Below are 230,686 nucleotides of genomic sequence, written 5' to 3' on the forward strand. Positions count from 1 at the left end.
CACCGCCCAGCCGCACCTGGGTAACAAGTTCTTCGCGATCAAGGGCACCCAGTACATCAAGAAGTTCATGATCATCGCGGCGATCGTCGGGATGGCGATGCCGCTGATGTTCCTCGGGGGCGTGCTGGGCGCGGCCGAGGGGATCGACATCGCCGACCCCGACGCGATCATCCCCGTGCTGTTCATCGAGACGATGCCCGCGATCGTCGCCGCGTTCCTCGGCGTCGCGATCCTGAGCGCGATCATCTCGACGGCCGACGGGATCATCATCTCGGTCGCTCAGATCTTCGCCAATGACCTCTATCGCAAGACGTACGTCCCCTGGAAGGGCGGCGACCCCGACAGCCCAGAGGTCGGCCAACGCGCGCTGTGGATCTCGCGGGTCGCGACGGTCGTCGTCACGATCGCCGCGGTCGCGGCGGTGACGGTGCCGCCACAGTACCTCTCGGTGTTCATGTGGATCGGCATCGGGGGGATCATCTCCGCCTACAGCGGCCCGTACTTCATCGGCAGCATCGAGGAGTCCACCTCCGCGAAGGCCGCGCTGGTCGGCTTCGTCGCCGGCTTCTCGGTCTACGCCATCATCCATCTCGGCCCGCAGGCAGGGCTGTACGACTCGCTGCTGGGCTTCAGCCTCTACCCCTACAGCGAGAACCCCTACGCCTCGACCGGGATCGGCTTCATCGTGAGCTGTCTGGGGACGTTCGGCGCCAACCGCTTCACCGAGCCGCTGCCGGCCGCGCAGGTCCAGGAGGTCTTCGGGCGCCAGGAAGCGAGCACCGACGGGGGTCGCGAGGAGACCGAATAAGGGATACGGCCCGCCGCGCATCTACCCGCAAATGGAGATCAGGTCGTTCGAACCACGCCTCGACGAGGCCGCCGCCGTCGGTCGCACCGAGCGCCTGACCGTCCCGACCTACCTGCGCTCGAAGCTCCGCGGGCTGCTCGGGCGCTCGCCCGAGCCCGAGTCGATCACGCGGCTGTATTACCCCGACTACATCGCGTATACGACCGTCGAGTTCGACCGGCTCGCACGGGGCGAGAAGACGGTGAAGTTCCTCGCGGCCGTCGACGCGGTCACCGGCCGGGTCGGCGAGGTCGATCTGGAGCTTCCCGAGCGCGAGACGCTCGAGGTTCCCGACGGGCGCGTCCTCCCGATCGAGGTCCCGGAGGAGGGAGCGACCGAGGCGTGGCGTGAGTGGCTCTTTCCCTACCTCGACCGGTCCTACCGTCCGGTCAGGCGTCCCGAGTCCACCCTCGACCGCCTTGAACTCGTTTATACCCCCTTCCTGATCGTCGACTACGGCGAGGAGGGCGAGCGTTATGCCGTCAGCACCCTCACCAAACAGGTCGAGCTGCTCGAGGACGTCGAGGCCCTCGAGGCCGGCTACGACCCCGCCTAGTACCAGGCGGTGCCGCCGTCGACGTTCAGGTCCTGGGCGGTGATGTGGCGGGCGTTCGGGCTCAGCAGGAACGACACCAGCCCCGCGACGTCCTCCGGTTCGACCAGCTCGCCCAGAGCAGCGTCGTCGGTGAACACCTGTCGCTTGGCTTCCTCGTAGCCCACGCCCCGCTCCTCGGCCTGGCGTTCGATCACACGCTCGATCCTCGGGCCCTTCGTCGCGCCCGGGCAGACGGCGTTGACCGTCACGTCGTCCTCGCCGAGTTCGAAGGCGAGCGTCCGGGTGAGCCCGATCACCGCCGTCTTCGAGGCCGTATACGGGGTCCGCCCCTCGAGGGGGCGCTTGCCGCTGATCGAGGAGACGTTCACGACGCTCGCCCGGTCGCTCTCCCGGAGATGGGGCGCGGCGTGTTTCGCCATGAGGAACTGGCCGGTGGCGTTCACCGACATGGTCCGGTCCCACTCCTCGCGCTCGACCTCCTCGATCGGCGCGGTCGGCCCGGCGATCCCGGCGTTGTTCACCAGCGCGTCGATCCCCTCGAACGCCTCGACCGCCTCGTCGATCGTTCCCTCGACCGACGCCTCGTCCGTCACGTCGGTCTCGACCGGCAGTGCGCGCTCGCCCGCGTCCGATTCCTCGGCCGTTTCGTGGATCCCGTCGCTCCGAGCCGCGAGGACGACGTTCGCGCCCTCATCGAGGAGTCGAAGCGATATCTCCCGCCCGATCCCGCCGCTCGCGCCCGTCACGACTACGGTTCGATCCGTGTGCATGCTCCTTTCTACTGGGGCCGGGAGCTAACCGTTATCGGCCTGCCGGGCGCTACCGTACCCACAGCTTTAAGCGGAACCCTCACGATTTTCCGCCCGACAGCATGTGCGCTAACGTCGAGTATCTCAAGGAGGCGGGGAGTGCGTCGATCGAGATCGATCAAGAGGTCGTCGAGTCGGTCCAGGACATCCTGGGGGAGGTCCGCGAGCGCGGCGACGAGGCCGTCCACGAGTTCACCGAGAAGTTCGACGGCGTCGAGCGCGAGCAGTTCCGCGTGAGCGACGAGGAGATCGAGGCCGCCGGCGAGGAGCTCTCGGAGGAAGACCGCGAGGCCATCGACAACACGATCGCGAACGTCCGCGAGTTCCACGAGGAGCAGCGCGAACACGTCGAGGGCTTCGAGCGCGAGTTCGAGGAGGGGGTTACGCTCGGCCAGCGGGTCGTCCCCGTCGAATCCGCGGGCACGTACGTCCCCGGCGGGCGCCATCCCCTGGTGGCCGCGCCCGCGATGTCGATCGTCCCCGCGAAGGTCGCGGGCGTCGAACGTGTGATCACCTGCGCGCCACCCCAGGAGAACGGCACGATCCAGCCCGCCCAGCTCTACGCGATGGATCGAGCGGGCGCCGACGAGATCTACTGCATCGGCGGCGCCCAAGCAGTCGGCGCGATGGCCTACGGCACCGACTCCGTACCGGGGGTCTCGAAGGTCACCGGTCCGGGTAACGTCTTCGTCACCGAGGCCCAGCGCCAGGTCTTCGGTCACGTCGGCGTCGACTTCCTCGCCGGTCCCTCGGAGGTCCTGTTGTTCGTCGACGAGACCGCCGACCCCGAGCTCGTCGCGACCGACCTGCTCGCACAGGCGGAACACGACCCCAACTCCCGGCCGATCCTCGTCTCGACCGACCAGGAGACCGCCGAAGCCTCCGTCGAGGCGTTCCACGACGGGCTCTCGGAGATCCGCACCGCCGACGTCGCCGAGGAGTGCTGGGAGAACAACGGCGAGGTCGTCATCGCCGAGACGATGGACGACGCGCTCGAGGTCGTCAACGACTACGCGATCGAGCACCTCCAGGTGATGATCGACGAACCCCGCTCGGTCATGGACGACCTCCACAACTACGGCTCGCTGTTCCTGGGCGATCACTCGCCGGTCGTCTTCGGCGACAAAGCAGTAGGAACGAACCACTCGCTTCCGACCCTGGAGGTCGCGAAGTACAGCGGCGGCATCACGGTCAACACCTACCTCAAGGTGCTCACCCACCAGGAGGCGACCGAGGAGGGTGCCGCCCGGATCGCGCCGTGGGCCGCGAAGATCTGCGAGCTCGAGGGCACCCACGCCCACCAGCTCTCCGCGGAGGCCCGCCTGCGCGACGACATCAGCCCCGACTACGGCCCCGGGAACTGAGACGGCAGGCAGCTCCGCTCGATACGTTTATGTGACCGCGAGGAAAATCAGCTGTTATACTGGCTAGACTATTCTCAGAGTCGTGTTCGGGATCGGCACGCTGATTACGCGTTCCCGGCGAGAACGGACGTGTATCTGCTGGAGCTCGCCGGCGAGGACGATGCGTTCGCGCGCCGCGAGGCCCGAAGCGCCGCCACCGACGTCTCCCACCTCGCGACCGGGCTGGCGACCGCCCGCGGGATCGACGCCGAGGGGGTTCGGGGGCTCGCTTACACCCACCGTGCGAGCGAGCTGCTCGGGACCTGTGGGGCCGAGATCGACTCCGCACGCCTCCTGGTCGAGCTCGCGGGGATCGATCGCGAGGGCTCCGTGCGCGTGCGCGCCCGCCGAGTACGCGAGACGGACGTCGACACCCAGCGGGCCGAACGCGAACTGGGGTCGGTCCTCGTCGAACGCGGGTTCTCGGTGGATCTCGAGGAGCCGGATCACGAGCTGCGGGCGGTCTTCTCCGAGGACACCTGCGCGCTCGGCTGGCTCGCGGCCGCGAGCCGGCGCGACTTCGCCGAACGCGCGCCGACCGAGAAGCCGTTCTTCCAGCCCGGCAGCATGGACCCGCTGCTCGCGCGCGCGATCGCGAACGTCGCGGGCGCCGCTCCCGGGAAGTCGATCCTCGACCCGATGTGCGGGACGGGCGGCGGGCTCGTCGAGGCCGGGCTGGTCGGCGCGCGCGTCGTCGGCGCGGACGCCCAGTGGAAGATGGTCCGGGGCGCCGAGGAGAACCTCGCCCACTACGGCGTCGAGTTCGACGTGTTCCGCGGCGATGCCACCCGGATCCCGCTTCGCGACGGGACGGTCGACGGCGTCGTCTTCGACGCGCCCTACGGGCGCCAGTCGAAGATCGAAGGGGAGCTACGGGAGATCGTCGAGGGGGCGCTCGCCGAGGCCCGCCGGCTCGCTCCTCGTGCCGTGGTCGTCGCGGACCGACCCTGGGAGGCGGTCATCGAATCGGCCGGCTGGGAGGTCGAGGATCGGTTCGAGCGCCGCGTCCACGGGTCGCTGACGCGGTACGTCTCGGTGCTCGTCTAGCCCGTCAGTCCTCGGCCTCGCGGGCCGCCTCGCGTAGTCGCCGTTCCTCGTCACTTTCTGCCGTCAGATCGGGCACCGGCGTGGGCGAGCCGTCCTCGCCGATCGCGACGAACGTGAACGCCGCCTCGGTGGTGCGGTCGGACTCGCCCGACCGGGGGTCCTCGCGCCACGCGCGGATCCGGACGCGGACGCTCGTGCGCCCGGCGTCGTAGACGTACGCCTCAATGCGCGCGACCTCGCCGATCGGGACGGGCTGTTGGAAGTCGAGCTCGGTCACGGCGGCCGTGACGCAGGACTCGCCCGCGAGGCGCATCGCGCTCATCGCGCCGACCTCGTCCATCCACTTCATCAGGTTGCCGCCGTGGAGCGACTCGTAGTTGTTCGCGTGGTTGGGCTGTACTCGATACCGGTTCTCGATGTGCGTCTCGCTGAGCGTCACCATGGGCTCCTTCGAGTTCGTGCCCGAGGGTAAAGAGCGGCGAGTTCAGTTCGCGCCGAGCTCCGCGAGCAGCTGGCCGAGCTGGATCCGGTCGCTGGTCCCCTCGGTCAGGTCCAGGTCGATCTCGCCGGCCCGTTCGTGGATCGCCGCCAGCTCCTCGCCGCCGTAGCGCGAGCGCGAAACGGTCAGGACGTCCGCGAGCACCTCGCCGCCGTCGTAGCCCTCGTCGATCAGCAGCTCGTCGAGGAGCTTCCGGGCGTCGGTGAACTCGCCGTTCTCGGCGTTGACGAGCATGTCCTCGATCCGGTCGTCGATCCCCACGTCGCCGAGCGCCTCGTAGGCGGCGTCCATCGTGATCCCGCCCTCGGCCTCGGCGGTCGTCTGTGCGCCGAGCACGGCCTTCCTGAGGTCGCCGTCGGCGTAGCTCGCGACGTACTCGATCCCCTCGGAGTCGTACTCCACGCCCTCCTTCTCGACGATCCCCTCGAGCACCGAGACGGTCTCGGCGGTCGTCGGCGCGCGCACGGGCACGGGAAAACACCGCGAGACGATCGGCGCGATCAGCGCCGAGGGCTGGCGGGTCGTGATGACGAACTGGGCGGCCTCGTGATGGCGTTCCATCACCCTCCGAAGGGCTTGCTGGAAGTCCTCGCGGATCGCCTCGGCGTTGTCGAGCAGGATCGTCTTGTAGTCGCCCGAGACGGGCGGATAGCTCGCCGACTCCTTGAGAACGTGGTTGATCAGTCCGGCCTTCGAGGTCTCGCGGCGGCGTTTGGGCGTGATGAACGAGGCAAATCGGGGGTCCTCCGAGAGCTCCTTTTTCGTCATGCCGAAGAAGTCGGCGACGTTGATCTCGACGAGGTCGTTCTCGGAGTCGTGGGCCTCGCGCGCGAGCGCCCGGACGGCGGCGGTCTTGCCCGCGCCCTTCGGGCCGTAGAGCGCGAGATTGATCGGCTCGTCGGCCGCCCGCGCGAGGTACTCCCGGACCCCGTCCTGTGGGAGCTGCGCGATCGTCGGGGCGTGGCTCTCGGTCCACAGCGGCGCGTCCATTAGCGACCCTTCTCGCGGAGCGGATACAAAGGCGTCGCTACGCGCTCGCCTCAGAACGAGAGGGGCTCGGCGTCCTCCCAGCGGGGGGCGAACTCCTCGTGGATCTCGGCGGCGAACGCGGGGTCCTTCAGGTCGATCACGGCGAAGACCTCCCCGGAGCGAAGCGGGTTCGACACCTGCAGGACGACTTCGACGCCGTCGACGAGGTTGAACGTCCCGTCGAGCTCCTCAATCGTCCGGACCGAAAAGGAGGGGTGATCCGAGAGGCGGGTGCGATAGCGCTCGCCGACGCTCTCGGGGAGGCTCGCGACGACCTCGGGGGTCATCAGCACCGAGACCTCGACGCCCCGCTCGACCGCCGCCTCGAGGCGCTCGGTCACGACGTCGCCGATCCGGTCGAAGTCGAACTGGGGCGAGCGGTTCGCGACGACCATGACGATGCTGTCGTCGGCCGCCGCGAGCCGTTCGAGCAGGAGATCGACCGTCTCCTCGTCGCCGACGGCGGCCGTCCAGAACTGCTCCTCGACGGGCTCGGCGGATTCGAGCTCCTCGCCCAGATCGTCGACGATCTCCTCGTACCGGTTGACCGTCTCCTCGGCCTCGCGGCGCTTGTCCTCGAGCAAGCGTTCGAGCGCCGTCTCGGGCTCGACGGCGACGTACTTCTTGGGCCGGCTCGCGGTCTGGCTGCGCACGAGGTTGTGACCCTCGATGCTGTTGAGGACGTCGTAGATCCGTCCCATCGGCACCTCGCTTGCGCGGGACAACTCCTTGGCGGTTGTCGGTCCCGTGTGCAACAGGGACCGATAGACCCGGCTCTCGTACTCCGAAAGACCCAGATCCCTCAGACTGGCCATGTTCCGTTCTACGAACGGAGCCGTATAAACACACCGACCGTTGTCACTCGGCCGCGCCCGCTCCGACGAGCGCGCTCACCGCCCGCTCGAGATCGACCGGACTCGGGGCCGGCTCGGCCGTCCGCTTGCCGGCGCTCGCGACCGCACCCTCGCAGTCCGCGCCGGGGACGATCACGGCCTCGTGGTCCGCGATCCGCAGCGCGGCCCGGTGGAGGTCCGAGCCGGCCGGCTCGCCCACCCGGATCACCAGCGGCTCGCCGACCAGCCGCGAGACCGCGGTGCCGTAGCCCGCGAGCTGGGGCCCCATCCGGTCGCCCGCGCCCGCGAACGCCGAGAGCGCCCCGCGGGCGGCCTCGCGGTACTCCTCGTCGTCGGCCAGAACGGCCAGATCGAGCAGGCCGTCGGCGAGCTCGGCGGCCGTGTCGATCGGGTACAGCGGGTAGGAGAGCAGCCCCTCGCCCGCCGCGGGTCCGTCGCGGAACGCGCCGTTGTCGTCCTGAAGGGTTTCGATCGTGTAGTCGGCGACCTCTTGGGCGGTTTCGAGGGCCGCCTCGCTTCCCAGCACCTCGCGGGCCGTCGTCAGCGCGCGGAGCGTCCGGGCCTGGTCGGCGAGGGCGTCCCGGTCGCCGCCGGAGTGGTGGGCGACGCTTCCACCGTCGATCAGCTCCTCGAGGGCTCCGAGGGCGCGCTCGGCGAACCGCTTCGCCTCCGCGTCGTCGGTGTAGGCGTGGTAGGTCAGAAGCGCCTCGATCGCCAGCGCGTTCCGGCCCGCATACACCGTTTCGTCGACCGGCGGGCCGGTCCGGTCCTCGGGCGCGCCGTAGGAGTCGTCGGGGCCGGGTGCCTGGCTCCCGGCGAACGCCTCGCCCGTCCAGAGCGTCGTCGTCAGGTATTTCGCCGTGCGCCCGGCGGTCTCCCGGTAGGCCTCCTCGCCGGTCGCGAGATAGGCGTTCGCGAACGCCCTGCACAGCGCCGCGTTCTCGTCGGTCAGCTTCTCGTGGGAGATCTCGCTCCAGTCGCGATTCTCGGCGTACCGGAAGAAGCCACCCTCGTAGTCGTCGTGGAGGTGCGTACGGACCGCCTCCAGGGTCCGGCGGGCCGCCGCGCGGTCGCGCTTGAGCGCGAACTCGATGGTCCGGGGCATTGGGAACTTCGGCGCGTCGCCCCAGCCGCCGTACTCGTCGTCGAAGGCGGCCTCGAGGCGACCGAGCAGACTCCCCTCGATCCCCGCTTCGAGCGTGCCCGCCGGCGGCTCGCTGTCGCGAAGCGCCCGGGGGATCCGCCCGGCCTCGCTCCCGCGGTCGCTCCATACCCCCCGGACGCGCTCGAGGACGCTCCGCAGCCCCTCGATCCCCAGTTGGGTCGCGCCGGTGAGGATCTCCCCGTCGGGCGTACAGAAGACGACCGAGGGGAATCCGCCCATGTTGTAGCGGTCGCGCACGCGCGGGCGGCGGTCCGCGTCGACCTTGACCGGGACGAACTCCTCGAGGTTGGCGCGGATCTGGGGGTTCCCGAACGTCTTCTCCTCCATCTCCGCGCAGTCCGCACACCAGGTCGCCGAGAGGAAGAGCACGACCGGGACGTCCCGTTCGCGGGCCGCCGCGAACCCCTCCTCCCACGAGTGCCACTCGATCGCGCTCCGCGCATCGTCCATGGCGCCGGTACGGCCGGGACGTGTTAAGGCCCTCCGGTCCGGACACCGTCCCGTCGCCCGGGTCTGTTATCAGACCCCATATTGTCCTTTACTGACCGATCGGCATGTTAATAATCATGGATGCACATGCACCTGCAAGGCATACATGTACGTCTACAGCGTCACGCGACGGGGCGATTCGCTCTCGTCGATCACCATCGCCGACCCCGACGGCCGGACCGCCTCCTTCGCCGTCGAGCGGGGCAAGCCGGGCCCCGTGCTCGCACACACGCCGGAGCTGCCCGAATCGTGGCGCCGGGAGGCCGAAGCGTACGCGAACATCATGCTAGCGACCGAGATCGCTGCCTCCCCACGGACGGCGACCGCCTAAGTCGGGGGGTTCGTGCAATGTAAAGCGTTTTGGGCCCGCACCCGGTACTGCGGGGTATGTGGAAGCGCCTGCTGGCCGTGCTGATGATCGTTCCCCTCGTCGACGCGATCTTCCTGATCGTCGTCGCTGACTGGCTGTCCTGGCCAGTGACGGTGGCGCTGGTCGTCCTGACGGCGCTGCTGGGGACGCTGTTCGTCCGCGCGGAGGGCCGCCACACGATCCAGCGCTTCCAGCGCGCGCTCACCGAGGGACGGGCCCCGACCGACGAGCTGCTCGACGGCGGCTTTCTGATCGCCGCGGGCGCGCTGTTGCTCACCCCCGGGCTGGTCACCGACGCGATCGGCTTCCTGTTCGTCCTGCCGCCGAGCCGCTACGCCCTGCGAGGGCTGTTGAAGCGGTTCGTCGTCCGGCCGTACGTCGAGAAGAAGACCGGCGGCTTCGTCAGCGGGGACGTCTACACCTACGGCTTCCCGAACGCCAATGAGGGCGGAACCGGAAACGGGGGGACTGGCGGCGGGGAGACCGTCGACCTCGGCTCCGAGAACTACGACGTCGACGACGGCGAGGGGTCGTAACGAAGAGAAACCCTTAAACGGCGGACCGAAATAGGAATAGGTGCGCTCGCCTGGGCCGATAGCTCAGTTAGGTTGAGCGCTCGGCTGATAACCGGGAGGTCCGCGGTTCAAATCCGTGTCGGCCCACTCCAAGCGCGGGTCGGAACTCCCCAGCCAACCAATCCTCGCGGCGCTACTCCCTCCGAGACCCGTCTCTATGGAGTTCCTCCGGATACGATACTGTCGAAGTTCTCGGCGACACGTACCGACGGAACGTATCGAAAGGGATGGTCACCCGCCGGCAGGTGCGCCCCCATTGAGGTGCCTCTGACAGTTGCCGGCATTCTCTGTACCCCGCCCGGTATTATAGCCTTTTTTCTGACGTTCGGCTGACTAGTTGGTTGAGATTGAAATACTTCAAGCTAACATTAACCCGACCGACGATAGGCTCGGAAACGGGGTACGGCCCTCACGACCCGTCAGGAGGACCGTCATACTCCGGGGTCGACTCGGCCGAGGATACGGCTTGCTATCGACCGGGAGTAAACGGGGGCCGTCGGAGCGGCCGCTGGAAGGACGCGATCAGAGCAGTAACGAGACGATCGCGAGGATGACGAAGACGATGATGAAGATGCGGGCGATCTCCATGGAGATCCCCGCGACGCCGCGTGCGCCGACCGCGGCAGCGATGATCGCGAGGACGAAGAAGACGATCGCGTACTGGAGGAACTCGCCGGAGAACTGCAGCGGTACGAGCGCGTCCATCACGGTGCTGAGTTGAACCATGTCCTCCCGTTTCTCGGCCCCCTTCATATAGGTGGTGTGGGTTCGATCCGAGGGACACCGATCACGTACTTCAAGGCGCCCTCAGCGCAAGGGTCGGTATGGAGCTCGCAGCCCAGACGTGGCCGGACCTCGGCTCGTACTTCGAGACGGAGTCGCTCGCGCTGGTCCCCGTCGGCTCGACCGAACAGCACGGCCCCCACCTCCCCGAGGGAACCGATCACATCATCGCCGAGTCGCTCGCGCGCGCCGCGGCCACCCAATCGGGATTCCTCTGTACGCCCACCGTCAACGTCGGCGTCAGCCCGCACCACCGCCAGTTCCACGGGACGATGTGGGTCGACGCGCCCGTCTTTCGCGACTACATGGAGAGCCTCGTCTCGAACCTCACCTACCACGGGATCGACCGGGTCGTCTTCGTCAACGCCCACGGCGGCAACGTCCCCCACCTCCGGGAGGTGGGCCGTCGCCTGCACGACAGCGGGGAGGCATACGCGATCGAGTGGATGTGGGACGAGAGCATCCCGACCCTCGTCTCCGAACTGTTCGAGCAGAACGGCCCCCACGGCGGCCCCAAGGAGACGGCGATGATCCAGCACCTCGCGGGCGAGCTCGTCCGTGAGGACCGCTTCGAGGAGGCCTACGAGGGCGGCACCCGGTTCCCGAGCGACGACACCCACCAGAACGGCGCGCGGACCTTCTACGACTGCGTCGACAACTCCGAGAACGGCGTCTTCGGCGACCAGCGCGACGCGACCGCCGAGAAGGGCGAGCAGCTGTTCGAGGCGGCTTCCGAGCAGCTCTGTGAGCTCTGCCGATGGCTCAACGAGCAGCGGTTCGAGGACCTCGTCGCCAAACCCCACGTCTAAGGCGCCGAAACCGATACTTCTCCCATGGCGCCCGCCGACCTACGTCGGCACGGAGGTGTTCCTGCCGACGCACACGTTATAGTAACAAAACTTATATATTTGAAATTATAACATTGTTCGTACATGAGTGCGGAAGAGAACATCGCCGACTGCTACACCCATTCCCGGGAGTTCACCCACGAGGGCCACGCGTTTCGGGTCCGGATCAACGACGACCTGATGTCCTACACGGCGACCGTCTCGCGCGACGGCGAGGTCGTCACTGCCGTGACGGACCTCGGCCCGGAGGCGGCCGAGTGGTCACATTCGACGCTCGCCGACCTGGTCCTCGAGTGATCCACGAACCGTTCGGATCCATCTGAAAAACCGGTGAGGGCCGAGTCGCCGTCGCTTTAGGCGTCGGCCCCCTCGGGAGAGAGGTGAACCCGGACGAGATCCACCAGGAGTGGGCCGAGCGGTCGGGCGAGTACTCCCCGACCTACTACGCCTACCGCGGCCCCGACGAGGCGAGCGAACTGATCCGCGACGCGCTCGACTCACGTGCAGGGCCGGAGCCCTCGGTCCTCGAGCTCGGCTGTAGCTCGGGCCGCCACCTCTCCTTTCTGTACGAGCACGGCTATACGGATCTCGCCGGGATCGAGGTCAACGGGGAGGCGCTCTCGGTGATGGGGGAGAACTACCCCGAACTGGCCGCCGCGGGGACGTTCCACCTCGATACGATCGAGAACGCGATCCGGGAGTTCGAGGACGACGCGTTCGACGCGGTCTTCTCGGTCGAGACCCTCCAGCACATCCACCCGGACAACGAGTGGGTGTTCGACGAGATCGCCCGGATCACTTCGGGGCCCCTCGTCACCGTCGAGAACGAGGGTGAGGACGGCGACGACGTGAACTACGTCAACGACGAGTTCCCCCTCTACTACCGCGACTGGCGGCGGGTGTTCGCCGAGCGAGGATTCCGAGAGGCCGACTCGAAACGACTGAAACGCGATACGTTCCGCCTGTTTCGCCCCGAGTAGCCGTCGCGAACACCCCTCCTCGCTTTACCCTTCCTTCCGCCCCGAAGACGTCAACGTACAATTATTATCAACTAAATACATAGTAATTATTAAGTTCGTCAGACGTATAGCAGACGGTGGTGCGACACTAATGGCAACACACCCCGAAGGTCACTGTCGAAGCTGCGGCGAGCCCCTCCGGTTCCGACCGTGTCTCAACTGTCAGTGCGAGCCCATCCCCGTGATCGGCTCCGCTGTTCCTCCCTCCTGAGTCGCGCTTTACTCGAACGTCCAGTTCGTCTCCATTCGTGGCGAGTTCGCGAGCGTCTGATACACTACGCAGTACTTCTCGGTCGCGCGCTGGAGCGACGCCGCGGTCTCGGCGTCGACGTCGCCGTCGACCGTGACGTCCATCCGGATCTCCTCGAACCCGACCGGGACCTCCTCGTCGATCCCCAGCGTCCCCCGCAGGTCGAGGTCGCCGCTGACGTCGGTCTCGATCGAGGCGTCGAGGCCGAAGGCGTCGGCGACCGCCTGGGCGGTGAGCTGTGAACACGCCGCCAGCGCGCCCAGAAGGAGATCGCCCGAGCACGCGCCGGTCCCCGGCCCCGCCGCGCCCTCGTGGAGTTCGGCCTCGTAGACCGCCCGCCCGATGTCGACGTCACAGGAGCGTACGTCCGCCTGTTCGCTCCCCGTCGCCGACAGCGTGACCCTCGCCTCCTCGGGGTCCTCCGCGTATCGTTCCTTCAGCGGCGCCTGCTCCTCCTGTAAGCTGTTCTCTGCCATGTCTTCGGTATATAATCGTGATACTACTTAGGTGCTGGCGGTCGGGCGGAACCGGTGGGCGTCACCCCCTTCCCAACGCTTACGACCGCGAGGGAGGTCCTACCGAGCGTGAACGCCCTCTCGGATCCGACGAAGCGACGGTGGCTCGCCTGGGGCGCGCTGGCCACGGTCTTCCTCCTGGTCAACATCCACCGGCTCTCGACGGCGGTCCTCTCGGAGCGCCTGAGTGCGGGCTTCGGCATGACGGCCGCCCAGCTCGGCACGCTCCACGCCTCCTTTTTCCTGGTGTATGCCGCCATCCAGGTCCCGACGGGCGTGCTCGCGGATCGGGTCGGTCCCCGTCACGTCGGCTCGGCGGGCGCCGTCGTCCTCAGCCTCGGCGCGGTCGGGTTCGCGCTGGGCGACGGCTATCTCGTCGCCTTCCTCTCGCGGGGGCTCGTCGGCCTCGGCAGCGGCGTTATCTTCGTCTCGATCCTGCGGTTCTGTGCGAACTGGTACCGGGCCGACGAGTTCGGCACGATGACCGGGCTGACCGCCGGCATCGCCGGTCTCGGCGCGATCCTCGCGACGACGCCGCTTGCGGTCGGCGCCGAGGCGTTCGGCTGGCGGCGAACCATGTTGGGACTGGCCGCCGCCGGCCTCCTCGCGGGCGCCGCCGTCTACGTCCTCGCGCGGAGCTCCCCGGCCGATGCCGGGCTCGAACCCATCGAGGGCGTCCCCGAGCAGCCGAGCGTCTCGCTTTCGGAGACGGGCGCCCACCTCAGGACCCTCGGCGCCGACCGCGACCAGTGGCTCCTCTCGGCGGTGTTCTTCGCCGGCATGGGGACGGTGCTGACGCTCATCGGCCTCTGGGGCGTGCCGTATCTCGTCGCCATCTACGGGCTCGACGTGACGACCGCCTCCTACTACACCCTGCTGGGCTCGGTCGGCATGCTGGTCGGCCCGCCGACGATCGGCTGGTTCTCCGATCGGATCGGGCGCCGGCTCCCCCCGATGGTCGTCGGGCTCGGTTTCTTCGCCCTCGTCCTCGGAATCATCCCCGCCCTCGGCCGGCCGCCGCTTCCCGCCATCGCGGCGATCTACTTCCTCTGTGGCTTCCTCGTCGGCGCGGCGGTGCTCGCGCTCTCGGTCGTCAAGGACCGCTACCCGCCGGAGGCGAGCGGCGTCGCCACCGCGACCGTCAACACCGCCGGCTTCGTCGGCGCGACCGTCTTCCCGACGATCATGGGGGTGGCGCTCGACGCCTACCGGACGGGCGACGTCGTCGGCGGCACGGTCGTCTACACGGAGTTCGGCTACCGGGTGGCGTTCGCCGTCCTCGCCGGCGCGGTCGCGCTCGCCTTCCTGTGTTCGCTGTGGCTGCTGGTCCGCGAGCGCTGACCCCATCGACCCGCGCACCCGCCGCTGCAACCCCTACATATATGTTAGCAACACCCATGACATCGGACGGTGGAGGGTGCCATGGAGCCGACCGAGTTCGTCCGCCGGACGCGAAGCGGGGAGGCCGTCGACGAGTTCGACCGTCGGGTCGAGGTTCAGGCGGAGGCGGTCCGCGAGGCGTTCGAGGAGGGTGCGTTCGACCCCGACTTCCGCCTCGGGCTCGAGCTCGAGGGCTATGCCGTCGACGGCGACGGCCGGCTCACACACGTCCCCGAGTCCGCCTTCGGGACGGTCTGTGAGCGCGAGCTCGGCTGGCACAACGCGGAGCTGAACACCCCGCCGACGGCCTTCGACGCCGACGGGATCGACGCCCAGCGGACCGAGCTCGGCGGGCGACTCCGTGGACTCCGCCTGCTGCTCGCCGAGTCGGGTATCGGGTTCGTCACCGACGGGATGTGGGTGGTCGAGCCGCCCGGTGGGGCGTTCGCGTACCTGACCGACCGCCGCGAGGAGGACGGGCTCGCGCTCTCGACGAACATGTCGCCCGCGGCGCGCTACTACGCGCTCGACGCCGACATCACCGCGGGGGGAGCGGTCGAACTGGACGTCCCCGGCTGCAGTCGGCGCTTCCCGACGATCCTCGTCGAGTCGCTCACGGCCTCGATGCAGGTCCACCTGCAGGTCCCGTCCTCGGAGCTCGCTCGTTACCACAACGCGGCGCTTCGGACCGCCGGGCCGGTGCTGGCGCTGGCGGCGAACGCCCCGTTCCTGCCGGCCGGCCTCTACGACGACCCCGATCCCGCGATCGTCCTCGACGGCCCCGCCGAGCTTCGGGTTCCCGTCTTCGAGGCGATGAACGTCCGCGAGCCGGGGAAGGTCAGGTTCCCCCGCGACGTCGACTCGCCGACCGACGTGCTCGATCGCCTGCTCGCCGATCGGCGCTGTGTCCCCTGTCTCTCCGAGTGGTTCGACGGGGACGAGGGCGAGAATGAAGGCGGAGACAGGGATGGGGACGGCGGGTTCGGCGCCGAGTACTGGGAGCTGCTGCACAGACAGGGCACCTACTGGCGGTGGATCCGGCCGGTTCTGGGCCCGGAGGGGTTCCGGATCGAGTACCGGCTGCTGGCCGCCCAACCGACGGTCGCGGACACGATCGGGTTCCAGGCGCTCGTTGTCGGTCTCCTCCACGGGATCGTCACGAGTGATCATCCGCTGGCGGCGCTCCCCTGGTCCGACGCGCGCGAGTCGTTCTACGCGGCCGTCGACGATGGGCTCGACGCCCGGCTCTCCTGGATCGACCGGACCGGCGAGCGGACGACCGACCCCGAACGGATCTACGACGACCTGTTCACGACTGCCCGCGAGGGGCTCCGCGATCGCGGCTTCCCACCCGACCGGATCGACGGGTTGCTGGCCCCGATCGAGGGGCGCTGGACCGAGCGGACGTCGCCGAGCGACTGGAAGCGCGCCCGCGTCCGCGCCCGCCTTGAGGACGGGATGGGTCTCGAGCGGGCGATCGAGGACACGGGACGCGAGTACGTGCGCCGGGCGACGACGGGTGAGCCGTTCGTCGAATGGCTCCGGTAGCCCGGGCGTGAGGGAGGTATTATGTGGCCGCCTCCGGATGGCCCTGCATGGAAGACGCGATGGGATCGCTGCTCGCGCCCAACTCGATCGCCGTCGTCGGCGCGAGCCCCGACTCGTGGTACGCCTCGAACCTGATCGACAACCTCCTCGAGTACGGCTTCGAGGGCGAGGTCCACTACGTCAACCCGAGCCGCGAGGAGGTCTGGGGCGAGCCGTGTCATGACTCGATCGGCGAGGTCCCGACCGTCGTCGACCTCGCGGTCGTGAGCGTCCCCCGCGAGTACGTCCTCGGGGTCGTCGAGAGCGCCGGCGAGATGGGGGTGCCGAGCGCGATCGTCATCACCGCCGGCTTCGGCGAGGCCGACGAGGAAGGCCGGGAGCTTGAGGACCGGCTGGGCGAGCTCGGCGAGAAGTACGGGATGGCGATCTGCGGGCCCAACACGATCGGGCTCGCGAACACCCACGACGAGACGGTCGTCACCTCGACCTGCTCGCGAAAGCCCGGCAAGGGCTCGATCGGGCTGGTGAGCCAGTCGGGCGCGCTCGCGTTCACCACCTTCTACGAGCGCGCGGCCGACGAGGAGATCGACTTCGCCTACGTCGTCGCGACGGGCAACGAGGCGGCCCTCTCGATCACGGAGTACGTCGAGTTCATGGCCGGATCGGATCGCGTCGACGCGATCTGTGCCTACATCGAGGGGATCGACGACCCTCGCCGGTTCGTCGAGAGCGCGGACGAGGCGGTCCGGGAGGGAACCCCGGTCCTCGCGACGAAGGTCGGCCGTTCGGACGTGGCCGAGCAGGCGTCGCTCTCGCATACGGGCTCGGTGACCGGCGACGCCGCCGCCTGGGACGCAGCCTTCGAACGCGCGGGGGTCGAACGGGTCCCCGACATCCCCGACCTGCTGGGTCGCTCGCGCGCCCACACGGCGTTCGACCCGCCCGAGAGCCCGAACGTCTGTCTGGCCTCGACCAGCGGCGGGCTCGCGAGCCTGCTCGCCGACCTGGCCGCCGAACGCGGCCTCTCCTTACCTCCACTCGAAGGCGAAACCGAGCAAGCATTACTGGAGATGGAGGACCTCCTCACCTTCGGCGCGATGCACAACCCCGCCGACATCCGGGGGTACGGCGCGGACGTCCTCCCCGAGATCGCCGAAGCCCTGTTCGCCGACGACGCGTTCGACGCCTACGTCTTCGCCGTCGGGCTGCCGGCGGTCGGCGAGCGCGCCGAGGACATCGCCGACGCGATGCTCGAAGTGCGCGCGATGGCCGACGGCCCCGTGCTCTTCCTCTGGACCGGACGCAAGGGAAGCGACGGGAGCGAGCCGCCGCTGCCCTACGAGCGGGTGCGCCGGGAAACGCCGCTGTACTACGACCCCGGTCGGTGTCTCGACGCGCTCTCCTCGCTGGTCGGCTTCGGCGAGCGAACGGAACGGAAGCCGGCGCGGTCGCTGGCCGATCTCCCGCGAACCGAGACGCCGTCGTTTCCGGTCGAGAGCGTGCTGACCTGGGAGGAGGGCTCGCGGCTGCTCGAGGCGGGCGGCGTCGACCCCGCCGAGACCCGCCTCGCGACGAGCCCCGAGGAGGCGGCCGAACACGTCGAGGGGATCGACCGGCCGGCCGTCCTGAAGGTCGATTCACGGGAGCTTCCCCACCGCAGCGACGCGGGCGCGGTCGCCGTCGGCGTGACGGCAGGGGAGGCGTCCGAGCGCTACGAGGAGGTTGTGGAGAACGCCCGCGAGTACCTGGACGATGAGTCGGCGATCGAGGGCGTCCTCGTCCAGGAGCAGGCCGACCTCGCCTCGGCCACCGAGGTCCTGGTCGGCGTCTCGACCGACGAGAGCTTCGGGCCCGTCATCACCGTTGCCCCGGGCGGCGAGCTCGTCGAGCTGTTCGGCCCCGATGCCGGCGTGACGCTGCTACCGCCGGTCGGCGAGGAGGACGTCCGCGAGGCCATCGCCGACACCCGGCTTGACGAGCTCCTCTCGGGCTATCGCGGCCGACCGCCGGGCGACGTCGACGCGCTCGCGGAGCTGGTCGCCCGGGTCGGTGACCTCGCCGTCGGCGCGAGCGATCCCGCGATCGACGAGCTCGATCTCAACCCCGTGCTCGTCGGTCCCGATGGGGAGGGCGTCTCGATCGTCGATATCCTCGTCCGAACGGGTCGGTAACATCCCATTCCGCCCCCCACGATCGGTAGTTCTACTACCGTTCCGGGCCACGCAGCATCATGATCGAGGAAGGCGATCCAGCGCCCGATTTCACCGTCCCGGTCGCCGGCGGGGAGGCGTACAACGACGTCGGCGAGTTCACACTTTCGGAACACGTAGGAAACGGCCCCGTCGTTCTGGCCTTCTTCCCCGCCGCGTTCACGAGCGGCTGTACCGAGGAGCTCTGTACGTTTCGCGACTCGCTGGGTGCCTTCGAGGCGGTCGACGCGAGCGTCTACGGGATCAGCACCGACCTGCCCTTTGCCCAGAACGAGTTCATCCGCCAGGAGGGGCTGACGTTCCCGCTGCTGAGCGACTACGATCACGAGGCCATCGAGGCCTACGACGTCGTCCTCGAGGGGTTCTACGACGTCATGTCGGTCGCCGAGCGGGCCGTGTTCGTGATCGACGACGACGGGACGGTCGCCTATCGATGGGTTCGGGACGGCGAGAACCCCGACTTCGAGCAGCTCGTAAGCGAGGTCCGGGACGCGGTCGAGTCGGCGGCTCGACCGTCGTGATCGGGGTGGGTGAACTTCACACAGGTAGAGGGGGATATTGCCGCTATATGCGCTCTCAGGCCCGACCGTTCTCGCGCCCTCCACCCGTGAAGGAGCGCCTGGGGTCGGCAACACCACCGTAGTGGAGCGGTCGGGGTAGCTACCGCCCGTCGGGTTTCGAGACCACGATGGCTCGCGGCGAACGGGATGAGGATAATATTGCCGATTTTCGGCGGAACCACCAAATGTTGTGTACGGCGCGCTTCTCGTATAGCCACATCACCTACGGGGAGTCTAGTGGCATTTCGCTCACCCAGTAGCTGCTCGCGTCGGTCCGCGCTTCGAGCCGTCGGCCTCGCCTCCGCGGTGGGGCTCGCCGGCTGTTCGGCGTTCGCGGACTCGAACGACGGGCCGTCGATCCGCGTCTCGGGCGGGGTCGGCCCGCTGCCGATGATGCAGGTCTGGGCCGACGAGTACGAGGAGGCGAACGTGCAGGTTGCCGGTGGCGGGACGGGGAGGGGCGTCTCGGACGTGCTCAACGACCAGGTCGACATCGCGATGATGGGCCGCGAGCCCGACGAGGAGGAGGTCGAACAGGGGCTGTTCGCCGTCGCGATGCTCATGGACACCGTCGTCGGGACGATCAACGAGGAGAATCCGGTCCTCGACGCGATCAACGAGCAGGGGCTCTCACAGGAGGACCTCGCGGCGATCTTCACGCGCGAGGTCACCCATTGGAGCGAGGTCGTCGACGCCGACGCGGAGGACGACGAGATCGTCGTCTTCGGGCGGTCCGATTCCTCGGCGGCCTACCAGAAGTGGGGCGAGTTCCTCGGCGGGCTCTCGGAGAACGAACTCGAGAGCCACGCCGACGCGAACGTCAACGGTGACCAGGACATCGCCAGACAGGTACGCGCGGGCGTCAACGCGATCGGCTTCAACAACGTCAACTACATCTGGGACGCAAACACCGGCGAGATCGAGGGTGAGGTCCGGCCGATCCCGCTGGACCTCGACGGCGACGGCACGCTCAGCGACGAGGAGGCGTTCTACGAGACCCGCGAGGAGTTCCTCATCGCCGTCGAGGAGGGTATCTACCCCGAGCCGCCGGCCCGCCAGATGTTCCTGGCGGCAAACGACGAGTTCACCGAGGAGGCCGAGGCGTTCGTCGAGTGGATCCTCTCGGAGGGCCAGCAGTACGTCCGTGACAACGGTTACGTCCCGCTCACCGATGACGTCCTCGAAGAACAGCGCCGAACGCTGGCGGAGGGGCGCTGAATGGCGTCCGAAACGGGCACCGAATCGGCCGGGCGTTCCTCGACCGTCCGGCGTCGGCTGCTCGCGGAGCGTCTGAGCAGCGCCGGGCTCGCCTTGGCGGCGCTCTTCGCCATCGGCCTGTTCGCGCTGGTCGTCGCCATCCTCGTCTGGGAGTCGGCCCCGATCCTCGCCGAACAGCCCCTTTCGGAGCTCCTGCTCTCCTCGAACTGGAACCCCGCACAGGGCGAGTTCGGCTTCCTGCCCGCGATCGTCGGCACGCTCTACGTGACCGGCATCTCGATGGCGATCGGGATTCCTCTAGCCCTCCTCTCGGCGATCTACCTCGCCGAGTACGCCGACGGGCGAACCCAGACGCTTCTGGCCTCATTCATCGACGTGCTCGCGGCGGTCCCGGGGGTCGTCTTCGGGCTGATCGGCCTGATCGTCGTCGTTCCCTTCGTCGGGGACTACCTCGCGCCGGCGCTGGGCGTCCAGAGCACTGGATTGGGAATCCTGACGGCGAGCCTGGTCCTCTCGATCATCGTCGTCCCCTACATGGTCTCGCTCACCGTCGAGTCCCTCGAAGCCCTGCCCGACGAGCTGCGCGAATCGGCGCTCGCGCTCGGGATGACCAAATGGGGGATGATCAGGGGCGTCCTGCTCCGTGCGGCGGGACCGGGGATCCTCTCGGCGATCCTGCTCGGCTTCGGCCGGGCGTTCGGCGCGACGATGGCGGTCGTGATGGTGATCGGCGGGATGACCGCGCTGCCCGACTCGGTGTTCGAGCCGGGCCAGACCCTCTCGACGCTCATCGTCAACGACTTCGGCGAGCTGATGTCCGTGCCGACCACCCAGTCGGCGCTGATCTTCGTCGGGCTGATGCTGCTGGTGATCGTCTGGACGTTCAACCTCGGTGCGATGCTGCTTCGCCGCCGGCTCGAACGGAGGTGGCAGTACTGATGGATCGATACACCGAACAGAAGCTCTTCGGCGTCCTGATGCGTGCGAGCGTTGCAGTCGTCATCGGGGCGCTGGCGATCATCGTCGGCGTGACGCTGGTCCGTGGCGGGGCGGTCCTCGCCTCGGACCCGACGCTCGCGATCACGCCGCCGGGCCCGACCTACCTGATCGACGGCGGCGGGGGCTTCCTGCACGCGATGGTCGGCAGCCTCTTCATCGTCGTCCCGGCGACGGTCGCCTCGACGGCGGTCGCGCTCTCGACGGCGATCTACCTCCAGAGCGACTACTCGAGCGAGCGCTTCGCCGAGTGGGTGAACCTCTTTCTGAACGTGCTCTGGGGGACCCCGCCGATCGTCTACGGCGTCTTCGTGCTCACCCTGCTGATCTTCGCGGGGGCGCGTGCCAGCCTCGTCGCCGGGATCGTTTCGATCGCGATCTTCCAGTACCCGATCATCACACGGTACGCGGACGAGGCGCTTCGCTCCGTCTCCACCGAGCTCAAGGAGACGACCTACGCGCTCGGCTCGACCCGCTTCGAAACCGCCCGGATCACGCTTCGGGCGGCGTTTCCGGGCATCGTCGCCGGCGTCATCATGGGCTTCGCCCGCGGCATCGGCGACGCCGCGACGGTGCTCTTCACCGCCGGCGGCGCGACCGACATGCCCACCGGCCCCTTCGAGCCGGCGACGACGCTCCCGATCCTCATCTTCGAGCAGGCGACCTCGTTCAACGCCGAGGTGCGCTCGCACGCCTACGCCGCGGCGTTCGTCCTCATGGTCGTCGTGCTCGTTTTGATCCTCGTCTCGAAGCTGCTCGCGGGCCGCTTTGCCCGATTCGTCCCCGGAAGTGATACCCAATGAGTCACCACCCAGCGATCCGTACGGAAGGCCTCTCGCCCACCTACACTGGCGAGCGCGAGGTCGAGGCACTGAAAGACGTCACCATCGACTTCGACCGCAACCGCCTGACGGCCATCATCGGCCCCTCGGGCTGTGGCAAGTCCACGCTGTTGAAGTCGCTGAACCGGCTGCACGAGATCCAGTCGAACGTCGAGATCGAGGGCGAGGTCTACGTCGGCGACGAACCGCTCTACAGCACCGACCGACCGCTGCCCGAGATCCGAAAGCACATCGGCTACGTTCCACAGAAGCCGACGCCGCTTCCCCTCTCGGTCTACGAGAACGTCGCCTACGGCCCGAAGATCCACGGCGACCACACCGACGAGGAGCTCGACGCGATCGTCGAGAACTGCCTGCGGAAGGTGAACCTCTGGGAGGAGGTCGAGGACAGGTTGGACGCCTCGGGCGCACAGCTCTCGATGGGGCAGATCCAGCGGCTCTGTCTCGCCCGCGCGCTCGCGGTCGATCCGGACGTGCTGCTCTGTGACGAGGTGACCTCGGCGCTCGACCCCGTCTCCGCGGAGACGGTCGAGGAGACGCTCGCCTCGCTCAAGGAGGAGTACACGATCGTCATGGTGACTCACAGCATGGAACAGGCCAAACGCCTTGCCGACGAGGTAGTGTTCCTCTATCTCGGCGAGCTCGTCGAGGCCAACGACACGCGCTCGTTCTTCGAGGACCCCTCGGACGAGCGCACCAGGGAGTTCGTCTCGGGCCACGACACCGTCGAGTTCGACGCCGGGGAACGGCGCCGGGACGAGGCCGAGCCCACGACGAGCGACGACTGAGCGCGAAGCGGTCCCCTCTACCCGCCCTCGAGCAGCGCCCCGTCACCGTGTTCCTCGCGGAGCCGATCGAGATACTCCCGTTGTTCTTCGAGCCGTGGCGTCGGCTCCTTGAAGGCGTGCTCGAACATCCCGGCCGGATCGGCCTCGTACCCCTCGGCCCGGTCGACGAGCTCCGTGATCGACTCCTCGATCCCCTCGTCGATTTCCTCGATCCCCTCGTCGTCGAGCACTCCCTCGTTTCGGAGGTACACCTCGAAGCGGTCGATGGGATCCTTCTCCCGCCACTCCTCGACCTCCTCGTCCTCGCGGTAGTTCGATGGGTCGTCGGCGGTGGTATGGGCGCCGTAGTGGTACTGGATCGCCTCGATCAGGGTCGGGCGGGCCTCGCTCTCGTCGGGATCGAGCGCCTTCTCGCGTGCGGCGTGTGTCACGACGTAGGTCGCGAGCGGGTCCATGCCGTCGACCTGAACGCCCTCGAAGCCGTAGGCGGTCGCCTTTTGTGCGAGCGTCTCGCTTGCGGTCTGGCGTTCTCTGGGCACCGAGATCGCCCACTGGTTGTTGTTGCAAAAGAAGACGTTGGGGGTGTCGAACACGCCGGCGAAGTTCAGCGCTTCATGGAAGTCGCCCTCGCTGGTGGCGCCGTCCCCGAAGTGTGCGACGCTCACCCGCTCGTCGCCCGCCAGTTTCGCGGCCCACGCCCAGCCGACGGCATGGGGAAGGTGGTCGGCGATGGTGATGTTCAGGGGAAACACCTCGAGGTCGGCGAGGGCAGCGTTGCCCGCCTCGTGGCCCATCCAGTAGAGTAGGTACTCCCAGGGCATTCCGCGTGCGACGAGCGCGCCGTGCTCGCGGTACTGATAGGAGAGCATGTCGTCGTCGGCCAGCGCGTAGGTGCTGCCGATCTGCGAGCCCTCCTGGCCCGCGAGCGAGGAGTACGTCCCCATCCGGCCCTGGCGCTGGAGGCTGATCATGCGCTCGTCGAAGCGCCGACAGAACCGCATGTCCCGGTACATCGCCGCCAGCCGTTCGGGCCCGAGATCCGGAACGAGCTCGGGCGCGACGACGCTCCCGTCGGGGGCGAGCACCTCCACCCGGTCGTCCGGCGCCCGATCCAGTACGGCTCGTGTCATACTCCCGATAGCGTCGACGAGACTCATAAAGCCGTACGCTCCTCCGCCGGCCCGATAGCGCGATCGCTCGTCGCCCGAGCGGACATCTCGCTCACCTGGCAGAAAGCTTTATTATGATGCGTGCTATCTTGTCACATACGCCCGTCACCCAGTCGGCATCCGGCGGGCATCACGAACGACCGCATCGCACGACGAACACCCTGCACGAAATCAACACATCGAGAACGAACGACACTGCGACACCACGACACGACGCATCCGCACCGTACGACGATCAGGTCTCGCCCGTCAACCACCGTATCGCCCGCTAACCAGGCATCGCGCGGAAATCACGCATCGCCCGCTAACCAGGTATCGCACGGAGACCACGCATCGCCCGCTAACTAGGTATCGCGCGGAAACCACGTATCGCTCGTCCACCCGGCATCGTCCGCCGACCAGTGCAAGAGGCGGTCCGACGTCCGGCCCCCATCGGCCCGTCGGTCCCGCCGACCCCGTGTTACTTCCTGGTGTCGCCCGTTCCGTACCCCATTGAAACGCCCGTAGGCGCGTCGTCATCCCCCGAGAGCGACTGCATCGCGTTTCGATCCATTCGGACTCGGCCCCGGTACGGGCGAAGCGAAACGTGCCCGGATGGGGGCGTCGGCTATCGCCGGCCGTCGCGGCCCTCGGTTCGGTAGGCCATGTCGGTCCCGTAGCTGAACCCCTCCGACGAGGGCGCCCCGGTCTCGGCGCTGGTCTCCGCCATCGAGTCCGAGGGCGATTCGACGCCGGCGAGGCTCGCGATCACGTAGCCCAGCGCGAGCGCGCCCAGCACCGAACCGGGCCCGAACTGGAAGAGCGTGTAGCCCTCGAACAGCTGGTGGACCGCGAAGCCGGTGGCGAGTGCCACCATCCCGCTGTCGACGCGTTCGAACTGGACGAGGCTTTGGACGAGCGGTCCGAGGACGAGCACTGCGTACGCGAGCCCGCCGAGGATCCCGGCGCGGATGAACACCGAGAGGTAGGAGTTGTGCGACGTGAACGCCCCGATGTCCTCCGTGATATACGGCTCGATCGCCTCGCGCGTGCTGATGATCCCGTCGCCGAGCAGCGAGCCCTCGGCGCGGACGGCCTCGACGCTCGCCCGCCAGAGTTCGAACCGGTTCGCCGGGTCGATCGGGAGTATCGACAGGTAGACCAGCGTGAGGCCGATCGGAACGCCGAGCGCGACCCCGGCCAGCGCGACCGGCAGCAGGCGTCTGTCGGCCGCCGCGAGCGTGTAGACGGCGATCGCGACCGCCGCCCCGAGCATGCTCGCGCGGCTGTTCGAGAAGTAGAGCGCGAGCGCGAGCACCAGGAAGGCGAGGACCGGAACCGCCGCGAACACGTGGCGCGAGCGGATCGTCCGGTGGGAGAGGACGTAGGCGGCCACCGTTCCGGGGAACAGGAGGACCCCGAAGGTGTTGGGGTTCCCGAAGATCGAGCGGATGACCGGGAACTCCCGGTCGGAGAGGGGCAGCGACGTGCTGGCGGTCCAGGTCCGAACCTCGAACAGCCAGAAGCTGTACTCGCCGATCCACAGCGCGGCCAGCCCCAGAAGGGCCGTGGCGCTCGCCAGTAGCGTGGTCGACCAGTAGACGGCATCCACGGAGACGTATCGCGGGATGGCGAACAGGTTCAGCGCGAGGACGATCCCCGCGAGCACGGGGAACAGCCCCGTTCCGGAGCCGGCTCCGAACTCGCGGGAGTGATGGAGGAAGACGAGGAAGACGACGGCGAAGGCGGCGAGATAGGGCGCCATCGTGGGGAGGACACGGGGGAGGTCGTCGCGTGCGAGGACGAACGCGAGGAGGATGACGAAGACCGCGACGACCTCGAGCGTTCGGAAGCCGAGCCCGCCGACCACGAGGACGATCAGGATGGTGCCGAGGGCGAAGGTCAGCCCGACCTGCAGCGAGAGCATCGGCGATATCCCCGTGTTCCTGCGGTAGTCGTACTGGTTGAACGCGATGGCGATGAGAAAGAGGAAGGCGAGGGTGAGATGGACGGACGTAAACGGGTCGGTGGCGACGGTGAGGATGACGAGGAGAAGGGCGAATCCGAAGAGGAGATCGATGAGCTTGTCCATGGCTGAGATGCGGGTACGTTCAGTTAGTCCTCCCTTGGGTATGAGGGATCAAATAACTATATATGAGGACAGTTTCCCTCAGCGGGGACCATTGCCGGAGCGGTAGGGGTCACAGACCCGCTCGATCCCCTCCTCGAGGTCGACCCGCGGCCGCCAGCCGGTCGCTTCCGTGATCCGCGAGTGGTCGGCGCAGGTGTCGTGGACGTACGCCGATTCCGGGATCGGGTTGGGGACGTGTTCGGGCTCGATCTCCGTCCCGAGTTCCTCGTTGAGCAGCGCCACGACCGTCTCGAAGTCGTGGGACTCGCCGGTCCCGACGTTGTAGACTCCCGAGAGCTCGTGCTCGGCGGCGAGCTCGAACCCGCGAACGGCGTCCTCGACGTGGAGGAAGTCCCGGGTCTGCGTGCCGTCGCCGTAGATTTTGGGCGCGTCGCCGTTCGCGAGGTCGTCGGCGAACTGGGCGATCACGTTCGCGTAGCCGCCCTTGTGGGCCTCGGCCCCGCCGTAGCCCTGGTAGATCGAGAACAGCCGCAGGCCCGCGAGCGCCGTCCCGTTTCCGGCGTCGAAACACTCGGCGTAGCGCTCGCGGGCGAGCTTCGAGGCCTCGTAGGCCGTCCGCGCCTCGACGGACGCGTCCTCGGGAGTCGGGCTGGTCCGGTCGCCGTAGATCGAGGAGGTCGAGGCATAGACGACTGCCCCACAGCCGTCCGCGCGGGCCTGCTCGACGACGTTGACGAATCCCTCGACGTTGACGCGAGCCCCCTGTTGGGGGTCGTCCTCGTGCATCCCGTACGAGGAGAGGGCCGCGAGGTGGAACACCGCGTCGACGTCGGTGGGGAGCCCGTCCTCGAGGACGCTCCGGTCCCTGAACTCGACGCCGGGTTCGAGGTTCGCCGGCGTTCCTAGGGAGCCGTCGTCGATGGCGATGACCTCGTTGCGCTCGGCGAGACGGTTCGCCAGGTTCGCCCCGATGAACCCCGCACCCCCTGTCACCAGCACCCGCTGCTCCTCCATACGTCCGTTTCGGCGCGCTACCCTGTAAGTCCGACCCGTCACCCGTGAGGTAGTCGCCGTCAGTCGTCCTGTTCCATCGCGCCGACCGGCGAGCCCGGGGCCGGTGGCTCCGTAGCACGCTCCCGTTCGTCGGGTCGGCGGGCGTCGGCGGGCGTTCCGACGGCGCGGACGTCGTCGGCGAGGCTCGTGATCACGTATCCGAGAGCCAGCGCGCCGATGATCGAGCCGTGGCCCAGCTGGAAGAGCGTGTAGCCCTCGAACAGCTGGTGGACCGCGAAGCCGATGGCGAGCGCGAGCATACCGACGCTCACGGTATCGATCCGCCTCGCGGCGTGGGCCAGCGGGCCGAGTACCAACAAGCCGTATGCGACCCCGCCGACGACCCCCGTCCTGATCGCGATCGAGAGATAGGAGTTGTGGACGGTCTCCCCGCGCGTCGAGTACGGCTCGAGCGCCTCCCGGGTACCGACGATCCCCTGGCCGAGCAGCCCCGAGTCGTGGCGTACCGCCTGGAGGCCCGCCTCCCAGAGGGCAAAGCGGTTCGCGGGGTCGATCGGGAGCACCGAGAGGTACATCGCCAGCAGGAGCCCGGGGATCGCGACGGCGGTCGCCACGATCGCACCCGGGAGGACCTGCCGTCCTTTGAGGACGAACGACCCGTAGATCGCCAGCGCAACGCCGGCCGCGAACACGCTCGCGCGGCTGTTCGAGAGGACCAGCCCGAGCGCGGACGTCCCGAAGGCGATCGTGGCGAGCCCTGCCCGCCCGAGCGCCCCCGATCCCAGCGAACGGTGGACGAGCAGCGCACTGGCGACGACGCCGGGGAACGCCAGCAGCCCGAAGGTGTTCGGGTTCGCGAACACCGACCGGACCACCGGCAGCTCGCGGCCCAGGTACGTGACCTCACCCCAGGTCCGCGCCTCGAAACGCCAGACCGAGAACTCGCCCGAGACGACCGTCGCGAGCGCGAGCGCCGAGGCGATCCCCGAGAGCAGGGCGACGGACCAGTAGACGGCGTCCTCCGAGAGGTATCGCGGGAGGACGAAGCAGTTGAACGCGAGGACGATCCCCGCGAGCACGGGGAACAGCCCCATTCCGGAGCCCGCGCCGAAGCTGCCGCCGTGATAGAGGAAGAGCCCGAACAGGACGAGGAAGGCCCCGATATACGGGACCGTGGTCGGCAGCGTCCGGCCGATCTCGCCGTCCGCGAGGACGAACAGGGCGACCAGCAGGAGCACCGCGGTGAGTTCGAGGCCCCGAAGGCCGAACCCGCCGACCACGAGGGTGATCAGCACGACCCCGATCGCGAACACGAGCGCGATCTGCAGCGAGAACAGCGGCGATATCCCCCCACCCCTCGCCCTGTCGTGGCCGTCGAGCGCGAGAACGGCGAAGAAGAGGTAGGCGAGGACGAGATGGATCGCCCCGAAGTAGCCGGTCGCGACCGCTACCACCGCTATCACGAGGAGGGCTGCGAAGGCCGGGGCGAGCAGCCGATGCATTGCCCGGCCTTCTCTCCATTCGCCATTAGTTATCTAGTTACAAATATATCGACGGTCCGGAAGGGAGTACGCGGAACGGCGCAGTTAGCACGGCTCTATTACCGGTGGTCCGCTTCCAGCGGGCTTCACCGCCGGTGGACGGTCATGGGGATCTCGTGTTTCGGGCGGGCGGTCACCGTCGCCATCAGGTCGAGCTCCGGGCCCTGCGTGAGCTCGAGGTGGTATCGCTGGTAGATGGTCGCGAGCAGGAGCCGCGCCTCGAGGGTGGCGAAGCGATCGCCGATACACCGCCGCGGCCCGGCGGCGAAGGGGAAGTACGCGAGCTTCGGCAGCGACTGCTTCATCCCGTCGGTCCAACGTTCGGGTCGGAACGCGAGCGGGTCGTCGTACCAGCGCGGATCGCGGTGGACGACCCACTGGTGCATGCGGATCGTCGCCCCCGGCGGGATCTCGTAGCCGCCGATGATGTCGGGTTTGACCGGCTCTCGGACGATCCCCGGGACCGGCGGGTACAGCCGCATCGATTCCTCGACGATCTGCTCGGTGTAGGAGAGCTCCGGGAGGTCGGCCATCGTCGGCGTCTCCCCGCCGAGGATCTCCTCGAGCTCCGCGACGAGCCGCTCCTCGACCGCCGGATGGCGCGCGAGCGCGTGGGCGGTGAAGGTCAGCGCCAGCGCGGTTGTCTCGTGGCCGGCCAGGAGCAGCGTCACCGCCTCGTCGCGTACCTGTTCGGTCGAGAGGCGGTTGCCCTCGTCGTCGGTGGCCTCGAGCAGCATCGAGATGACGTCGTCCTCCCCGGGGTTCTCGCGGCGCCGTTCGATCAGCTCGTAGACGACGCTGTCGAGGCGCTCGCGGGCCCGCTCGATCCGTCTCCGCGAGGGGGTAGGGATCGACTGGGGCAGGAGGTAGTTCGACAGGTTCTCCGAGGCCGTCATGAACTCCTCGAGGGCCGTCCCGATCTCCTCGACGTGCTCGTCGATGTCGACGCCGAACAGCGCCCGGGCGACGATCCGTAACGTCACCGTCATCATGTCGCCGTGGATCGGCCGCACCTCGCCGTCCTCCCAGGTCGCGAGCAGCTCCTCGGTGGCGTCGGTCATCAGCCGTGCGTACTCCTGGATGCGCTCGGGATGGAACGCCGGCTGGATGAGGTGGCGGTTGCGACGCCAGACGGCGCCCTCGCTGTTCAGGATGCCGTTGCCCGTGATCGGCCGAAGGGTCCGCTGGAAGCTCTCGCCCTTGACGTAGTTCTCGTTGTTCCCGACGAGGACGTGTTCGATGTGGTCGGGGTGGTTCAGCTGGTAGACCGGGCCGTCGATCTCCTCCCAGGCGGCGATGTCGCCGTACTCCCGCGCGGTGGTCGTCATGAACTCGAAGGGGTCACGGAGGAACGCCAGATAGTTGCCCACGACCGGAAGCCCGTCGGGCCCGGGTGGCATCTCCTCGGTCAACGGTGGCGTCTCGCTGCTCATCACCCCTCTCTTCGATGTCGATCCAGTTACGCCGTTCGCTTCCTCGACTCCTCGTCCGTTCGCTTAGTGTGTCTATAACTAACATACAATGGCGCGTCGGTCGAACTACCCCGTCGTGATGCCCGTCACGAGGGGTCGATCGGTTGGTACAGTCCCATGGTCCCGGCCGGTCCGGTCGGCTCCCGCCCCCGGATCGGCCTTCGCTCCGTCGGTAGTACAGTTCAGTTACCATCAGTGGTTGTCGGCGGCATGGTGTGCCGTCATTCCTTTCCCGGTCGACCGAGTCACGGCCGGACATGTGGCACGGCGAGGGTTACTGGCTCGTTCGATTCCTCTTCCAGCGAGCGCTCGCGCTGATCTACCTGCTCGCCTTCCTCGTCGCGGCCACCCAGTTCCGCCCGCTCGCCGGCGAGGACGGCCTGCTGCCGATCGACCGATACGTCGAACACGCCACCTTCCGCGAGCGCCCGAGCCTCTTCTATCTCGTTCCGAGCGACCGCGCGATCGGCCTCGCGGCCTGGAGCGGGGTCGCCCTCTCCCTGCTGGCGCTGGTCGGCGCGCCCTACTGGCTCCCCGACCCCTACGCGACTCCCGCCTCGATGGCGCTGTGGGCGAGCATGTGGCTGCTCTATCTCTCCTTCGTCAACGCCGGTCAGGTCTTCTACGGCTACGGCTGGGAGTCGATGCTGCTCGAGACGGGATTTCTCGCGGTCTTCCTCGGTGCCGGCGGCGTTTCCCCGCCGTTCGTCGTCCTCCTATTGCTGCAGTGGGTGCTCTTTCGCAACATGTTCGGCGCGGGGCTGATCAAGCTGCGCGGCGACGAGTGCTGGCGTGACCTGAGCTGTATGGAGTATCACTACGAGACCCAGCCCATCCCCAACCCAGTGAGCTGGTTCGCCCACCACCGCTCGAAGGCCTTTCACCGCCTCGAGACCCTCGGCAACCACGTCGTCGAGCTCGCGGTCCCGTTCCTCTACTTCGCGCCCCAACCTGCCGCGGCGCTCGCGGGTGCCGCGACGATCGGCTTCCAGGGCTGGCTGATGGTCACCGGCAACTTCGCGTGGCTGAACGCGCTGACGATCGTGCTCGCGATCGCCACCTTCAGCGACGGCGTTCTGACCGCGTTCCTCCCGATCACGGCCCCGGCGGCCGCCCCGACGCCGCTGTACCTCGAGGTCCTCGCGATCGCCGTTGCCCTCCTCGTCGTCGGGCTGAGCGTCTACCCGGTCAAGAACATGCTCTCGGAACGCCAGGCGATGAACTCGGCGTTCGACCCGCTCCACCTCGTCAACACCTACGGCGCGTTCGGCTCGATCACTCGGGACCGCTACGAGCTCGTCATCGAGGGCACCACGGAGGAGGAACTCACCGACGACACCGAGTGGCGAGCCTACGAGTTCAAGGGCAAGCCGACGGATCCCGAACAACGGCCGCGCCAGGTCGCGCCGTATCACCTCCGGCTCGACTGGCAGCTGTGGTTCGCGGCGATGTCGCCGTCGCCCTATCGCAGCCCGTGGTTCCCGCGACTGTTAGCAAAGCTGCTCGAGGGCGACGATGGGGTCCTGGGACTGCTCGCGGAGAACCCCTTCGACGAGCCGCCGGAACACGTCCGCGCGACCCGCTATCGCTACCGGTACACGACCCCCGAGGAGCGCGCCGAGACGGGCCGGTGGTGGGAGCGAGAACGGGTCGGCAGCTACGTGCAGCCGATGTCGCTCGATGAGTTCGAGGATCGGGGTCCCCAGCGCCGTCGGCTGCGGTGATCCGACCCGGCCCGCGTCCGATCCTCAGCGCTCCTCGTCCGGCTCCCGTCGAACGGGCGGCGTCTTCGAGAGCAGCCGGCCCCAGAGGCTCCGGTTGTCCGCGACGCGCCGGTAGGAGCGCTCGCGCAGGCGCTCGTAGTCCTCGAAGTTCCGGAGGAACTCCGCGAGCGGACGGGCGCCCTCGCCGATCCCGGTGCGGACGAACGCCTCCTCGATCGACGCGCCACACGAATAGACGCCGTCCTCGGTGACGAAATGCGAGCAGTTCTCGTACTCCTCGGGGAGGCGCTCGCGGAGCTCGGGAGTCAGCTCCGCGAACCCGACCACCCTGACGTCGGACCGGTCGGCGAAGAAATCGGCCCACCACGTACAGAAGCCACAGTCGTCGTCGTAGACGAGCGTCGCGTCGGTCATGGGTCGACGTACGGGTTCGACCCCACTAACGCTTTCCTCGACGGGCCGAGCCAAGCCGCTTTCCGTCGCCATCCGCAAGGGGGCCGTATGGAACGGTTCGTCGGGCTGATCGTCGCCGGCGGCCTCGCCCTCGTCGGCGGCCTCTGGGCCGTCGCGTTCGCCGCCGCCTGGACGGGCGTCTGGCTCGCGGGGGTCGTACTCGCCGGGCTCGGTATCGTCGGCCTCTCGGCCGGCATCGCGAGCGAGGTCGAGTTCTGAGGGTGGAGACGTCGGTCGTCCTTCGCTATCGGGCGTCACTCGTCGTCGAACCTGCCCGGTCGGGGTCCGTGTTCCCGGTGTCCCGACCCAGGCTGACGATGAGGTAGCCGGCCGCGAGCGCCCCGAGGACCGCCCCGAAGTCGTACTGGTAGATCGTATACCCCTCGAAGAACTGGTGGATGACGAACGCACCCGCGAGCGCCAGCGCGCCGGGGCTGACCGTCCGCCGGCGGATCGCCCCGTGGATCGTCGGGGCGACGACGACCAGCAGGTAGCCGACGATCCCGACGAGCCCGGTCCGCAACAGCACCGAGAGATAGGAGTTGTGGACGGTCGAGCCGGGATTCTCCAGATACGGCGCGATCAGATCGCCCGTCCCGACGAGCCCCTCGCCGAGGGCCGTCGGCGACGCGAGGTACGCCTCGAGGCCGGCGCTCCACAGTGCGCCCCGCTGGCCGTCGGTGCCCGGGAGCAGGACGAACACCGCTGTCAGCGCCGCCAGCGCGCCGCCGTACCCGAGCGCGACGCCGGCCGGAACGGCCCGTCGTCCGGCGAGGGCGTAGACGCCGTAGATCGCGATCCCCGTCGCCGCCGCGAGCATGCTCCCCCGGCTGTTGGTCAAATAAAGCGCTACCCCCAGAAGCACAACCAGAGGGACGAACACGACTCCCCAGTCGGACCGGCGCTCGACGGCCACCCGGTGGAACTCGACGACGGCCGCGACCAGCCCGGGGAACACCGCGAGCCCGAGCGTGTTGGGGTTCCCGAACACCGACTGGATGATCGGCACCTCCCGATCGACGAACGGCAGCGACCGTTCGCCCCAGAGCGCGACCTCGAACCCGCCGACCGTGTACTCGCCGAGGAACGCGGCGCTCAGGCCGACGACCGCGAAGACCGTGGCGATGGCGACGAGCGACCGGTGGAAGACCGGCTCGGCGGCGTAGCGCGGGATCACGAACAGACAGAGGCCGAGGGTAACGGCGGCGAAGACGGGAAAGAGCGCGAGCCCCGACGTCGGCGCGACGTCGAGGACGTGTTGGAGGAACACGCCGGCGAGGAGGACGTAGCCGAGGAGGTAGGGAACGATCGACCGCAGGGCTCCCCGTTCGCCGGCGTGGGCGAGCGCGAGCCCGATCATCGCCAGGTAGACCACGGCCAGTCCTTCGAACCCGAGCCCCTCGACCCGGGCGTGCCAGACGACTGCGGCACCGGCGAGGACCGCCAGCGCGATCTGGAGCCCGGCGACCGCCACGGCGCGCCGGTCGTCGGCGCGTACGCCGTTCGTGATCGACGCGACGACCGCGATCAGGAGGCCGAACGACACCAGATGGAGCGCGACCAACAGCCCCGAGTCGACCCCTACCCCCACTTCCCGCAGTACGACCACGAGCAAGAAGACGACGAACAGCCCCCCTATCGATCGGTCCATTGGTTACTTGCTTGAGACGTGTTGTCCGACACTACTGACGGTTTCGATGGGCGATCCGTGACTCGTCGGACCACCGCCGGCCGCGGCCCGCCGGGAGCGGACGGTTCATCGAGCGGATGTAGGATTCGGGGTGGCCGCCTCCGGGTCGAACCGATCGCAGACGGCTTCACAGCGACGGGCGGTCGCCGGCTGGAGGAACCGCTCGCGGACGGCCGCTCGCTCGTCTGCGAACTCGTCGTCGTCGAGCACGCCGTCGAGCACGTCCAGCAGCCCCTCGAAGTCGGTCGCGACCGGGCCGGGGGTGACCTCGTCGTACTCGAGGTAGAACCCCCTCGTCGAGCGGTACGCCTCGAGGTCGAACGGGTAGAAGGCGACCGGCCTATCGAGCAGGAGGTAATCGAAGTACAGCGACGAGTAATCGGTGAGCAACACGTCGGCGTGTTCGAGCAGCGGGTAGACGTCGAGCCCCCCTGGGACCTCGACGATCCGGGAAAACCCTCCGCCGAGATCGATCGGCTCGGCCGGATGGGGCTTCAACAGGAGGTGGGCCTCGTGCTCGGCCAGCCACTCGTCGAGCTCGGCCAATCGGAGGTGGTCGGCCGCCCGGCGGCCGGTCTCGGGGTGTTTCGTCGGGGCGTAGAGGATCGTCGTCTCCTCCTCGCGGAGCTCGCGGAACTCCCCGTACTCGTCGTCCGAATCCGCCTCCGATCCGACCTCGGCCGGCAGCGCCCCGGTCAGGGCGTCGTTTCGCGGGTAGCCGAGCGAGAGGATCCGCTCGGGGGGCATGTGAAAGGCCGAGGAAAAGGGCTCGACCATCGCCTCGCTCGGGACGATCAGCCAGTCGTACCGGTCGAACAGTTTCTCCTTGAGCAACCCCTTGAGCTTCTCGTCGAGGCGCCGTCGCTTGTAGCCGTCCCAGCCGATCCGCTTGAGGGCGACCCCGTGCCAGAGGACGACCGTCCTCGCGCCCCCCGAACACCAGCGGTTCACGTCGGGCATCCCGTGGCTCACGAACGCCGTGCCCGCCCGGAGGCTGATCCATCTGCCGCGAAACGACTCCGTACGGTGTGCCTCGTAGCCCGCCTCCCCCAGCTCCGCGACGACCACCTCGGAGCGTGAGAGCCACACCGCCCGGACGTGCTCGCGTTCGGCGGCCGTGTACTGGAAGAGGTACTTCGAGTTGTCCGAGAACGCCTCGCCGCCGTTCGAGCCGAAGACCCAGAGGGACTCATCGCGCGGCGTCAGAAACGAGAGGGCGAACAGACAGAGCCGGGCGAGCGCCCCGAGGGCGGCCCGGACGAGGGACTGCACCCGCTTCTGCCCGGCGCTCAGTCCCATTCCTCGCGGGCGCCCTCCAGGTCGTCGGGGGTGTCGATCTCGGCCCAGGGCTCGTCGACCCGGACGTAGCCGATCTCCCGCTCCTCGAACAGCTCGTCGAACGCCGCCTCGTACCACTCGCCGACCTCGTCGCGCTCGATGAACTCCTCGATGTGCTCGAACAGCCGCTCGGCGTCGTCGGCCGTGAACTTCGAGACGCCGATGTACTCGCCGTCGCCGTCGTCGAGGTAGACGCCGGTGTCGCCCCCGTCGAGGGCCTTGCCGATCGTCTCGATGTGCTCGGAGCCGAAGGCCACCTGCATCTCCTCGTCGTCGAGCCTTTCGTCGGTCTCGACGAGCAGCCGGCTCCCGTCTGCGTCCTGCAGCTCGCCGAGGCTCGTGGCCGAGAAGAGGGTATCCGAGTTGACGAGCGTGAAGCCGTCGGTGGCGTACTCGCGTGCCAGCCACAGCGAGTAGATGTTGTTCGTCGTGTCGTAGTCCTCGTTGTGGACGTACTCGATCTCCAGGCCCTCCCGGGACGCACAGTGGTCCTCGATCTGTTCGTGCTCGAACCCGGTAACGACGGCGACCTGCTCGTAGCCGTTGGCTTCGAGGGCGTCGAGGATGTGATCGAGAACGGGCTGGCTGCCGACCTCCAGCAGCGTCTTCGGCGTGTCGTCGGTGAGCGGCTCCAGTCGCTTCCCCTGACCGGCGGCGAGGACGATCGCTCGTCGTTCTGCGTTCATTGTCTGTATCTATCGAGCGCTACGGATACATATATCGCAGTATCTCGCTGGCCGTTGCGACTGGCTGACAGCCGCCGTGCCAGGGCCCGACACTCCCCTTCGGACCGGGCTGCACGCGCTACGAGAGTCGATCGACCAGCGCGCGCTTCCGACGCCGCAGGGTGGGGTAGACCCGCTTGCCGCCCAGCGCCCCGAGCAGGTACGGGTAGACCTTCGGCCTGAGCGGGTAGCGCGCCACCGATCGGAGGAGGTAGCGCCGGGCGTCGGCGTACTCGCCGTTCGCGAGCGCGGCGTAGCCGAGCTGCTGGTCGAGCGCGGCCAGCGCCTTTCGCCTCACGAGCCGTCCCTTCGGGGCCGCGATCCGCTCGATCGTCCCCCGGAGGTGTGGATAGGCCGTCTCGCGCTTCTCGACGAACGACCGGCTGATCTGGCCCGTCGACGCGTTGTGGCGGATCACGAGCGGCTCCGGAATCGCGACGAACTCGTGGTCCTCGGAGAGCCGGAGGTAGTACTCCCAGTCCTGCCAGCAGGGGAGACGTTCGTCCGGGAACCCGATCCGCCGGATGGCGTCGGCGCTCACCATCACACAGGAGAACGTCCCGACGAAGTTGCCGTACAGCAGCCGTTCGGAGACGTCCCCTTCGACCCGACGGGTCCGCAGGCTGAGGGTCCGCCTCTCGCTATCGACGTTCCGAACCCCGGTGTAGGCGACCGCGGCGGCCGAGGAACGCAGGGCTTGAACCTGCCGTTCGACCTTCTCCGGTGCCCACTCGTCGTCGTCGTCGAGAAAGGCGACGTACTCGCCGGTCGCGGCCTCGATCCCGGTGACGCGCGCGGCGTTCCCGCCGCGGTTTTCCTCGTGGCGGATGCACTCGAAGCGTTCGACGCCGTCGCGGCGTCCGAGGCGGTCGGCGGCCGGCGTCTGGGAGCAGTCGTCCACGACGATCAGCTCGATCGGCTCGTACGTCTGACGGCGAACGCTGTCGACCGCGCGGACCACCTCCGTGCGGTCGTACGTCGGGATTACGACGCTCACAAGCGGGTTCGAGCCGCTCATCGCCCTCCTCCGTTCGTGCTCGAAGCGACCTCGCTATCGGTTCCCCGTCGTTCCATCGTCTCACCATTCCCGTACCGGCGGCTTGACTGTTCGGCCCGCTACCGTCGCCGGTCGATTCGCTCGGCGATCGCCCCGGCGGTCCGCGCGAGCTTGCTCAGGTAGTCGACGCCGTAGAGCGCCATGGCCCGTCGAGGGGTCGGATCCGTCGCCTCGGCGAGCCGGCGGTAGAATTGGCCCGGCCGGGGCGGGAGGAGCCGTCGGATCGTGAACGGCGAGTCGTCATCGGAGAGTTCGGGATGGAATCTCCGGTGCTGGGCCGCCCCGCGGCCGATCCGGACCTGCTTTTTCAGCCAGGCGCGCAGGTCCGCCCGCGTCGGGTGGTACGCCGTGATTCCTGGCTCGAAGCGCTGGTCGAAGCCCGCCTCGCGGACGCGTTTCCCGAACTCGCCGTCGCCCTGCGAGACGTACCGCTCGTCGAACGGCCCGACCGCCTCGAGGAGCTCCCGCGTGACGACGAGCGACGCGGTGACGGTGAATCCCTTCTCACGCATGTAGCGCTCGACCGGGAATCCCCCGAGGAGACGGTCGTAAACCGCCCCGAGCGTCTCCCGTCCCTTGATATACGACTCGATCGGATAGCCCATGTAGTCCCAGCCGTGTTCGTCGTAGGAGGCGACGATCGACTCGGCCCAGTCGTCCTCGACGGTCATGTCCGCGTCGACGAAGGAGACGAGCTCGCCGCGGGCCTGCCGGATCCCCTCGTTGCGGGCGGCATAGGACCCCTGGACGTCGTCCTCGACGAGCAGGTGGACGTTCCCGTAGAAGGAGGCGAAGGCCCGGATCACCTCGCGGGTCCCGTCCGTCGAACCGTTGTCGACGGCAAGGACCTCGTACTCCCCTGTGGGATACGTCTGCTCGGCGACCGATTCGAGGGTCTCCCTGATCCCCCGGGGGTCGTTGTACACCGGGATCACGACCGACAGCCTCGGCTCGGCCCCCGACTCTTCTGCGTGATTCACGTCTCCCCGGAACGGTGCCGATGTTCTAAAGCCGTCGATCGACCGTGTACGGACGCATGCGGGGACCTATCGCTCTTCCATACATTGATGGTCGCTCGTGCGAATCCTGGCATATGAGCAGCCTGTTGAACTCCATTAGGCGCGGCGACGCGGGCGACGAGCCCGAGTTCCCCTCGACCTCGATCGTCATCGAGTGGGAGAACGTCATCCACGCCAAGGAGAGCCGTTCGGAGGCGATGCTTCGGGGGCTGAACGCCCAACTGAACGAGCTCGAGGATCGCTTTCCCGAGACGCCCGAGATCATCTTCGTCTACAACCCCGACGACGTCGAGGAGAGCCAGATCAGACATTTCGCCTCGCTCGCGCTCGATGACCGATACGACCCGCAGTTCGTCGCCTCGCCGGGCTCGCACTTCTACGAGCTGAAGAACGTCGGCGCCCAGCGGGCCACCGGCGACGTGCTCGTCTACGTCGACAGCGACGTCATCCCCCAGGAGGGCTGGCTCGACGCGATCGTCTCGCCGTTCCTCGAGGAAGGCACCGACATGGTGCTCGGTCACCCGTTCGTCGAGACCGACACCCGGTACAAGTCGGCCGTCGCGATGTTCTGGTTCTTCCCGGCCGAACACGAGGAGTACGAGGGCTACATGGCCTGTAACGTCGCGTTCGACCGCGAGTCGTTCCTCGAGCACGAGTTCCCCGAGGAGGACTCCTACCGGGGCCAGTGCGTCGAGCTGAAGGACCGTCTGGAAGACTCCGAGAAGGGGCTGCAGAACGCACCGAACGCGAAGGTCTCCCATCCCGCGATGAACGGGTTCGACCACTTCCTCAACCGCGCGGTCTGTAGCGGCTACGACTCCGACTACTGGTACCGTTACGGCGAGGACCCGAGCCGGAAGGAGCGCGCGAAGGCGGCCGTCTCCAAGCTCGAACACCGTGCCCGCCAGGTGGGATACAACGTCCTCTCGCGGCGCGACTCGATCTCGGACGACCCGGCGACGATCGCCCTGGCGCTCCTGCTCGGGGCCTCCTACTACTCCCTCGAGTTCCTCGCCCGACTCGTCACCATCGTCAGGCCCGAGCTGATCGAGCGGAACTTCCAGATCTGATGGCGCCGGAGCGTCGAGCGGCGTCGCCCGAGTACCAGCGACCCCCTCGGGCGTCCGGGGCGTCCCGAAGCCGGTCCCGATGAGCTCGCCGACGGAGCTGCCCGGTCGGGTCGCGGAGATCTATCGGGAACACGGCCCGGAGGTGCTGGCCCGGAAGGCGCTCGGGTTCCCCAAGTCGGTCGTGTTGCATCGTGGCTTGGAGTTCGTCACCCGCGACGAGCTGAAGCGCCATGTCGCCGACCAGGGACTCCTCTGGCAGGAGATCACCGAATCGCCGTGTACGATCCCTGCCGGCGACGTTCCCGAAGAGCTCGGACAGTTCGCCGGGGAGTACCGACCCGACCCCCGCTTCCTCTGCGAGCTACCCGACTGTCGGCTGATCGGTCCCGGCGCGGTCGGCCTGCTCGACGGCCGGCGGATCCTCCTCGACACGGCGGGCTCGCACCGCGAGAACTTCTTCGCGGACTACGAGGAGTTCCTGGGCTCGAAGACGCCCGAACTGCTGCTCAGGCGATTCACCGATCCCGACCCCGTCCCGACGATGGATCGCTCGCCAGTCCTCCCGTTGGTTCCGTTCTACAATAACTACTACTACCCCTGGTTCGTCGAATACCTCCCCAAGCTCCGGGCCCTGGAGCGCTACGAGGCCGAGACGGGCCGCGAGCCGGCGATCCTGATCGAGCGGGACGCCCCCTCGTTCGTCGGCGAGTCCCTGGAGCTACTCGGCTACGGGGACCGGGTCGTCGAGTCGGACGGATCCGAACGACGGGTCGAGGAGCTGCTGGTCACGAACCACCGGCTGACCACGTCGTGGGCGGGGCCGAGATACGGCTTCGACCTCTCGATCGAGGACTCTCGATGGGTCCGTGAGTCGATCCGGTCGGCCGTCGGCGTGTCGTCTGCGGAGCCGACCGAGGGCAAGCGGCTGTACGTCTCCCGACAGGCGACCGATCGAGGGCGGCGCGTCGCGAACTACGACGAGCTGGAGCCGGTGCTCGACTCCTTCGGGTTCGAGCCGTACGTCTTCGAGGAGCTGCCCTTCCCCGAGCAGGTCCGGCTGGTCTCGGACGCCGAGGCGATCCTCGCTCCCCACGGCGCCGGCCTCGCGAACGCCCTCTTCGCCGACGACCCGACGGTCGTCGAGCTGTTCCCCGAGACCCACGTCCGGCCCTCCTACTACCTCCTCTCCCGGCTGCTCGGCTTCGAGTACGAACCCGTGGTCGTCGAGGCCAGCGAACACGACCCGCACGACGACCTGCTCGTCGATCCTGAGGGACTCTCGTCCCGGTTGGATGCGATCCTCGACTCCCCCGAGTAGACCTCCCTGCCGGCGCTACGACCCCCACAATAGCTTATATGTATGCCTCAGTAGGTCTCGGTAATGACTGTCGTGGGAACCCTCCGAAAGGCGGTCGCGCGGTGGCGGGACGAGGGCCTCGTGACCCTGATCCGCGCCGCTCTATCACGCTCCCGTGATCGGGTGAAGCGACGGCGGCTCCGGCGGAAATACCGGTACGTATCGGACGACGGGATGATCTCGGTGGATCCCGAACGCATAACCCACTTCCTGGTCGAGGGTCGCCATCCGGCGACACGGTACCGGGTGGAGAAGGGGCTGGTGACGAAGCACGAGCTGATAAAGGCGTACTTCCCGGTCGGGTTCTTCAGGGGGGCGGTCCTCCCGGGCGAGTGGGACCGACACGGGAAGGCCTATCACTTCGACAGGGTCTACAGGGGGATCAGGAACCACTACGTGGAGGGGGTGGAGTGGGAACGGACAGAGTACGGCCACCAGATGCTGCTGCTGGACGACCTTTATGACTACTCCTACTTCGATCGGCGGATCAGCCAGTGTGAGTCCCTGTACCGATCGCTGAACCGGGATGGCTACGAACCCGCACCACGACCGGAACGAAACGTCGGGGTGAACGTCGGCCGGGACGGAACGCTGATCTTCAACAACAAGGACGGTCACAACCGGCTGGCGCTCGCCAGAGTCCTCGGAATCGATCGGATACCGGTGGTCGTCGTCGTTCGCCACGCCCGGTGGCAGGCGCTGCGCGAGGAGATCGCGGCGGCCGAGACGATCGACGAACTCGGCGACCGGGCCCGCCGCCATCTCGACCATCCCGACGTGAGATCGCTCCACGAGTTCAACCGGGCGGATCGGTCGGCCGACTCGGCTCTCGACCGTCTCGAACGTTTCGTCGACCGATCGATTGCTCGGTAGCGGTCAGTTCGGGCGGAACCGGCCGTTGTCCACCATGGCCGTCAGCGGGTTGTCCTCGATCTCAAGCGAGAGCTCGACGCGCTCCTGCTGGCGCGCGGACTCCCAGCACCCGAAGATGAGCTCGGTCGATTCGAGGGCATTCCCCGCCGCCAATGGCGACTCGCGGTCCTCGATCGTCGCGTCGACGACTTCTTGGAGCGCCCGCCGGACGTAGGGCTTGAGGAAGGGGTCCTCGTCGGCCATGAACACGCGATCCGCCAGCGGCCTGAAGACTTGCGGGCCGGGGGTCGCGTCGTCGAGCTTCCGGAGGACCTTCACCGGGAGGCCGGGATCGACCGCGACGTGCGAGACCCGCTCGCCGCCGGTATCGATCCGCGTCCACTCGGATTCGTCGGCGGCTTTCGTCCTGAGCGACGCGCCGTTCGAGTGCCCGATCTCGATCGTACCCTCATCGCCTTCGAGGCGCATCAGGCAGTCCCGGTCGGCGCTCCCGGTCTCGGCGAACCCCTCGACGCCGTTCTCGTACTCCCACTCGGCCATCGCCCGGTTCTCGTTGTGGACGCCGTAGCGGACGTTCTCCTCGTCGTAGACCAGCAGCGACCGGACCCACTCGGGGCTCGCCCCGTCGGTGACGTAGTGGCACATGTCGAACATGTGAGTGCCGAAGTCGTAGAGGTTCTTCCCGCCGATCTTGACCCGTTCGAGCTCGCCGATGGCGCCGTCGTCGAGCAGGAGTTTCGCCTGCCGGAACGGGCCGGCGAACCGCCGCTGGTGGTTGATCGTCAGCCTGACGCCCGCTTCCTCACAGGTCTCGACCATCCGCTTGCAGTCCGCCCAGGTGTGGGCCATCGGCTTCTCGCAGTGGATCGCCTCGACGCCGGCGGCGGCACAGTCGGCGACGATGTCGGCGTGGGTCGTCACCGGCGTACAGACGCTGACCAGGTCCGGCTCGGCCCCCGCGAGCATCGACTCGTGGTCCTCGTAGACCCGCCGGTCGTCGATGTCGTAGTGCTCGGCGAACGCCTCGGCGTTGGCCCGCTCGATGTCGACACAGGCGACCAGTTCACAGCCGTCGATCGCCCGATAGGCCGAGGCGTGGCGATACCCCATCGCGTAGCCGACCCCACCCGCCCGTTCGGGCTCTGGCCCCGTCCCGATGACCGCGACGTCGAGTGTCATTCTACCCGACGGTTCTCGATTCAGGTATATACGACCTCGCTTCTCCCGTTCGATCCGCAGGCTCTCATTCCTTGTAGCCCAACGCCTCCAACTGTTCGGTCACGAGGTCCTCGTCCACCTCGTCCTCCCCGATCGGCTCCTCCGCAGTCGTCTCCGGGCGGTCCTCCGCGTCGATCACCAGCCACGGTACCCGGCGAAGCCCCTCGTTGTAGGCGTTCTCGCCGTGTCCGTACTGCATCGGCGAGAACAGCTCCTCCGCCTCGCCGAGCAGCTCCCCGTGATCCGACGTGATCACGGTCTTCCCGTCCAGATGCTCGAGCAACGCCTCCACGTACTCCATCACCGCCTCGAAGTTGCCCACGTAGGCCCGCCGGAGCTGCTCGTCCGAGATGTGTCCCTCGACGGCCGCGTTCCCCAGCGCGTCGAACATCGTCTCGGCGTCCCCGTAGTCCTCGGCATGCGTCCACTCGCGAAACCCGATCCGCCGCTCCTCGTACAGCGTCCTCCGGAGCGCCTTCGCGTACGTCCCGTAGTAGGGGGTGTGTGGCTGCATGAAGTGCACGATGGTCCGTTTGTCGTCGTAGTTCCCGTACTCGTCGACGGCGTACTCGTAGACGTGCTCCGGGCTGCGTTTCTCGTAGCGGCTGTTGTCGGACGGATACGTCTCGCCGTACGTCTTCGCGACCCGGTAGAACACGCCCTCATCGAGCGTACTGTCGGCGTGGGGGTTCGCGGTTATGTACACCGTGTCGTGGAGCTCGCGTCCGTTGAAGTTCCGCTTGATGAACTCCGAGCTCGTGCTTCCCCGCGAGATCACCTCCTCCAGGTCCCCTTCGATCCGGTTGTGGCTCTCGAAGACGTCGTACCGGCAGGCGTCGAGGACGATCAGGTTGTCCCAGTCCTCCGCCATCACGTCGATGCCGTCCTCGTATCGCCGGGCGTACAGTTTCTCGTGGGGAACCCTCCGTAGCTCGTCGGTAAACATCGAGGGCTCCCGTATCGCTTCCTTTAGCTTGCTCAGGTTGTATCTCTCCGCAAGCACGATCGCCATCCGTACCGGTGGTGCTTGAAGCATGCGAAAGCCTCCCGTTTCAGGACTGACGTCGATCGGGGGAGAGGGCCGAGCCCAGCACCGAAACTCGATACGGGCCAGTGTGATCCGAGGGATCGGTTGTGAGCCGCTCCTCTCGGGGATGGGTCGTCACTGCAGATCCCGGAGGTCGGGATGGTTCGGGACCGTGCCGTTCTCGTAGAGCCGGTCACGGTACTCCATCCAGCCGGCGTGCCGGACGAGAAACGCCACCGGGACCTCGTCGAGGTCGAGGAGCTTCGCCATTGAGAGACGGTGGTCGCCCGCGACGTGCAGCAGCTCGCCCGTCCGGCCGACGTCGACGAGCACCTCCTGGCCCATGCGATCGAGGAATCCCTCGTAGCGCTGTCGATCCCGTTCGTGGAGCTCCCGTTGACTGCTGAACCCGTCGGTCCGGAACTCCTCGTAGAGCTCGTCGAGGAACCGACACTGCTCGCGGATCTCCTCGGGCGAGGAACAGCCCTGCCAGGACTCGATCCCCTCGCTGGCCTCCTCCAGCCGTTGCTGAATGAGGTCGATCTCCTCCCAGTCGGCGCCGTGGACGAACCGCTGTTCGAACATCCGATAGGTCCCCTTGTTCTCGAACAGCATGTCCTCCCCCCAGGAAGGGTTCGGGGCCGCTTCGATCCCCCGATGGTCGGGCCGGGGTCGATCCCAGTCGCCGTCCTCGACCGCGCCGAACAGCCGTACCTTTCCCTCCCAGGCGTGGTACTCGCGAACCGACGACCGCGTGATCCGGGCGGGATCGACCCGCTCGATCTTGAAGGGGTCGGGCGACGCGTCGTACGCGTCGACGTCCCTCGTGTAGACGTGTCGGTGGAACGCCGGCGCGATCCGCCAGTAGAGCTCGGGGTTCGCGTCCCGGAGCCGCTGTAAGGCCCCCTTCTCGATCGCTCGCTTCGCCGTCCGCTCGATACCCTCCTCGCGGTAGGCGCGGGCGAGCCGTTCCACCGTCGTCTCGGACCCGTCCCCCTCCCATTTCGCCCCCTCCGCCTCGTCGCTGCGCCCGACGAGGCGTTCCAACGCGCTCATGTCCGTACTACTATAGAGGGGTATTAATTTCCGTCCGTTTCCCGATACCGTGCCCACCTGAACCAGTACTAGTAGTATACTGAACAGTCGTATCGACGGTACTGGTCCAGGTTCCGCACCATTTTATCTACGAATAGTAAACTTTAGAGCAGTATCGGCCCTGTATTGGACACTGTGGTTTCGACGAGTCCCCAGATCACGGTCCGAGACGTCTCCGTCGTGGACGGTAATGAGGTCCGCTATGACCTCTCGTACTCCCGCTCTCTCCGCCGGTTTTTGACCGATGTCGACCCGTACGTTCGCTACTCCCAGGACGTCTCGGAGGTCCCCGAGGGCGTCCTCGCCGTCCCGTTGCTCTCGACGCTCTGTCCCGTCGCGTGGATCACCGGCTCCGACCTCTACATCGAGGAGGTCGACGCGACGTTTCTTCGAGCGTTGCCGGGGCTCCAGCGGGCGTTCGCGGAGCTGTACCCCGACGCGCCGTTCGCCGGCTCCCCGACGATCCATTACAAGGACGGAGTGGACAACGAGTCCCGGGACGACGTCCCCGGCGACGGGGAGGCCGGCGTGTTGTTCACCGGCGGGGTCGACTCGACGACGACCTATCTCCAGCACCGCGAGAAACGCCCCCATCTCATCTCGGTCCGAAAGGAGAGCGAGACGCGGGCGAACACCTGGAAACTGCGCCGGCCGATGATCGAGGCGTTCGCCGAGGAGAACGACCTTCGGAGCCACTTCGTCGAGACGAACCTCAAGCTGCTGTTCGATAAGTTCATGCTGAACCTCTACTACCGCCACCTCCTCAACGACTCCTGGGATCGGACCATGTACTTCGGGCTCGGCTACCCCGGTTTCACCGCCCCGATCACCTATCTCGAGGGGATCACGGAACTCCACCAGTCCGTCGACTACCTGCCCCACGATCGCTTTCCCAACTCCGCCCGCCCGCGACTGGTGGAGAACCTCCGCTGGGCGGACACCGTCGTCGAGTCCGGCAGCGTCGGGCTGACGCGCCAGGACAAGATCGAACGCATCGGCGACTATTTCGCCGGCAAGGACACCGCCTGGCGGATCAGCAGCTGCGACGAGGGCGGCGAGTCCTCGCTGTGCTGCAACGAGTGTGGCACCTGCCTCCATACGATCATCGGGTTCATCGTCGCCGGCTACGACCCGGCGGACTACGGCTTCGACGTCGACGAGGGGACGTTCGACCGGGTCAAAGCCCACCTGAACGAGCAGGAGTTCCACGCCGACAGCGTCAAGGCCCGGTTCTGGCTCGAGCTCCAGGACCGTGCCGACCCCGATCGGGTCGACCACTCGCCGGCGGCGGTCGAGTTCGTCGAGTGGTTCGCGGACGCCCCGATCGCCCCGTCGATCGACCGGCCGCTCCCGCCCCACGAACCGAACTACGAGGCCAGCCTGAAGCGCCGTCTCTGCATCACGCTTCCCTACCCGCTCGACGCGGCCATCATCGACCGCTACTTCGAGGACCCGTCGTACTGAGGCCGCGTGGTGGGGACGGCCCTACCTGTCATGGCGCTCATTGTCACGGAGAGCCGTTCTTTCCATCGATTGGTTGAAGTGCGCCACGACGAAACGATAGGACTAGAATGGATGGGGACCGAACGGCGGAAGATCTCTCTTGGCGCGAGAAGGCGCACGCGTTCTGGCGGGTCGCGTTGTTTAAACCGGTGCTTACGGCGGGAATCATCGTCTTCAGCGTCTTCGTCGCACTGATGGAGGGGGTCGGCCTGAGCTTCCTCGTCCCGATCATCGACGTCGTCCAGGGCACCGACCCGACGGAGGCCGACGGCGTCACCCAGGCGTTCTTCACCGCCTACAGCTTCGTCGGGATCCCCTTCTCGCTTGGCACGATCATCCTCGGCGTCTCAACCGTCATGACCGTGCGATATCTCTCGAGCTTCGTGGTCGACTGGTTCCGGGTCGCCCTCGAGAAGCAGTACGTCCGCGAGCTCCAGCGCGAGTCGTTCGACCACGCCCTCGACGCCCGCGTCGCGTACTTCGACGAGCACGGCTCGGACGACATCCTCAACGCGATCGTCACGCAGGCCGAGTACGCCGGCAAGGTGATCCGCGACTTCATCTTCGTCTTCAATCACGTCCTCCTCGCGTTGATGTATCTCGGCATCGCCTTCTTCATCTCGCCGCTGCTCACGATCGCCGCCGTCGTCATCCTCGGCGGGCTCACGTTCCTGATCCGTCGGGTCCTCGAGCCGGGCTACACGGTCGGGGATCGCGTCGCCGAGGCCAACGAGCAGATCCAGCAGTCCGCCCAGGCCGGCACCCAGGGGATCCGTGACATCAAGCTCTACACCAAGACCGAGGACGTCTTCGACCGGTTCGCGGGCGCCGTCGAGCGCTTCACCGACTCGAGCATCACGCTCGCGCGCAACGAGGCCGCGATCGAGAACTTCTACAACCTCACCGCGGCGGTCACGGTGTTCGTGCTGATCTACGTCGCGCTGACGTTCACCGAGCTCTCGCTCGGCGCACTCGGTGTGTTCCTCTTCGCGCTCTTCCAGCTCGCCCCGGAGGTCAGCCGGGCGAACAACCGCTTCTACAAGATGGAGGGCCGCCTGCCCCACCTGATCCGGACCCAGGAGTTCGTCCGGAACCTCGAGGAGAGCAGCGAGATCGACTCGGGCGAGGAGCCCGTCCCCGAGCCCCCGACGCCCGTGCGCTTCGAGGACGTCTCGTTCGCGTACAACCCCGAGGAGGAGCAGGTCCTGAAGGACATCTCCTTCAGCGTCGACAAGGGCGAGTTCATCGCGTTCGTCGGCCAGTCGGGCGCCGGTAAGTCGACGATCATCTCGCTGCTCGCCCGGATGTACGAGCACGACGAGGGCGAGATCAGCGCCAACGGCGTCCCCGTCGAACGGATCGACCTCACCGAGTGGCGCGAGCGCGTCGCGGTCGTGCGCCAGGACCCGTTCATCTTCAACGACACGGTGCGGGCGAACGTCACGATCGGCAACGAGGACGCCACCGAGGCGGAGATCGAACGGGCCTGCGAGATCGCCCACGTCACCGAGTACCTCGACGACCTTCCGGGCGGCTACGACACGATCCTCGGGGACAACGGGGTCCGGCTCTCGGGCGGCCAGCGCCAGCGCATCTCGCTTGCGCGGGCGCTGTTGAAGGACGCGGACATCCTGGTGCTCGACGAGGCGACGTCGGACCTGGACACGAACATCGAGGAGAGCGTCCAGACGGAAATCGAGTCGATGGATCGGGACTACGCGATCATCGCGATCGCCCACCGACTCTCGACGGTGATCAACGCCGATCAGATCTACACGCTGCAGGACGGGGAGATCGTTGAGCAGGGCGAGCACGAGGAGCTGGTCGGCGGCGAGGGCAAGTACGCCCAGCTCTACTCGACGCAATAGTCGGTGCCGATACGACTGTACCGGGATTTATGCCCGTCCGGCGTCGACTCCGGACGATGCGAATAGCCGTTCTCTTGACGCATATCGGCCACACGACGATCTCCTACGAGCTCGCCGAGCGGACGGGTCGGGACACCGACGCCGACGTCACCGTGATCTGCTACGAGATCGGGTCGCTCGAGGAGGTCGAGGTGTCGGTCGATACCGACGCGGTCGATATCGTGACCCTCGGCGCCGAGGGCCGGTTCGACCCGGGGGCGATCCGCCGGCTGCGTAGCCTGCTCGCGAGCGGCGAGTTCGACCTGCTTCACACCCACCACAACTTCGTCGGGTCGCTCGGGCGCGCGCTCGCGCCCCGCGACCTCCCGATCGTCGACACCGAGCACGCCGACCACCGGCTGCACTACTCCCCCCTCCAGAACGCGGTGAACGACGCGACCCTCCGGCGGGCCGACCGCGTCGTCGCGAACTCGCAGGCGACGCTCGATTCCTTCTACCCCCACGAACGGCTGCTGGTGCCCGCCTGGAAGCGCCGCGTGATCTACAACGGCGTCGATCTCGAGGCGATCGACGACGCACGCGCAGGTGAGAAGAACGGGGATGAGAGCGGGGACGGGTTCGAAGGTGGGACCGACTGGGAGACCGACAGGCCGCGGGTCGTCACCGTCGGCCGGCTGATCGGGGCGAAGAACCATTCCACCCTCATCGAGGCCTTCGACGACGTGCGCGACTCGGTTCCCGACGCCGAGCTGCTGATCGTCGGCGACGGGCCTCAGCGCGAATCGCTCGAACGGCTCGTCGCCGCTCGCCGGCTGGGCGAGCACGTCCGGTTTACGGGAACGGTCTCCCGCAAGGAGGTCTATCGGATCCTCGATTCGAGCGACGCCTTCGCGCTTCCTTCCCGGTCGGAGGGGTTCTGCGTCGCGCTCGTCGAGGCGATGGCCTGCGGGCTCGCGCCGGTCGTAAGCGACATCCCCGTGCTCCACGAGGTCGCCGGCGAGGCAGCGGCCTTCGCCGACCCCGAACGGCCGGTGGGGTTCGCGATGCAGCTCCGCCGGCTGCTCTCCGATTCGAAGGCTCGGGAAACGCTCGGCGAGGCCGCGGAGGAGCGCGCCCGAACCGAATTCCCGCTTGACCGGGCCGTCGAGCGCTACGCCGAGCTCTACGAAACGCTCGTCCAGGCCCGGGCCTGAACGCCGCTACGGATAGAAGTCGAGACCGCGTCGTCCGATGCATATGGAATTGACGTTCGTCCACCATTTCGTTTTAACAAATCCTCACTGGAAATCCGACATAGAGAAAGTGCGGACCTACCGTTGTTATTGCCATCTGACGCTTTCTCTCGGAACATACGATGGTTAGCAACTAACGACTTGCTGCCCACATCCGAATCAGGTTTGGAGTTATGGCCACCCTCGCCGGAAACTTCACACCTATTCTTGGCAACTGAGAACGTTCCTACGAACCCTCAGCCAAATCGAGCTCGAGTGAGTCTCGTGGTGAGTATCCGATGACACGTCACAATAGTCAATCCGACAAGAACCGATTCGCAACCATCGCAGTCGGCGCAGCTGAAACCGAAACGCATCCTCACAGAGATGGGACGAACGATGTCGTCCCGCCGATCCACCTTTCGACGACGTTCGAGTGGGCCAGCGGGGAGGACGCCACTGAACACGAGTATTCGCGCGAAAGCAATCCGACGCGGGCAGCCCTTGAAGAGCGGTTAACCCGCCTCGAAGGCGGCGAGCATGGGTTGGCGTTCGCCTCCGGAATGGCCGCCACATCGACGACGATGCTATCGCTGGTCCCCCCAGGAGGTCACGTCGTCTCCTCGGACACCATCTATAGCGGAACCGAAAAACTGCTCACGGGACACATGGCCGGACATCTCGGCGTTGACATCGACTTCGTCGACGTCCGTGACCCCGACAACGTCGCCGACGCAGTCAACGCTGACACTGACCTGATCTGGGCAGAGACACCGTCGAACCCCTTGATCAGGTTGTGCGATATCCAAGCGATAGCCGACGTCGCCGACGACCACGATACCCTGTTCGGCGTGGACAGTACCTTTGCGAGTCCGTACTACCAATCCCCACTCGAACTGGGTGCCGACGTCGTCGTTCACAGCACTACCAAGTATCTCAACGGGCACTCCGACTCGATCGGCGGTGCCGTTATCACCGACAGCGGTGGGGTTTTCGAGCAATTAGCGTTCGCGCAGCGGGTCGGGCTTGGGAACATGCTTTCGCCGTTCGACTGCTACCTCGTTGCGCGAGGCATCAAGACGCTGCCCGCACGGATGGAACATCACGAGCGGAACGCGATGGCGGTTGCCCGATTCCTCGAAAGCCACGACCGGGTCGCTCGTGTCTACTATCCAGGTCTTGAAAGCCACCCACAACACGACCTTGCGAGCGAGCAGATGTCGGGGTACAGCGGAATGCTGTCCTTCGAGTTTGACGGCACACTCATCGAGCTTGAGGCGTTCATCGAGGGACTCGAGGTCTTCACGCCGGGAGCCAGTCTCGGTGGGGCCGAGAGCCTCGTCGAGGTACCGTCACTGATGATCCCCGACGAGTTCAGTCGTAGTGAGGATTCAGCGGAGGTTCCCGAGACGTTGGTCCGGGTATCCGTCGGCCTCGAAGACGCCGGTGATCTCTGCGAGGACCTCCGGACGGCGCTACCGTAGGCACACGTTCCCCTTTCGTCCCGACCGTCCCGATCCGCAAGCGGGTCGATTTTCACCAGATGTGACAGCCGCAAGCGGGAATACGAACTGTTTCTAAACGAGAGAGTGCAGATTATTCGAGCGGTTCGATTACATCTCCGGAGCGAATCATCCCATCTTCGAGAATGTCCACTCGGAGCCCGCCTCGGTGAGTGAGTGCCTGCAATACGCCGTCCTGAGTGACGCGCTGAAGATGATTACACGGTTCACACAGTCGATCCCCTCGACAGATGGCGTTACCGACTCGGAATCGTTGTCCAACGAGGTGATTGAGTGCGACATCACGGGTTTCGATGTTTCGTCGGTGTTCTCCCGGTGCGAGTTCGATTCCCGCTTCACGTTCGATTGCTGTTACAGCCTCTTGCTCGATCAACGTGAGATCATATCCATCGCGGCGTTCCTCATCTGGTTCCCACTCGACGAAGGTTCCCGCCTCGATCTCGCTAAAGTAGCGATCACCTCGGAGTCCCTTTCCGGCAACTGCTTCAACGTCGGTCCGTTTTTCCATCTCCGCTTCGGCTTCAGGTGCGATGAAAACCCGTTCGACAGTGCCACTTCCGGTCATGTGTGCTATGCGAGTTTAGCACAGTATACAATCACTCTACCGCACGAAAGAGCTGTTTCTGAGTGGCAACACTGGAGGGGATGTCGGAAAATCGCCGAGCCTACTCCTTGAGTAACAGGAAGTAGCGGCTGAGGGGATCTAAAAGATCGCCGATAGTCTGATTTGACCGAATTCACCCACAACAAGCTGCTAAACGGCCTGTAGTCTCATCTTCTGCTACGGACCAACGCGGGCCCACAGCCGCAGTGAGAAACACCTATTCGCGCCCGGACACGTTCTCTACACGAATGACCGACCCGAACGTCCTCGTCCTGGTGATGGACACCGCCAGGTTCGGGGACATCCGCGAGACCCCGACGGAGGCGATCGACTCCGTCGCCGAGGAGGGAACCGACTTCACGAACGCCTCGGCGAACGCCCCCTGGTCGCTGCCCTCCCACGCCTCGATGTTCACCGGCCAGTATTCCTCGAGACACGGTGCCCACGCGACCCACAAGCAGCTCGACGAAAGCAAGGCGACGCTGGCGGAGCTGTTTTCCGAGAACGGCTACGAGACGGTCGGCGTCTCGAACAACACCTGGATCAGCGGGGAGTTCGGCTTCGCACGCGGCTTCGAGACGTTCTACAAGACCTGGCAGTACGTCCAGTCTGACACCGACCTCGGGGGGATCGCCCGAACCACTGAAGGAATCGACCAGCTCCGATCGCTCGCGGGCCGGCTCACCGACGGCAACCCCGTCACGAACCTGATCAACACCGTGTATGGAAAGTTTCTGCGGCGCCACAGCGACGACGGCGCGCGCCAGACCACCGAGTGGCTCGCCGACTGGCTCGACGAGCGCGAGGACTCGCGGTCCTTCTTCTGTTTCGTGAACTACCTCGAACCGCACCTCGAGTACCGCCCGCCCGAGGAGTTCGCCGAGCGCTTCCTCCCCGAGGGCGTCTCCTACGAGGAGGCGATGGAGGTCCCCCAGGACGCCTGGGGCTACATCGCTGGCGAGGTCGAGATGGGCGAGCGCGACTTCGAGGTCCTCCGGGCGCTGTACCGGGCCGAGATCGCCTACCTCGACGAGCGGATCGGCGAGCTCCGGGAGGCCCTGGAGGAGAGCGGCGAGTGGGAGGACACGGTGGTCGTCATCACGGGCGACCACGGCGAGAACATCGGCGACCACGGGCTGATGGACCACCAGTACTGCCTCTACGAGACCCTGTTGCACGTCCCGATGGTCGTCTCGGGGGGCGCGTTCGACGGGGGCGGCGAGGACGACCGGCTGGTCCAGCTGACCGACCTCGCGCCGACGCTGCTCGACGCGGCGGGCATCGAGGCCCCGGAGGCTCGCGAGCGGTTCCAGGGGGTTTCGTTCCATCCCGACAGTGACGAGACCCGCGAGCACGCCATCGCGGAGTATATGGGCCCCCAGCCTTCGATGGAGGCCCTCGAGAAACGGGTCGGGACGGTCCCCGACTCCGTCCGGGAGTTCGACCGGTCGCTGCGATCGATCCGGGACTCGGAGCACAAGCTCGTCCGGGGTTCCGACGGCCTGCGCGAGCTCTATCACCTCGGGGACGACCCCGACGAGGAGCGCGATCTCGCCGACGAACGGCCCGACGTCGCCTCCGAGCTGGGTGCCGAGCTCGACGACTGGCTCGACTCCTTCGAACGCCACGACGCGTCGGGTTCGGTCTCGATGTCGCAGTCGACCCAGGACCGCCTCGAGGACCTCGGCTATCTCCAGTGACCCGAACGTGTCTGTCGTGCGATGGTTGGACAGCTACATGTAGCTGGCCGACCGATATACGGGTCGATGATAGACAGCCGGAGTCGTGCTTGCGCGTCCGAATCTCCCAGTTCGACCGGCAACAACCCCGGGCGTAGATAGCTCCCCGATGTCGTACGTCAGATCACAGCTCCCCGATAGGATCCCGTGGGTCGACGCGTGGCTCCCGTTTCTCTGCATCGTCGCCGCGCTCGCGACCAACACGTGGCTCGTCTCGCCGACGGTCGGCTACGTCGTCTCCGTGTCCGTACTGGCGGCTACCGGCGCCTACGTCGTCTTCGTCTCGGACGTCGAGATTCGCATCGATGTACTGTTCGCGGTGCTGTTCGGTGGGTACTGGCTCCTTCTGGCCGCCGGCTGGCTGGTCGACGGATCATCCGCCCGCCTGCTGTACGTCGCAATCACGCCCCTCAGCGTGGTCGTGGCCGTCTTCCTCCTCCCCGCGGTCGTCGATCGATACCGTGGCGAGTTCATCGCGGGGCTGACCGCCCTGGGCGTCGCCATCGCCACCATCGGGTTCGGGATGCTGCTCGCCGAGCGGATCCTGGAGATGTCGATCCACTGGTGGACGGGCGGGTTCGTCTACGGCGTGCCCGGCTATCGGACGAACTCGGTGTTCGCGAACCCGAACACCTACGGCTTCCTGATGATGGTCTGTACGATCTCGGCCGTCGCCCACGTCGCGAACCGCGGGCCCGGCCTTGCGGGAATCGGGGCGATCGCCCTCTGTGGCGCGGCGGTGGTCACGAGCGACTCGACGGCGGCGCTCATGGGGACCGGGTTCGGACTGGCGGTGTTCGTGGCAGCGATCCGGCGACGGCTCGCGATCGCGCTGTTCGTCGTGGGTGCGCTCGCCGTCGTCGGGCTGATCGCCGGCGTCTATACGGGCCTGCTGTCCGACCTCCCGTTTCTGGGCCGCATCGAGGCGCTTGTGGGCTCGTTGCTCGCGGTCCGGGTCGTCCTCTGGCAGGCGTCGATCGAGCGCCTGCTCGTGAATCCGCTCGTTGGCATCGGCTTCGCCGACACCGCGGCCGAGATCCGGCCGTACGTCCCCGATGACGGGCCCGTCGGCTTCGGGACGCACAACTCCTACATCCACATCCTCCTTCAGACCGGCCTGGTGGCCGGCTCGCTCTATCTGCTCGCCGTGTTCTACGCGGGCGCGAAGGCGACCTACAGCGCCCTCCTGGCCGACTATCGCCCCGCCCCAGCCACGGGCGGTATCGGCCGGTGGTGGCCGATCTACGTCCTGGCCACGCTCGCCGCGATCCTCGTGGCGCTGGTCTTCGAGTCGATGACGATCGGCGGGCTCTCGCTCGATTCGGTCCTCGTCGGGCTCTATCTCGGGTTGGCGCTCTCGCTCAGCGGCTCGTGGCTCGTCAGGCTCCGGGCGGACCACGCCGCTCGCTCGATCCGGTGACGGGAATCGAGGACAACAGGGTAGGACTGTGGCTACTCGCTCTCGACGAGGCGTTCCAGCGCGCTCGTCGTCTCATCGACCGTCCGTGTCCAGGAGTGTCGGCGTTGGATCCCGTCGTCGGCTGCGGGCCCGCCCGACTCGAGGGTCGCCCTGATCCCCTCGGCGAACCCCTCGACGTCGCCCGGGTCCGCGGTGTGGCCGTAGCCCTCGACCAGCGGCGCGACCTGTTCGAGGTCGGAGGTGACGACGCCGGACCCGGCGGCCATCGCCTCGAGTACCGTCCGCGGGACCCCCTCGGCCCGACTGGGGAGGACGAGCACGTCCGCGCTCCTGTAGACCGGCGGCATCTCGTCGTACTCGAGGTGGCCGAGGAACTCGACGGAGTTGCCCGTTCGCTCGGCGAGCTCCTCCTGAAGCGGCCCCTCGCCACAGACGTACAGCTTCAGCTCCGGGTGGGTCTCGCGGACCCGCTCGACGGCCGCGATCGCGTCCGAGGGCCGTTTGCCCTCGACCAGCCGGCCGACGAACAGCGCTGTCGGCCCGTCGTGGTCGATCAGGTCGCTTCCCGGCCCGTCGGGGGTGAACCGTTCGAGGTCGACCCCGTTGGGGACGATCTCGATCTCGCTGTCGACGCCGAGCGCCCGGATGCGGCGCTCGTCCTCCTCCGTATAGCAGAACACGACGTCGGCCCGATCGAACGTCCAGCGCCCGACGCTCCCGAGATACAGGTCGAACACCCATTCGGGCGCGGTCTGTGAGTAGAGGCCGTGGTTCGTGATCGCCAGCGGGATCTCCCCACAGGCCCGTTTGAGCGCCGCGAGGTTCGTCGAGAAGTAGAGATGCGAGTGTGCGTGAACGACGTCGAAGGACTCGGCGGCCGCGAGATACCGGGCGACGCCGGTCGAGATATCGTTGCCGAGCAGGCTTCCCTCCGAGCCGTACCGGATCACGGTGTAGCCGTCGCGCTCTTCGAGATGGGGCTTGTCACCCCCGCCGACCGTCAGCACCGTCACGTCGTGGCCCATCGCGGCCTGATCGCGGCTCATCGCGTGAACGTGGTACGGCCCCCCGCCCTTCACGTCCGGGTACGTCTTCTGTGCGACGCGTAAAATCCGCATATAGGTGGTGCCCGCTCGCCCGGAATCAATCTACCTACTTCCGAACACGGGCCAGAACGGCCTCACTGCTCCGGCGACTCGTCGTCGGGGTTCGGGTCGCCGCCCCGAAGCAGGACTAGAACGTCCGTGAACGCGTTCCAGATCTGTCGGATCACGATCTTCAGGTCGAACCAGAACGACTGACGCCGGATGTACTCGAGGTCGTACTGGAGCTTCGTCTCGGGGTCCGTACTCGAGACGTCGTTGACCTGTGCGAGCCCGGTCAGCCCCGGCTTGACGAACCAGCGCTTTCGCCACCCGCCCGCCTGGGCCTCGAGCAGGGACTCCTCGTCGGTCCAGACCGCCCGCGGACCGACGACGCTCATATCGCCGATCAGGATCGACCAGAGCTGGGGTAGCTCGTCGAGATGCGACTCCCGGAGCAGCCGGCCGACCGGCGTGATGCGGTCGTTCTGTTCGTCGTCGACGGGCTCGGCCGACTCGCTGTCGACGTACATCGTCCGGAACTTCAGCACCGTGAACGTGCTACCGAGGTCAGCCGTGCGGTCCTGCCCGTAGAACACCGGTCCCGAGCTGTCGAGCTTGATCGCGACGGCGATGAGCGCGAGGAACGGGGCGAACACCACGAGCCCGACGGTCGCGAAGACGATGTCGAACCCGCGCTTGACCAGCCGTTCCTGCCAGTCCCACGGCTCGAGGTCGATCGTCAGCAGCTCGCCGACACCCCCGTCGGTGATCGACAGCAGCACGCTGTCGGCGTGCTCGCGAAGCACCTTCGCCCCGATCCCGTGGGTGTGACACGTCTCGAGGACGCCGAAGAACTCCCCCCGATCGGGGTTCTCGAACGCGAGCAACACGGTATCGACGTCGCGGTTCACGAGCACCTGTTCGAGGCGCGAGAGCCCGCCGAGCGAGGTGAGTCCCTCCGCCTGGAGATCGATCGCCCCGCCGTCGGCCCGCGCAGCGGGCGCTTCCCGCTCGCGCGTCCCGGTGATGATCGGCGGCGAGAGATAGCCGAGCACGGTCCCCTCGACGGCGTCCGCGGCCCGTCGGATCTGGTCGGGGTCGTCGCCGACGATGACGATCCGCTCGTGGCCCTCCGCCGGCCGGCGCCGGATCAGCACGAACCACGCCGGGAGCGCGACGAGCAGTATCGCCGCCGTCACGCCGAGGGTCGCCCGCGGGAGGCGATAGGTCCAGTTGAAGTAGCCGACCGTCGCGATCGCGAACACCGCCGTCAGGACACGTTTCTGCGCCAAAAAGATCGTATCGAGGATCCGCTGTGGCCGCGGTTTGTACAGCGGGAAGAGCGAGCCGACGACGATCGCCGTACTCAGTACGATCGCTACGACGAGCTCCTGTCCCCCAAGTACGGTCCCCGGAAGCCGATTGACCAGCGGAACGTACGTCGTTGCGAACCCCTGGACGAGGCTGGTGTTGGCGATCACCACTGCGGCTGCAGTGACGACCACCACCCCCAGAACAGCCCCGATACGATACTCCCACTTCGATCTCATCTACGTCTCTTTTGGGATGGAATTCATATATATTGTCCGCCTTCTGCTGTGATTTGGGGCGGAACCGACCACATCGTTCAGTACGCTGAACGTTGGTCGTCTCGGAGCACCGATGGTGTTTTTATCCGTTCGTATCCCATGGGCGATCAATGGATGTCCTCGTCACCGGCGGCGCCGGCTTCATCGGCGGACATATCGCCGAACGGATGACGCGACTCGGACACGACGTCACCGCCCTCGACAACTTCGAGCCGTTCTACAACGTCGGGATCAAGGAACACACCGTCGAGCAGTGTCGCGAACTCGCCGCCGAAGGCAACGGAAGCTACGAGCTCGTCAACGACGATCTGCGGGACGCGGAGCTGGTCAATGAGCTCGTTGCCGACGCCGACTACGTCTACCATCAGGCGGCCCAGGCCGGCGTCCGCGCGAGCGTGAAGAACCCCCGGAAGGTCAACGAGATCAACATCGACGGGACGATCAACCTGCTGGAGGCCGCGCGAAACTCCGACACCGAGCGGGTGGTCGTCGCGAGCTCCTCCTCCGTTTACGGGAAGCCACAGTACCTCCCCTACGACGAGGACCACCCCACGACGCCGGTCAGTCCCTACGGCGTCTCGAAGCTCGCGACCGAGCAGTACGCCCGCGTCTACAGCGAGGTCTACGGTCTTCCCACAGTCTCGCTCCGTTACTTCACCGTCTACGGCCCGCGGATGCGCCCGAACATGGCGATCTCGAACTTCGTCTCGCGCTGTCTTCACGGCGAGCCGCCGGTGATCTACGGCGACGGCTCCCAGACGCGCGACTTCACCTTCGTCGACGACATCCTCTGGGTGAACGAGAAGCTTCTCGAAAGCGACGCCGCCGACGGCGAGATCATGAACGTCGGCAGCACGGACAACATCGCGATCAAGACCCTCGCCAAGGAGGTCCGCGACCAGCTCGCCCCCGAGCTCGAGCTCGAGTACGGCGAGCGAAACGACGCCGACGCCGAGCACACCCACGCCGACATCTCGAAGGTCAACGAGCTGCTGGGCTACGAGCCGGCGACCGACATTCGCGAGGGCGTCGGCGAGTTCATCGACTGGTACCGGGCCAACGAGGAGTGGTACGACCCGCTGGTCCGGGACTCATAGGCGTAGACCGCTTCTTACTCCTTTACGCTGCAACCGGCCCGTTGAAACCCTCATTACAAGAATAGAGTAAAACAGAGATGTATCTCATAGATAGTTATATTCGACGGCATATAACGTTTCATGCTCGGGAATACCCGATAATCTCCATAGTGAATTACAGATGTACCTTTGTAATTACATGGTATATTTGAGATTGAGTTCGATCTCATTGGTCGCCCCCAGGAGAAGGTCCGGGATCTCCTCTCCGAGCTTTTCGCCCTTGAACCGCTGTGCGGGACCGGAGATACTGATCGCGCCGAGGACGTGTCCGTCGGGACAGTGGACGGCCGTCCCGGCTGCGTTCAGCCCTATCACCGACTCCTGTTCGTTGAACGCTACGCCCCTGGTCGAGATCGCCTCGAGCTCCTCGAAGAGGGTCTCGCGGTCGGTGATCGTGTTTGGCGTCACCTGCGGGAGGCCCCGTTCGTCGATGATCGCCTCGACGCGTGATTTCGGTAGCGCTGCCAGGATGGCCTTGCCGGCCGCGCTACAGTGTAGCGGGCCGCGCTTTCCGATGTGGGCGTCGGTCTGCACCGCGTCCTCGCCCACCGATGCGTGAATGTACACCCGCTGTCCGTGTTCCTCCGTGATGAACTGAACCCGCTCTCCGGTCGTCAGCGCGAGCTGTTGGACCTTGTCCTTCGCGAGCTGGTAGCCCCGTTCGTTGTGCTGGATGTAGCCGCCGATCGTGAGGAACTGGAGGCCGAGCCGGTAGACATCGCCCTCCTTCGTGACGTAATCGTGGGCCCGTAGCGTCGTGAGATGGCGGTGAACCGTGCTCGGTGCAGCGCCGAGATGGTCCGCGATCTCGTCGATCCGGCCACCGCCGAGCTCGTAGAGCGCGTCAACCACTTCGAGGGAGGTCTCGGTCGTTTTGAGTCGTGATGGTCCCGGTTCGCTTGTCATGATCGCCCGTTAGGGACCCCCATATATAAAATCCCGCGCAGCGGGATAGAGATTGTTTGATACGATAATTCCATCTATATTTCGTGAACGTTACTTCCAAATGGCGAGGCCATTCCGGAGAGTGGAATGGAGAATAATAACAACCCATGCGGTATAATCATAGCAATCGCTTTCCGTTCGAACCAGCAGCGAAACGAGCTCACCGCTTTTCGGCCGATTACTCCAACAGATCCCGTCGGAGAGTCCCGTCGTCGACAACCGTCGTTCCGTCGAGCTCCACGGTCGGGGATCGAATCACGCCGTCTAGATGGATGTCGCTCTTCAGCGTGCCGCCGAGCGATTCGTTGTCCCCGACGGCGAAGTGGATCGTCCCCTCGCGTTTCTTGTCTTCGGCAGTGTTCCCGATCAACTTCGCCTTCGGGTTCGTCCCGATCGCGAACTCTGCGAGGTTTCGGGCGTTCTCGTCGGCGTCGTCAAAGATCGCCTCGAGCTCCTCGGCCTGGTTACCACCGTTGACGTCGGTGACGAACCCGTCCTCGAGCGTCAGCTCGATCGGCTCCTCGAGCTGACCGAGGTTGTCCATCGCGACGTCGATGGCGATCGTCCCGTTGGCCGTCCCTTCCGCAGGATGGGTCGGCGCTTCGCCCGGCGGAAGCGTCGCGAAGCCGTACTCCTCGTGGAAGTAGCCGTCGAGCGAGAACGACTGACAGCCCTCTATGCTGAACTCCACGTCGGTCCCTCGATCGCTGGTGACGACGGCGGTCTCGGCGTCGGTGATGATCTCGGCCATCGCCTCGGTTCGGCGACGGAGCGCCTCGAAGTCGACGGTCATCGCGCCGTCGACCATCATGTCCTCGGTAACCCCCCGAAGCACCCCGATCCGCGTCCCCTCCTCGGCCGCCCGGAGCCGGGCGCGTGTATGGGTGATCGCGTGGGTCGTACAGGTGAACGCGACGTCGGCGGTCGCCATCGCGTCCGCGACGGTATCGAGCGGCTCGTTGCCGTGACTATCGAGCAGCGGCATGACCGACGTAACCACCTCAGCGCCGATGCCGTTCGCTGCCGTTGCGATGCTCTTTCCGACGCCGAACGTCCTCGGGTCGGTGAGAACCAGCACTTCTTCGTTGGGCTGGACATCGAGACACTCTTCGACGATCGAACACGAGGCTGACGCCATCTCCAGGTCGAGCATGTTCTGTGCCATTATGCCACAATACCGCCGATATGCTATATATCTTCGTTTATCGGTTAGAACCCGCCCGACGCACCGCCTATTCGGCGAAAAGTATCGAGTGGCGGTTACTCGCCGTAGAAGCCGGTTCCTTCCATCAGACGTCGCTGGGTCCGATACACTGTGACGCTCTCGACTCGCTCGGCGTTCGTATCCACTTCGGCGGTCGCCGACATCGTCCCCTTCGGATGGCCGAGCGTCACTGTCTCGCCGTCGAGCTCCGCTACCTCGTTCGGGATCGTCCCCGGGAGGAGCGCCGCCGCGGCGGTGCAGGAGACGCCGGTGACGGCGTAGACGGGGTGGAGCTTCTGCATGCTCATGTAGCGCGCGACGAGGTTCACCTCGTCGGCCTGCACGGAACCGCCCTCGGGGGTATCGTAGTCCGTCGGTTCGGCCACGAACACGAGCTTCGGGTACCCCGGCGATTCCACCGAGGCGTGCTCGGGGTCGTCGACGAGTTCGAGTTCTGCACAGATCGTCCCTCGAATCCGTTCGAGACGCTCGAGCAGCTCGGGGTTGCTGTCGATCTCCTCGCGGCCCTCGGTCGCCGTGAGTCCGACGTCGGCCGCGCGCACGAACGCGATCGGGGTCGTCACGTCGACGACGCTGAGCTCGAGCGACTCGCCGTCGATCTCCCGCTCGATCGTTGGCCCGCCGAGCGGGAACAGCCCGTCGGTGACGGCACCGGCCGGTTCGAGGAAGGACGTATCGATCCGAGCCCCGGTCCCCGGGACGCCGTGGATCTTGAACTCGCCGCGCGAGGCCGCCCGCCCATCGTCGGTTAGTGGGACGTGCTGGTCGATGTACGAGTCGGTGTTGGTGTTATAGAGGCGCAGGTCCGCCTCGTCGGCCTCGGGGTCGACGTCGACGAGCCCCTCGTCGATCGCGAACGAACCGATGGCACAGGTGAGGTTCCCACAGTTGCCGCCGTAGTCGATCACCGGCTCGTCGACGGCCACCTGCCCGAACGTATATGAGACGTCCGCACCCTCGTCGTCGGATGCCTCGACGAGCATCAGTTTCGAGGTCGTCGACGTCGCCCCGCCCAACCCGTCGATCTGTCGGTCGTCAGGACTGCCGAACAGCGAGAGGATAGCCTCGTCACGGTTCTCCTCGGGCACCTCGTCGCCTCGGATGAAGACGCCCTTGCTCGTCCCGCCGCGGACGATCGCACAGTCGAGTGTCTGCTGATCTCCGATCATCGTCCTTCCTCCACGTACTCCGCGCTCTCCTCGGCGGCGATCCGCCCGAACACGGCGCCGTTCGCGAGCCCCGTCCCGCCAGGGTAGTTGTCGAAGAAGAGCCCGCCGGTCGTATTGCCCGCGACGTAGAGCCCGGGGATGGGGCGGCCGATCGTATCGAGCGCGCGTGCCCGCTCGTCGGTCGCCGCACCGCCGAAGCCGAAGGTGATGCCGCCGGTGACGCGATAGCCGTGATACGGCGGCTCCTCGAGGGGAAGCGCCCAGTTGGTCTTCTCGAGCTCGAGTCCCTCGGTCCGGTTGCCGTCGAGCGAGTCGGGATCGAACTCGCCGGGGTCGGTCGCCGCGTTGAACTCCTCGACAGTCTCGGCGCCCTCGGCAGGCGACTCACAGCCGAGCTCCTCGAGTACGCCCTCGACGGTGTCGCCGGTGACCCAGTCGCCGGGGCCCGTCGCGCGCATGTGCTCGGTGAGCGAGTCGTCGATGAGGATGTACGCTTCGTGGCCGGGCTCCTCGAAGATGAGCCGGCCGAGCTTGGCGTAGGTGTGCGCACGGGCGTCCTCGCCCTCGTCGAAGAACCGCTCGCCGTCGTTGTTGATCAGCAGGCCGTACTGGTAGCCGTCGACGCGGTTCGCGCCGCCCTCGTAGTCGGGCGCCTCGCTGTCGATCAGCGCCATGTGCGCGCCGCCCCACTGCCCGGTCGCGCGGCCGCCCGCGTCGAGCACCATCTCGATCCCCTCCCCGGTGTTGTACCGGCTGCCGCGGACCTTCATCGCGTCGTAGTCGGAGCCGTAGTAGCGGGTGCGCTTCTCCTCGCTCGACTCGTAACCGCCGGCGGCGACGATGACGGCGTCGGCCTTGAACTCGACCTCGCCGTCGTCGTTTCGGGCGCGGACCCCCGCGACCTCGCCGTCCTCGAAGACGAGTTCGCGCGCTTCGGTCCGGTATTCGAAGGTCGCGCCCTCCTCTTCGGCTGCCTCGACGAGCGCGCTGACGAGCTGCTCGCCGTCGAAGAACGTCCGCGCGACCGTGTAACCGGAGTTGAGCGGCTCCATGTCCCACTCGACGCCGCGTTCGGTGAGCCACTCGACGGTCGGTCCGATCTCGTCGACGATCGTCCGGGCCAGGTCGTCGTCGGCCCGTCCGTTCGTCTGCTTCATGATGTCGGCGTAGAAGTCGTCCGGCGAGTAGTCGTTGATGTCGAACTCGTAGCCGTACTGTTCGAGGTCGGCCTCGGTCGACGCGACGCGGAACGACTCGCTGTGCCACGTGTGCCCACCGCGTTTCTCCTTGGGGGATTTCTCGAGAACGGTGACGTCCATCCCGAGTTCGGCCGCCCGATTGGCCGCGCTCAGTCCCGCGATACCACACCCTACGACTACGAGTCGCTGATCGTTGACTGCGTCCATCCCTACCAAGAACGTAAAAGGGAACCACCATAGACGTTTCGTCACACGGCCCATCCACTCCGGCCGTCCGAGGATATTTCTACCAGCCGGTGGACGGGGCGGTATGGACGCGATCGTCGTCGGGGAGTTCGGATCGTCGAGCGTCGTGGACGTAGAGCGCCCCGAACCGGGGAACGGCGAGGCGCTGATCGACGTCTCGCGAGTACAGCTGAGCGTAACCGAGTGTCTCCTCTATCGGGGTCGGGAGGTCGCCCACTACGACGCCGTCGAGCAGGCAATCCACGGAGGGGAGGTTGGAGCCCGGCTGTTCGGCCACGAGTTCTGTGGCGAGGTCGTCGAGTGCGGCCCGGACGTCGAGGCGTTCGCCGTCGGCGATCGCGTGTACGCGCCGGGAAAGATCCACTGTGGCTCGTGTCCGTACTGCCGTTCGGGGTATGCCAACTACTGCCTTGACACGACTGCCATCGGCTACGACAGACCGGGGGCGCTCGCCGAGTACGTCCGACTCCCGACCGGTCCGCTCCGGGCGCTTCCCGACGGCGTCTCCGATGCGGCAGGCGCGGCCCTCCAGCCGCTCGCGAGTTCGGTCCTCTGTACGATCGATGCGGGAATCGAGCCTGGCGACGACGTCCTCGTCGTCGGGGCGGGTGTGATGGGCTTCCACTGTGCGATGCTCGCACGGCGGTTCGGCGCGGGTGAGGTCTACGCCGTCGACGTCAGGGAACGCCCCCTCTCGATCGCGGCCGACTGCGGCATCACGCCGATCGACGCGACGGAGACCGATCCCGTCGCGGAGATCCGGGCCGCGACGGGCGGGCTGGGCGCCGACGTCGCGTTCGCCGCGGTCGGCGGCGAGCAGTCACACGCCACCGACGGCGACGCCCCTCTCGCACAGGCATTCCGCGCGCTCCGTCGGGGCGGGACGCTCCTCCAGGTCGGCCACATCGAGGGGGAGATCGAAATGACGCCTCGTGTCGCCAGATCGAAGGCGGTCCGTTGGGAGAACCCGCGAAAGGGCGTCGCGAACGTCAGCCCGGGAACGGACACCGGCGAGCTCGCTGCCGAGTTGGTCGCGTCCGATACGATCTCCGTCGAGGAGTACGTCACTCACGAACTCGATGGCCTCGAATCCTTCGAGGAGGCGGTTGAGATCACGCTCGACAAGCAGACACACGATGCACTCGGGCCGGCACAAATCGTGCTTGACAACTAGTTCGGCATCCCCCTGGTAACGAGACGGACGCCCTGATGCCGAACGAAGCTGCCGATCGCGAACGCCTAATATCCCCGGCCGTGAGGCCCGACATATGTCGGACCCAGAGTCGACGCTACAACGGGGCATCGACGGCCACCTCATTCGGGGCGGAACCAGCAAGGGGTTCTTCGCGGATCCAGCGGCGTTCCCGGCCGATCCGGCCGAACGCAACGAGCTCGTTCTCGAGCTGTTCGGGTCGCCGGACCCGTTGCAGGTCGACGGCCTCGGCGGCTCGCACACGCACACGAGCAAGCTGATGCTGGTCGGCGAGAGCGATCGCGAGGACGCCGACCTCGCCTACCGGTACGCGCAGGTCGGCATCGACGAGGCGACGGTCGACTGGGACGGCAACTGCGGCAATCTCGCGAGCGCCGTCGGCGTCTACGGGGTTCTCGAGGGACTCGTCGCGTCCTCCGAGCCGACGACGACGGTCCAGATCCACAGCGAGAACACCGACTCCCTGCTCGAACAGAAAGTCCCGGTCACGAACGGGAAGCCCGACCCCTATGGGGACGCCCGGATCGACGGCGTCCCCGGCTCCGGCGCGCGCGTCCCGACCCGGTATCTCGATCCCTGTGGCGGGATGCTCGGTGCAGCGCTTCCCACCGGAAACGCGACCGACGAGCTCGTGGTCGACGGCGAGTCCCACACGGTTTCGATCGTCGACGCGACCAACGTCACGGTCTTCCTCCGCGCGGGCGCACTGGGACTCGAGGGAACCGAGTCGCCATCGGAGATCGAGGAAGACGACGGGCTTCTCGAGCGGCTCGAACGGATCCGGGCGGCGGCCTGCGTCGAACTCGGGCTCATCGACGACCCCGATCGCGCCCCGATCGAGCGCCCGACCATGCCGTTCGTCGCCGTCGTCGCCCCGCCGCGGGACTACGCGACGACCGTCGGCTGCGACGTCGCTGCCGATAACGTCGACGTCACCGCCCGAATGGTCTCGACGGGCCGACCGCATCACGCCTACGCGACGACCGGGGCGATGTGTCTCGCGGCGGCGACGCGGCTCCCGGGGACGATCCCGAACGAGGTCGCCCGTGGGGTCGGCGAGGCGGTGCGGATTGGCCACCCGAAGGGGGTGATACGGATCGGCGTCGACGCGGACGCCGCGGCGGGGTCAATCCGGAGCGTCTCCATCGACCGGACGGCCCGACTCCTGATGAGCGGGACGGCGTTCGCCCGCGATCTCGACCGGGCGTAAGTGGGAGCTGAGACGTGGTCCGACGACCCGTGTCGGGCGCATCAGGAACGTATTAGTAGCCGCCTGTGTGATGACGAGTCATGGACTCAGTCCAGGAGATGAAAGGTGCGAGCATCGTCGTTGAGACCTGCGCCGCGATCGAACCCGATGAGGACGTCCTCGTGGTCTCGGACTGGCAGGTCGCAGACGTCGCCGAGCGGGTCGCTGCTGCGGCCAACGAACGCGACGCCAACGTCACGATGACGCTCATGGAACCGCGCGAGTACGACGGCAACGAACCCGAGGAGGTCGTCGCCGCGGCGATGATGGAGGCGGACGTGATCATCACGCCCGTCCACCGCTCGATCACCCATTCGTCGGCGGCGGCCGAGGCCAAGGAGAACGGCGCCCGCATCATCAGCATGGTCAAGTTCACCGACGAGCAGCTCGTCCGCGGCGGCCTCTACGCCGACTACGAGGGAATGCGTCCCCACTGCGAGGAGATGGCCCGCCGGTTCTCCGAGGCCAGCGAGGCGCGCGTCACCTCGCCCCAGGGGACCGACGTCACCGTCGACCTTGAGGGACGCGAGGGCAACGCCCACCCCGGTATCGCCGACGAGCCCGGCGAGTTCACCGCGCTGGTCCACATCGAGTCGAACATCGCTCCGGTCGAGGGCGGCACCGACGGCACCGTCGTCTTCGACGGTGCGATCCCGAACCTCGACATCGGCGTCCTCGAGGATCCGGTCACGATGGAGATCGAGGACGGTGCCGTCACCTCGGTCGAGGGCGGCAAGGAGGCCGAGAAGATCCAACGCGTCTGGGAAGAACACGACGATCCGGCCGTCTACAACATCGCACAGCTCGCCGTCGGAATGAACCCGGAGTGTCCGGAGTTCAACGGCTGGTTCTCGAACGACCACGGTCGCTACGGCAACGTCCACTTCGGAATCGGCACTAGCAGCAACCTCGGCGGGACGACGCGTGCCCCGGTCCACTTCGACGCGATGATGGCCGAGCCGACCCTCGAGTTCGACGGCGAGACCGTCGTCGAGAACGGCGAGTTCACGTTCTTCGACCGATAGAAAGAATCGTGACCGGTGACCGGCGATTCTGCCGGCTGCCGGCTACCGACTATCGAGATAGCTTTTGATCTTCGGCGAGATGAACGGCCCCAGCAGGATCACCAGGGTCATGATGACCAGGAGGACCGAGATCGGCCTTGTCACGAAGATCGCATACGACCCCTCGGAGAGCTGGAGCGACCGCAAGAGGTTCTCCTCGGCAATCTCGCCGAGGATCACCCCGAGCAACAGCGCAATGATCGAATAGTCGTGTTGGACCATGAAGTACCCGATCACCCCCAGCAACAGCACGACCCAGACGTCGAACCAGTTAGTTTCCAAGGCGTATCCACCCATGATCGAGAGCACCACGACGACCGGGATGATGACGTGGGTGTTGATCTGCGTGAGGACTCCCAACCGCGTCACCAGGAAGATTCCGCCAAGCAGGATCAACACGTTACCGATCAGCAGTGCAAGCAGGAACGTGTAGGTGGTGGCGAGCTCGGCGTCGAACAGGTCGGGACCGGGGTTGATCCCGTGCATCAACAGCGCGCCAAGCAGTACGGCGGAAGCGCCGCTACCGGGGATCCCAAACGAGAGTGTCGGAATGAGCGATCCACCGATCGTCCCGTTGTTCGACGCCTCGGTCGCGAGGACACCAAGTGGGTTTCCGGCGCCGAACGACTCTTGGTCCTTTGAGGATCGGACTGCCTCCCCGTAGGCGAAGAAGTTCGCTACTGTGGCCCCTGCCCCGGGAATCGATCCAATGAACATTCCCATATACCCGTATTTGACCGTAGCAACTGGATGATTGAGGACTGTTTTTACCCCGGAGAGGAGATCTCCAGTCATGTCGATCGATTTGTCGGCTATTCCGCCTTCCTGAGCGGCCAGCTTGATCATCTCGGCGATAGCGAAGACGCCGATGAGCGCCGCGATGAAGTCGATCCCGTCGTAGAGCGCCAGACTCCCGAATGTGTATCTCTCCTCGGGGCTGTTTGGGGCAATACCGATCGCGGTGATCATCAGCCCGAAGGCGCCGGCCGTGAGTCCCTTAATCAAGGATCCCCGGACGACGACGGTGATCATCGCGATCCCGAGGATCGCCATGAGGAAGTACTCGGGCGAGCCGAACGCGAGCACGACCTCAATGATGATCGGCGACAGCAACAGCAGGGTCGCGACCGAAAAGAATCCGGCGATGGCCGACGCCGTCGCGGCCAACGAGAGGGCCTCTACCGCTTCGCCCTTCTGTGACATCGGATAGCCGTCGAGCGTCGTCGCCGCAGATCCGCCTGTTCCGGGCACGTTCACGAGGATCGCGGGAATGGACCCACCGTACATCGACCCGCTGTACATCCCGACCAAGAGAACGAGGGCGTTCGTCGGCGAGAGCGGGAGCGTGAGGGGGAGAACGATCGCCATTCCCAGTGCGGACCCGATGCCGGGAAGCGCCCCCGCGACGATCCCGAGCAGGAGCCCGAGGATGACCCAGCCCATCGTCGGCCAGCTGAACAGTACCGACGCTGCCTCGGAAACCGATTCGACGACCATCTCAGAGCCCACCTCTGTTGACGATCTCCCCACTGTCCACGGGGATGTTCACGAACTCCATGAAGCCAAACCCGATCATGAATGAGAGGGGGACGATGACGGCGAGGACACGCCATGACAGCTTAAACCAGAGCCCGTAGATGAGGACGAACACTGGGGTTACCCACATCAGCCCGGCGACGTATCCGGCTAGTGCGTAGCCGATCGCTGCGGCGGCGGCAAACACCGAGTCGGGGATCGGCCGCCCGACCGAGGAGAAGGTGCTTTCTACCTCGCCATCGAGCTCGTCGTCTATCTCCTTGTCCTCCTCCACGTCGATCAACTGTGACTCGTTGGTGACGATCGAATAGATCGGTTCGGGAAGCACCGGACGCAGGAGGAGTAGCACCGATCCGAATATCACGAATCCTGCCATGATCCGGGGGAAGATCGTGGCGGAGGTCGCTTGGAAGTCATAGGACTGAATAAACATGTATACCGCCGGAATGAGCATCGTAAACAGAATTACGTACTCCGTGTTTATCCTCTCCGTCGCTTTGCGGAAAACCGATTCAAGAGTCATAATCAACTGATGTGCGTTTTCGATTAATGGGTGTCTGGGACATTGTGTCGTTCGATAGTGGGATACCGACCGCTGTGATTTCCGCGCTTCTCCTCCCGTTGTGACCTATCGATCAGCCCTCCTGTTCGGCTTCGCGCACCTCTTCGAGGTCGATGGCATCCGGGATCTCATCGTAGGCCTCCTGGACGACCTCTTCGGCTTCCTCGCCGGTTCCGAAGAGGACCTCGTTTCCGGTTTCCTCGGACCACTCCTCCATCTCGTCGGACGTCATGACCGTCTCGAGGGCGTCCTCCCATGCCTCGACGACCTCGTCGGGTGTGTCCGGCGGGGCGTACATGCCGCGCGAGAGCTCGACGATGTAGTCGATCTCCTCGTATCCCTGGTCGGTGATCGACTCCTCGTCCGGAAACACCGAGGATCCGTCCTCGGCGAGCACGGTGACGAGGTCGACACCCCCGTCCTCGACCGCCGAAAGGGCGGCCGAGTCCGTACTGACCGCCGCGGGGACCTCGCCCGAGAGCGTGGCCTCCACTGCGGGGCCAGAGCCGTCGTACCCGACATACTGATCCCAGTTGAGACCGTGGGAGTTGCGCATGATCGTCGCCATGACGTGGTCGACGCCACCGCGCTCTTTCCCGCTGAAGTTCGTCAGCTCCCCGTCGTCGTACCGATCAATCAGGTCGCCGTAGTCCTCGATCTCGTGTTCGGGGTTGGCGACGACGACGAACGGGGTCGAGGCGAACAGACCGAGGCCGGTCGCGTTCTCAAGTTCGTAGTCCTGTGGGGTGACCATTTCGGAGACCGGCGTGGACGGTGGGTTGTACGCGGCCACTGTGTAGCCGTCCGGCTCCGACTGCATCATCTCCCCGGTTCCCCGAAGCGATGCAGCGCCGGAGATGTTCTCGATCGCGATGTTTACACCCAGCTCCTCGCTGAGGTGTGGTGACATCTCGCGGGCGTAAACGTCTGTCCCGCCACCCTGACTGAAGGGAATGATCCAGGTGATGTCCTGCTCCGGGTAATCTCCACCGTCCCCCTCGTCCTCGCCAAGACAGCCCGCTAGACCGGTCAATGAAACCGCCGAAACGACTCCCGCTCGCTTCGCGAACGAACGCCTGCTCATGTCGCATTTACTGATATCTCTTGCCATTGCATACCACACTCTCTTAGACGCAGTCATATAGTTAACGGTTCACAATTATATAAGGGCCACACGTTATATCGAAAATATGCCTGGGCTACTAGGTGTCCCAACCCTCGATTCGTAACAGGCGTTCATCGGATCAGGGGCCAGTAGAGGACCCACGAGAGGATGATGATCAGGGTCGAGTATAGCATCGTCACGAGACTAAACGCGAACACATCACGCGACGTCAGCGGCCCTCGGTCGAACGATAGCAACACTGCCGTCGTGTTGAAGGGGAGGAAGGTGGTCGAGCCGATGATCATGAGGACAGAAAAAGCCAGGAAAAGCTGATCGAGACCGAGCACCTCACCGAATTCGAGGATGATCGGTAGAACAACGACGATCGCGGCGGAGGCCGTTGAAAAGAAGACACGTAAAACTACGGCCAGAGCGAGGAGGGCCCCGACCGATTGCCACGTGTTGAAAGCGCTGAATGGGATGAGGCCGAGCAGCGAATTGACGACGACGTCGAGGGCGCCGGTCGACTGCATCACCTCGAGGATGGAGAACATAGCCCCGATCAGGAACAGTATTCCCCAGCTCACTTCGGCGATATCGTCCTTCGTGATGACTCCTATTCCGGGCAACGAGAGAACGGTCACGGCCGCGATCGCGGGAAGGATCGTCGGTATTCCAGTAAACGATCCAACGATCCAGGCGAGGACCGCCCCGAGCATGACCCAGCCGACGATCCGCTCGTCGCGCGTGAGCGGGTCCGTCTGCTCATCGCCGTTCATCACCGCCTCCACGAGTTCCTCGTCCTCACCGTTCGAGTCCGGTGAGATGGTCTGTGAGTCATCGACGGAGTAGATCTTTTCGGCGGTAACCGCCGAGAGGGCGTAGAGCGCGACCGTCGGTGGGATCATGAATATCCCCCACTCAACCCAGGTGATTGGCCGCACGGACGACTGGATCAGTTCGGAGGTGATGATCGCCATCCCTCCACCCGTCATGAGCGCCATCGAGGCGATCGGGTTAATGTGGCCCAGGATGAAAAAAGAGGTCCGCTCGAAGTTACTGTTGGAGCCGAGCTGATAGACATCCGTTATCTGCCGGACGACGGGGATGAACGTCACCGTCCGGGCGACGGCGGAGGGCATGAGAAAGGACAGCCCGAGCAGGTTGATTGATAGCGACCGAACGGACTCGCGTGGTGTGCTCGTTGCCGAGAGCATCCGTTGTGCGACCCGCTCGTCCAGACCGACTTTTGAGATGGAGTGGCCGAGCAGTAACAGCAACAGGAGGAAGAAGACGAGCGTTTCGGCGTAGCCGGTGACGGCCTCCTCGAAGGAGTCGGTGACACCGAAAGCGAACAGGAGGGTGACGCTAAGTACGCTCGAAACGACGTACGGAACCGGCTTCGCGATCCATAGAACGATCGTCGCGGCGAAGACCGCCAGTGTTCGCTGGATCTCGATCGTTATGCCCTCAGGTGGAGGAACGACGAGGCCGACGAGGAGGATTCCAACAGTGCAGACCACTCCGGCCAGCTGAGGGACTGATAAGGAGCTAGGGGGATCACTATCCGCTGAACCTGCCATATAACAGCTCATCCAACTGCTCACTAAAACACGATCAATGAGGCAAGAAATGTGACGACGCCGATTAAGTATATATATCTGAACTAGTAATGCAGATCTAGTATGCCAGTTATTGCCGCCGTCGACCGAGGCGAGCCGACGGACCGCATCGTGACCGAAGGACGAGCGCTCGCAGACGCGTTCGATACCGATCTCCACGTTGTCCACGTCCTCAGCCGTTCGGAATTCGTCGAGCTTGAGCGGACGAGCGTCGAGAAGTCCGGCGAGACTGTCGATATGGACCGTATCCGTGATTACGCCACGAAAGTCGCCAAAGAGGCCGCTCAAGACGGGGACACCTGCGTCGGATTGGTGGGTGATGCGGCCGATCAGCTCGCCGAGTACGCCGAGGACCACGACGCGTCGTACCTCGTCGTCGGCGGTCGACGGCGGTCGCCGGTGGGGAAAGCCCTCTTCGGCAGCGTCACCCAGGAGGTCCTCCTCAGCGCACCGGTCCCAGTCGTCACCGTCCTCGACGAGGAGGACTGAGATGGTCTGGTGTGCCGTCGACGACGACATCCAACCGGCGTCGTATCTCGAATCCTGTGTTGACGACGACGTCGAGCTCTCGTTCGGTATCGGTGACGGCGAAGACGCTGCGATCGAGGCCCTTTCCGGGGCGGATGGACTGTTCACGACATCGCGAGTCCCGGTTACAGAGACCGTCCTCGAAGACGTTCCCGACCTCGACTTGGTCGCGAAGATCGGGACGGGCCTCGACAGCATCGACCTCGATGCTGCGCACCAGGAGGGCGTTACCGTCGTCTATACGCCCGGTCTCAACGCCCGATCGGTCGCCGAACACGCCGTGTCGCTCCTGCTCGCCGTCAACCGGAACGTACTGCTTGGCCATCGTCGCCTCGAGGAGGGAGGCTGGCGCGACACGATGCCGACCAGCAAATCCGTTACGGACACTACGATCGGGATCGTCGGCTTCGGTAACGTCGGCCAGCGCATTGCGGGCCTGTTATCGGGCTTTCAGGCCGACGTCCTTGCGCACGATCCGTACGTTCATCCGATCGATACGGATCTCACGGGAGCGACGCTGGTCGGACTCTCCGAGCTGCTCGAGTCCGCGGACGCCGTGATCATCTCCGCCGAGCGCACTCCCGAAACCGAGAAGCTCATCGATGCTCAGGCACTCGAGACGATGAAAGACGATGCCACCCTCGTCAACAGCGCACGCGGACCTATCGTCGATCAGGACGCGCTCATTGATGCGCTCGAACGTGACGCGATCGGTGGGGCCGGCCTCGACGTGTTCGAGACCGAGCCACTCCCGCCCGATTCGCCGCTCCATGAGTTCGACAACGTCGTCCTCACTCCACATATGGGTGCCTCCTCGCTCCGTGCTCGCAAAGCTGCGATCAAGACCCTGGCGGAAACCGCGTGTGACTTCTTCGCTGGAGAGGAACTCAACGACCGATTCGTCGCCGTTCGTGGCGACGGACTTCGGTAGATTTCCTAGCCGACTTCGGATGTCGACCGGTGAACCACACGATTTTTGTAATACTGACGAATCTGTGAAACCGCTATGAGCTACGAGAAAGTCGAGGTGCCCGAGAAGGGCGAAGCCATCGAGTTCGACGGCGAGGAGATCTCGGTCCCCGAAAACCCCGTCATTCCCATCATCTACGGCGACGGCATCGGCGTTGACGTCGCACCCGCCGCACAGACGGTATTGGAGGCCGCCGCCAACGCCACCGGACGCGACATCGCCTGGATGCGCGTCTACGCCGGCGAACACGCAAACGAACAGTACGGTGAGGGCGAGCACCTCCCCGACGAGACCGTTCAAGCCTTCGAGCAGTTTCACGTCGGCATCAAAGGACCGCTGACCACGCCCGTCGGCGCCGGCTTCCGATCGCTGAACGTCGCCCTGCGCAAGAAGCTCGACCTGTACGCGAACGTCCGCCCGACCTACCACCTCGACGGCGTCCCGTCCCCGGTCAAGGACCCCGATGCGATGGACATGGTGTTCTTCCGGGAGAACACCGAGGACGTGTATGCCGGTATCGAGTGGGAGGCCGGCACCGACGAAGTCCAGCAGGTCCGGGAGTTCGTCGAGGACGAAATGGGCTTCGAGGACGTGATGCACGAGAACCCGCTGGGCATCGGCATCAAACCCATCTCGGAGTTCGGGACCAAACGCCTCGTTCGACGTGCAATTGACTACGCGCTGGAGAACGACCGCGACTCGGTGACGCTGGTCCACAAGGGCAACATCATGAAGTTCACCGAGGGTGCGTTCCGCGACTGGGGCTATGAGGTCGCAAAGGAGGAGTACGGTGAGGACGTCATCACCGAGGACACCCTCTGGGACCAGTACGAGGGCGAACAGCCCGCGGGGAGCCTCGTGGTGAAGGATCGCATCGCGGACAACATGCTCCAGCAGATCCTCACCCGGACGAGCGACTACGACGTCATCGCGACGATGAACCTCAACGGCGACTACATCTCCGACGCCGCAGGTGCCCAGATCGGTGGCCTCGGCATCGCCCCCGGCGCCAATTTCGGTGACGGTCGTTGTCTCGCCGAACCGGTTCACGGGAGCGCACCGAAGTATGCAGGCCAGGACAAGGTAAACCCGACGGCGATGATCCTCTCGGGCCGTCTGATGTTCGAGTACATGGGCTGGGACGACGCGGGCCAGCTCATCGGCGACGCCGTCGAGGAGGCCATCTCCTCGAAACAGGTCACCTACGACCTCGAACGCCAGATCGAGGGCGGCGAGAAGCTGGCAACCAGCGAGTTCACTGACGTCGTTGTCGAGAATATCGAAGAGTTGTCGTAGACAACTGATCGGACTTTTGCGGCGTCACTATGGGAATATCGAGACTCTGTCATAGCTGCCTTCCGATACTCGTGTATTTTCGGAATATAAAACATCGAAAAATGAGGCCGATTTGCCTACCACTGTTTGAAACAGGAATAAGCGCCTATCAGAAGGCGTGTCTGTGCCATCCCCCGTCGACGGGGAGTACTGCCCCAGTCACGTAATCCGCAGCGGGTGATGCGAGAAAAGCAACGGTACGAGCGAACGATTCGGGTGTCCCGAGGTCCGGTACCGGAAGTTCCTCGACGCGCTGTTCGCGTGCCTCTGCTTCGGTGATGCCCTGCTGTTCGGCACGCTGGGAGAGCTTCTGATCTATCCGGTCGGACATGATCCCGCGTGGCGAGACGCAGTTGACTCTGACGTTGGACTCCCCGAACTCCTCGGAAAGGACCTTCGAGAGGCCGTAGATCCCGGGCCGAAAGACGTTTCCGAGCGCCCCGCTCGCCGACGGCTCCAGCGCGGAGGCAGCGACGAGGTTTGTGACCGAACCACCACCATTGGAGAGCGCCGGAAGGCACTCCTGACAGACCTGGAGTGTGCTTCGGAGGATTCCCTGATAGCCAGTATCGAACTCCCCGAGGGAGAGCTCCGAGAAAGGTTCGGTCGACGGGCCACCGTGGTTCGTCACGAGTGCGTCCAACCCACCTAGGTCGTCGATCGCACCCTTCGTTGCGTCGTGAATGCTATCGGGCTCCATCAAGTCACAGACCTTGTAATCAATTGCTTCCGTCCGACCGGTCTCCTCCGCGATAGAATCCGTGGCTGCTCGTAGGTTGTCCTCGTTGCAAGATGAGATGATGACGTCCGCCCCTTCGCGTACCAGTTCGGTCGCGACCGCTTTCCCCAAGCCGCCACTGGCTGCTGTGAGATACGCTCTCTTTCCGACCAGGTTGAGATCCATACACTGCTGTGACGTCCATGGTTAATATAGATACTGTCATGAACGTTCTCGCTCACGAGGACTGGATTCCGTTCGCTTGAGTGGCTATACCGCCGAGTGAGGTCCGTGAAGCTACATTTATTAGCTCCGTTTTCCTTAGTGGGGAGCACTAGCATGGTCTCGGATCAGAAGACGGTTATTGCGGACCTGCCGCCGAGCTCGAAGTTAGTATACTACGTACTGAAAAACGAGGGCGAGATGACGAAACGGCAGATAATTGCCGAATCCCGCCTTTCCGAGCAGACGACTCGCCTCGGGTTGGAACGACTGGAGAGTTCGAACATAGTTGTGCGCGAGACGGCAAACACGTCCGAGAAGCCACGAGGGGTGTATTCTCTCGTTTAACCTGATGCGCCGACGTTTCAGGAGCTGCGGTGAGGAGTCCGTCCCAGCAGGCCTGACAGTATGCCACGTCACTCCGGCGGGATCACGTTCGGCGTCGGGTAGCTGCCGCCGTTCGCGTGAATCACCTGTCCCGTGATGAACGACGCCCGATCGGATGCCAAGAAGCAACAGACGTCCGCAATTTCCCGTTTTGTACCCATCCGTTGGAGTGGCGTGGCCTGAATAACCTGTTCGTGACCGGCGAACGTTTCCTCCCGGTCCGTATCGATAAGCCCCGGGGAGAGGCCGTTCACACGGATTCCTTTCGGCCCGAACTCGGACGCGAGCTGTCGAACGTAGCCCACGATCCCCATTTTGCTTCCATAGGAATGTGCCTTTCCGGTCCTGCCGAGAAACACCATGGCGCCGATCAGGTTGACGATCGACCCGTGGTCGACTTCCAGCATGTCCTCGATAACGTGCTGAGTGAGGAGGAACTGCCCCTTCAAGTTCACGTCCAGCACCTGGTCGAGCTCCGCGGGCTCTACCTCGAAAAACGGCGTCATCGGCCGGACGGTCGCGTTGTTGACGAGGATATCGATCGGTCCCAACTCGTCCCTAATTCCCTCTACGATCACTTCGACGTCGTCGGGTTTCCCCAAATCACCGAGCACGACGGCAGCCTCGCTCCCTGCGGCCTCGACTTCGCGTGCCGTCTCTTCACATCCGTCCTCGTTGCTGTGTGACGTGACCCCGACATCGGCCCCCGCTTCGGCCATCGTCGTCGCGATCGTCTGCCCGATGTTACGGCTCGATCCGGTGACTAATGCCGTCCGTCCTTCGAGATCCATCTCTACTCCCCCGTCTCTCCTCGCTGTAATGGATCTTACGACATCTGTTAGCATCAATCACACAGATCTTGTCTCCCGCGGGTATCCGCCCTTGGTCAAATGTCGACACATCATAGACCGGCCCAATAGAGCCGGTACCCAATCCTATTTGAGCGTACATGACCGTCTGAAGAGTATCATGGCCGGTCGGCTTCAGCGCGTTATGGCGGTCTCTCGGCCCCGAGTCGTCGGACCGGTTACCGTCGGGCACGGAATAAACGAGTTCTTCGCGATTGTCATCCCACCGATCATCCCGCTTCTGGTCTCCGATCTCGGTATAACCTACGGCCAGGCTGGGTTCCTGCTGACGATCTTCTTCATCATGTACTCTATCTTCCAGCTGCCTGCCGGAATCCTCGCCGATCGGATTGGGAAGATTCGACTGATGATCGTCGGTCTCGTCGGAATGTCCGGTGCGATCTTCTTCGCCAGCGTTGCTGATAGGTACGGGATGTTGCTGGTCGCACAGACCCTTGCCGGCATCGGCGGCAGTACGTTCCACCCGACCGGGATGTTGATCATCAGCGACGTCGAGACACACGAAACCGAGGGCAAGGCGATGGGGGTCTTCGGCTTCGGCGGTGCGCTCGGAACGATGTCCTCACCGCTCGTCGTCGGCGGGTTGGCGGCGATCGCGGGGTGGCGTATCGCCCTCCTCGGCGCAGCGCTTCTCGGTATCACGGTCACCGCGGTGAGTATCCTGTTCCTGATCGCTGCCACATCCGACGGTGAGGGAACGCTCCGCGCTGATGGCGGACGATCGATCCGAGTCCGCGATCTGTTCCGCCCCCGTCGGCGATCGATCGATATCCCGATCACCCGTGAGATCGTCTTGCTCTTTCTCATAACGCTGGTCCTTTTCCTGCAGCATCGGGCAATTCAGACGTTCACGACGTCGTATATCGCCGCCGAGACCGGCGCGTCGACCTTGGTCGGGAATCTCGCCTTCTTCACCCTCCTCGTCGGCGGGAGCTTCGCCTCATTATGGGCAGGGGACCTCGCCGATCGGTTCGACTGGGAACTTCTCGGCGCCGGTACAGCCGTCACTACGGCGATTTTCGTCAGTGCGACGCTGCTCGTTACCCGAGTGCTCGGTGGGATCCGGTTCGAGGTCCTGATCGCGATTCTGGCGCTCTGGTTCGCCATCATCGGCGTCATGATGTACGTGAGCTATCCGGTCAAGAACGCCCTGGTCTCGGAGCAGGCCAACACTGCTTCGAGTGGTACCTCTTCGGCGTCATCCAGACGGCGTCCGTGGCGGGTAGTGCGAGTGGTCCAGCTATCTTCGGCGCGCTCGCGACGGAATGGGGCGTCGTGGCCGCGTTTCCGGCGATCGCCTTTGTGAGCATTGTGCTGGCGGGGCTGTTCATGATACTACGACGGCTCGAAAAATAGCTATAGCTGACATTATTGTCTTCTGCTTCAACTAAAAAAGATATAGACACAGCTACTAGCTTATAGTATCTCAATTATAATAGCCTTTTCTCTATGTAACCGGTAATATTTTGAAGACCCCACAGGCTTATTACTAACTAATGGTGTAGGTACATTATCAGAAAGAAGTATACTATATTCGACCTATGGAAGATATCATACAAACCACACCAGCAGAAGTAATTTCAATCGATAACAGAAGCAGCTCTCAGACAGTTCCATTCCGGATTAGATCTGGGACAAAGGCAATCGTCTCTGCTTCAGATAAGGTCCTTCTCCTTAAGGAACAACATGCAAGCGGATCTACTTTCTGGACGTTGCCTGGTGGTGGCATAGAACCTAGTGAATCGTTACTTGAGGGCCTTACTCGAGAGTTATTTGAGGAATTGCGGTGTCAGTCTCTTATTAGAGAACCGGTCGGAACGGTCTGGTATGCCCATCTGAGTCGTCGAAATACATTCTCCACCTACGCGGTTTTCGAATGCTCCCTTCTATCAACTCCTCTTCCCAGCAAGCAAGAAGGTATCCTCGACCATCAATGGGTGTCTCCGGCAAATCTTCCTTCTTCTACCCTTCCACAGGTACGGTACTTACTTCGAAGCGAAGTGAATCACTGAAATTATGTTATTTCTTTCTCTTCACCACAGATTCCACAGACCCACCTTTCTGTTCTATCAATCCTTTCTCCGGTAGTATTTGCTCGACACCATTCACAAAAATGGTCTTCTATACTCGACATATTTATTATTTCTCCCAGTTTAGTCTTCGGTCGTTGTATTAGACTCGCAAACCGGTCTGATATCTTCGGATGCAAGTCTCCATTCTATGGTTCCATTATCAATCCCCTTACTAACGGACTCAACAGCCTCATCTAGAAATTCGTATGCCTCTGCTTGTTCATCGAGTTCGTCTCGTATATGGGCTATTTCCTCCTGATGGACCCGTAGTTGGTCAACCATATATTCATCTAACTGGGTCCTATTCGTATCATTATTCATTTATATATGCTTTTCCAAGACGATTATTTGACGCTCATTTTCGGGTTCTGGTGGGTAGTACGGGAACAATGTGCTCCGTGCCCGATCTCTGTCAAAGTGCTTCATTCGTTGTATTCAGATTTATCTGAAGACTATTAATATATTTGGTTGCAATAGAAAATTAAAATTACTACAGAACATTAAGAAGAAAGACAGCAGACATGACTAGCGAAGTTGCACTATAGATTTCTATTTCCTATTGCTATTGACGCCTGACTCGTACTAGTATGTTCCAGTCTAGTAGTATTCTTGGCTATTCTGTGCCTCATATAACGACTCTCTGTTTGCGATTCATAAGAGAAAATCGCCCAACAACCGTTAATGTCGATTGGTACAATACCGTACTGTTCCGATCTATTATGTTGTGTATATTGATAGTTGATGGGGTAATATCATACCAAAGAGATGGTGTCAACTGGCAAGCTCCGACTGATGGCTGAACTAGGAACGGATTCAATCGAGTGCTTTGCTCCAACTGTCAATGATAAAGGTCGTGTCAATTATCCAGAGGTTGCAAAGTTGCTCACAGAACGAGACAGTTCGAGTATTGAAGCCTTGAATTCGTTAGCTGAAAGAGGATTACTTAATAAAGAATACAAAACTAAAGTATATATATGTCCTTCATGTCAGATTGAAGGTCTCCAGTATATTACGGGATGCCCATCCTGTAAGAGTACACATACTATCCGCACTAGGTTTTTCGAACACAAACCATGTAGCTACTCAGCTCCATCTGATGCGTTTGAGACAGAGGACAATGGAGACCTGTATTATTGCCCGAATTGTGAAGACAAGGTAGAATTCTCAGAGTTCCATATACTACAAAAACACCTCTGTAATGAATGTGATGAGTCATTTGACAACCCAAACCACCAACTCTGGTGTTTAGAGTGTCTTCATATCTGTCCACCAGCGAACGCAACCGAACAAACTCTTTATGAATATCATCTAACTGAAAATGGTGATCGTTGGTATCGAACACAAACTGAGGCCAGAGAGCTACTAGCGGATGAGTTCGATACTCGCGGATTTGATGTATCCGTCGATACCGAACTACAAAACGACGAAGGCATCTTATATGACGTGCATATTCACGCCAGAGATGAGCTTCTCAACCAACGGATCATAGCAGATATCCACTCGACAGTTACTCCCGAGAATATCCAGTATCTCGGTAGAGTTGCAGAAGAACTGCAGGCTCAACCATACCTTCTTATCACAGAGGATTCTGCGCCTGAGACTACACTGCAGGCCGCATATCAGCATGGTGTGACACTGCTCTGGATTGACCAGAATGGTTCAATACAAAGATATGAATCATTAGAGGATGAACACCGCTCCCCTGGAACTATCATTGATCGATTGTCCTCGGCAGTCGGGTTTAAGTCTGCTGAGGAAAGCTAATATACTATCGTGTGCGCACAGATGGACCAGAACTTACGATTCTCTCGAAGGCATTTTGATGAATAGTAACGAAGCTAATATAGTCTGTTATGTAGTCAGGTATATCTATATGAAGAAGAGTGCTCGTCACTGGCAGTTGGCTGCAGTACAAGTTCAGGTGGATCGTGGTTGACATTCGATCAGACAGCGGGCGTCCCTGTGATGAGAGCCAGATCAATGATCGTGATCGGCTTGTTAAATATATTTGGGGCAAGCATGCTTCGGAAACACCGTCTGTACCACTTCATTATCCACTGCTTGCAGTCCTCGTGATCGCAGCGAGTATCGCACCAACGACATGGTTCCTTTCGAGAGATCTAGGATATCTAATCGTAGCTGGAGTGCTTTGTCTCATCATTGCCTATGGAGTTCTCTTTACGAGCGTTCGTCTGACAATCGATCCGGCGTTTCTTGTGCTTCTTGGTGGCTACTGGCTTGGGCTTGTTGCTCATTACTACTACTTCCCTCATTCAGAGCTTCTACAATACATTCTTGTTACACCGATTGCCGTCTTTGGGACCGTCGTTATTCTTCCCCAATTTGTCGAAGGGCGACGCCAGACGTTCACAATGGGACTAACTGTTCTCTCGGTCATTGTTGCACTTATTGGTGTATGGATACTTTGGCAGCCAGGAACAATCGACTCGGAGCTTCCGAACTCGATTGGAGGCGAAGTAATGGGTCTTTATGCAATTCGGAGCACTTCAGTTTTTCATAATCCCAACACTTATGGGTTTTTCATGATGGTTGGCTGTCTTGCAGCGCTCTATACTGTCGTAGTCCGAGGTGGGCTGGTTTGGATTGCTGCACTCGGAATATGCTTGCTTGGACTGTTTATGAGTGAAGGAGACGCTGCACTGATTGGTCTTGGTGTTGGTTCGATCGTCGTGTTAGCGGGTCGTAGTCAATGGCTCTCATTCTTCGGGATCGGCGCGGGAGTCGTTGGTCTTTATGGCCTGATTCAGGTCGGACACGTACCTGAGGTCATGGAAACCACATTGATGAGCCGTGTCGACCGTTGGGTACTCTCTCTCGAACGCCTCGCACTCGATCCACTGTGGGGAATCGGCTTTGTCGACCCTGGTCCAGAGATCAATGGTGCCCGCGGTCCCCATAACTCGTATATACATGTGCTACTTAATACAGGTGTGATCGCTGGCTCACTTTATCTCGGTGCACTCGCCTACGCGGTCGGTTCCGGCATCCGGCGGCGCTGGACTCCGTGGAGTGGATTCATTCTCGGAACTGGTGCAGGAACCTTCGCGTATATGGGCTTCGAATCGCTCTTCCTCGGTGGACTGACAACCTCGTCAATTGTACTGGGTTTGTTTATTGGGCTCATGCTTCTCACCGATCCATCCTCAGAGGAACGCGATTCGGAACCAGCTACGGCAAAGTATGCACTCGTGACCAGCCGTGCCGGTCGCGCCTTCGATAGTTTCCGATCAAGTTCGGACAACCGACAGGCTCCACCACAACCAAAAACGGAGGACTAATCAATGTCAACCCACCGCCGACAACGCTTTATCCATGCTCAAACGGCTTGGATGCTTGTGACGATCATCCTGCTTGCAGTACTGAACACACTCTCGATTGAGTTGTTCTTCGTCCTTTCCTTGATCGGATTCTTGGTCGTTACCGAACTCACTGCACCATTTAACGTCACGCCGGAGTGGCGGAGTCGATTGCGCTGGATTATTATTGCCGGTCTCGCTATCTTCGGGTACATCGTCGTTCACCGCCTCTTGGCGATCCTTCCTGAGGGGCTGATCTGATATGAGATGGTCACTCTCCAATCGATCCATGCCGGAGCTCATTGCGGGAGCGTACATCGCTGTCGTCATTATCGCGATCATCGTCGCCGCAAGTACTTCCGGTGCAGCGTTTGGCGCCTTCACATTCTCTTGGGAGGGTACCTCGGACCTCAGAGGAGAAGCTGAGTCGGCTGACGCCGATCTCCGCGTCATAACCGATACTGAACAGTATGACGAGCAGCCGGCAAACGAATCTGTCGCATTCGTTTTTTCCCCTGACGAACGTTATGATGGTGAGGATCGCGAACGGTTACAGGCATTCGTTGAGAACGGCGGCACACTTGTCGTCGCTGACGCGTTTGGGCCGCATGGCAATCCATTACTTGAGGATGTCGGTGCGAGTGCCCAATTCAATGGCGATCCACTGCGCGACGAATGGTATTACTACCGCTCACCCTCCCTTCCAGTTGCGAATAATATCGGCGACCATCCCTATGTTGCCCAGAGTGATGAGATAACGCTCAACCAGGGTACAGCAGTTGAACCCGGTAATGCAACAGTTCTCGCAGCAAGCTCGGAATACGGATATCTCGACCATAACCGTAATCAAGAGCTCGATGACGACGAAACGCTCAGTACCTATCCTGTCGTTACGGCTGAGAACGTTGGTGAGGGTGAAGTCGTTGCAGTAAGCGATCCAAGTATCTTTATCAACGTCATGCTTGAACGTCCCGGTAACCAGGCGTTCGCTCAGGGACTGTTTGCCCTCCATGATAACGTGCTGTTCGATACATCGCACAGTACGGACGTGCCTCCAACCGCCATGGCAGTCTTCTCACTGCGTGAGTCGGCTGCTCTGCAGATCCTCCTCGGTGGCGGACTACTACTGTCAATCGCTTTCATCCATCGGTGGCCCTCGCTGGGGCCACTTCGCCGGAGTCGATCAACGTCGGATGATGGCGATCAGATTGGGATGAGCGACGCCGAGTTACGTCGTGTACTCGACGATCACTACCCCGATCTGAGCGAGGAGCAGCGCGATAGTGCCATAACAACCATTACCTCTCGGAAAAAAGAGGTGAACGATGACTAATCCCGCAGAAACATACGAAGCGATTCAAGACGAGGTACAGACCGTGCTCATCGGCAACGAAGAGATCGTTGAGCGTCTCACGATCTCCCTGCTCACAGGCGGTCACGTTCTCCTTGAAGGCGTTCCAGGGATTGCAAAGACAACCGCCGCGACGCTGTTTGCTCGCGCGAGCGGGCTTGATGATGCTCGTATTCAGATGACGCCTGACCTATTGCCTGCCGACATTACTGGGACACACGTTTACCACGAATCAACAGGGGAGTTTGCACTTCAACGCGGTCCCGTATTCACGAACCTCGTCTTGGCTGACGAGATCAACCGATCAACGCCGAAGACCCAAAGCGCGCTGCTCGAAGCAATGCAAGAACGCCAGGTGACCATCGAAGGTGATACGCTCTCGCTTCCGTCGCCATTCATGGTAATTGCGACTCAGAACCCTATTGAGATGGAGGGGACCTTCGAGCTTCCTGAGGCCCAGCGTGATCGCTTCCAGATGAAGCTGCAGGTCGGACTGCCTAACAGAGAAAATGAACGTGAACTTCTCGACCGATTCAACGAAACGCCCGATCTCGGTGCAGACGCGATTGAACAAGTTGTTGATCCGTCGGATCTACTTGCAGCTCGTGAGGAGGTCGTTGATATCTATGTTGATGACGATATCAAGAACTATATCCTCGATCTAGTTGCTGCGACTCGTGACCATTCCGACACAACTAACGGCGCCTCCCCGCGTGCATCATTGGCATTCCTGCATACTTCTAAGGCCCGAGCAGCTATTCAAAGCCGTGAATACGTCATTCCTGACGACGTCAAGGCTCTCGCCAAGCCAATCCTTGTCCACCGACTACTCCTTTCAGCAGAGGCTGAACTCAGCGATATTACTGGTGCTGACATCGTTGAAGACGTCGTCTCCTCGGTCGAGCCCCCAGGCAGTCTCGTTCCTGAAGATGAACCTGCTTCCAGTGGCCCTGTTCCCTACAACAAATAGATTTTTGCGGTAGTAGTTTTGGTAGAGGCGATTCAGATCCTCACTCACCCTCTCTGGTTGCTACGTACTATACGATTTCAATCACCCTTCTGTGTATTGGACGAATATTTATTACATAATCCTATCTAGAAATGCATAGAAATAATATCCTATATGGAGTAATTAAGCCAAACCATATGAAGAGAAGACAGTTGCTACAGAGTCTTGTTCCGATTTCTGCCTGTTCTGCAGGGTGTGCCAATATTGCTATTGAATCAGACTCAGAGAATGAACCTGATGAGAGGGAGGAACTTATGTCAGTCGAATCAACTGCGGTCTCAATCGAATCTGCAATTGTCGAGCAAGCCGACTATGAACTCGAACGTGATACCACGTTCAAACTCACACAAACGATTACAGTAGGCGATGAATCTTACCTTATTCAAGCTGTGAACGATCTTACTGAATACAAGCGAACTGCTGAATTGCCACAGACTGGCTCCCAAGAGATAGTACGACTTACCGCTGTTTCAACACCTGAGGTTGAGGCCTTCTCCCAGGAGATCGACTTCATTGATCAGGTGACGGCTGAAGCACTGGGGAACGGTCTACAATCGACATATAAAGATGTCGAGGTTGACGATGAACCATCTGATACCCACCTAATTACCACATTTGGTCATGAAACGATGGTTGCGAAGCACGAAGGAACCGCTAAGGTTGAGGGTCATTCGATAGAGATTTATGTTCATATTGCGGAAACATTCACTGAATCGGATTATATCACTCTATTTGGGATTTATCCGCAGATACTCGTTGACAAGGAGCAAGGACGAGTTCTTGAGATGATGCAGGGAATCCAGATGGAGGAACCGCCATGAGCCATGTGTGTGATGATGTTTTATAATTGAACTGCTTTATCCTATTGTGGAATTACTCTTCTTCTATACTTTCAACATGACTACTACACCTATCTAGCTTAGGCGCTGTTGGCGCTATCTCAATAGATGTCTGAACAGTACTCTTATATCCTCTATTAGATCTTCTACTAGTGCTTGGTGCCGGTATGTACAATGTATATACATTCAAATACACTGATACATATTATTATGAAGTCTTTGTAATATATTCAATTCTGATACCTAGGCGGCTAAATATTGAGGTAGACCTAAGCCGGCGCTATCCATTATATACTACAATGGCTCAAAAACAGATCGGCTATTGTCCCAGATGCGATGCTGATCGGGAGATCAGAGTCACCGTCGCATGGCAGTCAGATTTCTGTACTGAATGTGGTGCAGAAATTGACGACTAAATTGGTTGGCAGGTAATAATATAGCTGCCTTCTTCTGTCTCAGTGACCTCCAGTTCGACTGTTGAGTCTTGTTCTGCGGCGACAGCAGCAGCGATCGTTGACGCGACAGGATGGTCAAACCGATCGACAGGTCCATAGGCGCTTCCGGTTACTTCAATTGAGAGCCGACCGGTTTCGGGATCGGTATTGGCCGTTGCGTTATCAACGAGTTCAAAGACTTCAACAAGTCCGTCTATAAGTTGATCGGCGAGGACGTTGAGATCGCTTCCAAGGTCAGCGCTCGTAGTAGACCGTAGTTCCTTAACGAGCGCGCCACCAGTTGGCTCGAACGCCACACCTCGACCACGGTTATCGGATGGTAAGACGAGGACTGAGTTGAGCTCCTCGTCCTCGGGTACAGTATATTCTACTTGTTGTGGAACAAACAATCGAACTGAGGGCTCGGTATCCGTTTCAATTGGGGTGTAGAGGCGTTTGTCACCGAGACCAAGTTCGTTGGTGAGCGTTTCATGGTCGGTTGCGAGTGCCTCATAGATCTGCCGACCGACTGTTGCAGAGACGAACCGTTCTGGTGTGAGATATCGGATCAGAACTGCAGTAAACAGTCCTGTTCCACCCAGTGCAAACAAGACGGTACTTGCGGCGGGAAATAGCAGAGCTCCAATGATTGCAATGACACCGATTCCAGCGGTACCAGTCGCAGCACGGCGGTAACGTGCTTGGCGTGCCTGAGTTAACTCACGACGGAGTCGATCGTTTTCGGCTTCTAGTAGCTCAACCTGAGCCGCAGCTACAGTGGGATCCTGGTTTTCGTTGTCAGAGTCAACAGCCTGACCGAGGCTCATACGGATCCCTCCACGAGACCAAGCGAGACAAGTTCATAGCGGTGCATTCCATACGAAGCAAGCGCTCCGACAATCAGCAAGGCAAGCGCACCGAGCCAGAGTGAGCTACTTGTCACATAAACGATTCCAAACGTAAATACGAATAGACCAAGCATAAACACTATCATAGAAACCACTGTTCTGCGTCCATAAAGGGCTGGTGTTGCCAGTAGTATCATCCCTCCCAACCCGAGTTCGACGGTAACAATAGCCCATGTAGTGAACCCGTCGACCGTGAGTGCCGCAACTAAAACGTGACCCAATGCGACTGTATATACCATTGGCAACGCGAACCAAGCCCCAACAATAAGGGTCGCACTTACTGTACCAAGTAGTCCAGGATCACTGAGAAATACAAATCCGACGGCTGCAAGGAGGACCGGAAGAAATTCTACCCAAGAATACTCGTCAAGCGAGCGGTCTTTTTCCCACATCATGTGGCAGCCCTCCGTTCTTGCCGACCGCTAGATTGAACGACTGAGAGCCGGTCGCTGGGCGCAACTTCAACTGCTGAAACACGCTCCAGACGATCGAGTGACCGCCGGAACGACTCAAATTCGCTGTATGCATCATAGGCTGCCGAGAGATCAGTGAACCCACCAGACTCAAACAGCACAGTTGGAGTCAGCATCACGAGAACGCGATCTCCTCGGTGACGTGCCAGCAATACTGCTTCGCGTACCTCTGCTCGGTGGGTGTCGTCAGTCATTAGTACAGTCCAAGTCCCGCTCCCGAGTCGTTGAATGTGCGTTCTGATTGTCGCCGTCAGTGGTTTATCTTCCACAGACTGGGTATCTGTTATCATCGAGTCAGCATATGGACAGAGCCGTGTAGCAAATGGTGATTCGTCGTCATCAAGTGTCGCTAAATCCCGTGTCCGAGCGGTTGACCACCGATCACGGTCCATTGACGTTGGCATGTCACCAGGCGTAACGGAGAGTTCGTGCAGTCGGGAACGAACGGCTGCATAATGCTGGTTTGAATTTCGTGGCGGAAGACGATCAGTCACTCCGCTTTCATCAACTGCATAGAGTCCAAGCGGGTCGGCACTCTCCTGGACCTGCTCAACGAGTGAGAGTGCTACATGGCGGGCATAATCGAACTTTGATTCTCCTTCGGGACCATCGTTCATTGTACTTCGTTGATCCATGAGTAGCACCGTCTTTCGATCAGTTTCCGATTCGAATTCTCGGACGTGGGGATAGCCCATTCTAGCTGTCGACTTCCAGTCAATAATGCGGGCGGCGTCACCAGGAACATATTTCCGGATCTCTTCGGGATCCATTCCAGATTCAAGTGGATCAGCTTGGTGTTCACCGAACGATCGACGGATTCGCTCGCCTCCCTTTCCAACGTGGACGTTTCGCGGCCCACGAGGCTCGACTGTCACTGATGGTGTCGTTCCATTTGAGAGAGTCTGTTCAAACAGTCCTATTGGATCTCGAGCATGGATTGATGCTGGATCGAACTCGAACGTTCCTGAGATTGGCCAGCTAACGTCGATAATACCCTGTACTTTGCGATTTGGGCCGAGTGAGAGATCGACGTCTCTTTCGGTTTGCGCGCCGATCGGAATTCCTGGTTCTACCGATAGATTCAATTGAGTCGGTCTTTCCAGGGTAGCACCAACCGACAGCGGAGTTGATCGGTCCGTGACGATCCGGTCTTGTGCGAGTTCCTGATTGATTGAGAGTGCTTTTGTTGTGTCGTTGAGCGCTAATGCGAAGACATACTGCTGAGCGACCAGCCACGCTCCAATCATTGCTGCGCCGACCACGAGCACTGGTCGAGCGAGGACAACACCTCCTACGAGAAGTGTCATCGCTATCGCAACGACCGCCCAGAACTGCCGGGTGGCATGCATACTTCCTTAAACTTTGGAGAGGTAATTGAAGCTATCGACGAGAGGTTTTTATCCCTTGGTGTCGGATATGTGAATACGTGCCCCGTAATCGACGTGTATTGACATTGGTCGTACTCGCCGTTTGCCTTTCTCTTCTTGCAGTCAGTGGCTTCGCTCCTATCGGCGAGGTTACAGCACAGGACGAAGAAGACAACGAGACAGACGCACCTCATACTAACCCTGATGAAGCAAGTGAGGAGGGGGACGGTGACCGCGTCTCAGACTGGCTCCAAGACCGTCTCTCTGACTCGCTTGGCGATAGCAACGAACAGGTTAGTGAAGGCCAGTATGATCAGGCACGTGAGATACTTGGGGATGATTACGACGATTATCTTGAACAGTACGGCGAAGTTTCCGATGAAGGTGGTGCTGATGAATACGAAGAATCTCGTGACAACCAGACAGAACTGATCGACGCTGCTGAGGAGTATGACGCAACCTACGAAGAGTACGAAGAAGCCCGCGAAGCAGGTAATGATCAGCGTGCTCGCGAACTTGCCCGCGAGTTAGATTCTCTCGCGGATGAGATAGATGAGGAAGGCCAAGCAGTCAATGAAAGTCAGGAGACCATAGAAGAAGAAACTGGAACTGATACTTCTGAAACACGCGAAGCCGTCGATGATATCCGCTCAGATACCCAAAGTACCCAACAAGAGATACGTGATGTAGAGTTTATTCCGACTGAGATAACGGTTGAGACGGATTCCGAAACGGCTTCATTCGATGATCCAATGACGATTGATGGCACGATTACGACAACTGATGGTGCCCCAGTCACAAACGAGCAGATCACTCTTGAGATCGGTGATCAGACGGTGCAGACGACGACTGATTTGACTGGTTCGTTCACAGTCGAATACCGCCCGACGATTGAGTCGCTCGAACAGACTGAGCTTGAGATAGACTACACTCCTGAAGCCCAATCCGAATATGGTGGGGACGGGACGACTATTCCCGTAACCATTGAGCAGTCTGAAGCCGATGTCGAGATAACCGAAACGACCGAGAGCGTAGCTTTCGGCGAAGAGCTGTCGATCAGTGGGACTGTTGGAGCTAACGGCGTTGGTGCCCAGAACGTTCCTGTCGCGATATTTGCCGATGGCGATCGACTAGGACAAGTCATAACCGATGAGGATGGAACCTTCGAGGGTACGACAGAGTTGCCCGCCAACATACGTGCAGGTGATATCGAACTACGGGCACTCGCTTCGCTCAACGAGCAGGCACTCACAGGATCCGAGACTACAACTTCTATTGAGGTCACTGAGACACCAAGCACGAGCGACGTAGCAGCCGAGCACACTGACGAATCGATCTACGTAGAAGGGTTGCTAGCAACTGAAGATGGCACGCCTATCGCCGGCGAACTCGTTACGCTTGAGTTTGGCGGAGAAAGTGTGACTGTAGAAACTGAGGAGGATGGGAGTTACGAAACACTCGTTGCTGTTCCTGATGGAGCAGGTCCGTTCGTCACCGTTGATGCGATCTATGCCGATGATGGAAGTAATATTGGCGATAGCTCAGCCTCAACAGAAGTTCAAGTAGGTGAGGAGACGCTCCTTATTCAAATCAGTGAATTCCTTGGAATTAGCTGGCTTGCTACAGCTCTTTCACCAATTAATGCGAACTACTGGCTTGCGCTTGCCGGTCTTCTCTTGCTCAGTGCCACAGGAGCGTACTTCCTCATTGGGCAGCGTGGAAACTCGACGGACAGTTCGGCGGCAGGACCGAGCGGTTCAAACAGTGGAGCTAGCAGTACATCCTCACAGGAATCGGTTGCCCTCCGCATGACACTACTCGAATCCGCTCGCGAGCTAGCACGGACTGGTGATACTGATCAGGCAGTCGAACGAGCATATATCGCCGTCCGTCAAGACGAATCCGGTGAGGGACGAGCTGACACACATTGGGAGTTCTATCGCAACCGCCAGGAGGGCGGTTTCGCGTCTGAACAGATCAACGCCCTCAGAGAACTCACCCAACGCTTTGAGCGCGCAGCGTTCTCTACATTCAATGTCTCCCAGAATGATGCGGAGGACGCAATTGAAGACGCTGAGACGCTTATTGATGACTCATAATAGGCTGGCATCTCCTACTGTTGGTAGGCAGCTACAAGATAGCTGGAACGATATATCACATATATAACATAATAACGACATCATATTTTGCGCACAGTTTCCCGATATCCATACGGCCACCCCATAAATACAAACTACTGTGCTAGTATCCCTACTCCATTCTTTTAGAACATTTCCCCATATACTGGCCAGAAAGCTAATATGAATAGACATGATATATACTGTAGATGAAAGATCCAGCTGCGTTCAACGAAGGGTATGAGAGAGACAGCGAACAGAGAACTACTATGAGTCGTCGTACGTATCTGCAGGGGCTTGGGGTCACCTCCATAATAGCGGGCCTCGCAGTTTCCGGAACTAGTCCAGCCGCAGCCTCAACGACCAGTCAGCTGGGATACGGTGAAGGGAGATACGGGGAGTTTGGATATGGTAGTATCAATAGCGATCAAGCAGGCCATGCAAAGCTGGTGATTTGCGTTGAGAATGCTGAAGGAGAACCCGTTGAAGATGCCGAACTAACGATCCATAGCGAGCCGATAAAAACAGCCCAGACGGATTCAGATGGGGAAGTACTTGTTGGACTTGAAAAAGGAAATCACAACGTAGAAGTATCAAAAGATGACTGTTATAGAAAGGCCGTCATAGATGTTGAAGCGGCTGGGGGTGGTCGAGTATACTCCCTCATTATTCTAGAAGTGTAATATGCGGTAGTACCGAGTGAGGTAGAAATTGTCACGCCCCTATCAATAACTGAAGGTGTAGCGACCACATGGCAGCGAGAATCTGATCTACAGGTGAATGCTTGCGATCGGACTGCCTGGCATTATGATTATCCAAATCATATTTATCATAGATAGTTACCAGCTGGGAGATGGCATGAAACCGATTCAACGATTACAGTAGACGTCTCGGTGAGAGTAAGCTTCAGACCACGCTTCAACGCAACTCTCTCGATAGGATGTCAGAAAAAATTCAGACTATTGGCTACAAATACGTAGTATGTCTCATAATACATGTATACATGTATAGCGTATTAGGACAGAAAAATATCAACTGAAACTGGCATGCAGTAATTATATATGCTGCCCTAGCGTCATAGAAGACGAGAAACGGGGGGATTAGATGATTTCAGGGCCTACTATACCTATAAAAATAGAAGCATCAGCGATACCGTACGCCTTCGTGGCCGAGACGATGGATTTCACCCGCAGTGGTGGGAGCGATCGGTAGTCCGTGTATCGGGACCAGACTGTCGGTGTCGTTATTCCTGCATACAACGAGGAAGGATTCATTGGGGGTGTACTCAGAGACATCCCCGAATACGTTGATCGGATCTACGTTATCGACGATTGTTCGACTGATAAAACATGGGATGAGATCATATCCACTGCTCAGGAGGTATTAGGTAGCAAAACTGCTTATGTAGAAGAGCAGATCAACACCGCGAACAAGCAGATTGCTACTGATGGTGGGACACTAGCTGGTCGCGCGTTTGTCCATGAACCAATCGGATGTGTCCTACCGATTGAACACCTCTCAAATTTCGGTGCAGGAGGCGCAATCAAAACAGGATACCTTGCGGCATTACAGGATAAGACTGATGTCGTAGTGACTATCGACGGCGATGGTCAGATGGATTTGGACTATCTTCCTCGACTACTTGACCCGATCGTCAATGGCAAGGCTGACTATGCTAAAGCCAACCGTCTTCTCTATCAAGAGTACCGGCAGGGTATGTCTGGGTGGCGATTTTTCGGGAATTCAATACTGACCTTCCTTACGAAGATCGCAAGTGGTTACTGGAAGATGATGGACCCTCAGAATGGGTACACAGCGGCTTCCCACCATGCATTGGACAATATCGGTGTCGAAGGGATGTATGAGTACTATGGCTACTGCAACGATATTTTGGTAAAGTTAAATGCCAAAGGGCTTCGCCTTGCCGACGTTGCTATCCCGGGCCAGTACGGGGATGAAGAAAGTAGCATCCGTTATCCTGAGTATATTCGGAAAGTCTCCTCAATGCTTCTTCGAAACTTCCTGTGGCGACTAAAGATCCGATATTTCGTGCTTGACTTTCATCCACTTGGACTGTTCTACCTGTTTGGCGCGATTACCGCAGTCTCCGGGTTCACCGGGATGAGTTGGTCGACACTAGGATACCTGCTCTTTGATCAAGACCTGTTCATCCGTATGGCGCTTAGTACTTTGTTGTTTTTGATGGGCAGTATGTTCCTCATGTTTGCGATGTTGTTCGACATGCAAGCTAACGAAAATCGAGAACTACAGGTCTATGAATAAGCACACCACTGGGGAGAAATTCCTCTGCCTGACGCTTGACCTTGAGAATGACTGGTACTTCGACGAACCGGGGTATGATCATCTCACGTTCGAATACATCGATACGTTCATCGACCTCATTAATGATCTAGATGTCCCTCTCAGCGTGTTCGTCGTTGGACAAACACTAGAACAATACCCTGAAGAGATCGATCGTCTCTCGAATCAACTTGAGTGTGAGTTTCACCTTCACTCATACCAACATGATACGAGTAAAAATTATGACTTCCGGGAAGAAGTCATCAACGGAAAAGAGGCCTACCGAAATCATTTCGGGAGGAACCCAACTGGGTATCGGGCACCACAGGGCAACATCGCAGAACACGAGCTGAGTCTCCTTGAGGAGCTGGGATTTGAGTTCGACTCCAGCATTTTCCCCTCATATCGGCCAGGTGTCTACAATAACCTATCTGCACCATTGACGCCGTACACTCCAGCAGGGGCAACCTCACTGCTAGAGATTCCTCCTGGAGCATTCTCAGGTATCCGGATCCCTACTTCCCATAGCTACTTCAAGCTCATTGGCCGGTCGCTGTCATCATACCTTTCGGTCTCGCCGCTTCCGGAGGTCCTCGTCTACAGTATCCATCTTCAGGACCTCTTTAAAACGGCGTCTCACGATCACTTGCCAGTCCCGAAACGGTGGATCATGAAGCGTAACCTCAATAACGCAGAGCGGATGCTTCGAAAGAACATTTCAACTCTCCTATCGCGGGGCTACCAGCCGAGAACGATGACTGATATATACAGTGCACATACTAGGGATGATAGCTACGAGTCCCAAACAAATGCCCCGAAAGATCATCTCGATCCGTCTCCTGTTTGGGCCTCGGCCGAGAACGACGACTGACCGTTACTATTTTCCTGGGCGACGACAGTTGCTGATTCAGCAGGGTTAAGTCTCTGACGCGCCATTCCACTATATGACCGATGTCGCTGTATTTTTAATCGAGAGCGACGGGTTAAAGGGTCGAACTGTCGTCGAACGGTTCATTTCCTCAGTTAATTACCCTGACATTGACATTCGTGTCGTCGTTGACGGTCCGGATGGGAAGGCGATCCAAACGTTAGATCGGCTTGAGATTCCTTACACAGTAGCCGCTGATCCAGCAGCACCGTCTGACGCGATTGAGCGTGTGACCTCTAATGATGATGGAATCCGATATCTGATCACCTGCGGCTGGGTCCACAAAATCCCAAATACGTCGATATCGATGGCGGATAACGCTATCAACTGTCATAGCTCATATCTCCCCGGTTACAAAGGCCGATGTACATATCGACCACAGTGGGCGCATGCCGAATCTAAAGGCGGTGCAACGATTCATTTCTTGACAGAGAAATTCGACGAAGGCGCGATAATCTGCCGAGAGGAATTTGTGATTTCCTCCTGGGACTCTCCTCTTGATATTGCCTACAAATATTCTGATATTACAACACCACTGCTTCGTGAAGCAATGCTTCTGTTAGATGAGGGATTCTCGGGAAAATCTCATGATGGCGGGCGATATTACCCTACTATCCCTTGGACGACTACTATTGCCCATGGTATCATTAACCACATCTCGCGAGGATTCGGATCAGATTGGCGCTGGGAGATTGAGCCTTCATAAAACAAATACGCTTAACCAGATCGACAACAGTTATCGGATGATGACTCAACATAGGATTGCACACGTAGTCCGGACAAGACCAGAACCGATTTTTCATCTCTAATATATGGGTGATGTACTCGTTACCGATGGACGGACACTCTCAGCACTTGCTGTCATTCGGTCGCTGGGAGAGAGTGGATTGGAAGTTCATACCGGCGACGCCTTCTCATCAACAATCACGTCCTATTCTAAATATACTGACTCAAATATCGTCTATCCATCAGCGGACAATTCTCCACACGGGTTTATTGACGAGATCGTCGCAAAGGCAAATGAGGAAGCATACGATCTCATCGTCCCGGTTCGAGACGAAACAACGTTATTACTCTCACAGTACCGATCAGAGCTACCCGCAAGTACAGATGTTTTCGTAGCGGATCATTCGATTATCGAACAGTTATTGGATAAAGGAGAGACGATGAAATTAGCCAGCCAGTATGGGGTTTCGATTCCTGTGACCTACTATCCCTCTGAGTCGGGTCTTAAAACCGTTCGAGATTCGGTTGAATATCCCGTTTTGATAAAACCTCGCCGTAGTTCGGGCTCTAGAGGCATTCAGTATGCTCATTCAGAGACCGAGTTACTGCAGCGATATGAGGCAGTAAGCAAGGAGTACGACAACCCAATCGTGCAGGAGTACGTTAGCCACGACGGTGGTCACTACAGCATTGGTACCTTATTCGATCAAGACTCGAAGCCTGTTGCACTACACGTCTATAAGGAAACAAAGCAGTATCCTCCATCAGGTGGGCCGGCGGCGACGGCTACGAGCGTCGCTCCAGATGAGTGGGTATGGGACATAATCGAGTTACTGAAGCAGGTTGATTGGATCGGCCCTGCCCATATGGACATACTGTTTGATCCCGAGACCTCGGAATACAAACTGCTTGAAATCAACCCTCGACTCTGGATGTCACTGAATTTGACGGTACAATCCGGTGTCGATGTTCCATACCTACTTTATAAACTATCAACAGAGGGTTCAGCTGATCCAGTTCGTAGCTATACGGCCGGAATCGATTACCGGTGGATCCTTCCGAACGAACTCCTCTGGGGGCTCGCACAGGACCAAAAGGTGAGTGCTGCTCGGGAACTTCTCCGGTATTCTGGTCGGCAAACCTGTTATGGAGTGTTATCACGAACGGATCCACTCCCTGTCATCGGCGTAGCTGCACAGAGTCTTCAGTTCCTCAAGGATCCTGAGAAACGGGCTTCTATTTTTGATCGCGGTTGGTAGTTTCAGAGTATGAATGTCAATTCTAGAAAGGTCCGAGTTTACATCTAGTATCAGCCCTATTGGGGCATCTCCGCATAAACTAGTCCGTACAAATACTCAAGTCTACTCGCATATCCTTTCGACGTAGTCCTCCCTCGGCCTCCCCTCGATTTGGCTGTCGGTCACTATGGGGTGTTATCCCAATCAGAGTTCACACTCGGTGCTGCTCGAGGCCATGGGCGACTACGCTGTCACTATAGTAGCCTCATTGAGTATTAGGTGCGGTACGATCGAACGCTTATTGATCCCTGACGGAGAAAACAACGCACCTGCTGACATGAACCCAACTCAGGACTTTGGTAGCCTCACTTGGCATACGGTGTCACTGCAAAATCAGCGAGATACTGTTGATCTCACTACACTGGGACCACGGTCCCTGCGTAATCCGGCACAAGGCACAGAACGGTCTGATAGGAAATAGACATCATGAGAATACTCGTCCAGGCCTCACATCCCGCCCACGTCCATTTCTTCAAACACTTCATCTGGGAGGCTAATAAAGATGGACACGACCTAAAAGTTATTTCGAATAAACGACCAATGGTCCGAGAACTGCTCGAGAGATACGACATCGACTACAAAGTCGTATCAGAACCAGCTGACTTCATTGTACTGAGTCAGTTGCGATTCACCCTAGGTACGTATCAGGTTGCAAAGGAGTTCGATCCAGATGTACTTCTCTCTGTTGGTGGTACATCAGTCGCGCACGCTTCTAAATTCATTCGTGGCCGATCGATCGTTTTCTATGATACGGAACATGCAACGGTCCAGAACTCGATAACGTACCCGTTCGCCGACCGTATCTATACACCTGACTGTTACCAAGGAGACATCGGAACAAACCAGATCCAGTATCCTGGTTATCAGGAACTCGCGTACTTGCACCCGAATCGATTTACACCGGATCCCACCATCAGGGATCTCGCAGGTCTTGGTGAGGACGAGCGGTTCGTTATCTTGCGCTTAGTGTCATGGGAGGCTATACACGACAGAGGAGATAGCGGATTCGATAATGTCAAAGACGTTGTCCGTGCGTTAGAGGAACGTGGGGTACGCGTTCTGATCACCTCGGAAGCAGAACTTCCCCCTGAACTCCAAGATCACCGTGTAGGTGTTCCTCCTGACCGAATTCATGATCTGATGTACTATGCCGATTTGTTCATCGGAGAAAGTGCTACGATGGCAACCGAAAGCGCAGTGCTCGGCACCCCTGCAGTGTTTGTCTCATCAAGCCGACGGGGGTATACGGACGAACTAGAAGAGAAGTACAGGCTGGTATTCAACTTCTCTGACGATGATCGGCAACATCACTCCCTTGATAAGGCGCTCTCCATCCTCGAAGGATACGATCCAGAAGTGTGGGACAGTCGCCAGGAACGCATGTTGAATGACAAACTCGATACGACGGAGATGATGCTCCAAGAGATTCTCGAAGCTAAGTAAGCTTGGACTCGTAAATCGTACACGAGCCGAATTCTTGTGTTTCTTTATTTTAAATACTGGAAACAATAGGTGTATTAGTAGACTCTCCGACCGATCTCGCTGTAAGCGTCGATAGTTGCCGTGTCTGGCATATAGGCCTCTTCTCAGTAGAACTGAAGTATATTTCTACCAAAAAGCCTATTACAATAAAGGTTAAAATAGAGAATGTATGAGATCAAACAACTCTGCTGCTGGAAGAGAGCATTACAACAATGAGTAGCGATAATAGGGGCTATAACCTCCCTGATCAGGGTGAAACAGACTGGGACGAGCTACTCAACGAAAACTTCGAGGATATCGACACGGATGTTCAAGAACTATTCGACATGAGTACTGGTGGCGAGATCAATGAAAACGTCACTACCTACGATCATGTTGGTCCACTTCATCAGGGCTCGTATCATACTACCTCAAGTCCTGATGGGGGCCTGGGTGTTGTCTTTACGGCAACTGACCTGTATATCGATAGTGTCGTTGTCGATTCCGATCTCTCGGACATCAGTGAAACGGATCTCACGATTGAGCTACGTGAGTACAACGGAGGTGCGGCTGATTCGCCAGTCGTCGATTCAACCACTGTAACCCTCTCGGGCGGCCCTGAGAGGATTGACCTTGGATTCCAGATACCGGAATCCGGTGATGGTGACTCTGATGATGAATATGTTCTCGGCCGTGGGCCGGTACCCGATGACGAGGAAGCGATCCCTCTACGCCGTATTAATCAGGATGATTGGGGCCAAGACGCCTATGCTACTCACACTTACGACGATATTGATTTTTTACGAGGAACGCATACGGGTGAATCTGATGACTGGGGTGCTGAAGACTACTGGTACTATACGTTTGATTGGCGGATCAGTGACGAAGGGGCGCGTCTGACTGCACCCTGGTCGACTGACATCGACGAGATCTATATGCGCCCTCGTGATCCTAAGGAAGAATTCGATGACGTGAGTCCTCGTTCAATCTGGTTCGACACGTCGTGATATCATGAATTGGAAATATCGCAGTAGCAGCGACTGGTCGACGCCGACGGTGAAGATAAAACGGGATGGACAGTGGATCGCGCTTAGTTCTGCTCAACCCGGAAACCCGACAGACGAGTTTGGCTGGAGTGACCCACCAACCCGGTCATCGACTGTGCTTCATTCGGACATTGGTGGGTCTATTCAGGATGCATTTGACTCTCTTTCTTCGGATACGGAGCTTGTCCTCGATGATGGGCCATACGAAGAGACCGCGACTCTTCCTACCACAAACCAAATCACTATCATGGGGGAATCCTCGGGGACAATATGGAATGCGCCAGGCCCAGTGCATCGGGTGCTTGATGCACCAGAATGGTCGCTAGAAACGACTAGTTGTGACGCTATCGACGAGGGTGAATCAACACTTTCAGTTGGGAACACCTCGGAGTTCGAATCTGGTGATGATCTCGAAATTCTCGATTCTTCAGATCTGTATTATGGTCTTGGAAGTGATGACCTCAATGATAACCATACTCAGTACAAAGGCGAGTTCGCGGTTGTTGAGTCAGTAGACACCGATAATGATACGATCACGATTGAAGACGAGGTACATCAGGAGTATGCTAATCCGAATGGCGACCTCCAGGTTTCATCGATCGATTGGGGGCTGACAGACATTCATATCACGAATCTTGACTTCTATGGTGGCGTCAGTCGTGACGAACTTGATCCATATGGTCCTCAACCTGCGAAGCCGATGCATCTCTCGCAACTGAAAGATGTCTGGATTACCGACTGCACGGCTGATGGCTGGCATCAAGATCTCGTTACTGTTGCACAGGGACGGAACTCCTATATTGCGGATTGTTACGTCCATGATATCGGCCGGTATGGGATTAGCCACACTGACGGATGGACACATAGTCGCGTGCAAGACTGCGCAGGCGGGTATATCGATCCCGATGAATCAGGCTACTTAGTCCAGGCCGGTGGTGGTTCGACGGATGAACCCGATCGGCCAGCACCGACCTATGACGTCCAGGCCCGCGATTGCACATGTGAGACGTCAGACTTCCTGTATGAAGCTCACTTCGCCGCTGAGAACGTTCGCTACTATGACGGCGACATTGACTCCGGGAACAGTCGCGTCTGTAAGATGCGTGGAATCGACCAACACCTCATTGGTGGAACGTATAGCCCTGCAACTGGATGGGCGTTCCAGAGTTCACAGGTCGCCCGTGAGTGTTCAATCGAAGACGCCTATATTAGCGATGCGAATCACGGCTGGGTGCTCTGGCCCAGAGAAGACCAGTGGTTCGGTAACTTACTCATGCGAGATGTTCAGTGGGAAGATATGGACGGCTCTCCTGTCTACTTCCGCGAGACCGACGACGGTCAAGCGCCGGATATTCGTGGTATTGAAATCATCAATTCCTCGTGGAACGGCGAATGGATCGATGATGCGGCAATCGAGTCATCTAATGGATTCGAGTCGAGCCGGGTTGACTATTCAACCGAATATCCGGACGACCAGACGCCTGCTGAATATTTCGACTGATATCTCCTCTCTTCTTAACGGTGCTACTTGATATAGACACGTCCTTCAGCGGGATCAAATATCTCTATATCTCAATCTACCAGTGAGGATAAGAAGGACAAATACATGTTGGGTTAACAAGTAGGCTACATCATGCCTCCCAATATACTTCTACTAGTCATTGATACAAGTCGAGCTGACATTTTCTATGAGTTAATGGACTCTGGCGAACTGACCGCCATACAGCGTATCGCTAGCGAGGGACGAGTCTACGAAAATGCGATAAGCAATAGCTGCTGGACATTACCTTCTCATGCTAGCATCTTTACTGGTCAGCGAGTGCATGATCATGAAACACATGCAGGGAACAAACGATTCGACGCAGCTCATCCCCTTCCAGATATGTTATCCAAGTCGGGCTATCGAACGCTCGGGATCTCAGGTAATGTCTGGATCAGTTCCGAGTTCGGTTTTGATACTGGATTTGATAATCTGACTCGAGATTTCGATCTATTCTGGTCTGGTGGAGATCTCTCAAAAGTATACAATGCTAATGGGCTCTTCGAGAGCGTATCCGCTTTCTTTGACCTTGTCGATTTCAAAACAGCATTACCAACACTTGGAAACGGAATTTACGCCAAACTCGGAAGGAGTGATAAAGGAGCCCATAATACCACCCGCCGAACGGTACGATGGTTACAGAACGACGCCGAACAGCAACAGCCATTCTTCTACTTTATCAATTATTTAGAGCCTCATCTACCGTACAAACCCCAGAAAGAATACGCCCAGCGATTCCTTCCGGATGATGTATCATACGAAGACGCAATCGGAATTGAACAAAACCCGTGGGAATACGTTACAGGCTATCAGGAGTATAATGAGAAGACGTTCGATATTTTCCGATCTCTGTACAAGGCAGAATTATCGTACGTAGACGATAATATCTCCAAGATAGTAACCGCTCTGAAAAACGAGGACCTCTATGAAGATACATCGATCCTCATCGTCGGTGATCACGGAGAAAACATCGGTGATCATGATCTGATGGATCACCAGTATTCGCTCTATCAATCACTAGTCAACGTCCCACTTATTATGAAAAGCGAAGAAATTGATCCTGGTTGGACTAAGGAACCCGTCGAAATCAGGGATCTCTATCCATCGGTGATGGATCTGGCTGGTATTCCCATTCGTCAAGACTCGTCAGTTTCACAGCGTAGCTTGATCAATGAGAATACAAGAACTTTCGCCGTTTCAGAGTATAAGGCTCCACAGCCTTCCATGGAATCACTCCATGACAAAGTAGGCGACGACATTCCGACACAGGAGAAACTTGATAGAACCTATAGAGCTATCCAAGGTAATGGATGGAAATTGATCGAAGGATCGGACGAGGTTACTGAACTCTACAACTTAAATTCTGACCCTCTAGAAACAAGTGACGTCTCGACTAGGAATCCAGAGAAGGTTGATGAGTTGAAAGCCGAACTCGATGATAGAGAAGTTCCAGTAGAATACCGTAACACGGATACCCATAACGCATCGAGCGTCACTGAACAACGACTTAAGGATCTTGGATATATATGAAAACATATATTGTCTTATCACCCGTGGCACAGATTAGATAACGGCTCGTCCAATCAGTCGAACCAGCATGCAACGAAACGTAGTATGGTAACTCAATGATCGTCATACAGGGGATGGGGAGGGATCCGCAGTTAGCTATATTTGAGTGCTTGCTAACAAAACGGATCCAGCAGCTATACCGGCGCCTTGTCGATGAGGTTACATTGTGAGTTCTATACGCGCTCCCAGAGGAACAAGTACTGTGGCTCAGGATCGGTTAGGAAAGGCTGCTGCAATATTTCTATTCGTCTCACTATCTCTTGCCACTATTATCGCCCATCAATCACCAGCCACCGGCTATGAGTTAACGATCTATACCGGAACGCCGGTTGGTTACTGGGTGTTCTTTGGTGCGGTTCTCCTAGTGGGAACCATCCTTGCGGTGTGGGATATTCAGCGCCGACTTGCACTTAGCGCTCTTGGAATTGCCATAACGACGTTTGTTCTTCTCCCCGTCATTCGTGGCTACTATATGCTCGGTCAGCGTGACTCGCTTACTCATTTAGGACGGGTTCGCGACACCCTTGCTGGTAGCCCGATCTCCGAAGGATTTCTCTATCCAAACTATCCGATCTTCAGCGCGGTATTTGTACGAGTAACGGGACTTCCCGAAAACCAGGTACTGTTACTCGCTACGGCCGCATTGATTCTTCCTAGTCTTGCGTTCATCCCACTACTTGTTCGTGAAATAGATCCCAGTCGAATGACGGTCGTTGCCAGTGCCGTCATTGCTGTCGGATTACTCCCGCTCAATCCGTTCAACGTATTCCTATGGCCACACCCTTCAGCGCAGATTGTCTTTTTTGCGGCGATTCCCCTCTATGCGTTTCTTCGTATCTTCCGAGGACAGGGTCGCCTGACGTATTCGGTCTTATTTGGTGTTTCCCTTCTATCAGTACTCTATTTCCACCCTCAGCAGGCACTTAACGTCTTCTTCGTAACGGGTGCTATGACTGTCGGGATATTTGCTGCTAAACGCCACAGTGTACTACCTGAGCTGTACAGAGCTCCTGTCTCCGTATTCGCTGCAGTCGGGGCATTCGTCTGGCTGCGGGTTACTTCGATTCCTCGTTTCGAAGATGTCTTTGCCAGCACGATCGTAACTATTCTGATCGCTGGCTCCAGTGACGGTCACCGCGAGTCCGGATCAATATTTGAGAGCCTTGAGGCACTCGGCGTTTCATTTGAATTGTTTGCGCTATCAATCGTTGGCAAGTATCTACCTCTTGTCGTCCCTGCAGCCGTTGCGATTTATATTGGATTTCGGACTCGGCGGCGTCCTGAACTAGCTCTACTCGCGGTTGGTGGGCTATTTGTCGTTCCGTTCGTAGCCTACTTTATGGTTGCTGGGAATGTCAATCAGTGGGGCCGTTATGTTGCCTTTCTGGCGCTGCTCTTCTGTGTATTCGCTGCTGTCGGTCTGGGAGCGATGTACCGTCATCTGGCCGCACGAAAAGGTATCCCTGTTGCAAATATTGCTATTGCTGTACTGCTATGTCTATCGCTTGCTGCGTCGGTTCCTGTCATGCAACCTTCGCCATTGACCCAACAAGGGAATACACAGGTCTCCAATGGGATGTACTCCGGGTATGAGTCCATGATCAATCATACTGATCGGGCAACGCCGATTTACGACACACGGTCGCCGCCTGATCGATATGTCCAAGCCATCGATGAAGTAAGCCAAGACCGCGTACGGTATGAGACTCCGGATCGATTTAATAATCATAACTTGCCAGGGTTCGTCGAGCGTGATTCGTATTTAGCGATAAATGAGGGAGACATTCGCCAAGACGTCGAACTCTACGATGGATTCAGGTACTCTGAGGCGGACTTCGAATACCTCTCACAAGACCCTGACATCCACAAGGTACAGGACGGTGATGTTGAGCTTTACCAGGTTGACTCTCGAGACGATTCGACTCCCACAGACGAACCATAGAGTAGTTCTCAAGACTGTTTAGACTCGGATCGGCTGGTCCAACCATCCACCGCATTTCCTGGCATAGGCCACTTCTTCTGGGGTCTATGTAACCGCACGAACGATCCTTTGGACATCTAGTAGACCAGCAAGTATGGAGAGCACTGCCCAGACAATTACACCAACCGCGACTACAAGCAGAAGGGTCACCCACCCCTGAACATATCCCAGTAGAAGGAAGACTACCGTGCTCATTACCCCTGTTATCACCACGATCGTGGCAGTGTTTTTCAGCAAATACGGAACTCGGAGATCAAACTCTTGATGGATGATATAGACACTTGCAATTGTATACAATGAGAAGGTGGTTATTGTTGCTATCGCTGCTCCGACTACGCCAATCGTCGGTATGAGCACTATGTTGAGACCAACGTTCAGGACCGCTGTTATGCCCCTTACGATAGCGCGAGCACGCGCCCGTCCAAGGAAGTCCAAGCCGTGACTTGTGATGTCCATTACGGCAATCAAAACTGCGTAGAGGCTAAGCACTTGGAGAACAGGAACTGCGTCGATATACTCGATGCCGAAGACCAATTCAATGAGTGGGTCCGCGACAAGGACGAGCCCGGCAGCTGCAGGCGTATACAGCAGCAACGAGTGAACAAGCGACGTTTCATAGAGCCGTGCCGCTCCATCAACGTTTCCGGCGGCTTTTTCGGCCCCGAACGTTGGGCTGATCGTGAATCCAAGTGCTGCTGCCGGCGTCTGTAGGAAATCAATGATCTGGTTTGAGACGGCATAGAAGCTCACGGCAGCGGGGTTGAGAAAGAATCCTACCAGAAGTGTGTCTACCCTACTATCCAATTGCTTCGCCGCCTGTGTTAGCATCAATGGTACCGAGTACTCCGCCATCCGACGTTTGAGACCGTGCTCCATCTCAGCGGCCGCTTCGAATGTCCGGTAGTACAATAGATAAATAACCACCAGACCGAACAGTGCGGCGAGAAATGATCTAAGGGCATAGCCGCCGAGTGCCCCTATTGCTCCAAACCCCGCGAGGACTAATCCGATTGCGAAGACGACCTTCCCGACACCTTGGATGATCTTGACAACAGATGCAAGCTGTATAGCCTCGAATGCTTGTAGTATGGAACGAGCGTAGCCAGTCAATACGTTGAAAATCAAGTAGACCACGCCCACCAGAAGGAAGGGTGCCAGCTCGGGTTCATCCAGTCGATTTGCTATCAGTTCATGTCCAACCGTCATGACGGTCGCCACGCTCGCAACGAGAACAAGAAGTAAAATAGACGATGTTCGCAGAATATGTGGTAGCTGTGTCGGGTTGTCTTCTTTATATTCGGCAATGTATCGAGCGGCTGACTCCGGGACGCCGAGCTTAGCAAACATTTTCGAGATCTCGACGACAGCTATCGCGAGGAAAAGCAACCCATATCCGTTCGGATCAAGGAGACGAGCGAGTATGACAACAGTCAATGCACTACAGACTGCATGGATTATTTGCGCCAGAAACTCCGCTCGGAATCGGTTTCCGATACTGGAGACCAAACTCACTTTTTAAAGACATCGTGACAGGAATACTTTTAGTTGCCGATTCGACTTCTCTCCGTCAGTCGATTGTCGATAGCAGGTAATGAGTGACCGCAGGTAATAATCTAATCATAAGCTATTTTACGACGAGTTGGTACAACGCTATGATCGCCTTCGCTATGTTCTCCCAGGAAACCTCCCGTACCTCCTCTCGACCATTGGTCCGCTCTCCAGACAGCAGCACTTGTTTTAGACCGGAGACTAACTCCGCCTCATTTCTACCAACATAGGAGTTTGTTACGTTCTTCAACCGAAGCTGTACGTCTCCAACATCGGTCGTCACAACGGGAACATTGCATGCCATCGCCTCCTTTACCGTGTTTGGCGATCCTTCTCGAGATGACGTTAGCAATATCGCATCTGAAGCGTTCATATACACTGGTACCTTCTCATGCTCGATATCGGAGATCGTCTGTAACTCAATATCCATTCCGAGCTCGTCGCTTACTTCATTCACTACGGCTTCAGCCAGCGGATAGTTCTTCCGCGTATACCCTGGAGAATACGGGAATAGCACTTGGAATGGCTCTTCTGCCCACCCTACTTCACGCCGTGCGTCTACTGTTGACATCGGCTGAAACAGATCCAAATCGACTCCACTCGGTACGATCTCCGCATTACAGGGTAACATCTCCGCCATCTCCTCGCTGCGAACCATGACGCCGTCACAGCGCTTAGCACATAGCTTCGTCACAGGACCGTATTTCCCCATGAGGTCCGTTCCCCAGAGAGTCATCACTACCGGTGTGCGGAACTGTGAAAGTGCTATTGGCGCTGTTAGACCGAAGTTCGAATGAATAACGTCATAATCAGAATGTGTGTAATCCTTATGAAATTCGATGAGAGTTTTTATATAATGGCTATAACTTCTCGTTTCCTCTGGCCCACCATCGACTACCTCTTTTCCAGATACCGTGAGCGTATCAATTTCGACTCCCTGTTTTCTCAGATGTTCCTCTTGTTGCCTATAAAATGATGTTTCCGAGGTGACGAGTGAAAGAACGGATAGCCTCGGATCGGAATTGCTCATATAGCGCACTGCTAGTTAAGAGATTGTAAGTTATGCTATTTCGATGGGGATTGTCTATCTGCGAATTCTGCTGCTATCCCCTCAAACCGGTTCAGGCCGGGAAACTCGTGTAAGCTTGATTCGTCCGTGATGGCTCAACGATGACCCCGTAGAATTGTTGTTTGATTTCGTCGGCTAGCGTTACCAGCTTACGGCTGAGTTATGGGGCGGGCACCCTTTCACCGTTGGTCATTATTGGTATCCAAACGCGAAACACGCTCACGAACACCATGATATCCTTCCTTGACGACTGGCATGCCGTCATATAGCCAGAGCAGGAAGGCAAAGCTGCCGAGTCCGAGTACAAACAAGAGATACCGGCTCGGCTCACCGGTGAGTAGTTGTCCTCCGATGGAACGAACATACGGTACGAAGTTGATAACGACTCCTTCAGAGATGCTGTCTTGCTGGGACCCATTCCCTCCAATCGGCCAAAGAATCCGCTCAAGTTGAAGCTCACCGCTTCCGATGTAAGTCGGAAGGACATCAAAAAGAGGATGAAGCAGATAACCGATTCCGAATGCCCAGCTGAATCGTGATTGCCCACGGTTGTAGGCTAGAATGGCCACAGCAGCGGAGAGCGGAACTGCAAAGAAAATCGAATGACCGAGTGCATATCCGCCTTCAAAGACACCGAATTGCCACGCGAGAGGCTTGTCTATGAGGTCGGGCAGTAGCGATGCGAATACAACGATAATCGTTTCGTGGCTTGTCGGAGAATCTTGATACACCGTGTGTACAAACAGTGAATACGCGACATAACCGATGATCGCATGCTCCCATGGCATCATGCTACTACTGCCTCATCTGGTGGAACTCGCGTTCTTTGATGTTCTCTCTCTGTTTCTCACGAACTGCTAACCCATCTACTATCATAGAGACAATATAATCGGATAAACATCTGCCGATTAGTGTTTCAGAGACGGCCGGGAGATATCTCCTACTCTCTCGATCAGGAACACTCTGCCTATCGATCCTTATCGGGTGGGACGTTTTTTCATGTCGTATCAGTTCACTACGCTCTGGCGATCTGGCCGTTCACTGTAGTGATCTCTGCTATGAGGGATGTGTATGCAGCTAGAAGTGGGTATTGCGTAGAGCAATCACGATACAAATACTCATGAAATGCATAGTTCTCACTACGTGGATGTTTTCGAGAAGTGGTCTGTATATGATGTTGGTGCTCCTCGATCCAACTGTTAGTACGTGTTTCGTACTCATGGAGTGTTTCGTATACTGGGTGCAGCTCATCAAACGACGGATCACGGTGCAGCAGCTGTTGAATTTCTCTTAGCCCCTGGCGGATTTCACGGATACTGACGGCTGCTTCTGTAAGTTGATCATGTTCTGTATTGAGGTCCTGAAGAAGTTGTTTGCGTGCATCCCATTCGCGCTTGCCTGCTTGGAGCACCGCTTGTTTCAGTTGTGGTGTGAGAGATTGACTGGTTGTAAGCGCTGTTCGTATCTCTTCACCTAACTCAGCACCCAGATGAATATCCAGTGGCTCGTCGTAGACTGCTTCATAACGGGGCACATTTACCACTGTCTCATCATAAATAGTGATTATCTTCTGGCAGGAATTATTCGCCGACTGACTCGAATTTACCGCAGAGGATTTTGGCTGGAAATAAATTTGTCCATTCTGGCCCGTATCTATCTCTATGATTTGATCGATGAACCGCTTGAAGGCTTTTTGCTCAACAGTGACTTGCTTCTGCTCTTCGCTCACAACCGCCACTGCATCCGAGAGTTGTTTAGTTCTCATTTTGGCCATTGATCGTCGATAGGGCTGTAGGTCAAGTCAGCACCTCAGTGAGACTACTTGTCGCCATCGGGGGTGGGAGTTCGGAGCAGTAGTGGACAGAGGGTGAATGAGCACAGCTTTGCTCACGAGCCCTCTACGGTCCATTCACATTCGGTGTTCAGAGATCCTCCTGGCTGTCCAGTAAGTCCGAGGGAGTGACAACTTGAACATCGCTCTCCTCGATGTAGTCAAGCAGCTCCTCAAGTTCTTCAGTGGTCATATCTGCCAGTGGGTCGTCTTCGATTTCGTTTTCCGGGACGATTCCATGTGCGAGTCCGATTGCAAGTTGGTTGTGCTCCTCAGCGATATCGATCATGGAGGTAAAGCCCTCAAGGTCATGCATGTCAACTCTCGAAAGATGCATTGGATCCGTGAACGGCACAGCGTTAGGTGTACCACCAAAATACGAACTCAGATCGTGATACTCACGGGTGATCTCGACGACCTCTTCGTTCGTATTATGATACGGGACGAACATCGACCGTGCCCCATCAGGGAAGCCACGTTCATCGAGATATTCATAGTCTGATTCGATAACTTGACGGATCGATTCGGGATCATTGAGCTCCATGAACGCCTCCCCTTCAGGATGCGAAGAGATGTCCCAGCCCGCATCGCGCATTTCGCGGAGATGATCGATCGTCATACGATCTTCGCGGTTGAGCGAATCAGGGACGACAGATGCAGTAGCTGACATACCGCGCTCTTCAAGAAGAGGGAGTGCGTTTTCGTACTGACTTTCGACCCCGTCGTCAAACGTCAGCATTACATAACCTTGATCGGCGGCGGGAGTCATCCGGAGATCATCGACCCAGAAGCGAATTTCCTCTTCATCTTGACTTTCGATAAGAATCTGGATCTCTTGAACATCATCGAGAAATGGTTCGCCTACTTGATTGGTATAGCCGACGTCCATTCGAAGCCAGCCTTCATATGTACCGACAATTGTTCGGGTACTTTCGAGCTGATCAGCTTCGCCGGGCGCAAGTATTCGGACAGTAATGCCAACAGGACGGGGGTTTTCAACTCGAACGGCAAGTGAAAGGTGGTGTCCTTCCATGTCCAGACCATCGGGATACGCGCGAAACATGCCTGCAACGTTGCCTGCATTTTCGATACGTGGCACTTGCGAGCCTGTAAGCGCTTCATCCTCATCAGGTGTGATATCACCTTCAAGAGCAGCCCACTCATCGAGATCTTCGAAGTCATCAACGACTTCACCGTGATCGATCGCGGGTGGTGTTGCGTCTTGCTCTTCATTGTCATCGACAGGTGCCGTGTCATCGCTGTCTTCTCCGTTATCGTCGCCTCCTGGTGTGGCGTCCGAAAACTGGTCAGTACATCCAGCTGTCAGAGCGAGTGAGCCGGCACCGAGCGCGGTTATGAACTGCCGTCGATCAGTTTGATCGTCCATCACCTCCTCCTTATTCTCAAATAGACTTCGTTCATTGCAGCCTAATTTTTACATTCATCTGAATTATGAATAAAGCAACTGTTTCGCGGAGACAAACAGTCTCTGCTAAAAAGTGTTAGAGTGGCACTCAAGTGGCCAGCAACGAATATTTGAGCCGTGAACGGAGTAATCTGGCTCAATTAGCTATATTATAAGGTTTGGTACTAGGCACTATACATCCCATTTCTTCCTACTGACGTCGTTCACTCCTTGAGGGTTAGCTTCCTGTTTTAACAGATATGCGCACGTATCCACTAGGAGCCCAGTCTCTGTAGGGTGGATTGGTGTGTTCCACCCCTCTCTGCTTGAAGTCCCGAGAACAAATGTTCCATGCTACATTGGCGCTGTTATCGGCCGTTAGACTGCAGGCGAGACTGAGTGTTTGCAGATCTACGGATCATTGACCAAAACGCCACCGCTGCGCATTTTTCTCCTACTGTTCTATCGGTTCAATAGTGATCCTGCATAGAAGTTGAGACATAGGATATAGTAGCTCCTACCAACGATCTCTCCTATTGGTTGTTATAGTCGTGCTACAAACTATCCTTCTGGATAAGATTTATCGATTAGAAACGATGTCCAAACATCACAGAGATCATCCGCACACTCCTGGCAAAGTCGAGCATGTTCAACGCTCTTCGCCCATTGTGTTAGGAGTCCATTCGAAATACCACCAACCCAAACTCCTTGCTCATTCAAGGAAAACCGATGAAGACGGCTTCCGTCCAAAAATTGTGTATGGCATCGATCACACTCTATGACCTTCTGAGTGGTTATTGCTAGGTTATTATGATTTTCAGACATTTGCTTATTGTTCCTATCTCTAATACTATGAATTTATCTATTACAAATATATAAATATTATTAATATAACATCTCTATACTTATACATCAACAGAATAACACGATAGAATTCCTGACTATATCACTAAATTTACTACTAATATTCATATACTTCATATCGAGAGTTACCATTTACTTCGAGATCATCAACTGTCACTGGACCTGCTCCCTGTGTCACTGCAATACCATCTCTGACCTGGTCGCTCAATTCCATCGTAACATCGGCGATTACTGCTGATTCGACATTCGGGAGTATCCGAAGTGCTTCTGTTACGGGTGCATCCATATCAATATCGCAATTACGTACTTCCATACCTACACCATTATCGAGGCGAATCGGACGTTGAGCACCGAACCCCTCAAATGGCTCGTCCACAATGAACTGGGCACCCTCAATAGTGCTGCCATCACCCTTTAATCGAACACCAGCAACATTCGCGTTTTCAAAAACACCGCCCTCAACATGAACACTACCATTTGCACCAGAGACGTATAATCCGTTATCAGGAAATGGTCCAACGTGTACGTCTCGAATTGTTATATTTCCTTGATGATAATCGCTCACTAGGAGGCCCGTCCCGCCGTTACCATTGTTTGTATCGACATCCCCATCTGAGATATCGATATTCTCAACAATACCCGTTCCACTATTAGTCTGTAGTCCTACAAGGAGGGATCCTTTGCTTGCTGTGTCATGCGTACCAACTATATTGATACCACGTGCTATAAGATTGTTACTTGCTTGAAGCTCCAAAGCTCGCCCTCCTTATTCTCTCTGGAAATATCAAACGTAAGACCGTCGATTTGAAGATCATTAATAGGGCTCTGATAGGTACCGAGTTTGAATACATATCCATTGGTCGGAGCAACACTAATCGTCGCATTTTCTCCGGTTATCCCGAACTTATCATAATTGGCAATACGGAACTGGCCATCCGTAAAATAAATACCTTCAGGAAAGTGAACAAGAGTACCGTCCTCGGCAACTTTATTGAGAATCGGAATAACTGAACTATCTCCACTATTATCGGCACCGGCCTCGACAATATCGACAACGTTTGAATAGCCCGAGGAATCTTCCGGTATTCCACCATTATTATTTTCTATGTTGCTGTTATCGGGTGGGCCCTCATCCGCATTTGCGGATGTAACAAGCGATGTTGTCAGGGCAAATCCAGCAACCGCTTTACAGTATAATCGTCGGCTTCTGTGTCTATGGTTATGCTCTTGCATGCGTAACTCCAGAAAAGTTGATAATACCAATAATTAAATAACTATCGATAAACATTTCAGAGCTCAATTCGAAACTGTATATGATGATTCGTTACTAATTATTAACTAGAAATACGATTATATGAACGAATAATATCCATAATTTCTATAACAGCCATAACAAACAATTACCTGATAACTCTACTGAAAATATATAATATATTCTACAAATACCGGTGGTTTAATGCAGTACTACCAATATACAATAAACGTGAGAAGTACTGAATTCGAGCTGTGTGAGCTCTGTGATAAACCAATCTTTACCGAAGTAACAGAGTGCCCGCATTGCGGCTTTGATCCTAAGGCAAACGTACTAAAATTGGGGATTGGAATTGCAATTTTCTTTGGTTTAGTTGGGGTCATAGTCCCGTTCCTATGGACGGTCGCCGCTAGTGGCGTCGTAATAGCTATTATCTCAATGCTGGTAACTATTACACCAACAAATCCCACTACATGATAGCAGTAGGCACTCATCTTAGTAAAGGACGCTTTGTTGAGTTCGCTGTTAGTAGTGATATATTCCTAGTTGTGCGGAATCAATAACGTACTTTTATCCTCGGAGTTATCCGACCCTCGATAGTTTAGTGTAATAATTAAAGTTAACTACATAAATAAAAATACTTAGCAGATACTGAAACATGTGTATTATACTAATATTTATATATCTGCGCGGAGTTGTGATAGCTATGAAGGAGTTGACTGCCTTCCAACGAGACTTGCTGTGTGTCATTAGCGGATTAGATAAACCCCATGGCGTGGCAGTAAAAGACGAGATCGAAGAATACTATGGGAGAGAAATCCCGCCTGGAAGACTATATCCAAATCTTGATGAATTAGTGAAGGCTGATTTAGTAAGCAAAGGGCAGCATGATCTTCGAACAAATGCTTATATCTTAACAGAGCAAGGGAAACAGAGGATAGCGACTCATGAAGAGTGGATCTCTAACTATCGAGTTGCTAACTCATAACTGAATTCACTTTGTTGACGTAGTTATGATCTTACCTCTGTAGAACACTCAAATATGTCTTATAGACTTCTCTCTACAATAACCGGGCAGTAACTATCTCTAAGAGGATAGGAGGGGCTTATCAGGATGTGACACAACGATAGTTCTCTGGTCTAAAATCTCCCATGCCCTGGGAGGTTGCTCGACATCCATCCTGTGTCGAACGATTCTTGACGAGGAGTAGACACCTCGTCAGTATACTCTATATGATCAGACAGGATATGCTTTATGGCTGTTTTGATAGCGGCTTCCTCGCTCAGCTACGATTCGGAGATACTGTGGCACTCTACTCTTCTCTTGAGGCTGCAAATCTTGATTAGTTAGTGGTTCTGGACCAGAGAGATGGAGACTACCGGGATCGAACTTACCAGTAGGTAGTACCGTTTCGCACTTTTAATTTTTATAAATAGTAAAATCTGTGTTCTCTCCATCTATTTTTATTCTCTATACTAGTTATGAATAAATGCGAAATATTGACACCGATTCCACTCTCATAGAGAATATGAACGATCTGACTGGGTTCCAGCGTGACCTGTTATGGGCAGTTAGTGGACTCGACGAGCCGCATGGCCTTGCAATAAAAACGGAACTCGAGAATTATTACGATACCGAGATTCATCATGGTCGCCTATACCCTAACCTTGATACGCTTGTTGACAAAGGGCTAATCAAAAAGGGACAGATAGATAAGCGAACAAATAAGTACGAACCCACTGACCGGGGTCATCGAGAGCTGGAAGCACGTCGTGAGTGGGAAAATAAGTACATTAGCGATCTAAGTAGTATTGAGACTAACACTGATTAAGAGCAACTGTTGTACTCTGTTTGAAGCAGACACCTTCTACGATGGATTTTGAGATTTCTGAGATCTATGGGGTGTGTTTTCTCGTGAGGAGAGTAGTAGTACACAATCCCGATCGGTCGACTCCCTCTATCTACTCTGTGCGGTTGTAACCACACTATATCACAGCTCCTCATATTCTATTTAGCTATCCTCATATATCTGTTAGAGGATTGTATGAACTGTCTTAGCAGCTGTTTTTCCAACTTCTGCGGCTAAATCCCATGCTACTCGTTGAATTTGTTCAGTAGTACTACGGGACCACCGTCCGGGATGGACAAGAAGATAAAGTCGATTACAGCAATCCGCCTCGAGTGCTGTGATCAAATCATCAGTAGTTGAGAGCTGTCCGATTCCAGGAAGAGACGTATTCCAGTTGCGACCCGTATCGGAGAGATACGAGGGCTTTGCTGAATCATTGTGACTCGTCTCCATTGATAGATATGCCTCGCCAGTTAGGTCATAGTCTTCAATACTGTTTTCGTTGGTCCACATGTCTAAGTTGTGATGAGGCGACAGGGGGCTACCATGAGGGCAGATCGTTGTGACTTCAGCATGCTCACGAAAACGCGCAAGATTGCGTGCAAACCGCTTGTGACTCTCTTTGATGTTGCCTCGAGACTTAACGAAATCCTCATAATGATAGCCAACTTCGTGGCCGAGGTCTGCAACCTCAGCAACTATCTTTGGACTAAAGGTCGAAGTTCGGAAATAGTACGTCGTGGGGATATCGCGTTCGGCTTCTGTCTTAGCCATTGAACGGGCTGTACTGACCTTTCTATCAACGTCGTGACGGATAGCGATATAGGGATTATCGTGATCAGATCGGCGGATGTGTTCGTCCACACTATAGAAGGTGTACCCATTATCAAGTGCGGCATCGAGCAGTTTCTCATAATGATCAAACGTAAAGTCGCGAATGTTCATTGTGGTTTCTGTACTATAATGTATTCTCCGATGTCATATATGTCTCGGTACTAACGATAGTAGCAATTGCACAGTGATGCCCCTGACCAGACGGAAATACGCTGGCCTTCACTCCGTCCTACATTAGATATCTAGTACAAATACTGTAATACTCTGAATAGACGGCCCTTGAAATAGAAATACAACGACATACAAAAGTAGAGATCGCAATTGATGGCGCAGGGAGGTAGAACCATGATAAAAGGTCGGAGAATGGTCCAATTAGGTACGGCAATGTTGCGGTCGATGAAACGGTGATTTGTACTTCAGAGGCTCTCCTCTATCCAGGTAACGTATCTTCTTAGTGCCTGTCGAAGGGATAAGGACTTTCCCTCATCCCTTTGAGGCCATAGTTACACTGTCAATAGACAGTGCAGTCAGATAATTGACTGCTATAGCTTATTAATCTTTTTAATTCTGTAGTTATCCATAATGGATTTAAATATATTATATATCGAAAAGTACAATACCATATAATAATATAAATAGAGTATAGGATACTCAACAAAGAGACCAGTAACAACAGGAACTAACTGTGTTTCAGTACATTATTCTCATTGCCTTTAGTGGAGAGACAGAAAACGAACTCAGAGCCAGAGTGGTATCATGATTTATCATTTTGAGGTTTTTTGACTATTTTACGAACTTTTCTATCATCACGCTGCGGGTCATGGCATAGGCTCGAGGCTCATTGAACTTAGTTCGATATTTTCAGAAATACGTTTAACGAGAATTCGTTCCTTTTTTGCATGAAGCACCTTGATCCATTCCTACAACCTCGTTAGTCAGTGTAGATCGCTGGGTGTTGAGCAGTGTCAGTATAACGACCAGCTCGTTGACGGTGACCTCGGTATATATGCTTATTAGCGACCCCACCTTAGTGGCTTCCTGACAACATCCAAATTAATCGGAAGCAATTACAGGCAGATGAGATAGACGGTTATCGACAATGAATTTTCGCACGTTATCAGCTAAACCCTTGATAGATCCCAAATACTCAAAGTGGTATTCTAGTTAAATGAGGATTATTAGAATTATCGGAGTCATTATACCTTGACTATGTCACCCTCTATTATTTACTACAAAAGAGTTATTGCAATCAACTACATAACTAGATTTGGGAGGAGTGTATGTGCCTCTGACCACTATAGCTCCTCCCAATATCGAAATACTCCATAGTTGACACCGCATCAATATTATTATATTATAGGAGATGTACTGCTTTGATCAAAACAGGCGGTATGCTAGTCGTGACCACAAAACCGAGTACGGCTCGACGGAACGCCGCTACAATGGAAGGGCTTGCCATGGTCATTTTATTGTCTGCACTTATTATTCAATTTCCGATTGGGATCATAATCGCGTGGGGCGTGAGACGAGTAGGGATGGATCCGGAGTGCGAGGAATGGGAGTGCTCATTCCTCTTGGTGGATTGGCCGTTCTACTTGCCTATTTCTAGGAGCGAGTGAGTGCTGTCGAAGACAAGATATATGAGAACCAATACTCAACAGGTGACGGTAACTATCCTCACTTGCCGCCACGTGTTCTACATCAAGATGAATAGAAGACTTGTGCTCCCCATTCAGTAGTGAATCAACTATTCGTCCATATCCAGACTTTTAGCGATCGGACGTCAATGACCGATCGGGCACTGGCCGTTCAGACATTAAGGCTTGTGCCCTATTCGTAGCGCACTGAATTCTCTGCCAGTCTCGTCTATTTCCTTACTCTGAAGCCCAAAACACGTGTCTCAGTGTAATGCCGTGCTACAGCATATAGCTGGTAATCATATCTCTTGTATCAAGTGCATGTCTTTGTGAATATCTCAAGTATAAATACAATCTAGATAGTAATTTAATTATATACTTATCTAACTATTACACTAGGAAAAATTACATGATATTATTGTGTCTGTTTAGCTAGGTAGATATCGACACTGAGTCACGTGGTGATATCAGACGTTGACAATTTTACCCGCATCGCTCAATATCGACCACTCACTGGAGAGTAACCCGTGTAATCGCGATTAGAGCAAGAAACTCCAGGAATGAAACGAGTAAAAACAGTTGCTGCATTGAAGTAGCAGTTACGTACATCATTTCCATCATATACCACAGATAAAGCACACTCAGATTCTCCAAAAGTAATGCGATGCCAAAACAGAGAAAGCCGACTGTAAGACTGGTTTGATACTGGCGATAGTTACGAACCCACACTACCAGCAGAACACACAGCAACCCAATTGAGAGAATGGAAAGAACCGCACCACTAAGAGTCCAATAGATCATGTAGGCTTCTCCTTGTTCTCTGGACTACTGCTATCAATATCTGACGAAATTCGCTCAAACACCTCTCGATGCTCGGAAAATGCATCAGTTGTGAAATACATTTCAGCGTACTGACTACCGGTTGACGTAACGATCCCATGGTCCGTAAGGAGCCCGAGATGGTGACGGACGGTTTTGTAATTCAAATTCAGATCAGTAGCGAGCTGATTAGCATTTTTGGGCTGCTCAAGAAGCGAGCGGAGAATCCGAACTCTATTTGTTCCTCCTCGCATTCCGGTGAGAAGGTAGAATAAAGTCTTCTCTACAACCATAAATGAAGAATCTTTTATGTGGGATTATAGATTTGTTGATTGATAGCTATTGTTGCCAGTCGTAAGCAGGCTGATTTGGAGATTAATCCAAAATACGAGAACCCATATTAGATTATGAATTCTGGCTACAGAGCGAAGGTGATAGTTACTACCTCAACGTCGTTAGGCAGCTATCCGCTCGATTTATCACATAGACAATGGGAACGACCGTCGCTTCGTTGCACTCATAACAGAAATCGCATTTTGATTTGTTCGGGGTCCCACAGTGCTGACAGGCATATCTCCAGGACCGCTCATCGACGTTTTGTGCATTGTATATCATATCTTTCTCCTTTTTCTACAATACGTGCGTCTATTATTAGCACATTCCTCTTGCAGTTGCTGAACGAGTTCCTCGGGACGTCACCGAAAGATATCTCAGAATCTGTGGCACTACTATTACGGGAGCGATAGGGGGTTCAGTATCGTCGCTCTTCGAAGAGATCTACTGTCCGCTCTGCGGGGTCATCCGTGAGAGTTCTTCGGCCTGTGCAGAATCTAGACGCACGGGTTCTTGCTCCCTGTCCTCGAGGAGCCCGACCAGATCTGTACCTCACGGACCAGTGTCCGATTTTCATCAAGACACCCCTTCTCAGCACGATCAAGCGTAATGGTGGTCTGGTTGCCTATGCAATTGCTTCCAATTATACGGGTATAACGTTGTTTGTTCGAAACGGAGATACAGAACTGAGGAGTTGCTCTCTGGACTATCTTTATTGGGGGGTGTAGTCCCTCCGGCAAGTCCTGACTACTGCTATCGCACTTTCACAGGTGTACTCGCTGTGATCATACCACTCAAGCACATGCTTGTGTGGGAGGTAGAGTTGACCTTTAGTGGAGAATGACTCATCCTTGCTGCGAATAAGGTCAAAGGCAGTACGTACTCAAGTACCAGCTAACTCTGGTCCAATCAACTCACCCAGAATTTTCGAACTTCTGATCACGTTGTCTCCTCAGTCGAGATCGCCAGAACGGGTCTTTGAAACTCCTTCTTCGCGGCTTCTGGTACCAATAGACGGTGGCCTTTGCTTCTCGGAGGGTAGCCTTAAGTTGCATTACCAGCGTTCTGCAATCCATTTACTAGGACTACACCACATGAGATCAGCGCTCGCTTCTCTGTGAATGGAGATTATAGAGCGAAACTATAGAGGAACTCTTACCAGAACCATCGTTAGCAAGTAAGTTACGTTTCCCTCCAGAGGAATATACTGGGTATGTAGTGTGTATTATCAATCATATAACTAACTTTTGATAGGAAGTTTCTACAACGGTGAAAGAAGATCCGATATTGTCCTTTGGGGATATTGCACATTCTCACCAGGACAGAGAGACCGCAAAAAGAGGGACTAACAAAGAAGGGCGATTTCTGACTAGTGCGAGGGTTCTCGTGACAGTCCTGATGTTTCCCGCAACTATACTTCATGAGCTGACACACTATCTGGTAGCCAAACTGTTAGGTTTTGAAGTGAGTGGTGTTATCTTATTTCAGTACTCTCCAAGACAACAAGGAATGGTTCTCATTCCGGCCGAGGAAACCAAGAAGACCATTAGATACAACATCGTATTAGCATCGCCAATGCTAACGTGTGGATGCGTTTGGGGATACTACGTTTTGCATGGGTATACCTATACTTCAACCCTCTCTGAGTATCTGATCGCCTCTATTGTTATGACCGGGTTTTTCGTTAGTGCAATTCCTGATCAGATCCGGGAACAGATCCCACTATGAGCGTTACTGTATGTGTTTATAAAACAGGATAGTATCCTACGCAGGAACCAGACGAACAAGAGGAGCGCTCTCCTCGTCTATTACTATGTAAAGATGACCTGTATCAGGGGCAACCTCAACATCGCGGATTCGCCACTCTTGGTCCTCTAGTAGTGGAGTCGTTTCCGCAACATCTCTATCATCGACGGTGAATCGGCCGATGTATTCTCCGGGCAGGTTTCCGACAAACAGATCTCCTTGCCAATCGGGGAATGCCTCTCCATCGTAGAACGTCATACCACCAGGTGGGAAGCCACCGGACCCACATTCCCAATAGTACACAGGGTTCACTGTATCATCACGCTCATCCGGCAGATCGCCGACTGGAATATCTGTATCATATTCACAGCCATAGTGTGCGATTGGCCATCCGTAATTGCCTCCCGCTTCAATAATATTGATCTCGTCACCGGCTTCCTCACCGTGCTCTGATTGCCATATTTCACCACTCTCTGGATGAATAGTCATCCCCTGGCTGTTCCGATGTCCATAACTGAAAATCGCGTCGTGGACATCCGGCTCATCGACAAACGGGTTATCATCGGGAATAGTACCATCAGGCATGAATCGCAACGTCGCACCGACTCCGTTGCTTGTATCCTGAGATACATGGTCCTCGCCGAAATCCTTCAGCTGTCGGTCACCAGTCGTCATATAGAGCGTCTGGTCGTCGTCAAAAATAATCCGAGAGCCAAAGTGGCCGTCACCTTCGATATAGGGTTCGGCGACATAGAGCTCCTCAAAGTCCTGGAGAGTTTGCTCCTCCGTATCGAGGCGTCCTCGACCAAGTTCTGTAGCTGACTCACCATCGTCGTTCGTCACTGAGTAAGTGAGATAAACCCAACATTCATCCGGGAAGTTTGGATGCAACGCTACGTCGAGCAGTCCACCTTGGCCCTCTGCATAGACCTCTGGTGTCTCATCGATAAGTTCGAGCGTTCCATCGTCCCGATCAAGGAGGCTTAGATTCCCTTCCCGTTCTGTAATGAGTATTTCAGACTCATTCGGAAGGAACGCGATTGCCCATGGATTGCTGAGGTCATCAGCAACTTCTTCGATCTCAAAATCCGTTCTATCCTGCTCTTCGTCAGCTTCATCGGATTCGTCGTCCTCGTCTTCAGCGCCTTCAGCGCAACCGGCAACAGTGAACACTCCGATTGCTGCACTCGTACTGAGGAATGAACGCCGGTTGATCTTGTTCTTGTTTGGCATCATCGATTCTCACCGATATTCGCACAACGAATCGAAATATATTATATCTATTGGTATATGATAAAATATAGAAAAGACTCTATAGAAAGGCGGCTTTTTTATGAAGACTAACTGTCGACATATGGTTCATCTATGTAATTAAATTGATAGTATCTGGGCCAATAGTGACTTCCTAGCCGGACGCTAACACGGAATACTACAAACTGATCATCGGCTCATCAAGAAGATCTATCTTTTAGTTGCCGAGTGTATCCCTTCACAGGGATGTCCCAGCCGGTTACTGGTTCAGTGTCATCGGGTGGGTGCCCTCTCACATCGTTTCGGCGAATCGAGGACCCACCTCGATTCTGCCCAACTTATCTCTTCTACAACTGGTTTTCTCTACTAATGACTATAATACAACATCTATATGCGTGTCCAAACTGTTATTTGAGATATGGATCGTAGACGGTTTATTGCCCACACAACTGCAATGACATGTCCCTGTATTGCGCTTGCAGGGTGTACAGATGAGCGAAACGGCAGTACAGCAGATTCTACTGAAGATGACGATGAGGAACCGCCTGACTCTGACGAGGAAGTGAACGAAGAGCAGAATGATGTGGAGCACGATGGGGAGCCAATCACTGATTACGATCTGGAGGTTCATGATGAACGCTCAAACGGTCACGTTTTCTGGGTTGATCACAACGAGCGGATGTACGGTGGCCGCTCCAATCGCGTGCTTATCAGTGACGATTGGTGGGAGACAACTGAAACACTATATACAGTTACCGAACACGAGGACACGAACGACTATATCCAGTCGGTGATCGTTCCTGAGAGTGGGCGTGTTGTCGTCGGTGTTGGCGGTCGTGCCGATAAAACAACTGGACGCGTGATTCTCTTAGACGAAGATGTTGAGGATCATGAGACCGTCTACGAATTCGACTGGGGACGCGTCTCGAACAGCCTCGCTCACGTGGTTTACGAGGATATCATCGTTATTGGTTCGTACGGACAGTCAGATTTTGAGGACGGGAATCATCCCAACGAGGTTATTCTCTCAACTGATGGCGGGGAGAGTTTCAACCGCATTCTCGAAGCCGAACTCCGTACAGAGGATGCACCAAATCTTCACATACACGATGTCGAGTACGATCCGCACGCTGAGCGGATCTGGGTCGCCGTTGGTGACAACGCTAACACCCAGCTTCATTGGAGCGACGACTTAGGTGATTCCTGGGAGCAGATCGGTGAAACTGGTGAGGCACCAATGGTCACTCAGATCAGTGCATTTGAAGATTGCATCGTACTCGGCACTGACGGTACTCCAGAGGGTATCATTCGCTGGGAACGCGATACCCCGGATGAGGAACCTGACGGCGTTGAGGAGTTCGAACACCATAGCACACTGCAGTTCGAGACAGACAACGACCGCATGCAGACGTTTGCCAGACGACGTTGGCATATCCGCGAGGATGATGGGCGCGAGCTTTGTCTCATGCCATTTGGATACTCTCCGATGAACCCCGATGCGACCGATTCAGTTCTGTTGGCAAGTACTGATGGGGATGCCTGGTATGAACTCTATCGAACTGAAACACAGGATATTCTGCTCTCTAATGTCATGGGACCGCTATCGATGGACGGTGATCTGCGAACGCTTGTATCAGACAGCTTTCAATCAGGTGGTCATCAGATCGATGCGACAGTGCCAGAATTCTGGGAGTAGTCCCGACTGCTGTGCCAAAGTGGTACTGTGGTTGCTCTCGATGAGCTTCTATACTGTAAAATGGACATATCTCTTCCGTCGAATAAGAGAGATCGCTCACCGGAGCCCGCTTTTCCACGGCTCTACTTATTTTGCTAGGTATCATTGAATTCCGATCTATTGGACTTGAATAGCTCCCGGTAGATCATCAGAGCACTACGCCGATTCAGTATTATCATGTGCCGCTTTCCCATTGATGACTTCGCCTCTCTCCTGACAGTCTAGACATCCGAAAACCTCGCCATCGTTTGATCCGAAAACCTGCCGGAAGCGATCAGTAACATGTCCACCACATGAGCCACAGGTAGCCATTAATTTTAGATATATCTATAGAGATATAAATGTTTGCAGTCTATGCTACGGACTCGCCCGATGAGATAGTGATTGTGGTTGCGATTGGATACTCTCTACTGGCTATCAGTTATACTACTAGTGCTATGATCCCCAGCAGTAATGGTACTCCGCTGAGGACAGGAGCTCAGAAATGGCGCACAGCGATAAGGTGGAGGCGGAGGATGAGCCTTAAGCACGGGCCGATGCCGACCAAGCAACCACTTGCGAATGGCAAACCCGTGTCGCTGTGCGCTACCAAATATTGGATACTGTAAATACTTAAATTTAATTACTGAAAAGGATATTAGAGGGAGCGGGGTTTACGAGCCACTCAACCACTTACAGTGATTGTAGGGATCTGTTGTTGACTATGTGAGAGGCCACCGATAGCTACTCGTACAAGATGGGTGTGTGTCTATTTCCCTTGTCCTATAGTATACCATCCTGCATTTCTAGGGCGAGCTATATGGATAGTATAGAATCCATCGGCCAACAGATGTAATAATATTCGGTGCATAGGGGAATGTGGGGTGAAAGCCCCGACGCGTTGGTTGCGCGTGCATGTCATCCGTCTTAGACGGACGCGGCAGGTGTCCATTCACCCGCCGCTATTCGTACCACAACTATCATACAGTACTCACTTTTGAACTGAGCCGAAATGATTGATCAAACTCTGATTGCTACCGTCTCTATAGTGTATTTACAACATCTTCTGAGTAGAAAGATTATTTACCAGACAATCAATGAATTTTATATGCCATCCGTACTGATTGCCGATATTCTCGATCAATTCGAGCCCAGCTCAGACGAGACTCCTACTGCCCCACCGAAAAACAGCCGTGGAAAATTGATTTGCGCACGTGAGTGTGCAGATGGAATACCGTGCAAACAGAGAGTACGAATTCCATTCATTGCGTGCCTGTACCACGAGAATCACGATCCCGTGATCGGGTAAAACGGAGTTACAGGGAACTCCTTGGAACGAAGTCCTGACAATCTAAACACCCAGCAGACCGTTTCTCTTTGAATGAGACTTCTGTCGACGTTCACGACTGAGTTCTCTACTGGGAGCCTCGTTTGTTGAGGGTCTGTGAGGGATTTGGAGTTTGTGCGCTCCTCGTGACCAATTGCATGGTACGGATCACTATGGTCGTTCCAGTTGACGTACGAGCCGTGCCCTCAGACGCTCTATGATGCTGTACCGTCGTAGGACCGTTTAAACCCCTCTGAAATCCGGGCTATAGACGTTAGCTGTTGAACCCGAATATATCCGAACTTCTGAAGCGCCCGTTAAACACTTCAGAGCGCTATTTTGCCGAGAAAAAGCTCTGGTTCTATCACTCCTCCTTGATATCTACAATATGATTTGTAGAATTAATATGTATTTTTCTAGCTAAGATACTAATATATATTCCGAACTTGAGAGGGAATATAACATGAAACGAAGAAAATTCATTGCTATGAGTGGTACAGCAACAGCTGTTCCTCTCGTTGGTTGTATGGGGAGTGACAACGAGGACAGAAATGAGAGTGAGGAGGATGGGGAGCCGGAAGAAGCCACTGAAAAGGGAGGACGAACTGAAGTAGATGAACTGCTTGAAGGAGGAGTATCAGATATTGAGGGGCTTGAGATCCTCGAGTATGAATTCATCGAGGAAGACTTCAGTACACGAATCGAGGGTATCGTCGTAAACAATACTGGGAGCGATCTCGATTACGTCGAAGTTGGTATCATCCTCTACAATGAAGACAGTCAGGGCACTGAAGACAGCTTTACTAATATAACAAATCTACCGACTGGAGAAGACTGGGTTTTTGAGATCCGACTACCCGAAGGCGTCACAGATATCGATGATTATAGAATCGTGGTCGTTGATCGCCCGTTGCTTTCCCTCTCTCGTTTCAACTGAATATGCAACTGCGTGCTTCAGTGCCGTCTGTCGATCTACAGCGGAACCATCCTGCTAAATACATTTGAGAGACGGCTCGAGACGCTCTATTATGGCCGTCTGGATTTTCGAATAGCCTCTCGGACCCCATAGACAATCGGTAAGGGATCGTCGAGATAGACGGTATCGAAGTGAGGCTCGGCCACGATCGATAAAAGAACGTCACTGATCGAAGACATGAATGAGGGAGGTTCAACAAGGGTCGAATCTGTTTGTACGAGACTTGCTAGATACTTCAACTCACCGTACAGATAGTGGCTACCGACACCGACTTTGTAGCCCGGTTCGATCAGATCTCCTTGTTCGGTCGCCAGAAGCCAGAAATCATGCGGAAAATCCGCGCCTGCCCGAACCGCACATGGAAGCGATTGCCACATGCGTGGGTTGATCTCCGTGAGTTTGAACTCACCAGTTTCAGCATCCCGCATATACTCGATACAGGCAAGGCCATGCCAGTCGAGTGCATCGAGTAGTGTTCGACCCACCTCTTCGAGTTCCGGGATATGCACTGACTTCCGATACACACCGCCACCACCAGTGTATGAATCGGCTCGGATCTGACGGTGCTGGAACGTTGTTTTTGCTTCCCCGTGGTCGTACAACGCGCCGAAGACGTATTCATCGCTGCTGTGGACATACTCCTGTACAATCGGTGTGTGCTCCATCTTTTCACACAGTACCGCCACATCCGGCTCTTCGCCCGGCTGGAGGTGTTCGATCGTCTTCACGATCCCCATGTCGTGTGGGGTATAGGAGTCGGCGTACTCCTCGGCTAGTAGGTTGTACCGAGACTTGACGATGAGCTCGGGACTCCAATCGTCGACCTCATCGAGCAGCCGTGTCTCGGGGACAGGTACGCCGGCTTCTTCGGCAATTTCGCTCAGACGCAACCGGTCATGAACGTTTTTGAGTGACTCGAATGAGGGGGTGACGACTGAGACGTACTCTTCGAACTCCTCTTCATATTTCGAGAGCAGATAGGTGTCTTGGGGCTGTGCCGGGATGATGGTCCGAATATCTGGTCGAGCCGCAATTCCGACTAATGCGTCCTTGTACGCAATGAGGTCGTCCTCGGCGGCCGGAATGATGATCGTCTCGTTACTGTAGCGTCCTGCATAGACGGGAAGATCAGCCCGATCCGATGCGAGGACCGTATGAATTCCGTGCCGAGAAAGCGAACGCGCTGTAATGTAACTGTGGGAGTTCAACCCTGTTGGTAATAGAACGGCATCTCGTTCACTACCTGTATTCGACATATTACTTCCCATATTGTATACCATCTTATATGTATGTTGGTATTCGGGCTCCTACTCCGGTGTTGATTGCGAATAGCTGTAGTGTGATCTTCGGTAGCAAACACCCTTATTCTGATAGATCGTCTTCTTGGTAGCGATTTTCGACCAAAGAACTCGTGTAGCTCTCTGTGTGGAGTAGAGAGATCGGTCTGCGGTCTCCGCGTGATTGATTGTTCTTTACCAATCTATACCGACTGATTTTTTAGGTCCCATATGTAATGGGATATATGGCATCCGATCGCGGCTGGTGGTTGCTATTGCCGGAGCCGCTTCGCCGCTTTCCGGCCGACCTTGTAGCCGTGATTATACTGACACTTCTGACGATGCTTGCGGTAGCATCGCCTATTGTTCGTGAGACACCGCTTCGCATTCTGCTTGGGCTGCCGTTCGTACTGTTTCTCCCTGGCTATGCTTTTATTGCTGCTCTCTTCCCCGAGCGGGGACGGCCACCTGTAGAGGATGAGGAAGAAACGAGTGGAGACCGGGGCATCGATCCGATCGAGCGAGTTGCACTCGCGATAGGGATGAGCATCGCGATCGTCCCTCTTCTGGGGCTTTTGCTGAACTTCACACCATGGGGGATCCGGCTTGCGCCCATCGTATTGAGCGTCAGTGGCTTCACGATCGCGTGTGCAGTTATTGGGGCCGTTCGACGAAGAGAGCTTGAGCCTGAACAGCGCTTTTCAGTACCGTACCGTGAGTGGATTGCTACGGGACGAGCGGAGCTGTTTGAGCCCGATGATCGGTTAGACGGGGCGCTGAACGTCGCACTCGCACTGGCGATTCTTCTCGCGGTTGGGAGCGTCGGATTCGCTGTTGCAGTCCCGCAAGACGGCGAGCAGTTCACCGAGTTCTACCTGCTGACCGAGGACGACGATGGCGACCTCGTAGCGGATGATTACCCCGAGGAGTTCCTTCAGGGTGAGCCCCAGTCGCTGATTATCGGCATCGAGAACAACGAGCACGAGACGGTCGACTATTCAGTAGTGGTCCAACTCGAGCGGGTTGAAGGAGAGACTGTCGGTGAGGGTGATGAAGTAGAGACAGAAACGGAAGTAGTCGAACGTGACGAGCTCGATCGGTTCACGACGACCGTTGATCACAATGAGACGGTTCACGAAGAGCAGACGATCACACCGACGATGCTTGGTGAGGATCTCCGGCTAACCTTCCTGCTCTACAACGATGAGGTGCCTGCGGAACCAACTCGTGAGAACGCCGACCGCGATCTTCACCTCTGGATCGATACCGCATAGCGAATTACATCTTATTCCGCCTCGAGCAGTATGAGGTCTACGACTGTCACCACTCTCCGGATTATCGGTCGTTTATCGAATGGGCTGTTTTTTCGAGGACTCGTTTTCCAGCCCACGCTACTGATCCTACTGCCGGCAGTGGATCGTCGAGTTGGAGTACGTCATCGGTCGTGTCGAAGAACGACCGAATAAACGTCGGGACGGCACCGATCTCTCCTGCAGAGAGCTTTGCGAGCATCCATTTGATATCGGTATAGAACAATCGCCGTTGTCGCACACCGATCCGATAGGAATAGTCCTTCTCGAAGTCGTCACCTCGTAGTTGCTGGTAATGATACCAGGGGAAGTCAATACCGCTGTTGACAGCCAAGCCAAGTGATCCCCAGTATCGACCGTTGACTTCGATCAGATAAAACTCTCTATCTGGAGTCTGCATGAACTCGACGTAGACAGGACCCGTCCAGTCGAGCGCTGCAACGATATCCTGTGCGTATGCGAACATTTCTGGCTCATGTATCCCAGTTCGTACCGCACCAACACCGCCCTCGATTGGATACGTTCGGAGCCGCTTTTCCTGGAATGCTGCACGGATCTCCCCATTCTTGGCGAGAGCCCCTGTTGCTACCGTTTCCCCTGGAATTATTTCCTGAATGAATGGTGGGTCGTGCTGATAATACTCGCCTTCTTCGAGGAACGAATTGAACGTCGCGACTAACTCGGACGGTGACTCCACGTAGTTATCTTCCCCGATGCGTGCTTCTCGATATCTTCCGTTTGCGTCCTGTACGGTTGTGACTCGCGGCTTGAGCAAGACCGGGTACGAGATCTCGTCTTTCAGCTGTCGGATATCTTCGATCGAGTCCGGTGTATGGGTGTTGGGAACCGGTACCGAACACGTCTGGGCGATCTCAACGAGTGCTATCTTATTGTTTCCAATTGCGAATTTCTCCCAGTCTTCGACGCCGACGAGCGTATTCGTTTCGGCGATCCGGTCTTTGTGTTTCGAGAGAATCGTATGCGTTCGATCCGCCATCGGAATGACGGCGGTATGGGGCCTCTGTTGGAGAAACTGAATGAGGTGTTCGACAAACTGCTCCGCGTTTTCGTTCGGATCAGGATAGAGATATTTCTCGTCCGTGTGCTTTGTGAGCAGTCCTGGTGCTAGTCGTGATCGACAGCCTGCGGTCACTCCGATGCCCCGTTTGTTCAGTGATCGGGCGAAGTACAATGATTGGTTCCGGTGTGCATCGAGCAGAAGCACCCGCTCATTAAAGTCCCCCATGTTCTAATATTCGCTCCTTCGTGTTTTTAAGTTACTGTATTTTCGTTCAATGTCTCAGTTGGATACTGGTGGCAGTGTTCTGGCTCCTCGCATGGCTACAGAGTGAGCTATCCGCGCCGAGGTTCGTTAAGGGGCCGTGAGTTGAGTTGTGGCAGTGAAAGCCGTTGAATCACCTATAAAACCCTGTCTCGGGATTAATTTCTGGATTCTAACAGATAGAAGATAATAAGATAAGAATTAAATTTCTATATAGCCAGATTTAATACAGAGCAAGATAAGAAGTAAATAGCACACAGCGACGGAGGGTCTTCCCCCCCACCAGCGTCTACCGACTATAACCCATATCGGTAGACGCAAACCCTTCGTCGTTGTGTGCACCTATTATCATAGCAGCTAGTGGTCACTATGCAATTCTGCCTTGATTAGTCTACAACAGGAAATGCGGGCGGCCAGTGTGTAGACGATCTTCTATAGTGGCTCATAGAGTGTGATTTCTGTGAACTGTTACTCCTCCTCTGATTTCATTTCAGATGGGACAATGACATCCGTTCATAGATGGCTGCAATCTTTATCTACAATAGATGACACTCGTTTCATATTCTGGCTATTGTAATAGATAGTAGATTAAAATTTGGACGGAATAGGAGGAATTAAGTACTACGGGACTGCATTGTCAGTTGGCGACCTGGGTTATATCAGTCGCCTGCTTAGTCGTGGTTGGTCACCGCTGTCGCTTAGCCTATCCATCCGGATAGGTTTTGAACGAACAGAGTGTTGTAGCCGTCTCTGCTGTCTCTGAGTAGGGCAAACTGGCATAGAGTAGCTCTGGTTTTGACCCGGTCCTTCTTTGACTCTCTATCTAGAGAACTATGACTGATATTATGTAACGCGCGTTACGCCAGAAAGCATATGCCCTAAGACTAGATATCAGTACCTGGCGAGTGCTTCAGGTCTCGCCCAACCGCGGATAGGTGTCTCATGTTGCCCGGGCCTTTTTCGGTCCGGGTTAGCATTCTCATGCTATAGCAAACTGATAGTTGCGTAGTGATCCCCTGGACAACCGATCAGGATCATTTGGAACAATGGTCATAGGTAGGACTGTCACCAACAAGGACTGGAGTTCGACCACTCACAGAGGCTCATTAACGACAGATACCATTATCTTTTACTTGCTTGAGATTGTATTATACATGGGCGCCCGGTTGATCCACCAGCGTCGTCGCACGGGTGCCCGTTGCATCAGTTCCACTGAGGATGGGAACCGCCAGTCCGGTTCCATCCCCGTGGTTCAGATTAGAAACGGAGTTCGAATACACCCACCACTGTTCATCTAGCAGTGCTGATCTCGATCAAGACGATTACTGGACCCGTATATTGCAGCGTTTTCGAGCTTGTGTACATGATCGCCTGTGTTTCAGCAGCTCTCTGATCCCATGGTTGTTCTCGGAGTCTCCTTGCTTCGTCTGCTGGTGCTCCTCTATAGCGGTGCCTCAAGGGCTATGACAACTCTCAGGGGATGGAGGATTACTGGAGCGAACGCTGGTGTAGTTGCGTTGAAACTAGCTCGGTAAAAGTCACGCACAGCGATGAGAGGACTATGACATCCCTCGTGTGTTCCCTTGGCTCCGTCCCGTGAGTTAGCCCTTCTCGCTGTGCGTATCTTAACTAATAATTCTACCTTATTAAATTTAACTATTCTTCACTGTCAGTGCCTGCTATCAGTGGACTGTCGTAGTGGTACGTATGCCGCAGGACGGTGTCCGGTACCTTTCCGGTAGGGCAGCCGACTTTCTGTACGATGTCTCTCCCAGTAGCCTTTCACTGCTTGTACTACTGCCCAGTCAGAGGTCTCTAGTTCGCCATCCAAAAAAGGCTAGAATTGGGCCGGGGGAAGCCGATTTCGCCGTCTAAGGCGTGTCTTCGTCGTCGGCTGCCGGGTCGTCCTCTTCCTCGTCACCCAGGCCGTCTTCCTCGTCGTCCGCGGCCGGGTCGTCCTCGTCGTCACCGAGGCCGTCTTCCTCGTCATCGGCGGCCGGGTCTTCTTCGTCGTCCGCGGCCGGGTCGTCCTCGGCCGGGTCTTCGTCATCGGCGGCCGGATCTTCTTCATCGTCCGCGGCCGGGTCTTCTTCGTCGTCCGCGGCCGGATCTTCTTCATCGTCCGCGGCCGGATCTTCTTCGTCGTCCGCGGCCGGGTCGTCCTCGGCCGGATCGTCTTCCATGTCGTCCTCGGCCGGATCGTCTGCAGCCGGGTCGTCCTCGGCGGGATCCTCCTCGTCGCCTGCGGGATCCTCTTCTTCTTCGCCCTCGTCAGTACATCCTGCGAGCGCGAAGACGCTTGCTGCACCTGCCGCTTCGACGAACCGTCGTCGGCTGAGTTTCTTTTGCATGGTCTCTTACCTCATTACCCCCATGAACACCGAGGGGTTTTACTACTGGTGGTCTAATTGATTTCACTCATATTCGTGCATGAATTTCACTTGAAATGCGCCGAAAACGTCTGAATATGTCATACAAGTGTATATTGGGTGTCATACCACACCACCCTCTCAGAAAGAGCTACTCCAGGAGATAACCGGTGCCCTCTCCGATGAGTGGCTAACCGGTTGGGGAAAATCCCAACCGATAACTCAGCGACGGTTAAGGGAGGCAGGCGACTCCCGAGCCGATGCCCGATCGCCGTCGAATATCGGTGTGATCAGGCATCTACTGTATCACGTGCTACGAATGTAAACCTGTTGGTAGATAATATGATAGCTGCGAACGTCGGTTCACCAGTCACTGTGGAAGACGACTGTAGTTCGACCCGAGGCTGTAACTAGTGACTACACGTGAATGGGGAGAGTGGGCTGTCAGAGGCACATTCTCCCCACCGTAGTTATCCCTCTAATTATCAATAAGACTTTGGGCTATAACGGGGACGATGGGTGCCTCTGACAGCCTCTGACCGCATTGTCCATTCGAAGGGGGTTTATTTGATTCTTTTGTACGAAAAACAAATGATTGTCTGACGCAGAATCCGCTATTATTTGTAACTGTCAACTAAATCAAAAATGGCTGCAGAGTACTTCCAAAGATATTCTACGATTTTCTGAGCCGTTGTCATAAAAGAAAGGAGTTCACCAAGGAGCGGAGAGAAGCTACGAAGACTACTTGCGTCACATTAAGCGTTGAAGTAGTCCCTGAGATGCGGTCGGGACGATTCTCGATGTCGACTGTGCTGCTTCGTTGGCGAGATCTACCTAGTAGTGCATAGCTTCATCGTCTGTGATGACAGTACCGTTACATTCCGTGGGTTGCAGAGACTGTTTAGGAGTCGGTGACTAGGGTTTTACGGTGCTCGTGTCTGGCTTCGATACATCGATCGGCAACAGATCAAACCCGTTCAGCGACCGCCTCTCGAATGCAGCGATTCAGCATGCCGTCAAAGAAATTCGAGACGTCATTGACCTTGTGTTCGACGAGCACGGGGACTATCATCCTAAGATAATGGTAATGTGCTTCGCGCAGGCTTGCGTAGACGGCTTAGGCAGCTTTGAAGACATCGTTCCCTGGTAAATGCATGTGTTTGATGCAGACCCGCGCGCTTGATCGAGGTTCGACAGGCGAAAAATCGATTCGGGCCAACGAGCTTTGGGATTGTTGCTAGAGATTGATGTTGCTATTCCACGCTCGATACGCACAGATAGTGGGAATTGAAACCAATTGGTAGCTATACGGATAAACAGCAGAGCCCGATCATTCTGTATAGCGTCCGTAGTCCGGTCAGGATAACGTTTTACATGGGATTCAGTCAGTTATCTCGGATCTTGATGTCTTGGAAGAGCACGCGCTTGAAGCACTGATCCTCAGGGCCGAACTAGATAGGGATATGGTCAAACAGTACGCAACACAGGAGGAATCGATGCTGATAGCAGAGCCACCCTATATATTAGAAATTCATCAAGTAGTACTTTCGCCACGTGGGTCAGTCACCAACTGTACTTCGTATGCATCTGGATGGACTCGTTCTAAATGTCCATGCTCTAATAGTCGCCCAACTCTGCTACTTATCCATTGTCGGCTTACGTCTTTAATTTCCTCACTATAGAGATGACGTAATAGATTTGGAGTGGCCCATTCGTGTTTAGAGAGGAACTCTAGGATCCAGCGGTCCATCTCGTTGAGATCATCGTCTGTTAACGCCATACTCGATTGGTTGTGGATTACTATACACCCCCGTAAGACTATCGTCATCCCAGCCTTAATTTACTTCTGACTATCTACTTCCGAGATAGACATCCGTAAACTATATCTTTCTGGTCTTCATAACACGTGGACAAGAAGCGCGTGATGCCATAGCAAAATTATGGCCGCGTGGTAGGACACGCGACCGCGCTTCTGGCTACCAGAAGCAATGAAGATTAATCACTCAACCCCAGAAAACAGTATCGCCTTAACAACTAGTCTGCAGTACATCACCGGCCCCCATTGGGAACCGCCAACAATCCCCAACGCCACTACGTACTGGCGCTGCAGTTCTTGCGGTCGCGAATCCATCCGTGAACGGGATCTCCATCGAACCACGTTCCATGCCCCGAGCTGCGAGGTCCAGGAATGCTGATCACTGCGCCTGCCGAGCAGTTCCTCGCTGGCTACCAGCTTCGAGAAGAGCGCTGTAGCTACTGCAAAACCGCCCTCCAGGAGGGCCATTCAGTCAGTGCCTATGCGGTTCAGTATGCAGGCGACGATGTTTGGTCGATCCCACGGGTCTACTGTCGCGACTGCCAATCGACCATTACTGAGCCCACACTCGGCGCAACCGAACTACTGGCCACGGGATACCTTGGCTGTACGATGGATGTCGCAACCCAACAGAGTACACTGACGCTTCTCGGCATCGAACAGATCATGAAGAGTCCAGCGGAGGAGGGCCATGCAACACTTTAAGGACCGTGAGGCGACTGAGGCCCGCCTTGATCGAATCGAGCGCGAGATGCTTCGATCCGACTCCCTCGAGATGGCAGCCGTCCGTCGCTTACTCCATGGCCTGAGTGAAACGAATGGCGAGGCTGACCCTGTTGCAAAGGTCGACGCGATCGTCGAGCGCATCGAGACTCTCGAGACCGAAGTCAGTTCCTTGCGCGCCCAACTGCGTGCCCAGCGTACCTCTCAAAAGGCCACCAAGAAGGAGCGTGCGAAACGACTGGCACGCAACGAAGTGCTTCGTCAGATCGATCGTGGGACGAATCCGATCGGTGAGGGTGGGGCCGTCGACGTCCCGACAATGATCACGATGGGATACGGGCTAGGTGCCGAGTTCACTCACAAGACCGTCGGCGATGCGTTCGAAGCCCTAGCGACTGAGTGGGACGCATTCGAGCTCCAGGCTGGCAGCGGCACGAAGGAAGGGGCGAACAAACGGCTGGTCGCAACGAACAACGCGATCCCTGAGGTGCTCTGGCAGGCCTACGACAGCGAGACCAATATGGAAGCGACTCGGGAGGACACTGTCGCTGAAAGTAGCGACCGAAATAACGGGGGCGACTGAGATGGCAGCATTCGAGCCAGTCGTCCCACCGCCTCCCTCCTAGTCCACTGCCACCGACGCACTACGTATTGTAATTAATATGGCAGTAGCGGTGGGTCTACCGCCTCGCACCGCATCGCATGTCGTGTGCGAGGCGAGAGCCACCCTGCTCCTCGCTACTTTCACTGAAAGTGAGTCCGGATCCTTTTCTTGGCTTATGCGATATCGACATTCCGTGGCAAGCCTCCTGATACGTACTCGGGCTCTTGAACCCGCTAACTGTCTTTCCTCTATCGGTGTGCTGAGTAAGTCAGGTTGTACTGGGGACGTTTGATACGATTATTGGAGCGAACGTTACGATCCGCTACTCTGGAAGAGTGCCAGTATCCTCATACACCCCTGGATAACTCTGCTTCCCCATCCATCGGAGATATAAAAGAACAAATGATATTAGCAAAAGGCAGGAACTCTTCGCCGTCGTATAAATACGATCCACTGGGAAATATTTTTTAGTATCTGTATCAGAAGATATATATGTGCAGACGATATAGTTGTGGAAGAGTTACCAATTTAAGGTGATGAGAAATGATTACGAATGGACAAGTATATACGGCCCCATGATAATAGCTTGGATAGAATTCGCTGATACACATGTCAAACTATAGCTTGGTGATTGGACTCATACGCTGGATCTCGTCCGTTAGCGGGTCAGCGTTGGGCCAATGCCTGAAATACCACGGAGGTCGATTCGATGTACCGTGATCATTCGATCGGTGTGATCGTCCCTGCTTACAACGAGGAGGGGTTCGTCGGAGATGTCATTCATTCGATGCCCGGATTCGTCGACCGCATCTATGCGATCGACGATTGCTCGACCGACGGGACATGGGATGAAATCGAAGAGGCTGCCCAGGAAGATGCCGAAAGAGGGTCCGACGTCTCGGCTGAGATCGGCGAGGTCGGCACAGTCGCGACTGACGGCGGGTCAGTAGGAGCTCTGAGTCAGCGTGCAACAGTTCATAGTTCGGTCGGGCGTGTCGTTCCGATTCAACACCACGAGAATCGTGGTGCAGGTGGAGCGATCAAAACGGGATATCTCGCAGCGCTTCAAGACAAAACTGACATCACGGTGACCGTCGACGGCGACGGGCAGATGGATATGAGCCAGATGTCGAAGCTGCTCGACCCGATCGTCGAGGGTGACGCTGACTACGCGAAGGGCAACCGTCTCCTGTATAAGGAGTATCGGAGTAATATGCCCAAATGGCGTTTCTTCGGGAACTCGATCCTGACGTTCCTGACGAAGATCGCGAGTGGCTACTGGAAGACGATGGACCCACAGAACGGATACACCGCCATTTCCCATCGCGCGCTCGACAACGCTGGAGTCGAGAAGATGTACGAGTACTACGGCTACTGTAATGATCTCCTGGTGAAGCTGAACGCCAAAGGGATGCGCGTGGCTGACGTCGCGATGCCGGCCGTCTACGGGGAAGAAGAGAGTTCGATCGCCTATCCGGAGTATATTCGGAAGGTCTCGGGGATGCTCTTGAAGAACTTCCTCTGGAGACTGAAAACCAGATATCTCGTGTTGGACTTCCATCCGCTGGCGTTGTTCTACTACTTCGGCGCAGCGACAGTCCTATTTGGACTCGTCGGCGGTGGCTGGTCGGTCTATGCAGGTCTATTCGGCTCCGAGTCGTTCTTCGTTCGAGCGTCGCTAAGCATGATGATCTTCATGATGGGCAGTATGTTCCTCATGTTTGCGATGATGTTCGATATGCAGGCGAACGAGAGTCGAGAGATACAGGTCCATGAGTAAGGGAACTTCTCCGGAGACGCTCGACATCCTCCGTCTCACGAACAGCCTTTATCCCGATAAGATGGGTGGGATTCCCCTCCATACTCACCAGATGTCGAAATATCAGGCCAATCTTGGTCACAACGTTACGGTAGCGACCAGCGACAACGGAGATCGGGAACTACCAGCCAAAGAAGAGCGAGCAGGGTACACCATCAGACGGTATCGAGAGCTAGTGAGACCCTTAGATAACAGTATCCCACCGAAAATAGTGCCTGATCTCTGGAACGAGATCGAGAACTACGATATCGTTCATGCTCACTCCCATCTATATTTCTCTACCAATATCAGCTCCTTCATCTCTACTATCAAAGACACTCCACTCGTCATAACCAATCACGGTTTGTTCTCCCAAACTGCTCCCGACTGGATACAATCCGTGTTTCTGCCGCTGGTTGCACGCCCCACTCTCAACTCGTCCGATCTCATATTCAGCTATACGGAGAAGTCACGTGAGATGTTACGAGAGCGTGACATACAAACTCCAGTTGAGATCATTCATAACGGAATCGACTGTGACTACTTCAACCCTGACGTGAAGGAGCAGAACGAGAACCAGATCCTGTTCGTTGGACGGTTCAAGAAGGGAAAGGGGGTCGATTATCTCTGCGATGCCCTTCCAGCTATTGTTGCTGAGTACCCGGATGCAACCGTGAAATTAGCAGGCGGTGGATCACTTCGCGACGAATTCCGTCAACAGTGCCGAAAGGCAGGAATCGCGGACAACGTGGAATTCCTCGGAAAAGTGCCTAACGACGAGATGCCCGCTCTATATAACGAGAGTTCCCTGTTGGTGTCTCCGACTCTTACTGAAGCAGCCATCCCTCGAGTCGTCATGGAAGCATGGGCATGCAAGACCCCTGTCGTTATGACAGACATTCCAGAAGCCGATTCAGACGTGGTGCGCAAAGCGGGACTGGAGGTTCCCATGGAATCCTCCGATGCTATCGCAGAAAACGTGATTCGCCTTCTGGATGATGATAGCCTGAGAAAAAAGCTCGGAGAACAGGGCCGCGACCTCGTAACGGAGAAATACTCCTGGCAGGAGACCGTCGAACGGACTACAGAATCGTACCACGACGTTCTCGAAACCTGCAACTGAATCGGCGGATTACCGGCTAGAGATAGCCGAGGTCTTCTAACCGTTGTTCGGTTCGTGAGCCGACGTTACGGTCTTCGCTCTCAGATTTTTCTTCCACGTTTTTGATCGGCTCTGGCATCTGGTCACGCAGTTCAGTAACGACATCCTCGTGGTCTTCTCTCACATCGTGTCGTTCGTCAGGATCGGTTTGAAGATCGTAAAGGAGCTCCGAACCATCCGACCCGATGATCAGCTTCCAGTCTTGAGTCCGTATCGATGCCAGGGATCGGTCGTGTGCCCGGACTCTCTCCGAAAGATTGCCGAACCGGTCCTCCAACGTTTCCATGGCTGGCTGTGGCGTCAGATACTCCCCTAGTGTATACCCCGATCCTTCTTCTGTAGCGATGTTTCGATCAGACTGAGTCGCATCCAGAGAGGTTTCAATATTACATAGATCAAGCAGGGTGGGATAGAGATCGCGTAGCTCGACCGACTGCTCGTATTCGCTCCCGGGGTCAAACGCCTCAGGGTATCGGATTATCAGTGGAACATGTAGAAGCGTATCGTGAAGGCTATACTGGTGATCCATCAGATCATGATCTCCGATATTTTCTCCGTGGTCTCCAGTGATCACGAGAATCGTATCATCGAGAATCCCGACTTCATCGAGTTTTTCATAGACGCTTTCGATCCGACTATCAAGATACCTGAGCTCGGCAGCATAGAGCGTCTTGAGATCATCGAAATCCCGGTCTGTTAACTCAAGATCACCTGCGAAGTGATCCCATGCGTCCTGCGGAACGGACCGCATTCTCTCGGTATCTGCCTCGCTCCCGTTGATCTGTTTGATCGCGTTCTCCGGTGGGTCATAGGGGAGATGCGGCTCGAGATAGTTCAGAAACGCAAAGAACGATTGAGAGTTATCACGCGATTGTAACCAGCGAAAGAGGCGCTTGTTGGTAAGCCACGCACCGCTGTCGTAGCGCTTCCGAACGAAGAGCGCGAATAGGGAGTTTATGATCGTTTTTGGTGCATCGATTCGAAGCAACTCGTCTGCGATCGCACGCACTTGATCAGCCCTCGTATCCTGCTCTTTCGAGATTTGTCCGATATCAGCACCACCATCGACGAGCTGCCAACCCTTCTGGAAGGATTGGAACCCTCGATCGAATCCGAACTCTGGGCTGATCCAGATGTTATTCGATATCGCGCGGGTTTCGTAGTTCTCTTGTGCGAATACCTCTGCTAACGGCGATACATCCGGGTTGAACTGAGTCGAGCCAGCGTGAGTGTTGTGATGGGACGAGTACTGACCTGTGAAGATCGATGCGTGCGACGGTAGTGACCATGGGGCCGTGGTAAAGGCATTCTCAAAGGTCGCTCCCTCGTCCGCGATAGATGCGACCGTTGGCATTACTTCCTCGTTGAGGGCTATATTTGCCCGAGAGGTATCCATTACAATGAATAGTACGTTGGGACCGTCCATATCTTGAATTTATTATCAAATACTATAAATCTTGTCTGTTGCGATATTTCCTATAACCATTAGGAGGGGCTGTGGTACGTGGATACTGCTCCGTTATCGTATACAGTGTGGTACTCCTGGGGGAGTTCATTACTTGGCTCCCATGTCAAGCGCCATCTATCTTCTAAACCGAGGTACACATCTACGTTATGGCGATAAACAACAACCCCATGTTCTGTAGGCTCTATTTCGGCATTATATAATGGATCTTCAGTCGTTCGTGATGTCCTTTCAAAATTGCCACAACTAGTGAATGCTGCATATTCTTGATCAACATAGACTTCCTCCTCATTGTACGTACACATCGTCTCGGCACTTTGGACCTCCGGCTCATCTAAGTAGTAACGGGGTGTATTGGGATAGTCAGCAGCTGCTGATGCTACAAAGACCTGAGAGACAACTAATAGAACTAACAAGGCGAAAATTATGTGTGAATACGAGTGAGCAGTATCTACCTCATAACGTGAGTATACTACGTGGAGTAATCCAACAATTAACGCTATAAATATCGGTTCACCCAAGAGCAGAGGCCGTGTTGGGTTCATTGCTCCAACGGCAACCTGTCCAAAAGCAATCAAAATAACGCATATTGAGGCAGAAGATAATATTATATGTATTTTACTTCGATGCTTAGTGTCTCTCTCAAATAAGTAGATTGCTGCCCATCCTGCTCCACTAGCTAATAAGAGTATTATGGCATGAATTCGCTCAAAATAGAGCGCATATTCAATGGGATACTGATAGAGTTCTGCCAGCAAGCCAGGCCGAGCAGGTACCGCAGCTGTTGGTTCTACTGTTGTAGTTGTGCCAGATGGTTCTGTAAGACCGATCACAAATTCGTTGACTCTCAGGACTATTTGATCAAGCAACAATCTAGCGTATAACCATTGTGCAACCGTTATTGCTGAAATAAGTATCAATATTCCAAACACTTGATTCACTGGATTTACCTGGTCAACTTGATTCCAAGCAAGTCGATCCGTATAATGTAGTATTAGAAGAATACCGCCAACTGCTACTATGATAGGCAACGGAAGTTTATGCGTAAATGCAATAGAAATGACCAGTAATATGAGGAGTGCATAAAATCGCTTTGTGGCCGATCGAATATGCCACCCAAGAACTAATAGAAACAGCCACCAAAAGATGGACGCGTGTGTTTGTGCGATAGGCCAATATGTACGCCTCACTGCTTCAGTCGTTACAACTCCGAGAATTCCGGCTAGTGCCAGCAAACGTATGTTTTCTACACCGATGAGTCTAGTCATCAAAACAGCGACTAGTGGTGCTATAATTCCTATAATAATAGCGTATATCTTGAGACTTTCTGATGGCTCAATACCCAAAAGAATAGAAGCTATTGCCCCAAGAAGATAATGTAACGGAGCATCGGCATAAAATCCAGAACTGATCGCCTCAGTAGTTCCTGCCTCAATTAGATCTTCTATCCAAATGATATTCGAATTAGGATCATCACCAATAGCAGATGCTGGTATCTCCATAGAGACGAGTCTAAACCCAACTGAAAGGAGAATCGCACTACCAAGAATTGAGTAGAGGTCCTTTATATAATTCGTAGCAATTATCAGAGTAACAGCACCTAAAAAGAAAAATATGAGTAAACCAGGATAGATTTGTCCTGTTTGATGGCTTGAAAGGACCATACCAGTAATACCTAGCAATGCAACTGAGACCAGAAATCGGGGATCAGATAGAACTTTTTCTGAATTCATTTTATCTCATTATTTAACAGACCAGATAGCTGTTCGGTAGCGCTTTGCCGAGTATATTGCTGACGCATTTTTTGGGTGCCTAATGTTTTTGGGCCGTTGTTTACGAAGAATTTGAGTATAGATTCTATCTCATCTATATTCTCATGACTGGTCCGAAATGCAAACTCAAATGGCTTGAGGATTTGATCGAGTTCACCGCCTTTGGGTCCCAACGCAAGTATGGGTGTATCACACGCAATATAGTCAAATGTTTTCTGTGGAACATGTGTCGGATCGTCTTTTCTAGTTACCACTAATCCTACATCGGAGTTATATATCTCTTTGACAATCTCCTCAAAATCTGCATACCCTCTCATGGTGATTGTATCTGATAAATCCAACTCTCTTGATCTATTATAAAACTTTCTAGTAAGTTCATTTTCTTCATTACCATAATGAATTAATCTTATATCAACATCATTATTAAGTCGATGATATGCCTGTAAGAATCCTTCCATGTTATCTCTGAACTTGCCTGGATAAATGAGGTTTATATCAGCCTCTTTTTCTGATTTACTATAATCAATGTCGTAGTCATCTGGATCATACCCATTTGGTATAGATACAAACTTATCAGAATATTCAGGATATTCCTTTTGATATTGATCCTTCATCTCTCTTGTTGCTGTAGTTATTTTACTAGATTTTCTAATAGATATGTATTCCATCGCACGATTAAAATATGACCAGGGCGGATTTGATACAGATTTGCTACTATTAAATATACTTTTGCTTATATACCATGGATCTCTGAGATCAAAAATATATGGGATTTCAAGACGGTCTGAAAGTAAAGATACAGCAGGCAAGGTATAGAATGGTGGGGCTGTATGAAAAATAATATCTATGTCATTCTCTCTTACAATCTGGGGTAGGCATTTTAAAAGAGGAGGAATCCGGCGGAGGTCCCCTAGTGATTTATTTAGAGATGGCGCTAATACGTCAACATAGAATCTCTTCTTAGGAATATTTGCGATAGATGAGTACTGTGTCTCATCAATATCTGATGGTAGTAGCTGATTTTGCCTTTTTTGAGGGAGAGAAATGACATAAGGATCCCATCCATAGTTTGGAAGATATTTAACAAATTTTGCTGCTCGAAATGCACCTATTCCTCCCCCTGGCGGGAAATAACGGGTGATAATAAGTACGTTCTTTCTCATTGAATCAACAGAGATACTCGATTCACATCAATATTTCTATAGTAGGATAGTATAGGGGAAAACTGAATTTGATCGGCAGTTATATTATACACACTACCTCTATACCTCATTAAGAGCTATGGTAAGTGTCTCAGTTATTGTCCCTTGTTATAATTCAGAAGGAACACTATCTGAATGCTTAGAATCTCTTGTTAATCAATCATATGATGATATCAATCAGATAATCGTCGTTGATAACGGATCTACTGATAATTCGAAGACCATAGCAAATAGTTACCCAGTCAATACCTTCGATTATACTGCAATTCAGGGGTCATATGCCGCTAGAAATTTCGGGATAAAGCAAACAAACTCAGAATTGATTGCTTTTACCGATGCGGATTGTACTCCTCATCATGACTGGATCGCCCAGCTCGTTTCGTGTTATCAGTCTTCATCTGCTGATTTGGTCGGAGGAAGCGTTGATTTTAACTTTTCAACTAATTCTACCTTTGAGATTCATGACGCAACAACTAGTATGAATAACAAGAGACTCGTTAAAGAACGTGGTTCTAGTGTAACTGCTAATCTCTTAGTGCGTGCGTCGATATTCGAAGATATTGGGCTGTTTCCAGCAGATTTGAGATCCGGTGGAGATGTAAAATGGACCCGATCTGCCGTAAGAAGTGGATACGAGATCACTTATTGTGAAACTGCTACTATAAAACATCCTACAAGAAACAGCATCGAACTCTTTAAAAAATACTATCGCCTTGGCTATGGCGAAGGACAAAAAATTAAAAATAGTGGTAATATAACTATATTGAAAAGAATCTCTATTTCTCTTCTGCCCCGACCATTTAGCTATATTAGAAGAGACCTCAATTTTAATAATATGTCAGCAAGCAGACTTACTCTTCTCCAACTATTTTTTGTAGGATGGATCTGCAGAATGATTCAGGGATATGGAAAAATAAATGGAATCAAGTCTAAAGTTGAAAGCAATTAAAATATATAACATAACATACGGGTAATTGAATGCTGTCCGTTTTCAATGGAATTATGGTGGCTGGATACGAGTAGCTTCTTATGAAGCGAAAACACAAGAGAGTAACTCGTAATATTTCTCTCATAGCTTCTGTAGAGACAGAACTCCTTTCGGAATTGACTTTCCCTACCTGTCGTGATTCATATTCTTCTAATGATCGCGATAGCATCGCAATCATTGGAGGGGAGTTATTTAATAAAGGGGCGCAGGCAATGACGTTCACAGTAGTTGATCAACTGTCTGAGCGTTTTCCCGAGAAAGATATTTATCTACTTTCTCGCCGCGATTACGAACGGCCGCCTGAGGAGAAGTCTCAGTACACCTTTGATATCTTGCCTTGGGGTCTGGAAGTCTATCTAGCTCTTTTCTCATCTACCCTAGACTATCTGAACACAACTGATTATTCCAGGAGGATAATAGATGATGTTCGTGAATTACTTCTTGATTGTTCATTTATTATTGATATTAATGGCTACGCTCTATCATCCCAACAGGGATTTGATCTTTCATTTGAATATATAAATAACATAGTACTTGCTAGGAAATTCGATATCCCCATGTATATTTTCCCTCAATCGATCGGACCATTTGACTATTCACAGTCTCAGAAATTACTACTCAATCCTCTTCTCCGTACATATCTTACTTATCCAGAACTCATCTGCCCACGAGAATCAGAAGGTATCAAATCACTGACTCCCTATACACGGAACAATGTTCAACACGAATTTGATATCGTGCTCCAGAATCAAGATTATAACTTGAAAAACATCTTTACTACTGCACCGGATCTAAAACAAAAGGATATTAGATCTGACGCTGTTGGTATCGTACCAAATTCGAAAGTTTTTGAGCGCGCAGATCCTGAAGAACTCTACTTACTCTATGATGCGGTAATTGAGATGTTACTCAAGGAGAATCAAACAATCTACCTTCTTCGTCATTCGGTTGAAGATTTAGACCTCTGTGAGAACATCAAAAAGCGTTTTTCGGATGAAGATCACGTCGTACTGATTGGAGAGGAACTGAATGCTATTGAACTTGAATATATTATTGATCAGTTTGACTTCATGATTGGATCTCGCTATCATTCACTTATCCATGCATACAAAAATGCGACTCCTGTACTTGCTATTGGATGGGCAACGAAATATCAGGAGCTTCTTAGCGAGTTTGAACAATCCCAATACTTTTTCGAAGGAAGAAATGAAGTAAATACTGAAGACTTTCTAAAAAGTGTCTCGGAGATGGTCAATAATTATGAAAGAGAATCGATTAGTATAGGAAAGAAGCGTAATAAAATAACAAACGATGATTTATTTGATGATATAATACATAGTTAACTATTTTATACACTAAAAGGATTTGTATTAGTTTATGATTCTTATGTTTCTTTAAATCTATCCAAAGTCGGATTTTACATGGATGTCAACATATAAAATATTTCTAAAATATAATTAGATAATATTGGCATCATCTATAAATGCTGGTATTGGAAAGTTTTATATTCGAATATGAGGGAGTTTAAGAATGTGATGAGTAAAATCTCCAAGGCGTACAAAATATGGAAAGAGGGTGATTCTGGAGAATTGATTGATCGGACATGGCATCAGGTTTCTAAAGATGTACTTCCTCCCGTTCATTCTGCTAAAAGACGAGTATACCAGCGAATAAGGAGCAAGCCAAGCACTTCAAAAGGTAAGACACTCTACCCTATAGAGGACTCAGAACCAAATTGGATCTCTCACGACGAAAATTGGAAAAAAGTAGTTCACCGATTCAAGCACCGTGAAGCCTTACAGAAAGGACGGTCAATCTCAGTCTCGGATGAGCCACAAGATCTGTCCGGTCAAGTATCCTGGGAGAGCCAGGATTCACTCTCAGTGAATGTACCGGCAACTAAATCAGATCGATGGGTATGGCTTAGCCTTAATCCAGACGAACATCTATGGCAGAATTTTCGCTGGGAGTTTGACATAGCCCGTGAAAGCGCTTTCCGAGAGTTGCAGTTTGGCTTCAGATATAATGGATTTTATAATCGTCACCGATTCCAGCATGAATACGGAAAGCTTCGGTACGAAAAAGTTAAGAATGGTGTATTCTATAAACATTTCCAAACTGAGCCGTTTGAGATGGAGATCGGGAAAAAGTACCATTTTACGATTGAAGCAGTCGGTAATTGGTTCACACTCAATGTAGATGGTGAAACCATTATTGAGGAATTCGACTTTGAAGGAGATTTTCCTTACGGATCATGTGCAATTATATTGTGGGACAAGGGTGATGATACTCCTATACAAGCTAATATTAGTAATATGGAGGTTACAGAGCTAATAATATAATATTATAATTTAATTTATAGAAATAATGAAATTTGAACATAAATTCTATGAATTTCAGATCATAAGGATATAGTACTCTGTCATGATTTCCAGACCGGCTTGGGTAGAGTCCAGTGACTAAATATCATCAACTCTATCTCCTCTGAAAATGAGGAGTCAACAATGGCACTTGTAGACCAAATTGTCTCAGGCTTCAAGATAGATCTGGTCGCCCAGGTGACGAAAATGCTCTCAGGTGGCATACTGGCGATTGTTCTTGCTCGCGTTTTGAGTCCTGACGAGTATGGCCTACTTTATCTGTCAATCTCTCTGTTTACAATTGCAACACTGGTCGGTACGCTCGGGCTTGCAAAATCCGGTTCTAGATACATTATTGAATATGAAGAAACCAATCCGGGACAAATTCCGCATATTGTAGAAACAGTAGCGATTATACTGGCGGTGCTACTTAGCGTTGTGGCCCTCGGATTAGTTATCCTCCGCGAGCCGCTTGCAATTATACTTGGAGATCCAGATCTTGCATTACTCATTCTCGTGGGATCACTCTACGTTATTAGTGGTGGTATAACGAGTTCAGCACGGCGTCTTTGTCAGGGATTCAAGCGTATTGAGTGGGGATCGTATATACAAATCATCGATTTATCAATAAGACCTGTAGTCGCGATTGGCCTCGCCCTCGCGGGATTCGGCGCTGTTGGTGCTCTTTTTGGGTATGTAATCGGATCAATTATTGCAGCTGTCGTTGGTGTCACTTTCCTGTACTCTCAGTATTCTGCTATTGAACGTAGTGAGCTTGAATCAGGGCTCCGGCGGCGGATTAGTGAATATGCCATTCCAATCACATTGACTGAACAAAGTGATACAATCCTTAAACGAGTAGACATTGTCCTCGTCGGTGTGTTTCTCGCGCCGCTTGCAGTAAGCTATTATGTTGTTGCAAAGCAGGTTATGACTTTTCTCAAAGCACCTGCTACCTCGTTAGGATTTTCGATCTCGCCAAGATATAGCGAGCAAGTCCAGAAAGGAAATTTCGACATTGCTTCGAAACTCTATAGCGAAGCGCTCTCGAGTATGCTCATGCTCTATATTCCTGCTGCAGTCGGTTTAATTATCGTTGCAGAGCCAACACTAGCAATCATGTTCGGTCCAGAATATGTCGGTGGTGCAGTGGTTCTACAAATTCTCACACTTTACTTAGTTGCGCAGACGATTGCTTATATCACTGAAGGCGGTCTTGACTATCTTGGCCGGGCAAAACTAAGGGGATACGCTAAAGGTGGAGCAGCTATCATCAATTTAATTCTCAATATTATCTTGATCCCGACAATCGGAATAAGTGGTGCAGCTATCTCAACAGCAGTTGTCTACGCACTGTACGTCGGACTTTGCGTTTACCTAGTTGATCTTGAGTTAGATCTTAACCGAATTGAGATTGGTAGAAGACTTACAAAAATTAGTAGTATTACTGCAGTGATGTTGTTTATTATCTTACCTGCATCATCCGCAATTAGTGGCGCTTTCTCGCTTATTGCAGTTGTTGGACTTGGTGTCGTTATTTGGCTCTGTGGGTGTCTTGTAAGTGGTCTGATCGAGATAGGGCAGTTGAAATCGGTAATTCCAATTTGAAACTGAAATGGTCGAGTAATCAACAAACGAGGAGATTGTTAGGCCATTGTATCCGTACTCATCTACCTACTATAGAATGAAGAGGCGTGCCTCCAGTAAGTCGAAATGAACCTAACGTGAGACTATTTAAAGCACACTCCGCATTGAATCGCTGAGCACGATGTTGGGTTCTCCCATTTAGAAACTTGCATTATGAAGGGCAACTTCGGCCGCAAAATCGTCGAGACCTATACCATCATCGGTGTAGGGGGGATCGGCGAGCTCTATCGCAGCAGTGTGATCGGCGATTTCATGAATGAGGGAAATATACTGATCAACGAGTGCCACTTAATATCGCACGAATATTTAACTGCTGATTCAAGTGCTCTCGAATCCTGATACTATTACGGAAAGTTGTCATGAACGGCGCAAGCGACTTCGAAACATTGAATCCGCGCGGCGTATTCGTGGACGGACGGTTCGCCCAGCTGAAAGTCGCCGAAGATTGAGGCTAAGACTGTGGTGTTGTCAGTTACGGCTCACTCGCCTGCACAATCATCTCGAGTGATGTGAGCATTTGGATGTGGCCACCATGGTCACCCTTGCCAGCCCGGTGCTCGCGATACATCTCTGTCGGTGAGAGCCACGGGACAATATTCCGACGTTTGAGCGAGACGAGTGCAGGCTCGACAAGCTCTTGGAGGGGGTCGGAGCGTCGCAGTTCCCGATTCCAGTCAAAGTGCGAAGCATGCTTCGAGGGGCGCGGCCAGCCGAGCACTGATAGTACGCGGGTCTCGATCATGTCCCTAATAATGCGCATCCTGACACGGGTTTTCGGGGCGTCTGGCGACAACCCCCATGTGTTCTCGGTTGGCACCTGGTAGAGTTCGGGAGCGACGCGCTCGCCAATCTCGGGATAGATCGGGTCGTCGACGCGGTACTCTCGTGGGAGGTTGAGCATAAATGAGAGGAACGGTTCGCGATGGAACGGCATCGCCATCTCATCACGGCCGAACAAGTCAGGGCCGATATAGTAGCGCTGTCGAAGCCCGATATCGAGTTGCTCGTCGTAGTTGAGCACGTCTCTGGGGAGTGCAGGTTCGTCGGCGACGTGCTCTTTAGGATCGTAGCCTGGTGCAGCAAGGTCGGGGAAGTAGTAGTTATCACCGACGAACACATTTTGTGCGCGTTCCCACGTTTCGGATTCAGTATCGGGGAGTCGCCCGCCAGAGACGACGCCACCGAGAAAGCCATGCCAATAGACACAGTTCTCGGTCAGCTCGTGCTGTTCGAATCCGCCCTTAAGAGAGTCCATATTTCTGAAAAGTTTGGTCGGCCACCCACAGTCCTCGGCGGATGAGATGAGCCGCTCGCGGCTCCAGTCAAACTCACCGGGTCGTACATCAATGTGGCGGTGATCAACGCCGGCTGCTCGGGCAACCCTTGCGCCGAGTTCCCAGTCAAACGTGCCGGGGATACCAAATGTAATACCGAGGATGCGCTCGCGTGGGACGTTATCGAGAATAGCCGCAAGGATATTTCGCGAGTCGAGCCCACCACTGAGCGGGACAACGTGTCTTACGTCATTGCTGCACTCAGCGACGATTGTACTGATGGTCTTGCGGAGAGCGTCGGCCCCACGTTCAATGAGTTCGACCCTCGACCCGCGGGTGGGGTCGCTATGGGCCGCTTTGACAACGCGCTCGCTGAGTTCGAGTTTACCCGGCAGGTAGCGATAACTCAAGAACGCGCTAACGTCTGATTCGTTCCGCAGTGTTGTGTTCATGTAATCCATATCCTAGACATAACCTGATAAGTACATTGGTGAAAAAATACTATAGTTGATAAATTAAATTCACATGTAATTAGCGCAGACAGCGGGCCGACAGTATTCTAGCCTGCTTGATGACCTGACAATGACATAGCACAAGTCAAAGCTGACGGAGAATTCGAGTCATATTACTCGGTTGGTGATTTAAATGAATGCATCTTAGGTTCTAATTTCAAGATCTCCCCCACCCTCAAGCTAAAATGTCAGCCGATACTTGGCAGACTTATCGAACAAATCCTTTGACAAGCGCAGTGGACTAAATGAGGAGCGTGCTTGCGCTCCTCAAGGAGATGTTGCGAACTATAACCCAAGATAGGCGGGCTGCTTACCGATGACCACATCGAGCAAGGTCAACAATCGGATGGCGAGCCACTAACAGAGACACCAGGAATAGGACATCCAATTATGAAGTGTCGAACGATACTGTCATACCATGAGTGACATTATTCTACCCATTGTCCTGCCACCGTTGCCCTAGTCTCGTATTAACTCCGCTATGTTGTCTAAACCTTCGTTAGTGTCGGTGTCTTGCTTCACAGTACTTCGTATGGAGATCACGAGGCGCGCGCAGTCTGTACTTCACTATTGAGACTCACAGCCGGCCTCTTCACCAAGTGCAGGTGCGTCTTGCTGAGAGACTTTACACCCAACACACTACCATCCATTGTTAATAGAACCACAGGTATGGATAGCGGTATGGCAACAGAATTCCATCCACAGGCCAAAGCACTACTCCATGAACTCTCGAAGGACGGCATTCCACCGCTCTATCGTCAGTCAACTGCCAGGCTCGCGAGACGTATCTCGAGTTGACCGTCCCCTGATCAGGAAGCCGAATCCACCGAACTGATCGATCGAGTCAGCGCCACAGTGATCGACGGACCGAACGGATCAATCCCAATCCGAAACTACGATCCCGATAGTACTACCGAGGATTCCCAATCTGCACTTCTCTTCTTCCATGGTGGAGGCTGGGTTGTCGGTGACCTCGAGACCCACGACCTCGTTGCACACGCACTAGCAAACGCCGCCGACTGTCTCGTTGTCACCGTCGACTACCATCGTACACCCGAAACGCCGTTCCCCGTGCCCCTTGAGGACTGCTACGCTATCGACTGACTCGCCGATAACCCCAATCTCGGCTTCAAGATGGGTGTCAAGGTCGACTCCGATTAACGAGTTCGCCAAGCCTGGTGCGGTTAATCGCGAACAACCGACGAATCAGCAATTTCAGGTGCGGTGAGCGGTTCGTCAGGCTCGTCTTATACTCACTCAATCAGCTCAATCTAATCTATATTTAAATTTTATAGGAAATAAATACCACATGTAGTGGGGTATACATGTATATTCCTATGAAATCCACTCACTACCTTTGTTCGTCAGCTTGTACAGTCCTGTCTCTTGGTGATGATAGCTAACTAAACCGTACGCGCGTAGCCACTTCAGTCGTTCTCCGATGTAATTTTCGTGTTTGTCGATTTGGTCCGCTAATGATCCTCTCGTTTCTCGCCCATCAGAGAGTAAGATGAGGATTTTTTTGTCAGTGTCGTTGAGGTCGGAGGGTGCATCCATTTAGCAAGTATTCGGCTGCCTTTGATTTCATACTTGTGTGTACTACCTACTTACTAAGACACTCTTGATGGGAGCGTTCTATAGCAACACTTGCACCACAAAGCTTTAGAGAGAACACCGTCTACTAGGTGCTGTAAAGCGCGGAGTGCCAGTAGGTAGAACTGGCCCGGTGGTATCACACCGGACCGCGCTTCCCCGATCAGGAGAAGCAATGAGAACTAGTCACCCAATCCCAGAAAACAGTATCGCCTTCGACCACCCTATTACTGGTCCCCATCAGGAACCACCGACAGTTTCTAACGCAACCACTTACTGGCGGTGCCGTTCCTGCAATCGCGAATCTATCCATAAACGAGATCTCTATCGTGCCTCGTTCCACACCTCGACCTGTGAGGTCCACGGATGCTGATCACGGCTCCCGCCGAACAGCTCCTCGAGGGCTACCAGCTCCGGGAGGGCCGCTGTAGCTACTGCAAGACCACTCTCAACGAAGGCGATTCCGTCAGCGCCTACGCGGTCCAATACGCCGGCGACGAGACATGGTCAGTACCACGACTGTACTGTCGTGACTGCCAATCTACAGGGATCACTGAACCCACCCTTGGCGCGACCGAACTGTTAGCCAACGGACGACTCGGTTGTACAACCGATACCGCGACCCAACGATCAACCCTTACGCTGCTTGGTATCGAACGCGTCATCGAGAGCACGCCGGAGGAGGGCCATGCCACACTCTGAAAGTCCCACAGAGGAGACGACTGAAGCCCGCCTCGACCGACTTGAACGCGAGATGCTCCGATCCGATTCCCTGGAGATGGCCGCCGTCCGTAGACTGCTCCACGGGCTGAGTGACACCGAAAGCGAGACTGACCCTATCGCGAAGGTTGACGCGATCGTTGAGCGAATCGAAGACCTCGAAACGGAAGTCACCCACTTGCGAGCCCAGCTGCGCGCCCAGCGCACTCACCAGAACGGCACCAAAAAAGAGCGCGCCAAACGCCTCGCGCGCAATGACGTCCTTCGACAGATCGACCAGGGGACGAACCTGATCGGCGAGGGCGGGGCCGTCGATGTGCCAACGGTGATCACGATGGGCCGTGGCCTCGACCTTGAGCTCACCCACAAGACCGTCGGCGACGCCTTCCAGTCGCTCACCACTGAGTGGAACGCCTTCAAACTCCAGGCGGGGAGCGGTACGAAAGAGGGCACAAACAAACGGCTGGTTGCAACGAACGACGAGATCCCCGAGGCACTCTGGCAGGTCTACGAGGCCGAAACGGGTCAGGAAGTGATCGAAGAGAGCACTTTCGTCGAAAGTAGCGACCAGACAAACGAGGGCCACTAGAATGACCGTTTTTCAGCCCGTCGTCCCGCCGCCATTGCCCCACTCGTCTTCTCGTCGCTACCGCATTGCTAGTAACTAATTTCTCGATAGCAGTGGGTCTACCGCCTCGCACCGCATCGTATGCCGAATGCGAGGCGGGACCCACCCTGCTTCTCGCTACTTTCGCCGAAAGTGTCCCGCTGGAATCATCCCCCTCTACTAGAAGTGATTTCGATGAGAGTTCAGTCTCATCACGGAAAGTACACCGCCACCACCGGAAAATTGAAATCAATTGCATCGAACCCGTAGTCAGAAGCCCACATGGTATCATCTCCCACGACTTCACAACCGATCCGATCGTTCCGGATGGGGTCCCAGGATCGCATCCGACGGAACATGTGGGCGATCATCGTCCCACGAGACGACAGCGAGAAGCGCAACGAGATGGTCGATACGCTGATCAACTAACCGGTAGCGCGGAGTCCCCTTCCTCAAGCGCGAGCGGTAGGGAGGGGAGGAGCGCGTTCGTATAGCTGGGCATTTACGTTACCTATAAATAGCCACGAGGCTACATTGAACACGTGGCAGACGACTACGTGCGTCGGACGGCAATCACCCGCCTCTCAGTAGATGGTAAGCAACGCGACTTACTCGAAGACACCATCGCCGAGTGGAAACGGGGCTGCCAAATCGCCACAGACCTCGCGTGGGGACGGTGCAACACCAAGAGTGACGTGCAACCCCTCGCCTACGATTCTGTGCGCGAAGATACCGACCTCGGTAGTCAGCACGCGATTCTCGCCACCCACCAAGCTGCACAAGCCATCACCGGCTGTATCGAACGCCAGTCGAAGGGTAAGAAGGTCAGCAAGCCAACGTTCACCGCTCCGACCGTGAAGTACGATACGCGGACGATGACGGTGTTCGATGACGATACCGTGTCCCTCTCTACAACGGAGAGTCGGGTCCGGTGTCCACTCGACCTTCCTGACGCCGACGATGGCTACCAGCGACAGTATCTCGACTCGGACGAATGGAGTGTTACGGAAAGTACGCTTACCGCCCGCGACGGCGAGTTCTTCTTGCATATCGGCTTCCGCCGGTACAAGAACGATACCGAACGGAACACCGCCGAGGACGGAACGGTCCTCGGGATTGACCTCGGTATCGAAAACCTCGCCGTCACCAGCACCGCCTACTTCCTCAGCGGACGAGAGCTAACCCACGACCTCCGTGAGTTCGAGAAGGTACGCGCCGGGTTGCAACAGACCGGAACTCGAAGCGCCCACCGGACGCTCGTACAGTCGAGTGGTCGGGAACTTCGCTACGTCCGCGACGTTCTCCACCGAGCGTCGAACGCGCTGATAGACGAAGCACTCCGCTACGACTGCGACGTAATTGCGTTCGAGAACCTAACCCACATCCGCGACCGAACCGGTGCATCGTGGGGTCACAAGTGGGCGTTCCGAACACTCTACGAATACGTCGAGTACAAAGCCGAATCGGTCGGTATCTCGGTGAAGCAAGTCGGGTCGGCGTACACGTCCCAACGATGTGCCGAGTGTGGATTCACGGCAGACGAGAATCGACCGTCGCGTAACGACTTCCGGTGCGCGAAGTGCGGGTCGGGAGCGAACGCGGACTACAACGCGGCGAAGAACATCGGTATGCGGTACGTCCGTCGAGGCCAACAGTCGTCTCGGCGGACGGGTGACAGTCAGCTCGCCCTAAAGTCTGGAACGGTGACGCCGAACGCCGGATTTACCGGCTACCCTGATGGGTTCGAGGCCGAGTTCACGGACAAGCTCCACCCTCAACACGCCGAAGGCGTGTAGGGCGGGGTAGTTGACTGGCGTGTACCTGCCCGAATTCAACGAGCATCTCTAGTTCGTCTTTTGCGGTTTGCCAGGAGGAGACCTGTGCTTCGGTCCGGACCCAGTCAACAGAGCGTGGCTGGGTGAGCGTCATCGCGATCTCTCTTACACGCTCGCGAGACGAGAGTCCTTCTGTCCACGGATCGAGCCCAGCGTCGGTCATACAGGATAGTACGTATCCTGGTCTATTATACCTATTGAGTGCTCTCATATATACGAGACCAGCTGCACGCCCAGAAGGGTGGCCGTGGTTGTGATCGGATCGTCTGGATCGTCTGGATCGGAGACGCTTGCCTTGACCACCCTCTTGGTACGGAAAATCAGGGAGGAGTCAACAGAGTGTTGAGTCGATTCCGATCCTCGCTCTCATGGCTAACGGGACAGACCGCGACAACGAGTACGCGTCGATGATACGATTTCGTCAATCTAGCGTTGAAACCATTAACAAGTATTTTGTGTTTGTGTGTTCATACACAAACCATGGGAACAAAAACCATCGGGATTCGAGAGGAGGTGTATGAGCGATTAAAAGCCCGAAAACGAGAGGATGAGAGCTTTACGGACCTCATGAACCGCATATTAGATGACACGACTGTCGATTGGCGCGAGGGATTTGGAACACTCTCCGAAGGAGAAGCCGACGAACTCGAACAAATCGTTGAGGACTCCCGTGACCAAACGAGTGACGGGCTTTCCGCACGGCAACAAGAGGCCCTCGATGAGTTCGCGGATCTAGAGGCAGACGATGAAACTGCTTGATACAACGTTTCTCATCCATTATTGGGCGGGATGGGAGGCGGTTGGGGACTATCTTAAAACGCATGAGGAAGAGGAATTCGTAACGACGACACTGAACATCAAAGAAATTGCCGTCGGGCGGGAGATTCAAGGAAAGCTCAACCCAGTTGAGATCCAGTCGAAATTCGAGTGGACGACTATCCTCCCGTTTCAGGTGGAACACGCCGTTATTGCTGGTCAGTTAGAAGCGGAACTTCACCGGGATGAGAATGTGAACCAGGACAAAATAAATTCCCTTTTTGGAGATTTATTGATTGCCGCCGTTGCTAAAGAGGTAGACGCAACAGTTGTCACGCAAAACACGGACGACTTCCAAACATTCGATGGGGTGTCTGTAGATACGTATTAGTTACCTATCTATCCTGGGCGCTGAAGTCGTTGGTCTCGAACCTCCGAATTCGGAAAATACGCACGCGATGATTTGATTTAACTCTATTTAGATGTTCGAATCAGAGAGCAGTGGCAGGTATATCGACGCGAGAGGACGAACGAGCTCTCTCAGAACGCAGTCCAGTCAACGACCTGGACGTCGTCGATTCGTTCGAAGTGGTCGACGTTCGCCGTGAGGACAGCGAGCCGTTCGGTACGAGCGGCCGCACCGATATAGACGTCGTGGAGGTCGTGTAACGACTCTCCCTGATCCCGTAAACCCATTCTGGATCGAAGGCCGTCCGAACCTGCTTTGCACGGCCTTCATCTCCCTTCGATTCGATCCACGTTTCGACTAAGCCCATCGTTTCGAGCTCCGTAATGACGGTCCGTACCGCTCGGTCTCCGAGCTCGAGTTCAGCGAGGTGCTTGCTCTCCTGGATCTCGGCGGCCGTAACGGGCTGGACGATCTCTCCGCTGGATTCCCTCCAGTTCGTGACGCCCGCGAGTACTGCGAAATGCTTCACAGGCAGTGAGAGCAGCTTCTCGATCGTCGCCTCTCGCTCGGTTTCCTCAAGGTTTGTGTCGAGACAGTCAGTAGTCACCTGCTCGAGCCCACGGTCGTTTGCCGTCTCGCCCGCCCGTCGAAAGAGCCGAAGCGCTCGACGCGCGTCGCCCCAATGAAAGGCTGCCTTATGAGCTCCGTACCGAAAGGCTTCTTCGGGCACCGCCCCGTCGCGAAACGCGCGCTCGACGCGTGGCTGCAGAATGGCCTTGAGCGTATCACGTCCGTAGGGCGGAAAGAAGAGTTCCGTGTCGCCGAGGACGCTCCCGACTCGGCTGTCGAGTCGGAGATCGACTGTCACCAGCTCGTTGCTGAGCAGCCAACACGAGAGGTGAATATCTCGGGCAAGCTTGCTCTCTCCTCGGAGGAGCCGATAGAAGAACTCGTTGGGATCATAGTTAGTGTCGTGTCTGACATGGTCGATCTCATCGAGGATCAACACGGTCCACTCGGGATAGTCCTCAAGAGCGGTCCAGATTCCCTTAAAGACGCCGTCAAGGCCTTCATATGACTTCTTTCGGTCGCCGGTCAGTTCGAGATGGATCTCGTTGGCCGCGCTGAAGATCGTCCGACATTCCTTGAGATTGACGTACTCGACGGCAAGCTCCTCGGTGCGGGCAGCGACCTCCTCAGCGACCCGTCGCGTAGTCATGGTTTTCCCGTCCCGGGTGGTCCGTGAATCGAGACGGTCGGTGGGAGATACCCCTCGTGGATGCTATTGAGAATCGTTGCGAGTTCGCGTTCCTGTTTATCGCGAGCAACGATTTCATCGGCGGGAGCCAACGGATCGAGCGCGCTCTTGTCGGCGAAGACGCTGTCGGTCGGGCTCGTTTCAGCGAAGAGATCGTCGTATTTGCTCATGATGCCATGGGGTTGTTTTCGTTCACATTCAGCGGAACTACGTGTCTATATCTCCGCGAGCAGGATAAAGCGTGCACTCGGTCAGTGTGCCAAAGCCCGCGTTTTGGCCCGATCAGCGTCCTAGCTACGTTCGATTTCGAATGTCTCTATCGTCCCGACAGCCGATCCGCGTCCTGGCCGGAGCCGACTTCGAGGACGTGCGCAGATGGCACTCGAGTTCCGGGAGCGTCTACCGGCCGTTTCACGCTTGTCATCCCCTACAGCGATTCGTGGTGTGTTCAGTTCAGCGTAGTTTTGTCGCCTCATAGCCTGCCGTGACCTTCACACCCTCGGGCGCTCACTCGGTCATTCCCTGTTCCTTTTCGTCCCGCTCTCGATGCTCGTCTACGCGCTCGTCGTCCGATATCGCGATACGACGTGGAGTGATGCGTTCGTGCTCGGCGCCCTCTCGCACACCGTCATCGACGTCCTGCCGGCCTGGTTCGCGGCGAGCTCGTCTACACCACGTTCCTCATCTGGCCGTTATTACCCCTATCACCATACGACAAATAGGGGCGAACGATCCTCGGACACTTCCTCTCGCTGGAACCGACGCCGATGATGGTATCCGAACTCGCACTCACGCTCGTCGTGCTCGGCATCTGGTGGCACCAGGGGCGGCCGGAATCGAGACGATCCGGGCTGTCGTGGTCGGTACGCGGGATCGGGGAAGGTGAGATGGAGCCGATCGATTTGACGACCCTGAGGGATCGCGGCGTCGAAACATCGGTTTCCGCGTTCGGCTGTCGCCGCTTGGCTCAAATGGGGGATCGCTGAAGAACACAGAGCTAGTTGACCCATCTCAGATGATATCCGCGCAGGGTATCGTCGATCCCCTCAATATCCTCTTCATCGATGTCGTCTTCGTCAATCCCCTCAATATCCTCTTCATCAATGTCGTCCTCGTCGATCTCCTCAATATCCTCTTCATCGATGTCGTCCTCGTCAATCCCTTCAATATCCTCTTCGTCGATCTCGTCCTCATTAGCATCGTCTTCATCGGTGTCATCCTCATTTCCGTCAGCACCGCCTCCAGTATCCTCATTAGCGTTGTCTTCATCAGTGTCATCCTCGTCTTCATCACCATTGTCTCCACCATCCTCCTCGTCGATGTTGTCCTCGTCTTCGTCACTATCACCCTCATTAGCGTCATCCTCATTGGTACCGGTTCCATCCTCCTCAGGAGGAGTTTCTTCGTCGTCATTGGAAAGGTCCTCTTCCATCTCGTCTTCGTCCGTCTCGTCAGCTGCCGGATCCTCTTCCATGTCATCTTCGGCAGGATCCTCCCCTCCCTCGTCGGAATCTTCTCCTCCGTTCTCATCAGTACATCCCGCGAATGCGAAGACGCTTGCTGCACCTGCGGCTTCAACGAATCGTCGTCGATTGATTTTCCATTGCATGGGCTTGGTCCCACTTACTCTATCACTACCAGACCTTATCAACTAACTGCCAATTATTATATTAATTCAATATACATATCTATCCGGATCGTAGCCGGGAATGTAGCAGCAGCAATCAAGAGTGCGTAGAGTGCACTACCTGTTGATGTCTCGGGCGGGGCATAGGACGGGAGCAGAACGTGAATATGCTGCCGATGGTTTCGCCAGCCTTGCTGCCCTTCAACTCCTTGCCAACTTTGTTATCCAGATCGACCCCTCAGTTTGTGGCGGTTAACTGGCCCTGAGGCGCTTGATCCCCTTTGTGAGCCCAGTGCGTTCATAGAACGGATGAATATCCTTCATATTAACATTCGTTTTCCGTACAAAAGATCAAATGAACTGGCCGTGAATGGGTCATGCGGCCACGGTGTCGTCAGAAGCACCCACCGTCCCTGTTACGAGCCGAAGCCTTATCGAAAAACAGAGAGATAATTATCTTGGGAGAGATGTGTCTCTGACAATACCATCTCACTCTATCCAATTGTATACAATTGTTGCAGCTGCACAATGAGTAACACGTGTTCCAGCAGGAACCACAATCAAGGAAGTGATCGTGAAGCAAGAACCGACCGGCAAGTAGTTCGCCATTCTGAGGAGCGAAACCGAGAACGATGCGCCACCGAACCCGAGAATCCCGAGAAGTGTGTCGGGATCAACGTGGGTATCCTGAAGTACGCCCACGACAGCGACGGAACTGCCATCAGAGGTCCCGATCTCTCAGAGGAACGCGAGCGGTTAGAGTGAGAGCAACGGAAACTCTCGCGGAAAGATCACGGATCAGTGAACTACCGCAAATAACAATGCGTTGTCGCGCAACGCCATGCCGATCTGAAGCGAAAGCGTCGGGACTTCCTGCACAAGCTCTCGGCGTACTACGCTCGGGAATACGACCTCGTAGCCGTCAAGGACCTCGATGCAAATGGATTGATGGAACTTCCGTCGAACAGCCGCAACCGCGCCGGAGTGGCATGGGAAACGTACCTCCGAATGTCGGAGTATAAGTGCGAACGCGAAGGAACGCACTTCGTCGCGGTCGATTCGCGAGGGACGATCAAGGAATGTTCCAACTGCGGTATCTCGGCCGACAAACCGCTGTGGGTGCGCGAGCACTCGTGTCTCTCGTGCGGGTTCGAGTTGGACCGAGACCTCAACGCGGCGTACAACATCCATTCACGCGGACTCATCGAAGTAGGGGTGGTTCACCCCGATTTAATGCCTGCGGAGACCGCGCTCCCTACGGGAACTGATTCGGTTCCTGCACAGCGTGTTATCGAAACAGGAAACCCCGTCCTCAAGGAGCGAACAGCGTCGGCCGTGAGCGAGTAGGATGGGGTAGCTCACTGGAGCGATCGTTGGTCATTCTGTGAGCTGCTCGCTCGCCTCGTCATAGGCGAGGGCCGCCCGCGCGACTGCGAGGTTCTGGCGTGTCGTCTTCCATGCAGTGGTGCCTTCCAACTCTCTATACACCATGAATGAAACCAAAACATATTTAACAAAATAGGGAAAAGTAAGAGTATGAAAGCCGTTGTACTAGCTGCTGGAAAAGGAACTCGTCTGCAGCCACTCACCGAGGACAAACCGAAAGCGATGGTTGAGGTCGATGGACAGCCGCTCGTCGCGCATTGTTTCGACCAGCTCGCTGATCTAGGTGCTGAAGAGTTCGTCGTCGTCGTCGGTCACATGAAAGAACACATCATTGACCACTTCGGCGACAGTTACGAAGGGATCCCGATCACCTACACCCATCAGCGCGAACAGTTGGGACTCGCCCATGCGCTGTTAACAGTCGAGGAGCACATCGACGACGACTTCATGCTGATGCTGGGAGATAACGTCTTTCAATCGAACCTGGAGGATATCGTTCGCCGACAGCAGGAAGAACGCACCGATGCTGCCTTCCTCGTCGAGGAAGTGCCGTGGGAGGAAGCCTCTCGGTACGGTGTCTGCAATACCAACGATTATGGCGAGGTCATAGGGGTGGTTGAGAAGCCCGACGATCCGCCGACAAATCTCGTCATGACCGGCTTCTACACGTTCAGTCCGGAGATATTCCATGCTTGTCACCTCGTTCAACCCTCGGATCGAGGGGAGTACGAGATCAGCGAGGCGATCGACCTCCTCATTCAGTCAGGCCGGACAATCGATGCGATTGGGCTCGATGGCTGGCGGATCGACGTCGGTTACCCGGAAGACCGTGACGAGGCCGAACACCGTCTACAGGACGAGCTGGGAGCGGAAGCCACAGCGGACTAAGGGAAAGGGGGGAGATTGACGGTGGATTCCAGTTTCGGCTCGCCGTTCCCGTTCACCGCCCCAACTTCAGGACAAGGTGACGTGTTGCCCTCCGTGCGGAGACTTTTGGCTCTCCACGGAGCATCTTGAACCCGATATTCTTCGCGTCACAAAGTCACTACGCGACTTTGCTGCTCGGCAGATGTAATCCGACGACCGCATTGTGATCCGTGTTCACCTCGTAGCCGCACTTCTGGTCACAGAACTCCGCTTACGATGGTTGGTTCTCGCGAAGCGTCATCCCATACTGCGAGCACCGCTGACTCATCTAGGCAGGATCGATTTGCGCTGTTCGATTTCTGATCGGATATCTCGCCTCAGTACGTGAGCCGGTTCCCGTCGAGCCACTGCTCGTCGGCGTTAGCCATCCAGTCGACCAGCCCAATGACCTCACGGATCGTCGTGAAGTTATACGAGGCGTTCGACGGGTAGTCGATGTCATAATCGGCGCTCCCGTCGTCCTGGAGGACGGCACAGAGACACTGATGGACGCCTTGAACATCGCTAAACGTCTGGTCGCGGACGTCCCGGAGTGCGGAGTTGCGCGCGCGCCATTTCTCCTCGTGGATTGCGTCGACGATGGCCTGGAGGGCTGTGTTCTGATCCGAAATACCATCGGGAAGGAACACGCGTGGCTGGCCGAAGTCGTTCGCCGCAAAGCCGATCAGCTGCCCGTCGAACCGACCTTGGTTCTCTTGGAGCACCGATCGAACGCCGTCCTCGTCCATATTCGGATCGTTGTCGTCCCGGAGGCGTAGCTGGTGCTCGATCGATTCGATGTACTCCTGGTTTGGGTCGTCGTGGTCTGCTGTCGCGCGGCCACCCATACCGAGTCCAACGATGCCAAGGCCGGCTGTACTCAAGATCTGTCGTCTGTTAATGTCGTTTCTGTCCATTACTTACTCTCGTCCCGTCTCCAGTGCATAGCGGGGACGTTGTAGCCACCCGCCAGCAGGGACTTCAGTCTTCTCGATCTATCCGTAGTATGTCAGTCGGGGTTCACGACGCCATCGTACAGTTCTAGTGCTTGCTGAATGAGACGACACTGGACAGGGAGTCGCGGACTTTGACGATACGGCGTCTCGGTTTCATATCTGAGGATACGAACCACTCGCAGTTGATCTCTTATCGACAGCGATCTGTGCATCGCAGCAGCAAGGAATCTGCAGGAGAGTCAAGCCGATGATTCGACGATGACAGATACTTAACTTATACACTCCGCACAGGAACAGTCCAGTCTTCAGTGCAGCGTGGATTGGAACAGAAAAACACCCATTCAGATCGGTTGTTACTCGGTAGATATACTTGATTAGTGCTTGTTGATCTAGTTCCACAATCACCACAGTCGTCATATCTTATATTGTACATGTACGATAAAGTTAGCATTTCTAATAGTATAAATCTTACTGCATGATAGAGGAAGCTATACCCAGACGACGGATACAAGTCTAATGATGGTTGCAGAAGGGGGTGTCGCTATCAGAGCAAGATATAGATTTTTGATAATAGGTTCGTATCGAAGAAAATATCAAATAAACTGGTGGAATAGAGGGCGGTAGTTGAGACACTATTGTTCCCTTCGGTGGGTAGCTCTCACCAACGGCTCCCACCTTGATCGTCACAGAGTTCACTTGTCACTGCGCAATCGACGTCCACCTCATCGATATATGCCATTGTCTTCTCAAAATCCGTAGGATTGATCCAGACATCGTGATCCTCAACTACATCATGATAGTAAAGCACTAGGGTGTCAGTCGGTATCTTATCATCGAGCAATAAATCAATCAGGTCCATTGATCGTTCAGCGTTATCACCAGGATGGCGATTTGCCGATAGTGAAGAACTGTACTGCCGGTTCATTGCGCCGCGCTGGCCGTGAGTTGCGAAATCATAGTAATCAACGGCGATATCCATCGTCTCAGTAGTGAAAGACCCAAAGGGGTAAGCAAGCATCGAGGCAGCCTGTTCAAAACCGTGATCAAGCAACCATTGTTTCGACTCTCTGAGCTCTGCCCGCTGTTCTTCTAAAGGAAGTTCACCCGTCCGTCGATGGGTATGAGTGTGACTCGCAAACTCCCACCCGACATCCTGCATCTCAGTCATCTGATCAAGGGTGAGACTGTCTGTGTTGCCGATCCGACCAGTGATCGTATAGACAGTCGCAGGAATATCGTACTGGCGCATGATCGGAAACGCAGTATCGTACGTTGACCGAAGTGAGTCATCAAACTGAACAAACAAGCATGGAGTGTGAGTAACAGGAATCGTTCGAAAATCGCTGATATACCAGTCGACATCACTACCCTCCCAGGAGATCGTCATATACGATTCCGTGGTTGATTCGAGATCAGAAACATGACTGACACCTAGATCATAACGGATCCAACCAGGCTCATCGATTTTGTGCCGAGTTCGGTAATGGAGCATCTGCTCACATTCTGGTGCATTAACATCAAACGACGGCGTGTAGTGGTTTCCGGGTGTGTCGACATACATGGCGAGTGAAAATGACGTTTGTGTCAGATCATACCCCTCAAGTGGGATTCGGACCGCCACCCCGTCGTTACCTGTAGCGGTTAACCGAATGGACTTGTAATTCCGGTACAAACGCTCTGTCGAAAGGTCAATTGACCCTGAGAGTACTTCCCACTCATCAATTGATGTCCCCGCTTGCCATTGGTGGCCAGTATCCCATGCGTTTTCACGAGAGTCGCCATCAATAGTCAGTGTGGGACTCTCCGTTTCCCCTTCAGAGGATGGCTCTGGATCAGCAAGAGAGTCACTTTCAGTATCATCCTCCTGATGTTGGTCTGACTGATCACTCGTCTGCGAAATGGGATCTCCTAGACAGCCTGGGATAACCGCTGCACCAGTCGCCGCAAGAAACGCTCGTTTTGTCGTCGACCAGTCTTCATCCATATTACAACGTAGTGATATATTTTTCACACTGATAATTACTCTGACTCTAACCACCGGGAACGATTCTCGAGGTTGTCTGCGCAGCTTACTAGATGGATGGAGTTCCTACGATCTATCCTCATTTGGCCGAGACAGCTGTGCGAATTATATTTAAACGGAATATCGATAGACGGTTATCTTATATCTGTGTTGTCACTATACGTTTGGATATTACTAATCGAAGACGACAAGGAACCAACTAGATTGGGCCGCAGTATCTCAAAGCGGACAAGACAGATCATCCAAGAACGTCTGCCTTACCGACTTACTCCTATAGAGTACGACCCTTCCCATCAACAACGAGCGTCTGGTTGAGCTTTTGTTCTATATGACGATTCCAATGGAGCATCTCAAGGACCGTTTTCCGATTCACTACTCTCCCTCAAAGCCATCGGAGATACAACACCAGTCTCTAGTACCCACATCTCGATTGCAGTAGCAGTCAGCTCGACAGCATTGTCATCAGCAGGATCGATAGCAGATTCCTCTATCTCGAGGATGGTTGTCAGAGTATGGTCCTCGAGAAGCGTATCCGTAACCCACGCTGCGATATGTGGATTGGTCGCTTGCAAATGCGCGATAACTGCTTGATCGAACTCGGATTTGGGATTGTCCTCTTCATGTGAATTAGTGTTCATGAGTTCTGATTATTTCTCTCAAGCTGTTGTAAGCGTCGTAGATGTATTACTATCAATTTCCTAACTAATCAGAACGGATGAAGAAGATACGGTGTCTGATATCCGTCCGACAGAGGAGTGATCTTCCTATTGCGGCTACTACTGCCCACAATAACGAGATGAATTTGGTAGAGCGACCGTTTATTGTCAGGTTAGTGGTTAAAGGTTCAACGTTGTACCCCATTCTTCAGGGATCTGTTCGACAGTAGTAGGATCAACATCGTACAGAGATCCATCCGCTGTTGCCTTCGCAGCAATCAACAGCGATTCTGCAACTAACTGAATGCGATAGCCAATCCCACCGCGTGTAGCTGTGCATATCTCATATAGGATGCTTCCACGATCTGCAAGGGCATGGGCGTTAGTCGCGGTTCCCGCATACTCACCGGCGGGCGTAAACTCAGTAATGTTACTTTGGATCGCTTCGGGAATTTCCTGGTAGAATAACCCCGCAAGTTGCTGAGAGAGGGCCTGTGCATCGCTTGAGACGTCCGGATGCTGGGGCCATGCAAGCGAGACGTCAATCAAATCGCCGTTTGAATCGACGTGAGGGCCTTGACGGTGGTAATCAATGACGAGCTCTGGGTCGACCTCACGTATATAATCAAGCAGAACACGCAGCTCCGAAACCGGATTCTCCGGATACTCATCAGGATGACTCTGATAGAGTGTGCTTTCTTTCCAGTCATACCAGTGATACCGATTTGGATCCCAGCCCCCCTCACGCGTGTGTAATCCCACATCAGGATTCTCCTCGGGAACGTCCGGATCGTGATTCACCCGCTGGCGCTTGGCAAACCCGTCTGGATTAACACGAGGAACGATCGAGAGCGAAACATTGTCGATAATTTCCTTAACGTCGCTGTGATCCGATGAGGCGAGATAGTCAAGCGCAGCAACACAACCCTCGGCAGTGAATGGTTCATGACCATGCTGTTCACTGATAGCGAAGATACTCGTCTCCCCAGTACCAACCGTCGCCGCATATATATCGCGTCCTTCGTTCGATTCGCCAATTACTTCGAGGGAGACACTGTTTTCGCTTGCTTCAACTCTCCGGAGCAGTTCGCCAAGCTCTTCGTTCGTCAATAGATCGTTTGCACCGATGCCAGCAAGCTCGGTTCCAAGATCATCGCGTTGGTCTGGCTCAGGTTCCTCTTCCTCCAAATCCCTTTCTCCACCTTCAGCTGCAGGGGTTCCAAGAGCTGTAGCTCCTGCAGCCACACCGACCATTTTGAGTAACGTTCTCCGTTCCATTAACACACAAAAATAGAAGAAATAATATAATATTTTCTCAGCATCGTATACATTACTGAATGTCATATCTGTTCCAGTCATACAGGGAACTGAATACTGGAATGGAGGTTACGGTATAAGTGGGCGCAACTCCTCACCTTTGCGGGCAGGAGACGTCACTACAGTCTTGGAACGGTTATCAACTGAGTTACTATATTAAATACTTTCCAGATGAATACCTCTCCTATGGAAGATCTGACCGGCTTTCAGCGAGACCTTCTCTGTGTTATCGCGGGACTGGACGATCCATCCGGATTAGCAATAAAAAGCCATCTTGAAGAATACTATGAGACAGCAGTGTACCATGGCCGGCTCTATCCTAATCTTGACATACTCGTTGATCAGAGATTGATCAAAAAAGAAGCGATGGATAAGCGAACGAACGTGTATCTGCTCACTGATAATGGAAAACAGGAACTCTCTATGCGCCGGAAATAGGAAAACAAGTATCTACACGCTGAACCCCTTTCTTGATCACGTAGCGGACCTTTCTTGCTAGAGAAGGATTCTAAGCCGTTTGTATAACTGAATTGCAGTGGTAGTGTGTATCAGTTAGGTTGTTTGTGGGTCGAGTTCAATTGTCACCAGATGAACTGGTGGCTTTCTCACTATTATATTGTGGATCGCTCCCCCAGCGACCGTGAGTAGACGGGGCCCAACCAGTGGGAACGACTCGATCCGGATTCTCTGGGCAGACCGCCAAGTGACCATTCAGAGCTCTGATTGTTAGAAACGATTTGCCACACTCCAGGCACTCTTCCATGAGTAACCACCTTACTTATTCAACCGTCATTAATATACGGATTCTGGGATTGGTCGAGTTCTTTGACTATGCCACCAATCATATCCACTTCAAGAGAGCTCTCAAATGAGATCCCGTGTTCGTTTATTGCAGCGATCCCAGAACGTGGTGACTCTATACACGACCAGGATCCTCAACTCTGAATGACGTCTAATCATGCTGATCCGATCTCCAACGCCGTATCGTCCCCGTCTTGAGTAATTCCAATTGCATACAATTGAATGATGGACCGCAATCAGCCGTGCAGAAAGAGAGTCCGGGCGATCTATTGGAGAAAGTGACGTACAGTCGGGAATCAATTGCCCTACCTACCCGACTTCAGTGAGTTGAAAGGGGGCTTATTCATGAACGTAGGCGAGACCTCCAGCAGGAGGAAACCCGGCGTTCACGGCGGGAAGAATGTCATTGAGAGAGACTAAGCAGCCTTTTCGAGTAAGTGGTTAATATCATCGGCGCGCCCATTGCTGTTCACGACTTTTGAAAAAGTCCAATCCAGTTGGCCGAGAAGGTGATTGTATCCTTCCTCAGTCAGGCTATACTCGTTTGTTCGCTTATCGCGTTCACTTTTTGTGATGAGTCCCTGCTCGACAAGGTCATCTAAGTTCGGATAGAGACGTCCATGATTGATGGCATTCCCGTAGTATTCCTCTAAATCGTTCTTGATGGCGAGCCCGTATTCGGGTTCCTCGCTGAGAATCACGAGGATGCTTTGCTGGAATGCAGTTAAGTCATGTACGGTCGGATTATCGGTTTTACGAGACGATTGTGCCTCTGACATGGTGTGAATTATGACAGCACAGCCAACCAGATAATACTTTCTTTTGCATTCTGAAAAGAAAAATCCGATGTAGATACTATAGTGATTATTACCTCGAAGTGACGTACACCAGTTTTGCCTTCAGTAAGGCTATTTGCTAGTGGATTTGTATTGAGTTTTCAGTAAATAAAAATAGAAATATGATTATATTTATATACCTCATGATCAGGCGATTCGACCTACTTCTCGTCCAGTTTCATCGTTCCAAGATCGATCAGTGCCCCTCAGAGAACCCAGTTGCTCATCTCGAATTCGCCAGTGAACTCTTGTTCAACGCCTGTGGATCTCTGCCGTCGACATTGGCTGCTGATCTCGCTGTTCTTTGCTACGCAGAGCGAGGTATCCCTAGCAGTAGAGACACTGCGTAGGCGATCTATAGATGATATCTGATAAGACGTGAGAGATCTCTACTCACTACCCACCCGTGGCCTCTCCCCTCACTCAAATATAGTCGGCGAAGTTTAATTATAGCCATAATGACTATTACTACAGAGTTACATGTTTGGTATATGGAACGTAGACGGTTCATTGCGGCATCGGCAGCAACGATCGGCTCAGGCGCCATGCTTGCGGGATGTATAGGTATTCAAGACACAGAACCAACTGATAACTCAGATGATGAGAGCGACGAATCTAGCAGTACGGAACCAGAAGAACAGGAGCCTGAGCCGGAACCGGAAGGTGGTGATGGAGAACCGTTCTATCACTACGACCTCGATATCCACGACGAGCGCGAAAACGGGCAGCCAGTATGGATCGACCAGAACGAACGAATGTACGGCCGGAACGGACTCGACGTGATCGTCAGCGATGACTGGTGGGAAACGACTGACGTTCTGTACTCCTTTGACGACCGCGAGGAAGGACGAGTCGAGACGGTTATCGTCCCTGACAGCGGCACCATCATCGTCGCTGTCGGTGGCCGAGACAAAACCGGCGGACGAGTCTATCGACTGACCGACGATCTCAATGACCATAAAGAACTCTTCCAGTTCGAGTATGGTCGGGTCTCAAACAGCATGGGTCACGCTGTTCATGACGACGTGATCGTCATCTCCTGTTATGGGCGATCGGATTACGAGGCAGATCTCCATCCCGATGAGGTGATCCTTTCGACCGATGGAGGCGAGAGCTTCGAGAAGGTGCTTGACGTGTCGCTCAACACGACTGACGCAGCGAACCATCACGTTCATGACGTCGAATACGATCCGTATGCTGAGCGAATCTGGGTGGCTCACGGCGACCACGGCAACTCCCAACTCTTCTGGAGTGACGATCACGGAGAGTCCTGGGAGGAGATCGATGAACAGGGAGCGATCACGATGGTGACACAGGTCGCCGCCTTCGAAGACTGTGTGGTACTGGGAACCGACGGCACTCCAGAAGGCATCATGCGATGGGAACGCGAGAGTGCAAACGATGAACCCGAGCAGGCAAGCGATTTCGAACGGGTTCACGTCCAGATCCAGACCGATCCTGACGACGATACGATGGAGATGTACGCACGTCGTCGGTGGCATATTCGTGAGGACGACGGTCGGGAGCTCTGTATCATACCCTTCGGTTATTCTCCGATGCACGACACCGCCGAGGATTCGGTCGTGCTTGCAAGTGTTGACGGCGATGAGTGGTACGAACTTCATCGAACCGAAACCCGAGAGATTCTACTGACGAACATCATGGGTCCACTCTCGATGGACGGCGATCTCAGAACGCTCGTTTCGGACAGCAATCAGGGGGATGGCTATCAGATCGATGCCACAGTACCGACGTTCTGGGAATGAGATCCTCTCGTACCTAAAGAAGCGGGAGTTCACGAGATATTACGGGAATGAATTTACTAAATATAATAGGAAAGATTATATTATTTCGATCTAATGCTGTAGTATAGTATGCCTCGTAGCGACTCCGAATATGCGAGAATTGTCTCCGAACATGTCCCAAACGAAGCGAATCGGTATCGCTGGCACATCCTTCGATATCTCAGTATGTGTACCTACCCCGCCGGACTCACTGAAATCAGTGAATATGTCGGATCACAGGTCGGGACTCAGTCTCCGGCCGTGAGGAAAACGATTCGTGAGCGGGATGTGCCGGCCTTAGAGAGATGTGGGTCTATCAAATACGACCCCGAATCCAGATTAGTCTGTCTACAGAATGAGGAGGGATCGCTTGCGGACAATGTCCGACCAGCACTCGCTGCAGGGGTGATTTCACATCTAAAACCCCTCCGACTCGCTCGATTCGTTCATCACACTAAAGCCAAAGAAAACAGTCATTAAATATACCATTCCTTAGTTAGAAATACACTTCGCACTCGAATGGCATCTAATTGAACCCGTTAGCAGACACGTGAATATGGGTACAGGATGGCGACGGAACTCCACTCCTAGTCCGAAACACTGCTCCAACCGCTTTCGGAGGGCGGCGTCCCACCGCTCTGTCGCCAGTCAACTACCCAAGCTCGCGAGACATATGTAACTGCTCGAATCGGCCAGAAAGCCTATGCCATGCGCACCAGTAGCATAGATTGGCGAGGCCCCCCCTAAACTCGCCAGCTTCATCAGCATGGTTGTTGAGCCCGTCAATTAGGGACCTGCCCTTAAGGCCGGGGCAGGTTACCCCATGAGCTAAGTTACCTGTCCTCATAGTATAGCGTGGCGGACGTGGTAACTCGTCAGTGCTGTCAGGGTCGCCCAGCAACCCCTGGGCGACTTCCGTGTTCTCCTGTTGATGGTCAAGTCATACGGTCTGAACCAAGCACGTACCCGTATCATGCAAGCCAATAAGCTAAGTCATGTAAGATACTCTCAACCATTGGCGATCTTCCCCCACCCCTGATCGCCATGGTTAGTGCTGTTGTTCAACCTATCCGCCTTGGATAGGTTTCTGCGGAAACCTGGTGTGCACAGAACATGGGATATTGAGAGTAGAGTAAAACCACAAATAGGATATGGGTTTCTGAAAGGAACGCTTCGATTGACCTCTCTCTGAGCCAAAAATCACAAGACAGGTACTAGATACAATATTACTGCCAGCACAACTGTCACGGATATATTTAGATGGGTTGTGAATACAACCCCTAGCACTATCATTATAGACTCCCATTATTGATTGGACGCTGTGAAGCGTCCGAGGGGGACAATTTGAGATGCCTCTGACAGAATCCGGATTCCTCCCCTAGCGATGAAGTGGATGAGCTCCCGTGGCTTACGATCCTGCCACGGGTTTTCTCTGGTGGTCCTCGAATGGCTAGTTGGATATCCGTCTCCGCTTACGATCTCCAAGAGAATGGTTCACTGGCGGACTGGGATCCTCTATGAGCGATACAAGCTACTGGTAGAGATCCGTTGCTCATCCTCTGACCACTTTGTAAAATTGGTTCCCCCTACCTTGCTATCCATATGCTATCGATCAGTTCACAATTAGGGGCTTTGCCTTTATACGCGAAGGATACCTGATGAGATGTTAACCCTACACGGCATAAATCGTCCATCATAACGAACGCAGCGCGTTTCACATCGTAGCACTACCCTCCGTTATCCCAACTAGGTAGATTATGTCTCCCTGTAACCTTGAGGTTGAGATACTCCATATCGGTGCCGAGGTGGACCCCCAGCTCTTCGAAGTCGGATGGATCGACTGACAGACCCCTCGTTTCATACGCCCCTCTTGAGCTGTCTCCATCTTGACGATGGCTGTCCGGCCCAGTTCTAATTTGATGTTTCGACAAACTGTTTCCGAACAGTTCCCGTGGCTTCTCGCCGAGCGATACAGCTAAGCTGTCGAATGGCCAGATCTGCCATGGGGTGAGATGGGAGAATTCGATCTTTCTCGAGCTGCTGACCTTTTCAGCGAGATCGTCGACAACGTTCTGCCAGGCGCTCACGGCGAGGAACTGTCGGTGGAGGCTCCTTCAAGCGGAGCGATGATGACAGAGCGCCCGAGAGAGCCTCCACGGAACGTTTGAATCATTGAGAGATGCTCGACAGGCCGGACTCAGTACGAGTTAGCATCGTTTGGGTTGATCGCCAATGATACATCCTGTCAACGAGGCGCCCGACAATCCATCAATTCAACCTCTCTGTGGAGCGACTGATGTCCGACACGAAGAAACGGCGTTGAAGGTCTTGTGGAGCTATTCTACGTTCCATAGCTGAGGCGGCTTCATCCTGAACAGTGGCACCGTCCATGGTCTATCGGCATCCGATCTCAAAGACAATGGAGAGTGGACACAGGTGACTCACTCGGGGTAGTGATCGCCGCAGCGGAGAGAACTGCGTTGAGATCACCGTAATCCCGACCACACCCTCTCCGACTGCGGTGTTCTACTGACTAAAATCTCAATGCAACGATACAACCAATGTACTATACAGTTCCATCCACAAAGGGATAGTAGCCCTGTCAGGGGCTACAGAGCTCATCCATGGGGGGCACAGGTGATGTCAGAGGCGGCCTAAGCCCTCATCCCTTTCGAACACGTTTCACGCCCGAAAAGCGGTGCGATACTCAGTGTCCGAGCAACAGTCGCCCCTTTGTAGGTGAACGAGTGGCGGCTGCATACGCCACCGAATTAATACGGGGCAGTAATAGATAGCAAGCGATTTCAAGAGACTATCGCTACGCCACCGTCCGTCGCCCTTCTGGGAGTTGGACAGCACAGTACTACAGCCCTGCCACTGCTACAACTACCACTGACAAAAAGCAGCCACACTACTGCCTTCGAACTCGCTCGTAGGACCACCTACGGCGTCTTGTACGGATGGAATTGTATACAATTGACCCTACCCGTATAGGTATCTTTTCGATACCAGGGTACTCCCCCAGTACACCACTGGAACCGCTCTCAATCCCCGCCCGATGAAAGGGTATCCGACGCTTCGAGATACGGGTCGGCTGCCTCGCGGACCCATTGTGGATCGAAGGTGGTCTGAATCTGCTTCACACGGCCCTCATCTCCCTTTGAGTCGATCCATGTCTCAACGAGACCCATGGTTTCGAGCTCTGTGATGACAGTGCGTATCGCCCGATCTCCGAGATCGAGTTGGGTGAGTGTACCGTCTTCTTGAATCTTAGCAGCCGTGACAGGTTGGACGATCTCTCCTGTTTGGGTCTGTTTCCAATCAGTGACACCCACGAGTACAGTGAAATGCTTCGGGGGCAATGAGAGCAGCTTCTCGATGGTCGCTTCCCGCTCCGTTTCCTCGATATTCGCGTCGAGACAGTCAATCGTCACCTGATCGAGCCCACGATCATTGGCCATTTCCCCTGCCCGTCGGAAAAGCCGAAGCGCTCGCCGTGCGTCACCCCAATGAAAGGCCGCCTTCCGAACGCCATGCTCGAAGGAGTCCTCGGGCACTGCTCCGTCGCAAAACGCTCGCTCGATGCGGGGCTCCAGAATAGCTCTCAACGTATCGCGCCCATAGGGCGGGAAGAACAGCTCCTCATCGCCCAGGACGCTCTCGACGCGGCTGTCGAGTCGGAGATCGACCGTCACCAGCTCGTTACTGAGCAGCCAACATGAGAGGTGAATATCTCGGACAAGCTTGCCTTCCCCACGCAACAGCCGATAGAAGAACTCGTTGGGATCGTAGTTGGTATCGTGTTGAACGTGGTCGATCTCATCGAGAAGGAGTACAGTCCACTCGGGATAGTCAGCCAGCTCCGTCCAGATCCCCTCGAAGACGCCGTCAAGTCCCTCATAGGCCCCACGTTTCTCACCGGTGAGTGCAAAATGGATCTCATTAGCCGCACTAAAGATCGATCGGCAGTCCTTGAGATTGACGTACTCGACGGCCAGGAGATCAGTCCGGGCAGCGAACTCGCTGGTGATTCGCCGTGTAGTCATAGTCTTACCCGTCCCGGGTGGCCCATGGATCGAAACGGTCGGCGGTAGATATCCTTCGTGAACGCCGTTGAGAATCGTCGCGAGAGTACGCTCTTGATTCTCACGAGCGATGATTTCGTCGGCTTCGGCCAGCGGATCAAGCACGTCCTTCTGGGCGAAGACGCTGTCAGTCGGTGCCGTTTCGTCGAAGAGGTCGTCGTACTTACTCATTGTACTGGTAGGGAAGGGAGGGGGGTTTGTTTTCTCTGCGCCCAGCGGAACTACATGTCTGTATGTTAGCGCAGGCAGCATAAAAGATACAGTCAGTCCTCGAGTTGGTCCTATTCATCGAATCGGCCCCAACGAGCAGGGAGACCACTCTAGTCTGGGCCCTCCCTGTTACCTACTTTATTGTGTCGTCATAACTATAGAGAGATACACGTATCTGTCAATGAGTGACCGTCGCTGCCAACTGGATGCGTCCTCGATCGTATGCCGTTCGATACTCGTCTCAGATACCACGGGTGAGAGTGAGATACACTTCAACGAATGCCTGCTTTTCAGATCGGTCGGTGTAGGCGTGTCACCTCCTATTCGATGGCTTCCATTAGGTCGAAAATACGATCCTGCTCGTCGTCACCGAGGAAGTACGGGTAGAGTCCAACCAGTGTAATATAATCTGTCTCTCGAACAGCCCTTGCAACGTGGAGATGCACATCGACTTTGTAATCACTTGCCTCAGCCACCCCCGGATACTGGTATACTGTCACTTCGTTCTCGAATGGAACGACTGAATGAGTTGTGCTCGCCTGGTCCTCGATTTCGATAGTCTCATATCCAATCTGAAGACTATTCTCTATGACCTCGTTCGTCACCCGTTCAGCAAAATCGACTTTCTGAGAGACAGTCTCGATTTCAGGTGTCCCAACGGCGGTAAATGCCGCTACTGGCTGTTCGCCATCTATACGGTCGATAGTCCGAACGCACTCAATGAGATGATTCGACGCCTCAATTATATATGACTCATCCTTCATCGATATTGTTTGTGTTAGTTCAAATATGATATCCCGTGTCTTCTCGTAGTCCGTTTCTTCGAGTGTAGCGCCATCGATAGCAATGGGGGTGGGTTCGGCTGAAATGACGTTTTCCCTGCTGGATTCCGGTTCAGTGTCGGAATCGTCCTCGGTATCAAGCTCCATACAACCGGCTGATCCGACTGTTGTGATCGGAATGACTTGGATAAACTGCCTCCGGTTCATCTAACATATACTCTCCTTATATCCTATTATTTTTATCTAGTTATAACAGATTTTTAATACGAAGGTCGCGACTGATGTTTGTCACCTCAGTGGCTGTCTCTCCTCGATATTATAAACGGCTCACTGAATTTTCCGGAACCTTCAACGGACCTCGTATCTGCTGGGTACTTGTCACTCCTCAGTCTAGTAAATATAGTAAGAAAAAGAGTTATATTTTATAGATCAGTACTCGTTACTAGTGACGCAGAATCTATTGCAGGCTGATGACCTCTTCATTCGCCGTGGGGACCAAACTATCCTAGATGGGGTGTCAGTTACGATCAGTCGGAACAGTAGTACGTTGATTCAAGGACTCAGCGGGTCAGGAAAGACAACCCTCTTCAACGTGTTGGGGTTGCTCAACCCGCCGTCAGCAGGGACGCTTATTATTGACGACATCGACGTCAGCGAAAGCTCGGAACGCACACGAGCACGGATCCGACGAGAGACAGTGGGGTTTGTTTTCCAGGACTTTCGTCTTATTGATGATCTAACTGCACGCGAGAACGCAGCCGTTCCCCAAGAACACCGGGGAGAACGTGACGAAGCGTGGCTCGATACGCTTTTTGAAGCACTCGCGATCACTGATCTGGCCGACCAGTATCCAGCAACACTCAGTGGCGGCGAGAAACAGCGCGTTGCCATTGCACGAGCACTGGCAAATAAACCAGATATCATCTTTGCTGACGAACCGACCGGCCAGCTCGACCCGCGAACGGCGACCCAGGTTCTTGATCTCCTTTTCGGTCTGCGAGACCAGATGGAGATGGCACTCGTCGTGATCAGTCATGACCGTGATCTCGCCCGGCGGTTCGATCGGGTTCTCCTCCTCAATGACGGTGAACTAAACGAGCAACCGCCGGTTAGCGATGATGTTCCAGCCGAGCGATCGTCGGCCGAACCTGAACATCCACTTACTCTTCAGTAATGTCCCTATTCGAGCCCTGTACTCGCTTTTATCGTTGCTCATGCTGGGACGAACACCGCTCCTATCGAGTTATAAAACGGCAACCGTGTCGAGGGTCACTCTAAATGGGATATCAGCACACGCTGATTCGAGACTGGTCGCGTCGAGATTGGTTGACGGTAGCCATCATCGCAGTCAGCACTGCGTTTCTCGTCGGGACGACGCTGCTACTTCTGACTGTAGGGACGCAGTTCGCAGCGATCACCGGCGATGTATCGACCTCCACGACCGCAACTTACCATGATTCAGTGGCTGACGCTGAAAACGCCACTGGTGACGGCGCGATCGTCTTCCCGGTCGCAATCGTCGACGATGAATCGGGCACAGAACACACTGTAATCGGTATTCCAGCAGATGCGCCACGCGAACTGGATGATGCATCGACTGGTCCGAATGAAGCGACTATTCCGCCTCCCGGCGAGTCCCAAACCCTCTCCGGTCCCAGCTCCGAGGACCAAACCGTTCAGTTTGCGGGTCAACAAGGAGAGATAACGGCCACAGTAACGCCCCACGATGAGGACACGCTCTTCCCATCATGGTGGTATACAGCTGAGAGTTCAACGGTCGAAACTCTTGGACCGACAGAAGCGATTGCTATTGAAACCAGTGGTGAAATCACCGACGAGGAACCAACGATCTTCAACCTCGAGCAATTCGATACCGGTGTCCCACTCGTGTCCGCACACGCGTTTTTGCTCACCGGCATGAGTGAAGTCCTCCAAGTACTGGCGGTCGCGACCGGCGCTGGGGCGGTTGTTATCATGGTCGTTCTCTATAGTGTAACTCGTATCAGCGTCTGGGAGCGTCTTGAGACGCTTGCGATTATCCGTTCGACTGGTGGGACACCACTCAGCGTTCTCTCGCTCTTTGGAATCCGGTCTACACTTCTTGCACTCGTCGGTGTCTTTGGAGGATTCCTTATTGGGAGTATTACTCCGCCACTCGTAGTCGCCCTTGCAAGCTGGGCGGGGCTGTCAGTTACATTAGAGCCGCGACTAACCTGGCCAATCCTTCGTGTTCTCATCCCAATGCTCACTGTGCTCGTGGTTGTGGGCGCTCTTGCCGGTGTACTTGCAGCCCGGCCCGCGGTGACCGTTGCACCTACCGCACTCCAGGGCTTGTCCGGACAGCGCCAAACCTCTTCTCTTGTCCATCAGCTCACAACATGTGTCCCGTCGTCGCTGTCACCGACCCTCTTAGACTGGCGAACGCTCATTCCGACGGGGGCTACACTCACCGTATTCATCCTTCTCGTCCTCTTGATCGGTGGAATCGGCGCTGCAGCAGCACCGCTGGATACCACCGAGACTGGGACAGTAACGTCTGCAGATGCCTCACATCCGATTGATAGTCGTCTCGATATAGAGACTGCTGACGCATTCCGTGCAGAGGGAATCGATGCTAGTCCGGAGCTCATGATTGGGCAAGTGAATGATGGTGAGTCATATCTCGCTCGAGGAGCGAATTATTCCGACTTTGCTGCTGTGACTGATGCCGAGCTTATCGACGGTCATGAGCCGGCTGCACCGGACGAAGCAGTCATCGGGAGTAGTCTTGCAGAAACCCAGGACGTAAGCATCGGTGAGACACGGATGCTTGGCGGGAGCGACCGTCCTGGTGTCTCTCAAGTGACGATCGTCGGCGTCTATGAAACCGACAGTATGGCCGACGATCAACTCATCGTCCCACTTGAAACTGGCCATGAACTCGCACTTGATACGGGAACAGTGCATGTTATTCGGACTGCAGGGGATGCTGACGCCGCACTCGGTAGTCCGGATGAATCTACGGGGATTATAGACACCGTATTTGACACCAGAGACGGCTCTGAAGATACAACTGATGCGGAGATGGTCCAGGAGGTGCGTGCCCCAGAAACCGCTGCCAGCGACGAATCCGTACCGATCTCAGTCTATCTGCGCAATGATGAATCGGCCGCCGTCACAGAAACTCTTGAGATCGAGGCCGGTGACCAGACTGTCGAACGCGAGGTAACACTCGAACCCAATAAAGAGGCCCAGATCGAGATCAACCATACGTTCGACTCGACAGGATCTCAGACGGTAGCTGTTGGCGATCATTCACAGAATATCACTGTTCTCGCACCAGATACCCTTGTGTTCCCTGAGACACTTCCCGCCGAAGCACCCCCTGGTGAGACTCTTCTCGTCCCGGTGACGACACCGGACGACGACCCTGTTTCGGATGCGACTGTCTCCCTCGATGGGGTCCAAGCAACGACTAATGACGATGGCATCGCTCAGATCGAACTCCCCGAGACCGAAGGTGAGTACGAGCTCAGCGCGACACAGGCCGACCAGGATAGTGTAAGCCACGAAATAGAGGTTATCGACGGCCAGCAACGTCTGTTCGGAGCTGATCTCGAGATAACACCCCAGACTGGAACCCCGAGTACTGCCCCCGAGACGACAGTGACGCTGATGAATCACTGGATGGAGGGGCAAACACAGGAAATACAGGTCAACTCTCCGGCAGACGAACAAACAGAAACTGTAACGCTCGCTCCAGGCGAATCTATGAGTACGGATCGTACTGTCGGTGACGGAGACGCCAAACAAGAGATCCCACCTGGTGAGTACCAGATCGAAATGACCGCGGACGAGGAGCCGATCGCAACTGAGACCTACGAAGTGCTGGATGGTGACTTCGACCTTGAGTCGATCGCCGGTGACGCACAGTATCAGTCCGGAGCAGCTATGGGACAGCTCATCGACCAGACACTCGGCAATATGCAGGTTCTGTTCGGAACGATGATCATCCTCGCAGGATTGATGACAGTTGGGAGTACAACAGCGGTGTTCGCACAGGCGGTTCACGCTCGCCGAAAGGCGATCGCGATCCACCGATCGACGGGCGCACGTCCGATCCGAGTGCTACGCATTATCGTTCTTGATGCCTGCAAATTGGCAATTCCGGCTGTTCTTCTTGCTGCAATTGGCGCACTTCTCACGCTCTTTCTTCTGCGTGCCGTAGGTCTGTTGAGCGTCTTTGGAATTCAGTTAACAACTGATTTATCTCCCGTGCTCGTCCTCCTGACTCTTCTTGGAGCGGTGGCTATTGCTGTCTGTAGTGCTGTACTCGCGGTCCTTCCGGCACTGCGCTCATCACCGACAGCTGTATGGCACGGCACACCGGATGAGAAGGATTCTCGAAAATCCAACAATGATACTCTGTCGGACGAGCAACTGTGAACTACCCCACCCTGTTCGACCTTACGGACTCGTTGCGAACGGGGCTTCCTGTCTTGATGACGCACTTTGCAGGGACCGGATTGGTCCCCACAGGGGGCGCAATCTCCGCAAGTCGTTCGAAAGGCGCGAAGTGTCTTTCGTGATCATGAAAGAGCCTCACCCTCTCGGATGATATTGAATCGGAGTGTAGCACTCCTGCTATCGTGAGACCACGAGCAAGGATATGGTACATGGGGTTGAGATCCCTGTCTGCCTCGAACCCACCCGCAGGACACTCATTTGGTTGTCCTTTTCGGATCGGTCACGACGAAGTGCACCCCTTTGCGGTTGCAGTTGTGATCCAACATACGGAGGACCGTTCCTCATGACGCCGACGCTTGGTTCCGGCTGTTGGACAGACGTAGAATATCCGTAATTCATATCATGGAATAAAAATAAAAATTATATGCTTGGTCTCTCTTGTTAGACTACAATGCGGGACTGGTTTAGACAACGCGCTTACTCAGTCTATGAAGAGGTGCTTAAACGTGAAGTCAGTAGCACACCAACCCACATTGCAGTTATTCAGGATGGTAATCGGCGATACGCACGGCAGAATGACGATAGTGCTACAGAAGGCCATCATGCTGGTGCTGAAACTACTGAACAGATCTTGAAGTGGTGTCAAGAGATCGGTGTCGAAGAGCTCACACTTTATACATTTTCAGTCGAGAATTTCAATAGACCATCGGATCAAGTTGAAGCACTTTTCGATCTTATTTGTGAAAAATGCAGAGAGTTTGCTGACAACGAGCGCGTTCACGAAAACGAGGTTGCGATTCAAGCTGTTGGGGAGATCGATCAGCTTCCCGATCGGGTCCAAGACGCGATTGATTACGCTGAATCCCGTACTGAAGATTACGACGAGTTCGTTCTCAATATTGCGGTTGCTTACGGTGGTCGCACAGAGCTTTTGAGTGCTGCTCAGACGATCGCGCATAAAGTAGACGAAGGTGAACTTGCGCCGGATGATATTAATGTCTCCACTGTCGAGCGCTCTCTATACAAGGGCTCTTCCTCGGATGTGGATCTCATACTGCGTCCAGGCGGTGACAAACGTACATCGAACTTTCTTCCGTGGCAGGCAAACGGCAATGAAGCTGCAGTTTACTTCTGTACACCATACTGGCCAGAGTTTCGTAAAGTCGACTTTCTCCGTGCGATCAGAACCTATGAGAACCGCGAAGCATCCTGGCAACGAGCTCGTAGTAGACGCGCACTCACGCTACTACGTTCTTTCAATGAGACAAACCTTCCAGATGCGAGAGCTATTGTCGAAGATTTCTATGAAACTATACCGGCTGATGTACGAACAGAGGATAACGAATTAGCCTTCACATCGACTAATTCCGAAAGCCACAGCTCAACAGACTAACGGTCTCTGGAGCTAGGCATAGCTCTCGAGCTGAATTTGGATCAAGCTACTGCTCTCGGTGCGCTCGTTACGACGTGGTGTCATTTCTCGTACTACTTTCAGGCAGTAGCTAGCTGATTTTGATCATTTGACTGCTTCCATCAGATCCAAGACTCGATGTTGTTCATTAGCAACGAAGGCCTGTGGATATATTCCAGCTAACGTAATGTAGTCTGACTCACGAACTGTCCTTGCAACGTGGAGGTAGACGTACACTACATAGTCATCTACCTCAGCGGTCCCTGGATACTGGTATACCTTTGTCTCGCGCTCAAATGGAGTAACTGAATCAGTTTCGTGTACCTCGTCGCCGATTTCCACGTTCTCATACCCTATCTGAAGACCATTCCCAATGACCTCATCGGTTACCTGCTCAGTGAAATTGATCTCCTGGGAGAAGGCCTCAACTTTCGGTGTTGCGACGGCAGTAAATCGTGCTATCGGCGCTTTTCCTACTTCTGGATGGTCAACGGACCGCTCGTATTCAATGAGGTGATTCGCGGCTCGAACTACGTACGATTCATCACCTACTGCCATCGTTTGAGTCACCTCGAACACGATATCTCGTGTTTCTTCATAGCCCGCTCTTTCGACTGCTGTAGTATCAACGGCAATTGGCGAAGGTTCGGCTGAAACGAGTTCCTCTCCTTCCGCTTCTGACTCGAATTCTGGGCTCACATCAAGATCAAGCCCTACACAACCAGTCGACCCTACTGCTATAATGGGGAGCGCTCGAATGAATTGTCTTCTATTCATATGTCGTTACATCCATTTTTAGAGTATTAGTCCTATCTGGAAGTAAATAAGAGTTACTATTATTTCTACTTGATATTGCATCTACTCATAGCCTTATTTCCACTAGAGGGTTAGTCTACACTCGGATCGCCTACAGCATCCAAGCGCCCCTAGTATCATACAGATAGTAATAGCAAACAAAAGATATAAACTAACGTAGAGGTAATAGATATATATGACCACTATGAACAAAAGCGCACAACTCGATCTCACACTACAAGTACTAACGCCACGTTACCGACGCTGGATTCTTCACCTCTTGATTTCGCGAGACATATCAACAGTCGATAAACTTCTCACAGAACTCGCTATTGTTACTGACAACACAGATGATACGCTGACAGAATCAGAGTTGATGGTTCGTCTTCAACAGATTGATCTTCCAAAGCTAGAGAGTGCCGATCTCATTATGTATGACCACGAAGATGGTGAGATCCATTTGCGAGATTTATCTGACGAAGCTCAAGAATTGCTTTCAATGACGAAACAATGGGAGAATCAGGCCGTTCAGGAGAGACTCTCTGAGGAGATGCATTGATATGTTTCTGTCGCTAGAATGGAGATCGCTTAACTGAGGACCAGCAACAACTCGCAGGACTTCCATACGCTTCTATAGAGCAGGCGTATGTTTGTTTTAACCGCAAACCTCATTCAATAGCATTAAAACGATAGAGCCCTGAAGTGTACTTGGCTATGGGGAACGCCCAGAAAGACGGCACACGTTCCACCTAAACGGTGAAGGCTAGTATCTACATTATATTACTCGAGATCGATAGACCCATCCGAAGCAACTGTGACATCGTATCCCTCAATTCTAAAACACACTGTTAGATCAGTCGAACTTGCCGAAATAAGGGTATCGAGCGCCTCAAAATCGATCTCCTGAGCGTATGAGGGGATATCTTCTGGCTCAGTATCTTCTGCAGTAGCGAGCCGTCTCACTAATTGTAGACTCACCGGATTAGACTGACCTCTTTCCTTTCCTTCGTTGTATCCTCTCATAGCCATTGGTTCACTAATAACAGAATTTGCGTAAATATATTTTGTCGACTCAGCTACGTGAAATCATTCCTAACGAGAATATTTAACACTATACTGCCTTTATATGACAATCTTTTATCGTTTCAATAATGTGAATAAGGACCAAGCTGAGTGGGTAGAGGAAAACCACCACAACCTCCGTTGTTCGTCCGTAATCGACTTGACCAACTCATGGCGGAACGGGAGTAGTGGATGTACTACGTCTACAGGATCGACCCGGACCGTCTGACTCTCACTGGGAGGGGTTGGACTGCCATCGAGATATTTGTAGGCAAGTCTACAACCACCTTCTGTACCGACTCAACGAATACGACCGAGACAAGATCGTATCGATGTCCGCGCTTCGGTCGGAACTGCTGGACCTCAAGCAGTGGTTGTGACGATCTCACTGAGGGATACTCCCGAACTACAGGTCGTCGCAGATGGATCTACGACAACCGCAATAGCCTCTCCCTGCTCAATCGGACGGATACGGCGTCGGGTTCGCTCCAGTGGAAAGCGCCACGGGACTACCGATCATTCATCTATAGCCAAAGCGGCTTCAAGCCCGACAAGTGGATATACATCAGTATCTGCAAAGCGCGTCGTTGAAACAGGAAGCCTACCCTCAAGCGCGAGTCATCAGGCGAGCAGTAGGGTAGTTCATTGCTGCAGCTCAGTAGAATATAGGTTCACAGCTAAAATGGGGGTTGATTAAGACTCTACTGCCCCGTGTCAACACCGGTATATTCTATTGTTATGTATCCCCGATCTCGTCGAGCATTTCATCCACGAGCTCGTCATTCGAAATATCGTCATCGATGAACTGCTGGAGCCATCTCACATCGATAAAGAACGCAAACCGGACGTTCTTGTCTTCATCATAGAGCGTGAAGTGAAGTTCCTCGACCTCCGTGAAGAATTCATCAGCATCGGCATCACGGATCGCGTCTTCGAAAGCAGGCCCGAGAGCGCGAAGTTCTTCAACTAATTCGTCTCGATCATTCGTTGTTACCTTCACATCGATGGTAAGCTTCCGATTTTCGCATGTGATACGTTTCACATGAATGGTCTCACTATCGATCTCGAAGTTCTCGCGATCGAACCCCGGGATTTCATCCTGTTCTTTTTCCTTATCGTCTGACTCTGACTCATCCTCTTCGGTAGAATCCTCTTCTTCGTCACCCTCGCTTACCTTGTCTTGCATTTCCAACTCCGTTTCGCTGGGTGAATCTGTATCTTCTTCCCCGCTGGCAGTACAACCAGCCAAGATGGTAGCTATCGCGGCACCGCTTCCGAGGAGTACTTTTCTTCTCTCCATACAGGGACAATATTAGGACACAAGATAAGCTTATTGAAAAAGATAGAAGAATTGAAATTAAGAAATACAAAAATGCCCATACAATACGATGAGAGACCAGTGGCCTCAGACGCCACGAATCTCTACTGGGATTGCTAGTGCTACTAACGGCTATCTACTAGGCATAGTCAAAAATCGGTAACCGAGTCGACCGCCTTTACAGCAGTAACGAGTTGGAACTCAGCTCAGTCTTGATCCATCTCGTCGAGGAACTCTGCCATTTCATCAAGCATCTCATCAATGAACTCGTCGCTCGTGATATCATCATCGACGAACTGGCGCAGCCATCCGATGTCGACGAAGATCGAGATACGCGTGTTCTTGTCCTCGTCCAAGAGCGTGAACTGAAGCTCCTCAACCTCCGCGAAGAATTCATCGGCGTCGGCATCACGAATCGCGTCTTCGAAGGCGGGTCCGAGAGCTTCAAGTTCCTCGACGAGTTCGTCTCGGTCAGTCGTCGACAGCATTAGGCGAACCTCGAGCTTCTGCTTCCGATATGTGAGCTCCTTCACTTCGATAACATCGCTATCGATCTCGAAGTTCTCACGGTCAAACCCGGGGATTTCTTCCTGCTCTTCATCCTCGTCTTCTTCATCCTCTTCGTCCGGTTCCTCTGGCTCCTCTTCATCTTCAGGCTCTTCTGGTTCGTCTCCGTTTTCCCCATTATCGGGATCTAGCTCGGTCTCTTCTTCTTCGCCCTCTTCATCTCCTTCACTAGCACAGCCAGCTAGGATGGTTGCAATTGCGGTACCGCTTCCCAGGAGTACTTTTCTTCGCTCCATACATAACATAATACATGCTTGGTAAATAAATTTATTGGCTGGCAGCCAATATTAAATTAGCAAGAATTAACGAAGATAATAGCCTGGAGCAATGATCTACTACCCTTTTTCTGCTATTTGATCAAATAGGAGTTGATATCTCTAAAACAATCACTTTTCCCAAGAAAGTTGGAGAGATACGTATGCAATTGCATACAATTTCCTATCATAGACTAAGTGTGGGTACTTCACGTACACGGTATTAGTTCTCTCATCTATAAACCACTAGTACCAGACAAGGTGAATGCCAACCTAATCCTGTAGTAGAGCTCTCTGGTGTCCTAGCCGTATCTCTTGCATTCGCTATAGACGGGACCAATGAACCACAGAAGAGACCACTAGTTTTGATGGTTGCAAGTGACCTAACTCCAAATTTATGAGTGATCTGCAGTCGTTTACTGTATTATTGCTGCGTCTCGTCATTAAAAGTCGACATAAAACAACCATCTTGTCACACTACCCTAGTTTTATATCTATATAAATCCATATTAAAAACATGAATTCCAATATAGACTACGAGCACTATCCTGATTTGGCTCCTATAACCGGTGAGAGTGGTTATAGACTCCCCGATCCCGATTACTGGCACGCAATTGCAGGATTATCAGACGGTACGCGAATTGGGCAACTAGGGGCATTTTGGTATATCCTCGACCAAGACAACCGTGCAGTCAGTGACGGATATCACAAACTCTACTGTGACGAAAGTGGTGACTACAAAGGACAGCGGGGGTCTCGAACAGAAGAAGTCGCACTTTACGCAGAACCCCATCGAGCGCCTACTGACGTTCGGAGACTATCTTTACGTTCTAATCACAATCACCAATAATTACAGGTACCACATAAAAAGTCCGCTCAGGTCTTCCTTCCATTACGTGAGAAATCTTTCGAGCGTCTCCATCTCGCCCGCTTCGGCAAGACGGTGACGTGTAGTCACTGTGGGAGGCATCATCTCCAGAAGTATCTCGACTTCCTCACATTAAAACTCAACTCACCCGTGGATTGGTTCGAGAAACTCCTATTTTACACTATGTCGAAATGAGCGCTGTGGAAATTCGGTTTGGTTAGTTCGTAAAAACATTTCGCCAGAGCAGACCTACGCTTCTAGGGCGGTGAGTCGCTGCTCTAACTCCGCGATCCAGTCGTCCCTTTTGGCGAGCTTCTTGGACAGCCCTTGAATCGCAGCAAGTGCGACCCCTTCGGCATCGACAGTCGAAATTGATTCATCGTCGTCGCCAAGATCGAACGTTTTGGCGAACTCCTCAGCCATCGGTTCGATATGCTTTCCGGTGCCGTTGTGTTTGAACTTCCACGTGGTGATTTCCAAGTTCTCAACGCCGTCAAGCACCGTTTCGGGATCGACCGATTCGACGTTCGTCTTCGCTGATCTAGCGCTCGTCGAGTTGAATGCTGGCGCGAAAACCGGCATCTGTGATCTGACCTCGTTCTCGCGTTCCGACCTAGGCGGGGTATCGCTGGAGTCAGCAAACACGACTGCCCCCTCGTGCATTGCGTATGCTCTCCGACCAACTGCGAACGAATGATCACGGAATGCGTAATTGAAGAAACCTCCAGGTACCACCGCAAAATCGCCCCTAGCGTGATTTCTCTGCCCGCCACCAACAGTCGCATGTGAACCCTCTGCCGAGTTCCGCGTCTACTAATCCCGCCTCCTCCTCCGATCGTCGATCGGAAGCCGAGAGCTCTGTTACCGACGCCACTGCTGACCGTCGTATTGGTGCTGCTGGCTTCGTTGGCTGCGCCGCCGCTAATCGTCGCCGCCTCACCATCGGCGATGTTGCGCCATCCTCCGGCGACTGTATCGTACCTCCCTCGGGCCTCGTTGTCTCGACCACCACCGACCGTCGCGTGGTTGCCGCTGGCCCGAAGGCCGATTCCGAGAGCATCGGCCATTTCCGCCTCCATATCGGACGCCTGTTCGGATAGCGTGATGTCCAGCGTCTCCGTTGTATCGTCACTGATAGTGACGGATTGCTCATCGGTTTCGAACCTGATCTGCTCGCATCGCATGTCGTATGTACCAGATCCGATCAAGACTGAGTACGTACCGCTCTCCTCGGTCGTGGTTATCGCTTCGAGTTCCTCCGTTTCGGTATCAGTAACGGTTATCACTGCCGCTTCGACGCTATCGTTTTCGTCAGTCGAGACGGTCCATCTGAGATTGTTGAATCCCCTTACAAAAGTGGATACATTAATGGATTTCTGAATATTGTATCATTTCGTGCTCTTCCCAATCAGTCATAACATTACACAGCATCAAAGCAACCTTGCTCCAGAATTGAGCCCCACAGTGCCACCCTCTGAGTATCAGGATATCAGCAATTTCGCCGATCCATCATGTTACGATTATTATATGAGTAAGAGGTCGAAATAACGTTGGCAATTTCCGGGTTATGCGACCATCTCTCCACGAATGATCTCAGGGCGCGATAGAGGATCTATTCTCACCTATGAAGCTCGGTAGAGGGAGGTCTCAGCGGTGGTACTCAAGATTCAGTACGAGATGTGGGTCATCTATCCGAATTGATAGCCGGGACCCCCATCCTGCATCTTGGGTGTCGTAGATGATGACCCGATCTCGACAATTCTGGGAGACTATTGAACTCGCTGGCCCTGGTGCTTCGAGCGGCGTTTTGACATTACTTGTATCCACTATCCTCTCTTTAATTTGTTTCGTATTAAGATTTATCTAGCGCCATAGTACAAGAATAATGATATATCCTGGAACAAAGCCCTATCCATCTTGACAGAGAATACATTCTCTCATAAGAATACCCCTCCTATGGCGAATTGGTTCATTACATTGGTGACAATATTCTGGAATCTTCGTCTCAAGAATGGCTTGAGCCTTTTCTTTGATTCTATGTCTCATCTAATAAACAAACTCGTTTGCACTCTATTAATAATTTCTCCTATAGTTAATACATTGATATTAGAGAAGTAGATATTCAATCTGGCTCCTGCGTCTTTACTTACGAACGACCTCCTGTGCATTCTGTCGACTGTTGCTCTATGGCTTCTCACGCCTAGGTCTCACTATAGTCTTCTTCTAATCTCGAACCACTCTGAATCCCTCGTATTCGGCAGATTAATTTATTTCGATAATAGCCACTCATTATAATACTCCACTAACCAGAGACTTCTTCTAAACCGGTTACTTCACAGTAACCACCCACTTTCATCCATCTTAGCTAACATATATTTATAGATACTACCTTTGTGGATATAGAAGATGGTTGAACAATCTACCATTGATGAGGCGGAGCCGAGCAACAACTGGACTCGACGAACATTTGTTGCAGCCCTTGGCGCAACGGGTTTTGCAGCCGTTGCTGGTAATGCACAAGCGAATGATAACGATGCTATCGCTGAGATCGAAGAGGCTGATAACGGGAATGTGGACCTCCGGGCGTTCGACGAGGTGCTTGGTCGACTCGAGGACGCTGCCGACGCACTTGAGTTCCCAGCCCGCCGTATCGGAGCGTCACCGCGGGGCGAACAACACGGTGCAGCTCAATGGGGTATTCACTTCGAGACCGAACGAGCGGTTCACCTTGGCGAGACAACTGTCGACGCTGGCGAATCGGGCACGTTCACCGCAGTTGTCGGTGAGTACGATGGCGATGAGGGCTTTAGTACGGTCCATGAGCGTGACGTCAGCGTCGATTCGGGAATCAATACGATCGATCTCGATATGGCACTTGAACCCGGTGAGTACCTTCTAACGCGTGAGGGGGACTTCCCGTTGCGCCGCGGTGGGTGGGCGGGCTGGGAAAGCCAAAGCCGCGACGGGCTCGAGCTCAGAGGCGGTTCGAAACCTGGCGATTACAGTGACAATCGCTTCTGGTACTACTACTTCGACCTGCACATCGCAGCACATGAAGGAGCTCACCTATAGACCATGACACAATACTTTACTAACGAACGGATCCTCGAATGTCTCGAGGATCGCGTTCTCGCTGGCGGCAACGGCTATCGATCAGATGTTCGGCTTGAAGACGCTGACGTAATCGTCGAGAACCGCTCGGCATTTCTTGATGCAGTTGACTCTTCAGCCGATGTCATCGGTATCCCTGGTAACATTCAAATCAATCTCTCGGGTCAAGATTTCACCCTTTCCGGCCAGACGATCGTCTCCGATCGGGGCGTCGACGGCTCAGCCGGTGCTCTCTTGTACACAACGGATCGGGGCGAAAGTTCCCCTGCTTGGGATGGTGGTTCGAACGGTCGCGGTGTTCTCACTATGCAGAATGGATCGCGCCTCTCAGGTGTTCGCTATCGTGGTCCCTTCCATGATTACTACGATGACCCACGTTACCCCGGATATATTCCGCTGGATGACGGCGACAGCTATGCGGAACGCCAGGAGATGCGCCGAGAACGCTATGCACGTGGCATCCACATTTTGGGTGACGGTGTTGAAATCGACAACTGTGAGATCTATGGGTGGCCTATGCAAGCTATTGCGATCGGCTCCTCCTCGATCGTCGTGTCCCCCCACCTTCATCACCTCTACGGTCATGACTGTATGATGGTCGGCGCGGGGTACGTCATCGACGTGTTCAACGGCCATCCGACCATCGAAATGAGCTATTTCAACGCGACGCGCCACGCAATCAATGGATTCGGCCATACCGAATGTGGCTATACCCTCGAGGACTCCGTCATCGGTCCGTCAACACTTTCACATGCTGTTGATATGCACGCACTGGCCGAGAACGATTTTGGTGATGACCTTACCGCGGGCAATCGTGTTGAAGTGCGTCGATGCACGTTTACCTTCACGCACGGGATTACAGATACTGCCACACAAGCGATTGCGTTCCGTGGGTATCCTGAAGACGAGTATATTACTGAAAACTGCCGATTCGTTCACGAAATCGATGGTCAGGAACCGCCTGAGAACGTCTCAAACGATGGTGGCTATGCGCCGTATCGACAAGTGAATGTTCCGCACGGAGAATGGCACGATTGGTTGTTCCAAAATAATCAGTATGGCATCAGCGAACCTCATGAACCTGGAGTCGGCGCTCCAGTCAACCTCGATGATCCGATGGCTGGACAGCCACTGATCGATGAGGAACGCCGCCGCGGCCTACGAATTGCCCTCAGATCGCTCGAATGAACTGTCAGCCCTGCTCACGCTGAGAACGGGGCTTCTAGTTTCACGATGCGCCTTGCGGATACCAAGAGATTATCCATAGAAAGCGTAGTTTTTCAGATGTAAGATTGGAACAAGCCATTTCTTCGCTGGTCACGGAAAAAGCTGTAAGCGGTGTCGGTCGCAGTCTGCCTTAATTTGTATAGTGGCATCGATGTTTTGACCTTATAGTGGTTTCTTAGCTGAAACGCCGGTACTCGTATACTCCCTTGCATCCCTGATTGATTGGCGGCAAATGACGTATTCCTTCGCGTTCGCACTGTGTTCCAACATCCGAGTTATTCTCTCTAGGTAGCTTGAGCACGATTTTGGGTGTTCGATGAGCGATGCAGTGGTTCTCCTCACTCAGCATGGTTCTTCTGTCCTCTCTTTACACGATATATTTGGGCCACAAGATCTATTATAATAGAATAAAATTAATACATGATGAAAAGAAACATAATAGTGGTCCTTCTCGTTTGTGTAATGGTTGTTTCTGCTGGTTGCACTGGTTTGGGGGCCAATGAGTCTGAAGAGGAATTTAATATGGATCCGGATGAATCCGACGATCCCACAGAGATAGAAGACGGATCCCAGGACGAGGCTGACGAAGCCAATAACTCGGATAACAATAGCGGTACTGAAGACGTTAGTAACGAGACTGAAGGTAGCAGCACCTCTAATGAGGCAGCCACTACTTCCTCAGAAGGTAGTGCAGACGCAGATTCTAAGACTGTAGATACTACACGAACTAATGAGGAGGAGAACTCTGTTGAGAAGAACCGAAATACCGGAGATAACGGTAGTAATGGGGGACTCTATATGGCAGAGGAGGTATATATTTTGACCGTCTACGTTGATGAGAGCACCGATATCGATGAGACCACTATTACACTCCAGCAGGACGGTGATAACACAACAACTACTCAGGAAATATCTGAGAATGGCTTAGTTGAGTTTGATGTAGTCGATGGCGACTACACCATCAGTAGTACTGATCAGAATAGTAATTCTAGTGACGTAGATATCACAATCGACGGCAGCGATCGCGAAGTGACACTTGAGTAACTCACCCCTCGAGGGTACGACTATTTCTTGAAGATATCTATTGATGGCATCTAAATAGGCTAAGGGCCTACCGATTATCCCTCATTCAGATTAGCAATTTCTACCTATCATACATAACTATCGGTCAATTACTGATTCGTCGGAACGAACTGAAAAGAATTTTACAATAATGGCTCATACTTTGTATTCGTTATAAATACGAGTTAGACCCAGTGTGACTATCTCCATACTCTATAGAATGGCCTCTAACATATAGACTACAGAGAGATCACTCAATTCCACTCCACTTGATCTTCGATCGTTTCTAAAAATGGCTCAACATCTTCAATACCCTTGACATTCACAATAGCTTCTTTGGCGAGCTCAACGTATTTCAATATCATCATGGGTGTCCCAGCCGGTTCATTCTCCTTTCCATCGTATTTAACATAGTCGAGATGTGCAACACCATTATGATCGATATTATAGATAAATTCGACAAATCGATTATCATCTCTGTGCTCCATAATATAACGTGCGGTACGTACCTCTCCACAGAGGTTATACTCTACTTCGACCTTTTTTTCCTCATACTCTCTCTCCATATGATCTGTACTATATAACTTCTTAACTATATACCTTTGTAATTTGATATTGGCTCTCATCTCATATCTCTCTTCACCTTAGATCCTGCCCCCACAGAACGATGACAGTGCTATAGCTCTTCCCTCCTTGTCCGTGTGTTTGACATGCAGCTTAGAGCGAGCTACTTGGACTCGAGACAACTGGATTCCTCAAGTGAACTATCTTGCCCTGAGCTCGATCCACTCGCATTTGAGGTTGGAAAGGAACGACTGTTTGGAGTAGGCGGACGTATCGTCTATTCGATTGAGCCACTGGAGAAAGTAGTCGTAGACCTGCCGGCAGGTATCGGCGGTCCACACTAATCGTTCGTGGAGTTCGTCAGACGTTTAAGTCGGTATCTGTAGTTGTAGGCATGGTCTACTCGCCGCTTTCGTCGGATGGGTCGGTGACACGAACGACCTTAACGGTAACACTTCGCCACCGCTTCGGAACGATGACGTGAGCACTGTTGCCAGTAGGATTGACCTCGGATTCGTGGACCTTGTGTCCTTCGATCTCGTACCAATCCACTACGATGTTTACACTGCGTAGAAACATAACGCTACCAATAGCGTGGGTTAGGTTTTCGGACCGGCAGCATCGCACGACGATGGCGCTGTATCCCCTCCCTACGACCTCGCTTCGCTCGACCGTTGAGGAAGGAGCCTCAGCGCCTTGAATTTAGATAAAGAAAACCAATCGTGACTAAGCGAACTTCGAGGATTCAGATCGGAAGGTTGACTGGTGCGCCGATCTCTGATTCTGGGGGCTCCTCGGGGCCGTAGTGATTGCCAGAGACGTACCAGCCGTGCCAGCCACTACCAACATTGACCTGTCGATAGGGAACCGGTTCATTGCTCGAGTTTGCGACGTTTTCGATACTATTGTCACCGTCGGCATCGTGGAAGAACCAACTATCCTCCGTGAGGTATATGTCTTCTGGGTACCCACGAAACGCGATCGCCTGAGCGTTCTGTCCGTCGATATTATGAGTGAATGTGAACGTACAGCGACGAACCTCGACGCGATCGCCTGCAGTGAGGTCGCCCTCGTAGCCATTCTCGGCTAGGCTATGCATATCGACGGCATGACTGTAGGTCAATGGTCCGAATAAACAATCCTCAAGGGTATAGCCACACTCGGTGTGTCCAAACCCACTGACTGAATGACATGTCGCGTTGAAATAGCTCATTTCGATGGTCGGATGGCCGTTGAACACGTCGATGACGTACCCCGCGCCGACCATCATACAGTCATGACCGTAGAGGTGATGAAGGTGGGGGGACACGACGATCGAGGAAGTGCCGATCGCAATAGCTTGCATAGGCCACCCATAGATCTCACAGTTGTCGACCTCAACGTCACTACTCAGAATCGACATTCCACGTGCGTAGCGCTCTTGGCGCATCTCCTGGCGTTCCGCATAGCTGTCGCCGTCATCCAGCGGAATATATCCAGGATACTCTTCGTTGTCGTAGTGGTCGTGATACGGTCCTCGATATCGGATCCCACTGATACGAGAATCGCCATCTACTGTAATAACTCCACGACCAGTTGAACCGCCGTCCCAGGCAGGTGAGTCCTCGCCGTGATCCGTTGTGTACAATAGGGCCCCACTCGAACCATCTACACCTCGATCGGAGACGATTGTCTGATCGGTGAGCTCATAGTCTTCTCCTGAAAGGTCGATCTCCGTATCACCGTCAATGCCGATTACGTCAGCATCACTGTCGAGCGCATCAAGCAGTGAGTCTTGGTCTTCAACAATGGTGTCGGCATCATTGAGACCGATATCGGACTCATAGCCGTTGCCACCAGCGATCTCGCGCCCGTGCAGGCAGTCAAGCATCTGTTCATTAGTGAAATAATCAGTTTCACTGTCGTCATTGTCACTACTCGCCTGAACATTCATCGACACGCCGGCGATGCCGGTTACACCGAGCGTGCTCATGAACGTACGCCGTGTCCAATCGTTACGTCGAGCCGCCTTGTTGGTGGATTGCTCGTCCATCACCTGTGTCATGCACAGATATCAATGTAGTTATATGTAGTCTAATAAATTTGTAATATAGCTTAGGTACGGACTAGAAGGTTTTAGAACATCTCATATTGATTTTACGAGATAGCTACTTGAGTTTGCACTCGTCGCCTTTTGCTGTCTGTATACGCTTTTCTAATTCGCTTCGGAAGGTCTCTCTTCATCGGGGGGTCGAATTCGAACCCATTATCTTATTTTTGAGACTATCGAATTCTGAAAAATCGATACACCTCTTATCTCAAGAGACCAATCTTCGACATCTACGTGACTACATGTATTTACTAATTTTGAAACGACGAGATCAAGAATTGACTCGGCCGGATCGTTCACGGCTTCGGGCCATGTTGTATTTTCCATATATAGATAGAAAATTTTATATCACATGAAGATCGAATATAATTGATGGCAAAGAAATCCAACCGCCGAAAATTCTTAGCAGCTATTGGTGGAAGTTCGCTCACTCTTGCAGCGGGCTGTACCGGTCAGTTACCAGACACTGCTGGAGACGAGGACGAAGACGAGAATAATGAGGACAACGGTCTCAATGGGAACAGTGATAGTGAAAATGCGACGCCACCTGCAATCAATCACGGCGAGGTCGTCAGTAACTTTGATGACGATCTTGATGATTGGTTTGAGCTTGATGGTGAACTTACGGGTGATGACGAGGTTCTGCTTACCGGATCTCAGTCAGCACGCATCGAGAACACAGGCGGATTCGCTGGAATCGCTCGCTCATTTCCTGACGGCTTAGACATGGAGAGCCATCATCTTTCGATGGCGGTCCGAGTTGATACTCCTCGTCCAGCACGAATCACGGTTCGAATCCACGCTCCAGGGCAAGCTGATCAGGTTTGGGGAACACGTACTGTGCTCAGCAACTATGCCGGTTGGCTCCGAATGGACGTTGGCTACACCGGCGGCCGCGGTGAGCCGCTCTTCGACAATGTCCAAGAGATTGAGATCGTCCTTGATGATCCGAATGCATCAACCGATGACGCAGAAGAGGTGGAAGAGGACGATGCTGCAGGAGAATTGGATGAAGAAGATGATGATTCACTAGCTCTGACGTTCACTCCCTTGCAGACAGATGACGACGGAGAGGGTGAAGACGAGGGCAATGCAGATATCCAGTTCTGGGTTGATGATCTCAGGATCACTCCCGCCGCTGACCAAGGGTATGTGATGCTTACATTTGACGATGCAGTTGAATCTCAGTATGAGAACGTCTTTTCGCTTCTGGAGGAGCGGGATATCCCGGCAGTCGCTGCGGTCGTCCCTGACTCATTGAATCGAGAAAACCGGCTCACAATCGACCATCTTCGTGAAATGCGGGATGCTGGTTGGGATATCTCTTCCCATCCTGAAGGAGAGGCATTCAGAGAGTTGGAGGACCCAGACGCGATCCGACAAGATATCGAATCCGCTCATGCATATCTCGACAACCGAGGTTTCCCAGGCGGGGCACGATCAATGTTTGTCCCGTATCATAATACAAACGAAGAAGTCGTTGAGATCACCCGTGAGTACCATGAACTGAGTTCGTATTTTGGAGGATCCACAAATGCAGTCCCTTTCACTGATCCGATGCATCTTTCGCGTGTAAACATGTTTGACCTGGATGCCTTTACGTCAATGATCGATTCTGCTGCCGAGTATAACCAACTTGCAATTGGACTTGCACATGGAGTCGTCCCTGAGGACGAACTTGAGGATGATCCACTTGCGGATATGAGTACTGAACAGCTTGAAGAACTCCTCGACTATATTGAGGAAAGTGATGTGCAAGTGGTCACTGCCTCTGATCTCCTCGATAACTCAGAAAATTTGTAAAGGACAAGAAGAAACACTGATCAACTGTAGCTGTTATCACTTCACTTATTCGTCACCACTCACTCTAAACTGATCGCAGAGGAGTGTACACGAATATTGATGGATTATAACACTTAACACAAAGTATTTGCTATTGTCGTTAGTTGTAAATCATAGTGTATCAAACAGAAAAATATGAAAAATCAGATATAGAAGAAGAGATAAACCATATTGACGAACGTCTCTTTTACCTGTATGACATGATGTATGAGAAAGGGGATGAGAAACTGGCTATGCAGGTACAGCAGTTGTCACAAGACCTCTCTGATATTCATACGCAAGTACAAACAGAGAATGAAAATAAAAATACGGAATCAATACAAACAGTGAAAAAGAACCCATCCAACTGATTATTCTCTATAAATAAATCCGCTTCTAAAATATTTACTAGGCTGGCTGGATTTCTTCTTTCGAAATATTCTCATGATCCCTGTAGTCGGACGTTTCGTGGTAGTATACAGCCACCTGAACTACCCCGCTCTGTTCGGCCTGATGGACTCGCTGAAAACGGGGTCATTCGAGAGACCTTCAATCTCTCGTAATCGCGAAAGGCGCAGAGCGTCTTTCGAACGACTTCTTGTTCCTAGGACGCCGCTTTGCAGGAACCGAATCAGTTCCCGTAGGAGCGCAATCTCCACAGGCATTGGATCAGAGTAACCACCTCTGTTTGATTGAGCCCGTGAGCAAGGATGTTTCAGGCCGCGTTTATGTCTCTGTCCACCTCGAACCCAGATGAGGGACACAAGTGCTCGCGGACTCACAAGGGGTTGTCGGTTGAAACGCCGCACGAGAACCAATCTTCGTCGTTCCTCACGGGTCGACAGCGACAAAGTCGTTCCTTCCCGCTCGCACTTGTATTCGAGTATCCGCAGGAATGTTCTCTATGACGCCGACGCCCGGGTGCGGCTGTTCGTCAGAAGTTCCATTAGTCCCTGCGCGCTGAGGTCTTTGACCGCCACGAGGTCGTATTCCCGAGGGTAGTATCTCGAGAGTTTGTACAGGTTAGAAAGAAAGAGTAGAGGCTGACCGCTCGTGTTATTGAGCTTGGACCCGGTTTGACTGTATCTGATCAAGCGATATTCTTGCCGGGCTTTCCAGCGAAGTTCGCTGACGAGGTAGCCGTTGTCCTTCCGCCGCTTGAGCGTTGAGAGTTCTCGTACAGTCGTTGTAGGACCTTCTACAGCACTCTATGTAGAGCATATTTAAAAATATCTTCTATGTATCATTAATTAGATGAACGAATTAACTGGGTTCCAACGCGACATGCTGTTAGTCATTGCAGGTCTTGATGAGCCGAATGGCCTAGAAGTAAACGATCACCTTCAAAACTACTATGAGACTGAAATTCTTCACGGAAGACTCTATCCAAATCTTGACGAGCTCGTTGACAGAGGGCTAGTAAACAAGGGTCAGCACGATCTTCGAACTAACAAATACGAACTGTCCAACCACGGTAAGAAAGAAGTAGAACTCAACCTCAAATGGCGATTATCATGCATACCCAACGAAATCATAGACAGAGCTAATAGTCTTGACCCTGATTCTCAGAATAGTTGATAAGATGAGAGAGGAGTTAAAAAGTAGCTAAAACTATAGCAACTCTACTACGTTTGTGGTGAGCCTACTTGTGTTCTATACAATATAATTATTTTTAAAGAATTACTAGGGAGTTCTATCAGTTAGATACTCATTCGCGCCCCAGTATGTAGTGATCAAGTCTTTTTGCCAACCGATGTATCGGTGGTGATCGAAGTGGTGCTGCTGCTCTCTAATCCCATAAAATCGATCATTCCGTTACGGACCTCCTCACTGATATCTTGATAGCTGTACTCATTGCTCTCGCTAATGATCTCATGGTACAGGGCTGCATCATCTTTACTGCTGATGATTTCGAATGGTTCGTCGGCCCACCGTCCGAGACCAGAGTACTCATTGCATGGTTGAAAATCTTCCGAGCAGGTGCCGAGAGCGCCGCTGTCATAGACGAGGTAGGCTACGACTCCTGAAATATCTGAACGGCACACCTTCCGTACCTCTGAACACACACCCAACTTCTCCAGCTGGATGTATTCACACAGTTCTCTATTAACAAGCAGATGTTTTTGTTGCGGGTTATGGGATGTGTGCATCGTTCATCTACCTTCCTGTATATTGCCCTAACTATTAATTTTTATTCATATTTAAATTTGATCATGACCTCCTCTACAAGCTGCAGATGTGGTTTTCGCTGTTCTACTACATTGTCCATTTCAAACACTACTTGATTGACATACTGATTTTTACTTTATGTTTAATTTATTGTAATATATTATAACAAGGTTAAAACATACGCTTATTGTACGTAGTAACATGGCAAAAGATAACACATCTCGAAACCATCCACAGGGATGTTGCCAAGAGTGTGGGGCTCCACTTCGGTTCAAGCCGTGCTTGAACTGTATGGAACGTACAAATCTCAACAAAAGTGGTTAACTTGGCGCAGGACTTTTTCCACCCCTAATAAACTACTGCACTGATCAACTCTATGGTGGCAGTATTACCCTCTCTGAAGGCTACCCTCTCTTAACCGTTCCTAAGCGACAGTAGTGCTAGTGTTCACTTGCTTGTTGCACGTCTTAGAACATTGAGCTATACCCTGATTTAGTAGCGGTCGTACCGTCCTGCTCTTCCTATTTGGGCGATTTGTTGAGAGGCAAAGAGCGCCATATCGTTGCTCTCCTAAGTAACGCTGTGCCGGTCAATCGACTAACCAGGGAGGCAACGGTGGATGTGGTATCGGAAGGGATCCGTAGTTCGCATCGTTGTTTCCATAGATAGCGGTGGTGTCCGTGCTACTAGCCGAATTCCTCTCTACACTAACTTAACTATGTATCAAGGATTTCCTCGCTCTCTGTTACATCGATATCGCTTCAACCGACTTAGTGTTCATTATCGTGTTTCCATTATCGATGGCTACTGGATGACCGTCTCTGTGAGTAGAGGCTGATCGTTGTCTGTCTGAGGTAGCTTCACCAACGTAAGATAATAAATCATTAATAAATAGAAAGGATTAAATAGAGAAAAGATGTGATAGAAAATGGCGGCTCAATTCCGCTGGTCGCCACCTGAGTAGGGATCATGTTTCGTTCCTCTCCTATCCGGAGAGGTTTTCTGGACTAACTAATCGACGATCAAGAGGTAGACTGTGGCGCGTCAATAGGTGTCTCTACGAAACGTGTGCAATCAGCCGAAACTATAATCGTTCCAATTGACACTCACAATCCTTAATAGAATGACACTTCTATCGCTTATATACAATCTCATGAAACTAATTGTTCAGTGTATCGAGTGTGACCGGCTCTTCACAGCTACTCGTCGTGAGAACAATACTCTTTATGTAATCGATTCGATGGGGTGTCCTCAGTGTGCGGGGACGGATGTCACAGTCATCACAGAATAGATATTTGAGACTTGATATCTGCGTTCTACTTCCTGTGTGATCTATCCATTAGTGTCATTTATCTGTTATTATAATTTCTTATACCAAAAGTTATATTATCGTCAGACAACTATATGAATATAGATATGTCCTCTGTAGAGTATGACGAATGCAGTGAGTGTCGAACCTGGTCGAAATCAACTAAAAGTGTAGAGCCGACAGGTAATGGGGTACCCATGTGGGTATTTTTATGCGACAACCCAAAATGTGGAAACAAGTGGGCTTCTCTGATCGAAAATTCCTAAAACATTGCGTTGTCCCTCCTATGCATAGCATCGGGAAGATGAGTGAAAAGACAACCAAACACACCTTATCAATTTTCTTAAATGTATGAGAACACGGACTGATTTCATTGAGCTACTCTCTTGTTTTCGAACACTTATATTTGAACACCCGTGAGCAGCAGAATTAATACAATAGAGAAATAACAGGTATTAATGATACAGACGAAGAATATAAAGAGAACATTTCTGCTAATCACTGTCGGGGTGCTTGTGATCACAAGTATTATTTTCGTCTCGAGCGTTATTGCCGAATCAGAAGTGTCTGAAGAAGAATTTATCCAACCAGCTCCAGAACGTGGTGACCCCTACTTTGAGGCAACCGCTCCTGACGGAAGCTGGATCAGCTATGATAACCCACGGGACGAATACCGGAGCCCTTATCTTGGCGAAGGATCGGCAAAAATTTGCATTGCGCTTCATAATGAGAACGGTGAACCAATCGTCGGTGAAAGCATTCCGAACACAACAGTTGCGGTGCCGACTGGAAACTCGCTCAGCTGGCACTCCAGTACAGACCCGATAACGGTCCAACTTCCGCTAACGGACCACTACGACCACCCTCTTGATTCCGATCAGTTTGGAACGAGCGACTTACCGCAAGGTGATGGATATCTAGATTCTCATTGCTACGAGTTCCACGGACTCCCTAATGACGACACTATCACATATGCCGAGGCAGAAATTGACGGCGAACACGCTGACGAGATCGACGTAGTTGGCTACCATCAGCAGACACACGCTGCTTGGGATTCAGACGTTGATCCGATAGCTGATGCCGAATCATATGAAGACGTAGGCGGCGGTTGGACGTTCCAACCAGAGGCCTCCCATGGACAGGTTACCGTCGTCCTTCAGCTTGACACACCAGAAGACGATGACACCAGTTCTACCGGAGTCGACGAAACGAACCACGACATCGAGGATGAGTCCGATGAAGTCAATGAAAATGAGGGAGTGACTCAAGGAGAATCGATCGGTATTGAGGAAGATCACAATAGCGATCCAAGCGATAGCGCTGCCATGGAGCACGACACAGATACAGAACCGAGCACCAATCAGGACGATGAAATGCCAGGCTTTGGTGTTATAGGTGCTCTCGTAGCGTTGGCAATAATTGTTCTTGCGAGAACACAGCGCTGACGTCTCTACACGATTTACCATGATTGGTGGCGATATCTAGCCCGGAGAGGTGAGAAATTCTCGTTCCACCCGTGAATTCGGAGCAATACACAGGTATAATTCTACCAGAACAAGTTTTATTGGATTAAAAATGCACCAAACCAAATGTATTGTCTTGATAATTCAATCTTTCGAGCTAGTGTGCGAGTTGACACGCTTTGCGTAGCGTTAGTACTTCGATTCCGCGTTCATCGATCCATTCAAGAGTCTCATAGATTCTTTTTCTGTGACATTTTCTTTGAAGGTGTGAGCTCCGATAACGCCCAATGTACCCTGATATGTGATTATATTGAGGTCTTCTTTGACGTGATCGGAGGTAGTGAATTCGATGAAATAATCACGCTGCGTATGGAAGGGATCGAACTCCTCCGGATCGTTAACCCGTGAGCCATGCTCAGCGTTCACGATGCCATCGTAGTATTCCGCAGCGAATTCTCGTGAGTAGTCGTCAAAATTATCGTACGGCGCGAGAAAAGAGTCAATCTCGAAGCCGAGGCGCTTGAGTTCCTGTTTCGACTCGCCCAGTGCCTCATGCATTGCCTCTTTTCCGAAGCGAGTAACTGTTTCACCCTTGGCGAAAGACTGTCCTAGTGGTTCATCCAGTTCGATATATTGTCCTCTCTCATTTTCGTCATAGCCTAGTATAGTACGTGTAACAGTTTTCTCACTGTCGGCGATCTCCAGGTTTTTTGAGGTCCAGTAGCCATGTTGATCTCTTCTGGGTATACTTGCAGGTCTGCTGATTCGGCATCTCTAATGAGTTCGTATGTTCCTACGACAGTATGCTCAGTTGTATGTGAGGCGATCTCCCAGCCAGCATCTTCGAGTTCCTCGAGATGCTCGACGTCCATCCAATCGGTCCCATTGTACTCTTGACATCCGATCCATTCAGTAACGATTCCAGTGGTTGCAGGAGCATTGAAAGCTTGATGAGCTGGGAGTGCTTGCGTATAATCTTCTATCAGTCCATCATCATAAGCGAAAATAACTGCACCATCCTCAGGTATTCCATCTAGTTCTCTTTTTGATGTATCCACAGTCTCCGCTGCATCTGAGTCTATTTCATCGTCAGAAGAGCCATTATCATCTGTTGCTTCATTATTAAGCCTGTCAGCACAGCCAGCGAGGCATGCAGTGCCAGTCGCTCCGAGACTAAGATACTGTCTTCTGGTTGTCAACCATCGACCCATACCGTAATGTCTGAATTCTATTAGATAGTTAACAGTCTAGTAAGAGAACTCAATATTAATATCTGATACGGCCTCTTTCGCCCCAATTATACCATCTCAAAAGCCGAAACGATATCAGTATCTCGTTCTCTAGTAGCAAAACAAGGCGCACACTCCTACCTAAGTGCATGCTAACAGCACGATCGCGGAGATTACGTTGAATTACCCTACGGTGAGAATCAAAAAGCGGCAGCAAGAACACCAACACATTTCTCCCACCCAGAGATTGTATTGCTTACTTCCGGACCCAGATAACGGTTCATTCCACCAGTAAAAATGGCCCGAGCTGAGCTGTCCGGTTGTTACAAATACCCCTATCCGACTGATTGTAATCAACAACTCCACTGTCAGCAAGTGCGGGCATATGATTCTGATAAAGAGCAACATACACTCTTTACCGCTTATCAGAATATTTATGTTGTTTGTGACGGTTCCGCCCGTCTACACGCTACTCGAACGTACCTCGATCAACCTCCGGATTAGATTTGTAGTAGCAGTGTCCCGCACCAAAATATCGTCTTCATGAATAGTCCATAAGGCGTTGGGAACAGTGAATCTCTATCAGCAGGAACGGATTCTGGAGTAAGGATATGAACTATCCAGGGATTTCAATTGATTAGTGGTTTTCGCTCGCGTATCAGTAGACGGTACGAAGAGAGCTATAAACGAGAACGCTCGAAGGACCCCGGGAGTCGTCGGTCAGGTTTGTGGGATTGTCTACCAGTCCATTCATCCCGGATCAGCGGAGGGTATCCCTCTTTCGGGCCTCTTCTGTTCCGTGATAGATGATTTCATCAGTGTATAGGGCTACGTGACGATCAATGGGCAGTCGTCGGGCCGCTGGCTACCTGCTTCGGGTTCGGGAGTCGCTTCGCGCGGCGTTCGTGGAGGACCACCCACCGCATCTCCTTGCAGCGAGCTTCGCGATTGGAGTTTTCGTCACCACGCTTCCGTCCTTCGGCGCTGGGCTCCTTCTGCTCACATGGATCGGGTATCGGTTCGCGTGGGCCAATGTTCCCACGATGTTCGCCGCGGTCGCGGTGCTGAACCCACTTGTGAAAGGCGGCGTTTACGTGGTGAGCTTCGTCATCGGCGCACGGCTGCTCGGGCCGGTCCCGGGGATCACTCGTGGTGACATCGGGATGGACGCCGGTTTCGACGTGCTCGTTCGCCTCCTTGTCGGGAACGTGCTGCTTGCGGTCGTCCTCGCGATGGTCGGGTACGCGGTTGCTTACCGAGCCGGCCAGGCAGCTCGTCGGTACGGGCACTGAGCGCTCACTTGGTTCGCCCCATTGTAGACTTACCGAACTCCAGGTGATGTGCTAAATCGAGGACGTGACCTTGTCTTACTTGATGCGATTTTCCCTTGTTATCACCGATCGAGAGATACCCCGATCCTGATAGCTGTCTGACGAGCGTTCATAACGATTGGGTATACAGACCACGGTGCCGATGAGCCCTGGATGGATCCCGGATCGGCCTCCGAGGAGGCGTGAACAGCCGAAATGGCCCGTGATCTTGTTGATCGCGGGGCTCACGTTAACTATCGCCGGGCTCGTCCTCACCGTCGGGCCGCTCGCGCTTGATTTCGGGAATACTGACTCGCCGTCTATCGACGAGTCAGCGGACGATTCAGCTGATACCGATGTCGATGCCGGCGACGACGTCGGTGGGACCGGTGATGCTAGTGTGAACGGCGACGAGGCGACCGGGGCCGACGACACCGAGGAACCCGAGACGACCGGCATATCGGCCACGATCGGCACCCTGTTCTCGGGGGGCGATGAATCCGCAGACGCGGACGATGAGGAGCAAGAGAAGTGTGTTGTTGACTAGACTGTAGCGTCAGCTCCGGTGTCCGTGGGCGAGACGAACCGACCGATGTCCAGTGGAACGGTGGTCGGGATACACTCAAGGGGGGAGTTCGTCACTGGCGTCGCTCATTACAGCGACGGCCACCTCATCCCACGATACGTACCTTGTTCTTCGATCGCACTATCCCGTACTGCCTCCGATATTTCGGAGATAGATCCCGGCGAACACCATCCCGACGAGCGGTGGCACGATCGTTCCGACGAGGATCGGCGGTGAGATCTCGAGTCCCTCTTGGAGATCGACCACCGTGATTGCGGTCACTGTCGGCGCCACGAGTGCAGCAAACACCAACAACACGCCGGTGAAGACGTATCCCCACGAACGCTGCTGACAGAGTCAGACCGCCGAGATCACGAGACAGAAAACGAGCACACCGAGATCGATCACATAGGTGTGGGCGGCTTCGGACCCGAGTTGTGCAATCGCCGACGGGAGCTCCCCTGCGAGGAGTGCGGGAACGATATCGAACAGCCCCATCGCTGTTAGCCCGACCGCTGCGACAGTGAGAAATCCCCCCGAAAAGAGTATCGCCCGCTCGCCATGGACTGTCTCGTGTCTTCGAGTCGGGTCCGTCGTCGCAGTTCCGCTCATCAGGGTGAAAACCGACAGTGAGAACAATGCGATATATCCGAGGAAGAACTCGTTGTACGTGATAACGAGGTCGTAATGGGTCCACATATACGCCATGAATGCAAGCGACCCAAGCCAGACGATCCGCCCACGAATCGAACCACGGGTCGCAAACCAGAGTCCCACAGCCAGGACAGGAACGCCGATCACGAGGAGGACGACGTCCTGTGCGTAGATCCGCAGGAGGGTCTCCGTCGGATCAGCGTAGTGGCCGTCCCGGAGGAGTCCGAGGAGACTCGAGACGGCCGAGAGCAGAACGATCGCTATTGTCGCGGCGAACTCCCACGGGTTCGGGCCGTTTTGCATACTCCGTTCTCACCGGCATTCGCCCCACGACTATTCATCTCGAGATGAAAATACACGTTCCCGGGCTTCAGAGCTTTCCTTCTCTAGGCGGCGACTGTGATCGTCTCGCCGTTGCGCTCGATGAGGTCCTCGTCCTCGAGGGTTCTGAGGGTGGGAAACAGCGTGAGCTGCTGGATCTCGAGTGCCGTCTGCAGGTCATCGATGGACGCCTCCTCGACGGTGGCAAGATAGAGATAGACGAGCTTCGCGTTGCTCGAGTCGAGTTCCGCGAGGAGCGAGTCGATGGCTGCGGTCGTAGGTGTGGTCGCGGCCGCCTCCTGGGTGAGTGTTGCCTGGCTCATTGTGACTACCTAGATCGATGCTGCTCGACCATATAATTCCTCTCAACAAACACTTAATGGTATTAATTTGTGTGTATGTCTTATATTAACGCGAATACCGGGAAGGGTCGCCCCTCGTGGTCAGCTGTCGGTGGTGGTCGACGAGGGCCGCTTGGATGACCGGCGCCGTTCGGGGTCGGTATCGTACCGTCAGTAGCAGACAGCCGCGTGACTGTAACGAGATTTCGATAGTCGGTTCGCCGGTTGCAGGGGACCTACCACGAGAGACTATCGTAACTCAGGGTGACGTACGCGGCTCCGAGTCCGGCCCACGGTGGTCGCGATCGCGATCAGGACGATATCGACGAGGAGCTCGCCGACCCCATCGACCTCCCCACTCCCGCCGGTGCCCATCCCGCCCGTGTCCGGAATTTGTGCGCACATTATGAACATCGCTAGGACGATGGCGACGATCGTCCCACCAAGCACTCCGGCGCCGATCGGGTCGTCGACGACACGAACACTGCGATCTGGGACCTGAGTGATCCCGGGAGTGTGCTCGAGGAGGTCTTCGTCGAGTCCGAGGCCGACGAGGGAATCCTGTCCAGGCTCGATTTCGATCTCGATCTGGGACTGGGCGAGCTATTCGTCGTCGGGGTCATGTTCGTCATCGTGGGGGAGCCGTTGCACGGAGAGCCAGCTACTCGCTCCCTGGGTTCGAATCTATGTAAGGATCGTATTCTAATTCTCAGTCATCTGCTACGCGCTCCTCCGAGATAAGCTGGGTGGGTTCGCCGACGAGCGCCTCGTCGAGCTCTGCCGATTTAACCCGCGCATCACAGTCGATCAACGAGTGATCGATCTCGCTATCCTCGATCGTCGCGTTATCGAAGACGACCGAGTTGTCGATGGTTGCGTTGTGGAGCTCCGCGCCCGAGAGCGCGTGGGCGTTTGTCTTGAGTTCCGACCCCTCGATGATCACGTCGTCTGAAACGTAGTTCTCGCCGTCGAGATGCCACTCGAGTGCCTCGCAGTGTTTCGCATGGAGCCTGCGAGGTGGGTGTGGTCCTGTTCTCGCTACTTTCGGCGAAAGTAAGGGTTCTCCTTAGAAGCCAGATCTTTGACGCCAACAGATATAGATAGTTGAGTCTGATCTACAATACTTTGTGATCGTATACCGCCGCTGTCTTACGAAACTCACGCTCAACATAGTATCCAAGTAGCTCCTCGAACTCCTCATCTGTAGCTGTCCGCACTGTCTTGAGCTTGCTATCTTTCAGCTGCCGCTCGAGGTTGATGGACCGATCGATCTTAGCTCGAATATTTCGCTCCTTGACAAGCTCATCTTGATCATGTGCATCATCGGCCATTTGATGAAGCCGTTGACGATTTCGTCGAACCTTGCGAGTAGTGACATCCCTTGGACTTCTCTAAGGAGATCCAGTTTGGGAATCCAGTCGTCTACAGTTTTGAAATCGTTTTCGACAGTCTCATCGCTCACGTCGAACTCGCCAGCAATCGTCTCAACGATACGGAAAGGAGTGGTATCCTCATATATTAGGAGCTCTCGAATACGCCGTCGACGTTCGTGTTCTTCTAGCTTCATTAGGGAAGCACCACTAGTCTGTATAGTCCGTATTCGCGATCGGACATATCTCTGGAATACTAATTGCAAGGAAGTCGTATAACGCTTTGCCGATCCTGCAACTGTGATGTCATTAGACTAATAGTGACGCCATTAGGATATTTAGCCATCCCAATCATCGCCTGACGTTGTATCTATAAGCCAACCCTATTCAATGCAGATTACCGAGTCGAACTCAAACTGGGTACACTGCAGTTTTCACGCTCCGTCCGTCTCCGTTGACCGCGCGCGTCGTTCGAGTGCGTCATGTACCCACTCGGGCTCGAACGTTGTTTTGTGCTGTTTTACACGTCCACCACGGCCACGCGATTCGATCCATGTTTCGATCAGGCCCATTGTCTCAAGGTCAGTCAGCACACTATGGACGGCTCGGTTGCTTAGTTTGAGCTTCGCCAGCGAACTTTCGTCCAGTGCTTGTTTAATGTCCGCCGTCGATACCGGCTGTTCGATTATACCGGTCTCTACATTCCTCAAGCCACTCAGACAGAGCAAGATCGCATGGTGGTTCTTCGGCAGCGTAGTGAGCTTCTCAAGAACCGCTTCCTTATCGGTCGTCTCGATACACTCATCGAAACAGCTTCGAGTAATCTCCTCAAGGCTCCGTTCATTAGCTAGTTCGCCCGCGTTCCGAAACAGCGAGAGTGCTTTGCGGGCATCCCCCCAGTAGTTCGCTGCTTGCTGAATCCCATACTCACTGACCTGGTCGGAGAGCACGCCGGATTTAAATGCCTGCTCGAGGCGAGGCGCTAACAGCGCGGTCAGTTTCGCCTTCCCATACGGTCCAAAGAAGACGGACTCATCACTCATTGCACTCTCGACACGGCTATCAAGGCGCAGATCCACGTCGATAATCTGATTACTGACCAACCACGCCGAGAGGGTGATTCCCCGTTTGAGCTTGCCCTCACCGCGCAATAATCGGTAGAAGAACTCGTTGGGGTCGTAGTTCGCGTCGTGTTGGATCTGATCGATCTCATCGAGGATCAGTACCGTATACTCCGGGTAATCCTCGAGTGCGATCCAGATTCCTTCGAAGACGCCATCCAGTCCTACGTACGATTTCTTTCGTTCACCGGTCAGTTCGAGATGGATCTCGTTGGCTGCGCTAAAGAGCGTTCGACACTCCTTGAGATTCACATATTCGGCAGCGAGCTCCTCATGACGGGTGGCGAATGCCTGGCATATCCGTCGTGCCGTCAGCGTTTTCCCCGTTCCAGGCGGTCCATAAATCGATACCGTTGGTGGAAGATACCCTTCCTTGATGCCGTTCAGGATCGTCGCGAGTTCCCGTTCCTGCTCATCGCGAGCCATGATTTCATCCGGTTCAGCTAATGGATCGAGTGCGCCTTTATCGGTAAAGACGCTATCATCGGGGGCTGTCTCATCGAAGAGGTCGTCGTACTTGCTCATGGTGTCGGAGGTATCGTTTCGTCGTTGCGTCCTGCGGAACTACGTATCCATCTAGTCCCGGTTCATGTAAACTATCGGTCCAGCAGTTCTGAGGATGGTATCATCAAGCCATGCGATGATTCGCTTAGGTCGAGTGGACTCGGATCGTACGAACATCAATGGCGTTCACATACTCGCTGTTGTCGCCCTCATCTTGCCATCTATCTAGCGAATCGAGAACAGGCACATACCGACTCTCGACAGAGCTAGCGATCCGTAACGTGTTCAGCGGAGCCTTCGCATGCGAGAGTGTCGACATCTCATAGCCCGCGGTGGCCTCTACAGTGATGCGGTCTACGAGCCGACTTTTATCAAACTAGCTCTCAACGAAGATCTTTATGGCTGGTGGATCTAGAGTCTATGTACGCTGAGCGGCTATAGGATCAACAAGCGACACGGAGATTCAACGAAAGAGCCTGTCGACACGCGAGTCACAGGCATTGTCACGACTCGCAAGCGGGAACCGGAAGGTCATTACTATTGGTGATATTATGGGCGCACTTGACATCCCACGGAAATCGGCGAAGGACATGGCGTATGCGCTCAAGGAGAAAGGCTGGCTTGAGCATATCGCGCACGGGGAGTATCTCATCTTACCACTCGCTGCGGGTGAAAATGCCGTGTATACCGAACACGAGTTTGTGATTGCGTCCGCCCTCGTGGAGCCGATGTACGTTGGGTACTGGAGCGCGCTGAATCATCACGGGCTAACGGAGCAGCTGTCTCGGACGGTGTATCTCGCGACAACAGATCGCGCTCAGGAGCGTAAAATCCACAGGGTCACGTATCGGCCGGTGACCGTCACTGCGCAGAAATTCTTCGGCTACCAACCGACTGCAGTCGGGTCGAACCAGGTGAACATTTCGAGTATCGAAAAGACGCTGGTCGATTGTGCCGATCATCCGGAGTTCTGCGGCGGTATCGGCGAGCTTGCAAAGGCAATACAGAACGCGGTCGAAATGCGATGTTCGTGGGAACGAGTCATCGAGTATTTGCGGCGAGTCGGGAACGGTGCCGCAACGAAACGCATCGTCTACCTCGCCGACCAGTTGGACCTCGACTTTCCGGAGTACGACGAGCTCGTCGAGAACTTCACGACTGGGTACCCTCTGCTTGATCCGACGAGAGAAGCGACGGGTACCCGCGACAGCAAGTACCAACTCCGACTGAACGTGGCTCCCGAATCGTTTCTCCCGGAAGACTTCTCATGATTTCTGAAGCGCAATTACGACGGCTGGCTAGAGGTCTGGATGTTCGCCTCGGCTACGCGGAGAAGAACTACGTCAATTCGTGGATCCTGTGGGCGATCGACACGAATCCCTACGGCGACAACCTGCTGTTCAAAGGCAGAACCGCTCTCAGCAAGTTGTACTTCCCTAAAACGTGGCGTTACTCGGAAGATCTTGATTTCGGTGTTAAGGGTGCGTACCACGGGACCGAGGCGGAGTTTCAAGACGCATTGGAAAACGCGGCCAGGGTCTCCGGTATCGACTTCCAGATGACCAAACACCGCGAACTGCAGAAAGAAGCGTATCCGACGTACTACGTCGATATCGATATCCAGTACAACGCCGTTCTCGGTCACAAGAACACGACGAGTCTGGACATCATGATCGACGAATACGTTCCGTTCGCCTCAATGGACCATCGTCACAGCTACCAAGACGCCCCTGAATTCGAGCTGACCGCATACAGCTTGGAGGAGGTCTTCGCAGAGAAGTTGCGAGCGCTTTACCAGCGGTCACTGGCTCGTGACTACTACGACCTCTATCGGATGATTACGGAGGCTGACATCGACGACTCGGGTATTCTCTCGCCGGAACCGTGATGGACGAGTTCATTCTCGACGGCCGCGTTGCCCTCGGTTTCTGAACCTGAAGAACTCGATAGGTGAATTCGGAGTCGAACCAGAATCAGTGATCGCTCTCGTGGGGGTTGAGCGTGGTGCCGTAGTTCTCGACGTGGTCGGTGTACTCGATGAACCGCGGCGCCTCGGGATCGAACGGCCGTTCCAGTGACTCGAAGGCCTGCTTCTTGTCCCAGCCCTGGAGCTTGCCGACCGCCGACCGATCCTCCAGATCGTGATACTCGAGATCCGGCGCGGTGAGTTCCCAGGCGTCCATCCCGCGCTCGGTCCGGACGATCACGCTGGAGAACTCGTCGCTCGAACCGACGGAGCCGACGGTCAGGTCCGCACAGTAGCCGGTAAAGTCAGCACACTCGCTACACCCCTTCAACGTCGCGTCGTGGAACTCCGTCACGTCCTCCTCGACCAGTAACTCGCCCTCGTGGTCGTAGACGATCATGTCGCCGTGAAGCACGTCCATCTTCCCGATTTCATCCGTACTGATCCCGCGCTTCTCCTCGAGCTGCTCGCCGATGAGCCGATGGTAGTTGAAGTTCTTCGTGCACATCAGCGCGATCGTGTAGTCGATCGCGCGCACGCCGCTTTCCTGGGAGCCGTACTCCCATTCGAAGTCCTGCAGGGCGCGGATCCCCTCGATCTCGCAGGGGGTGCCCACCAGCGCGAGGCTGATCTCCTCGGCGGGCTTGTCGGGGAGTTTCTCCGCCCAGCGATCCAGATCGAGGTTGCCAAGCGCCATCGTCTGGTTGTAGAAACTGCCGGCGTTCGCGACGACCTCCTCGTGGCTCGTCGCGAGGAAGCTTTCGGCCTTCCAGGGCTCGTCGTCGGACTCGGTGGCGATCAGCGCGCCGTCGATCTCGCCAGCTTCCAGGAGGTGCGACAGGACGCTGGTGACGACGCCGCCGTCCTGGGCGTTCTCGCGAGTTTCGCGAGCGGGGGCTTGGGACGACTCCGTCGTCCCAGTGTTTCGCTGCCAGGACGATCCGACCTTCGCGGAGAACTCCGTGATCGGGTCACTCGCACCCTTGACGTTGTCCTCGCCGCCGGTGATCGTCCACTGGCGCTCGTATCGCAGGCCGCCGCGAGGACAGAAGTCCCAACAGAGCGAGCAGCCGGTGCACATCTTCACCAGCTCGGGCAGGTCGTCGTCGCCGATTCCGATCGAATCGGAGGGACACGCGGCGACGCAGGTGCCACACTGGATACAGCGCCCGTCGTCAATGACGGCCGCATCGAGCTCCATGAACCACGTCTTCTCGTCCGGCGTCTCGATGTCGTTCATCTCGCTTCGGATCGAGTACGAGGGCGTCTCGAGCTCGACGCCGTCGGGAACGCCGACGCGCTCGGCGGGATCGTCCGAGAGGTCCTGGGTCGGCTCGATCGAGGGTTCCGTGAACGCGATGTTGCCGAGATCGCCGTCGGGACCGACGTTGACCACACCGCCGCTGCCATCGGCGGCGACCACCGAGCCGTCGATCTCCTTGCTCACGCCGTCGCCACAGCCACAGCTTCCACAGCCACACGCCTCCCGATCACCGATATCGGAGCCATCGGTGCCAGTACCAGCGCCGTCGGCGTCACCCGTGCGCCGGTAGCGGATCGGCTTGGTATCGGGATCGGTGCCGGCGGGATCGCGGGCCCCGCTCGTCGGCGGGACGCTCGCGCCATCGCTTCCCTCGTCGCCGCTCTCCGGAACGCGGGGGAGCGGATCGGTGTCGCGCTCAGTCATCGGCAGCGACACCTCCGGCGACGTTCGCCTCGGCGCCCTGCATGATCGTGCGCAGGCGCCCGTTGTCGACCCGCCGAGTCCACTCGTAGAAGCGCTCGTCCTCGTGGCGCTCATCGGCGTAGCTCGCGAACAGCTGTTCGAGCGCCGGGATGACCGACTCGGCCGGAACGGCCGTCTCCACCCAATCGAGAAACTCGTTGTCGGTGCCGAGGCTCCCCCCGAGGCCGAAGTCCATGCCCTCGACGATCGCGTCGTCGGCGTTGCCCTCGGTCTCGACTTTCACGGTCTCGCCGCGAAAGCCGATGTCCGCGATCTGGGGCTGGGCACACGAGGCCGAACAGCCGCTCATGTGCATCCGCACCACCTCGAGGTCGTCGGGCGTCTCGATGCGCTCGTCGAGCTCGCGCGCCCAGTGCTTCACGCGGTTTTTCGTCTCGATGATGCCGTAGTTGCAGAACTCCGAGCCCGTACAGCCGACCGCCCCTCTCGAAAACGGACCGGGATCGGGCTGGTAGTCCGCGGCGAAGGGTTCGGCGAGCAGGTCCGAGACGCGCTCTTCGGGAACGTGGCTGATCAGGAAGTTCTGATCGGTCGCGAGCCGGATCGACGCCTCCTCGGTGCCGTACTCGCGGGCCGCACGGGCCGCCTCGACGAACTCGTCGCCGCCCATCCGGCCCGTGATCACGTTGAAGCCGACGTATTTCAACCCAGGCTCGCGCTGGTCGTGGACGCCGACGTGATCGCCGGTGTACCCCTCGGTGAGATCTCGCCCGCGCGAGCGGAGATCGACCGAACATCGATCACGGATGGCCGCCTCGAAGTTCTCAGGACCCATCTGCTCGACGAGATAGCGCATCCGACAGACCCCGTGGTTGTGCCGGTCGCCGAGCTCCTTGAACGTCTGGGCGACTGCCCGACAGAACTCGACGGCGTCCTCGGGACGGACGAAGACGTTGAGCGTCGAGGCCATCCGCGGGCCGTCCGAGAGGCCGCCGCCGACCCGAGCGTGAAAGCCGTAGTGGGGCTCGCCGTCGATCTCCTTTCGAGCCGGCACGAGCCCGACGTCGTTGATCTGGGACTGGGCACAGTCCTGCCGGCAGCCGGTGATGGTCATCTTGAACTTCCGGGGCAGGTTCGCATACTCGCGATTGCCGGTGAAGTACTCCGAGACCGCATCCACCACGGGCTGGGCGTCGAAGCACTCGTGGTCGTCGAGGCCGGCGGCCGGACAGCCCAGCACGTTGCGCGCGCCGTCGCCACAGCCCTGGACCGTCGTCAGGCCGACCTCGTCGTAGCGCTCCCAGATCTCGGGGACGTCCTCGATCTCGATCCAGTGCATCTGGACGTCCTGGCGGGTCGTGATGTCGAGATAAGCGTCGCCCCACAGCTCGTTTTGTTCGCTGCCGCCGTGTTCCTCGGGGGCGGTGGCGAACTCGTCTGCGACCTCGCCGATCACTTCTGCCTGCTCGGGGGTGAGATACCCACCAGGGACCTTCGTCCGCATCATCAGATAGCCCCGCTGGCGGCCGTGGGTGTACATCCCCGTCCATTTCATGCGCTCCCAGACGCCCTCGCCCGCCCGGTCCTCGATCTCGTCGAACGACAGGCCCTCCTCGGCGTACTCGTAGACGTCGTCGATGACGTCGAGCGGGTGTTGCTCCTGTTTCCACTGCTCGACCGTGTTCACGGTGACCACCCGTGGTCACCGTGAACCAGATGAACCAACGGTTCGTCGCTGTTCACGTGGGGTCACCCCTTGCAAAACCCGCCTCCCGCCGTCGCTCACTCGGGGTAGCCGTCTCTCGTTGCCGCGCTCGTGCTGTCTCGTCGATTGTAGACCGAATCATGCTGTATCGGGCGGTGACCTGTGTTACATGGTCACACCACTCGAAGAGAGGGTCGGGCCCCACTCGTATAGACCCCTGCCTCTTGGCGAAGACTGTCATGAATAACGATTAGCGGAGATTATTGACACTATCCGTGACAGGGATTTCCGTGATCGGCGACTCGGACCAGCTACGGAGGATAGGGTGGACAAAAACCGGCGATAATATCCGGTAGGTGCGTCGGGCGAAACGGGCAGCGAGGGATCGCCGAGGACCGTTAGGGTATGATCGCCCGCACACTGGTATCGGAATCGTCGTCGGCGCTGGTATCGGCACCCTCACCGTCGGCGGACGCGGGCGTTATCTCGATTGTGACTCCGTCATCGCCCAGCACTGAGAGCGGCAAGTGCATCGTTTCGTAGCTATCGGCCTCCACGTATGCCTTACACTCAGCCGCTATTCTGCCCGCCGATTGCTGATCGCGTTTGTCTGCTTAGTGGCCCGTCGTCAACGGTGATAGCTCTCGCTACCGTCGCTCTTCACTCATCGGGCGAACCCATCTGATTCTATTCGTCTCCCGTTCAGCTGTCTCCTACAGAGATATGGACAGAAGAACCGATGAATGCCGACTCACTCAGTACCGGTTACTAATGACGTAGACTATTACAGGCTGATGACCTCTTCCTTCTCTGTGGAGCTTAATTGATCTCGATGGGGTATCGGTCACCATCAGTCGGAACAGCAACATATTGACTCAAGGATCGATCGGGTCGGGAAAGACGGCCCCGTTCAACGTTCTCCCAGTCAGAACGACTGTGTCCAATTGCCCAGGAAGGTGCATTTGCAGGACCTACATCTTAGTACAGAGGTTTGTTGAGACCCAAGCGGAGGGAAAACCATGAGTGACTATAACAAAACACGCCGAACGTTCCTGAAAGGAGCTGCAGCGACTGGTGTAGCAGCGACTGGCATTACTGCCTTCAGCGGTAGTGCTGCTGCAGACGAACCCACCGTTACGGTCGACGGGGTTGAGGCAGACGAAAGCGATGTCAGCATCGAGCGAGGCAACCCGAACGCCGTAATTGAGAATCTGGACATCGAATTCGACGAGGTCGACTTCGATCAGGACTTAGACGAGGACTTCGACGTCGATGCAAACGACGTAACAGGAACTGCAAGCGGGACAGTGACTGGGAGCGCACTGCCGAACCAGAACGCAAACGAAAATGCCGCCAAGGATATCAATACGGACTTCGATGATCTCGAGTTCATCGTGACTGATGTGGATGCAGTGGGCAATCCAAGTCAGCTCGTCCTGCTGGAGATCCCGGATCTGTTCCTTGACGTGCTCGGACTCCTTGTGAGCTTGGACCTCGAACTATCGGTGGAAGCCGATCCGGAAGGCGGACTGCTGGGTCAGCTACTCGAAGGTCTCGGCCGAGACGGCGGGCTTGTCTGAGTAACGGCCTCCCCGCTCTCAACAGGACTCATTATTTTGCGCTAACTGTGGTAGCGGTACCAGAGCGAAGAGTGCTGTATTTGTTGTTGCTATTGGTCGCTCTCGTGGGAGTTGAGCGTGGTGCCGTAGTTCTCGACGTATACGTCATTACTGCTGTATCAGAGATGACAGATAACGCTGATCCCCCCTTCCCGAGAGACATCTCTAAACCCCGCAGTCAGTGTAGCTCGATCCCGAACTCGTTCGCCGACCGACCACCGCACACTGTTAATAGATAGCACATGGAATGGGGAGATACCGATCCTCACTATGGCGACGGAACTCCATCCCCAGGCGGAAGCACTGCTCCACGAGCTCTCGGAGGGCGGCGTTCCGCCGCTCTATCGCCAGTCGACCGCCAAGGCCCGTGAGACGTATCTCGAGTTGACCGTATCCGAGGGCGGCGAATCACCGGAGCCGGTCGATCGGGTCAACGATACGACGTTCGAGGGGCCGAACGGGCCGGTATCGGTCCGGAGCTACGACCCCGATAGCACCGTCGAGGGGGCTCGCCCGACACTGCTGTTCTTCCACGGCGGGGGCTGGGTCGTCGGCGATCTCGAGACCCACGACCTGACGGCACGCGCGCTCGCGAACGCCGCCGACTGTCTCGTCGTCGCCGTCGAATACCGACGTGCACCCGAGGCGCCGTTTCCCGCTCCGCTCGAGGACTGCTACGGCGCTCTCGACTGGCTGGCCGGCGACCCCGACCTCGGCTTCGAGACGAACGTCGACGTCGACCCCGATCGGATCGCGATCGGCGGCGACAGCGCCGGCGGAACGCTGGCGACCGGCGTTGCACTCCTCGCGCGCGCCCGCGACGGGCCCGCAATCGCACGCCAGCTGCTGGTCTATCCCGTGACCGACCACGCCTTCGAGACCGAGTCCTACACAGAGAACGCCAGTGGCTACTTCATCACGCGCGGCGACATGGAACGCTTCTGGGGGGCGTACCTCGAGACCAACCAGGATGGGAACCACCCCTACGTCTCCCCGCTTCGGGCGCCCGACCTCACGGGCCTCCCGCCGGCGACCGTTCTCACGGCGGGATTCGACCCGCTTCGCGACGAGGGGCAGGCCTACGCCGATCGTCTCGAGGATGCCGGCGTCCCTGTCTCCCGTCTTGAGTACCCCGACATGATCCACGGGTTCCTCACGATGCTCACCGATCCCGAGTGGGACCGCGCCCACGAAGCGATCGGCGACCTCGCGGCCGACCTCCGAACCGCCTACGACGCCTGAGGAGACGCACTTCCGACAGTAGTACGTAGTACTGTGGTGTGGTAGCACCCAACAGTTAATATCGATCATTACGTTTCCCTTGGCGATGCCAAGCATTGATCTAGAGACGGAAAACGGACGCAAGGAGGCGTTGCGACGGATGCTCACGATCCGGTGGTTCGACGAGACGGCGGGCGAACGGTTCGCCGACGGCGAGATCCCGGGATTCGTCCACCTGTATATCGGCGAGGAGGCGGTCGGCGTCGGGGCATGTGCCGCCTTGGAGGACGACGATTATATCACGAGCACGCATCGGGGCCACGGCCACTGCATCGCGAAGGGACTCGATCCGAAGCTCATGATGGCCGAGCTGTACGGCAAACGCGACGGCTACTGCAACGGAAAGGGCGGCTCGATGCATATCGCTGACGTCGACGCTGGCATGCTCGGCGCCAACGGGATCGTCGGCGCCGGTCCGCCGCTTGGAACGGGGGCGGCGCTCACGATCGAGCGCAACGACGAGGAACAGGTCGCGCTGTCGTTCCTCGGGGACGGCGCCGTCGCCCAAGGACAGGTCCACTCGGCGGTGAACCTCGCCGCGACGTGGGACTTGCCTGTAATATTCTTGGTCGAGAACAACGGCTACGGCGAGGGGACGCCGGCCGAGGAACAACACAACGTCGAGAACCTGAGCGCGACCGCCGGCGCCTACGATATCCCCGGGATCACCGTCGACGGGATGGACGTCACCGCGGTCAACGAGGCGGTGCTCGAGGCCCGAAAACGCGCTCGGGACGGAAAGGGGCCGACGTTCATCGAGGCCGAGACCTACCGGTTCCACGGGCACTTCGAGGGCGACGAGGAGCTCTACCGCGAGGACGACGAGGTCGAACGCTGGAAGGCGCGCGACCCGATCGACTCCTTCGCCGAGCGCCTGATGGACCGCGACGAACTCACCGACGAGGGCTTCGAGGAGCTGACAAAGGAGTCGAAGGCGACCATCGAGGAGGCCCTCGAGTACGCTCAGAATGCCGAGGAACCCGCTCCTCAGGAAGCCTACGATGACATGTTCGGTGCCGAGGTACCCGAGCTCACGGAGTTCGCCCAGCAGGTGCGTGCCGACGGTGGGCATCATCCTGAGAAAGGAGGTGAGCGCTGATGGCGAGCGCGGGACTCGAGGCCGAGAAGACCGAGACGATGACGGTTCGGGAGGCGATCCGCGAGACGCTGCGCGAGGAGCTGGCCCGCGACGAGGACGTCTTCCTCATGGGCGAGGACATCGCGACGATGGGCGGCGTCCTCGATGTGACCGGCGACCTTCACGAGCAGTTCGGCAAGGACCGAGTGCGGGACACCCCGATCGGCGAGTCGGGGTTCATGGGCGCGGCGACCGGCGCGGCCGCGACCGGCTCGCGGCCCGTCGTCGAGCTCATGTTCTCGGACTTCATCGGCGTCGCGATGGAACAGATCATGAACCAGATGGCGAAGATGCGCTACATGTTCGGCGGGAAGACCGAGATGCCCCTGACCGTCCGGACCACCGAGGGCGGGGGCATGGGCGCGGCGAGCCAGCACTCGGGGACCGTCCACACCTGGATCGCCCATTTCCCGGGGCTGATGGCCGTCGCGCCGGGGACGCCAGCCGCTGCCAAAGGACTGCTCAAGTCGGCGATTCGCTCCGATGATCCCGTCTTCTTCTTCGAGAACAAGATGATCTACGAGCAGTCGGGCGAGGTGCCCGTTGATGAGGACTTCACTATTCCACTAGGAGAGGCGAACGTCGAACGCGAGGGTGCGGACGTGACCGTGGTCGCGACCCAGCGCCTCGTCGGCGAGTCCCTGTCGGTCGCCGACGAGCTCGACGGCGAGACCGACGTCGAGGTGATCGACCTCCGGTCGCTCTACCCGCTCGACACCGACACCATCGTCGAGAGCCTGAACAAGACCGGCCGGCTGGTCGTCGCTGACGAGAGCCCGCTCTCCTACGGTACGCACGCCGAGGTGATGGCCCGTGCCGTCGAGAACGCCTTCTACAGTCTCGACGCGCCGATCCAGCGGGTGGGCGTGCCCGATACGCATATGCCCTTTAGCCCGCCCCTCGAGCAGGAGGTCCTTCCAGGGAGCGAGGACGTTCGAGAGGCCATCGAGCGGATCGCCTAGCGGTGGGCGATCGTTCCCGGATCGGCCTGATCGTCAACCCCTCGGCCGGACGCGACATTCGGCGGCTGACCGGCGGCGCGACCGTCGTCGACAACTACGCGAAGCGCCGCGTCGCCGAATGCGTCCTCCAGGGGCTGGGAGTCGTCGACGAGCCGCCGGTCGCGATGTTGATGCCCGATACGGCGGGGATCGCCGCGAGCGCTGCCGAGGAAGTCCCGGATGCCTCGACGGAGCTGCTCGATCTCCCCGTCGAGGGAACGGCCGCGGACACCCGCCGGGCGGCCGAACACTTCCGTGAGGTGGCGGACGCGATCGTCGTCCTCGGGGGCGACGGGACGAGCCGCGATACCGCCCTCGAATGTGGCGACGTCCCGCTGCTTTCGGTCTCGACGGGGACGAACAACGTCGTCCCGACCGCCGTCGACGGGACGGTCGCCGGGGCGGCCGCCGCGCTCGTCGCGACCGGCGCGGTCGACGCCGAGGCAGTCACGACCCATCATGGCATGGTCGAAGCCCGCACCGCGTCCGGAGAGAGCATCACTGGACTGGCGTCGGTCGAGCTCTCGAACAGATCGTTCATCGGGACCCGCGCGACGCTCGACCCCGCCGACCTGGCGGGTGGGATCGTTTCGCGTGCGAATCCGGCCGATATCGGCCTCAGCAGCGTCGCTGGTGCGTTCGAAGCACTCGCGCCCGACGAACCGGATGCCGTCGGTCTCCGACTGGTCGATGCCGAGGCCGCTCCGCGGACGGCAAAGGCGATCGTCGCCCCCAGGATGGTAGCCGAACTCGGCATCGAGGCGTGTCGGCGCCTCTCTCCAGGAGAAGTGATGACGGCCGACGTCGCCGAAGGTGTGCTTGGAGCCGACGGCGAGCGCGAACTCGAGATAGTCGATGAGACCGTCGAGTTCCGAACGATCAGTGACGGTCCCCGTCTCGTCTCGTTCGAAGCGGTCTTCGAGGAAGCCGCCCGAAGCGGTCTACTCGAGGGCGGATAAGGCTCACTCAGCGGAGTTTATCCGATCGCCGCCTGAATCGCCGTCTTTCCCATAGTAGTTACCAGGCACACGAGTCGCTCACTTACGCTCCGTTCTCGGCTAGGAAATCGTTTAGTAGGACAGGTACGTATTACTAATTGGTATGACGAAGACCGTCTCGGCGAAGGTCCCCGATGAACTGAAAGAGGAGCTCGAGCGCGAGGGGATCAACGTCAGCGAGGTCATCCGTGATGCACTCAGCGAGGAGCTCGCAGAACGGCGACGGGAGACCCTTCAGAACGACGTGGCCGACCTCCGTGAACGGGTCGGCAACAGTGTTTCGACCGAGACGATCGTCGATTCGGTTCGCGAGACGCGCGAGGAACGATAGATGGCAAATCGTCGGCTGTTCGACGCGAGCGCGCTTGTGGACGTCATTCTCGGCGAGGGCAGCGGAACGGTCGGCATCGACGTCGTCTTCGACGAGGTCTTGTTGGACTTGACGCGGTATGAGGCAGCGAACGCCCTCTGGAAGATCGCGGTCGCTCGTGATCTGCTCTCCGACGATGAGCTCCGGACTGCGGTCGATATACTGGGACGGCTCGATAACGAGGTGCGGTTCGAGAGCGCGACCGGGGCCGAACTACATCGAACGATGCAGGTCGCCCATCGAGACGGTCTCACGTTCTACAACGCGTCGTATCTCTCGATCGCGGAGCGCGACGATCTCTCCCTCGTCACTGAGGACGGGGCGCTCCGGGATGCGGCGATCCGACAGGACGTTCCGACCGAGACGGTCCGTGAGATCGGTGAGTAGCGGCTTCGATTTCCGGTGGCGCCGGACACTCGTCGATCTCCTCGTTGTTTTCGAGAGAGCACCGAACTTCCGAGGCGATGCCCGACCCGGCGATTTCTGATGGCGAGGCGTACGGCCGGGCTGTCGCTGTACTCTTACCCTACTACGGGCTGCGTTTCCCGTAAGTCCGCAACACGAGTTCGGGTGCGTTTTCGATCCGTTCGAGGAGGGCATCGAGGAACGCCTCCGCGTCCCGGTCGCCGAGGACGCGCGTATCATAGACCAGCGACAGCGAGAGACATCGCTCGAGGGAGACGCCGTTCTCGGCCGGGACGGCCCGCCGCCGTGAACTGTTTACGAGCAGACCGGCCGCCGTCGGCGCTTCGATCAGGGACTCGACGTCGTCGACCTCCGATTCGAGCCCTAACGCGAACGTCGCACGACCGTCGCTCATGCCGCTCGCGATTGCCTCGTCGACGACCTCGTGGCGCGTCTCGACGAGCTCCGCGAACGACAGCTCCTCGACGCCGTCGATGACAGGTGTGAGCAGTTCCCCGTCCGATTCGGCCGCGACGGCGACGTCCTGTCGGGTATGGAGGTGATGGGTCTCGTCCTCGATCGTCGCGTTGAACGCGGGGTGATCGATCAGTGTTGCCGAGACGGCCACCAGCAACACGTCCAACGGCGACGGTTCGACGTCGAAGGCCTGCCCTGCGAACTCGGTCGTCTCCATCAGCGCGTCGGCCTCCTCGCCGTCGATCACGAGCGTCGCAGTCCGGTACTGCCCTGGCCGGACGGCGGCGCGCTCGCCTTCGGCGGCCGCAGCTTCGATCGCTTCCGACGGCGTATCGTCGGCCGCTGCCTCGACGTCAGCCTCGGTGATCGCCCCCTGGGGACCCGAACCCTCGACCGTCATGAGATCGACGCCGATCTCCTCCGCACGGCGTTCAGCCCGCGGGGAGGCTTTGATCTGTTCAGCGGTCGTTCTCCCGGTCGAGCCAGTATCCTCGGCCGCTGCCGCCGCTTCGACATCGTCTTCGGTGATCGCCCCCTGTGGGCCACTCCCGTCGACGTCGGCGAGGCCAACGCCGAGCTCCTCCGCCCGGCGTTCGGCCCGCGGTGAGGCCTTTATGTCCACGCTTTCGGCTGTCTCGGCATCCGTACTCGTCCCCGCCGTTTCGCCGCCCTCCGAGGGTGTGCCCTCCAGCGCCGAATCAGCCGATTCCGTCGTCTCGTCAGATCCGGGCTCGTCCAACCCCTCATCAGTCTCGAACTCGGCTTGTAGATCGGCGATGTCCTCATCGGCGCCGGCGACGATCCCGATCGGCGTTCCCGGTGGAACCGACTCACCTTCCTCCAGCGCCGTCATTCTGAGTACGCCGTCTTCGCGCGCCTCGATCTCGCCGATGCTCTTCTCGGACTCGATCTCGGCGATCACCTCGTCTTCCGCGACGGAGTCGCCCTCCTCGAGGTGCCACTCGAGCATCGTCCCCTGCTCCATCTCCAGCCCGAGCTTCGGCATCTTGACAACATATCCCATGACACCATGCAACGTAGGCTGCCGATAAAATCCCTTTCCTGCTGAACGATCCTGGGACACCAAGGACTGGTGATCTGGTTCGGAATCGTTCTTCGAGTAGTCGGCTCCGAGATGCCGAATCCGATGCCAACGCTTTTCATATTACTCAATAAGTTGCATATTATGCAAGAAAATGCGAGTGTTTCCCTTGATGTTCCTCTGCCGGAGAAGCGCGTGTTCCGATACCAGGCGATGCAGGACGTCCTCCAGCAACTGATCACGGATCCGTTCGACGAGTTCACACAGCAGGAACTGGCGATGTCGATAGTGTAGGGACGAAGCGTGGTGGTCTCCGGAGGAGTGGATGGATGAACGAGGCAGTGACTGTGTCACGTTCAACTTCGAGCCCGATCGTAACCGAAGGTGTCAGTAGGATAACCGTCCATTTCTGCTCCAGTTCGACCGACTCAGCTATGTCACAACAGAACGTAGAGCACCCCCATCACGTACACACCCAGGATGAGGTAGCTCTCGGTACCGATCCGCGCCCCGAGTCCCTCTGACTCCCGGCGGACGAACATGATCAGGAGAATACTGCTCATGAGGACGGTGATAACGGTGAGAAACGGGATCTCGACGGTCACACCGCCGTAGATCGGACCGTCGCGATAGGCGAAGTCAGCGATCGCGATGATGAGCGTATCGAAGACGTTGCCGCCGATGATGTCCCCGATCGCCAGCGCCACCGCGCCGCGTCTGACCGCCGAGACGGCCGTGACCAGCTCCGGCAGCGACGAGGCGATCGCCATCCCCGTCATCCCGACGAGCATCGGCGGCGCGCCCGTCTCATCGATCAGCCCCTGGCCGCTAAACGAGATCAGCCAGCCGGCACCGCCGATGAGTGCGGCAAAGACCAGAAACCGGCCGACGAGCCGGCCAGTCAGCTCCACCTCTACGTCGTCTTCGTCGCCGGCTACCTGCTTTCGGATCTCGGCGGTCAGCCGACGAGAGTACCACTTCGGCTCGATCTCGGAGGTCTGGATCATTCGAAAGCCGGCGAAGACGGCAGTGATGAGCAGGTACGACACCGGATGGACGCCAAAGAGAGCGACCCCGCCGGGGGCCAACATCGCAAGCAGGATGAGCGTCAGCAGGGAAATCAGGACCGCGAGCTGCATGAGGCTCGCTGCCACCGTCACCTCCCGGCCGAGTGGCCCGCGTCGCATCGCCGCATCCGCAACGGCGATGAAAACGGTCTGGGCGGCGATCCCGCCGATCGCGTTGCTCACCGATAGCGTCGCCTGCCCGGCGAGAGCCGTATCGAACGAGATGATGACGCCGGGCAGTGACGTCGTCGCCCCCAGAAAGATCAGGCCGCCGAGCGTCTGTGCGATACCGATGGCATCGGCGAGCTCCTCGGCCGCGCGGCTGAGCCGTGGCCCGACGAACAACACGGCGGCAGCACCGAACACGAACAGCGCGATTAGATCCCACATTTTTCCTCAGCGCCCGGTACCGAGACCAGGGTGAACTAGGTGGCGGATCACCGATCAACCAGTGATAATTGGTACTTCGATGGTTCTCCTTCTCTTGGCACCGTTCCGGTTCTATCGCGAGACTTTTCCTATTAGAAATTGATTGCATAATATGCAAGAACAAGCGACCGTCTCCCTAGACGTTCCTCTGCCGGAGAAGCGCGTGTTCCGGTACCAGGCGATGCAGGACATCCTCCAGCAGTTGATCACTGATCCGTTCGGTGAGTTCACACAGCAGGAACTGGCGATGATGATCGATGCCGACGTCTCATCGGTGTCACGATCGGTCGATCTACTCGATCGACTCGGCGTACTCGCGATCGATACAGGACGACCGGCCCGGATTCGACTGGACCCCGATCATCTCTCCTGTTCGGATCCGCTGTTCCTGATCGCCCAATCCGAGTTCCGAAAGCCGATACGGGCGTTTCGTGATACGCTCGAGAGCCGTGTCGACTCGACCAGAAGCATCGAGGGCGTCGTCGGCATCGTACTGTATGGAAGCGTCGCACGCGGGACCGCGGATCGTCGCAGCGACATCGATCTCCTGGTAGTTCTCGATGGCGATACGAACCACGGACGACGGCTCGTCTCACGTATCGAGCGCGATCTCGGGGAGGAATCGTTCGATGGCGATCGCTACGAGTTCGACGTTCGCGTCGAGACGCTCGAAAGCTCGCTGTCGGTCACCGATGCGCTTCGGTCCGTTTTCGACGACGGGATCGTCATAGAGCGAACCGAGACGCTGGGGAACCTCCGACGGACCGTCTATGAGCATACGGGACCTCGAGAGGACTGACTCTCGACCACGTCGTTTCGCGATCACGATAGAGAACTGAGCACCCGTCCCTGAGCGATAGAACCGTGATCCGGTGCATCTGCTACTGAGACCCCGAGCGAAGGGAGCAGTACTGGGCGAAGCGCCCTTTCTCTCTACGTCGTCATTCTTTGAGTTGGTCGAGTGCCTGACCGATCCACTCCGGATCGAAGGTCGTTTCGCACTTCTTGACTCGCCCGCCCTGGCCGCGTGATTCGATCCACGTGTTGACCAGTCCGATGGTCTCGAGCTCCCTGAGAACATCTCGAACGGCTCGTTCACCGAGCGCGCTTTCCGGGCGTATTCTCTCCGTTGCGTCTACGATCTCGCTCGTCGTGACCGATTTGGCGATCTCGCCCGTAGCCTTGTCGCGCCAGAACGCCATGCCGGAGAGAACGACTAAGCAGTTGTACGGAAGTGCCTTCAGCTTCTCGAGAGTTGCCTCCTTGTTCGTTGCATCGAGGCTATCGTCGATACATGCTTTTGTGATCCGTGCCTGTCCGCGTTCGTTCGCGAGCTCGCCGGCGTTCCGAAACAGGCTTATCGTCTTGCGAGCGTCCCCCCATCGCTTCGACGCCTCCCTGATACCGTACGAACGAACCTCGTCGGGCACTGCTCCATCCCTGAAGCCCTGCTCGAGACGAGGATGAAGCAGTTTGTCGAGACGTCCCATATCGTACGGCCCGAAATACACCGATTCCTCGCCCATCGCGCTTTCAACTCGGCTATCGAGTCGGAGATCGACATCGATGAGTTGGTTGCTGATGAGCCATGCCGAGAGGGTGATGTCTCGCTTGAGCTTCCCTTCGCCACGCAGCAGTCGATAGAAGAAGTCGCTGACATCGTAGTTCGAGTCGTGTTTGATGTGATCGACCTCATCGAGGAGGAGGATCGTATACTCCGGGTACTCCTCCAAGGTGGTCCAGATGCCCTCGAAGATTCCGTCGAGCCCTTCGTATGCCTTCTTCCGTTCACCAGCCACCTCGAGGAGGATCTCGTTTGCGGCGCTGAACAGCGTGCGACACTCCTTCAAGTTCACGTATTCGACGGCACAGTCGCTGTGGCGGCTGGCGAACTCCCGACAGACACGGCGAGTCGTGAGCGTCTTTCCGGTTCCTGGCGGACCGTGGATCGAAACCGTCGGCGGAAGATACCCCTCGTTGACGCCGTTGAGAATCGACGCGAGCTCCGCTTCCTTGGGATCGCGAGCGATGATCTCGTCGGGTTCGGTTAGCGGGTCGAGTGCACCTTTATCGATGAAGACGCTGTCCTCGTTTGCAGCCGCCGTGAAGAGGTCGTCATACTTACTCATGGTGGATTTCAGCGGAATTACGTGTATCTATGTAGCCGGGGATCATATCTTTTCCCAACCTAGAGATTTCATATATATACACAAGAGATTGAATATACGACCCGAGACGTCTATGAAGCGGCTCTCAGTTCTCCTTTCGATTGCTGATCACACCCAGTTTAGCATCACTACTACGAACGACGGTTCGATTCGGGTCGGTCTCTCGAAACCAGAGCTTAAGCGGTGGACCCTCGTTGAGGGGGGTATGCCGTCGCTTTCGATCCCGGAAATCGAGGATCGATCCGGGATGGAGAAACAGACCAGTGAGACGCTCAACGAGTACCTGCGGCGGGTGGGCGAACGCACCGATCTCCCGTCCGAGGACATCGAGGCGGTCATCGACCACGCGGCCCACACGCAGTTCGGCCCGGAGCCGACCACCGGTGGCGACGTCAGCACCGACGTGCCGATCGAGCGGTTCCTCCGGGCGGCCGACGAAATCGGCGAGCGAGAGCCCGAGCGATCGACCGAAAACGACGAGACCGAAAGCGACGATTCGGAGGTCCATATCGGGCTGGGCGCGCGCAACAACGCCGCCCGGAGCGCCGGTTCGACCGCCACCTCGGGCACCACCGAGACGTCCGACTCCGGGACGAGCCGCCGGTCGTTCGTCCTCCCCGTCGTGTTGGTGCTCGGGGTCGTCGTGCTCGCCGCCGGCGTGCTCTTCGTCGGCGGCGGCCAGCTCCCGGCCACCGACGCCGGCCCGGAGTCGACCGACGGCGAGCCCGAGCCCTCGGGCGACGATGAGCCCGACACGATCGACTCCGCGGCCGACGCGGAGGGCGATCTGGAGGTGACTGACATGGCTGTCGACGCCTCGCTCGAGCCCGACGAGGAGTTCGTCGAGCTCACCAACGCCGGCGACGCCACCCTCGACATGTCCGACTGGACCGTCCGCGACCGCGAGGGCGGCGCGGTCGACGAGCGCGGCATCGAACCCGTCACCTTCCCCGAGGAGTTCACCCTCGAGCCCGGCGAGAGCGTCCGGATCGTCACCGGACCCGGCGAGGACACCGCCGACACCGTCCACTGGGGCTCCGAGACGCGCAACTGGCACGAGGACGGCGACGTGATCGTCGTCCTCGACGGCGACGGCGAGGAGGTGCTCGCCAGCGAGTACGGCTCGCCGCCGTAGACGTTCGAACCGACCCCTCACTCCTCGGTCTCGTCGCCCTCCCAGCCCTCCGAGAAGACGCACTCGTCGGGAACGCCGAACCCCGAGATGAATATCCGTTCCCGGCATCGCCGCGAGCAGAACGCCGACGGGAACCCACCACACTATCGTGATTCTTCCGAGCATCGAGCGAAGCGGGGAAGCGCCGTCATCCCTCTCCCCGGCTACTCCAGCGAGTCGGTCATCGTCACGCCAGCGAACTCGAAGCGGGCACCGCCCTCCGTGCCCTCGGTCACCGACGTCTCCCAGCCGTGTGCGCTCGCGATCCGCGCAACGATCGTGAGCCCGTAGCCCGTCCCGTCCTCCCGGGTCGAGTAGCCCTGATCGAACGCGAACTTCCCGACCGATTCCGGGATCCCCGGCCCGTCGTCCTCGATGTAGAACCCCGACTGATCCGGCAGCCGCCCGACGCGGACGGCCACCGACGATCCGGCGTGTTCGACGCTGTCGTCGGCCTTCGGCCGACTGCTCGTTGAACCGTGTTCAACGCTGTCGCCGGGATTCGGTGGATCCCGGCTGCAAGTCGAGCCATGCTCGACACTGTTGCGAAAGACGTTGCTCAACAGCGCGTAGACACGGCTGCTGTCGGCCTCGATGCTCCCGAGGCCCTCGACGATCTCCAGGCTCGCGTCCTCGGTCCCGACCTCCTCCCAGGCGTCGAGAACGTGCTGTCGAAGCGAGATGTACTCCCGTTCGCCGATGTCCGCGCCGTTTCGCGAGAGCATGAGGACGTCCTCGACGAGCTCCTCGATCCGTGCCAGCGCGTCGGCGACCTGCCGGAGCTCCTCCGAGTCGTCCTCCTCGCGCGCGATCTCGGTGTAGCCCTGGGCCGACTGGAGCGGGTTCCGGATGTCGTGGGTCAGGATGCTCGCGAACTCGTCGAGGCGTTCGCGTTCCCGTTGGAGCTGGGTTCGGCGTTGCTTCTGCTCGCTGATGTCCCTGATGACTCCCGTGAACAGGCGCTGCCCGTCGAGTCTGTGCTCGCGGATGCTGATCAGCGTCGGGACCTCGTGGACCTCCTTGTGGAGCGCGGGGAGCTCGATCCCCTCCCACTCGATATGGCGCTCGTTCGACGCCAGATACGACTCGAGCGCCTCGGCATGGACCGGGCGGAGACGCTCGGGGATGATCTTCATCTTCGAGCTCCCGATCAGCTCCTCGGGGCTGTAGCCGAGGATCTCCTCGATCGCCGGGTTCGCGTGGACGATCCGGCTCTCGGCGTCGATCGTGAGCAGCCCCTCGGAGGCGTTGCGCACCAGCGTCCGATAGAAGGTCCCCGTGTCCGGTGCCTCCATGGGGGCCCCCTCCGGACTGCCGACGTCGTCGCCCATAGTGTCTCGGTCTCTAGTCGGTCGTGTATTAACTCTGGCCGCTATCGATGCTGGGATCGAACGACCCCTCGCTCCCTCTCCCTTAGATGACCGGTTCGCCTCCCACGTCCCACCCTGTTTTCTGGATCGTCAGTGAGCGGTATATGACTCCGTAGAGCGGGCCGGCTTGGCGCGGCGTCGTGTGAACGGCGTCGCCGCTTCCCCCGTAATTTGCCGGTAGACGACCTATAAGACACCGCCGCACCTGCCCGCCAACGGCTTTTCAGTCGTGCTCCCATAGCGTAGTTGATGGTACAGTCCCTCTCTATCGACGCCGACTGGAACAGTCTCTACATCGACGGCGAGTGGACCTCCTCGGAGAGCGACGAGGAGATCGTCGTCGAGGACCCCTCGACGCGCGAGGAGGTCGCGCGCGTGCCCTCCGGCACCGAGGCGGACGTCGACGCCGCCTACGAGGCCGCCGCGGAGGCACAGGCGGAATGGCAGAAGGCGCCGCCCGCGGAGCGCGAGCGGGTCGCACAGAACTTCGCGCGGACGCTCCAGGAGTACGACGAGGAGATCAAGGAGCTGCTGACCCATGAGGCGGGCGGGTCGCGGATCATGGGCGAGACGTCGGTTCAGATCGCCACCGATCAGGCGAACCAGGCCGCGACGCTCCCCCGCCAGATGGGCGGCGAGCAGCTCGAATCCAACATTCCCGGCAAGGAGAACCTCGTCCGCCGGGAGCCCCAGGGCGTCGTCACCGTCATCTCGCCGTGGAACTTCCCGCTGAACCTCTCGGGGCGGGCGATCGCGCCCGCGATCGCCTCCGGGAACGCGGTCGTCGTCAAGCCCGCCTCGAACACGCCGATCACCGGCGGGCTCCTCATGGCGAAGCTCTACGAGGAGGCGGGCCTCCCCGACGGGCTGATCAACGTCGTCACCGGCAGCGGATCGGACATCGGCGACCCGATCGTCGAACACCCCGAGAGCGACGTCGTCGCCTTCACCGGCTCGACGCCCGTCGGCCGCGGGGTCGCCGCGAAGGCCGGCGAGAACGTCTCCGAGGCGGCCATGGAGCTCGGCGGCAACAACGCCCACATCGTCACCGCCGACGCCGATGTCGAGGCGGCGGTCGACTCTGCGGTGTTCGGCTCGTTCGTCCACCAGGGGCAGGTCTGCATGTCGATCAACCGCCACCTCGTCCACGAGGACGTCTACGACGACTACGTCGACCATCTCGCCGACCGCGCGGCGTCGCTCCCAGTCGGCAGCGCCCACGAGGACGACACGGTCGTCGCCCCGATCATCGACGAGGGCCAGCGCGACGAGATGCTCAAGTACGTCGAGGAGACGATCGACGCCGGCGCGACGCTCGAGACCGGCGGCGAAACCGTCGAGATGGACGGCGTCGACGACTCCCTGCTGGTGGCGCCGACGGTGCTCTCGGACGTGGACAACGACATGGCCGCCGCGTGCAACGAGCACTTCGGCCCGATCGCCCCGGTCATCCCGTTCTCTGACGTCGACGAGGCGGTCGAGCTCCACGACGACACCCAGTACGGCCTCTCGGGATCGGTCCACGCGGGCGACGTCGGTACCGGCCTGCGGATCGCAGAACGACTGGACACCGGCAACGTCCACGTCAACGACCAGCCGATCAACGACGAGGCCCACGTCCCGTTCAGCGGCACGAAGGCCTCCGGCGTCGGCGGCTACAACGGCACCGACATCATGGAGGAGTTCACCGAGAAGAAGTGGATCTCCCTGCAGCACGAGCAGCGGGAGTACCCCTTCTGATCGCGCCGGTCTTCTCTACGGGACCCACGTGATTGATCGAACGGGCCGGCCGACCGACCCGTACCGCCTGAATACCGTTGGTTATATTACTCACTCAGTATATTACTCATATCAATGGCAGCCACCGAAGACCGGATCCCCACGACCCACATCGGAAGCCTCCCGCGACCGCCGGAACTGCTCGAACTGCTGAAGGCGCGCCAGGACGGCGAGGCGGTCGACCCCGACGACTGGGATCGCACCGTCGCGGACGCCACGCAGGACGTCGTCGAGCGCCAAGCGGAGGTCGGCCTCGACGTCGCCAACAACGGCGAGCAGTCCCGCGTCTCCTTTAACTGGTACGTCGCCGACCGCCTGAGCGGCATCGACGGCAAGCGCGAACAGGAGCTCTGGGCGGACCTCCAGGAGTTCCCCGACTACGCCGAGGAGACGTTCAAGACCGACGTCATCGATCTCTCGATGCAGCCCGTCATCGCCGGCCCCATCGAATACACCGGCCACGAGGAGGCCGAGGCCGAACTCGAGGGGTTCCGCGAGGCGCTCGCGGGGAGCGACGCGGAGTTCGAGGGGACGTTCGTGACCTCGGCGTCGCCGAGCATCGTCACGGCGACCCACGTCGACGACTACTACGACGACTACGAGGAGTTCCTCTTCGCCGCCGCCGACGCGATGGCCGAGGAGTACGAGCTCGTCGCCGAGGCCGGGATGGACATCCAGATCGACGCGCCCGAACTCCTCACGGCCGGCCAGACGGCGGCGTTCGCCGACGCACCCCTCGAGGAGGTAACGGAGGTCACGCGCCTGCACGTCGAGGCGCTCAACGAGGCGCTCTCGGACATCCCCGAGGAGCGGGTCCGGCTTCACACCTGCTGGGGGAGCTACGAGGGCCCCCACCACCTCGATACGGACCTCGCCGAGATGCTGCCGGTGATCTACGAGGCCGACATCTCGGGGCTGAGCGTCGAGCAGGCCAACCCCCGCCACCAACACGAGTACCGCGCGTTCGCCGAACAGCCGCTGCCCGAGGGCTGGACGCTGATGCCGGGCGTCGTCGACGTGAAGACGAACGTCATCGACCACCCGGAGACGATCGCCGACCGGCTCGAGCGCGTCGCCAACGCGGTCGACGACTCGACGCCGCTGGTCGCCGCCCCCGACTGCGGCTTCGGCACGCAGGCCGGCATCGGGATGGTCGACCCCGAGATCGCGTGGGCGAAGCTCGAGGCGCTCGTCGAGGGCGCCGAGATCGCGACCGAGCGGCTCTTCTGACGGCGTCACCGGAACCCGTTTCACCGCCACACCAACGCTGAGGTAGCGGGCGCCCCTCCACCCACCATGGGTTCACTCAATCCCGATTTCACCGGCGAGACGGTCGTCGTCACCGGCGCCAGCTCCGGCATCGGCCGCGCAATCGCGCTGGCGTTCGGCGAGGCAGGCGCGGCAGTGCTCAACGCGGACGTTCGGGCCGATCCGAAGGACACGGACCTCGATGTGCCGACACACGAGGCCATCCGCGAGGACGGTAGGACGGCCGAATTCGTCGAGTGTGACGTCTCCGATCCCGACCAGCTGGACGTCGTCATCGAGGCGGCCCGCGAGCTCGCCGACGCCGAGGAAGGGAGCTCCTCCGGCGTCGACGTGATGATCAACAACGCGGGGGTCTACACCAAGCGCCGCTTCCGGGAGGTGACGCCCGCGGAGTTCGAGGAGGTCCACGCTGTCAACGCCCGCGGGACGTTCTTCGGGACCCAGAAGGCCGCAAACGACATGATCGACCGCGGCGAGCCGGGCGTCGTCATCAACACGGCCTCGGACACGCAGGGCCGCGCCGCGTGGGACCACTCCCACTACGCCGCGACCAAGGGCGCGATCCGGATGATCACCCGGAGTGCGGCGCTCGAACTCGCGGGCGAGGGAGTTCGAGTGAACGCCGTCGCCCCCGGACCCGTCGCCACCGAGATCCGCGAGGGCTGGAAGGAGGAAGCTCAGGAGATGGGACCCGGCGGGGAGACGCCCGACCTCCCGTTGCGGGCCGCGACGGCCGACGAGCTCCCCGGCGCATATCTGTATCTGGCGAGCGACGAGGCGAGCTACGTCACCGGCGAGACGGCCTGGGTCGACGGGGGCGGGCACGTCTCCTGACGGGACCCCCTCGGAACGCGTCCCCGTCCGAGCGGCGGACCTGCCCGTTTTGTAACCCGTTCCCGTTCATCGGATATGGAACGGACCGATAGCGACGACCCCACGGTACTGTTGACGGGCGGGACGAGCGGCATCGGCGCCATCGCTGCCCGAACGCTCGCGGAGCGGGGGGCGACGGTCGCGGTCGTCGGCCGCGACGAGGACAAGGGTACCCGGCTCGCCGACGAGCTCACGGGCTCGACGGGCGGAACCGTGCGGTTCCATCGGGCCGACCTCGCGACCCAGGACGCGGTTCGCCGGCTGGCCGAGGAGGTCACGGCCACCTACGACCGCCTCGACGTGCTCGTCCACAACGCCGGACTCTCGCGACAGGACCACACGATCACCGACGACGGGATCGAGCTGACCTTCGCGGTCAACCACCTCGCGCCGTACTTGCTCACCCACGAGCTCATGGACCCCCTCCGCGCGACGCCGGGCGCCCGAGTCGTCGTCACCGCGTCGGGGGTCCACAGGCGGGGCGAACTCGCGCTCGACGACGTCCGGTTAGAGGACGGCTACGAGCCGCTCGACGCCTACGCGCGCTCGAAGCTCGCGAACGTCGCCTTCACCCTCGAACTCGCCGACCGGCTCGACGGGGAGGATATCGTCGCGAACTGCTTCCATCCGGGGTTCGTGCCCTCAACGGCGCTGTTCCGGGACGCATCGCTTCGCACGCGGCTGTTCACCCGGATCGCCGCGGTCGTCCCCGGCATCGGCACGACGCCCGAGACGGGCGCCGACCGGCTCGTCGAGCTGGCGACGGCCCCGGAGTACGGACGACGATCCGGGGGATACGTCGGGTCGGACGGCCCGGAGGAACCCGCGCCGGCCGCGACCGACCCCGACCGCCGCGAGCGCCTCTGGAACGTCAGCGCCGACCTCGTCGGCATCGATCCCGACTGGCCCTGACGGCGGTAGACCGGCTTCTCGGACTCCCTCCCCACCGTCTTCCGGACGGCTCGGCTCATTCACTCCCCGATACCCATCCTACCCTGCTCCCGGCTAGTCCTCGTTTACATACTACCTCTCGCCACCACACGAACTAGATGAACGTACGATAATTAATGGAACTACTACGCTACCAACCTAATTTTGGGTCGAATACTGCAAAAGTATTATGTAGAGGGAGATGATATGTCATCGTATGTCAAGAGCCGATTCCGGCTACGGACACATCGTGACCGAGCGCGTCCCGTCGGACGCGAACAGATACCGGTGGCATCTCCTACGTTACCTCCGTAGCTGTCGCTACCCGGCGTCGGTCGCCGAGCTGAGCGAGTACATCGCTCCCCGGGTCGGCGCGGACCCGGACGTCATCGAGGAGACGATCGAGGAGCGGGACCTGCCGGCGCTGGCCGACTGTGACGCGATCGAGTACGACCCCGGCTCGGGGCTGGCCTGCCTCTCCGAGAGGGGATCGTTCGCGGACTGCGTCCGGTCCGCGTTCGCCGTGGGCGCTCTCTCCCATCTGAAACCCCCGCGGCTCGAGTCGATCCCGAGCGAGGGGCCCGATGCCTTCGAGGCCGAGATGGCCCTGGCCCCGTCGACGCCGGAGGGCCCCTCCGGACTGTAGCGGTCTTCCCCCACGCAGCCGGAGTCGACTCCCGTTGCCGGCCCGTCACGACGGCCACCGATCCCTTTTTTGTTCGACGGACATCACGTATGCCGTGAACCGCCGCTCCGCACTGCAGACGCTCGGCCTCGGCGCTGCGGCCGGTTCGCTGTCGATGGCGGGCTGTCTCGACCGGTTCACCGCCACGCCCGTCGTCCTCGGGATCTATCCGGGCGAGGACTGGGGACGGATCGACCCCTTCGAGCGGTGGCTCGGGCGGGGCTTCGCCGTCACGACCCACTACGTCGACGCGGCGATCCCCGACGACAGCCGCCGGCAGTTCGTCTCGGAGGAGATGACGACCCAGTGGGAACGGGGGCGCGTCCCGATGGTGACTTGGCAGCCCTTCCCCCGGGAGTCGACGACGGGAAGCGTCACCCGGGCGATCGCCGCCGGGTCGTACGACGACCTCCTGTCCGCCTGGGGCGAGGATCTCGCGCGCTGGGTTTCGGACGGATCCGGCGACCGGATGTTCTACTTCCGGCCGTTCCCGGAGATGAACGGCGACTGGATCCCGTGGGGGGCCGACGCGACGACGATCGACGACTTCGTCGCGGCGTGGCGTCGCCTCCACGGGACGGTGGCCGAAACGGGTCTGACCGACGAGCAGGTCCAGTGGGTCTGGAACCCGAACGCCACCGAACAC

201 protein-coding genes, 1 tRNA gene and 6 pseudogenes (2 of these 208 only partly in view) are annotated in these 230,686 nt (G+C 56.6%); 115 read left to right on the forward strand and 93 right to left on the reverse strand.

Translation table 11 applies throughout. From position 1 onward, the window contains the following. Positions 1 to 808, forward strand: partial view of a sodium:solute symporter family protein gene (locus WOA58_RS10780; RefSeq protein ID WP_340604204.1) — the 3' portion only. Its footprint begins 767 nt before the window's first position; only the last 808 of its 1,575 coding nucleotides appear in the window; its start codon lies beyond the left edge, outside the window; its stop codon occupies positions 806 to 808. A gap of 31 nt (positions 809 to 839) precedes the next feature. Then, positions 840 to 1,403 (forward strand): hypothetical protein, encoded by a 564-nt coding sequence (locus tag WOA58_RS10785; protein WP_340604205.1) that lies wholly within the window; start codon positions 840 to 842, stop codon positions 1,401 to 1,403. Here the strand turns inward: WOA58_RS10785 and WOA58_RS10790 are convergent. Then, on the reverse strand, positions 1,400 to 2,173 hold the full coding sequence (locus WOA58_RS10790) for an SDR family NAD(P)-dependent oxidoreductase (RefSeq protein ID WP_340604206.1): 774 nt from the start codon (positions 2,171 to 2,173) through the stop codon (positions 1,400 to 1,402). The two genes, WOA58_RS10785 and WOA58_RS10790, sit on opposite strands and share 4 nt — an antisense overlap. Before the next feature lie 101 nt (positions 2,174 to 2,274). On the opposite strand from WOA58_RS10790, the gene hisD reads away from it, so the two are divergent. After that, positions 2,275 to 3,576 carry a histidinol dehydrogenase gene (gene hisD / locus WOA58_RS10795; protein WP_340604207.1) on the forward strand — a complete coding sequence of 434 codons (1,302 nt, stop codon included), beginning with the start codon at positions 2,275 to 2,277 and terminating at the stop codon, positions 3,574 to 3,576. 129 nt (positions 3,577 to 3,705) lie between these two features. Continuing rightward, a complete protein-coding gene (locus WOA58_RS10800; RefSeq protein WP_340604208.1) occupies positions 3,706 to 4,662 on the forward strand; it encodes a methyltransferase domain-containing protein in 957 nt (318 codons plus the stop codon). A 4-nt stretch (positions 4,663 to 4,666) separates the two neighbouring features. On the opposite strand, the gene WOA58_RS10805 is transcribed toward WOA58_RS10800, so the two are convergent. The 4 genes from WOA58_RS10805 to WOA58_RS10820 are packed head-to-tail and all read right to left on the reverse strand — an operon-like array spanning position 4,667 to position 8,659. After that, entirely contained in the window at positions 4,667 to 5,104 is a 438-nt protein-coding gene (locus WOA58_RS10805) for an acyl-CoA thioesterase (protein ID WP_340604209.1), read from the reverse strand. Positions 5,105 to 5,146: 42 nt separating this feature from the next. Next, positions 5,147 to 6,151 carry an AAA family ATPase gene (locus WOA58_RS10810; protein ID WP_340604210.1) on the reverse strand — a complete coding sequence of 335 codons (1,005 nt, stop codon included), beginning with the start codon at positions 6,149 to 6,151 and terminating at the stop codon, positions 5,147 to 5,149. Between the two features lie 50 nt (positions 6,152 to 6,201). Next, positions 6,202 to 7,005, reverse strand: a complete 804-nt coding sequence (locus WOA58_RS10815; protein WP_340604212.1) for a TrmB family transcriptional regulator — start codon at positions 7,003 to 7,005, stop codon at positions 6,202 to 6,204. A gap of 43 nt (positions 7,006 to 7,048) precedes the next feature. Then, positions 7,049 to 8,659 carry a DUF255 domain-containing protein gene (locus WOA58_RS10820; RefSeq protein WP_340604213.1) on the reverse strand — a complete coding sequence of 537 codons (1,611 nt, stop codon included), beginning with the start codon at positions 8,657 to 8,659 and terminating at the stop codon, positions 7,049 to 7,051. Positions 8,660 to 8,804: 145 nt separating this feature from the next. Between WOA58_RS10820 and WOA58_RS10825 the strand changes: the two genes are divergently transcribed. The 3 genes from WOA58_RS10825 (at position 8,805) to WOA58_RS10835 (ending at position 9,730) form a co-directional block, all read left to right on the forward strand. After that, the gene (locus tag WOA58_RS10825; RefSeq protein WP_340604214.1) at positions 8,805 to 9,029 is read left to right on the forward strand and encodes a hypothetical protein; all 225 of its coding nucleotides are present in this window, start codon (positions 8,805 to 8,807) and stop codon (positions 9,027 to 9,029) included. A gap of 56 nt (positions 9,030 to 9,085) precedes the next feature. Then, the gene (locus WOA58_RS10830) at positions 9,086 to 9,604 is read left to right on the forward strand and encodes an FxsA family protein (RefSeq protein WP_340604215.1); all 519 of its coding nucleotides are present in this window, start codon (positions 9,086 to 9,088) and stop codon (positions 9,602 to 9,604) included. A gap of 52 nt (positions 9,605 to 9,656) precedes the next feature. Next, positions 9,657 to 9,730, forward strand: a tRNA-Ile gene (locus WOA58_RS10835). Positions 9,731 to 10,165: 435 nt separating this feature from the next. Here the strand turns inward: WOA58_RS10835 and WOA58_RS10840 are convergent. Next, entirely contained in the window at positions 10,166 to 10,369 is a 204-nt protein-coding gene (locus WOA58_RS10840; protein WP_340604216.1) for a DUF1328 family protein, read from the reverse strand. A gap of 98 nt (positions 10,370 to 10,467) precedes the next feature. Here WOA58_RS10840 and WOA58_RS10845 point away from each other — a divergent pair, with 98 nt between their 5' ends. The 3 genes from WOA58_RS10845 to WOA58_RS10855 all read left to right on the forward strand — a co-directional run bounded on the left by WOA58_RS10845 (position 10,468) and on the right by WOA58_RS10855 (position 12,254). After that, positions 10,468 to 11,235: a creatininase family protein gene (locus tag WOA58_RS10845; RefSeq protein WP_340604217.1), complete on the forward strand. Its 768-nt coding sequence runs from the start codon at positions 10,468 to 10,470 to the stop codon at positions 11,233 to 11,235. Between the two features lie 123 nt (positions 11,236 to 11,358). Next, positions 11,359 to 11,571: a hypothetical protein gene (locus tag WOA58_RS10850; protein ID WP_340604218.1), complete on the forward strand. Its 213-nt coding sequence runs from the start codon at positions 11,359 to 11,361 to the stop codon at positions 11,569 to 11,571. Between the two features lie 83 nt (positions 11,572 to 11,654). Continuing rightward, complete coding sequence (locus WOA58_RS10855; RefSeq protein WP_340604219.1) at positions 11,655 to 12,254, forward strand: class I SAM-dependent methyltransferase; 600 nt, start codon at positions 11,655 to 11,657, stop codon at positions 12,252 to 12,254. Between the two features lie 258 nt (positions 12,255 to 12,512). On the opposite strand, the gene WOA58_RS10860 is transcribed toward WOA58_RS10855, so the two are convergent. After that, complete coding sequence (locus WOA58_RS10860) at positions 12,513 to 13,019, reverse strand: OsmC family protein (RefSeq protein ID WP_340604220.1); 507 nt, start codon at positions 13,017 to 13,019, stop codon at positions 12,513 to 12,515. Positions 13,020 to 13,127: 108 nt separating this feature from the next. Between WOA58_RS10860 and WOA58_RS10865 the strand changes: the two genes are divergently transcribed. From WOA58_RS10865 to WOA58_RS10900, 8 genes are all read left to right on the forward strand, one after another. Next, positions 13,128 to 14,399: an MFS transporter gene (locus WOA58_RS10865; protein WP_340604221.1), complete on the forward strand. Its 1,272-nt coding sequence runs from the start codon at positions 13,128 to 13,130 to the stop codon at positions 14,397 to 14,399. Between the two features lie 81 nt (positions 14,400 to 14,480). Then, positions 14,481 to 15,986, forward strand: a complete 1,506-nt coding sequence (locus WOA58_RS10870; RefSeq protein WP_340604222.1) for a hypothetical protein — start codon at positions 14,481 to 14,483, stop codon at positions 15,984 to 15,986. A gap of 47 nt (positions 15,987 to 16,033) precedes the next feature. Next, positions 16,034 to 18,157, forward strand: a complete 2,124-nt coding sequence (locus tag WOA58_RS10875; protein ID WP_340604223.1) for an acetate--CoA ligase family protein — start codon at positions 16,034 to 16,036, stop codon at positions 18,155 to 18,157. A 59-nt stretch (positions 18,158 to 18,216) separates the two neighbouring features. Beyond that, positions 18,217 to 18,717: a peroxiredoxin gene (locus tag WOA58_RS10880; RefSeq protein WP_340604224.1), complete on the forward strand. Its 501-nt coding sequence runs from the start codon at positions 18,217 to 18,219 to the stop codon at positions 18,715 to 18,717. A 276-nt stretch (positions 18,718 to 18,993) separates the two neighbouring features. Beyond that, positions 18,994 to 19,974, forward strand: a complete 981-nt coding sequence (locus WOA58_RS10885) for a PstS family phosphate ABC transporter substrate-binding protein (protein ID WP_340604225.1) — start codon at positions 18,994 to 18,996, stop codon at positions 19,972 to 19,974. Beyond that, positions 19,975 to 20,913, forward strand: a complete 939-nt coding sequence (pstC, locus tag WOA58_RS10890) for a phosphate ABC transporter permease subunit PstC (protein WP_340604226.1) — start codon at positions 19,975 to 19,977, stop codon at positions 20,911 to 20,913. After that, positions 20,913 to 21,773 carry a PstA family ABC transporter permease gene (locus WOA58_RS10895; RefSeq protein ID WP_340604227.1) on the forward strand — a complete coding sequence of 287 codons (861 nt, stop codon included), beginning with the start codon at positions 20,913 to 20,915 and terminating at the stop codon, positions 21,771 to 21,773. Before pstC ends, WOA58_RS10895 begins: the two co-directional genes overlap by 1 nt. After that, positions 21,770 to 22,600: a phosphate ABC transporter ATP-binding protein gene (locus WOA58_RS10900; protein WP_340604228.1), complete on the forward strand. Its 831-nt coding sequence runs from the start codon at positions 21,770 to 21,772 to the stop codon at positions 22,598 to 22,600. Before WOA58_RS10895 ends, WOA58_RS10900 begins: the two co-directional genes overlap by 4 nt. A 17-nt stretch (positions 22,601 to 22,617) precedes the next feature. Here WOA58_RS10900 and pdhA read toward each other — a convergent pair whose 3' ends face one another. The 5 genes from pdhA to WOA58_RS10925 form a co-directional block, all read right to left on the reverse strand. Further along, positions 22,618 to 23,730, reverse strand: a complete 1,113-nt coding sequence (gene pdhA, locus WOA58_RS10905) for a pyruvate dehydrogenase (acetyl-transferring) E1 component subunit alpha (RefSeq protein WP_340604230.1) — start codon at positions 23,728 to 23,730, stop codon at positions 22,618 to 22,620. A gap of 646 nt (positions 23,731 to 24,376) precedes the next feature. Then, positions 24,377 to 25,840: an O-antigen ligase family protein gene (locus WOA58_RS10910; protein WP_340604232.1), complete on the reverse strand. Its 1,464-nt coding sequence runs from the start codon at positions 25,838 to 25,840 to the stop codon at positions 24,377 to 24,379. Between the two features lie 78 nt (positions 25,841 to 25,918). Beyond that, positions 25,919 to 26,854: an NAD-dependent epimerase/dehydratase family protein gene (locus tag WOA58_RS10915; RefSeq protein WP_340604233.1), complete on the reverse strand. Its 936-nt coding sequence runs from the start codon at positions 26,852 to 26,854 to the stop codon at positions 25,919 to 25,921. A 59-nt stretch (positions 26,855 to 26,913) separates the two neighbouring features. After that, positions 26,914 to 28,356: an O-antigen ligase family protein gene (locus tag WOA58_RS10920; RefSeq protein WP_340604234.1), complete on the reverse strand. Its 1,443-nt coding sequence runs from the start codon at positions 28,354 to 28,356 to the stop codon at positions 26,914 to 26,916. 125 nt (positions 28,357 to 28,481) lie between these two features. Beyond that, positions 28,482 to 29,828, reverse strand: coding sequence for a cytochrome P450 (locus WOA58_RS10925; RefSeq protein ID WP_340604235.1), 1,347 nt, complete (start codon positions 29,826 to 29,828; stop codon positions 28,482 to 28,484). A gap of 296 nt (positions 29,829 to 30,124) precedes the next feature. Here WOA58_RS10925 and WOA58_RS10930 point away from each other — a divergent pair, with 296 nt between their 5' ends. After that, positions 30,125 to 31,591, forward strand: a complete 1,467-nt coding sequence (locus WOA58_RS10930) for a lipase maturation factor family protein (RefSeq protein WP_340604236.1) — start codon at positions 30,125 to 30,127, stop codon at positions 31,589 to 31,591. Positions 31,592 to 31,615: 24 nt separating this feature from the next. On the opposite strand, the gene WOA58_RS10935 is transcribed toward WOA58_RS10930, so the two are convergent. Beyond that, positions 31,616 to 32,005, reverse strand: coding sequence for a DCC1-like thiol-disulfide oxidoreductase family protein (locus WOA58_RS10935; protein ID WP_340604237.1), 390 nt, complete (start codon positions 32,003 to 32,005; stop codon positions 31,616 to 31,618). A gap of 87 nt (positions 32,006 to 32,092) precedes the next feature. Between WOA58_RS10935 and WOA58_RS10940 the strand changes: the two genes are divergently transcribed. Continuing rightward, on the forward strand, positions 32,093 to 32,263 hold the full coding sequence (locus WOA58_RS10940; RefSeq protein ID WP_340604238.1) for a hypothetical protein: 171 nt from the start codon (positions 32,093 to 32,095) through the stop codon (positions 32,261 to 32,263). Positions 32,264 to 32,288: 25 nt separating this feature from the next. Here WOA58_RS10940 and WOA58_RS10945 read toward each other — a convergent pair whose 3' ends face one another. The 5 genes from WOA58_RS10945 to WOA58_RS10965 all read right to left on the reverse strand — a co-directional run bounded on the left by WOA58_RS10945 (position 32,289) and on the right by WOA58_RS10965 (position 37,834). Continuing rightward, on the reverse strand, positions 32,289 to 33,695 hold the full coding sequence (locus WOA58_RS10945) for an O-antigen ligase family protein (RefSeq protein WP_340604239.1): 1,407 nt from the start codon (positions 33,693 to 33,695) through the stop codon (positions 32,289 to 32,291). A gap of 105 nt (positions 33,696 to 33,800) precedes the next feature. Beyond that, positions 33,801 to 35,033 (reverse strand): CDP-glycerol glycerophosphotransferase family protein, encoded by a 1,233-nt coding sequence (locus tag WOA58_RS10950; RefSeq protein ID WP_340604241.1) that lies wholly within the window; start codon positions 35,031 to 35,033, stop codon positions 33,801 to 33,803. Beyond that, complete coding sequence (locus WOA58_RS10955; RefSeq protein ID WP_340604242.1) at positions 35,024 to 35,758, reverse strand: phosphocholine cytidylyltransferase family protein; 735 nt, start codon at positions 35,756 to 35,758, stop codon at positions 35,024 to 35,026. Before WOA58_RS10955 ends, WOA58_RS10950 begins: the two co-directional genes overlap by 10 nt. A 118-nt stretch (positions 35,759 to 35,876) precedes the next feature. Further along, positions 35,877 to 36,815 (reverse strand): glycosyltransferase family 2 protein, encoded by a 939-nt coding sequence (locus tag WOA58_RS10960; protein ID WP_340604243.1) that lies wholly within the window; start codon positions 36,813 to 36,815, stop codon positions 35,877 to 35,879. 98 nt (positions 36,816 to 36,913) lie between these two features. Next, on the reverse strand, positions 36,914 to 37,834 hold the full coding sequence (locus WOA58_RS10965) for a glycosyltransferase family 2 protein (RefSeq protein ID WP_340604244.1): 921 nt from the start codon (positions 37,832 to 37,834) through the stop codon (positions 36,914 to 36,916). Between the two features lie 113 nt (positions 37,835 to 37,947). Here WOA58_RS10965 and WOA58_RS10970 point away from each other — a divergent pair, with 113 nt between their 5' ends. From WOA58_RS10970 to WOA58_RS10980, 3 genes are all read left to right on the forward strand, one after another. Then, complete coding sequence (locus WOA58_RS10970; RefSeq protein WP_340604245.1) at positions 37,948 to 38,943, forward strand: glycosyltransferase; 996 nt, start codon at positions 37,948 to 37,950, stop codon at positions 38,941 to 38,943. Positions 38,944 to 39,022: 79 nt separating this feature from the next. Next, a complete protein-coding gene (locus WOA58_RS10975) occupies positions 39,023 to 40,261 on the forward strand; it encodes a glycosyltransferase family 61 protein (protein ID WP_340604246.1) in 1,239 nt (412 codons plus the stop codon). Positions 40,262 to 40,324: 63 nt separating this feature from the next. Beyond that, a complete protein-coding gene (locus WOA58_RS10980; protein ID WP_340604247.1) occupies positions 40,325 to 41,173 on the forward strand; it encodes a ParB N-terminal domain-containing protein in 849 nt (282 codons plus the stop codon). A gap of 3 nt (positions 41,174 to 41,176) precedes the next feature. Here the strand turns inward: WOA58_RS10980 and WOA58_RS10985 are convergent, their stop codons facing one another. The 3 genes from WOA58_RS10985 to WOA58_RS10995 form a co-directional block, all read right to left on the reverse strand. After that, a complete protein-coding gene (locus WOA58_RS10985) occupies positions 41,177 to 42,352 on the reverse strand; it encodes a Gfo/Idh/MocA family oxidoreductase (protein ID WP_340604248.1) in 1,176 nt (391 codons plus the stop codon). Positions 42,353 to 42,416: 64 nt separating this feature from the next. Beyond that, the gene (locus tag WOA58_RS10990) at positions 42,417 to 43,427 is read right to left on the reverse strand and encodes a sulfatase-like hydrolase/transferase (protein WP_340604249.1); all 1,011 of its coding nucleotides are present in this window, start codon (positions 43,425 to 43,427) and stop codon (positions 42,417 to 42,419) included. 126 nt (positions 43,428 to 43,553) lie between these two features. Then, positions 43,554 to 44,474, reverse strand: a complete 921-nt coding sequence (locus WOA58_RS10995) for a hypothetical protein (protein WP_340604250.1) — start codon at positions 44,472 to 44,474, stop codon at positions 43,554 to 43,556. A 276-nt stretch (positions 44,475 to 44,750) separates the two neighbouring features. Between WOA58_RS10995 and WOA58_RS11000 the strand changes: the two genes are divergently transcribed. The 4 genes from WOA58_RS11000 (at position 44,751) to WOA58_RS11015 (ending at position 50,579) form a co-directional block, all read left to right on the forward strand. After that, positions 44,751 to 45,977, forward strand: coding sequence for a hypothetical protein (locus tag WOA58_RS11000; protein ID WP_340604251.1), 1,227 nt, complete (start codon positions 44,751 to 44,753; stop codon positions 45,975 to 45,977). 107 nt (positions 45,978 to 46,084) lie between these two features. Beyond that, complete coding sequence (locus WOA58_RS11005) at positions 46,085 to 47,884, forward strand: ABC transporter ATP-binding protein (protein WP_390220898.1); 1,800 nt, start codon at positions 46,085 to 46,087, stop codon at positions 47,882 to 47,884. A gap of 56 nt (positions 47,885 to 47,940) precedes the next feature. After that, positions 47,941 to 49,077, forward strand: a complete 1,137-nt coding sequence (locus tag WOA58_RS11010) for a glycosyltransferase (RefSeq protein ID WP_340604253.1) — start codon at positions 47,941 to 47,943, stop codon at positions 49,075 to 49,077. Between the two features lie 317 nt (positions 49,078 to 49,394). After that, entirely contained in the window at positions 49,395 to 50,579 is a 1,185-nt protein-coding gene (locus tag WOA58_RS11015) for a trans-sulfuration enzyme family protein (protein WP_340604254.1), read from the forward strand. Positions 50,580 to 50,691: 112 nt separating this feature from the next. Here WOA58_RS11015 and WOA58_RS11020 read toward each other — a convergent pair whose 3' ends face one another. Then, on the reverse strand, positions 50,692 to 51,183 hold the full coding sequence (locus WOA58_RS11020; protein WP_340604255.1) for an MOSC domain-containing protein: 492 nt from the start codon (positions 51,181 to 51,183) through the stop codon (positions 50,692 to 50,694). Between the two features lie 287 nt (positions 51,184 to 51,470). Here WOA58_RS11020 and WOA58_RS11025 point away from each other — a divergent pair, with 287 nt between their 5' ends. Together WOA58_RS11025 and WOA58_RS11030 are read left to right on the forward strand one after the other, a co-directional pair. Further along, positions 51,471 to 52,922: a sulfatase family protein gene (locus WOA58_RS11025; RefSeq protein WP_340604256.1), complete on the forward strand. Its 1,452-nt coding sequence runs from the start codon at positions 51,471 to 51,473 to the stop codon at positions 52,920 to 52,922. 148 nt (positions 52,923 to 53,070) lie between these two features. After that, entirely contained in the window at positions 53,071 to 54,381 is a 1,311-nt protein-coding gene (locus WOA58_RS11030; RefSeq protein WP_340604257.1) for an O-antigen ligase family protein, read from the forward strand. Between the two features lie 32 nt (positions 54,382 to 54,413). Here WOA58_RS11030 and WOA58_RS11035 read toward each other — a convergent pair whose 3' ends face one another. Then, positions 54,414 to 55,499 (reverse strand): glycosyltransferase family 4 protein, encoded by a 1,086-nt coding sequence (locus tag WOA58_RS11035; RefSeq protein WP_340604258.1) that lies wholly within the window; start codon positions 55,497 to 55,499, stop codon positions 54,414 to 54,416. 62 nt (positions 55,500 to 55,561) lie between these two features. Next, positions 55,562 to 57,016: a sugar transferase gene (locus tag WOA58_RS11040; RefSeq protein ID WP_340604259.1), complete on the reverse strand. Its 1,455-nt coding sequence runs from the start codon at positions 57,014 to 57,016 to the stop codon at positions 55,562 to 55,564. A gap of 149 nt (positions 57,017 to 57,165) precedes the next feature. On the opposite strand from WOA58_RS11040, the gene WOA58_RS11045 reads away from it, so the two are divergent. Then, positions 57,166 to 58,152: a GDP-mannose 4,6-dehydratase gene (locus WOA58_RS11045; protein ID WP_340604260.1), complete on the forward strand. Its 987-nt coding sequence runs from the start codon at positions 57,166 to 57,168 to the stop codon at positions 58,150 to 58,152. A gap of 174 nt (positions 58,153 to 58,326) precedes the next feature. Here the strand turns inward: WOA58_RS11045 and WOA58_RS11050 are convergent, their stop codons facing one another. The 4 genes from WOA58_RS11050 to tcuA all read right to left on the reverse strand — a co-directional run bounded on the left by WOA58_RS11050 (position 58,327) and on the right by tcuA (position 62,936). Next, positions 58,327 to 59,097, reverse strand: a complete 771-nt coding sequence (locus WOA58_RS11050; RefSeq protein WP_340604261.1) for an IclR family transcriptional regulator — start codon at positions 59,095 to 59,097, stop codon at positions 58,327 to 58,329. A 217-nt stretch (positions 59,098 to 59,314) separates the two neighbouring features. Next, entirely contained in the window at positions 59,315 to 60,301 is a 987-nt protein-coding gene (locus WOA58_RS11055) for an aminopeptidase (protein ID WP_340604262.1), read from the reverse strand. A gap of 95 nt (positions 60,302 to 60,396) precedes the next feature. After that, positions 60,397 to 61,530, reverse strand: a complete 1,134-nt coding sequence (locus WOA58_RS11060) for a 2-methylaconitate cis-trans isomerase PrpF family protein (protein WP_340604263.1) — start codon at positions 61,528 to 61,530, stop codon at positions 60,397 to 60,399. Further along, positions 61,527 to 62,936, reverse strand: coding sequence for an FAD-dependent tricarballylate dehydrogenase TcuA (gene tcuA, locus WOA58_RS11065; protein ID WP_340604264.1), 1,410 nt, complete (start codon positions 62,934 to 62,936; stop codon positions 61,527 to 61,529). Before tcuA ends, WOA58_RS11060 begins: the two co-directional genes overlap by 4 nt. 103 nt (positions 62,937 to 63,039) lie before the next feature. On the opposite strand from tcuA, the gene WOA58_RS11070 reads away from it, so the two are divergent. The 3 genes from WOA58_RS11070 to WOA58_RS11080 all read left to right on the forward strand — a co-directional run bounded on the left by WOA58_RS11070 (position 63,040) and on the right by WOA58_RS11080 (position 66,462). After that, positions 63,040 to 64,149, forward strand: coding sequence for a zinc-dependent alcohol dehydrogenase (locus WOA58_RS11070; RefSeq protein WP_340604265.1), 1,110 nt, complete (start codon positions 63,040 to 63,042; stop codon positions 64,147 to 64,149). A gap of 94 nt (positions 64,150 to 64,243) precedes the next feature. Beyond that, on the forward strand, positions 64,244 to 65,398 hold the full coding sequence (locus tag WOA58_RS11075; RefSeq protein ID WP_340604266.1) for a 2-methylaconitate cis-trans isomerase PrpF family protein: 1,155 nt from the start codon (positions 64,244 to 64,246) through the stop codon (positions 65,396 to 65,398). Between the two features lie 80 nt (positions 65,399 to 65,478). Next, positions 65,479 to 66,462 carry an aminopeptidase gene (locus tag WOA58_RS11080; RefSeq protein WP_340604267.1) on the forward strand — a complete coding sequence of 328 codons (984 nt, stop codon included), beginning with the start codon at positions 65,479 to 65,481 and terminating at the stop codon, positions 66,460 to 66,462. Between the two features lie 42 nt (positions 66,463 to 66,504). Here WOA58_RS11080 and WOA58_RS11085 read toward each other — a convergent pair whose 3' ends face one another. The 4 genes from WOA58_RS11085 to WOA58_RS11100 all read right to left on the reverse strand — a co-directional run bounded on the left by WOA58_RS11085 (position 66,505) and on the right by WOA58_RS11100 (position 71,287). Beyond that, the gene (locus tag WOA58_RS11085) at positions 66,505 to 67,998 is read right to left on the reverse strand and encodes a tripartite tricarboxylate transporter permease (protein WP_340604268.1); all 1,494 of its coding nucleotides are present in this window, start codon (positions 67,996 to 67,998) and stop codon (positions 66,505 to 66,507) included. A gap of 1 nt (position 67,999) precedes the next feature. Continuing rightward, positions 68,000 to 68,560 (reverse strand): hypothetical protein, encoded by a 561-nt coding sequence (locus WOA58_RS11090; RefSeq protein ID WP_340604269.1) that lies wholly within the window; start codon positions 68,558 to 68,560, stop codon positions 68,000 to 68,002. A gap of 112 nt (positions 68,561 to 68,672) precedes the next feature. Further along, a complete protein-coding gene (locus tag WOA58_RS11095; protein WP_340604270.1) occupies positions 68,673 to 69,683 on the reverse strand; it encodes a Bug family tripartite tricarboxylate transporter substrate binding protein in 1,011 nt (336 codons plus the stop codon). Positions 69,684 to 69,835: 152 nt separating this feature from the next. Continuing rightward, positions 69,836 to 71,287, reverse strand: coding sequence for an SLC13 family permease (locus tag WOA58_RS11100; RefSeq protein ID WP_340604271.1), 1,452 nt, complete (start codon positions 71,285 to 71,287; stop codon positions 69,836 to 69,838). Between the two features lie 102 nt (positions 71,288 to 71,389). Between WOA58_RS11100 and WOA58_RS11105 the strand changes: the two genes are divergently transcribed. The 3 genes from WOA58_RS11105 to icd all read left to right on the forward strand — a co-directional run bounded on the left by WOA58_RS11105 (position 71,390) and on the right by icd (position 74,120). Then, positions 71,390 to 71,815 (forward strand): universal stress protein, encoded by a 426-nt coding sequence (locus WOA58_RS11105; protein WP_340604272.1) that lies wholly within the window; start codon positions 71,390 to 71,392, stop codon positions 71,813 to 71,815. Between the two features lies 1 nt (position 71,816). Continuing rightward, positions 71,817 to 72,785 (forward strand): NAD(P)-dependent oxidoreductase, encoded by a 969-nt coding sequence (locus WOA58_RS11110; RefSeq protein ID WP_340604273.1) that lies wholly within the window; start codon positions 71,817 to 71,819, stop codon positions 72,783 to 72,785. Between the two features lie 75 nt (positions 72,786 to 72,860). Next, entirely contained in the window at positions 72,861 to 74,120 is a 1,260-nt protein-coding gene (gene icd / locus WOA58_RS11115; protein WP_340604274.1) for an isocitrate dehydrogenase (NADP(+)), read from the forward strand. Between the two features lie 148 nt (positions 74,121 to 74,268). Here the strand turns inward: icd and WOA58_RS11120 are convergent, their stop codons facing one another. Further along, positions 74,269 to 75,063 carry an SDR family oxidoreductase gene (locus WOA58_RS11120; protein WP_340604275.1) on the reverse strand — a complete coding sequence of 265 codons (795 nt, stop codon included), beginning with the start codon at positions 75,061 to 75,063 and terminating at the stop codon, positions 74,269 to 74,271. 153 nt (positions 75,064 to 75,216) lie between these two features. Between WOA58_RS11120 and WOA58_RS11125 the strand changes: the two genes are divergently transcribed. Continuing rightward, a complete protein-coding gene (locus WOA58_RS11125) occupies positions 75,217 to 75,447 on the forward strand; it encodes an ArsR family transcriptional regulator (RefSeq protein WP_340604276.1) in 231 nt (76 codons plus the stop codon). 68 nt (positions 75,448 to 75,515) lie between these two features. Here WOA58_RS11125 and WOA58_RS11130 read toward each other — a convergent pair whose 3' ends face one another. Next, a complete protein-coding gene (locus tag WOA58_RS11130; protein ID WP_340604277.1) occupies positions 75,516 to 76,277 on the reverse strand; it encodes an SDR family NAD(P)-dependent oxidoreductase in 762 nt (253 codons plus the stop codon). A 202-nt stretch (positions 76,278 to 76,479) separates the two neighbouring features. Here WOA58_RS11130 and WOA58_RS11135 point away from each other — a divergent pair, with 202 nt between their 5' ends. Both WOA58_RS11135 and WOA58_RS11140 read left to right on the forward strand, forming a co-directional pair. Further along, positions 76,480 to 77,661 carry an MFS transporter gene (locus WOA58_RS11135; RefSeq protein WP_340604278.1) on the forward strand — a complete coding sequence of 394 codons (1,182 nt, stop codon included), beginning with the start codon at positions 76,480 to 76,482 and terminating at the stop codon, positions 77,659 to 77,661. Between the two features lie 235 nt (positions 77,662 to 77,896). Beyond that, complete coding sequence (locus WOA58_RS11140; protein ID WP_340604279.1) at positions 77,897 to 78,367, forward strand: NUDIX hydrolase; 471 nt, start codon at positions 77,897 to 77,899, stop codon at positions 78,365 to 78,367. A 141-nt stretch (positions 78,368 to 78,508) separates the two neighbouring features. Here the strand turns inward: WOA58_RS11140 and WOA58_RS11145 are convergent, their stop codons facing one another. Then, positions 78,509 to 78,709, reverse strand: a complete 201-nt coding sequence (locus WOA58_RS11145; protein WP_340604280.1) for a hypothetical protein — start codon at positions 78,707 to 78,709, stop codon at positions 78,509 to 78,511. A gap of 510 nt (positions 78,710 to 79,219) precedes the next feature. Between WOA58_RS11145 and WOA58_RS11150 the strand changes: the two genes are divergently transcribed. From WOA58_RS11150 to WOA58_RS11175, 6 genes are all read left to right on the forward strand, one after another. Further along, a complete protein-coding gene (locus WOA58_RS11150; protein ID WP_340604281.1) occupies positions 79,220 to 80,191 on the forward strand; it encodes a TackOD1 domain-containing metal-binding protein in 972 nt (323 codons plus the stop codon). A 164-nt stretch (positions 80,192 to 80,355) separates the two neighbouring features. After that, positions 80,356 to 81,726: an O-antigen ligase family protein gene (locus WOA58_RS11155; protein ID WP_340604282.1), complete on the forward strand. Its 1,371-nt coding sequence runs from the start codon at positions 80,356 to 80,358 to the stop codon at positions 81,724 to 81,726. Between the two features lie 3 nt (positions 81,727 to 81,729). Continuing rightward, positions 81,730 to 82,005, forward strand: coding sequence for a hypothetical protein (locus tag WOA58_RS11160; RefSeq protein WP_340604283.1), 276 nt, complete (start codon positions 81,730 to 81,732; stop codon positions 82,003 to 82,005). Positions 82,006 to 82,033: 28 nt separating this feature from the next. Continuing rightward, positions 82,034 to 83,077 carry a DUF4350 domain-containing protein gene (locus WOA58_RS11165; RefSeq protein ID WP_340604284.1) on the forward strand — a complete coding sequence of 348 codons (1,044 nt, stop codon included), beginning with the start codon at positions 82,034 to 82,036 and terminating at the stop codon, positions 83,075 to 83,077. Next, positions 83,070 to 84,065 (forward strand): AAA family ATPase, encoded by a 996-nt coding sequence (locus WOA58_RS11170; RefSeq protein WP_340604285.1) that lies wholly within the window; start codon positions 83,070 to 83,072, stop codon positions 84,063 to 84,065. Before WOA58_RS11165 ends, WOA58_RS11170 begins: the two co-directional genes overlap by 8 nt. A gap of 176 nt (positions 84,066 to 84,241) precedes the next feature. Further along, positions 84,242 to 84,925, forward strand: a complete 684-nt coding sequence (locus WOA58_RS11175) for a DUF6517 family protein (RefSeq protein WP_340604286.1) — start codon at positions 84,242 to 84,244, stop codon at positions 84,923 to 84,925. A 430-nt stretch (positions 84,926 to 85,355) separates the two neighbouring features. On the opposite strand, the gene WOA58_RS11180 is transcribed toward WOA58_RS11175, so the two are convergent. Genes WOA58_RS11180 through WOA58_RS11190 form a run of 3 tightly spaced genes read right to left on the reverse strand, consistent with a single transcriptional unit; the run spans position 85,356 to position 88,020 of the window. Further along, positions 85,356 to 86,204: a hypothetical protein gene (locus tag WOA58_RS11180; protein WP_340604287.1), complete on the reverse strand. Its 849-nt coding sequence runs from the start codon at positions 86,202 to 86,204 to the stop codon at positions 85,356 to 85,358. Further along, the gene (locus WOA58_RS11185) at positions 86,201 to 86,680 is read right to left on the reverse strand and encodes a hypothetical protein (protein ID WP_340604288.1); all 480 of its coding nucleotides are present in this window, start codon (positions 86,678 to 86,680) and stop codon (positions 86,201 to 86,203) included. Before WOA58_RS11185 ends, WOA58_RS11180 begins: the two co-directional genes overlap by 4 nt. After that, positions 86,677 to 88,020, reverse strand: coding sequence for a DUF58 domain-containing protein (locus tag WOA58_RS11190; protein ID WP_340604289.1), 1,344 nt, complete (start codon positions 88,018 to 88,020; stop codon positions 86,677 to 86,679). The genes WOA58_RS11185 and WOA58_RS11190 overlap by 4 nt, the downstream gene beginning before the upstream one ends. 191 nt (positions 88,021 to 88,211) lie before the next feature. Here WOA58_RS11190 and WOA58_RS11195 point away from each other — a divergent pair, with 191 nt between their 5' ends. The 11 genes from WOA58_RS11195 to WOA58_RS11245 all read left to right on the forward strand — a co-directional run bounded on the left by WOA58_RS11195 (position 88,212) and on the right by WOA58_RS11245 (position 103,053). After that, positions 88,212 to 90,224 (forward strand): hypothetical protein, encoded by a 2,013-nt coding sequence (locus WOA58_RS11195; RefSeq protein WP_340604290.1) that lies wholly within the window; start codon positions 88,212 to 88,214, stop codon positions 90,222 to 90,224. Between the two features lie 227 nt (positions 90,225 to 90,451). Continuing rightward, positions 90,452 to 90,925 carry a hypothetical protein gene (locus WOA58_RS11200; RefSeq protein ID WP_340604291.1) on the forward strand — a complete coding sequence of 158 codons (474 nt, stop codon included), beginning with the start codon at positions 90,452 to 90,454 and terminating at the stop codon, positions 90,923 to 90,925. A gap of 532 nt (positions 90,926 to 91,457) precedes the next feature. Further along, complete coding sequence (locus tag WOA58_RS11205) at positions 91,458 to 92,525, forward strand: glycosyltransferase family 2 protein (protein WP_340604292.1); 1,068 nt, start codon at positions 91,458 to 91,460, stop codon at positions 92,523 to 92,525. After that, positions 92,518 to 93,414: a polysaccharide deacetylase family protein gene (locus tag WOA58_RS11210; RefSeq protein ID WP_340604293.1), complete on the forward strand. Its 897-nt coding sequence runs from the start codon at positions 92,518 to 92,520 to the stop codon at positions 93,412 to 93,414. The genes WOA58_RS11205 and WOA58_RS11210 overlap by 8 nt, the downstream gene beginning before the upstream one ends. Positions 93,415 to 93,487: 73 nt before the next feature. Continuing rightward, positions 93,488 to 94,177, forward strand: a complete 690-nt coding sequence (locus WOA58_RS11215) for a formyltransferase family protein (RefSeq protein WP_340604294.1) — start codon at positions 93,488 to 93,490, stop codon at positions 94,175 to 94,177. 106 nt (positions 94,178 to 94,283) lie between these two features. After that, positions 94,284 to 95,456 (forward strand): carboxylate--amine ligase, encoded by a 1,173-nt coding sequence (locus tag WOA58_RS11220; protein ID WP_340604295.1) that lies wholly within the window; start codon positions 94,284 to 94,286, stop codon positions 95,454 to 95,456. A 465-nt stretch (positions 95,457 to 95,921) separates the two neighbouring features. Next, positions 95,922 to 96,938 (forward strand): DUF354 domain-containing protein, encoded by a 1,017-nt coding sequence (locus WOA58_RS11225; RefSeq protein ID WP_340604296.1) that lies wholly within the window; start codon positions 95,922 to 95,924, stop codon positions 96,936 to 96,938. A 251-nt stretch (positions 96,939 to 97,189) separates the two neighbouring features. Continuing rightward, entirely contained in the window at positions 97,190 to 97,963 is a 774-nt protein-coding gene (locus WOA58_RS11230) for a hypothetical protein (protein WP_340604298.1), read from the forward strand. Between the two features lie 4 nt (positions 97,964 to 97,967). Beyond that, entirely contained in the window at positions 97,968 to 99,503 is a 1,536-nt protein-coding gene (locus WOA58_RS11235) for a hypothetical protein (RefSeq protein ID WP_340604299.1), read from the forward strand. A gap of 132 nt (positions 99,504 to 99,635) precedes the next feature. Next, entirely contained in the window at positions 99,636 to 101,072 is a 1,437-nt protein-coding gene (locus tag WOA58_RS11240) for a sulfatase-like hydrolase/transferase (RefSeq protein ID WP_340604300.1), read from the forward strand. A 241-nt stretch (positions 101,073 to 101,313) separates the two neighbouring features. After that, a complete protein-coding gene (locus WOA58_RS11245) occupies positions 101,314 to 103,053 on the forward strand; it encodes a hypothetical protein (RefSeq protein WP_340604301.1) in 1,740 nt (579 codons plus the stop codon). Between the two features lie 84 nt (positions 103,054 to 103,137). On the opposite strand, the gene WOA58_RS11250 is transcribed toward WOA58_RS11245, so the two are convergent. From WOA58_RS11250 to WOA58_RS11280, 7 genes are all read right to left on the reverse strand, one after another. Continuing rightward, complete coding sequence (locus tag WOA58_RS11250; protein WP_390220904.1) at positions 103,138 to 104,604, reverse strand: flippase; 1,467 nt, start codon at positions 104,602 to 104,604, stop codon at positions 103,138 to 103,140. 112 nt (positions 104,605 to 104,716) lie between these two features. After that, entirely contained in the window at positions 104,717 to 105,670 is a 954-nt protein-coding gene (locus tag WOA58_RS11255) for a glycosyltransferase family 4 protein (protein ID WP_340604303.1), read from the reverse strand. A gap of 218 nt (positions 105,671 to 105,888) precedes the next feature. Further along, positions 105,889 to 106,500: a metal-dependent hydrolase gene (locus tag WOA58_RS11260; RefSeq protein WP_340604304.1), complete on the reverse strand. Its 612-nt coding sequence runs from the start codon at positions 106,498 to 106,500 to the stop codon at positions 105,889 to 105,891. A 224-nt stretch (positions 106,501 to 106,724) separates the two neighbouring features. Continuing rightward, entirely contained in the window at positions 106,725 to 107,474 is a 750-nt protein-coding gene (locus WOA58_RS11265; RefSeq protein WP_340604305.1) for a DUF7260 family protein, read from the reverse strand. 157 nt (positions 107,475 to 107,631) lie between these two features. Then, positions 107,632 to 108,927, reverse strand: a complete 1,296-nt coding sequence (locus WOA58_RS11270; protein ID WP_340604306.1) for a polysaccharide deacetylase family protein — start codon at positions 108,925 to 108,927, stop codon at positions 107,632 to 107,634. 979 nt (positions 108,928 to 109,906) lie between these two features. After that, positions 109,907 to 110,563 (reverse strand): hypothetical protein, encoded by a 657-nt coding sequence (locus WOA58_RS11275; RefSeq protein ID WP_340604307.1) that lies wholly within the window; start codon positions 110,561 to 110,563, stop codon positions 109,907 to 109,909. After that, positions 110,533 to 111,042 (reverse strand): hypothetical protein, encoded by a 510-nt coding sequence (locus tag WOA58_RS11280; RefSeq protein ID WP_340604308.1) that lies wholly within the window; start codon positions 111,040 to 111,042, stop codon positions 110,533 to 110,535. The genes WOA58_RS11275 and WOA58_RS11280 overlap by 31 nt, the downstream gene beginning before the upstream one ends. 223 nt (positions 111,043 to 111,265) lie before the next feature. On the opposite strand from WOA58_RS11280, the gene WOA58_RS11285 reads away from it, so the two are divergent. From WOA58_RS11285 to WOA58_RS11295, 3 genes are all read left to right on the forward strand, one after another. Next, the gene (locus tag WOA58_RS11285) at positions 111,266 to 111,538 is read left to right on the forward strand and encodes a hypothetical protein (protein ID WP_340604309.1); all 273 of its coding nucleotides are present in this window, start codon (positions 111,266 to 111,268) and stop codon (positions 111,536 to 111,538) included. A gap of 229 nt (positions 111,539 to 111,767) precedes the next feature. Continuing rightward, positions 111,768 to 112,049, forward strand: a complete 282-nt coding sequence (locus WOA58_RS11290) for a helix-turn-helix transcriptional regulator (RefSeq protein WP_340604310.1) — start codon at positions 111,768 to 111,770, stop codon at positions 112,047 to 112,049. Positions 112,050 to 112,590: 541 nt separating this feature from the next. Then, positions 112,591 to 112,893: a PadR family transcriptional regulator gene (locus WOA58_RS11295; RefSeq protein WP_340604311.1), complete on the forward strand. Its 303-nt coding sequence runs from the start codon at positions 112,591 to 112,593 to the stop codon at positions 112,891 to 112,893. A 201-nt stretch (positions 112,894 to 113,094) separates the two neighbouring features. Here WOA58_RS11295 and WOA58_RS11300 read toward each other — a convergent pair whose 3' ends face one another. Together WOA58_RS11300 and WOA58_RS11305 are read right to left on the reverse strand one after the other, a co-directional pair. Continuing rightward, on the reverse strand, positions 113,095 to 113,856 hold the full coding sequence (locus WOA58_RS11300) for a polysaccharide deacetylase family protein (RefSeq protein WP_340604312.1): 762 nt from the start codon (positions 113,854 to 113,856) through the stop codon (positions 113,095 to 113,097). Between the two features lie 2,323 nt (positions 113,857 to 116,179). Next, on the reverse strand, positions 116,180 to 116,494 hold the full coding sequence (locus WOA58_RS11305) for an ArsR/SmtB family transcription factor (protein ID WP_340604313.1): 315 nt from the start codon (positions 116,492 to 116,494) through the stop codon (positions 116,180 to 116,182). 1,309 nt (positions 116,495 to 117,803) lie between these two features. On the opposite strand from WOA58_RS11305, the gene WOA58_RS11310 reads away from it, so the two are divergent. Then, entirely contained in the window at positions 117,804 to 118,262 is a 459-nt protein-coding gene (locus tag WOA58_RS11310; RefSeq protein WP_340604314.1) for a hypothetical protein, read from the forward strand. Positions 118,263 to 118,298: 36 nt separating this feature from the next. On the opposite strand, the gene WOA58_RS11315 is transcribed toward WOA58_RS11310, so the two are convergent. Continuing rightward, positions 118,299 to 119,513 carry a PQQ-dependent sugar dehydrogenase gene (locus tag WOA58_RS11315; RefSeq protein ID WP_340604315.1) on the reverse strand — a complete coding sequence of 405 codons (1,215 nt, stop codon included), beginning with the start codon at positions 119,511 to 119,513 and terminating at the stop codon, positions 118,299 to 118,301. A 436-nt stretch (positions 119,514 to 119,949) separates the two neighbouring features. Here WOA58_RS11315 and WOA58_RS11320 point away from each other — a divergent pair, with 436 nt between their 5' ends. Further along, positions 119,950 to 121,227 (forward strand): beta propeller repeat protein, encoded by a 1,278-nt coding sequence (locus WOA58_RS11320; RefSeq protein WP_340604316.1) that lies wholly within the window; start codon positions 119,950 to 119,952, stop codon positions 121,225 to 121,227. 195 nt (positions 121,228 to 121,422) lie between these two features. On the opposite strand, the gene WOA58_RS19190 is transcribed toward WOA58_RS11320, so the two are convergent. Then, a complete protein-coding gene (locus WOA58_RS19190) occupies positions 121,423 to 121,578 on the reverse strand; it encodes a DUF7563 family protein (RefSeq protein WP_461782289.1) in 156 nt (51 codons plus the stop codon). Between the two features lie 1,457 nt (positions 121,579 to 123,035). On the opposite strand from WOA58_RS19190, the gene WOA58_RS11325 reads away from it, so the two are divergent. Beyond that, entirely contained in the window at positions 123,036 to 123,509 is a 474-nt protein-coding gene (locus tag WOA58_RS11325) for an FxLYD domain-containing protein (RefSeq protein WP_340604317.1), read from the forward strand. An 89-nt stretch (positions 123,510 to 123,598) separates the two neighbouring features. On the opposite strand, the gene WOA58_RS11330 is transcribed toward WOA58_RS11325, so the two are convergent. Next, entirely contained in the window at positions 123,599 to 124,804 is a 1,206-nt protein-coding gene (locus WOA58_RS11330) for a carboxylate--amine ligase (RefSeq protein WP_340604318.1), read from the reverse strand. A 266-nt stretch (positions 124,805 to 125,070) separates the two neighbouring features. Here WOA58_RS11330 and WOA58_RS11335 point away from each other — a divergent pair, with 266 nt between their 5' ends. Then, positions 125,071 to 126,099 carry a DUF1616 domain-containing protein gene (locus WOA58_RS11335; protein ID WP_340604319.1) on the forward strand — a complete coding sequence of 343 codons (1,029 nt, stop codon included), beginning with the start codon at positions 125,071 to 125,073 and terminating at the stop codon, positions 126,097 to 126,099. A 61-nt stretch (positions 126,100 to 126,160) separates the two neighbouring features. Here WOA58_RS11335 and WOA58_RS11340 read toward each other — a convergent pair whose 3' ends face one another. Beyond that, on the reverse strand, positions 126,161 to 127,381 hold the full coding sequence (locus WOA58_RS11340) for a carboxylate--amine ligase (protein WP_340604320.1): 1,221 nt from the start codon (positions 127,379 to 127,381) through the stop codon (positions 126,161 to 126,163). Between the two features lie 1,907 nt (positions 127,382 to 129,288). Beyond that, positions 129,289 to 129,768, reverse strand: coding sequence for a hypothetical protein (locus tag WOA58_RS11345; protein ID WP_340604321.1), 480 nt, complete (start codon positions 129,766 to 129,768; stop codon positions 129,289 to 129,291). Between the two features lie 2,206 nt (positions 129,769 to 131,974). Between WOA58_RS11345 and WOA58_RS11350 the strand changes: the two genes are divergently transcribed. From WOA58_RS11350 to WOA58_RS11365, 4 genes are all read left to right on the forward strand, one after another. Then, on the forward strand, positions 131,975 to 132,307 hold the full coding sequence (locus WOA58_RS11350) for a hypothetical protein (RefSeq protein WP_340604322.1): 333 nt from the start codon (positions 131,975 to 131,977) through the stop codon (positions 132,305 to 132,307). Continuing rightward, complete coding sequence (locus tag WOA58_RS11355) at positions 132,294 to 132,908, forward strand: hypothetical protein (RefSeq protein ID WP_340604323.1); 615 nt, start codon at positions 132,294 to 132,296, stop codon at positions 132,906 to 132,908. Before WOA58_RS11350 ends, WOA58_RS11355 begins: the two co-directional genes overlap by 14 nt. 730 nt (positions 132,909 to 133,638) lie before the next feature. Beyond that, complete coding sequence (locus WOA58_RS11360; protein WP_340604324.1) at positions 133,639 to 134,709, forward strand: glycosyltransferase family 2 protein; 1,071 nt, start codon at positions 133,639 to 133,641, stop codon at positions 134,707 to 134,709. Continuing rightward, complete coding sequence (locus WOA58_RS11365; protein ID WP_340604325.1) at positions 134,702 to 135,850, forward strand: glycosyltransferase family 4 protein; 1,149 nt, start codon at positions 134,702 to 134,704, stop codon at positions 135,848 to 135,850. Before WOA58_RS11360 ends, WOA58_RS11365 begins: the two co-directional genes overlap by 8 nt. Positions 135,851 to 135,866: 16 nt before the next feature. On the opposite strand, the gene WOA58_RS11370 is transcribed toward WOA58_RS11365, so the two are convergent. Genes WOA58_RS11370 through WOA58_RS11380 form a run of 3 tightly spaced genes read right to left on the reverse strand, consistent with a single transcriptional unit; the run spans position 135,867 to position 140,289 of the window. Continuing rightward, positions 135,867 to 137,315: a sulfatase gene (locus WOA58_RS11370; protein WP_340604326.1), complete on the reverse strand. Its 1,449-nt coding sequence runs from the start codon at positions 137,313 to 137,315 to the stop codon at positions 135,867 to 135,869. Between the two features lie 59 nt (positions 137,316 to 137,374). Next, positions 137,375 to 139,087 carry a hypothetical protein gene (locus WOA58_RS11375; protein WP_340604327.1) on the reverse strand — a complete coding sequence of 571 codons (1,713 nt, stop codon included), beginning with the start codon at positions 139,085 to 139,087 and terminating at the stop codon, positions 137,375 to 137,377. Then, positions 139,084 to 140,289 carry a glycosyltransferase gene (locus WOA58_RS11380; RefSeq protein ID WP_340604328.1) on the reverse strand — a complete coding sequence of 402 codons (1,206 nt, stop codon included), beginning with the start codon at positions 140,287 to 140,289 and terminating at the stop codon, positions 139,084 to 139,086. Before WOA58_RS11380 ends, WOA58_RS11375 begins: the two co-directional genes overlap by 4 nt. 118 nt (positions 140,290 to 140,407) lie before the next feature. On the opposite strand from WOA58_RS11380, the gene WOA58_RS11385 reads away from it, so the two are divergent. The 5 genes from WOA58_RS11385 (at position 140,408) to WOA58_RS11405 (ending at position 145,662) form a co-directional block, all read left to right on the forward strand. Beyond that, complete coding sequence (locus WOA58_RS11385; protein WP_340604329.1) at positions 140,408 to 141,277, forward strand: glycosyltransferase family 2 protein; 870 nt, start codon at positions 140,408 to 140,410, stop codon at positions 141,275 to 141,277. An 80-nt stretch (positions 141,278 to 141,357) separates the two neighbouring features. Beyond that, a complete protein-coding gene (locus WOA58_RS11390; RefSeq protein WP_340604330.1) occupies positions 141,358 to 142,659 on the forward strand; it encodes a polysaccharide pyruvyl transferase family protein in 1,302 nt (433 codons plus the stop codon). A gap of 192 nt (positions 142,660 to 142,851) precedes the next feature. Next, positions 142,852 to 143,658, forward strand: a complete 807-nt coding sequence (locus WOA58_RS11395; RefSeq protein WP_340604331.1) for a hypothetical protein — start codon at positions 142,852 to 142,854, stop codon at positions 143,656 to 143,658. Positions 143,659 to 143,820: 162 nt separating this feature from the next. Next, positions 143,821 to 145,284, forward strand: a complete 1,464-nt coding sequence (locus tag WOA58_RS11400; protein WP_340604332.1) for a flippase — start codon at positions 143,821 to 143,823, stop codon at positions 145,282 to 145,284. Between the two features lie 192 nt (positions 145,285 to 145,476). Further along, positions 145,477 to 145,662, forward strand: a complete 186-nt coding sequence (locus WOA58_RS11405; protein WP_340604333.1) for a hypothetical protein — start codon at positions 145,477 to 145,479, stop codon at positions 145,660 to 145,662. 133 nt (positions 145,663 to 145,795) lie between these two features. Here WOA58_RS11405 and WOA58_RS11410 read toward each other — a convergent pair whose 3' ends face one another. Continuing rightward, positions 145,796 to 147,049 (reverse strand): asparagine synthase-related protein, encoded by a 1,254-nt coding sequence (locus tag WOA58_RS11410; protein WP_340604334.1) that lies wholly within the window; start codon positions 147,047 to 147,049, stop codon positions 145,796 to 145,798. Positions 147,050 to 147,964: 915 nt separating this feature from the next. Here WOA58_RS11410 and WOA58_RS11415 point away from each other — a divergent pair. From WOA58_RS11415 to WOA58_RS11430, 4 genes are all read left to right on the forward strand, one after another. Beyond that, complete coding sequence (locus tag WOA58_RS11415; protein WP_340604335.1) at positions 147,965 to 148,213, forward strand: alpha/beta hydrolase fold domain-containing protein; 249 nt, start codon at positions 147,965 to 147,967, stop codon at positions 148,211 to 148,213. An 855-nt stretch (positions 148,214 to 149,068) separates the two neighbouring features. Further along, positions 149,069 to 149,404 carry a hypothetical protein gene (locus WOA58_RS11420; RefSeq protein ID WP_340604336.1) on the forward strand — a complete coding sequence of 112 codons (336 nt, stop codon included), beginning with the start codon at positions 149,069 to 149,071 and terminating at the stop codon, positions 149,402 to 149,404. After that, positions 149,391 to 150,011, forward strand: coding sequence for a hypothetical protein (locus WOA58_RS11425; protein WP_340604337.1), 621 nt, complete (start codon positions 149,391 to 149,393; stop codon positions 150,009 to 150,011). The genes WOA58_RS11420 and WOA58_RS11425 overlap by 14 nt, the downstream gene beginning before the upstream one ends. A 560-nt stretch (positions 150,012 to 150,571) precedes the next feature. After that, positions 150,572 to 151,825 carry an RNA-guided endonuclease InsQ/TnpB family protein gene (locus tag WOA58_RS11430; protein WP_340604338.1) on the forward strand — a complete coding sequence of 418 codons (1,254 nt, stop codon included), beginning with the start codon at positions 150,572 to 150,574 and terminating at the stop codon, positions 151,823 to 151,825. Here WOA58_RS11430 and WOA58_RS19195 read toward each other — a convergent pair. Further along, on the reverse strand, positions 151,785 to 152,075 hold the full coding sequence (locus tag WOA58_RS19195) for a DUF7342 family protein (RefSeq protein ID WP_461782290.1): 291 nt from the start codon (positions 152,073 to 152,075) through the stop codon (positions 151,785 to 151,787). The two genes, WOA58_RS11430 and WOA58_RS19195, sit on opposite strands and share 41 nt — an antisense overlap. 269 nt (positions 152,076 to 152,344) lie before the next feature. Here WOA58_RS19195 and WOA58_RS11435 point away from each other — a divergent pair, with 269 nt between their 5' ends. Then, the gene (locus tag WOA58_RS11435) at positions 152,345 to 152,623 is read left to right on the forward strand and encodes an antitoxin VapB family protein (protein WP_340604339.1); all 279 of its coding nucleotides are present in this window, start codon (positions 152,345 to 152,347) and stop codon (positions 152,621 to 152,623) included. Next, the gene (locus WOA58_RS11440; protein WP_340604340.1) at positions 152,610 to 153,011 is read left to right on the forward strand and encodes a PIN domain-containing protein; all 402 of its coding nucleotides are present in this window, start codon (positions 152,610 to 152,612) and stop codon (positions 153,009 to 153,011) included. The genes WOA58_RS11435 and WOA58_RS11440 overlap by 14 nt, the downstream gene beginning before the upstream one ends. A 262-nt stretch (positions 153,012 to 153,273) precedes the next feature. On the opposite strand, the pseudogene WOA58_RS11445 reads toward WOA58_RS11440, so the two are convergent. Next, positions 153,274 to 154,457: pseudogene (locus WOA58_RS11445) on the reverse strand (Cdc6/Cdc18 family protein); the annotation flags it as partial. A 600-nt stretch (positions 154,458 to 155,057) separates the two neighbouring features. On the opposite strand from WOA58_RS11445, the gene WOA58_RS11455 reads away from it, so the two are divergent. Beyond that, positions 155,058 to 155,273, forward strand: coding sequence for a hypothetical protein (locus WOA58_RS11455; RefSeq protein ID WP_340604343.1), 216 nt, complete (start codon positions 155,058 to 155,060; stop codon positions 155,271 to 155,273). 11 nt (positions 155,274 to 155,284) lie between these two features. Here WOA58_RS11455 and WOA58_RS11460 read toward each other — a convergent pair whose 3' ends face one another. Then, positions 155,285 to 155,896, reverse strand: coding sequence for a hypothetical protein (locus WOA58_RS11460; protein WP_340604344.1), 612 nt, complete (start codon positions 155,894 to 155,896; stop codon positions 155,285 to 155,287). 559 nt (positions 155,897 to 156,455) lie between these two features. Between WOA58_RS11460 and WOA58_RS11465 the strand changes: the two are divergent. Beyond that, a pseudogene (locus tag WOA58_RS11465) lies at positions 156,456 to 157,261 on the forward strand (RNA-guided endonuclease InsQ/TnpB family protein); the annotation flags it as partial. A 30-nt stretch (positions 157,262 to 157,291) separates the two neighbouring features. Here WOA58_RS11465 and WOA58_RS19075 read toward each other — a convergent pair. Next, a pseudogene (locus tag WOA58_RS19075) lies at positions 157,292 to 157,378 on the reverse strand (winged helix-turn-helix domain-containing protein); the annotation flags it as partial. A gap of 72 nt (positions 157,379 to 157,450) precedes the next feature. Between WOA58_RS19075 and aglF the strand changes: the two are divergent. Next, complete coding sequence (aglF, locus tag WOA58_RS11470; protein ID WP_340604345.1) at positions 157,451 to 158,188, forward strand: UTP--glucose-1-phosphate uridylyltransferase AglF; 738 nt, start codon at positions 157,451 to 157,453, stop codon at positions 158,186 to 158,188. 356 nt (positions 158,189 to 158,544) lie between these two features. On the opposite strand, the gene WOA58_RS11475 is transcribed toward aglF, so the two are convergent. The 4 genes from WOA58_RS11475 to WOA58_RS11490 all read right to left on the reverse strand — a co-directional run bounded on the left by WOA58_RS11475 (position 158,545) and on the right by WOA58_RS11490 (position 163,200). Next, complete coding sequence (locus WOA58_RS11475; RefSeq protein WP_340604346.1) at positions 158,545 to 159,054, reverse strand: hypothetical protein; 510 nt, start codon at positions 159,052 to 159,054, stop codon at positions 158,545 to 158,547. A gap of 766 nt (positions 159,055 to 159,820) precedes the next feature. Further along, entirely contained in the window at positions 159,821 to 161,146 is a 1,326-nt protein-coding gene (locus tag WOA58_RS11480; RefSeq protein WP_340604347.1) for a polysaccharide deacetylase family protein, read from the reverse strand. Between the two features lie 389 nt (positions 161,147 to 161,535). Then, on the reverse strand, positions 161,536 to 161,823 hold the full coding sequence (locus WOA58_RS11485; RefSeq protein ID WP_340604348.1) for a hypothetical protein: 288 nt from the start codon (positions 161,821 to 161,823) through the stop codon (positions 161,536 to 161,538). A 198-nt stretch (positions 161,824 to 162,021) separates the two neighbouring features. Beyond that, the gene (locus WOA58_RS11490; RefSeq protein WP_340604349.1) at positions 162,022 to 163,200 is read right to left on the reverse strand and encodes a M14 family zinc carboxypeptidase; all 1,179 of its coding nucleotides are present in this window, start codon (positions 163,198 to 163,200) and stop codon (positions 162,022 to 162,024) included. 144 nt (positions 163,201 to 163,344) lie between these two features. On the opposite strand from WOA58_RS11490, the gene WOA58_RS11495 reads away from it, so the two are divergent. After that, entirely contained in the window at positions 163,345 to 163,596 is a 252-nt protein-coding gene (locus WOA58_RS11495; protein ID WP_340604350.1) for a helix-turn-helix transcriptional regulator, read from the forward strand. A 779-nt stretch (positions 163,597 to 164,375) separates the two neighbouring features. Here WOA58_RS11495 and WOA58_RS11500 read toward each other — a convergent pair. Next, positions 164,376 to 164,738, reverse strand: a complete 363-nt coding sequence (locus WOA58_RS11500; RefSeq protein WP_340604351.1) for a PadR family transcriptional regulator — start codon at positions 164,736 to 164,738, stop codon at positions 164,376 to 164,378. Between the two features lie 548 nt (positions 164,739 to 165,286). On the opposite strand from WOA58_RS11500, the gene WOA58_RS11505 reads away from it, so the two are divergent. Beyond that, positions 165,287 to 166,561: a beta propeller repeat protein gene (locus WOA58_RS11505; protein WP_340604352.1), complete on the forward strand. Its 1,275-nt coding sequence runs from the start codon at positions 165,287 to 165,289 to the stop codon at positions 166,559 to 166,561. Positions 166,562 to 168,306: 1,745 nt separating this feature from the next. Here WOA58_RS11505 and WOA58_RS11510 read toward each other — a convergent pair. The 3 genes from WOA58_RS11510 to WOA58_RS11520 all read right to left on the reverse strand — a co-directional run bounded on the left by WOA58_RS11510 (position 168,307) and on the right by WOA58_RS11520 (position 171,803). Next, entirely contained in the window at positions 168,307 to 168,666 is a 360-nt protein-coding gene (locus WOA58_RS11510) for a hypothetical protein (RefSeq protein ID WP_340604353.1), read from the reverse strand. Positions 168,667 to 169,623: 957 nt separating this feature from the next. Further along, positions 169,624 to 170,835 carry a Cdc6/Cdc18 family protein gene (locus WOA58_RS11515; protein ID WP_340604354.1) on the reverse strand — a complete coding sequence of 404 codons (1,212 nt, stop codon included), beginning with the start codon at positions 170,833 to 170,835 and terminating at the stop codon, positions 169,624 to 169,626. 359 nt (positions 170,836 to 171,194) lie between these two features. Beyond that, positions 171,195 to 171,803 (reverse strand): DUF6517 family protein, encoded by a 609-nt coding sequence (locus WOA58_RS11520; RefSeq protein ID WP_340604355.1) that lies wholly within the window; start codon positions 171,801 to 171,803, stop codon positions 171,195 to 171,197. Positions 171,804 to 172,101: 298 nt separating this feature from the next. On the opposite strand from WOA58_RS11520, the gene WOA58_RS11525 reads away from it, so the two are divergent. From WOA58_RS11525 to uppS, 3 genes are all read left to right on the forward strand, one after another. Next, on the forward strand, positions 172,102 to 172,830 hold the full coding sequence (locus WOA58_RS11525) for an ABC transporter ATP-binding protein (protein WP_340604356.1): 729 nt from the start codon (positions 172,102 to 172,104) through the stop codon (positions 172,828 to 172,830). A 152-nt stretch (positions 172,831 to 172,982) separates the two neighbouring features. Further along, positions 172,983 to 176,081 (forward strand): ABC transporter permease, encoded by a 3,099-nt coding sequence (locus WOA58_RS11530; RefSeq protein WP_340604357.1) that lies wholly within the window; start codon positions 172,983 to 172,985, stop codon positions 176,079 to 176,081. 472 nt (positions 176,082 to 176,553) lie between these two features. Further along, complete coding sequence (uppS, locus tag WOA58_RS11535; protein ID WP_340604358.1) at positions 176,554 to 177,495, forward strand: polyprenyl diphosphate synthase; 942 nt, start codon at positions 176,554 to 176,556, stop codon at positions 177,493 to 177,495. A gap of 123 nt (positions 177,496 to 177,618) precedes the next feature. Here the strand turns inward: uppS and WOA58_RS11540 are convergent, their stop codons facing one another. Then, positions 177,619 to 178,212 (reverse strand): DUF6517 family protein, encoded by a 594-nt coding sequence (locus WOA58_RS11540; protein ID WP_340604359.1) that lies wholly within the window; start codon positions 178,210 to 178,212, stop codon positions 177,619 to 177,621. A 292-nt stretch (positions 178,213 to 178,504) separates the two neighbouring features. Here WOA58_RS11540 and WOA58_RS11545 point away from each other — a divergent pair, with 292 nt between their 5' ends. Then, on the forward strand, positions 178,505 to 178,867 hold the full coding sequence (locus WOA58_RS11545) for a DUF7344 domain-containing protein (RefSeq protein WP_340604360.1): 363 nt from the start codon (positions 178,505 to 178,507) through the stop codon (positions 178,865 to 178,867). Between the two features lie 221 nt (positions 178,868 to 179,088). On the opposite strand, the gene WOA58_RS11550 is transcribed toward WOA58_RS11545, so the two are convergent. The 3 genes from WOA58_RS11550 to WOA58_RS11560 form a co-directional block, all read right to left on the reverse strand. After that, positions 179,089 to 179,337: a HalOD1 output domain-containing protein gene (locus WOA58_RS11550; RefSeq protein WP_340604361.1), complete on the reverse strand. Its 249-nt coding sequence runs from the start codon at positions 179,335 to 179,337 to the stop codon at positions 179,089 to 179,091. A gap of 769 nt (positions 179,338 to 180,106) precedes the next feature. After that, positions 180,107 to 180,670: a hypothetical protein gene (locus WOA58_RS11555; protein ID WP_340604362.1), complete on the reverse strand. Its 564-nt coding sequence runs from the start codon at positions 180,668 to 180,670 to the stop codon at positions 180,107 to 180,109. Positions 180,671 to 180,894: 224 nt separating this feature from the next. Beyond that, positions 180,895 to 181,491 (reverse strand): hypothetical protein, encoded by a 597-nt coding sequence (locus WOA58_RS11560; RefSeq protein ID WP_340604363.1) that lies wholly within the window; start codon positions 181,489 to 181,491, stop codon positions 180,895 to 180,897. Between the two features lie 883 nt (positions 181,492 to 182,374). Here WOA58_RS11560 and WOA58_RS19080 point away from each other — a divergent pair. After that, positions 182,375 to 182,470, forward strand: a pseudogene (locus tag WOA58_RS19080) (IS1595 family transposase); the annotation flags it as partial. Between the two features lie 156 nt (positions 182,471 to 182,626). On the opposite strand, the gene WOA58_RS11570 reads toward WOA58_RS19080, so the two are convergent. Both WOA58_RS11570 and WOA58_RS19085 read right to left on the reverse strand, forming a co-directional pair. Continuing rightward, the gene (locus WOA58_RS11570) at positions 182,627 to 183,040 is read right to left on the reverse strand and encodes a tail fiber domain-containing protein (RefSeq protein ID WP_340604364.1); all 414 of its coding nucleotides are present in this window, start codon (positions 183,038 to 183,040) and stop codon (positions 182,627 to 182,629) included. A 443-nt stretch (positions 183,041 to 183,483) separates the two neighbouring features. Then, positions 183,484 to 183,759 (reverse strand): annotated as a pseudogene (locus WOA58_RS19085) (carboxypeptidase regulatory-like domain-containing protein); the annotation flags it as partial. 1,024 nt (positions 183,760 to 184,783) lie between these two features. Between WOA58_RS19085 and WOA58_RS11575 the strand changes: the two are divergent. From WOA58_RS11575 to WOA58_RS11585, 3 genes are all read left to right on the forward strand, one after another. Next, complete coding sequence (locus WOA58_RS11575; protein ID WP_340604365.1) at positions 184,784 to 185,449, forward strand: hypothetical protein; 666 nt, start codon at positions 184,784 to 184,786, stop codon at positions 185,447 to 185,449. Positions 185,450 to 185,452: 3 nt separating this feature from the next. Next, positions 185,453 to 186,676 (forward strand): hypothetical protein, encoded by a 1,224-nt coding sequence (locus WOA58_RS11580; RefSeq protein WP_340604366.1) that lies wholly within the window; start codon positions 185,453 to 185,455, stop codon positions 186,674 to 186,676. A 462-nt stretch (positions 186,677 to 187,138) separates the two neighbouring features. Further along, positions 187,139 to 187,759 (forward strand): hypothetical protein, encoded by a 621-nt coding sequence (locus tag WOA58_RS11585; RefSeq protein WP_340604367.1) that lies wholly within the window; start codon positions 187,139 to 187,141, stop codon positions 187,757 to 187,759. Between the two features lie 272 nt (positions 187,760 to 188,031). On the opposite strand, the gene WOA58_RS11590 is transcribed toward WOA58_RS11585, so the two are convergent. The 3 genes from WOA58_RS11590 to WOA58_RS11600 form a co-directional block, all read right to left on the reverse strand. Next, positions 188,032 to 188,343: a hypothetical protein gene (locus tag WOA58_RS11590; protein WP_340604368.1), complete on the reverse strand. Its 312-nt coding sequence runs from the start codon at positions 188,341 to 188,343 to the stop codon at positions 188,032 to 188,034. Positions 188,344 to 188,740: 397 nt separating this feature from the next. Continuing rightward, the gene (locus WOA58_RS11595) at positions 188,741 to 188,920 is read right to left on the reverse strand and encodes a DUF2080 family transposase-associated protein (protein ID WP_340604369.1); all 180 of its coding nucleotides are present in this window, start codon (positions 188,918 to 188,920) and stop codon (positions 188,741 to 188,743) included. A gap of 166 nt (positions 188,921 to 189,086) precedes the next feature. Beyond that, positions 189,087 to 190,373: a hypothetical protein gene (locus WOA58_RS11600; protein ID WP_340604370.1), complete on the reverse strand. Its 1,287-nt coding sequence runs from the start codon at positions 190,371 to 190,373 to the stop codon at positions 189,087 to 189,089. A gap of 429 nt (positions 190,374 to 190,802) precedes the next feature. Between WOA58_RS11600 and WOA58_RS11605 the strand changes: the two genes are divergently transcribed. The 3 genes from WOA58_RS11605 (at position 190,803) to WOA58_RS11615 (ending at position 193,829) form a co-directional block, all read left to right on the forward strand. After that, positions 190,803 to 192,233 (forward strand): polysaccharide deacetylase family protein, encoded by a 1,431-nt coding sequence (locus WOA58_RS11605; RefSeq protein ID WP_340604371.1) that lies wholly within the window; start codon positions 190,803 to 190,805, stop codon positions 192,231 to 192,233. 155 nt (positions 192,234 to 192,388) lie between these two features. Continuing rightward, positions 192,389 to 192,622 (forward strand): hypothetical protein, encoded by a 234-nt coding sequence (locus tag WOA58_RS11610; protein WP_340604372.1) that lies wholly within the window; start codon positions 192,389 to 192,391, stop codon positions 192,620 to 192,622. A gap of 883 nt (positions 192,623 to 193,505) precedes the next feature. Beyond that, positions 193,506 to 193,829, forward strand: a complete 324-nt coding sequence (locus WOA58_RS11615; protein ID WP_340604373.1) for a helix-turn-helix transcriptional regulator — start codon at positions 193,506 to 193,508, stop codon at positions 193,827 to 193,829. A 155-nt stretch (positions 193,830 to 193,984) separates the two neighbouring features. Here the strand turns inward: WOA58_RS11615 and WOA58_RS11620 are convergent, their stop codons facing one another. Further along, a complete protein-coding gene (locus WOA58_RS11620; RefSeq protein WP_340604374.1) occupies positions 193,985 to 194,401 on the reverse strand; it encodes a hypothetical protein in 417 nt (138 codons plus the stop codon). A 1,786-nt stretch (positions 194,402 to 196,187) separates the two neighbouring features. Here WOA58_RS11620 and WOA58_RS11625 point away from each other — a divergent pair. Then, entirely contained in the window at positions 196,188 to 197,174 is a 987-nt protein-coding gene (locus tag WOA58_RS11625; protein ID WP_340604375.1) for a hypothetical protein, read from the forward strand. Between the two features lie 207 nt (positions 197,175 to 197,381). Here the strand turns inward: WOA58_RS11625 and WOA58_RS11630 are convergent, their stop codons facing one another. The 3 genes from WOA58_RS11630 to WOA58_RS19200 all read right to left on the reverse strand — a co-directional run bounded on the left by WOA58_RS11630 (position 197,382) and on the right by WOA58_RS19200 (position 198,833). After that, positions 197,382 to 197,750 carry a polysaccharide deacetylase family protein gene (locus WOA58_RS11630; protein ID WP_340604376.1) on the reverse strand — a complete coding sequence of 123 codons (369 nt, stop codon included), beginning with the start codon at positions 197,748 to 197,750 and terminating at the stop codon, positions 197,382 to 197,384. A 101-nt stretch (positions 197,751 to 197,851) separates the two neighbouring features. After that, the gene (locus tag WOA58_RS11635) at positions 197,852 to 198,403 is read right to left on the reverse strand and encodes a polysaccharide deacetylase family protein (protein WP_340604377.1); all 552 of its coding nucleotides are present in this window, start codon (positions 198,401 to 198,403) and stop codon (positions 197,852 to 197,854) included. 298 nt (positions 198,404 to 198,701) lie between these two features. Next, on the reverse strand, positions 198,702 to 198,833 hold the full coding sequence (locus WOA58_RS19200; protein ID WP_461782291.1) for a DUF7344 domain-containing protein: 132 nt from the start codon (positions 198,831 to 198,833) through the stop codon (positions 198,702 to 198,704). Positions 198,834 to 199,263: 430 nt separating this feature from the next. Between WOA58_RS19200 and WOA58_RS11640 the strand changes: the two genes are divergently transcribed. Continuing rightward, the gene (locus tag WOA58_RS11640; RefSeq protein WP_340604379.1) at positions 199,264 to 199,713 is read left to right on the forward strand and encodes a DUF2062 domain-containing protein; all 450 of its coding nucleotides are present in this window, start codon (positions 199,264 to 199,266) and stop codon (positions 199,711 to 199,713) included. Between the two features lie 181 nt (positions 199,714 to 199,894). Beyond that, positions 199,895 to 200,278, forward strand: coding sequence for a hypothetical protein (locus tag WOA58_RS11645; protein WP_340604380.1), 384 nt, complete (start codon positions 199,895 to 199,897; stop codon positions 200,276 to 200,278). Between the two features lie 375 nt (positions 200,279 to 200,653). On the opposite strand, the gene WOA58_RS11650 is transcribed toward WOA58_RS11645, so the two are convergent. The 5 genes from WOA58_RS11650 to WOA58_RS11670 form a co-directional block, all read right to left on the reverse strand. Then, entirely contained in the window at positions 200,654 to 201,253 is a 600-nt protein-coding gene (locus tag WOA58_RS11650; protein WP_340604381.1) for a hypothetical protein, read from the reverse strand. Between the two features lie 83 nt (positions 201,254 to 201,336). Continuing rightward, positions 201,337 to 201,594 (reverse strand): TrmB family transcriptional regulator, encoded by a 258-nt coding sequence (locus tag WOA58_RS11655; protein ID WP_340604382.1) that lies wholly within the window; start codon positions 201,592 to 201,594, stop codon positions 201,337 to 201,339. 727 nt (positions 201,595 to 202,321) lie between these two features. Next, entirely contained in the window at positions 202,322 to 202,555 is a 234-nt protein-coding gene (locus WOA58_RS11660) for an LbetaH domain-containing protein (RefSeq protein WP_340604383.1), read from the reverse strand. A 294-nt stretch (positions 202,556 to 202,849) separates the two neighbouring features. Next, complete coding sequence (locus WOA58_RS11665) at positions 202,850 to 203,179, reverse strand: hypothetical protein (RefSeq protein WP_340604384.1); 330 nt, start codon at positions 203,177 to 203,179, stop codon at positions 202,850 to 202,852. Between the two features lie 237 nt (positions 203,180 to 203,416). Further along, positions 203,417 to 204,628 (reverse strand): Cdc6/Cdc18 family protein, encoded by a 1,212-nt coding sequence (locus WOA58_RS11670; protein ID WP_340604385.1) that lies wholly within the window; start codon positions 204,626 to 204,628, stop codon positions 203,417 to 203,419. A gap of 416 nt (positions 204,629 to 205,044) precedes the next feature. On the opposite strand from WOA58_RS11670, the gene WOA58_RS11675 reads away from it, so the two are divergent. Both WOA58_RS11675 and WOA58_RS11680 read left to right on the forward strand, forming a co-directional pair. Continuing rightward, positions 205,045 to 205,878, forward strand: a complete 834-nt coding sequence (locus WOA58_RS11675) for a type IV toxin-antitoxin system AbiEi family antitoxin domain-containing protein (protein WP_340604594.1) — start codon at positions 205,045 to 205,047, stop codon at positions 205,876 to 205,878. Next, positions 205,875 to 206,477 (forward strand): annotated as a pseudogene (locus WOA58_RS11680) (nucleotidyl transferase AbiEii/AbiGii toxin family protein); the annotation flags it as partial. The gene WOA58_RS11675 and the pseudogene WOA58_RS11680, both read left to right, overlap by 4 nt. A 103-nt stretch (positions 206,478 to 206,580) precedes the next feature. On the opposite strand, the gene WOA58_RS11685 reads toward WOA58_RS11680, so the two are convergent. The 3 genes from WOA58_RS11685 to WOA58_RS11695 form a co-directional block, all read right to left on the reverse strand. Then, on the reverse strand, positions 206,581 to 208,260 hold the full coding sequence (locus tag WOA58_RS11685; protein WP_340604387.1) for a Coenzyme F420 hydrogenase/dehydrogenase, beta subunit C-terminal domain: 1,680 nt from the start codon (positions 208,258 to 208,260) through the stop codon (positions 206,581 to 206,583). Continuing rightward, entirely contained in the window at positions 208,253 to 209,947 is a 1,695-nt protein-coding gene (locus WOA58_RS11690; RefSeq protein ID WP_340604595.1) for a nitrite/sulfite reductase, read from the reverse strand. The genes WOA58_RS11685 and WOA58_RS11690 overlap by 8 nt, the downstream gene beginning before the upstream one ends. Before the next feature lie 416 nt (positions 209,948 to 210,363). Continuing rightward, positions 210,364 to 210,498 (reverse strand): hypothetical protein, encoded by a 135-nt coding sequence (locus tag WOA58_RS11695; RefSeq protein WP_340604388.1) that lies wholly within the window; start codon positions 210,496 to 210,498, stop codon positions 210,364 to 210,366. A gap of 486 nt (positions 210,499 to 210,984) precedes the next feature. Here WOA58_RS11695 and WOA58_RS11700 point away from each other — a divergent pair, with 486 nt between their 5' ends. The 7 genes from WOA58_RS11700 (at position 210,985) to WOA58_RS11730 (ending at position 216,759) form a co-directional block, all read left to right on the forward strand. Continuing rightward, positions 210,985 to 211,545 (forward strand): twin-arginine translocation signal domain-containing protein, encoded by a 561-nt coding sequence (locus tag WOA58_RS11700; RefSeq protein ID WP_340604389.1) that lies wholly within the window; start codon positions 210,985 to 210,987, stop codon positions 211,543 to 211,545. Positions 211,546 to 211,854: 309 nt separating this feature from the next. After that, positions 211,855 to 212,826, forward strand: a complete 972-nt coding sequence (locus WOA58_RS11705) for an alpha/beta hydrolase (protein ID WP_340604390.1) — start codon at positions 211,855 to 211,857, stop codon at positions 212,824 to 212,826. An 85-nt stretch (positions 212,827 to 212,911) separates the two neighbouring features. Continuing rightward, positions 212,912 to 213,964, forward strand: coding sequence for a thiamine pyrophosphate-dependent dehydrogenase E1 component subunit alpha (locus WOA58_RS11710; protein ID WP_340604391.1), 1,053 nt, complete (start codon positions 212,912 to 212,914; stop codon positions 213,962 to 213,964). Next, positions 213,964 to 214,965: an alpha-ketoacid dehydrogenase subunit beta gene (locus tag WOA58_RS11715; RefSeq protein WP_340604392.1), complete on the forward strand. Its 1,002-nt coding sequence runs from the start codon at positions 213,964 to 213,966 to the stop codon at positions 214,963 to 214,965. Before WOA58_RS11710 ends, WOA58_RS11715 begins: the two co-directional genes overlap by 1 nt. A 2-nt stretch (positions 214,966 to 214,967) precedes the next feature. Then, positions 214,968 to 215,963, forward strand: coding sequence for an NAD(+)/NADH kinase (locus WOA58_RS11720; RefSeq protein ID WP_340604393.1), 996 nt, complete (start codon positions 214,968 to 214,970; stop codon positions 215,961 to 215,963). Positions 215,964 to 216,105: 142 nt separating this feature from the next. Further along, on the forward strand, positions 216,106 to 216,333 hold the full coding sequence (locus tag WOA58_RS11725; protein ID WP_340604394.1) for a ribbon-helix-helix protein, CopG family: 228 nt from the start codon (positions 216,106 to 216,108) through the stop codon (positions 216,331 to 216,333). Further along, positions 216,334 to 216,759, forward strand: coding sequence for a type II toxin-antitoxin system VapC family toxin (locus WOA58_RS11730; protein WP_340604395.1), 426 nt, complete (start codon positions 216,334 to 216,336; stop codon positions 216,757 to 216,759). 142 nt (positions 216,760 to 216,901) lie between these two features. Here WOA58_RS11730 and WOA58_RS11735 read toward each other — a convergent pair whose 3' ends face one another. After that, the gene (locus WOA58_RS11735) at positions 216,902 to 218,278 is read right to left on the reverse strand and encodes an E3 binding domain-containing protein (protein WP_340604396.1); all 1,377 of its coding nucleotides are present in this window, start codon (positions 218,276 to 218,278) and stop codon (positions 216,902 to 216,904) included. A 162-nt stretch (positions 218,279 to 218,440) separates the two neighbouring features. On the opposite strand from WOA58_RS11735, the gene WOA58_RS11740 reads away from it, so the two are divergent. Further along, positions 218,441 to 218,590, forward strand: coding sequence for a hypothetical protein (locus tag WOA58_RS11740; protein ID WP_340604397.1), 150 nt, complete (start codon positions 218,441 to 218,443; stop codon positions 218,588 to 218,590). A 143-nt stretch (positions 218,591 to 218,733) separates the two neighbouring features. Here WOA58_RS11740 and WOA58_RS11745 read toward each other — a convergent pair whose 3' ends face one another. Then, positions 218,734 to 219,753 (reverse strand): sodium:calcium antiporter, encoded by a 1,020-nt coding sequence (locus tag WOA58_RS11745; protein WP_340604398.1) that lies wholly within the window; start codon positions 219,751 to 219,753, stop codon positions 218,734 to 218,736. Between the two features lie 151 nt (positions 219,754 to 219,904). Between WOA58_RS11745 and WOA58_RS11750 the strand changes: the two genes are divergently transcribed. Then, complete coding sequence (locus WOA58_RS11750; RefSeq protein WP_340604399.1) at positions 219,905 to 220,591, forward strand: nucleotidyltransferase domain-containing protein; 687 nt, start codon at positions 219,905 to 219,907, stop codon at positions 220,589 to 220,591. A gap of 142 nt (positions 220,592 to 220,733) precedes the next feature. Here WOA58_RS11750 and WOA58_RS11755 read toward each other — a convergent pair whose 3' ends face one another. Then, positions 220,734 to 221,921: a Cdc6/Cdc18 family protein gene (locus WOA58_RS11755; RefSeq protein WP_340604400.1), complete on the reverse strand. Its 1,188-nt coding sequence runs from the start codon at positions 221,919 to 221,921 to the stop codon at positions 220,734 to 220,736. A gap of 244 nt (positions 221,922 to 222,165) precedes the next feature. Between WOA58_RS11755 and WOA58_RS11760 the strand changes: the two genes are divergently transcribed. Next, positions 222,166 to 223,095: a lamin tail domain-containing protein gene (locus WOA58_RS11760; RefSeq protein WP_340604401.1), complete on the forward strand. Its 930-nt coding sequence runs from the start codon at positions 222,166 to 222,168 to the stop codon at positions 223,093 to 223,095. Between the two features lie 203 nt (positions 223,096 to 223,298). On the opposite strand, the gene WOA58_RS11765 is transcribed toward WOA58_RS11760, so the two are convergent. Continuing rightward, entirely contained in the window at positions 223,299 to 224,465 is a 1,167-nt protein-coding gene (locus WOA58_RS11765; RefSeq protein ID WP_340604402.1) for a PAS domain S-box protein, read from the reverse strand. A 288-nt stretch (positions 224,466 to 224,753) separates the two neighbouring features. On the opposite strand from WOA58_RS11765, the gene WOA58_RS11770 reads away from it, so the two are divergent. From WOA58_RS11770 to WOA58_RS11795, 6 genes are all read left to right on the forward strand, one after another. Beyond that, the gene (locus tag WOA58_RS11770; protein WP_340604403.1) at positions 224,754 to 226,244 is read left to right on the forward strand and encodes an aldehyde dehydrogenase family protein; all 1,491 of its coding nucleotides are present in this window, start codon (positions 224,754 to 224,756) and stop codon (positions 226,242 to 226,244) included. Positions 226,245 to 226,358: 114 nt separating this feature from the next. Then, positions 226,359 to 227,513 carry a cobalamin-independent methionine synthase II family protein gene (locus WOA58_RS11775; protein WP_340604405.1) on the forward strand — a complete coding sequence of 385 codons (1,155 nt, stop codon included), beginning with the start codon at positions 226,359 to 226,361 and terminating at the stop codon, positions 227,511 to 227,513. Between the two features lie 66 nt (positions 227,514 to 227,579). Next, complete coding sequence (locus tag WOA58_RS11780) at positions 227,580 to 228,386, forward strand: SDR family NAD(P)-dependent oxidoreductase (RefSeq protein ID WP_340604406.1); 807 nt, start codon at positions 227,580 to 227,582, stop codon at positions 228,384 to 228,386. Positions 228,387 to 228,461: 75 nt separating this feature from the next. Next, entirely contained in the window at positions 228,462 to 229,337 is an 876-nt protein-coding gene (locus tag WOA58_RS11785; protein ID WP_340604407.1) for an SDR family oxidoreductase, read from the forward strand. 235 nt (positions 229,338 to 229,572) lie between these two features. Further along, positions 229,573 to 230,001, forward strand: coding sequence for a hypothetical protein (locus WOA58_RS11790; RefSeq protein ID WP_340604408.1), 429 nt, complete (start codon positions 229,573 to 229,575; stop codon positions 229,999 to 230,001). 94 nt (positions 230,002 to 230,095) lie between these two features. Beyond that, positions 230,096 to 230,686: the 5' portion of a glycoside hydrolase family 26 protein gene (locus tag WOA58_RS11795; RefSeq protein ID WP_340604409.1), read on the forward strand. It continues 483 nt past the right edge of the window; 591 of the gene's 1,074 nt are visible here — the first part of the coding sequence; the start codon lies at positions 230,096 to 230,098; the stop codon falls past the right edge of the window.

The sequence above is a fragment of the Halalkalicoccus tibetensis genome (assembly GCF_037996645.1).
Lineage (GTDB): Archaea > Halobacteriota > Halobacteria > Halobacteriales > Halalkalicoccaceae > Halalkalicoccus > Halalkalicoccus tibetensis.

Coding starts and splice junctions, on each gene's coding strand:
- WOA58_RS10785 (WP_340604205.1), top strand. CDS start 840: ATGGAGATCAGGTCGTTCGAACCACGCCTCGACGAGGCCGCCGCCGTC.
- WOA58_RS10790 (WP_340604206.1), bottom strand. CDS start 2,173: ATGCACACGGATCGAACCGTAGTCGTGACGGGCGCGAGCGGCGGGATC.
- hisD (WP_340604207.1), top strand. CDS start 2,275: ATGTGCGCTAACGTCGAGTATCTCAAGGAGGCGGGGAGTGCGTCGATC.
- WOA58_RS10805 (WP_340604209.1), bottom strand. CDS start 5,104: ATGGTGACGCTCAGCGAGACGCACATCGAGAACCGGTATCGAGTACAG.
- WOA58_RS10810 (WP_340604210.1), bottom strand. CDS start 6,151: ATGGACGCGCCGCTGTGGACCGAGAGCCACGCCCCGACGATCGCGCAG.
- WOA58_RS10815 (WP_340604212.1), bottom strand. CDS start 7,005: ATGGCCAGTCTGAGGGATCTGGGTCTTTCGGAGTACGAGAGCCGGGTC.
- WOA58_RS10820 (WP_340604213.1), bottom strand. CDS start 8,659: ATGGACGATGCGCGGAGCGCGATCGAGTGGCACTCGTGGGAGGAGGGG.
- WOA58_RS10825 (WP_340604214.1), top strand. CDS start 8,805: ATGTACGTCTACAGCGTCACGCGACGGGGCGATTCGCTCTCGTCGATC.
- WOA58_RS10830 (WP_340604215.1), top strand. CDS start 9,086: ATGTGGAAGCGCCTGCTGGCCGTGCTGATGATCGTTCCCCTCGTCGAC.
- WOA58_RS10840 (WP_340604216.1), bottom strand. CDS start 10,369: ATGGTTCAACTCAGCACCGTGATGGACGCGCTCGTACCGCTGCAGTTC.
- WOA58_RS10845 (WP_340604217.1), top strand. CDS start 10,468: ATGGAGCTCGCAGCCCAGACGTGGCCGGACCTCGGCTCGTACTTCGAG.
- WOA58_RS10850 (WP_340604218.1), top strand. CDS start 11,359: ATGAGTGCGGAAGAGAACATCGCCGACTGCTACACCCATTCCCGGGAG.
- WOA58_RS10860 (WP_340604220.1), bottom strand. CDS start 13,019: ATGGCAGAGAACAGCTTACAGGAGGAGCAGGCGCCGCTGAAGGAACGA.
- WOA58_RS10870 (WP_340604222.1), top strand. CDS start 14,481: ATGGAGCCGACCGAGTTCGTCCGCCGGACGCGAAGCGGGGAGGCCGTC.
- WOA58_RS10875 (WP_340604223.1), top strand. CDS start 16,034: ATGGAAGACGCGATGGGATCGCTGCTCGCGCCCAACTCGATCGCCGTC.
- WOA58_RS10880 (WP_340604224.1), top strand. CDS start 18,217: ATGATCGAGGAAGGCGATCCAGCGCCCGATTTCACCGTCCCGGTCGCC.
- pstC (WP_340604226.1), top strand. CDS start 19,975: ATGGCGTCCGAAACGGGCACCGAATCGGCCGGGCGTTCCTCGACCGTC.
- WOA58_RS10895 (WP_340604227.1), top strand. CDS start 20,913: ATGGATCGATACACCGAACAGAAGCTCTTCGGCGTCCTGATGCGTGCG.
- WOA58_RS10900 (WP_340604228.1), top strand. CDS start 21,770: ATGAGTCACCACCCAGCGATCCGTACGGAAGGCCTCTCGCCCACCTAC.
- pdhA (WP_340604230.1), bottom strand. CDS start 23,730: ATGACACGAGCCGTACTGGATCGGGCGCCGGACGACCGGGTGGAGGTG.
- WOA58_RS10910 (WP_340604232.1), bottom strand. CDS start 25,840: ATGGACAAGCTCATCGATCTCCTCTTCGGATTCGCCCTTCTCCTCGTC.
- WOA58_RS10915 (WP_340604233.1), bottom strand. CDS start 26,854: ATGGAGGAGCAGCGGGTGCTGGTGACAGGGGGTGCGGGGTTCATCGGG.
- WOA58_RS10920 (WP_340604234.1), bottom strand. CDS start 28,356: ATGCATCGGCTGCTCGCCCCGGCCTTCGCAGCCCTCCTCGTGATAGCG.
- WOA58_RS10925 (WP_340604235.1), bottom strand. CDS start 29,828: ATGAGCAGCGAGACGCCACCGTTGACCGAGGAGATGCCACCCGGGCCC.
- WOA58_RS10930 (WP_340604236.1), top strand. CDS start 30,125: ATGTGGCACGGCGAGGGTTACTGGCTCGTTCGATTCCTCTTCCAGCGA.
- WOA58_RS10935 (WP_340604237.1), bottom strand. CDS start 32,005: ATGACCGACGCGACGCTCGTCTACGACGACGACTGTGGCTTCTGTACG.
- WOA58_RS10940 (WP_340604238.1), top strand. CDS start 32,093: ATGGAACGGTTCGTCGGGCTGATCGTCGCCGGCGGCCTCGCCCTCGTC.
- WOA58_RS10945 (WP_340604239.1), bottom strand. CDS start 33,695: ATGGACCGATCGATAGGGGGGCTGTTCGTCGTCTTCTTGCTCGTGGTC.
- WOA58_RS10950 (WP_340604241.1), bottom strand. CDS start 35,033: ATGGGACTGAGCGCCGGGCAGAAGCGGGTGCAGTCCCTCGTCCGGGCC.
- WOA58_RS10955 (WP_340604242.1), bottom strand. CDS start 35,758: ATGAACGCAGAACGACGAGCGATCGTCCTCGCCGCCGGTCAGGGGAAG.
- WOA58_RS10960 (WP_340604243.1), bottom strand. CDS start 36,815: ATGAGCGGCTCGAACCCGCTTGTGAGCGTCGTAATCCCGACGTACGAC.
- WOA58_RS10970 (WP_340604245.1), top strand. CDS start 37,948: ATGAGCAGCCTGTTGAACTCCATTAGGCGCGGCGACGCGGGCGACGAG.
- WOA58_RS10975 (WP_340604246.1), top strand. CDS start 39,023: ATGAGCTCGCCGACGGAGCTGCCCGGTCGGGTCGCGGAGATCTATCGG.
- WOA58_RS10980 (WP_340604247.1), top strand. CDS start 40,325: ATGACTGTCGTGGGAACCCTCCGAAAGGCGGTCGCGCGGTGGCGGGAC.
- WOA58_RS10985 (WP_340604248.1), bottom strand. CDS start 42,352: ATGACACTCGACGTCGCGGTCATCGGGACGGGGCCAGAGCCCGAACGG.
- WOA58_RS10990 (WP_340604249.1), bottom strand. CDS start 43,427: ATGCTTCAAGCACCACCGGTACGGATGGCGATCGTGCTTGCGGAGAGA.
- WOA58_RS10995 (WP_340604250.1), bottom strand. CDS start 44,474: ATGAGCGCGTTGGAACGCCTCGTCGGGCGCAGCGACGAGGCGGAGGGG.
- WOA58_RS11005 (WP_390220898.1), top strand. CDS start 46,085: ATGGATGGGGACCGAACGGCGGAAGATCTCTCTTGGCGCGAGAAGGCG.
- WOA58_RS11010 (WP_340604253.1), top strand. CDS start 47,941: ATGCGAATAGCCGTTCTCTTGACGCATATCGGCCACACGACGATCTCC.
- WOA58_RS11015 (WP_340604254.1), top strand. CDS start 49,395: ATGACACGTCACAATAGTCAATCCGACAAGAACCGATTCGCAACCATC.
- WOA58_RS11020 (WP_340604255.1), bottom strand. CDS start 51,183: ATGACCGGAAGTGGCACTGTCGAACGGGTTTTCATCGCACCTGAAGCC.
- WOA58_RS11025 (WP_340604256.1), top strand. CDS start 51,471: ATGACCGACCCGAACGTCCTCGTCCTGGTGATGGACACCGCCAGGTTC.
- WOA58_RS11030 (WP_340604257.1), top strand. CDS start 53,071: ATGTCGTACGTCAGATCACAGCTCCCCGATAGGATCCCGTGGGTCGAC.
- WOA58_RS11035 (WP_340604258.1), bottom strand. CDS start 55,499: ATGCGGATTTTACGCGTCGCACAGAAGACGTACCCGGACGTGAAGGGC.
- WOA58_RS11040 (WP_340604259.1), bottom strand. CDS start 57,016: ATGAGATCGAAGTGGGAGTATCGTATCGGGGCTGTTCTGGGGGTGGTG.
- WOA58_RS11045 (WP_340604260.1), top strand. CDS start 57,166: ATGGATGTCCTCGTCACCGGCGGCGCCGGCTTCATCGGCGGACATATC.
- WOA58_RS11050 (WP_340604261.1), bottom strand. CDS start 59,097: ATGACAAGCGAACCGGGACCATCACGACTCAAAACGACCGAGACCTCC.
- WOA58_RS11055 (WP_340604262.1), bottom strand. CDS start 60,301: ATGGCACAGAACATGCTCGACCTGGAGATGGCGTCAGCCTCGTGTTCG.
- WOA58_RS11060 (WP_340604263.1), bottom strand. CDS start 61,530: ATGATCGGAGATCAGCAGACACTCGACTGTGCGATCGTCCGCGGCGGG.
- tcuA (WP_340604264.1), bottom strand. CDS start 62,936: ATGGACGCAGTCAACGATCAGCGACTCGTAGTCGTAGGGTGTGGTATC.
- WOA58_RS11070 (WP_340604265.1), top strand. CDS start 63,040: ATGGACGCGATCGTCGTCGGGGAGTTCGGATCGTCGAGCGTCGTGGAC.
- WOA58_RS11075 (WP_340604266.1), top strand. CDS start 64,244: ATGTCGGACCCAGAGTCGACGCTACAACGGGGCATCGACGGCCACCTC.
- WOA58_RS11080 (WP_340604267.1), top strand. CDS start 65,479: ATGGACTCAGTCCAGGAGATGAAAGGTGCGAGCATCGTCGTTGAGACC.
- WOA58_RS11085 (WP_340604268.1), bottom strand. CDS start 67,998: ATGGTCGTCGAATCGGTTTCCGAGGCAGCGTCGGTACTGTTCAGCTGG.
- WOA58_RS11090 (WP_340604269.1), bottom strand. CDS start 68,560: ATGACTCTTGAATCGGTTTTCCGCAAAGCGACGGAGAGGATAAACACG.
- WOA58_RS11095 (WP_340604270.1), bottom strand. CDS start 69,683: ATGAGCAGGCGTTCGTTCGCGAAGCGAGCGGGAGTCGTTTCGGCGGTT.
- WOA58_RS11100 (WP_340604271.1), bottom strand. CDS start 71,287: ATGGCAGGTTCAGCGGATAGTGATCCCCCTAGCTCCTTATCAGTCCCT.
- WOA58_RS11105 (WP_340604272.1), top strand. CDS start 71,390: ATGCCAGTTATTGCCGCCGTCGACCGAGGCGAGCCGACGGACCGCATC.
- WOA58_RS11110 (WP_340604273.1), top strand. CDS start 71,817: ATGGTCTGGTGTGCCGTCGACGACGACATCCAACCGGCGTCGTATCTC.
- icd (WP_340604274.1), top strand. CDS start 72,861: ATGAGCTACGAGAAAGTCGAGGTGCCCGAGAAGGGCGAAGCCATCGAG.
- WOA58_RS11120 (WP_340604275.1), bottom strand. CDS start 75,063: ATGGATCTCAACCTGGTCGGAAAGAGAGCGTATCTCACAGCAGCCAGT.
- WOA58_RS11125 (WP_340604276.1), top strand. CDS start 75,217: ATGGTCTCGGATCAGAAGACGGTTATTGCGGACCTGCCGCCGAGCTCG.
- WOA58_RS11130 (WP_340604277.1), bottom strand. CDS start 76,277: ATGGATCTCGAAGGACGGACGGCATTAGTCACCGGATCGAGCCGTAAC.
- WOA58_RS11135 (WP_340604278.1), top strand. CDS start 76,480: ATGGCGGTCTCTCGGCCCCGAGTCGTCGGACCGGTTACCGTCGGGCAC.
- WOA58_RS11140 (WP_340604279.1), top strand. CDS start 77,897: ATGGAAGATATCATACAAACCACACCAGCAGAAGTAATTTCAATCGAT.
- WOA58_RS11145 (WP_340604280.1), bottom strand. CDS start 78,709: ATGGTTGACCAACTACGGGTCCATCAGGAGGAAATAGCCCATATACGA.
- WOA58_RS11150 (WP_340604281.1), top strand. CDS start 79,220: ATGGCTGAACTAGGAACGGATTCAATCGAGTGCTTTGCTCCAACTGTC.
- WOA58_RS11160 (WP_340604283.1), top strand. CDS start 81,730: ATGTCAACCCACCGCCGACAACGCTTTATCCATGCTCAAACGGCTTGG.
- WOA58_RS11165 (WP_340604284.1), top strand. CDS start 82,034: ATGCCGGAGCTCATTGCGGGAGCGTACATCGCTGTCGTCATTATCGCG.
- WOA58_RS11170 (WP_340604285.1), top strand. CDS start 83,070: ATGACTAATCCCGCAGAAACATACGAAGCGATTCAAGACGAGGTACAG.
- WOA58_RS11175 (WP_340604286.1), top strand. CDS start 84,242: ATGAAGAGAAGACAGTTGCTACAGAGTCTTGTTCCGATTTCTGCCTGT.
- WOA58_RS11180 (WP_340604287.1), bottom strand. CDS start 86,204: ATGAGCCTCGGTCAGGCTGTTGACTCTGACAACGAAAACCAGGATCCC.
- WOA58_RS11185 (WP_340604288.1), bottom strand. CDS start 86,680: ATGATGTGGGAAAAAGACCGCTCGCTTGACGAGTATTCTTGGGTAGAA.
- WOA58_RS11200 (WP_340604291.1), top strand. CDS start 90,452: ATGAAAGATCCAGCTGCGTTCAACGAAGGGTATGAGAGAGACAGCGAA.
- WOA58_RS11210 (WP_340604293.1), top strand. CDS start 92,518: ATGAATAAGCACACCACTGGGGAGAAATTCCTCTGCCTGACGCTTGAC.
- WOA58_RS11215 (WP_340604294.1), top strand. CDS start 93,488: ATGACCGATGTCGCTGTATTTTTAATCGAGAGCGACGGGTTAAAGGGT.
- WOA58_RS11220 (WP_340604295.1), top strand. CDS start 94,284: ATGGGTGATGTACTCGTTACCGATGGACGGACACTCTCAGCACTTGCT.
- WOA58_RS11225 (WP_340604296.1), top strand. CDS start 95,922: ATGAGAATACTCGTCCAGGCCTCACATCCCGCCCACGTCCATTTCTTC.
- WOA58_RS11230 (WP_340604298.1), top strand. CDS start 97,190: ATGAGTAGCGATAATAGGGGCTATAACCTCCCTGATCAGGGTGAAACA.
- WOA58_RS11235 (WP_340604299.1), top strand. CDS start 97,968: ATGAATTGGAAATATCGCAGTAGCAGCGACTGGTCGACGCCGACGGTG.
- WOA58_RS11240 (WP_340604300.1), top strand. CDS start 99,636: ATGCCTCCCAATATACTTCTACTAGTCATTGATACAAGTCGAGCTGAC.
- WOA58_RS11255 (WP_340604303.1), bottom strand. CDS start 105,670: ATGAGCAATTCCGATCCGAGGCTATCCGTTCTTTCACTCGTCACCTCG.
- WOA58_RS11260 (WP_340604304.1), bottom strand. CDS start 106,500: ATGATGCCATGGGAGCATGCGATCATCGGTTATGTCGCGTATTCACTG.
- WOA58_RS11265 (WP_340604305.1), bottom strand. CDS start 107,474: ATGAGAACTAAACAACTCTCGGATGCAGTGGCGGTTGTGAGCGAAGAG.
- WOA58_RS11270 (WP_340604306.1), bottom strand. CDS start 108,927: ATGGACGATCAAACTGATCGACGGCAGTTCATAACCGCGCTCGGTGCC.
- WOA58_RS11280 (WP_340604308.1), bottom strand. CDS start 111,042: ATGCAAGAGCATAACCATAGACACAGAAGCCGACGATTATACTGTAAA.
- WOA58_RS11285 (WP_340604309.1), top strand. CDS start 111,266: ATGCAGTACTACCAATATACAATAAACGTGAGAAGTACTGAATTCGAG.
- WOA58_RS11290 (WP_340604310.1), top strand. CDS start 111,768: ATGAAGGAGTTGACTGCCTTCCAACGAGACTTGCTGTGTGTCATTAGC.
- WOA58_RS11295 (WP_340604311.1), top strand. CDS start 112,591: ATGAACGATCTGACTGGGTTCCAGCGTGACCTGTTATGGGCAGTTAGT.
- WOA58_RS11300 (WP_340604312.1), bottom strand. CDS start 113,856: ATGAACATTCGCGACTTTACGTTTGATCATTATGAGAAACTGCTCGAT.
- WOA58_RS11305 (WP_340604313.1), bottom strand. CDS start 116,494: ATGGTTGTAGAGAAGACTTTATTCTACCTTCTCACCGGAATGCGAGGA.
- WOA58_RS11315 (WP_340604315.1), bottom strand. CDS start 119,513: ATGCCAAACAAGAACAAGATCAACCGGCGTTCATTCCTCAGTACGAGT.
- WOA58_RS11320 (WP_340604316.1), top strand. CDS start 119,950: ATGGATCGTAGACGGTTTATTGCCCACACAACTGCAATGACATGTCCC.
- WOA58_RS19190 (WP_461782289.1), bottom strand. CDS start 121,578: ATGGCTACCTGTGGCTCATGTGGTGGACATGTTACTGATCGCTTCCGG.
- WOA58_RS11325 (WP_340604317.1), top strand. CDS start 123,036: ATGAAACGAAGAAAATTCATTGCTATGAGTGGTACAGCAACAGCTGTT.
- WOA58_RS11330 (WP_340604318.1), bottom strand. CDS start 124,804: ATGTCGAATACAGGTAGTGAACGAGATGCCGTTCTATTACCAACAGGG.
- WOA58_RS11335 (WP_340604319.1), top strand. CDS start 125,071: ATGGCATCCGATCGCGGCTGGTGGTTGCTATTGCCGGAGCCGCTTCGC.
- WOA58_RS11340 (WP_340604320.1), bottom strand. CDS start 127,381: ATGGGGGACTTTAATGAGCGGGTGCTTCTGCTCGATGCACACCGGAAC.
- WOA58_RS11345 (WP_340604321.1), bottom strand. CDS start 129,768: ATGCAAAAGAAACTCAGCCGACGACGGTTCGTCGAAGCGGCAGGTGCA.
- WOA58_RS11350 (WP_340604322.1), top strand. CDS start 131,975: ATGCTGATCACTGCGCCTGCCGAGCAGTTCCTCGCTGGCTACCAGCTT.
- WOA58_RS11355 (WP_340604323.1), top strand. CDS start 132,294: ATGCAACACTTTAAGGACCGTGAGGCGACTGAGGCCCGCCTTGATCGA.
- WOA58_RS11360 (WP_340604324.1), top strand. CDS start 133,639: ATGTACCGTGATCATTCGATCGGTGTGATCGTCCCTGCTTACAACGAG.
- WOA58_RS11365 (WP_340604325.1), top strand. CDS start 134,702: ATGAGTAAGGGAACTTCTCCGGAGACGCTCGACATCCTCCGTCTCACG.
- WOA58_RS11370 (WP_340604326.1), bottom strand. CDS start 137,315: ATGGACGGTCCCAACGTACTATTCATTGTAATGGATACCTCTCGGGCA.
- WOA58_RS11375 (WP_340604327.1), bottom strand. CDS start 139,087: ATGAATTCAGAAAAAGTTCTATCTGATCCCCGATTTCTGGTCTCAGTT.
- WOA58_RS11380 (WP_340604328.1), bottom strand. CDS start 140,289: ATGAGAAAGAACGTACTTATTATCACCCGTTATTTCCCGCCAGGGGGA.
- WOA58_RS11385 (WP_340604329.1), top strand. CDS start 140,408: ATGGTAAGTGTCTCAGTTATTGTCCCTTGTTATAATTCAGAAGGAACA.
- WOA58_RS11390 (WP_340604330.1), top strand. CDS start 141,358: ATGAAGCGAAAACACAAGAGAGTAACTCGTAATATTTCTCTCATAGCT.
- WOA58_RS11395 (WP_340604331.1), top strand. CDS start 142,852: ATGAGTAAAATCTCCAAGGCGTACAAAATATGGAAAGAGGGTGATTCT.
- WOA58_RS11400 (WP_340604332.1), top strand. CDS start 143,821: ATGGCACTTGTAGACCAAATTGTCTCAGGCTTCAAGATAGATCTGGTC.
- WOA58_RS11405 (WP_340604333.1), top strand. CDS start 145,477: ATGAAGGGCAACTTCGGCCGCAAAATCGTCGAGACCTATACCATCATC.
- WOA58_RS11410 (WP_340604334.1), bottom strand. CDS start 147,049: ATGAACACAACACTGCGGAACGAATCAGACGTTAGCGCGTTCTTGAGT.
- WOA58_RS11420 (WP_340604336.1), top strand. CDS start 149,069: ATGCTGATCACGGCTCCCGCCGAACAGCTCCTCGAGGGCTACCAGCTC.
- WOA58_RS11425 (WP_340604337.1), top strand. CDS start 149,391: ATGCCACACTCTGAAAGTCCCACAGAGGAGACGACTGAAGCCCGCCTC.
- WOA58_RS19195 (WP_461782290.1), bottom strand. CDS start 152,075: ATGAGAGCACTCAATAGGTATAATAGACCAGGATACGTACTATCCTGT.
- WOA58_RS11435 (WP_340604339.1), top strand. CDS start 152,345: ATGGGAACAAAAACCATCGGGATTCGAGAGGAGGTGTATGAGCGATTA.
- WOA58_RS11440 (WP_340604340.1), top strand. CDS start 152,610: ATGAAACTGCTTGATACAACGTTTCTCATCCATTATTGGGCGGGATGG.
- WOA58_RS11455 (WP_340604343.1), top strand. CDS start 155,058: ATGGTATCCGAACTCGCACTCACGCTCGTCGTGCTCGGCATCTGGTGG.
- WOA58_RS11460 (WP_340604344.1), bottom strand. CDS start 155,896: ATGCAATGGAAAATCAATCGACGACGATTCGTTGAAGCCGCAGGTGCA.
- aglF (WP_340604345.1), top strand. CDS start 157,451: ATGAAAGCCGTTGTACTAGCTGCTGGAAAAGGAACTCGTCTGCAGCCA.
- WOA58_RS11475 (WP_340604346.1), bottom strand. CDS start 159,054: ATGGGTGGCCGCGCGACAGCAGACCACGACGACCCAAACCAGGAGTAC.
- WOA58_RS11480 (WP_340604347.1), bottom strand. CDS start 161,146: ATGGATGAAGACTGGTCGACGACAAAACGAGCGTTTCTTGCGGCGACT.
- WOA58_RS11485 (WP_340604348.1), bottom strand. CDS start 161,823: ATGAACACTAATTCACATGAAGAGGACAATCCCAAATCCGAGTTCGAT.
- WOA58_RS11490 (WP_340604349.1), bottom strand. CDS start 163,200: ATGACTGGAACAGATATGACATTCAGTAATGTATACGATGCTGAGAAA.
- WOA58_RS11495 (WP_340604350.1), top strand. CDS start 163,345: ATGGAAGATCTGACCGGCTTTCAGCGAGACCTTCTCTGTGTTATCGCG.
- WOA58_RS11500 (WP_340604351.1), bottom strand. CDS start 164,738: ATGTCAGAGGCACAATCGTCTCGTAAAACCGATAATCCGACCGTACAT.
- WOA58_RS11505 (WP_340604352.1), top strand. CDS start 165,287: ATGGAACGTAGACGGTTCATTGCGGCATCGGCAGCAACGATCGGCTCA.
- WOA58_RS11515 (WP_340604354.1), bottom strand. CDS start 170,835: ATGAGTAAGTACGACGACCTCTTCGACGAAACGGCACCGACTGACAGC.
- WOA58_RS11520 (WP_340604355.1), bottom strand. CDS start 171,803: ATGGAGCTTGATACCGAGGACGATTCCGACACTGAACCGGAATCCAGC.
- uppS (WP_340604358.1), top strand. CDS start 176,554: ATGCGGGACTGGTTTAGACAACGCGCTTACTCAGTCTATGAAGAGGTG.
- WOA58_RS11545 (WP_340604360.1), top strand. CDS start 178,505: ATGACCACTATGAACAAAAGCGCACAACTCGATCTCACACTACAAGTA.
- WOA58_RS11550 (WP_340604361.1), bottom strand. CDS start 179,337: ATGGCTATGAGAGGATACAACGAAGGAAAGGAAAGAGGTCAGTCTAAT.
- WOA58_RS11555 (WP_340604362.1), bottom strand. CDS start 180,670: ATGGAGAGAAGAAAAGTACTCCTCGGAAGCGGTGCCGCGATAGCTACC.
- WOA58_RS11560 (WP_340604363.1), bottom strand. CDS start 181,491: ATGGAGCGAAGAAAAGTACTCCTGGGAAGCGGTACCGCAATTGCAACC.
- WOA58_RS11570 (WP_340604364.1), bottom strand. CDS start 183,040: ATGCACGAGGGGGCAGTCGTGTTTGCTGACTCCAGCGATACCCCGCCT.
- WOA58_RS11575 (WP_340604365.1), top strand. CDS start 184,784: ATGGTTGAACAATCTACCATTGATGAGGCGGAGCCGAGCAACAACTGG.
- WOA58_RS11580 (WP_340604366.1), top strand. CDS start 185,453: ATGACACAATACTTTACTAACGAACGGATCCTCGAATGTCTCGAGGAT.
- WOA58_RS11585 (WP_340604367.1), top strand. CDS start 187,139: ATGAAAAGAAACATAATAGTGGTCCTTCTCGTTTGTGTAATGGTTGTT.
- WOA58_RS11590 (WP_340604368.1), bottom strand. CDS start 188,343: ATGGAGAGAGAGTATGAGGAAAAAAAGGTCGAAGTAGAGTATAACCTC.
- WOA58_RS11595 (WP_340604369.1), bottom strand. CDS start 188,920: ATGTTTCTACGCAGTGTAAACATCGTAGTGGATTGGTACGAGATCGAA.
- WOA58_RS11600 (WP_340604370.1), bottom strand. CDS start 190,373: ATGGACGAGCAATCCACCAACAAGGCGGCTCGACGTAACGATTGGACA.
- WOA58_RS11605 (WP_340604371.1), top strand. CDS start 190,803: ATGGCAAAGAAATCCAACCGCCGAAAATTCTTAGCAGCTATTGGTGGA.
- WOA58_RS11615 (WP_340604373.1), top strand. CDS start 193,506: ATGAACGAATTAACTGGGTTCCAACGCGACATGCTGTTAGTCATTGCA.
- WOA58_RS11620 (WP_340604374.1), bottom strand. CDS start 194,401: ATGCACACATCCCATAACCCGCAACAAAAACATCTGCTTGTTAATAGA.
- WOA58_RS11625 (WP_340604375.1), top strand. CDS start 196,188: ATGATACAGACGAAGAATATAAAGAGAACATTTCTGCTAATCACTGTC.
- WOA58_RS11630 (WP_340604376.1), bottom strand. CDS start 197,750: ATGCATGAGGCACTGGGCGAGTCGAAACAGGAACTCAAGCGCCTCGGC.
- WOA58_RS11635 (WP_340604377.1), bottom strand. CDS start 198,403: ATGGGTCGATGGTTGACAACCAGAAGACAGTATCTTAGTCTCGGAGCG.
- WOA58_RS11640 (WP_340604379.1), top strand. CDS start 199,264: ATGGGCAGTCGTCGGGCCGCTGGCTACCTGCTTCGGGTTCGGGAGTCG.
- WOA58_RS11645 (WP_340604380.1), top strand. CDS start 199,895: ATGAGCCCTGGATGGATCCCGGATCGGCCTCCGAGGAGGCGTGAACAG.
- WOA58_RS11650 (WP_340604381.1), bottom strand. CDS start 201,253: ATGCAAAACGGCCCGAACCCGTGGGAGTTCGCCGCGACAATAGCGATC.
- WOA58_RS11655 (WP_340604382.1), bottom strand. CDS start 201,594: ATGAGCCAGGCAACACTCACCCAGGAGGCGGCCGCGACCACACCTACG.
- WOA58_RS11665 (WP_340604384.1), bottom strand. CDS start 203,179: ATGAAGCTAGAAGAACACGAACGTCGACGGCGTATTCGAGAGCTCCTA.
- WOA58_RS11670 (WP_340604385.1), bottom strand. CDS start 204,628: ATGAGCAAGTACGACGACCTCTTCGATGAGACAGCCCCCGATGATAGC.
- WOA58_RS11685 (WP_340604387.1), bottom strand. CDS start 208,260: ATGACTGAGCGCGACACCGATCCGCTCCCCCGCGTTCCGGAGAGCGGC.
- WOA58_RS11695 (WP_340604388.1), bottom strand. CDS start 210,498: ATGCACTTGCCGCTCTCAGTGCTGGGCGATGACGGAGTCACAATCGAG.
- WOA58_RS11700 (WP_340604389.1), top strand. CDS start 210,985: ATGAGTGACTATAACAAAACACGCCGAACGTTCCTGAAAGGAGCTGCA.
- WOA58_RS11705 (WP_340604390.1), top strand. CDS start 211,855: ATGGCGACGGAACTCCATCCCCAGGCGGAAGCACTGCTCCACGAGCTC.
- WOA58_RS11710 (WP_340604391.1), top strand. CDS start 212,912: ATGCCAAGCATTGATCTAGAGACGGAAAACGGACGCAAGGAGGCGTTG.
- WOA58_RS11715 (WP_340604392.1), top strand. CDS start 213,964: ATGGCGAGCGCGGGACTCGAGGCCGAGAAGACCGAGACGATGACGGTT.
- WOA58_RS11725 (WP_340604394.1), top strand. CDS start 216,106: ATGACGAAGACCGTCTCGGCGAAGGTCCCCGATGAACTGAAAGAGGAG.
- WOA58_RS11730 (WP_340604395.1), top strand. CDS start 216,334: ATGGCAAATCGTCGGCTGTTCGACGCGAGCGCGCTTGTGGACGTCATT.
- WOA58_RS11735 (WP_340604396.1), bottom strand. CDS start 218,278: ATGGGATATGTTGTCAAGATGCCGAAGCTCGGGCTGGAGATGGAGCAG.
- WOA58_RS11740 (WP_340604397.1), top strand. CDS start 218,441: ATGCAAGAAAATGCGAGTGTTTCCCTTGATGTTCCTCTGCCGGAGAAG.
- WOA58_RS11745 (WP_340604398.1), bottom strand. CDS start 219,753: ATGTGGGATCTAATCGCGCTGTTCGTGTTCGGTGCTGCCGCCGTGTTG.
- WOA58_RS11750 (WP_340604399.1), top strand. CDS start 219,905: ATGCAAGAACAAGCGACCGTCTCCCTAGACGTTCCTCTGCCGGAGAAG.
- WOA58_RS11755 (WP_340604400.1), bottom strand. CDS start 221,921: ATGAGTAAGTATGACGACCTCTTCACGGCGGCTGCAAACGAGGACAGC.
- WOA58_RS11760 (WP_340604401.1), top strand. CDS start 222,166: ATGCCGTCGCTTTCGATCCCGGAAATCGAGGATCGATCCGGGATGGAG.
- WOA58_RS11765 (WP_340604402.1), bottom strand. CDS start 224,465: ATGGGCGACGACGTCGGCAGTCCGGAGGGGGCCCCCATGGAGGCACCG.
- WOA58_RS11770 (WP_340604403.1), top strand. CDS start 224,754: ATGGTACAGTCCCTCTCTATCGACGCCGACTGGAACAGTCTCTACATC.
- WOA58_RS11775 (WP_340604405.1), top strand. CDS start 226,359: ATGGCAGCCACCGAAGACCGGATCCCCACGACCCACATCGGAAGCCTC.
- WOA58_RS11780 (WP_340604406.1), top strand. CDS start 227,580: ATGGGTTCACTCAATCCCGATTTCACCGGCGAGACGGTCGTCGTCACC.
- WOA58_RS11785 (WP_340604407.1), top strand. CDS start 228,462: ATGGAACGGACCGATAGCGACGACCCCACGGTACTGTTGACGGGCGGG.
- WOA58_RS11790 (WP_340604408.1), top strand. CDS start 229,573: ATGTCAAGAGCCGATTCCGGCTACGGACACATCGTGACCGAGCGCGTC.